This window comes from Gordonia phosphorivorans (genome assembly GCF_042432625.1).
Lineage (GTDB): Bacteria > Actinomycetota > Actinomycetes > Mycobacteriales > Mycobacteriaceae > Gordonia > Gordonia phosphorivorans.
Genome location: NZ_JBHLWV010000020.1, coordinates 57411 through 288096, shown reverse-complemented (window position 1 = coordinate 288096; position 230686 = coordinate 57411). Strand labels below are relative to the sequence as shown.

At 69.6% G+C, this 230686-nt stretch carries 212 protein-coding genes, 1 tRNA gene and 1 pseudogene (1 of these 214 running past the window's edge); 70 read left to right on the top strand and 144 right to left on the bottom strand.

The features are described 5' to 3' along the window. Together ACFFJD_RS10590 and ACFFJD_RS10585 are read left to right on the top strand one after the other, a co-directional pair. A protein-coding gene (locus ACFFJD_RS10590; protein ID WP_382364466.1) for a globin domain-containing protein crosses the window boundary here: on the top strand, positions 1–673 show its 3' portion. 506 nt of this gene lie to the left of the window's left edge; only the last 673 of its 1179 coding nucleotides appear in the window; its start codon lies beyond the left edge, outside the window; it ends in the stop codon at positions 671–673. After that, complete coding sequence (locus ACFFJD_RS10585) at positions 670–1104, top strand: hypothetical protein (RefSeq protein WP_382363865.1); 435 nt, start codon at positions 670–672, stop codon at positions 1102–1104. Before ACFFJD_RS10590 ends, ACFFJD_RS10585 begins: the two co-directional genes overlap by 4 nt. Positions 1105–1141: 37 nt before the next feature. On the opposite strand, the gene ACFFJD_RS10580 is transcribed toward ACFFJD_RS10585, so the two are convergent. Continuing rightward, on the bottom strand, positions 1142–1516 hold the full coding sequence (locus ACFFJD_RS10580; protein WP_382363863.1) for an OB-fold nucleic acid binding domain-containing protein: 375 nt from the start codon (positions 1514–1516) through the stop codon (positions 1142–1144). A gap of 64 nt (positions 1517–1580) precedes the next feature. Between ACFFJD_RS10580 and ACFFJD_RS10575 the strand changes: the two genes are divergently transcribed. After that, positions 1581–2306 (top strand): alpha/beta hydrolase, encoded by a 726-nt coding sequence (locus tag ACFFJD_RS10575; protein ID WP_382363861.1) that lies wholly within the window; start codon positions 1581–1583, stop codon positions 2304–2306. Positions 2307–2309: 3 nt separating this feature from the next. On the opposite strand, the gene ACFFJD_RS10570 is transcribed toward ACFFJD_RS10575, so the two are convergent. Next, positions 2310–3155, bottom strand: a complete 846-nt coding sequence (locus tag ACFFJD_RS10570; protein WP_382363859.1) for a DUF3710 domain-containing protein — start codon at positions 3153–3155, stop codon at positions 2310–2312. Positions 3156–3157: 2 nt separating this feature from the next. After that, the gene (dut, locus tag ACFFJD_RS10565; protein WP_382363857.1) at positions 3158–3676 is read right to left on the bottom strand and encodes a dUTP diphosphatase; all 519 of its coding nucleotides are present in this window, start codon (positions 3674–3676) and stop codon (positions 3158–3160) included. A gap of 67 nt (positions 3677–3743) precedes the next feature. Here dut and ACFFJD_RS10560 point away from each other — a divergent pair, with 67 nt between their 5' ends. Then, positions 3744–4262 (top strand): DUF3093 domain-containing protein, encoded by a 519-nt coding sequence (locus ACFFJD_RS10560; RefSeq protein WP_382363855.1) that lies wholly within the window; start codon positions 3744–3746, stop codon positions 4260–4262. Positions 4263–4404: 142 nt separating this feature from the next. Here ACFFJD_RS10560 and ACFFJD_RS10555 read toward each other — a convergent pair whose 3' ends face one another. Further along, a complete protein-coding gene (locus tag ACFFJD_RS10555; protein ID WP_382363853.1) occupies positions 4405–4704 on the bottom strand; it encodes a DUF4193 domain-containing protein in 300 nt (99 codons plus the stop codon). Positions 4705–4913: 209 nt separating this feature from the next. Here ACFFJD_RS10555 and cei point away from each other — a divergent pair, with 209 nt between their 5' ends. Then, complete coding sequence (cei, locus tag ACFFJD_RS10550) at positions 4914–5570, top strand: envelope integrity protein Cei (protein ID WP_382363851.1); 657 nt, start codon at positions 4914–4916, stop codon at positions 5568–5570. 28 nt (positions 5571–5598) lie between these two features. Here cei and ACFFJD_RS10545 read toward each other — a convergent pair whose 3' ends face one another. Then, complete coding sequence (locus tag ACFFJD_RS10545; protein WP_382363849.1) at positions 5599–6477, bottom strand: inositol monophosphatase family protein; 879 nt, start codon at positions 6475–6477, stop codon at positions 5599–5601. 96 nt (positions 6478–6573) lie between these two features. On the opposite strand from ACFFJD_RS10545, the gene ppgK reads away from it, so the two are divergent. Both ppgK and ACFFJD_RS10535 read left to right on the top strand, forming a co-directional pair. Then, the gene (gene ppgK, locus ACFFJD_RS10540) at positions 6574–7368 is read left to right on the top strand and encodes a polyphosphate--glucose phosphotransferase (RefSeq protein WP_382363847.1); all 795 of its coding nucleotides are present in this window, start codon (positions 6574–6576) and stop codon (positions 7366–7368) included. A 205-nt stretch (positions 7369–7573) separates the two neighbouring features. After that, positions 7574–8944: pseudogene (locus ACFFJD_RS10535) on the top strand (RNA polymerase sigma factor); the annotation flags it as partial. 86 nt (positions 8945–9030) lie between these two features. Here the strand turns inward: ACFFJD_RS10535 and ACFFJD_RS10530 are convergent. From ACFFJD_RS10530 to ACFFJD_RS10515, 4 genes are read right to left on the bottom strand one after another with little or no spacing between them, the layout of a single operon-like run. Continuing rightward, the gene (locus ACFFJD_RS10530; RefSeq protein WP_382363843.1) at positions 9031–10257 is read right to left on the bottom strand and encodes an acyl-CoA dehydrogenase family protein; all 1227 of its coding nucleotides are present in this window, start codon (positions 10255–10257) and stop codon (positions 9031–9033) included. A gap of 45 nt (positions 10258–10302) precedes the next feature. Beyond that, a complete protein-coding gene (locus ACFFJD_RS10525) occupies positions 10303–11319 on the bottom strand; it encodes a phosphotransferase family protein (RefSeq protein ID WP_382363841.1) in 1017 nt (338 codons plus the stop codon). Continuing rightward, a complete protein-coding gene (locus ACFFJD_RS10520; protein ID WP_382363839.1) occupies positions 11312–12124 on the bottom strand; it encodes an SDR family oxidoreductase in 813 nt (270 codons plus the stop codon). The genes ACFFJD_RS10525 and ACFFJD_RS10520 overlap by 8 nt, the downstream gene beginning before the upstream one ends. Then, the gene (locus tag ACFFJD_RS10515) at positions 12121–12879 is read right to left on the bottom strand and encodes an SDR family oxidoreductase (RefSeq protein ID WP_382363837.1); all 759 of its coding nucleotides are present in this window, start codon (positions 12877–12879) and stop codon (positions 12121–12123) included. Before ACFFJD_RS10515 ends, ACFFJD_RS10520 begins: the two co-directional genes overlap by 4 nt. A 136-nt stretch (positions 12880–13015) precedes the next feature. Between ACFFJD_RS10515 and ACFFJD_RS10510 the strand changes: the two genes are divergently transcribed. Continuing rightward, positions 13016–13660, top strand: coding sequence for a TetR/AcrR family transcriptional regulator (locus ACFFJD_RS10510; protein WP_382363835.1), 645 nt, complete (start codon positions 13016–13018; stop codon positions 13658–13660). 89 nt (positions 13661–13749) lie between these two features. Continuing rightward, a complete protein-coding gene (locus ACFFJD_RS10505) occupies positions 13750–13938 on the top strand; it encodes a DUF7455 domain-containing protein (RefSeq protein ID WP_382363833.1) in 189 nt (62 codons plus the stop codon). Positions 13939–14023: 85 nt separating this feature from the next. Here the strand turns inward: ACFFJD_RS10505 and ACFFJD_RS10500 are convergent, their stop codons facing one another. Then, on the bottom strand, positions 14024–15733 hold the full coding sequence (locus ACFFJD_RS10500) for an HNH endonuclease signature motif containing protein (protein ID WP_382363831.1): 1710 nt from the start codon (positions 15731–15733) through the stop codon (positions 14024–14026). 621 nt (positions 15734–16354) lie between these two features. After that, positions 16355–18127 carry a DEAD/DEAH box helicase gene (locus tag ACFFJD_RS10495; protein WP_382363829.1) on the bottom strand — a complete coding sequence of 591 codons (1773 nt, stop codon included), beginning with the start codon at positions 18125–18127 and terminating at the stop codon, positions 16355–16357. A gap of 164 nt (positions 18128–18291) precedes the next feature. Here ACFFJD_RS10495 and ACFFJD_RS10490 point away from each other — a divergent pair, with 164 nt between their 5' ends. Continuing rightward, positions 18292–19299 (top strand): YihY/virulence factor BrkB family protein, encoded by a 1008-nt coding sequence (locus tag ACFFJD_RS10490; protein ID WP_382363827.1) that lies wholly within the window; start codon positions 18292–18294, stop codon positions 19297–19299. A gap of 7 nt (positions 19300–19306) precedes the next feature. On the opposite strand, the gene ACFFJD_RS10485 is transcribed toward ACFFJD_RS10490, so the two are convergent. Further along, entirely contained in the window at positions 19307–19537 is a 231-nt protein-coding gene (locus tag ACFFJD_RS10485) for a DUF3039 domain-containing protein (protein ID WP_382363825.1), read from the bottom strand. 86 nt (positions 19538–19623) lie between these two features. Between ACFFJD_RS10485 and ACFFJD_RS10480 the strand changes: the two genes are divergently transcribed. Next, entirely contained in the window at positions 19624–20010 is a 387-nt protein-coding gene (locus ACFFJD_RS10480) for a DUF3099 domain-containing protein (RefSeq protein ID WP_382363823.1), read from the top strand. A gap of 108 nt (positions 20011–20118) precedes the next feature. Further along, positions 20119–21081, top strand: coding sequence for a sigma-70 family RNA polymerase sigma factor (locus ACFFJD_RS10475; RefSeq protein ID WP_382363821.1), 963 nt, complete (start codon positions 20119–20121; stop codon positions 21079–21081). Positions 21082–21100: 19 nt separating this feature from the next. Here the strand turns inward: ACFFJD_RS10475 and ACFFJD_RS10470 are convergent, their stop codons facing one another. Then, positions 21101–23887 carry a bifunctional acetate--CoA ligase family protein/GNAT family N-acetyltransferase gene (locus ACFFJD_RS10470; RefSeq protein WP_382363819.1) on the bottom strand — a complete coding sequence of 929 codons (2787 nt, stop codon included), beginning with the start codon at positions 23885–23887 and terminating at the stop codon, positions 21101–21103. Next, on the bottom strand, positions 23856–25100 hold the full coding sequence (locus ACFFJD_RS10465) for an acetoin utilization protein AcuC (RefSeq protein ID WP_382363817.1): 1245 nt from the start codon (positions 25098–25100) through the stop codon (positions 23856–23858). Before ACFFJD_RS10465 ends, ACFFJD_RS10470 begins: the two co-directional genes overlap by 32 nt. A gap of 96 nt (positions 25101–25196) precedes the next feature. On the opposite strand from ACFFJD_RS10465, the gene ACFFJD_RS10460 reads away from it, so the two are divergent. Beyond that, entirely contained in the window at positions 25197–25877 is a 681-nt protein-coding gene (locus tag ACFFJD_RS10460; protein ID WP_382363816.1) for an iron-dependent transcriptional repressor DtxR, read from the top strand. 7 nt (positions 25878–25884) lie between these two features. Here the strand turns inward: ACFFJD_RS10460 and ACFFJD_RS10455 are convergent, their stop codons facing one another. Both ACFFJD_RS10455 and ACFFJD_RS10450 read right to left on the bottom strand, forming a co-directional pair. Then, positions 25885–26985 carry a DUF4192 domain-containing protein gene (locus ACFFJD_RS10455; RefSeq protein WP_382363814.1) on the bottom strand — a complete coding sequence of 367 codons (1101 nt, stop codon included), beginning with the start codon at positions 26983–26985 and terminating at the stop codon, positions 25885–25887. A gap of 101 nt (positions 26986–27086) precedes the next feature. Next, the gene (locus ACFFJD_RS10450; RefSeq protein WP_382363812.1) at positions 27087–27710 is read right to left on the bottom strand and encodes a hypothetical protein; all 624 of its coding nucleotides are present in this window, start codon (positions 27708–27710) and stop codon (positions 27087–27089) included. Positions 27711–27876: 166 nt separating this feature from the next. On the opposite strand from ACFFJD_RS10450, the gene ACFFJD_RS10445 reads away from it, so the two are divergent. Together ACFFJD_RS10445 and ACFFJD_RS10440 are read left to right on the top strand one after the other, a co-directional pair. Then, positions 27877–28839, top strand: a complete 963-nt coding sequence (locus ACFFJD_RS10445; protein ID WP_382363810.1) for a proteasome assembly chaperone family protein — start codon at positions 27877–27879, stop codon at positions 28837–28839. After that, positions 28836–30986: a DEAD/DEAH box helicase gene (locus ACFFJD_RS10440; RefSeq protein WP_382364464.1), complete on the top strand. Its 2151-nt coding sequence runs from the start codon at positions 28836–28838 to the stop codon at positions 30984–30986. Before ACFFJD_RS10445 ends, ACFFJD_RS10440 begins: the two co-directional genes overlap by 4 nt. Here ACFFJD_RS10440 and ACFFJD_RS10435 read toward each other — a convergent pair. Further along, the gene (locus tag ACFFJD_RS10435) at positions 30920–31852 is read right to left on the bottom strand and encodes a hydrogen peroxide-inducible genes activator (protein ID WP_382363808.1); all 933 of its coding nucleotides are present in this window, start codon (positions 31850–31852) and stop codon (positions 30920–30922) included. The two genes, ACFFJD_RS10440 and ACFFJD_RS10435, sit on opposite strands and share 67 nt — an antisense overlap. A 93-nt stretch (positions 31853–31945) precedes the next feature. Here ACFFJD_RS10435 and ACFFJD_RS10430 point away from each other — a divergent pair, with 93 nt between their 5' ends. Beyond that, entirely contained in the window at positions 31946–32533 is a 588-nt protein-coding gene (locus tag ACFFJD_RS10430) for a peroxiredoxin (RefSeq protein ID WP_382363806.1), read from the top strand. A 14-nt stretch (positions 32534–32547) separates the two neighbouring features. Next, complete coding sequence (ahpD, locus tag ACFFJD_RS10425) at positions 32548–33072, top strand: alkylhydroperoxidase, AhpD family (protein ID WP_382363804.1); 525 nt, start codon at positions 32548–32550, stop codon at positions 33070–33072. Positions 33073–33163: 91 nt separating this feature from the next. On the opposite strand, the gene ACFFJD_RS10420 is transcribed toward ahpD, so the two are convergent. Next, positions 33164–34393 carry an aminotransferase family protein gene (locus ACFFJD_RS10420; protein ID WP_382363802.1) on the bottom strand — a complete coding sequence of 410 codons (1230 nt, stop codon included), beginning with the start codon at positions 34391–34393 and terminating at the stop codon, positions 33164–33166. Positions 34394–34466: 73 nt separating this feature from the next. Between ACFFJD_RS10420 and hrpA the strand changes: the two genes are divergently transcribed. Continuing rightward, entirely contained in the window at positions 34467–38138 is a 3672-nt protein-coding gene (hrpA, locus tag ACFFJD_RS10415) for an ATP-dependent RNA helicase HrpA (RefSeq protein ID WP_382363800.1), read from the top strand. A 34-nt stretch (positions 38139–38172) separates the two neighbouring features. Here hrpA and nrdR read toward each other — a convergent pair whose 3' ends face one another. Both nrdR and ACFFJD_RS10405 read right to left on the bottom strand, forming a co-directional pair. Next, positions 38173–38637 (bottom strand): transcriptional regulator NrdR, encoded by a 465-nt coding sequence (nrdR, locus tag ACFFJD_RS10410; protein WP_382363798.1) that lies wholly within the window; start codon positions 38635–38637, stop codon positions 38173–38175. Positions 38638–38670: 33 nt separating this feature from the next. After that, entirely contained in the window at positions 38671–39237 is a 567-nt protein-coding gene (locus ACFFJD_RS10405) for a LysM peptidoglycan-binding domain-containing protein (RefSeq protein ID WP_382363796.1), read from the bottom strand. A gap of 152 nt (positions 39238–39389) precedes the next feature. Between ACFFJD_RS10405 and lexA the strand changes: the two genes are divergently transcribed. Continuing rightward, complete coding sequence (gene lexA / locus ACFFJD_RS10400; RefSeq protein ID WP_382363794.1) at positions 39390–40085, top strand: transcriptional repressor LexA; 696 nt, start codon at positions 39390–39392, stop codon at positions 40083–40085. An 18-nt stretch (positions 40086–40103) separates the two neighbouring features. Here lexA and ACFFJD_RS10395 read toward each other — a convergent pair whose 3' ends face one another. Then, complete coding sequence (locus ACFFJD_RS10395; RefSeq protein WP_382363792.1) at positions 40104–41822, bottom strand: phosphoenolpyruvate--protein phosphotransferase; 1719 nt, start codon at positions 41820–41822, stop codon at positions 40104–40106. A gap of 86 nt (positions 41823–41908) precedes the next feature. Between ACFFJD_RS10395 and ACFFJD_RS10390 the strand changes: the two genes are divergently transcribed. Genes ACFFJD_RS10390 through ACFFJD_RS10375 form a run of 4 tightly spaced genes read left to right on the top strand, consistent with a single transcriptional unit; the run spans position 41909 to position 46050 of the window. Further along, positions 41909–42679, top strand: a complete 771-nt coding sequence (locus tag ACFFJD_RS10390; RefSeq protein WP_382363790.1) for a DeoR/GlpR family DNA-binding transcription regulator — start codon at positions 41909–41911, stop codon at positions 42677–42679. Beyond that, positions 42676–43623, top strand: a complete 948-nt coding sequence (gene pfkB / locus ACFFJD_RS10385) for a 1-phosphofructokinase (RefSeq protein WP_382363788.1) — start codon at positions 42676–42678, stop codon at positions 43621–43623. Before ACFFJD_RS10390 ends, pfkB begins: the two co-directional genes overlap by 4 nt. 28 nt (positions 43624–43651) lie before the next feature. Then, positions 43652–45736: a PTS fructose transporter subunit IIABC gene (locus tag ACFFJD_RS10380; protein ID WP_382363786.1), complete on the top strand. Its 2085-nt coding sequence runs from the start codon at positions 43652–43654 to the stop codon at positions 45734–45736. A 53-nt stretch (positions 45737–45789) separates the two neighbouring features. Then, complete coding sequence (locus ACFFJD_RS10375) at positions 45790–46050, top strand: HPr family phosphocarrier protein (protein ID WP_382363784.1); 261 nt, start codon at positions 45790–45792, stop codon at positions 46048–46050. A gap of 7 nt (positions 46051–46057) precedes the next feature. Here the strand turns inward: ACFFJD_RS10375 and hflX are convergent, their stop codons facing one another. From hflX to ACFFJD_RS10355, 4 genes are read right to left on the bottom strand one after another with little or no spacing between them, the layout of a single operon-like run. Beyond that, a complete protein-coding gene (gene hflX / locus ACFFJD_RS10370; protein ID WP_382363782.1) occupies positions 46058–47479 on the bottom strand; it encodes a GTPase HflX in 1422 nt (473 codons plus the stop codon). 43 nt (positions 47480–47522) lie between these two features. Next, entirely contained in the window at positions 47523–48437 is a 915-nt protein-coding gene (gene dapF / locus ACFFJD_RS10365; protein ID WP_382364462.1) for a diaminopimelate epimerase, read from the bottom strand. A gap of 4 nt (positions 48438–48441) precedes the next feature. Continuing rightward, positions 48442–49368: a tRNA (adenosine(37)-N6)-dimethylallyltransferase MiaA gene (gene miaA / locus ACFFJD_RS10360; protein ID WP_382363780.1), complete on the bottom strand. Its 927-nt coding sequence runs from the start codon at positions 49366–49368 to the stop codon at positions 48442–48444. Next, positions 49365–50117 carry a class III extradiol ring-cleavage dioxygenase family protein gene (locus ACFFJD_RS10355; protein WP_382363778.1) on the bottom strand — a complete coding sequence of 251 codons (753 nt, stop codon included), beginning with the start codon at positions 50115–50117 and terminating at the stop codon, positions 49365–49367. The genes miaA and ACFFJD_RS10355 overlap by 4 nt, the downstream gene beginning before the upstream one ends. Positions 50118–50267: 150 nt before the next feature. Here ACFFJD_RS10355 and ACFFJD_RS10350 point away from each other — a divergent pair, with 150 nt between their 5' ends. Then, positions 50268–51650 carry a DUF349 domain-containing protein gene (locus tag ACFFJD_RS10350; protein WP_382363776.1) on the top strand — a complete coding sequence of 461 codons (1383 nt, stop codon included), beginning with the start codon at positions 50268–50270 and terminating at the stop codon, positions 51648–51650. 10 nt (positions 51651–51660) lie between these two features. Here the strand turns inward: ACFFJD_RS10350 and ACFFJD_RS10345 are convergent, their stop codons facing one another. Both ACFFJD_RS10345 and miaB read right to left on the bottom strand, forming a co-directional pair. Beyond that, positions 51661–52329: an Rv2732c family membrane protein gene (locus tag ACFFJD_RS10345; RefSeq protein WP_382363775.1), complete on the bottom strand. Its 669-nt coding sequence runs from the start codon at positions 52327–52329 to the stop codon at positions 51661–51663. Then, positions 52329–53870, bottom strand: coding sequence for a tRNA (N6-isopentenyl adenosine(37)-C2)-methylthiotransferase MiaB (gene miaB / locus ACFFJD_RS10340; RefSeq protein ID WP_382363773.1), 1542 nt, complete (start codon positions 53868–53870; stop codon positions 52329–52331). The genes ACFFJD_RS10345 and miaB overlap by 1 nt, the downstream gene beginning before the upstream one ends. 109 nt (positions 53871–53979) lie before the next feature. Here miaB and ACFFJD_RS10335 point away from each other — a divergent pair, with 109 nt between their 5' ends. The 4 genes from ACFFJD_RS10335 to ACFFJD_RS10320 are packed head-to-tail and all read left to right on the top strand — an operon-like array spanning position 53980 to position 57351. Next, the gene (locus tag ACFFJD_RS10335) at positions 53980–54708 is read left to right on the top strand and encodes an amino acid ABC transporter ATP-binding protein (RefSeq protein WP_382363771.1); all 729 of its coding nucleotides are present in this window, start codon (positions 53980–53982) and stop codon (positions 54706–54708) included. Position 54709: 1 nt separating this feature from the next. Then, entirely contained in the window at positions 54710–55738 is a 1029-nt protein-coding gene (locus tag ACFFJD_RS10330; protein WP_382363769.1) for a glutamate ABC transporter substrate-binding protein, read from the top strand. Beyond that, positions 55739–56422, top strand: a complete 684-nt coding sequence (locus ACFFJD_RS10325; protein ID WP_382363767.1) for an amino acid ABC transporter permease — start codon at positions 55739–55741, stop codon at positions 56420–56422. Next, complete coding sequence (locus ACFFJD_RS10320) at positions 56419–57351, top strand: amino acid ABC transporter permease (protein WP_382363765.1); 933 nt, start codon at positions 56419–56421, stop codon at positions 57349–57351. Before ACFFJD_RS10325 ends, ACFFJD_RS10320 begins: the two co-directional genes overlap by 4 nt. A 20-nt stretch (positions 57352–57371) precedes the next feature. On the opposite strand, the gene ACFFJD_RS10315 is transcribed toward ACFFJD_RS10320, so the two are convergent. The 7 genes from ACFFJD_RS10315 to pgsA form a co-directional block, all read right to left on the bottom strand. Beyond that, positions 57372–57869 carry a regulatory protein RecX gene (locus tag ACFFJD_RS10315; RefSeq protein WP_382363763.1) on the bottom strand — a complete coding sequence of 166 codons (498 nt, stop codon included), beginning with the start codon at positions 57867–57869 and terminating at the stop codon, positions 57372–57374. Between the two features lie 20 nt (positions 57870–57889). Beyond that, a complete protein-coding gene (recA, locus tag ACFFJD_RS10310; RefSeq protein ID WP_345312481.1) occupies positions 57890–58933 on the bottom strand; it encodes a recombinase RecA in 1044 nt (347 codons plus the stop codon). 168 nt (positions 58934–59101) lie between these two features. Then, positions 59102–59296 carry a DUF3046 domain-containing protein gene (locus ACFFJD_RS10305; protein WP_382363761.1) on the bottom strand — a complete coding sequence of 65 codons (195 nt, stop codon included), beginning with the start codon at positions 59294–59296 and terminating at the stop codon, positions 59102–59104. Further along, the gene (locus tag ACFFJD_RS10300; RefSeq protein WP_382363760.1) at positions 59287–60477 is read right to left on the bottom strand and encodes a glycosyltransferase; all 1191 of its coding nucleotides are present in this window, start codon (positions 60475–60477) and stop codon (positions 59287–59289) included. Before ACFFJD_RS10300 ends, ACFFJD_RS10305 begins: the two co-directional genes overlap by 10 nt. Positions 60478–60491: 14 nt before the next feature. Next, on the bottom strand, positions 60492–61280 hold the full coding sequence (locus tag ACFFJD_RS10295; protein WP_382363758.1) for a PspA/IM30 family protein: 789 nt from the start codon (positions 61278–61280) through the stop codon (positions 60492–60494). A gap of 67 nt (positions 61281–61347) precedes the next feature. After that, entirely contained in the window at positions 61348–61647 is a 300-nt protein-coding gene (locus ACFFJD_RS10290) for a helix-turn-helix domain-containing protein (protein WP_345312393.1), read from the bottom strand. A 93-nt stretch (positions 61648–61740) separates the two neighbouring features. Further along, complete coding sequence (gene pgsA, locus ACFFJD_RS10285; RefSeq protein ID WP_382363756.1) at positions 61741–62340, bottom strand: CDP-diacylglycerol--glycerol-3-phosphate 3-phosphatidyltransferase; 600 nt, start codon at positions 62338–62340, stop codon at positions 61741–61743. Between the two features lie 71 nt (positions 62341–62411). Between pgsA and ACFFJD_RS10280 the strand changes: the two genes are divergently transcribed. After that, positions 62412–62945, top strand: a complete 534-nt coding sequence (locus ACFFJD_RS10280) for an amino-acid N-acetyltransferase (RefSeq protein ID WP_345312395.1) — start codon at positions 62412–62414, stop codon at positions 62943–62945. A 34-nt stretch (positions 62946–62979) separates the two neighbouring features. Continuing rightward, complete coding sequence (locus tag ACFFJD_RS10275) at positions 62980–63264, top strand: YciI family protein (RefSeq protein ID WP_382363754.1); 285 nt, start codon at positions 62980–62982, stop codon at positions 63262–63264. On the opposite strand, the gene ACFFJD_RS10270 is transcribed toward ACFFJD_RS10275, so the two are convergent. The 6 genes from ACFFJD_RS10270 to thyX form a co-directional block, all read right to left on the bottom strand. Then, positions 63224–64219, bottom strand: a complete 996-nt coding sequence (locus ACFFJD_RS10270) for a TerC family protein (RefSeq protein WP_345312397.1) — start codon at positions 64217–64219, stop codon at positions 63224–63226. The genes ACFFJD_RS10275 and ACFFJD_RS10270 overlap by 41 nt on opposite strands. Before the next feature lie 205 nt (positions 64220–64424). Then, positions 64425–67346 (bottom strand): FtsK/SpoIIIE family DNA translocase, encoded by a 2922-nt coding sequence (locus ACFFJD_RS10265; RefSeq protein ID WP_382363752.1) that lies wholly within the window; start codon positions 67344–67346, stop codon positions 64425–64427. A gap of 96 nt (positions 67347–67442) precedes the next feature. Then, on the bottom strand, positions 67443–68075 hold the full coding sequence (locus tag ACFFJD_RS10260) for a TIGR03085 family metal-binding protein (protein ID WP_382364460.1): 633 nt from the start codon (positions 68073–68075) through the stop codon (positions 67443–67445). Positions 68076–68088: 13 nt separating this feature from the next. After that, positions 68089–69942: a ribonuclease J gene (locus ACFFJD_RS10255; RefSeq protein ID WP_382363750.1), complete on the bottom strand. Its 1854-nt coding sequence runs from the start codon at positions 69940–69942 to the stop codon at positions 68089–68091. Beyond that, the gene (gene dapA, locus ACFFJD_RS10250; RefSeq protein ID WP_382363748.1) at positions 69942–70847 is read right to left on the bottom strand and encodes a 4-hydroxy-tetrahydrodipicolinate synthase; all 906 of its coding nucleotides are present in this window, start codon (positions 70845–70847) and stop codon (positions 69942–69944) included. The genes ACFFJD_RS10255 and dapA overlap by 1 nt, the downstream gene beginning before the upstream one ends. Positions 70848–70885: 38 nt before the next feature. Continuing rightward, on the bottom strand, positions 70886–71635 hold the full coding sequence (gene thyX, locus ACFFJD_RS10245) for an FAD-dependent thymidylate synthase (RefSeq protein ID WP_382363746.1): 750 nt from the start codon (positions 71633–71635) through the stop codon (positions 70886–70888). A 114-nt stretch (positions 71636–71749) separates the two neighbouring features. On the opposite strand from thyX, the gene ACFFJD_RS10240 reads away from it, so the two are divergent. Beyond that, positions 71750–72559: a tyrosine-protein phosphatase gene (locus tag ACFFJD_RS10240; protein WP_382363744.1), complete on the top strand. Its 810-nt coding sequence runs from the start codon at positions 71750–71752 to the stop codon at positions 72557–72559. On the opposite strand, the gene ACFFJD_RS10235 is transcribed toward ACFFJD_RS10240, so the two are convergent. The 16 genes from ACFFJD_RS10235 to ACFFJD_RS10160 all read right to left on the bottom strand — a co-directional run bounded on the left by ACFFJD_RS10235 (position 72560) and on the right by ACFFJD_RS10160 (position 85676). Then, positions 72560–73492 carry an intradiol ring-cleavage dioxygenase gene (locus ACFFJD_RS10235; RefSeq protein WP_382363742.1) on the bottom strand — a complete coding sequence of 311 codons (933 nt, stop codon included), beginning with the start codon at positions 73490–73492 and terminating at the stop codon, positions 72560–72562. 75 nt (positions 73493–73567) lie between these two features. Then, on the bottom strand, positions 73568–74338 hold the full coding sequence (locus ACFFJD_RS10230) for an HAD-IIB family hydrolase (RefSeq protein WP_382363741.1): 771 nt from the start codon (positions 74336–74338) through the stop codon (positions 73568–73570). Positions 74339–74348: 10 nt separating this feature from the next. Beyond that, on the bottom strand, positions 74349–75563 hold the full coding sequence (locus ACFFJD_RS10225; RefSeq protein ID WP_382363739.1) for a CaiB/BaiF CoA transferase family protein: 1215 nt from the start codon (positions 75561–75563) through the stop codon (positions 74349–74351). After that, complete coding sequence (locus tag ACFFJD_RS10220) at positions 75560–76072, bottom strand: hypothetical protein (RefSeq protein WP_382363737.1); 513 nt, start codon at positions 76070–76072, stop codon at positions 75560–75562. Before ACFFJD_RS10220 ends, ACFFJD_RS10225 begins: the two co-directional genes overlap by 4 nt. Before the next feature lie 35 nt (positions 76073–76107). After that, complete coding sequence (locus tag ACFFJD_RS10215; RefSeq protein WP_382363735.1) at positions 76108–76515, bottom strand: VOC family protein; 408 nt, start codon at positions 76513–76515, stop codon at positions 76108–76110. Between the two features lie 72 nt (positions 76516–76587). Beyond that, positions 76588–76986, bottom strand: a complete 399-nt coding sequence (locus ACFFJD_RS10210) for a helix-turn-helix domain-containing protein (protein WP_382363733.1) — start codon at positions 76984–76986, stop codon at positions 76588–76590. After that, positions 76986–78212: a winged helix-turn-helix domain-containing protein gene (locus ACFFJD_RS10205; RefSeq protein WP_382363731.1), complete on the bottom strand. Its 1227-nt coding sequence runs from the start codon at positions 78210–78212 to the stop codon at positions 76986–76988. The genes ACFFJD_RS10210 and ACFFJD_RS10205 overlap by 1 nt, the downstream gene beginning before the upstream one ends. 12 nt (positions 78213–78224) lie before the next feature. Further along, complete coding sequence (locus ACFFJD_RS10200; protein WP_382363729.1) at positions 78225–78737, bottom strand: dihydrofolate reductase; 513 nt, start codon at positions 78735–78737, stop codon at positions 78225–78227. Between the two features lie 130 nt (positions 78738–78867). After that, complete coding sequence (locus tag ACFFJD_RS10195; protein WP_382364458.1) at positions 78868–80460, bottom strand: DUF222 domain-containing protein; 1593 nt, start codon at positions 80458–80460, stop codon at positions 78868–78870. A 78-nt stretch (positions 80461–80538) separates the two neighbouring features. Then, positions 80539–80691, bottom strand: a complete 153-nt coding sequence (locus ACFFJD_RS10190) for a hypothetical protein (protein ID WP_382363728.1) — start codon at positions 80689–80691, stop codon at positions 80539–80541. Between the two features lie 143 nt (positions 80692–80834). Further along, complete coding sequence (locus tag ACFFJD_RS10185; RefSeq protein ID WP_382363726.1) at positions 80835–81641, bottom strand: thymidylate synthase; 807 nt, start codon at positions 81639–81641, stop codon at positions 80835–80837. 74 nt (positions 81642–81715) lie between these two features. Then, entirely contained in the window at positions 81716–82168 is a 453-nt protein-coding gene (locus ACFFJD_RS10180; protein WP_382363724.1) for a flavodoxin family protein, read from the bottom strand. Position 82169: 1 nt separating this feature from the next. After that, positions 82170–82652, bottom strand: coding sequence for a hypothetical protein (locus ACFFJD_RS10175; protein ID WP_382363722.1), 483 nt, complete (start codon positions 82650–82652; stop codon positions 82170–82172). Between the two features lie 3 nt (positions 82653–82655). Continuing rightward, positions 82656–83408, bottom strand: a complete 753-nt coding sequence (gene dapB, locus ACFFJD_RS10170; protein ID WP_382363720.1) for a 4-hydroxy-tetrahydrodipicolinate reductase — start codon at positions 83406–83408, stop codon at positions 82656–82658. 304 nt (positions 83409–83712) lie between these two features. Continuing rightward, positions 83713–85227, bottom strand: coding sequence for an amidase (locus ACFFJD_RS10165; protein ID WP_382363717.1), 1515 nt, complete (start codon positions 85225–85227; stop codon positions 83713–83715). After that, entirely contained in the window at positions 85224–85676 is a 453-nt protein-coding gene (locus ACFFJD_RS10160; RefSeq protein WP_382363715.1) for a MarR family winged helix-turn-helix transcriptional regulator, read from the bottom strand. The genes ACFFJD_RS10165 and ACFFJD_RS10160 overlap by 4 nt, the downstream gene beginning before the upstream one ends. A 95-nt stretch (positions 85677–85771) precedes the next feature. Between ACFFJD_RS10160 and ACFFJD_RS10155 the strand changes: the two genes are divergently transcribed. Both ACFFJD_RS10155 and ACFFJD_RS10150 read left to right on the top strand, forming a co-directional pair. Beyond that, a complete protein-coding gene (locus ACFFJD_RS10155; RefSeq protein WP_382363713.1) occupies positions 85772–87235 on the top strand; it encodes an MFS transporter in 1464 nt (487 codons plus the stop codon). Positions 87236–87300: 65 nt separating this feature from the next. Further along, complete coding sequence (locus tag ACFFJD_RS10150; protein ID WP_382363711.1) at positions 87301–89346, top strand: neutral/alkaline non-lysosomal ceramidase N-terminal domain-containing protein; 2046 nt, start codon at positions 87301–87303, stop codon at positions 89344–89346. A gap of 157 nt (positions 89347–89503) precedes the next feature. Here the strand turns inward: ACFFJD_RS10150 and ACFFJD_RS10145 are convergent, their stop codons facing one another. The 3 genes from ACFFJD_RS10145 to ACFFJD_RS10135 all read right to left on the bottom strand — a co-directional run bounded on the left by ACFFJD_RS10145 (position 89504) and on the right by ACFFJD_RS10135 (position 93510). Continuing rightward, the gene (locus ACFFJD_RS10145; protein WP_382363709.1) at positions 89504–91735 is read right to left on the bottom strand and encodes a polyribonucleotide nucleotidyltransferase; all 2232 of its coding nucleotides are present in this window, start codon (positions 91733–91735) and stop codon (positions 89504–89506) included. A 412-nt stretch (positions 91736–92147) separates the two neighbouring features. After that, entirely contained in the window at positions 92148–92417 is a 270-nt protein-coding gene (gene rpsO / locus ACFFJD_RS10140; RefSeq protein WP_382363707.1) for a 30S ribosomal protein S15, read from the bottom strand. 127 nt (positions 92418–92544) lie between these two features. After that, the gene (locus ACFFJD_RS10135) at positions 92545–93510 is read right to left on the bottom strand and encodes a bifunctional riboflavin kinase/FAD synthetase (RefSeq protein WP_382363705.1); all 966 of its coding nucleotides are present in this window, start codon (positions 93508–93510) and stop codon (positions 92545–92547) included. A 40-nt stretch (positions 93511–93550) separates the two neighbouring features. Between ACFFJD_RS10135 and ACFFJD_RS10130 the strand changes: the two genes are divergently transcribed. Further along, on the top strand, positions 93551–94231 hold the full coding sequence (locus tag ACFFJD_RS10130) for a metal-dependent transcriptional regulator (protein ID WP_382363703.1): 681 nt from the start codon (positions 93551–93553) through the stop codon (positions 94229–94231). A gap of 8 nt (positions 94232–94239) precedes the next feature. Here ACFFJD_RS10130 and ACFFJD_RS10125 read toward each other — a convergent pair whose 3' ends face one another. The 4 genes from ACFFJD_RS10125 to ACFFJD_RS10110 form a co-directional block, all read right to left on the bottom strand. Next, positions 94240–95652 (bottom strand): carotenoid oxygenase family protein, encoded by a 1413-nt coding sequence (locus ACFFJD_RS10125; protein WP_382363701.1) that lies wholly within the window; start codon positions 95650–95652, stop codon positions 94240–94242. A 71-nt stretch (positions 95653–95723) separates the two neighbouring features. Then, on the bottom strand, positions 95724–96623 hold the full coding sequence (gene truB / locus ACFFJD_RS10120; RefSeq protein WP_382363699.1) for a tRNA pseudouridine(55) synthase TruB: 900 nt from the start codon (positions 96621–96623) through the stop codon (positions 95724–95726). A gap of 23 nt (positions 96624–96646) precedes the next feature. Beyond that, a complete protein-coding gene (locus ACFFJD_RS10115) occupies positions 96647–97342 on the bottom strand; it encodes a 4'-phosphopantetheinyl transferase family protein (RefSeq protein WP_382363697.1) in 696 nt (231 codons plus the stop codon). After that, positions 97339–98313 (bottom strand): metallophosphoesterase family protein, encoded by a 975-nt coding sequence (locus tag ACFFJD_RS10110; RefSeq protein WP_382363695.1) that lies wholly within the window; start codon positions 98311–98313, stop codon positions 97339–97341. The genes ACFFJD_RS10115 and ACFFJD_RS10110 overlap by 4 nt, the downstream gene beginning before the upstream one ends. 107 nt (positions 98314–98420) lie before the next feature. Between ACFFJD_RS10110 and ACFFJD_RS10105 the strand changes: the two genes are divergently transcribed. The 3 genes from ACFFJD_RS10105 to ACFFJD_RS10095 are packed head-to-tail and all read left to right on the top strand — an operon-like array spanning position 98421 to position 100234. Beyond that, the gene (locus ACFFJD_RS10105) at positions 98421–99638 is read left to right on the top strand and encodes an NAD(P)/FAD-dependent oxidoreductase (protein WP_382363693.1); all 1218 of its coding nucleotides are present in this window, start codon (positions 98421–98423) and stop codon (positions 99636–99638) included. Between the two features lie 4 nt (positions 99639–99642). Next, positions 99643–99963, top strand: coding sequence for a GNAT family N-acetyltransferase (locus tag ACFFJD_RS10100; protein ID WP_382363691.1), 321 nt, complete (start codon positions 99643–99645; stop codon positions 99961–99963). Between the two features lie 43 nt (positions 99964–100006). Beyond that, a complete protein-coding gene (locus ACFFJD_RS10095; RefSeq protein WP_382363689.1) occupies positions 100007–100234 on the top strand; it encodes a hexameric tyrosine-coordinated heme protein in 228 nt (75 codons plus the stop codon). Positions 100235–100250: 16 nt separating this feature from the next. Here ACFFJD_RS10095 and ACFFJD_RS10090 read toward each other — a convergent pair whose 3' ends face one another. From ACFFJD_RS10090 to rimP, 7 genes are all read right to left on the bottom strand, one after another. Next, positions 100251–101468 (bottom strand): MATE family efflux transporter, encoded by a 1218-nt coding sequence (locus tag ACFFJD_RS10090; RefSeq protein WP_382364456.1) that lies wholly within the window; start codon positions 101466–101468, stop codon positions 100251–100253. Between the two features lie 77 nt (positions 101469–101545). After that, entirely contained in the window at positions 101546–102502 is a 957-nt protein-coding gene (locus ACFFJD_RS10085) for a DHH family phosphoesterase (RefSeq protein ID WP_382363687.1), read from the bottom strand. Further along, a complete protein-coding gene (gene rbfA / locus ACFFJD_RS10080; protein ID WP_382363685.1) occupies positions 102499–102972 on the bottom strand; it encodes a 30S ribosome-binding factor RbfA in 474 nt (157 codons plus the stop codon). The genes ACFFJD_RS10085 and rbfA overlap by 4 nt, the downstream gene beginning before the upstream one ends. Beyond that, positions 102972–105776, bottom strand: coding sequence for a translation initiation factor IF-2 (infB, locus tag ACFFJD_RS10075; protein ID WP_382363683.1), 2805 nt, complete (start codon positions 105774–105776; stop codon positions 102972–102974). Before infB ends, rbfA begins: the two co-directional genes overlap by 1 nt. Before the next feature lie 130 nt (positions 105777–105906). Next, positions 105907–106101 (bottom strand): YlxR family protein, encoded by a 195-nt coding sequence (locus ACFFJD_RS10070; protein ID WP_382363681.1) that lies wholly within the window; start codon positions 106099–106101, stop codon positions 105907–105909. Between the two features lie 84 nt (positions 106102–106185). Then, complete coding sequence (gene nusA / locus ACFFJD_RS10065; RefSeq protein WP_382363679.1) at positions 106186–107241, bottom strand: transcription termination factor NusA; 1056 nt, start codon at positions 107239–107241, stop codon at positions 106186–106188. Between the two features lie 91 nt (positions 107242–107332). Then, the gene (gene rimP, locus ACFFJD_RS10060) at positions 107333–107902 is read right to left on the bottom strand and encodes a ribosome maturation factor RimP (RefSeq protein WP_382363677.1); all 570 of its coding nucleotides are present in this window, start codon (positions 107900–107902) and stop codon (positions 107333–107335) included. Positions 107903–107997: 95 nt separating this feature from the next. On the opposite strand from rimP, the gene ACFFJD_RS10055 reads away from it, so the two are divergent. Together ACFFJD_RS10055 and ACFFJD_RS10050 are read left to right on the top strand one after the other, a co-directional pair. Beyond that, on the top strand, positions 107998–108507 hold the full coding sequence (locus ACFFJD_RS10055; protein ID WP_382363675.1) for a hypothetical protein: 510 nt from the start codon (positions 107998–108000) through the stop codon (positions 108505–108507). 5 nt (positions 108508–108512) lie between these two features. Beyond that, on the top strand, positions 108513–108947 hold the full coding sequence (locus tag ACFFJD_RS10050; RefSeq protein WP_382363673.1) for a ferritin-like domain-containing protein: 435 nt from the start codon (positions 108513–108515) through the stop codon (positions 108945–108947). A gap of 209 nt (positions 108948–109156) precedes the next feature. Here ACFFJD_RS10050 and ACFFJD_RS10045 read toward each other — a convergent pair whose 3' ends face one another. Continuing rightward, positions 109157–110887: a proline--tRNA ligase gene (locus ACFFJD_RS10045; RefSeq protein ID WP_382363672.1), complete on the bottom strand. Its 1731-nt coding sequence runs from the start codon at positions 110885–110887 to the stop codon at positions 109157–109159. Positions 110888–110943: 56 nt separating this feature from the next. Here ACFFJD_RS10045 and yaaA point away from each other — a divergent pair, with 56 nt between their 5' ends. Next, positions 110944–111684, top strand: a complete 741-nt coding sequence (gene yaaA, locus ACFFJD_RS10040; protein ID WP_382363670.1) for a peroxide stress protein YaaA — start codon at positions 110944–110946, stop codon at positions 111682–111684. A 27-nt stretch (positions 111685–111711) separates the two neighbouring features. Here the strand turns inward: yaaA and ACFFJD_RS10035 are convergent, their stop codons facing one another. Genes ACFFJD_RS10035 through ACFFJD_RS10025 form a run of 3 tightly spaced genes read right to left on the bottom strand, consistent with a single transcriptional unit; the run spans position 111712 to position 114421 of the window. Next, the gene (locus tag ACFFJD_RS10035; protein WP_382363668.1) at positions 111712–112185 is read right to left on the bottom strand and encodes a hypothetical protein; all 474 of its coding nucleotides are present in this window, start codon (positions 112183–112185) and stop codon (positions 111712–111714) included. Continuing rightward, positions 112182–113399 (bottom strand): uroporphyrinogen-III C-methyltransferase, encoded by a 1218-nt coding sequence (cobA, locus tag ACFFJD_RS10030; protein WP_382363666.1) that lies wholly within the window; start codon positions 113397–113399, stop codon positions 112182–112184. Before cobA ends, ACFFJD_RS10035 begins: the two co-directional genes overlap by 4 nt. A gap of 47 nt (positions 113400–113446) precedes the next feature. Continuing rightward, positions 113447–114421 (bottom strand): acyl-ACP desaturase, encoded by a 975-nt coding sequence (locus ACFFJD_RS10025; RefSeq protein ID WP_382363664.1) that lies wholly within the window; start codon positions 114419–114421, stop codon positions 113447–113449. 106 nt (positions 114422–114527) lie between these two features. Between ACFFJD_RS10025 and ACFFJD_RS10020 the strand changes: the two genes are divergently transcribed. Then, on the top strand, positions 114528–115202 hold the full coding sequence (locus ACFFJD_RS10020) for a response regulator (protein WP_382363662.1): 675 nt from the start codon (positions 114528–114530) through the stop codon (positions 115200–115202). Continuing rightward, complete coding sequence (locus tag ACFFJD_RS10015) at positions 115199–115705, top strand: pyridoxamine 5'-phosphate oxidase family protein (RefSeq protein ID WP_382363660.1); 507 nt, start codon at positions 115199–115201, stop codon at positions 115703–115705. The genes ACFFJD_RS10020 and ACFFJD_RS10015 overlap by 4 nt, the downstream gene beginning before the upstream one ends. A 3-nt stretch (positions 115706–115708) precedes the next feature. Here ACFFJD_RS10015 and ACFFJD_RS10010 read toward each other — a convergent pair whose 3' ends face one another. Continuing rightward, positions 115709–117373, bottom strand: a complete 1665-nt coding sequence (locus ACFFJD_RS10010; protein ID WP_382363658.1) for a GAF domain-containing sensor histidine kinase — start codon at positions 117371–117373, stop codon at positions 115709–115711. A gap of 24 nt (positions 117374–117397) precedes the next feature. Next, positions 117398–118909, bottom strand: a complete 1512-nt coding sequence (gene mqo / locus ACFFJD_RS10005; protein ID WP_382363656.1) for a malate dehydrogenase (quinone) — start codon at positions 118907–118909, stop codon at positions 117398–117400. A gap of 160 nt (positions 118910–119069) precedes the next feature. Here mqo and ACFFJD_RS10000 point away from each other — a divergent pair, with 160 nt between their 5' ends. Continuing rightward, positions 119070–120122 carry an alpha/beta hydrolase gene (locus tag ACFFJD_RS10000; protein ID WP_382363654.1) on the top strand — a complete coding sequence of 351 codons (1053 nt, stop codon included), beginning with the start codon at positions 119070–119072 and terminating at the stop codon, positions 120120–120122. Then, entirely contained in the window at positions 120119–121522 is a 1404-nt protein-coding gene (locus ACFFJD_RS09995) for a mycothione reductase (RefSeq protein WP_382363652.1), read from the top strand. Before ACFFJD_RS10000 ends, ACFFJD_RS09995 begins: the two co-directional genes overlap by 4 nt. A 4-nt stretch (positions 121523–121526) precedes the next feature. On the opposite strand, the gene ACFFJD_RS09990 is transcribed toward ACFFJD_RS09995, so the two are convergent. After that, on the bottom strand, positions 121527–122354 hold the full coding sequence (locus ACFFJD_RS09990) for an alpha/beta fold hydrolase (protein WP_382363650.1): 828 nt from the start codon (positions 122352–122354) through the stop codon (positions 121527–121529). Positions 122355–122419: 65 nt separating this feature from the next. On the opposite strand from ACFFJD_RS09990, the gene ACFFJD_RS09985 reads away from it, so the two are divergent. Next, positions 122420–123832, top strand: a complete 1413-nt coding sequence (locus ACFFJD_RS09985; protein ID WP_382363648.1) for a serine/threonine-protein kinase — start codon at positions 122420–122422, stop codon at positions 123830–123832. 13 nt (positions 123833–123845) lie between these two features. On the opposite strand, the gene ACFFJD_RS09980 is transcribed toward ACFFJD_RS09985, so the two are convergent. Together ACFFJD_RS09980 and map are read right to left on the bottom strand one after the other, a co-directional pair. Next, complete coding sequence (locus ACFFJD_RS09980; RefSeq protein ID WP_382363646.1) at positions 123846–124922, bottom strand: flavin-containing monooxygenase; 1077 nt, start codon at positions 124920–124922, stop codon at positions 123846–123848. A 13-nt stretch (positions 124923–124935) separates the two neighbouring features. Next, positions 124936–125799 carry a type I methionyl aminopeptidase gene (gene map / locus ACFFJD_RS09975; protein WP_382363644.1) on the bottom strand — a complete coding sequence of 288 codons (864 nt, stop codon included), beginning with the start codon at positions 125797–125799 and terminating at the stop codon, positions 124936–124938. 111 nt (positions 125800–125910) lie between these two features. Here map and ACFFJD_RS09970 point away from each other — a divergent pair, with 111 nt between their 5' ends. Genes ACFFJD_RS09970 through ACFFJD_RS09960 form a run of 3 tightly spaced genes read left to right on the top strand, consistent with a single transcriptional unit; the run spans position 125911 to position 128773 of the window. Continuing rightward, positions 125911–126897: an ABC transporter substrate-binding protein gene (locus ACFFJD_RS09970; protein ID WP_382363642.1), complete on the top strand. Its 987-nt coding sequence runs from the start codon at positions 125911–125913 to the stop codon at positions 126895–126897. Positions 126898–126941: 44 nt separating this feature from the next. Next, on the top strand, positions 126942–127982 hold the full coding sequence (locus ACFFJD_RS09965) for a FecCD family ABC transporter permease (RefSeq protein WP_382364454.1): 1041 nt from the start codon (positions 126942–126944) through the stop codon (positions 127980–127982). 5 nt (positions 127983–127987) lie between these two features. Then, entirely contained in the window at positions 127988–128773 is a 786-nt protein-coding gene (locus tag ACFFJD_RS09960; protein WP_382363640.1) for a heme ABC transporter ATP-binding protein, read from the top strand. Here ACFFJD_RS09960 and ACFFJD_RS09955 read toward each other — a convergent pair. The 6 genes from ACFFJD_RS09955 to dxr all read right to left on the bottom strand — a co-directional run bounded on the left by ACFFJD_RS09955 (position 128770) and on the right by dxr (position 136001). Next, positions 128770–129633: a hypothetical protein gene (locus ACFFJD_RS09955; RefSeq protein ID WP_382363638.1), complete on the bottom strand. Its 864-nt coding sequence runs from the start codon at positions 129631–129633 to the stop codon at positions 128770–128772. The two genes, ACFFJD_RS09960 and ACFFJD_RS09955, sit on opposite strands and share 4 nt — an antisense overlap. A 76-nt stretch (positions 129634–129709) precedes the next feature. Beyond that, the gene (locus ACFFJD_RS09950; protein ID WP_382363636.1) at positions 129710–131530 is read right to left on the bottom strand and encodes a penicillin-binding transpeptidase domain-containing protein; all 1821 of its coding nucleotides are present in this window, start codon (positions 131528–131530) and stop codon (positions 129710–129712) included. Positions 131531–131561: 31 nt separating this feature from the next. Further along, on the bottom strand, positions 131562–132398 hold the full coding sequence (locus ACFFJD_RS09945; RefSeq protein WP_382363634.1) for a GNAT family N-acetyltransferase: 837 nt from the start codon (positions 132396–132398) through the stop codon (positions 131562–131564). A 43-nt stretch (positions 132399–132441) separates the two neighbouring features. Beyond that, on the bottom strand, positions 132442–133593 hold the full coding sequence (ispG, locus tag ACFFJD_RS09940) for a flavodoxin-dependent (E)-4-hydroxy-3-methylbut-2-enyl-diphosphate synthase (protein WP_382363632.1): 1152 nt from the start codon (positions 133591–133593) through the stop codon (positions 132442–132444). Between the two features lie 16 nt (positions 133594–133609). Then, a complete protein-coding gene (locus ACFFJD_RS09935; RefSeq protein WP_382363630.1) occupies positions 133610–134818 on the bottom strand; it encodes a M50 family metallopeptidase in 1209 nt (402 codons plus the stop codon). A 16-nt stretch (positions 134819–134834) separates the two neighbouring features. Continuing rightward, the gene (gene dxr, locus ACFFJD_RS09930) at positions 134835–136001 is read right to left on the bottom strand and encodes a 1-deoxy-D-xylulose-5-phosphate reductoisomerase (RefSeq protein WP_382363628.1); all 1167 of its coding nucleotides are present in this window, start codon (positions 135999–136001) and stop codon (positions 134835–134837) included. Positions 136002–136082: 81 nt separating this feature from the next. On the opposite strand from dxr, the gene ACFFJD_RS09925 reads away from it, so the two are divergent. Further along, positions 136083–136349 (top strand): DUF2631 domain-containing protein, encoded by a 267-nt coding sequence (locus ACFFJD_RS09925; protein WP_382363626.1) that lies wholly within the window; start codon positions 136083–136085, stop codon positions 136347–136349. Here the strand turns inward: ACFFJD_RS09925 and rlmN are convergent. Beyond that, the gene (gene rlmN / locus ACFFJD_RS09920) at positions 136346–137452 is read right to left on the bottom strand and encodes a dual-specificity RNA methyltransferase RlmN (protein WP_382363625.1); all 1107 of its coding nucleotides are present in this window, start codon (positions 137450–137452) and stop codon (positions 136346–136348) included. The two genes, ACFFJD_RS09925 and rlmN, sit on opposite strands and share 4 nt — an antisense overlap. Positions 137453–137483: 31 nt before the next feature. Here rlmN and ACFFJD_RS09915 point away from each other — a divergent pair, with 31 nt between their 5' ends. Beyond that, positions 137484–137825 carry a LapA family protein gene (locus tag ACFFJD_RS09915; RefSeq protein ID WP_382363623.1) on the top strand — a complete coding sequence of 114 codons (342 nt, stop codon included), beginning with the start codon at positions 137484–137486 and terminating at the stop codon, positions 137823–137825. A gap of 8 nt (positions 137826–137833) precedes the next feature. On the opposite strand, the gene ACFFJD_RS09910 is transcribed toward ACFFJD_RS09915, so the two are convergent. From ACFFJD_RS09910 to rpsB, 5 genes are all read right to left on the bottom strand, one after another. Next, positions 137834–138676, bottom strand: coding sequence for a phosphatidate cytidylyltransferase (locus ACFFJD_RS09910; protein WP_382363621.1), 843 nt, complete (start codon positions 138674–138676; stop codon positions 137834–137836). Continuing rightward, on the bottom strand, positions 138673–139230 hold the full coding sequence (frr, locus tag ACFFJD_RS09905; protein ID WP_382363619.1) for a ribosome recycling factor: 558 nt from the start codon (positions 139228–139230) through the stop codon (positions 138673–138675). Before frr ends, ACFFJD_RS09910 begins: the two co-directional genes overlap by 4 nt. A 60-nt stretch (positions 139231–139290) precedes the next feature. Beyond that, entirely contained in the window at positions 139291–140025 is a 735-nt protein-coding gene (pyrH, locus tag ACFFJD_RS09900; protein ID WP_382363617.1) for a UMP kinase, read from the bottom strand. A 150-nt stretch (positions 140026–140175) separates the two neighbouring features. Beyond that, entirely contained in the window at positions 140176–141000 is an 825-nt protein-coding gene (tsf, locus tag ACFFJD_RS09895) for a translation elongation factor Ts (protein WP_382363615.1), read from the bottom strand. A gap of 33 nt (positions 141001–141033) precedes the next feature. Further along, positions 141034–141882 carry a 30S ribosomal protein S2 gene (rpsB, locus tag ACFFJD_RS09890; protein WP_382363613.1) on the bottom strand — a complete coding sequence of 283 codons (849 nt, stop codon included), beginning with the start codon at positions 141880–141882 and terminating at the stop codon, positions 141034–141036. Positions 141883–142133: 251 nt separating this feature from the next. Here rpsB and ACFFJD_RS09885 point away from each other — a divergent pair, with 251 nt between their 5' ends. Continuing rightward, the gene (locus ACFFJD_RS09885; protein ID WP_382363611.1) at positions 142134–142655 is read left to right on the top strand and encodes a M23 family metallopeptidase; all 522 of its coding nucleotides are present in this window, start codon (positions 142134–142136) and stop codon (positions 142653–142655) included. A gap of 19 nt (positions 142656–142674) precedes the next feature. Here ACFFJD_RS09885 and ACFFJD_RS09880 read toward each other — a convergent pair whose 3' ends face one another. Continuing rightward, entirely contained in the window at positions 142675–143550 is an 876-nt protein-coding gene (locus tag ACFFJD_RS09880; RefSeq protein WP_382363609.1) for a tyrosine recombinase XerC, read from the bottom strand. 98 nt (positions 143551–143648) lie between these two features. On the opposite strand from ACFFJD_RS09880, the gene ACFFJD_RS09875 reads away from it, so the two are divergent. Both ACFFJD_RS09875 and ACFFJD_RS09870 read left to right on the top strand, forming a co-directional pair. Further along, positions 143649–145100, top strand: a complete 1452-nt coding sequence (locus ACFFJD_RS09875; RefSeq protein ID WP_382363607.1) for an MFS transporter — start codon at positions 143649–143651, stop codon at positions 145098–145100. 61 nt (positions 145101–145161) lie between these two features. Continuing rightward, positions 145162–146526 (top strand): WS/DGAT/MGAT family O-acyltransferase, encoded by a 1365-nt coding sequence (locus ACFFJD_RS09870; RefSeq protein ID WP_382363605.1) that lies wholly within the window; start codon positions 145162–145164, stop codon positions 146524–146526. Here the strand turns inward: ACFFJD_RS09870 and ACFFJD_RS09865 are convergent, their stop codons facing one another. From ACFFJD_RS09865 to rpsP, 14 genes are all read right to left on the bottom strand, one after another. Then, on the bottom strand, positions 146527–147324 hold the full coding sequence (locus ACFFJD_RS09865) for a siderophore-interacting protein (RefSeq protein ID WP_382363603.1): 798 nt from the start codon (positions 147322–147324) through the stop codon (positions 146527–146529). 105 nt (positions 147325–147429) lie between these two features. Beyond that, positions 147430–148569 carry a DNA-processing protein DprA gene (gene dprA, locus ACFFJD_RS09860; protein WP_382363601.1) on the bottom strand — a complete coding sequence of 380 codons (1140 nt, stop codon included), beginning with the start codon at positions 148567–148569 and terminating at the stop codon, positions 147430–147432. Then, positions 148566–150080 (bottom strand): YifB family Mg chelatase-like AAA ATPase, encoded by a 1515-nt coding sequence (locus tag ACFFJD_RS09855; protein WP_382363599.1) that lies wholly within the window; start codon positions 150078–150080, stop codon positions 148566–148568. The genes dprA and ACFFJD_RS09855 overlap by 4 nt, the downstream gene beginning before the upstream one ends. Before the next feature lie 7 nt (positions 150081–150087). After that, a complete protein-coding gene (locus ACFFJD_RS09850) occupies positions 150088–150492 on the bottom strand; it encodes a YraN family protein (RefSeq protein WP_382363597.1) in 405 nt (134 codons plus the stop codon). A gap of 399 nt (positions 150493–150891) precedes the next feature. Beyond that, a complete protein-coding gene (locus tag ACFFJD_RS09845; RefSeq protein WP_382363595.1) occupies positions 150892–152301 on the bottom strand; it encodes an HNH endonuclease signature motif containing protein in 1410 nt (469 codons plus the stop codon). A 392-nt stretch (positions 152302–152693) separates the two neighbouring features. Further along, on the bottom strand, positions 152694–153005 hold the full coding sequence (locus ACFFJD_RS09840) for a DUF2469 domain-containing protein (RefSeq protein ID WP_382363593.1): 312 nt from the start codon (positions 153003–153005) through the stop codon (positions 152694–152696). Next, positions 153005–153664, bottom strand: a complete 660-nt coding sequence (locus ACFFJD_RS09835; RefSeq protein WP_382363591.1) for a ribonuclease HII — start codon at positions 153662–153664, stop codon at positions 153005–153007. Before ACFFJD_RS09835 ends, ACFFJD_RS09840 begins: the two co-directional genes overlap by 1 nt. A 14-nt stretch (positions 153665–153678) precedes the next feature. Further along, positions 153679–154512, bottom strand: coding sequence for a signal peptidase I (gene lepB, locus ACFFJD_RS09830; RefSeq protein WP_382363589.1), 834 nt, complete (start codon positions 154510–154512; stop codon positions 153679–153681). Positions 154513–154629: 117 nt separating this feature from the next. Beyond that, positions 154630–154971 (bottom strand): 50S ribosomal protein L19, encoded by a 342-nt coding sequence (rplS, locus tag ACFFJD_RS09825; protein WP_382363587.1) that lies wholly within the window; start codon positions 154969–154971, stop codon positions 154630–154632. 179 nt (positions 154972–155150) lie between these two features. Beyond that, a complete protein-coding gene (locus ACFFJD_RS09820; protein WP_382363585.1) occupies positions 155151–156392 on the bottom strand; it encodes a hypothetical protein in 1242 nt (413 codons plus the stop codon). A gap of 94 nt (positions 156393–156486) precedes the next feature. After that, the gene (trmD, locus tag ACFFJD_RS09815; RefSeq protein WP_382363583.1) at positions 156487–157167 is read right to left on the bottom strand and encodes a tRNA (guanosine(37)-N1)-methyltransferase TrmD; all 681 of its coding nucleotides are present in this window, start codon (positions 157165–157167) and stop codon (positions 156487–156489) included. A 2-nt stretch (positions 157168–157169) separates the two neighbouring features. Beyond that, positions 157170–157697 (bottom strand): ribosome maturation factor RimM, encoded by a 528-nt coding sequence (gene rimM, locus ACFFJD_RS09810; protein ID WP_382363581.1) that lies wholly within the window; start codon positions 157695–157697, stop codon positions 157170–157172. Positions 157698–157709: 12 nt separating this feature from the next. Continuing rightward, positions 157710–157952, bottom strand: a complete 243-nt coding sequence (locus ACFFJD_RS09805) for an RNA-binding protein (protein ID WP_246995396.1) — start codon at positions 157950–157952, stop codon at positions 157710–157712. Beyond that, on the bottom strand, positions 157949–158476 hold the full coding sequence (rpsP, locus tag ACFFJD_RS09800; protein ID WP_382363579.1) for a 30S ribosomal protein S16: 528 nt from the start codon (positions 158474–158476) through the stop codon (positions 157949–157951). Before rpsP ends, ACFFJD_RS09805 begins: the two co-directional genes overlap by 4 nt. 261 nt (positions 158477–158737) lie before the next feature. On the opposite strand from rpsP, the gene ACFFJD_RS09795 reads away from it, so the two are divergent. Next, on the top strand, positions 158738–159391 hold the full coding sequence (locus tag ACFFJD_RS09795; protein ID WP_382363577.1) for a hypothetical protein: 654 nt from the start codon (positions 158738–158740) through the stop codon (positions 159389–159391). 19 nt (positions 159392–159410) lie between these two features. Here ACFFJD_RS09795 and ACFFJD_RS09790 read toward each other — a convergent pair whose 3' ends face one another. The 10 genes from ACFFJD_RS09790 to ACFFJD_RS09745 all read right to left on the bottom strand — a co-directional run bounded on the left by ACFFJD_RS09790 (position 159411) and on the right by ACFFJD_RS09745 (position 173780). After that, positions 159411–160481, bottom strand: a complete 1071-nt coding sequence (locus tag ACFFJD_RS09790; protein WP_382363575.1) for an amidohydrolase family protein — start codon at positions 160479–160481, stop codon at positions 159411–159413. 7 nt (positions 160482–160488) lie between these two features. Continuing rightward, positions 160489–162078: a signal recognition particle protein gene (gene ffh, locus ACFFJD_RS09785; RefSeq protein WP_382363573.1), complete on the bottom strand. Its 1590-nt coding sequence runs from the start codon at positions 162076–162078 to the stop codon at positions 160489–160491. 18 nt (positions 162079–162096) lie between these two features. Then, positions 162097–164454, bottom strand: a complete 2358-nt coding sequence (locus tag ACFFJD_RS09780) for a [protein-PII] uridylyltransferase (RefSeq protein ID WP_382363571.1) — start codon at positions 164452–164454, stop codon at positions 162097–162099. Positions 164455–164458: 4 nt separating this feature from the next. Beyond that, positions 164459–164797, bottom strand: coding sequence for a P-II family nitrogen regulator (locus tag ACFFJD_RS09775; protein WP_382363569.1), 339 nt, complete (start codon positions 164795–164797; stop codon positions 164459–164461). Positions 164798–164852: 55 nt separating this feature from the next. Then, positions 164853–166187 carry an ammonium transporter gene (locus ACFFJD_RS09770; RefSeq protein ID WP_382363567.1) on the bottom strand — a complete coding sequence of 445 codons (1335 nt, stop codon included), beginning with the start codon at positions 166185–166187 and terminating at the stop codon, positions 164853–164855. Between the two features lie 128 nt (positions 166188–166315). Next, positions 166316–167938, bottom strand: coding sequence for an acyl-CoA dehydrogenase family protein (locus tag ACFFJD_RS09765; RefSeq protein ID WP_382363565.1), 1623 nt, complete (start codon positions 167936–167938; stop codon positions 166316–166318). Positions 167939–167997: 59 nt separating this feature from the next. Then, positions 167998–169464 (bottom strand): signal recognition particle-docking protein FtsY, encoded by a 1467-nt coding sequence (gene ftsY, locus ACFFJD_RS09760; protein ID WP_382363563.1) that lies wholly within the window; start codon positions 169462–169464, stop codon positions 167998–168000. After that, complete coding sequence (smc, locus tag ACFFJD_RS09755) at positions 169461–173036, bottom strand: chromosome segregation protein SMC (protein WP_382363561.1); 3576 nt, start codon at positions 173034–173036, stop codon at positions 169461–169463. Before smc ends, ftsY begins: the two co-directional genes overlap by 4 nt. 37 nt (positions 173037–173073) lie before the next feature. Then, the gene (locus ACFFJD_RS09750) at positions 173074–173364 is read right to left on the bottom strand and encodes an acylphosphatase (protein ID WP_382363559.1); all 291 of its coding nucleotides are present in this window, start codon (positions 173362–173364) and stop codon (positions 173074–173076) included. A gap of 8 nt (positions 173365–173372) precedes the next feature. Beyond that, positions 173373–173780, bottom strand: coding sequence for an OsmC family protein (locus tag ACFFJD_RS09745; protein WP_382363557.1), 408 nt, complete (start codon positions 173778–173780; stop codon positions 173373–173375). Positions 173781–173990: 210 nt separating this feature from the next. Between ACFFJD_RS09745 and ACFFJD_RS09740 the strand changes: the two genes are divergently transcribed. Next, positions 173991–174620 carry a class I SAM-dependent methyltransferase gene (locus ACFFJD_RS09740; protein WP_382363555.1) on the top strand — a complete coding sequence of 210 codons (630 nt, stop codon included), beginning with the start codon at positions 173991–173993 and terminating at the stop codon, positions 174618–174620. Positions 174621–174635: 15 nt separating this feature from the next. On the opposite strand, the gene ACFFJD_RS09735 is transcribed toward ACFFJD_RS09740, so the two are convergent. From ACFFJD_RS09735 to ACFFJD_RS09725, 3 genes are all read right to left on the bottom strand, one after another. After that, positions 174636–176384, bottom strand: a complete 1749-nt coding sequence (locus ACFFJD_RS09735; protein ID WP_382363553.1) for a DEAD/DEAH box helicase family protein — start codon at positions 176382–176384, stop codon at positions 174636–174638. Then, positions 176375–176551 carry a hypothetical protein gene (locus ACFFJD_RS09730; RefSeq protein ID WP_382363551.1) on the bottom strand — a complete coding sequence of 59 codons (177 nt, stop codon included), beginning with the start codon at positions 176549–176551 and terminating at the stop codon, positions 176375–176377. Before ACFFJD_RS09730 ends, ACFFJD_RS09735 begins: the two co-directional genes overlap by 10 nt. Positions 176552–176649: 98 nt before the next feature. Continuing rightward, on the bottom strand, positions 176650–178311 hold the full coding sequence (locus ACFFJD_RS09725) for a hypothetical protein (protein WP_382363549.1): 1662 nt from the start codon (positions 178309–178311) through the stop codon (positions 176650–176652). A gap of 262 nt (positions 178312–178573) precedes the next feature. On the opposite strand from ACFFJD_RS09725, the gene ACFFJD_RS09720 reads away from it, so the two are divergent. The 10 genes from ACFFJD_RS09720 to ACFFJD_RS09675 all read left to right on the top strand — a co-directional run bounded on the left by ACFFJD_RS09720 (position 178574) and on the right by ACFFJD_RS09675 (position 200897). Then, the gene (locus tag ACFFJD_RS09720) at positions 178574–178840 is read left to right on the top strand and encodes a hypothetical protein (RefSeq protein WP_382363548.1); all 267 of its coding nucleotides are present in this window, start codon (positions 178574–178576) and stop codon (positions 178838–178840) included. Further along, positions 178837–179274 carry a type II toxin-antitoxin system RelE/ParE family toxin gene (locus tag ACFFJD_RS09715; protein ID WP_382363546.1) on the top strand — a complete coding sequence of 146 codons (438 nt, stop codon included), beginning with the start codon at positions 178837–178839 and terminating at the stop codon, positions 179272–179274. The genes ACFFJD_RS09720 and ACFFJD_RS09715 overlap by 4 nt, the downstream gene beginning before the upstream one ends. Further along, positions 179187–183335 (top strand): protein kinase domain-containing protein, encoded by a 4149-nt coding sequence (locus ACFFJD_RS09710; protein WP_382363544.1) that lies wholly within the window; start codon positions 179187–179189, stop codon positions 183333–183335. Before ACFFJD_RS09715 ends, ACFFJD_RS09710 begins: the two co-directional genes overlap by 88 nt. Then, a complete protein-coding gene (pglX, locus tag ACFFJD_RS09705; protein ID WP_382363542.1) occupies positions 183336–186899 on the top strand; it encodes a BREX-2 system adenine-specific DNA-methyltransferase PglX in 3564 nt (1187 codons plus the stop codon). It begins immediately after the preceding gene. A 4-nt stretch (positions 186900–186903) separates the two neighbouring features. Further along, a complete protein-coding gene (locus ACFFJD_RS09700) occupies positions 186904–189282 on the top strand; it encodes a uracil-DNA glycosylase (RefSeq protein WP_382363541.1) in 2379 nt (792 codons plus the stop codon). Positions 189283–189327: 45 nt separating this feature from the next. After that, complete coding sequence (locus tag ACFFJD_RS09695) at positions 189328–190683, top strand: protein NO VEIN domain-containing protein (protein ID WP_382363539.1); 1356 nt, start codon at positions 189328–189330, stop codon at positions 190681–190683. Positions 190684–190805: 122 nt separating this feature from the next. Continuing rightward, positions 190806–194621, top strand: a complete 3816-nt coding sequence (locus tag ACFFJD_RS09690) for a DUF6079 family protein (RefSeq protein WP_382364452.1) — start codon at positions 190806–190808, stop codon at positions 194619–194621. Continuing rightward, on the top strand, positions 194618–197512 hold the full coding sequence (pglZ, locus tag ACFFJD_RS09685) for a BREX-2 system phosphatase PglZ (protein WP_382363537.1): 2895 nt from the start codon (positions 194618–194620) through the stop codon (positions 197510–197512). The genes ACFFJD_RS09690 and pglZ overlap by 4 nt, the downstream gene beginning before the upstream one ends. Beyond that, a complete protein-coding gene (brxD, locus tag ACFFJD_RS09680) occupies positions 197509–198798 on the top strand; it encodes a BREX system ATP-binding protein BrxD (RefSeq protein ID WP_382363535.1) in 1290 nt (429 codons plus the stop codon). Before pglZ ends, brxD begins: the two co-directional genes overlap by 4 nt. Further along, the gene (locus ACFFJD_RS09675; protein ID WP_382363533.1) at positions 198798–200897 is read left to right on the top strand and encodes a DEAD/DEAH box helicase; all 2100 of its coding nucleotides are present in this window, start codon (positions 198798–198800) and stop codon (positions 200895–200897) included. Before brxD ends, ACFFJD_RS09675 begins: the two co-directional genes overlap by 1 nt. A 128-nt stretch (positions 200898–201025) precedes the next feature. Here ACFFJD_RS09675 and mutM read toward each other — a convergent pair whose 3' ends face one another. The 7 genes from mutM to ACFFJD_RS09640 all read right to left on the bottom strand — a co-directional run bounded on the left by mutM (position 201026) and on the right by ACFFJD_RS09640 (position 206477). Beyond that, positions 201026–201901 (bottom strand): bifunctional DNA-formamidopyrimidine glycosylase/DNA-(apurinic or apyrimidinic site) lyase, encoded by an 876-nt coding sequence (gene mutM / locus ACFFJD_RS09670; RefSeq protein WP_382363531.1) that lies wholly within the window; start codon positions 201899–201901, stop codon positions 201026–201028. Further along, positions 201894–202667 carry a ribonuclease III gene (rnc, locus tag ACFFJD_RS09665; RefSeq protein ID WP_382363529.1) on the bottom strand — a complete coding sequence of 258 codons (774 nt, stop codon included), beginning with the start codon at positions 202665–202667 and terminating at the stop codon, positions 201894–201896. The genes mutM and rnc overlap by 8 nt, the downstream gene beginning before the upstream one ends. Then, a complete protein-coding gene (locus tag ACFFJD_RS09660) occupies positions 202667–203254 on the bottom strand; it encodes a YceD family protein (RefSeq protein ID WP_382363527.1) in 588 nt (195 codons plus the stop codon). Before ACFFJD_RS09660 ends, rnc begins: the two co-directional genes overlap by 1 nt. 25 nt (positions 203255–203279) lie before the next feature. After that, complete coding sequence (locus ACFFJD_RS09655; protein WP_382363525.1) at positions 203280–204065, bottom strand: DivIVA domain-containing protein; 786 nt, start codon at positions 204063–204065, stop codon at positions 203280–203282. A gap of 116 nt (positions 204066–204181) precedes the next feature. Next, a complete protein-coding gene (gene coaD, locus ACFFJD_RS09650; RefSeq protein ID WP_382363523.1) occupies positions 204182–204670 on the bottom strand; it encodes a pantetheine-phosphate adenylyltransferase in 489 nt (162 codons plus the stop codon). Between the two features lie 25 nt (positions 204671–204695). Beyond that, complete coding sequence (gene rsmD, locus ACFFJD_RS09645) at positions 204696–205244, bottom strand: 16S rRNA (guanine(966)-N(2))-methyltransferase RsmD (protein ID WP_382363521.1); 549 nt, start codon at positions 205242–205244, stop codon at positions 204696–204698. Positions 205245–205370: 126 nt separating this feature from the next. Further along, positions 205371–206477: a hypothetical protein gene (locus tag ACFFJD_RS09640; RefSeq protein ID WP_382363519.1), complete on the bottom strand. Its 1107-nt coding sequence runs from the start codon at positions 206475–206477 to the stop codon at positions 205371–205373. Between the two features lie 246 nt (positions 206478–206723). On the opposite strand from ACFFJD_RS09640, the gene ectA reads away from it, so the two are divergent. The 5 genes from ectA to ACFFJD_RS09615 all read left to right on the top strand — a co-directional run bounded on the left by ectA (position 206724) and on the right by ACFFJD_RS09615 (position 211518). Continuing rightward, on the top strand, positions 206724–207239 hold the full coding sequence (ectA, locus tag ACFFJD_RS09635; protein ID WP_382363517.1) for a diaminobutyrate acetyltransferase: 516 nt from the start codon (positions 206724–206726) through the stop codon (positions 207237–207239). 22 nt (positions 207240–207261) lie between these two features. After that, the gene (ectB, locus tag ACFFJD_RS09630) at positions 207262–208557 is read left to right on the top strand and encodes a diaminobutyrate--2-oxoglutarate transaminase (RefSeq protein ID WP_382363515.1); all 1296 of its coding nucleotides are present in this window, start codon (positions 207262–207264) and stop codon (positions 208555–208557) included. Next, entirely contained in the window at positions 208554–208949 is a 396-nt protein-coding gene (locus tag ACFFJD_RS09625; RefSeq protein ID WP_382363513.1) for an ectoine synthase, read from the top strand. The genes ectB and ACFFJD_RS09625 overlap by 4 nt, the downstream gene beginning before the upstream one ends. Positions 208950–208983: 34 nt before the next feature. Then, positions 208984–209889 carry a Sir2 family NAD-dependent protein deacetylase gene (locus tag ACFFJD_RS09620; RefSeq protein WP_382363511.1) on the top strand — a complete coding sequence of 302 codons (906 nt, stop codon included), beginning with the start codon at positions 208984–208986 and terminating at the stop codon, positions 209887–209889. Between the two features lie 204 nt (positions 209890–210093). Beyond that, entirely contained in the window at positions 210094–211518 is a 1425-nt protein-coding gene (locus tag ACFFJD_RS09615) for an HNH endonuclease signature motif containing protein (RefSeq protein ID WP_382363509.1), read from the top strand. A 130-nt stretch (positions 211519–211648) separates the two neighbouring features. On the opposite strand, the gene proB is transcribed toward ACFFJD_RS09615, so the two are convergent. The 18 genes from proB to ACFFJD_RS09525 all read right to left on the bottom strand — a co-directional run bounded on the left by proB (position 211649) and on the right by ACFFJD_RS09525 (position 230576). Continuing rightward, positions 211649–212764 carry a glutamate 5-kinase gene (gene proB, locus ACFFJD_RS09610; protein WP_382363507.1) on the bottom strand — a complete coding sequence of 372 codons (1116 nt, stop codon included), beginning with the start codon at positions 212762–212764 and terminating at the stop codon, positions 211649–211651. Then, entirely contained in the window at positions 212757–214253 is a 1497-nt protein-coding gene (gene obgE / locus ACFFJD_RS09605; RefSeq protein WP_382363505.1) for a GTPase ObgE, read from the bottom strand. Before obgE ends, proB begins: the two co-directional genes overlap by 8 nt. Positions 214254–214377: 124 nt before the next feature. Further along, the gene (rpmA, locus tag ACFFJD_RS09600; RefSeq protein WP_246995335.1) at positions 214378–214641 is read right to left on the bottom strand and encodes a 50S ribosomal protein L27; all 264 of its coding nucleotides are present in this window, start codon (positions 214639–214641) and stop codon (positions 214378–214380) included. 35 nt (positions 214642–214676) lie between these two features. Next, on the bottom strand, positions 214677–214988 hold the full coding sequence (rplU, locus tag ACFFJD_RS09595) for a 50S ribosomal protein L21 (RefSeq protein WP_382363503.1): 312 nt from the start codon (positions 214986–214988) through the stop codon (positions 214677–214679). 193 nt (positions 214989–215181) lie between these two features. Beyond that, positions 215182–218346: a translation initiation factor IF-2 N-terminal domain-containing protein gene (locus ACFFJD_RS09590; protein WP_382363501.1), complete on the bottom strand. Its 3165-nt coding sequence runs from the start codon at positions 218344–218346 to the stop codon at positions 215182–215184. A gap of 334 nt (positions 218347–218680) precedes the next feature. Further along, positions 218681–219097: a nucleoside-diphosphate kinase gene (gene ndk, locus ACFFJD_RS09585; RefSeq protein ID WP_382363499.1), complete on the bottom strand. Its 417-nt coding sequence runs from the start codon at positions 219095–219097 to the stop codon at positions 218681–218683. Between the two features lie 39 nt (positions 219098–219136). Continuing rightward, positions 219137–219604 carry a hypothetical protein gene (locus ACFFJD_RS09580; RefSeq protein ID WP_382363497.1) on the bottom strand — a complete coding sequence of 156 codons (468 nt, stop codon included), beginning with the start codon at positions 219602–219604 and terminating at the stop codon, positions 219137–219139. A 35-nt stretch (positions 219605–219639) separates the two neighbouring features. Next, positions 219640–220035 (bottom strand): DUF4233 domain-containing protein, encoded by a 396-nt coding sequence (locus ACFFJD_RS09575; RefSeq protein WP_382363495.1) that lies wholly within the window; start codon positions 220033–220035, stop codon positions 219640–219642. Further along, complete coding sequence (gene folC / locus ACFFJD_RS09570; RefSeq protein ID WP_382363493.1) at positions 220032–221435, bottom strand: bifunctional tetrahydrofolate synthase/dihydrofolate synthase; 1404 nt, start codon at positions 221433–221435, stop codon at positions 220032–220034. The genes ACFFJD_RS09575 and folC overlap by 4 nt, the downstream gene beginning before the upstream one ends. Continuing rightward, positions 221432–224086, bottom strand: coding sequence for a valine--tRNA ligase (locus tag ACFFJD_RS09565; protein WP_382363491.1), 2655 nt, complete (start codon positions 224084–224086; stop codon positions 221432–221434). Before ACFFJD_RS09565 ends, folC begins: the two co-directional genes overlap by 4 nt. A 56-nt stretch (positions 224087–224142) precedes the next feature. Beyond that, on the bottom strand, positions 224143–224604 hold the full coding sequence (locus ACFFJD_RS09560) for a hypothetical protein (protein WP_382363489.1): 462 nt from the start codon (positions 224602–224604) through the stop codon (positions 224143–224145). A gap of 91 nt (positions 224605–224695) precedes the next feature. Then, a complete protein-coding gene (locus ACFFJD_RS09555; protein WP_382363487.1) occupies positions 224696–225301 on the bottom strand; it encodes a molybdenum cofactor guanylyltransferase in 606 nt (201 codons plus the stop codon). Between the two features lie 55 nt (positions 225302–225356). Further along, complete coding sequence (gene sodC / locus ACFFJD_RS09550) at positions 225357–226001, bottom strand: superoxide dismutase[Cu-Zn] (RefSeq protein ID WP_382363485.1); 645 nt, start codon at positions 225999–226001, stop codon at positions 225357–225359. 76 nt (positions 226002–226077) lie between these two features. Then, positions 226078–227352, bottom strand: a complete 1275-nt coding sequence (clpX, locus tag ACFFJD_RS09545; RefSeq protein ID WP_382363483.1) for an ATP-dependent Clp protease ATP-binding subunit ClpX — start codon at positions 227350–227352, stop codon at positions 226078–226080. Between the two features lie 187 nt (positions 227353–227539). Continuing rightward, the gene (locus ACFFJD_RS09540) at positions 227540–228220 is read right to left on the bottom strand and encodes an ATP-dependent Clp protease proteolytic subunit (RefSeq protein WP_382363481.1); all 681 of its coding nucleotides are present in this window, start codon (positions 228218–228220) and stop codon (positions 227540–227542) included. Between the two features lie 41 nt (positions 228221–228261). Then, positions 228262–228882, bottom strand: coding sequence for an ATP-dependent Clp protease proteolytic subunit (locus ACFFJD_RS09535; RefSeq protein ID WP_382363479.1), 621 nt, complete (start codon positions 228880–228882; stop codon positions 228262–228264). A 215-nt stretch (positions 228883–229097) separates the two neighbouring features. Further along, positions 229098–230453 (bottom strand): trigger factor, encoded by a 1356-nt coding sequence (gene tig, locus ACFFJD_RS09530; protein ID WP_382363477.1) that lies wholly within the window; start codon positions 230451–230453, stop codon positions 229098–229100. A 46-nt stretch (positions 230454–230499) separates the two neighbouring features. Next, positions 230500–230576, bottom strand: a tRNA-Pro gene (locus ACFFJD_RS09525). Positions 230577–230686 lie beyond the last annotated feature (110 nt).

The window sequence follows — 230686 nt, the reverse complement described above, 5'->3', positions numbered from 1 at the left end:
TGCGGTGTCGTTCACGGTGGCCGCCGTCGACGGCGCGCTGCCGTCGTTCACCCCCGGCCAGTACATCTCGGTGCAGGTGCCGTTGGAGGACGGCGCCCGGCAGATCCGTCAGTACAGCCTGACCGGCGCGCCGGGCGAGCCGCAGTGGCGGTTCTCGGTGAAGCGGGACGGCGAGGTGTCGACCTACCTGCACGAACGCGCCTTCGAGGGCGACAGCCTGCACGTGAGCACCCCGTTCGGCGATCTGGCGCTGCCCGACGGCGACGCCCCGCTGCTGCTGGCCTCGGCCGGTATCGGCTGCACCCCGGTGATCGGTCTGCTCCACCACCTGGTGCAGACCGGCGACACCCGCCCGGTGCAGGTGTTGCACGCCGACCGGTCGCGGGCCCGTCAGCCGCACCGCGGTGAGCTCGCCGACCTCGTCGAGCAGCTGCCCACCGCCCGCCTGCTGCAGTGGTACGAGAACGGTCACGACGCCGGCGACGGCAGCCGGATCGGCCTGATGTCGCTGGAGGACGTCTCGATCGATCCGGAGACGGTCGCGCTGCTGTGCGGCCCGGCTGGCTTCCTCAGCTCGGTGCGCGGCTCCCTGATGGCCAAGGAACTGCCGGAGGAGCGCATCCACTACGAGACCTTCGGCCCCGAGCTGGTGCGCGTGGGCGGCCGCGGATGAGCGCGACGCTCTCCACCGGGGTGGCGCTGGTCTTCGTCTGGCTCGGCATGGTGCTCGCCATCTCGTTCCTCGAAGCGCCGCTGAAGTTCCAGGCCCCCGGCATCACGATTCCGCTGGGTCTGGGCATCGGTCGCCTGGTGTTCCGGGCGTTGAACTCGGTGGAGAGCGTCCTCGCCGCCGCGCTGACGGTCACGGCGGCGGTGGCCGACGACTGGTCGACGGTCGCCGTCGCGGGGTTGATCGTGGCCGCGGGCGCCCTCGCCGTGCAGGTGATGGCGGTGCGCCCGGCGCTCTCGCGGCGGACCGCCGCGGTGCTGGCCGATCCGGAGAACGTCCCGGCCCAGCGCAGTCATGCGCATCTGGCCTATGTGGGGTTCGAGGCGATCAAGGTGGTGGGTCTGCTCGTCGCGGGCGTGGCCCTGCTGCGCTGATCTCCCACCTGGGCGGCTCCGGCCGCCCGGTGGGTCGTCAGTCCTGTGCCGAATGCAGTTCGTAGTACGGGTTGTAGATCACCTTCATGCCCTCGACGGTGGCGACGCGGCCCCGCACGGTGATCTTGCGGCCCGGTTCGATTCCGGGAATGCGGCTGCGGCCCAACCACTTCAGCAGCACGGTGTCGCTGCCGTCGAAGAACTCCGCCTCGACGCCCGTCTTGGCGTTGCGGGAACACGTCTGCACCGTGCGCAGCTCACCGATCATGGTGGCCTCGTCCCCGCGCAGACAGTCCGCGGCGCGCTGCGCGCCCTCGGCGCGCGACTCTCGTTCGATGCGGTCGGTGTCGAGGACCTCGAGGTCCTCGGTGAGCAACCGACCCAGCCGCTTGACCAGACCTGACGTACCCATGCGATCCTCCGAAGCAACGGAACCAATGCGATCCACACTGTACAACGCAACGGAGGACGGGGTTATGCCGACGGTGATCCTGATGGCCGGTACCGGCTCGGACGACGACTACCTGCGACGAAGCTTCGGACCGGCGGTCACCGAGGCGGGCGCCGAGCTGCGGGCGCTGGCGCCCTCGGCCGAGCTCATCGACGGCTACGTGGCCGCGCTGGACGCGGCCGCCGACGCGGCGGCCGACGCGGCGGCCGCGGCGGGCGAGACGATCGTCGTCGGCGGGGTGTCCATCGGTGCGGTCGTCGCGCTGCGCTGGGCGCTGGACCGCGGGGGCGCGCACTGCGCCGGCGTGCTGGCGGCTCTGCCGCCGTGGTCGGGTCCGGTCGGCGACAGTCTGGCGGCGCTCAGCGCCCGGGCGACCGCCGACGCCGTCGAACGCGACGGCTTGGAGCCGACGATCGCCGCGATGGCCGCCGGCAGCCCGGCATGGCTGGCCGCGGAACTGACCCGTTCCTGGCGCGCGCTGGCCGACCGCGACCTGGTGGGTCAGTTGCGCAGCGCGGCTGCGCTCACCGCGCCGACCGTCGACGAGATCGCCGAGCTGGCGGTGCCGCTGGCCGTCGTGGGATCGCTGAGCGATCCGCTGCATCCGATCGAGGTGGCGCGCGACTGGGTGCGCGCCGCGCCGCGCGCCGCACTCACCGAGCTCGATCTGGACCAGTGGGGTCCGGCGCCGCACCTGCTCGGCGCGGCCTGCGTCGGCGCCTGGACCGAGCTGACGACCGGTCGCGCCTGACGATCAGCGGCGGCGGCGTTTGCGACTGCGCAGTCGCTGCATGGCCGAGCCTTCCGACGGCGGACGCACCTCGTCGTCGACGGGGGCGACCTGCGCCTCGGACTCGTCCGGCGGCAGGTCGTCGGTGAAGACCGTGGCGGCGGCCGCCTGTTCGACGGCACCGCCGGGCACCGCGTCCGGGGCGGGCGCAGGCTCATCGCGCGGCGCATCGCTCAGCGCCGACGACGGTGCACCGCCCTCGGGCACCTGCCCGGCCTCGGCCGCCATGTTCTGCTGGGCCGCGGCCACCTGCTCGGCCAGCACCTGCGGCAGCACCAGCGGCAGCAGTTCGCGCGGCGGGAACGGCTCGCCGCCGCGCCGCACGACGGTCTCGGCGAGAACGGCCCGCGCCAACTGCCCGAGTTGCTCACTCGCCTCGTCGGGCCCGCTGGCCACGCACCGCACCATCCAGCGCGGCCCGTCCACGCCGATGAACCGGTGCTGCCCGCCGGGGACCGCGGCCACGACTTCCCGGCCCCAGTGCCCGCCCTCGGCGGAGGTGCGCGCGCCCTCGGCGCTGAGGGACTCCATCAGTTCGCGGGCCACCTCGCTCCACAGGCCGCCGCTGCGCGGCGCGGCGAAGGCGTGCACCCCGATCCGACCGACGGGGGTCACCAGGTACACGGCCTCCGGCTCGTGATCGACCGACATCTCGACGGTGACCTGGCCGCCCTCGACCACCGGCACCAGGACCGAGCCCAGGTCCAGGTGCGAGTTGGCCAGATCGGCCGCCGGGGTCGCCAACGCGTCGAGGTCGTAGGGACCGGCGCCGTCACCGATGTGATGCTTGTGCGCCGTGGTGTTCGTCATGCTCAGGCCTCCGAGGTGTTCGTCGCAGAAGAAGAGGGCGCAGAAGGGGATTCGGGCTGCAGGATCGCGTGCCCGCCGCTGGATCCGTAGCCGCCGGCGCCGCGGGCCGTCTCGTCCAGCGTCGTCACCTCGACGATCTCCGGCAGTTCCACCCGCTGCACCAGCAGCTGCGCGATCCGGTCGCCGCGGGCGATCTGGATCGGCGATTCGGGATCCAGATTGATCAGGCACACCTTGATCTCACCGCGATATCCGGCGTCGATGGTGCCGGGCGCGTTGACGATCGACAGGCCCGCGCGGGCCGCCAGACCCGACCGCGGATGCACCAGGCCGACGGTGCCGTACGGCAGGGCGATGGCGATACCGGTTCCGACGACTTGGCGTCGTCCGGGCCCCAGTTCCAAATCGGTCGTGGAGTACAGATCGATGCCCGCGTCACCGGGGTGGGCGCGCGTCGGCAGCGGCAGATCGGGGTCGAGCCGCACCAGGGGCAACGACTCGTAGCTCTGTTCGGAGGTCACGCTTCGAACACTACTCGGACCAGGCCGGGGCGCGGCCGCGGGCGCGGGAGCCAGTAAGCTGTGTCGTGTGACTGCTTCAAATTCCACGCCCAGCGCCTCGGCAGACCGGTACTCCGAACGGCTGACGGTGCCGGTGTGGTGGTGGCTGCTGGCGGCGGGGCTCGTGGCCCTGCTCGGCTACCAGGCTCAGCTCGCCGCCTACATGCAGACCTGGAGCTACGTGTTCTACCCGGTGCTCGCCGGCCTCATCGGATGGCTGCTGTTCACCATGAACCGCATGAAGATCCGGGTCGACGCCGACGGCGCCCTGCACGCGCACAAGGCGATGCTGCCGGCCGAGGTCGTGGCGCGCGGTGCGGCGGTGCCCCCGACGGCGCGCAGCGCGGCCATGGGCCGCCAGCTCGATCCGGCCGCCTTCCTGGTCTACCGGTCGTGGATCAAGCCGATGGTGCTGGTGGTGATCGACGATCCGGACGACCCCACCCCGTACTGGCTGGTCTCCACCCGGCACCCGGAGAAGGTGCTCGCCGCGATGGGCATCGTCGACGCAGGCTCCGCCCCGAGCACCTCGCCCTCTGCCGGCTGATCCCCCACCGACACACCCCCGCCCCACCCGAACTCCCGTGTCGCGGGGACGCGAGCAGGTTCCAGAGAGCACGAAGGCCGACCCGTGCGGGTCGGCCTTCGTTGCATCTCCTCCGGGCGCCGGGCTGCGGCGCCGCTTGCGATCAGACGCAGTCGACGCAGATCAGCTGACCGTTGCGCTCCTCGCCCAACCGGTTCCGGTGGTAGACGAGGAAGCAGCTCGCGCACGTGAACTCATCGTCCTGCTTGGGCACCACGCGCACCGACAGTTCCTCGCCGGAAAGGTCCGCGCCGGGCAGCTCGAAGGACTCGGCGGTTTCGGTCTCATCGACGTCGACGTCGGCGGCACTCGCCTCGTTACGCCGGGCCTTCAGCTCCTCCAGCGAATCCGTCGCCAGGTCTTCCTCGTTGCTCCGCCGAGGCGCGTCGTAATCGGTAGCCATCTTCTGCCTCACCCTGGTCCTGTAGTGCTTGCATCAATCCGGGAGGCCGTCGCTTGTGGCGCTCTCCCCCGGGCCCGCGAGGCGCACGCGGTGCGCCAGTGGCGCGCCGAATACTAGACCACCCTCGGGACCGAGTCAATACCTGGCAGCCACGGCGGCGCGGACGCCGGTTCCCCGGCTTGCCGACCCCGTGGCTTTACAGTGGTGCCATGGTCTCCAAGTTCGCCACCGGGTACACGACCGACGCCCAGGGCCGCCCCTTCCCCCGGCGCAACGTCACTCCCGCCATCGTGATCGCGACCGTGCTGGCGGTCGTCGCCATCGCCGCGTGGGCGTTCGTCGCCACCGGCGGCGAGGACGAGAGCCTGCCCACCTCGTGCAACCTGCCGACCACGGCCGAGGGCCCGGAACTGAAGGTGGTCAATCGGTCGGACATGCTCAGCGTCGCACCGGCGGCGCAGTCGACGTTCGCCGTGACCGTCCTCAATTCGGCCGCCGCCCGCGGCCAGGCCCGCTCGGTGGCCGACGATCTGGCCGCGCAGGGCTTCTCCCCGGGCGCCCCCGCGTACGGCGACGACACGCTCTACCCCGAGCGCGACCTGAGCTGTGTGGCGCAGATCCGCTTCGGTCAGGCCGGGCAGGGCGCCGCGGCCGCGGTCTGGCTGGCGCTGCCGTGCGCACAGTTGGTCAACGACGGCCGCCCGGGCACCGACGTCGATGTGGCGCTCGGCGAGTTCTACACCGGCACCACACCCACCCAGGACGTACAGGCCGCACTGGAGTCGCTGCGCTCGGTGGACCCGCGGAACGCGAAGTCCGGGGTGGATCGTTCCCTGATCGAAGCGGTGCACGCCCAGTCCTGCTGAGCGTCCGCACCGACGTCGGCGCGCGCCGTCAGTTCGGCAGCTGCGCCGTGCCCCCGAGTTCGGTGAGCAGGGCCACGAGTTCGTCGGCGATCCCCGGTGCCACCGCGATGGTCGGGTAACCGTCGGCGGCACTGGAGTCGGCCGGGGGCACCAGCACCCGCGCCCCGGCCTCTTCGGCGATCAGAGCGCCCGCGGCCCAGTCCCACGGAGCCAGGCCGTGTTCGAAGTGTGCGTCGACGGCCCCGGCGGCCACCATGCACAGGTCCAGCGCCGCCGCACCCATCCGACGGACGTCGCGTACCCGCGGCAGCAGCGCCGCCAGCAGTGCGCCCTGCGCGCGTCGCCGGTCCGGCGAGTAGCCGAAGCCGGTCGCGATCAACGCCAGCCCCACCTCGTCGATCGGATTGGCCCGGAGCCGACGCGGCTCCTCGTCGCCGCCCGCGCACCACGCGCCGCCGCCGGCCCACGCCCAGTAGGTGAGGCCGCGCGCCACATCGACCACGGCACCGGCCACCGAGACGCCGTCGACCTGAGCGGCCACCGACACCGCGTACGCGGGGATGCCGTAGAGGAAGTTGACGGTGCCGTCGATCGGGTCCACCACCCAGCGGATTCCGGCACCGACCTCGTCCGATCCGCCTTCTTCCTCACCCAGGATCGCGTCGTGGGGACGCAGTGCGCCCAGGCGCCGACGGATGAGCTGTTCGGTCTCGGTGTCGGCGACGGTCACCGGGTCGGTCGGCGTCGACTTGGTGCTCACCGCACTGTCCTCGCCGCGATGTCCGGACGGGGCGAACAGTTCGCGGCGCCGCATCCGGGCGTGGTCGGCGGCCTCGGTCGCCACGGTGCGTGCGATGTCGCACAGCTCGCGCGGCGACAGGGACGGTGACTGGCTGTGTGAACTCACAACACCCGAGTCTAGTGCGGGTCCAGGAAGCGGTCGGGAGTGCGCCGTAAGCTACCGGTGGCGGGCCGCGCGCGCCTGCGCAGAGGAGGAGACGAGATGTCGGACGTGACCTATCTCGGTGCCGACCGGGCCCCGAGCCCCGGCTCCGGCTTGAGTTTCGGCGTCGACGTCGGCGGCACCGGAATCAAGGGCGCCATCGTGGATCTGCGCACCGGCATGCTCGTCGGCGAGCGCCATCGGATCGCCACCCCGCAGCCGGCCACCCCCGAGCGCGTCGCACACACGGTCGCCGAGATCGTCGAGCACTTCGGCTGGACCGGCCCGGTGGGGCTGACGGTGCCCGGCGTGGTGAAGAACGGTGTGATGACCACCGCGGCCAATGTGGCGCCGAGTTGGATCGGCACCGACGTCGAGGCCATGTTCGGCCGGGCGCTGGGCGGGCGGCGCGTCACGGTGCTCAACGATGCCGATGCGGCCGGGCTGGCCGAGCTGTCCTACGGCGGGGGTGCGCATCTGCGTTCGGGTCTGGTGATTCTGCTGACGCTGGGCACCGGTATCGGCTCGGCCATGCTGTACGACGGCACGCTGATCCCCAATTCCGAACTCGGCCACCTGGAGGTGGGCGGTGTCGTCGCCGAGAAGCAGGCCTCGGCGAAGGTCCGCAAGGACCGCGGCTGGCCGTTGCAGACCTGGGCCGAGCATCTGTCCACGGTCCTGAGCCATTACGAGCGGATCTTCTCGCCGGATCTGTTCATCGTCGGCGGCGGCATCAGCCGCAAGTCCGACCGCTGGATTCCCCATCTGACCAACGAGGTTCCGGTGGTTCCGGTGACCCTGCGCAACAGCGCGGGGATCGTCGGGGCGGCGATGGCGGTCGTCGGAGACGGGTGAAACCGCAGGAAGTCGCCACCGGAACGCCCCGGTTCGACGGCGTTTAGTTACAATGGAACACGTCGACCCGGCTCCGCCCGATCGACTCCCCTAACCAGGCACAATGCCCCACGCGGCACCGTTGGCGCAGTCGAAGCGATATCGACGGTCGGCGAAGCCGCTCCGAGGCGTGTGGTGCCGTTGATCATTGTGTGAAAGGTCGTACGTGGCAACCACCAGGACCCCGGACGCCGAGACCGACGCCGAGCAGGCTCCGGTTCGTAAGGCAGCTGCCAAGAAGGCTCCCGCCAAGAAGACCGCAGCCAAGAAGACCACGGCCGCCGCCAAGAAGACGGCAGCCAAGAAGACCACGGCCGCCGCCAAGAAGACTGCGGCCAAGAAGACCACGGCGAAGAAGACGGCGGCGAAGAAGACCACGGCTGCCAAGAAGACCGCCGCGAAGAAGACTGCCGCCAAGAAGGCCGCGCCGAAGACCGCGAGCGACGAGGCGCAGTTCGACGGCGTCGAGGAAGACGCGCCGGAGAACCTCGAAGACGCCGACATCGACGTCACCGAGGAGCTGGAAACCGACGCCGAGCCCAAGACCGACGCCAAGGACGAGAAGTCCTCAAGCGACTTCGTCTGGGACGAGGACGAGTCCGAGGCGCTGCGCCAGGCCCGCAAGGATGCCGAGCTGACCGCCTCTGCGGACTCGGTGCGCGCGTACCTCAAGCAGATCGGCAAGGTCGCCCTCCTCAACGCCGAGGAAGAGGTCGAGCTGGCCAAGCGCATCGAGGCCGGCCTGTTCGCCACCGAGAAGATCCGCCGGGTGATGGCCGACGGCGAGAAGCTGTCGGTGGCCCAGCGTCGCGACTTCAACTGGATCTCCCGCGACGGCAACCGCGCCAAGAATCACCTGCTGGAAGCCAACCTGCGTCTCGTGGTCTCGCTGGCCAAGCGCTACACCGGTCGCGGTATGGCCTTCCTGGACCTCATTCAGGAAGGCAACCTGGGTCTGATCCGTGCGGTCGAGAAGTTCGACTACACCAAGGGCTACAAGTTCTCCACGTACGCGACGTGGTGGATCCGCCAGGCGATCACCCGCGCCATGGCCGACCAGGCGCGCACCATCCGTATCCCGGTGCACATGGTGGAAGTGATCAACAAGCTGGGCCGCATCCAGCGCGAACTCCTGCAGGACCTGGGCCGCGAGCCCACGCCCGAGGAGCTCGCCAAGGAGATGGACATCACGCCGGAGAAGGTGCTGGAGATCCAGCAGTACGCGCGTGAACCCATCTCGCTGGACCAGACCATCGGCGACGAGGGCGACAGCCAGCTCGGCGACTTCATCGAAGACTCCGAGGCCGTGGTCGCCGTCGACGCGGTCAGCTTCACGCTGCTGCAGGACCAGCTCCAGGACGTGCTCGACACGCTGTCCGAGCGCGAGGCCGGCGTGGTCCGGCTGCGTTTCGGTCTGACCGACGGTCAGCCGCGCACCCTGGACGAGATCGGCCAGGTGTACGGCGTCACCCGCGAGCGCATCCGGCAGATCGAGTCCAAGACGATGAGCAAACTGCGCCACCCGAGCCGCTCCCAGGNACGACCCCGCCCCTACGGGATCCGGGTAGGGCCGGCCTCGTCTCTGCGTCGGGGTCGACCGCGTCTGGGTCGACCGCGGCTGGTTCAGCCGCGGCGTTCGGTCTGCTTGCGCAGTTCGTAGCGTGCCAACGCGTTCTTGTGCACCTCGTCCGGGCCGTCGGCGAAGCGCAGCGTCCGGACGCCCGCGGCCATCTCGGCCAGCGGATAGTCCTGCGACAGGCCGCCGGCGCCGTGCGCCTGAATGGCCTTGTCCACGATCCATTCAACGGCGGTCGGGGTGGCAATCTTGATCGCCTGGATCTCGGTGTGGGCCTTGCGGTTGCCCACGGTGTCCATCAGCCAGGCGGCCTTGAGGGTGAGCAGGCGCAGCATCTCGATCTTCACCCGCGACTCGGCGATCCAGTCGCGGATCACACCCTGCTCCGATAGCGGCTTGCCGAAGGCGACGCGATCGGTGGTGCGCCGGCACATCATCTCCAGCGCGCGCTCGGCGATACCGATGCACCGCATGCAGTGGTGGATGCGGCCGGGCCCGAGGCGTCCCTGGGCGATGGCGAAGCCGTCGCCCTCGGCGCCGATCAGGTTGGCGGCCGGCACCCGCACGTCGGTGAAGCGCAGCTCGGCGTGGCCGCCGTGGCTGTGGTCGTCGTACCCGTAGACCTCCATGCCGCGGACCACTTCCAGGCCGGGGGTGTCGCGCTCGACCAGGATCATCGACTGCTGGCGGTGCCGGTCAGCGGTCGGGTCGGTCTTGCCCATCACGATGAAGATCTTGCAGTTCGGGCTCATCGCGCCGGTGATCCACCACTTGCGGCCGTTGATCACGTACTCGTCGCCGTCCCGCACGATCGACAGTTCGATGTTGGTGGCATCGGAGCTGGCGACGTCCGGCTCGGTCATCGCGAACGCGGACCGGATCTCGCCGTTGAGCAACGGGGTGAGCCAGCGTTCCTGCTGCTCGGCGTTGCCGAACTGGGCGAGCACCTCCATGTTGCCGGTGTCGGGCGCGGCGCAGTTGAGCGCGGCCGGGGCCAGCTGCGGGCTGCGGCCGGTGATCTCGGCCAGCGGCGCGTACTGCGCGTTGGTCAGGCCTGCGCCGTGCTCGCCGGGGAGAAACAGGTTCCACAGGCCGCGGCGACGGGCCTCGGCCCGCAGCTCGGCCAGCACCGGCACGCTGTCCCAGTCCCACCGGTCGTCCAGTTCGGCGAGCTGAGCGGCGAAGACCGGCTCGGCCGGGTAGATGTGCTCGTCCATGAATTCCAGCAGGTTCTGCCGGTACTGCTCGGTCGTGGCGTCGTAGGCGAATTCCACTTTGTCCTCCTCTAATCGGTGTGTTGAGTGCGGTGCGCGACGTCGCTACGCCTGCGCCAGCGCGGTCAGGCCGGCGCCGAGCAGCGGATTGACCATGTCGCCGACGGAGGCGAATCCCTCGCCCACGGTCTGCCCGTTCACATAGCGGTAGTGGATGCCCTCGACGATGCCCGCCAGCTTGAAGCACGCCAGGCCCACGTAGAAGCCGAAGTCGCTCAGGTCGCGGTCCGAACCGGCGGCGTAGCGCGCCAGCATCTCGTGCTCGTCGAGATAGCCGGGCGCCGCGGCCACATCGCTGACCGCGCCGGGCGCCAGTTTGCCCATCCGGTCGTAGACCGACATCAGCGCCACGTCGGTCAGCGAGTCGCCGAGCGTGGACAGCTCCCAGTCGATCACCGCCGCGGGCTGATCGTCGGCGTCGAAGAGTACGTTGTCGAGGCGGTAGTCGCCGTGCACGATGCCCGCCGGGCCGTCGGCGGGCACCCGCTGGGCCAGCGCCGAGTGCAGGGCGATCATGTCCGGCAGGTCGCGGGTGTGCGCCGCGTCGAACTGCGACCGCCAGCGGTCGACCTGACGACCGAGGAAGCCCTCGGCACGCCCGAAGTCGGCCAGACCCACCTGTGCCGGGTCGACGGCGTGCACCGCCGCCAGGGTGTCCACGAGACGCTCGGAGATCGCGCGGGTGCGTTCGGGCCCGAGCGGACGCAGCTCGTCGGCCCGCCGGTACGGCGTCCCGGTGACGGCCTCCATCACGTAGAACGGAGCGCCCAGCACGTCGGCGTCATCGCAGTAGCCGTACATGTGCGGCACCGGCACCGCGGTCTGGCCGAGCGCCGACATCATGCGATACTCGCGGCCCATGTCGTGCGCGGTGGCCAGCAGCCGCCCCACCGGGGGCCGACGCAGAATCCACTCGCGCTCGCCCGCGCGCAGACGATAGGTGAGGTTCGACTTGCCGCCGGCGATGAGCTCGGCGGTCAGACCGTCGCCGACCTCGTCGACGTGCTCGGCGAACCAGGGAGTCAGGGCCGCCAGGTCGAGTCCGGGCAGCTGCTCAGACATCGGTGGTCTCCTTCGCCGCGTCGAGCTTCTGCTGCAGACGATTCATGCCGGACAGCCAGCGGTCGGTGTCGGTGGCCCGGGCCCGGTAGTAGTCGGCGACGTCGCTGTGCGGCAGGATCAGGAACTCGTCGCCGTCGAGCGCGGCCAGCACATCGGCGGCCACCTGCTCGGGAGTCAACGCCGCGTCCCGGCTGAGGATCTCCTCCAGCGGGCCGGATTCGGTGAGCATGCGCGTCTGCACGCCCTGCGGGCACACCGCCTGCACGACGATGCCGCGATGACGGTAGGTGGCCGACAGCCATTCGGCGAAGGCGACCGCACCGTGCTTGGTCACCGAGTAGGCCGGCGCCTCCAGCATGGTCAGCAGACCTGCGGCCGAGGCGGTGACCACGAAGCGTCCGCCGCCCGATTCCAGCCACTGGGGCATCAGCTCGCGTGCGGCGCGCACATGCGCCATCACGTTCACGTCCAACGACAGCGCCCACTCGTCCTCGCCGGCCGCCAGTCCGCGGCCGCGGTCCACGCCCGCGTTGGCGAACCAGGCCTGGATCGGGCCGAAGGCCGTACGCGCGGTCGCGATCAGCGCGGCGACGCCGTCCACCGACGCGGCATCGCCAGGCGCGGCCACGGCGGTGCCACCGGCCGCCTCGATGGCGGCGACGGTGCGCTCGGCACCGGCGGCGTCGAGGTCGGCCACCACCACGCGCGCACCCCGCGCGCCGAGGGCGCCGGCCAGGGCGGCGCCGATGCCGTTGCCGGCGCCGGTCACGACGACGCAGGCACCGGCCGGATCGAAGCTGCTCATGCGCCACCGCCGAGCAGGAGTCCGCCGTCGACGATCAGGGTCTGTCCGGTCATCCAGCCCGCGTCACCGGACAGCAGGAAGGCCACCACCGAGCCGATGTCCTCGGGTTCGCCGAGACGCTTGAGCGGGTAGGCCTGCGACACCTTCTCCTCGCGGCCCTCGTACAGGGCGGTGGCGAAGCGGGTCTTGACCACGGCGGGCGCGACGGCGTTGATGCGGATGTTCGGGCCCAGCTCCACGGCCAGCTCCTCGGTGAGGTGCAGGATCGCGGCCTTGGACACGCCGTAGAAGGCGATGCCCGGTGCCGGGCGCAGGCCGGCCACGGAGCCGACGTTGACGATGGCCCCGCCATGCTCACCCATCCACCCGGCGTACACCTTCTGCGCCCACGACAGCGCCGACAGGACGTTGACGTCCATGATTTTGCGCGCGGCCTCGACGTCCATCTCCATCAGCGGCCCGTAGACCGGGTTGATGCCGGTGTTGTTCACCAGGTAGTCCACCGAACCGAAGTTCTCCAGCGCCGCGGCGACCGCCGCATCCTGATGCGCGGTGTCGTCGGCGGCACCGGTCACGTACACCGCGTGCTCGGGCCCGCCGAGCTGGGCCACCGCCTCCTGCAGCGCCGGTTCCTTGCGCGCGGTGATGACTACCCGCGCTCCCTCGTCGACCAGTCGCTGGGCGATCGCCAAACCGATGCCACGACTGGCTCCGGTCACGATCGCGGTCTTCCCGCTAAAGCGCTTCTCACTCATCGGTACGCGGCTCCCGTTCTGCCCTGATTATCATCAACTAAGCGCTCGCTTAGCCATTCGTGCTCTACTCTGCCGGTGAAGACGGTGAACGTCAACCGTTGACGCGAAACTGGCGCACATCCGATAGGGCGGGATAGTGATCGAGAACACCTCCAAGGCCGAACAGACGCGCGGCCGCTTGTTGCACGCGGCCGTCGAGGCCTTCGCCGAACGCGGATTCCACGGCACCACCACGCGGGACCTGGCCGCCGCCGCCGGGATGAGCCCCGCGGCGGTCTACGTTCATTACCCGTCCAAGGAGGCGTTGCTGTTCGAGCTGTCGCTGGGCGGACACCAGACGACGCTCGGGGTGGTGTCCGACAACGACGACCCGGACCTGGCTCCCCCGGCCCGCCTGCACCGCCTGATCAAGGCCTTCGCCCGGCATCATGCCGAAGAACACACCACCGCCCGCATTGTGAACTACGAGCTAGCTTCGTTGAGTCCGGAGCACTACGAGCAGATCCGCGAACTGCGGCGGGAGATCACCCGTCGGATGCGCGCGGTGGTCGACGCGGGGGTGGCGACCGGCGACTTCGCCACCACCGATCCACGCGCGGTGACCTTGGCCTTGCTGTCGATGAACATCGATGTCGCCCGCTGGTACGACGAGGCGGGCAGCATGGGCCCGGGCGAACTCGCCGACGCCTACGCCGACCTCGCCCTGCGAATGGTCGAGGCCCACCGCGACGCGCCCGCGGGTTCGGCGCGACACACCGAAACGAGCCCGGGAACAAAGTAAGGCCCCCGTACGTCTGACAGAGTGAGAGTCGAGACGTCCGGATCCCCGGATGCTCGGCAGAACAGTGAATGCAAGGGAAGGGGAACTCCATGACCGACCACGCCACCTCCACGATCGTCGCCGCCCCGTTGACCAAGGCTGACCGCTGCGATCGCTGCGGCGCAGCCGCCAAGGTTCGCGCCACCCTCACCGGTGGCGGCGAACTGCTCTTCTGCCAGCACCACTACAACGGCCACGAGGCCCGGCTGGTGGAGATGGGCGCGATAGTCAGCGCGTAACCCGCACCCGCCTCGACCCGAGTGCCCGCCACCCTCCCCGGGTGGCGGGCACTCGTCGTCGAGCGACGGCGTCTCTCCCCCGGGCTCAGAACGGCGGCTCATCGAGTTGCTCGGGCAGCTCAGCAAGACGACGTTCCCGGTTGGCCTTGCGTTCGGCGCGGCGCCGGGCGTGCTTGGCCGCGGTGCGGGTGCGGGCTCGCTGCGGGCCTTCTTCGATGGTGCCGCCGGCGGTCCCGGTCGCGTGTTGTCCGACCAACTGGTGCGTGCAGCGCAGGTCGGCCAACCGCGGGATCAGCCACTGGTTCGGCGCTAGAAATTCCACGGTCTGCCCCATCGGAGTGGTCACGCTGGAGTGGTAGCGGCCGTCGGCATCGATCCAGAGGTCGTCGACGAAGCCCTCCAGATTCGTTTTCACCAAATGGTGATAGCGACACTTGGGCAGCAGATTGCAAAGACAGGTGGGCCCGCCGAGGTCGGGGCGGACGTTGTCGAACTCGGCCACGTGGTCCAGATCGCACGAGAACGCGGCGCGCTCGCAGCCCGGGATGGAGCAGGTGCCCCACAAGAACCGCGCGATCAGGTCGGTGAGCAGATTCGGGCGGTACGGATCGCTCGGCAACGACGTTTTCGCGATGACCGCAGCGAGTTCTCCACCGATTTCTGCGGGAGGCCGTGGGCCATCGCCCCGGCGCTCGTCCGGGGTGTCGGAGCGGGGTGCTCGTCGATGCCGCGCCGCCTCGTCGGGACGTTCAGCAGAGCCGCGCCAGGCCGCAGGGTTGGGTTCGAGCAGGTCATCGAGGCGATGCTGGTGAATCACGGCATCACCGCGGGCGGCGATCTCCCGCACATGCTCGGCGGAGATCGGTCCGTGCCCGTCGAGATACCCGCACTTGTCCCCACCTTCCAGCGTGGTCGCATCGCACAGGACGTGCACCACGATGCGGGCGGCCCGCGCATCGAGCTCCACGTCACTGATCTGCGCGGTGCAGCCCTCGCTGTCGCACTCGCAGGTGAACGGCTTGCGCTGCAGCAAGGCGATCGCCGCATCGGAGCGGGCCTGAGCTTTGGTGCGCGGATCTGCGGGGCAGCGGCCGGCGATCACGGCGTCGAGCATCTGGCGCGCGAGACGGACATCTTCGGCGGTCGCGGTCAGAAACAGTTGCGCCATGCCGTTGTCGAATTCCTGGAAGCCGACGCTGCGGCCATCCTTGGCGCCCTCGCGTTCGCGGCGCACGGCGTCGGGATCGTTCTCGGCGACGAGGCGGCGGGCCAGCGCGCCGGTCTTGGCGACGGAGACGCAGGTGTAGCCGCGTTGTGCACCCAGGATCTCGGCCGCGATCAGGGCGTCGATCTGCCTCATGAGGGCTTCGTCGACCACGAGGCGGGTCTCGTGCGCGATCCGATGGAACCGCACGCGATCGATCAGCCCCAGGCGCATGGTCGCGTACACGCGCGGCAGTCGATCTCGAGCATCGAGCGCATCGGCGAGGAGAGCTTCGGCGGCGTACTGGGTGCTCTCCAGACTCATCTGCAGCTCCAGGGTCGTCTGGGCGTCCACGTCGATCAGCGACTTCTGGGTCGCGATGACATCGCTCGTCGCGGCGCAGACACGCGAGTGCAGCGACAACGCGAACTGGAACAGCTGCCAATCCAGGAAGCACTGCCCGTTCTTGGTCGCGGTGATCGCGCCGACGACGCACGCGGTGGGCAGGGCCGCGAGGTCGGCGCCGGGAGCGGGGAGTCCGCAGCCGGTCAGGTCGGCGTCGGGCCACCTCGAAGCGGTTCTCTGCGTCATGGCTACTCACCTCCCCAAGCGAGTCAGCACACCTTCTTCTCGTTCTGGTGTTCTATGAACATAGTAAACCCGACCACCGACAAGGTCGGGCCTACGTGCCCCCCGCAGGGCGAACTGTTCGCGCTCAAGATTGACCTTGTCGCCGCAGCTGTGTTCACGAGTGCGCCGATCCGATCTGAACGTAAGGCTCCCGCTGGGGCTTCGACGCACCTGCACTTCGCCAACGAGGTGCAAGGGATGTGAGGGTTCGGCGGGACAGGTGGGATCAGTGGGCGGTGATCGTCGGCGAGCACGCAGCGTCCGAAGGACTCGCCGACGTTCTCCTCACCGAACTGTACGGTCACGCCGGCGATACCCGTTTCGTGCGGGACGAAACACGCACCGCTGACCAGGTGCTGGCAACGGTGGCCACATCTGGCCAGTGCCTACCCCGTGTCGACTCCTACCTCGACACCACGGGAAGTCCCGGCCGCCCACGGCCTCAGGACGCGCGGGTCCAAGATCCTGCTATCGCACAGCATCGGCTGGGCCTGGCCACAGTTGCGACACCCTGACGCAACACGCCGAGGACCGCGGAAGGCACCCCGGCAGCGACGGTCGTCGCGGGCCGCGGCGTGGGGACTATTTCCAGGTACGCAGGGCGCTGATACGCTCGCGCAGCTGATCGGCCGTGGCCATCGCGGTCGGCGGACCGCCGAGGCGTTGACGCAGGTCGTTGTGCACCTGACCGTGCGCGCGGCCGGTGCGGTGGTGGTGCAGCGCGACGAGCGTATTCAGTTCCTTGCGCAGGGCGTGCAGATTCTCGCCGGTGCCCCGCTCGGAGGCGTTCGGCGCCGCCTGCGCGGCCGCGTCGGCCGCCGGTCGGGGCGCGGCCGAACGCTTGGTCACCTGAGCGGCCTGCCGCTGCTGCAGCAGGGTACGCACCTGATCGGCGTCGAGCAGACCGGGCAGCCCGAGATAGTCCGACTCCTCGTCCGAACCCGGCATGGTGGCGGTGCCGAACGAGGCGCCGTCGTAGATCACCTGGTCCAACTCGGCGCTGGCGTGCAGGGATTGGAAGGCCGGCTCGTCCTCGCCGTCCTCGTCCTTGGTCTTGTTCGCGTCGGCGAGGGCCGCGTCGTCGAGCCCGGACTCCTCGCGATGCGGCTTGCCGAGCACGTGGTCGCGTTGCGCTTCCAATTCGCTGGCCAGCTGCAGCAGCACCGGGACCGACGGCAAGAACACGCTGGCGGTCTCGCCCGGACGCCGCGACCGCACGAAGCGGCCGATCGCCTGGGCGAAGTACAGCGGGGTGGCGGCGTTGGTGGCGTACACGCCCACCGCCAGGCGCGGGACGTCGACGCCTTCGGAGACCATGCGGACGGCCACCATCCACTCGTCGTCCGACGCCGCGAAGGAGGCGATGCGGGCCGACGATCCGGCCTCGTCGGAGAGCACCAGGGTCGGTTTGCGTCCGGTGATCGACTCCAGCAGCTCGGCGTAATCGCGCGCCCGCTCCTGGTCGGTGGCGATCACCAGGCCGCCGGCATCGGGCACACCGGAGGCCCGCAGCTTCTGCAGACGACGGTGCGCGGCGGTCAGGACCGCCGGAATCCAGTCGCCGTGCGGATCGAGGGCGGTGCGCCACGCCCGCGCGGTCTGCTCGGCCGACAGCGGCTCACCCAGGCGCGCGGTGAACTCCTCGCCGGCGCTGGTGCGCCAGCTGGCCTGCCCCGAGTAGGCCAGGAACACCACCGGCCGGACCACGCCGTCGCGCAGCGCATCGGAGTACCCGTAGGAGTGGTCGGCGCGCGAGCGCGCACCCCCGCCGGGTTCGGGCTCGTAGGTGACGAACGGGATCGGCGAGTCGTCGGACCGGAACGGGGTACCGGTCAGCGCCAGCCGGCGCTCCGCATCGGAGAAGGCCTCGCGGATGCCCTCACCCCACGACTTGGCGTCGCCGCCGTGGTGGATCTCGTCGAGGATCACCAGCGTCCGCCGGGCGATGGTGCGTTCCCGGTGGCGGTACGGATGGGCGGCGACCTGCGCATAGGTCAGCACCACGCCGTCGAAGTCGGAGCTGGTGGAGCCGGTCGAGTTGGAGAAGTTCGAGTCGAGCGCGATGCCCACGCGGGCAGCCGCCTGTGCCCACTGGTGCTTGAGGTGCTCCGTGGGCGCCACCACTGTCACCCGCTCCACGGTCCGGTCGGCGAGCAGCTCGGCCGCTACGCGCAGCGCGAACGTGGTCTTACCGGCGCCCGGCGTGGCGACCGCCAGAAAGTCGGTCGGTCGGGAGGTCAGGTACTTGGTGAGCGCGCGACGCTGCCACGCGCGCAGCGTACCCCCCGTCACCCGGCCCGGCGTCGGCTCGGCCGATGCATCGGAAACAGTGGAAATCAGCCCCGGTTCAGTCATATCGGGGTCGATTCTAGCCCGTACCGAGGACCGATCCGCCACGCCGCAGACCCGGCCCCATGCCCGCAGCGGCGCGGTCATCGTCCATGCTGTTAGTCATCAGCATCGATGGGCCTCACTACGCACCACCGGACGACGGAACCGTTTCCGACGACCGGCGCGGCGTGCTCGCCAAGTCCTGGCATCTGGTGTGGCGCACCACCGTCAAGTCGTGGGACGACGGCATCATCGGGTGGGCCGCGCAGGCCGCCTTCTGGCAGTCGTTGTCGCTGGTTCCGCTGCTGCTCGGCGTCCTCGGCAGCCTCGGCTACATCGGCGGCTGGTTCGGCCCGGACACCGTGCCCATCATCACCGAGCGGATCATCGCGTTCTCCGAGAGCATCTTCACCGACCAAGTGGTCGACGACCTCATCAAACCGACCCTCGACAACGTCCTCGGCCGCGGCCGCGGCGCGATCATCTCGGTGAGCTTCCTCATGTCGCTGTGGGCCGGGTCGTCGGCGATGAGCTGTTTCGTGGCGGCCATCGTGACCGCGCACGATCAGCACCAGGTGCGCAATCCGGTGTGGCAGCGCATCTTCGCGCTGATCATCTACGTCTTCTTCTTGATCACCGCGGTGATCGTGCTGCCGCTGGTGGCCCTGGGGCCCACCTATCTGCGCGAGATCGTGCCGGACGATTGGAGCAACGCGGTCAGTATGCTCATCGACTGGGGTTACTTCCCGTTCGTGGGCCTGCTCCTGATCGGCGCGCTGGTGCTGCTGTACCGCTTCGCCCTGCCCTATCCCCTGCCGTGGCTGCGGCTGGTCCCGGGAGCCTTCCTGGCCGGGGTCTTCTTCTGGTTGGCCGCCTACGTCCTCCGCGCCTACCTGACTGCCCTGGCCAGCGTCGGCTACACCTACGGTGCGCTCGCCACCCCGATCGCCTTCCTCCTGTTCGGCTTCTTCCTCGGCTTCGCCATCGTCGTCGGCGCCGAGTTCAACGCCGCCATCCAGGAGCTCTGGCCGGCCCACATCAACGGACCGATGGTGCGGCAGTGGATGTCCACGCAGACCACCGAGATCACCGATACCCTGCGCCGCCGGGCCATCCGGCCCGGCTGGCACCGGTCCAGCAAGGATCCGGCCGGACACGCCGACACCCCGCGGGAACCGATGCCGCCGCACCGGTAGACGTCGGCTACTTCTTCATGCGCGCGTACACCTTCTTGCAGCGCTCGCACACCGGTGATCCGGGCTTGGCCGACTTGGTCACCGGGAACACCTCGCCGCACAGGGCCACCACGTGGGTGCCCATCACCGCGCTCTCGGTGATCTTCTCCTTCTTCACGTAGTGGAAGACCTTGGGTGTGTCGTCGTCCTGTTCGGTCCGCTCGTCGATGTCCGGACGCTCGATCGTCTTGGTCGTCATGCCTTCCATTGTGACGCACCCGGCCGCCGGTGCGCACGGCGTCCTGCGCATGTGCGTCGACCGCGCAGAAGTGGGACAGTGGAGGTATGGCGAATGGGACGGGCGACGCGAACGGGCACAACGACGATCGAGCCGATGCCTTCCTGATCACCCGCGCCGAGACCAGCCTGGATCAGCAGCACCGCGATCGCGTCCGCAAGTACCTGTTCATGATGAGTTTCCGGCTACCCGCGCTGGTGATCGCCGGCATCGTCTACGGCGTGACCGGCAGCGCCTGGTGGGCGGTGGGGATCATCCTGTTCTCCGTGCCGCTGCCCTGGATGGCGGTGTTGATCGCCAACGATCGGCCCGCGCGCAAGCACGGCGAGGTCCAGTACTACCGCTTCGGTTCGGGCCGCACCGTCGGACCGTCGGAACTGCCCAAGGAAGCCACGCCGCCCACGCCGCCCGCCCCGCGGGTCATCGACGGGTAGTTCCCGCTTCCTCAGCAAACTCTCATACGGACCGGGAACCTTCTGGCTGCCCGCGGCGTTGGACCTGATGAACGCATTGGTTGATCGTCGCCGACAGTAGGAGGCCGCATGTCCACCGCAATTCGCCCCGTCCCCACGCCCGAGGATCTGGACGCCCAGTCGCCGTCCGCCGACCTGGTGCGCGTCTACCTCAACGGTATCGGCCGGACAGCTCTGCTCAACGCCGAGCAAGAAGTGGAACTGGCCAAGCAGATCGAAGTGGGTCTCTACGCCAATCATCTGTTGAACACCCGCAAGCGGATGGGCCCGGCCCGCAAACGCGATCTCGCGATCCTCGTCCGGGAGGGCGAGCGCGCCCGCGCGCACCTGCTGGAGGCCAATCTGCGCCTGGTGGTTTCGCTGGCCAAGCGCTACACCGGACGCGGCATGCCGCTGCTGGATCTGATCCAGGAGGGCAACCTCGGCCTGATCCGCGCCATGGAGAAGTTCGACTACGCCAAGGGCTTCAAGTTCTCCACCTACGCCACCTGGTGGATCCGTCAGGCGATCAGCCGCGGCATGGCCGATCAGAGCCGGACCATCCGGCTCCCGGTCCACCTGGTGGAGCAGGTGAACAAGATCTCGCGTATCCGTCGCGAACTGCATCAGCAGCTCGGACGGGAGGCCACCGACGACGAGCTGGCCGCCGAAACCGGCATTCCGGCCGAGAAGATCGCCGATCTGATGGACCACAGCCGCGACCCAGTGAGCCTGGACATGCCGGTCGGCAGCGACGAGGAGGCCCCGCTCGGCGACTTCATCGAAGACGCCGAGGCCACCTCGGCGGAGAACGCGGTGATCTCCAGCCTGCTGCACTCGGACATCCGGACCGTGCTCGGCACCCTCGACGACCGGGAACGCCAGGTGATCACCATGCGGTTCGGCCTGGACGACGGCCAGCCCCGCACCCTCGATCACATCGGCCGGTCGTTCGGGCTCTCCCGCGAACGGGTCCGGCAGATCGAGCGCGAGGTGATGGGCAAGCTGCGCGAAGGCGAGCGCGCCGACAAGCTGCGCGCCTACGCGAGCTGACCCACCCCCGCGGCGGCGGTCAACCCAGGCGACGAGGTCCGGTGTCGGCGAGAGTCGGCACCGGACCGATCGTCAGCCCGGCGGCGAGCACCGCGGTCCCGTCGGCGGACGACAGGATCGGGTCCAGACGCACGCCGCGGATCTCCGGAATCGCCTCCACCAGGGCCGACACCCGCATGAGCAGGTCGACCAGCGCGTCGATGTCGGCGGGCGGCTCTCCGGTGCCGCCGGACAGCAGCTCGGCCGAACGCGGTTCGGCCACCAGATCACGCGCATCGTCGACGGTGAGCGGCACCGCCCGGTAGCTGCGATCGTCGAGTGTCTCGAACAGTCGTCCGGACAACCCGAACGACACCACCGGACCGAACGATCGGCTTTCGGCCACCTGGATGCACACCCCGAGCCCCTTGGGCGCCATCCGCTGCACCTGCAGTGAGCTCTCGCCGGTGAGCGCCTGCAGCTCGGCGAACGCGGTGATCACCGCGGTCGCATCGGAGAGATCGAGCCGGGCGCCCTCGCGGTCCAGGCGTCCGATCCACTCGGTGCCGCTGGCCTTGACGGCCACCGGGAAACCGAGTTCGCGGGCGGCCGCTGAGGCCTCGTGCAGGGTCGACGCCTCCCGGAAGTCCACGATGTCGACGCCGTACCAGCGGAGCACGGTCGCGGTCTCGGTCGCGGTGAGCTCCCGATTATCCTCGCCCATCAGCTCACGCACGTAACTACGCGCGTGCTCGGCCGCGATCCCCGGCAACTCCACCGGGGCGGCGTCGGGCCGGGCGCGCCACTGCGAGTACCGCCAGCTCATCGCGAGGGCGTGCGCGGCGCGTTCGGGCTCCGGGTAGGACGGGATGGAACCGCGGGTGGGCACGCCGCCGGGCCCGGGCACCGACAGCCCGATCGGAATGCCCTCCACCGCCAGGAACGTCGTCACGATCGGCTTGGTGCCGGCCCCGTCGGCGCCCTCGGCCGCCGCCATCAGGGACCGCGAGTACTCCGCGGTGTCCACCGCCACGGGCGGCACGAACACCACGATCACCGAGTCCACGCCGGGATCGGCCAGGGCCGTGGAGACGGCGTCGGTCAACTCGCGGGGCGGCACGGCCGGCCCGAGGTCGACGATGGACACCACGTCCAGGCCCGAGCTGCGCGCCGAGTGGGCCGCCAGCGAGGCGATCACCGACGAGTTGCCGATGATCGCCGTGCGCGGCCCCGACGGCAGCGGCTGGTAGGCCAGCACGGTGGCCACGTCGAACAGTTCGGCCAAAGTGTCCACCTGCAGGACCCCCGCCTGCGCGAGCACCATCTTCGCGATGCGATCATCGAGCGCGCCGAAGCGTTCCTTCTGCTCCCCCACGCGCGTCATCGCGCCGCGGCCGGACTTGATGGCGATGACCGGCTTCTTACGGGTCACCCGTCGGGCGATCCGTCCGAACTTCCGCGGGTTGCCGAAGCTCTCCAGGTACAGCAGCACCACGTCGGTGGCCTCGTCGGTGTCCCAGTACTGCAGCACGTCGTTACCGGACACGTCGGCGCGGTTGCCTGCCGAGACGAAGGTCGACAGACCCAGCCGTCGACTGGCCGCGTGATCGAGAATCGCGATGCCGAGCGCACCGGACTGGCAGAAGAATCCCACCCGCCCCGGACCGGGGATGCGTGGGGCCAGGGTCGCGTTGAGCGCGATCTCCGGCGCATTGTTCACCACACCGAGGGCGTTGGGCCCCACCAGACGCATGCCGTGGGCACGGACCTGGGCCACCAGGGCCCGTTCGGCGGCCAGCCCGTCGTCGCCGAGTTCACCGAAACCGGCCGAGACCACCACCAGCGTCTTAACGCCCTTGGCCATACAGTCGTCGAGCACCTCGGCCATCCCGGAGGCCGGCACCGCGACCACGGCCAGGTCCACCGGGTCGGGAATGTCGATCACCCGCTCGTAGGCACGGATGGCGCGCACCGACCGCGCCTGACCCGGCCCGTTGACCGGGTACACCGGCCCGGAGAAGCCAGCCGCGATGAGGTTGGCCAACAGCACGTGGCCCACCTTCTTCGAATCGGTGGAGGCACCGATCACCGCCACCGACTGCGGGCGCAGCAGATTGGCGATACTGCGCGCCTCGGAGGCACGCTCGCGCGCATTGCGCACCGAGGTCAGCGCATCGGTGGGATCGATCTCGAACTCCACATGCACGGTGCTGCCGTCGAAGGCACGGCTGATCTGGTAGCCGGCATCGCGGAACACCGCCACCATGTTCGGATTCTCCGAGAGCACCTCGGCCTCGAACTTGGTGAAGCCGTTCTCCGCGGCGGCGCCGGCCAGATGCTCCAGCAGCACCGGACCCAGGCCTCGGCCCTGATGCGCATCGGCCACCACGAAGGCGACCTCCGCCGAATGCGGCTTGCCGCTCTGCGCCAGGCCCTCGTACAGCCCCATGGCGATCACCTCGTCGCCGAGCCAGGCCAGCAACCCCACCCGATCCCGGTAGTCGACCGTCGTCATGCGGACCACTTCGCGCGGCGGCAGTTTGGGGGTTGGGCCGAAGTAGCGCAGGTACCGCGTACGTTCGGACAGTCCCTCGTGGAAACGCACCAGCGCGTCGGCATCGGCCGGGGTGATCGGGCGCAGATGCACCACGCCACCGTCGGAGGCCAGGACGTCGGCGGACCAGTGGCGCGGGAAGACGACGGCCTTGCCGGCCGGAGCCGCCTCCGGCGCCGCGGGCGCGGTCGCCTCGGTGTCGGCGGGCACGGAGGCGTCGGTGGGGTCGGTGGTGTCTTGTTCAGTCACGAGGATCCTCCGGATCGAGTCCATGCAGGGGGAACACGGCGCGTCGGGTGGCCATGATCGCGCGGTCGGTCTGTTGCTGGGCGGCGTCGGAGATGCCCTCCGGCGCCGCAGCACCGGCGTTGCCGTCCCACGGCACGTAGTCCACGTCGGCGTTGTCGCCCATCATGCCGACCGGCGGACGCGAATAGTCCGGGTGCACGTGCCCGGTCATCTCCACCGCGCCCTCCAGCCACTCGGGGGTCACCGGGGTGGTGAAGTCGAGGTCGCGATCGAGGACCGTGGCGATCAGGTGGGTCCAGGCCCGCGGCACCACGTTGATCACGCCGTAGCCGCCGCCGCCGACGGCGATCAGGCGGCCCTCGGAGTACTTGTCGGCCAGGTCGCGCAGCGCGCGCATCGCCATCGTCTGACCGTCGACGGTCAGCGCCAGGTCGGTCAACGGATCGGCCCGGTGGCTGTCCACTCCCACCTGCGCCAGGATGATCTGCGGTTTGAACGCCGCGATCATCGACGGCACGGTGGCGTGAAAGGCCCTCAGCCACAAGCGATCCTCGGTGCCGGGCATCAGGGCGACGTTCACCAGGCTCCCGGCCGCCGCGTCGGCGCCCACCTCCGTGGGCCATCCGGTGCCCGGCCACAGGGTGGCCGGATGCTGGTGCACCGACACCGTCATCACGCGCGGGTCGTGCTCGAACTGCACCTGCACGCCGTCGCCGTGGTGGGCGTCGATGTCGACGTAGGCGATGCGGTCGTAACCCTGCTCCAGCAGCCAGGCGATGGCGATCGAGGCGTCGTTGTAGATGCAGAAGCCGGCGGCGTGCCCGGCCATGGCGTGGTGCATGCCGCCGCCGATGTTCACCGCCCGTTGCACGGCACCCGAATGCACCGCCTGGGCCGCGGCCAACGTGCCGCCCACCAGGATGGAGCCGGCCTCGTGCATGCGGTCGAAGACGGGGTTGTCCTCGCTGCCGAGCCCGAACAGTCGCTCCAGGATCGGCCCGCTCAGCGAGGCGGTCCCGGACCCGACCGCGCGCACGGCGTCGATGTAGCCCTGGGTGTGGACAGTCCGCAGGATCTCGTCGTCCACCGGCACCGGCGGCACCGGTTCGACGCCGTCGAGGACCCCCAGTCCGCGCGCCAGGTCCATCGTCAACGCCAGCCTGATGGGGCTCATCGGGTGGGTGAACGCCCACTTGTAGTCGAGGAACTCATCGCTCCAGATCACTGCTGTCTGCACTGCCGAATCCCTTCGCCCGTCACACCAGGCACGCTAGTGCCTCACCTGTCACGTTATCCGGGTAACCTGGACCGTGGCGAAAGGACTGGGGCACAAGTGAACGAACTCGTCGACACGACCGAGATGTATCTGCGCACGATCTACGACCTCGAAGAGGAGGGGATCATCCCACTTCGCGCACGCATCGCGGAACGACTCGAGCAGAGCGGACCCACCGTCTCGCAGACGGTCGCTCGCATGGAGCGTGATGGGCTGGTTCGAGTCGGCGGTGATCGCCAACTCCAGTTGACCCCCGCGGGGCGGGCCCTGGCCGTCTCGGTGATGCGCAAGCACCGCCTGGCCGAACGACTGCTGGTCGATGTGATCGGCCTGCCGTGGGACGAGGTGCACGACGAAGCGTGCCGCTGGGAACACGTGATGAGCGAGAACGTCGAGCGACGACTGCTCGAAGTGCTCGACAATCCGACGGTCTCGCCGTACGGCAACCCGATCCCCGGCCTCGAAGAACTCGGCGTCAAGGTCACCCTCCCGGCGGACAAGGCCGAGCGCCTGGTGGAGATGCCGGCCGGCGAATCGGTGGTGATCGTGCGCCGGATGGCCGAACACGTGCAGGCCGACGCCGAACTCATCACCGAACTGCGCGAGGCGGGGGTGGTCCCCAACGCCCGCGTCCGCGTGGTGGTGAGCCCGCGGTCGGTGCAGATCAGCAGCCCCGGGCACGACGGCCTGACGCTGTCCTCGGAGATGGCCCACGCCATCTTCGTCGAACGCGTCTAGCACCTGGTCAGCCCACCGGATTCCGCGTCTGAACCGGCAGCGGCACCCCGAGGCGCGCGCCGAGGCCGAACGAATGGGACAGCACTTCGCCGAGGTCGGCGGGCCGCAGACCGTGCGTCAGCGCCGTCTGCAGCAACCGCGCGAGGTGGTACTGGGCGTCCAATTCGAGCGCGCGCTCGACGGCGACACCGGCGAAGGCGCCCTCACCCGCGAGGTAGTGCAGATGGGCCAGCAGCGTGGCGGCGGCCGCACCGGCACGTCCGGTCAGGCTTCGCGTGAGCCGAGTCCACAGGGCCTCGGCCGCCTCCCGGGCGTCGGTGACCGCCAGGGCCAGCAGCATGTCCCGCGTGTGCACCGAACACAAGGCCTCCGCCAGCGCGTTGACCTCGGTGCAGTCGAGCGGCCCGTCGGCGCCTCGCTCGATGTGCGCGAGCACCAGCCGGGCACCGACCGCGTCCCGCTCCCCCGGCCGACCGGGCGGCACCTCCGGGGTGACGGGTCGGCACACGGCCGAGTCGCAGTGCGCGCGGGGTGTCAGCGCCGCGGCCAGGTCGTCGCGATGGGCCAGCACGTCGCGGCCACCGAACACCGTGCGCTGCAACGCGATCGGTGACAGCAGCGGGTCGCTGAGCCGACCCTCCGCGACGATCGGTCCCGCGAAGGGCGGCGGCGGGAGGACCCGCCCCACCCGACACCGCGGCTCCCACGCGAGGCACCAGCGCGCCCCCGCCGCCATCTCGTCGATCACGAAACCGGCGGAGAGTCCGCCGGCCGCGGCGAAACTGCGCTCCACAGCGCCGAACACCCGCGCATAGTCCGCGGCGCCGGCATCGACGACGACGGCGACCACGCCGACCGCGCCGTACCCGGCCACGATCGCGCCGAGCGAGTCCAGGCTCTCCCGCATCGGGGCCGCGGGCTCCCCGGACGGCGCGAGCAGCACATCCAGCCGCAGGGTCACCAGCAGGCGGCGTTCGTCGCGAAAGGCCAGCAGCACCAACGATCGTTCGGGCCGGAAGCCCAGCAGACCGGGTACCGCGGCCAGCAAGGGATCCGGATCGACCCGGAGGGCGGGTTCGTCGGGCAGGAAATGCGGCAGCGAGGTCATGCCTTCACCCTCGACGCATCGCGCCCGCGCCGACAGGGAGCGATGCGCGCGGCTGTGCACAACCGGCGGTGTCCACACCGCCGGCCCGAAACCCCTTGCCGTCAGCGGCCGCCGAAGGCCTGCGCCCGCGCGTGCGCGAAGAAGTCCGCCGCCATCCGCGTGTCGGCGGCCGACGGGGTCCCGAGCATCCGCAGTTGCACCACCAGCCGCACCTGCCCGCGCTGGGCCACCCACTGCGCCACGGTGGTCACCGTTTCCGACCCGGGCGACCGCAGGGTGCGCGTCAGCGCGAGGCTGGTGAGGTCGCCGTCGGATTCCGGCTGCCCGCTCAGCTCACTGCGGACCTCCTGCTGCCCCGTCGCCCCGGCCCGGAACACGCTGCAGTCGCGCACCGCGGCGGCGAGGTCGGACGCGGACTCCGGTGTCCGCACGATCATCTCGGTGAGGGTGCTGCCGTCGGTCGGTCCCGGTCCGACGAGGATCGCCGCCGTCTCCACGTCCACCGCCGCGGGTGTGCAGTCGGCCGGATCGACGTCGCCGCGCAGAGGCCGCAGGGTGATGTCGGAGACCGCGCCCGGCACCGCAGGCTCGGGCACCGGGGTGGCCGCCCCGGCCGGAAAGCTGTCGGCGGGCACCAGGAGGGCCCGGTAGTCCGGCTCCGGTTCGGCCGTTCCGGAGACCGAGCACGCCGATGCGAACAGAACCACAGCGACCACAGCTGCCACAGAGCTAACGATTCTCACCACTCCACTGTGTCACCTCGGGTTGCGGTGACCCGGGAATGACCCACCGGGGTCGGGCGTTACATGCATCGAGTCCCCGAACCTGGGACAATGAGCACCTGATCGCGCGCGCGAGTCCGCGATCTCCAACCCGAAGGGAGAACCCCCGATGGACGAGCAGGAGAATCGCTCGCTGTACGAGCTCGAGTTCCCCGCGCCGGCGATGGCCGGCCCGCAGGGCGACGGCCCCGTGTTGATCCATGCACTGGAGGGTTTCGCCGATGCAGGACACGCGGTGGCCCTGGCCGCCACCCACCTGCGCGAGGCGCTCGACTGCGAACTGGTCGCGACCTTCGACGCGGACGAACTGATCGACTACCGCTCACGCCGGCCGATGATCTCCTTCACCGGCGAGAAGTTCGACGACATCGAGATGCCGCGCCTGACCATGCACGCCCTGGTCGACAACGCCGGCACCGGCTTCCTGCTGCTCGACGGCTCCGAGCCGGACCTGCGCTGGGACCAGTTCACCACGGCGATCGCGGCCCTGGCCGAGCGCTTCGGCGTGAGCCAGGTGGTCGGTATGAACGCCATTCCGATGGCGGTGCCGCACACCCGCCCGTCCGGGGTGATCGGCCACGGCTCCGACACCGCGGCCCTGGGCGACATGCCGCGCTGGGGCAACGAGATGAAGCTGCCAGCCAGCGCGTCGATGCTGCTGGAACTGCGGCTGGCCGAGGCGGGCTACCGAACGGTGGGCCTGTCCGCGCACGTGCCGCACTATCTTGCGCAGACCAACTACCCGGCGGCCTCGGCGGCTCTGCTCGCCGCGCTGGGTCAGGTGTCCGGACTGAACCTGCCGATCGCCGCACTCGAGAACGCCGCCACCAAGGTGAGCGAGCAGATCGAGGAGGAGGTGCGCGGCAACGCCGAGATCAGCACCGTGGTGACCGCGCTGGAGCAGCAGTACGACGCCTACATGAAGGCCAAGGCCGACCGCGAACTGTTGGCGGCCGACGAAAACGACCTGCCCTCCGGCGACGAACTCGGCGCCGAGTTCGAGAAGTTCTTGGCCGAGCACGCTGCCGAGTTCGACCGCCCGCAGGATCCCGACGAAGAGGACACCCCCTGAGCGAACAGAGTCCGCTTACTCCCCTGCCCGACGAGACCGACGCCTTCGAGCACTTCCTGGCGTGGTGGGCAGAGCGCGGCATCGACCTCTATCCGCATCAGGAAGAGGCCTTGCTCGAGCTGATCTCCGGCGCCAACGTCATCCTGGCGACGCCGACCGGCTCGGGCAAGTCCCTCGTCGCCTCCGGGGCGGTCTATTTCGCACGGTGCCGTGGGCAACGCGCGTACTACACCGCCCCCATCAAGGCGCTGGTCAGCGAGAAGTTCTTCGACCTCTGCGAGCAGTTCGGGGCCGAGAACGTCGGCTTGATGACCGGCGACGCCAGCGTGAACACCGACGCGCCCGTCATCTGTGCGACGGCGGAGATCGTCGCCAACATCGCACTGCGCGACGGACCGGACTCCGACGTGGGCGTCCTGGTGGCCGACGAGTTCCACTACTACGGCGAGTCCGACCGCGGCTGGGCCTGGCAGGTCCCCCTCATCGAACTGCCGCACACCCAGTTCCTGCTGATGTCGGCCACCCTCGGCGACGTCGACTTCTTCACCGAGGACCTGACGCGGCGCACCGGCCGCTCCACGATCGAGGTGACCGGCGCCCAGCGGCCGGTGCCGCTGGAGTACCGCTACGCCACCACGCCGATCCACGAGACCATCGAGGAGCTCATCGGCAAGGGGCAAGCCCCGGTGTACGTGGTGCACTTCACCCAGGCGCAGGCCGTCGAACGCGCCCAAGCGCTCACCTCGGCGAAGATCTGCACCAAGGAGGAGAAGGCCGCCATCGTGGCGGCGATCGGCGACTTCGAGTTCCGGACCGGCTTCGGCGACACCCTCTCCAAGCTTCTGCGCGCAGGCATCGGCGTCCATCACGCCGGCATGCTGCCGCGCTACCGCCGCCTCGTCGAACGCCTCGCGCAGGCCGGTCTGCTCAAGGTGGTCGCCGGCACCGACACCTTGGGCGTGGGCATCAACGTGCCCATTCGGACCGTGCTGTTCGCCGGTCTCACCAAGTACGACGGCCATCGGGTGCGTAGGTTGCGCGCCCGGGAGTTCCATCAGATCGCCGGCCGCGCCGGACGGGCCGGCTTCGACACCGTGGGCTACGTGGTGGCCCAGGCCCCCGAGCACGACGTGGAGAACGCCCGACTCGTCGCGAAGGCCGGCGACGATCCCAAGAAGCTGCGAAAGCTGGTGCGCCGCAGGCCTCCCGAGGGTTTCGTGGGGTGGGGCGAGCAGACCTTCTTCACGCTCGTCGATGCCCCGGACGAGCAGCTGCGCTCCCACTTCCGCATCACCACCGCGATGCTGATGGAGGTGCTCGAGCGTCCCGGCGACTGTTTCGCCGCCCTGCGCCACCTCCTGGAGGAGAACCACGAACCGCGCAAGCGCCAGTTGCGCCACATCAAGCACACCATCGCGCTGTACCGCGACCTGGTGGAGACCGGCATCGTGACCCGCCTGGACGCCCCCGCGCCCGACGGCAAGCGCGTGGAGATCTCGGTGGACCTGCCGGAGAACTTCGCGCTCACCAACCCGCTCTCCGCCTTCGCGGTGGCCGCCTTCGATCTGCTGGACCCGGCCTCGGACACCTTCACGCTGGACGTGGTCTCGATCCTGGAGTCCACGCTCGACGATCCGCGGCAGGTGCTCATGGCCCAGCGCAAGCGCGCCCGGGACGTGGCGATGGCCGAGATGAAGGCCGACGGCCTCGAGTACGAGGAGCGGATGGAGCGCCTGGAGGAGATCACCTGGCCGCAGCCGCTGGCCGAGGAGATCGACTTCGCCTACCAGACCTACCGCGCCGGTCACCCGTGGCTGGCCAACACCCCGCCGTCGCCGAAGTCGGTGCTGCGCTACATGCGGGAGCGGTCGATGACCTTCACCGAGTTGGTCAGCGACTTCGGTCTGCAACGCAGCGAGGGCGTGCTGCTGCGCTACCTCACCGACTGCTATCGGGCCCTGCGCAGCGGCCTGCCGATGAGCGCGGTCACCGACGAGATCGAGGATCTCACCGACGACCTCGCCGACCTGATTCGCGGCGTCGACTCCAGCCTGATCGACGAGTGGGAGACGCTGACCGCTCAGACCACGGTCACCTCACCGGTCTCGGCGGCCAGCGAGGCGATGTCGGCGGCCAACTCGGTGTAGGCCGCGCCGCGCCCGGACGAGGTCCGGTAGGCCAGCCCGATGCGCCGCCCGGGCCGCGGCTGGGTGAACTCGGCGATCGACACGCCGCCGGAGGCCGTCTCCACCGCCACCGCCGTGCGCGGGATCAGCGTCACGCCCAGACCGCCCTCCACGCACTGCACGGCGGTGGTCAGCGAGGCCGCCCGCGTCTGCCGCACATCCGGGTGCACCCCCGCCAGCTGGCACACCTCCAGGGCCTGGTCCCGCAGACAGTGCCCTTCGTCGAGCAGCAGCAACGGCAGGTCCTCCAGCATCGACGGCGGCAGCCGCTTGCGCCCGGCCAGCCGGTGCCCGCTGGGCAGGGCCAGCACGAAGTCCTCGTCGTACATGTCGATCTCGCCGAGCCCGACGGCGTTGGCCGGCAACGCCAGCACCGCCGCGTCCAGGCTGCCCTCGCGCAGCTGATCCACCAGCCGCGCGGTCTGATCCTCCACCACCCGCAACTCCAGGTCCGGTCGCAGCAGCGGCAGTCCCCGCAGCAGCCGGGGCAGCAGATAGGGCGCGATGGTCGGGATCAACCCCAGGCGCACCGGCCCGCGCAGCGGGTCCGCCTCCCCGCTCGCGACCGCCAGGAAGTTGTCGATGCCGTCGCATGCAGCAATCGCTGCCGGAAGCAAACGACGCCCCTCTGCGGTCAACATCACACGACGCGTTGTGCGTTCCACCAGCTGCACGCCCAGACCCGACTCGAGACCGGCCAGCGACTGCGAGAGCGAAGGCTGACTGACACCGAGATCGGTTGCGGCGGAACCGAAATGGAGCTTCTTGGCCACCGCGACGAATGCGCGGAGGCCGCCGACCGAGGGCTGATAACTCTGATTCACCATGCCTATCAATATAGTGCCTATCATCACGTTTCGTTTTTAGATCATCTAGGGCAAAATAGAAGTCAATCCCCCCAACGAACAAGGAGTCATGACATGGCGCTGCTTACCATCGGCGATCAGTTCCCGGAGTACAACCTCACCGCTGTGATCGGTGGCGATCTCTCCAAGGTCGACGCACAGCAGCCGGACGACTACTTCACCACCGTCTCCAGCGACGACTACAAGGGCAAGTGGCGCGTGGTCTTCTTCTGGCCGAAGGACTTCACCTTCGTGTGCCCCACCGAGATCGCTGCGTTCGGCAAGCTGAACGACGAGTTCGCCGACCGCGACGCCCAGGTGCTCGGCGCCTCGGTGGACAACGAGTTCGTCCACTTCCAGTGGCGCGCACAGCACGAGGACCTCAAGACCCTCCCCTTCCCGATGCTGAGCGACCTCAAGCGTGAGCTCGCCGAGGCCACCGGTGTGCTGAACGCCGACGGTGTCGCCGACCGCGCGACCTTCATCATCGACCCGAACAACGAGATCCAGTTCGTGTCGGTCACCGCCGGTTCGGTCGGCCGCAACGTCGACGAGGTCCTGCGCGTCCTCGACGCCCTGCAGTCCGACGAGCTGTGCGCCTGCAACTGGAAGAAGGGCGACCCGACCATCGACGCCGGCGAGCTCATGAGCGCCTCGGCCTGATTCGGAGGATCTCGATGAGTATCGACAACCTCAAGAGCGCTCTTCCCGAGTACGCCAAGGACCTCAAGCTGAACCTCAGCTCGATCGGCCGCACCACGCTGCTGAACGAGGAACAGCTCTGGGGCACCCTGCTCGCGTGCGCCGCCGCGACCCGCAACGCCACCGTGCTGCGCGAGATCGCCGACGAGGCGGCCGACAACCTGTCGGCCGAGGCTTACAACGCCGCCCTCGGCGCCGCTTCGATCATGGGCATGAACAACGTCTTCTACCGGGGTCGCGGTTACCTCGGCAAGTACGACGACCTGCGCCCCGGACTGCGGATGAACATCATCGGCAACCCCGGCGTGGACAAGTCCCTGTTCGAGCTGTGGTCGATGGCCGTCTCGGCCATGAACGGCTGTGAGCACTGCGTCGCCGCCCACGAGAACGTGGTGCGCGAGGCAGGCCTGGATCGCGAAGCGATCTTCGAGGCCCTCAAGGTCGCGTCCATCGTGCAAGGCGTCGGCCAGGCCGTCGCCATCGCCGAGACGCTCAGCTGAGAGCAGCCGCCGCGTAGCGACACCGATGCACAATGCCCCCGCCGTAACGGCGGGGGCATTGCGCATCAGTGCGTTCCGGCGCGCCCGGCGATCAGGACAGTGCCGCGGCGAACCGCTCGGCCATGTCGTTGACCTCGGCGGTGGTCATCACAAACGCCGGCGAGACCTGCAGTGCGCCCATGCCGGCCGCGCGGCCGGCCACCCCGTGCTCGCGCAGCCGCAGCACCGCCGCCTGAGCGTCGCTCGGATCGGCCAACTGCACGCCGGTCACCGCGCCCACGCCCGTGCGCACCTCGGCCACCGCGTCCAACTCGGCCAACGGCGCGAACGCCGCAGCCAGGTCGCTCTCGAGGCGGGTCGCCTCGTCCAGCAGCCCCTCGCGCTCGATGATGTCGAAGTTGGCCATGGCGGCCGCGGCCGCGCCGAAGTGGCCGCCGTAGGTGTAGCCGTGCCGCCACCAGGTTCCGCCGGCGAAGAACGGCGCCGCCACGTGCGGCGCCGCGATCATCGCACCCATCGGCACATATCCGCTGGTCAGGCCTTTCGCGGAGGTGATGATGTCCGGCGCCAGCTCGAAGCGGCCGGACGCGAACCAGTGTCCGTGCCCGATGCGTCCGTAACCGGTGACCACCTCGTCGGCGATGAACAGCACGTCGTGGTCGCGGCAGATCTCGCGGACCTCGCGCAGGTAGCCCTCCGGCGGCGGATAGATGCCGCCGGCACCGATGATCGGCTCGGCGATGAAGGCGGCCATGTTGTCGGCCCCCACCCGCTCGATGAGCCCGAGCAGCGCCTTGGCGTCGTCCCATTCGATGTTGGCGGTGTCCGGCATGAACTCCGGGCCGTAGCCTTCCCGGTTCAGCGGGATGCCGGCCAGCGCGGTACCGCCGATGTGCATGCCGTGATAGGCCTTGCTGCGCGAGACGACGATGCGCTTGTCCGGCCGACCGAGTTCGGTCCAGTACCGGCGGGCGAGCTTGACCGCGGTGTCCACCGCGTCGCTGCCGCCGGAGGTGAACATCACCTTCGAGCCGGGCACCGGAGCCATCTCGGCCACGCGTTCCGCCAGGGCGATCAGGCCCTCGCCGGCGTAGTCGCCGAAGTTCGAGTAGTGCGCGACCGTGGAGAGCTGACGGCCCACCGCCTCACCGATCTCGGTCCGTCCGTGGCCGACGTTGGTGAACCACAGACCGGCGGTCGCGTCCAGATACTCCTTGCCCGCCGCATCGTAGATCCGGGCGCCGTCGCCCCGAGTGATGACGAACGGACCGTTATCGGTGACCACGCCCATGTCCGCGAATCCATGCCAAAGAGAACCCATGCGGACCAATATCCCACGACCTGGGCCGCCGGATGCCGTCGGCACCGAATTCGACCAATAGACTGGGAGCATCATGGCTGTTCCCGTTCTCACCTTTCCTCCGGAGCTTCCGGTCAGCGCGTCCCGCGAACAGATCTCCCGAGCCATCGCCGAACACCAGGTGGTGGTGATCGCCGGGGAGACGGGGTCGGGCAAGACCACCCAGCTGCCCAAGATCTGCCTCGCGCTGGGCCGCGAGTCGATAGGGCACACCCAGCCGCGTCGAATCGCCGCGACCTCGGTCGCCCGCCGCATCGCCGACGAGACCGAGACCGAACTCGGCGACGTCGTCGGCTACAGCGTGCGCTTCTCCGACAAGTCCGGGAAGAACACCAAGATCCGCGTGATGACCGACGGCATCCTCCTGCGCGAGATCACGTCCGACCCGTCCCTGTCGCGCTACGACACGATCATCATCGACGAGGCGCACGAACGCAGCCTCAACATCGACTTCCTGCTCGGCTACCTCAAACGCCTGCTGCCGCGGCGGCGCGATCTCAAGCTGATCATCACCTCGGCGACCATCGAGCCCGATCGCTTCGCCCGCCATTTCGCCGGCCCCGACGAGGACGTCCCCATTCTGGAGGTCTCCGGCCGGACCTATCCGGTCGAGGTGCGCTACCGGCCCCCGCAGTCCGACGACGACGAGCACGCCGACCTCGACCAGATCGCCGCGATCGACGCGGCCGTCAGTGAGCTGTGGTCGGCCGGCCGCGGCGACATCCTGGTGTTCCTGCCCACCGAACGCGACATCAGGGACACCGCCGATGCCCTCACCCGGCGCAGCGAGGCCGAGATCGTGCCACTGTACGCGCGGCTGTCGGTGGCCGAGCAGCAGAAGATCTTCACCCCGTCCGACGGGCGGCGGATCGTGTTGTCCACCAACGTCGCCGAGACGTCGCTGACCGTGCCCGGCATCCGGTACGTGATCGACACCGGCACCGCGCGTATCTCCCGCTACTCCACCCGCACCAAGGTCACCCGGCTGCCGATCGAGAAGGTCTCCCAGGCCAGCGCCCGCCAGCGGGCCGGCCGCTGTGGCCGCGTGGCCCCGGGCATCTGTATCCGCCTGTACTCGCAGGACGACTTCGACGCGCGCCCGGAATACACCGACCCGGAGATTCTGCGGGCCAATCTGGCGGCGGTGATCCTGTCGATGCTGTCGCTGCGGCTGGGCGACGTCGCCGAGTTCCCGTTCGTCCAGCCCCCGGAGGCCAGGGCCATCAACGGCGGCATGCTGCTGCTGTCCGAGCTCGGCGCGGTCACCGGCACCGACTCCGCCCAGGCCGGCCTCACCAAGATCGGCCGCGACCTGGCCCGCCTGCCCATCGATCCCCGCCTGGCCCGTATGTTGGTGGCCGGCCACGACAATGGCTGCCTCGACCACATCCTGCCCATCGCCGCGGCACTGTCCCTGCCGGACGTGCGCGAGTTCCCCGCCGACAAGCGTGAGGCCGCGCAGGCCGCTCACCGCGAGCACGCGGTGCCCGGCTCGGAGTTCCTCAGCCGCCTCAAACTCTGGCAGCAGCTGCACGAGCAGCGAGAAGCCCTCTCCGGCAACCAGTTCCGGCGCTACTGCGAACGCAACTTCCTGCACTATCTGCGGATCCGGGAATGGCTCGACCTGCACCGCCAGCTGCGCCGCACCGTTTCGGATCTGGGCTGGCAGATCCCCGCCACCGAGATCGATGCGGGCGCCATCCATCGCAGCCTGCTGACCGGCCTGCTCACCAACATCGGCGCGCGCCAGGGCGACACCCGCGACTATCTGGGCACGCGCGGCACCAAGTTCGCCGTCTTCCCGGGTTCGGAGCTGGCCAAGAAGCCGCCCGCGTTCGTAATGACGGCCGAACTGCTGGAGACCTCCCGGCTGTTCGCCCACACGGTGGCCTCCATCGACCCCGAGTGGGTGGAGCAGATCGCCCCCGAGCTGGTCACCCGCACCTACAGCGAGCCGGCCTGGTCGTCGCGACGCGGCGCGGTGGTGGCCAAGGAGAAGGTCAGCCTCTACGGCGTGCCGCTCGTCGCCGCCCGGACGGTCCACTACGGCCCCATCGACCCGGTGGAATCGCGCGCCCTGTTCATCCAGGCCGCGCTCGTCGAGGGTCGCTGGCGGACCCGCCACGAGTTCTACGCGCACAACCGGCGGCTGCTGGCCGACGCCGAGGATCTCGAACACCGCGCCCGCCGCAACGTCCGCCTCAGCGACGGCGATCTGTACGACTTCTACGACGCACGCATTCCCGCGCGCGTGGTCTCCACCCGTCACTTCGACTCGTGGTGGAAGAAGCAGAGCCGCACCGATCCCCGACTCCTGCACCTGGACACTTCCGACTCCCCCGATGCGGCCGCCCCGTCCGCCACCGACTTCCCGACCGCCTGGCAGCAGGGACAGACGCGCCTGGAACTGCGCTATCACTTCGCCCCGGGCGCCCCCGACGACGGTGCGACCGTGGTGATTCCGCGCCCGCTGCTCGAGCACGTCCACGCGGGCGGCTTCGACTGGCTGGTGCCGGGCCTGCGCAGCGAGCTGGTCACCGCGCTGATCAAGTCCCTGCCCAAGGGGCTGCGCAAATCTCTCTCCCCGGCCCAGCAGTACGCCGAACTCGTGCTCACCAAGCTCAAACCCCGGGCCGAGCAACTGCTCCCGGCGCTCGCCCGCGAACTCGGCATCATCGCGGGATTCACCTTGTCGCCCAGCGACTTCCGGCCCGACACCCTGCCCGCCCACCTGCGCATCCACTTCGCCGTCACCGACCCGACGGGGGCGATCATCGGCCGGTCCGATCGGCTGGAGACGCTGCGCCGAGACTTCGGCGCCGCCCCCGCCCCGACCGCACCCGCGCCGATGTTCCGCGACTGGAAGGCCGACGGCATCGGTGTCCTGGCCGACCGGCACGACGAGGTGGTGGCGGGGCAACCGGTGATCACCTACCCCACGCTTGCCCCCGCCGGCGAGGGCGTCCGGGTGGTCGAGGCCACCACCACCCGCGCTCGGGATGCAGGGATCGTCGCCGGTGTCGCACAGCTGTTGGAACTGGCGATCGCGCCGTTGACCAAGAAGATCGCCAACTCACTGCCCCCGGCCGAACGGTTGGCCCTCAGCCAGAATCCGTACTCGCGGCCGGAGCAGCTGTTCGCCGACTGCACGCGCCGCGCGATCGCCGACGCACTGGCCGCCGAGCCCGACATCGCGGCGCTGCGCACCCCGGAGCAGTTCGCCGCCGTGCGCGACCGGCTCTCCCCCGCGGTCCGGGCCGCCGCGCCCGAGTACTTCACGCATGCGGCTCGCGCCTTCGCCCAGCTCGGTCCCACCGCCCAGGCCGTCGACGCGCACAGCGGCAGTGCCGCCGCCGACGACGTGGCCGAGCAGACCGCCCATCTCATCTTCGACGGCTTCGTCGCCGACACCCCGCTGACCAACCTGGTCCATGTGCCGCGTTATCTCGCGGCCGCGTGCGCCCGACTGGACGCGCTCCCGGGGTCGGCCGCCCGCGACAACGCCGGTCTGGACACCGTCGATCGGGTGATCGCGCACTGGAATCGCCGCCTGGCGGCCGTCCCCGCGCACCGTCAGGACGCTCTCAACGAGCTGGTGCACTGGCAGTTGGAGGAACTCCGGGTCAGCCTCTTCGCCCAGCAGCTGGGTACCGCGGGGCCCATCTCGGAGAAACGGCTGATGAAGGCGATCGACGCCTTCGGTTAGGTCTCGCTGAATCCGGCGGCGAACCGGGGCGGGCTCACGCCACTGGTTCGCGCGGGGAATCCTTGCGCAAATCGTCGATCTCGCGCTGGAAGTCGTCGGCCGATTCGAACGACCGGTACACCGAGGCGAAGCGCAGATACGCCACCTCATCGAGATCCCGCAGCGGACCGAGAATGGCCAGCCCCACCTCGTGACTGGGAATCTCCGCCGACCCGGAGGCCCGCACCGTGTTCTCCACTGCCGCGGCCAGCTGCGCGAGCGAGTCCTCGGTCACCGACCGGCCCTGGCAGGCGCGGCGCACACCCTTCATCACCTTTTCCCGGTTGAACGGTTCGGTGACGCCGTTGCGTTTCACCACGGCCAGCACCGCCGATTCCACGGTGGTGAACCGGCGGCCGCATTCCGCGCACGACCGACGGCGTCGAATCGACGCTCCATCATCGGAAGCTCGCGAATCGACTACTCGGGTGTCGTCGTTCTTGCAGAACGGGCATCGCATGCCCCTCAGCGTACTCGGCACCGTCCCGGCCGCTCAGCGGTAGGCGGGTACCAGCAGTGCCTGTCCCGGACGCAGGCCGGTCGCGGTCAGATCGTTGAGGTCGCGCACCGTGGCGATGACCGCCGCGGCCGGCAGCTCCGGAGCGATCCGCTCGGCCAGCGACGACAGCGACTCGCCGCTGCGCACGTGGACCACCTCGGTCTGCGACGGCACGCCGCTGACCGACTTCTCGTAGTCCGAGCCGATCACGCCGAGGACCGCCACCAGCGCGGCCAGTGCCACCCCGATCAGCAGACCGGCGGCCCACCGGCGGCGCACCGCAGTCGAACAGGTCGCCGCGTTCGAGCGTGCCTCCGCCGTCGAACGCACACGGCTGTTCGAACGCGCCCGGGTGGACGCTCCCGCGTTCGAACTCGTCCGAACGGAGGACGCCGGGCACGCGGGGGTGGCACTCGCCACCGTCCGGGGACGTCGTCCGGTGGGCCGGCAGGTGGCCCGAACCACGGGGACATCGCAGGTCATCGCGGCGGACTGCCACGGGGCGGCGGTCGGCGCCGGGGCCGCGGTGGGTGCGGAGCGGCGGGTCAGCAACTCGGTCATCGTGGAACTCCCATCGTTCGTGTGTTCGATGAACTCTTGTTCGACAGTTAACACCACGGGTCCGACAAGAACCACGACACGTCGAACAATTGTTTGAGTTCTGTGACCTACTCGACTAAATTGAAGGTCACCACCCTTGGAAAGGAAGTGCGATGAACGACGGACCGCATCCGACATCGAACGTCGACCCGCTGCTGTCGACGGCCACCCTGGAGGCCTCCCTGACCCAGCGTCAGCGCGAGGTTCTGGAGTACATCCGCTCCTCCGTGCGCGAGCGCGGCTATCCGCCGAGCATTCGCGAGATCGGCGAGGCGGTGGGCCTGGCCTCGACCTCGTCGGTCGCCCACCAGCTGCGCACCCTCGAACGCCGCGGCCTCCTCAAACGCGACCCGCATCGTCCGCGCGCAGTGAATGTGCGCGACGATCAGCGCACCCCGCCGCCGGCCGCCGATCAGGTCGGCCCCGGGACTCCCGCCGCGACCTACGTACCGGTCCTCGGCCGGATCGCCGCGGGCGGTCCCATCCTCGCCGAACAGGCCGTCGAGGACGTCTTCCCGCTGCCCAAGGAACTCGTCGGCGAGGGCTCCCTCTTCCTGCTGCGCGTGGTGGGCGAATCGATGATCGATGCGGCCATCTGCGACGGCGACTGGGTGGTGGTCCGGCAGCAGAACGTGGCCGACAACGGCGACATCGTCGCGGCGATGATCGACGGCGAGGCCACCGTGAAGACCTTCAAGCGCATCGACGGCCACGTCTGGCTGCTCCCGCACAACGAGCACTTCGAGCCCATCCCGGGCGACGACGCGGCGATCCTCGGCAAGGTGGTCACCGTCCTGCGGCGCCTCTGAGCCGACGCTGCCCGGGCGTCACCCCAGGATCGCTCGGGCAGCCTCCCGCGCCTGCGCGGGACCGTCGGCGGCCACCGCGGCCTGCGCGGCCGCCGCGCACTGGTCGAGGGTGACCGTGGCGAGGGCGCGCCCGACCGCCGCCGCGGCCGCCGGGGCGCAGGAGAGCGAGCCGACGCCCAGCCCCACCAGGACTCCCGCCAACAGCGGATCGGCGGCGGCCTCGCCGCAGACGCCGACCGGTTTGCCCGTCGCCGCCCCCGCCGCACCGACGCGTTCGACCAGGGCCAGCACCGCCGGTTGCCACGGGTCGGTCAGGGCCGCCAGATCGGCGGACATCCGGTCGGCGGCCATCGTGTACTGCGTCAGGTCGTTGGTACCGATCGACACGAAGTCGACCTCGGCCAGGATCTTCTCGGCCAGGATCGCCGCCGAGGGCACCTCCACCATCACCCCCGGCACCAGGCCGCGCCCGCGCACCTGCGCGGCGAACTCCCGCGCCTCGGCGACGGTGGCGATCATCGGCGCCATCACCCACACCGGAGCCCCGGCACCGTCCGCAGCGGCCGCGAGCGCGTCGAGCTGGTGGTCGCGGACCTCCGGGTGCGTGGCCACGATTCGGTTGCCGCGCACGCCCATCGCCGGATTGTCCTCGTCGGGATGCGTCACGAAGCGCAGCGGCTTGTCCGAGCCCGCGTCGAGCGTGCGGATCACCACCTTCGCGCCGCCCATGGCCTCGATCACCTCCCGGTAGAGCCGCTCCTGCTCGGCCACCGAGGGCTCGTCGGGGCGCTCCAAGAAGGCCAGCTCGGTGCGGAACAGGCCGACGCCCTCCAGGATCCCGAGGGCCGCCGCACTGCGCGCCGAGGCGCCGTCGGCCACGTTGCCCAGGATCTGCACCGGATGACCGTCCGCGGTCCGCCCCGGCCCTCGCCACTGCGCCACCTCGGCGGCCCGGCGCCGGGCCTCGGCGACGGCCTCGGCGATCGGGCCGGCCTCCGGGTCGACACCGATGACGCCGCGATCTCCGTCGACGAAAACCGTTGTGCCCGAATCGATTCGAGCGAGTTCCGCGACTGCGACCACGCACGGGATGCCGAGTTGCCGAGCAATGATCGCGGTGTGGCTGGACGGGCCGCCGAGGCGAGTGACCAGGGCGATCACCCGAGCCGGATCCAGACCGGCGGTGTCGGCGGGGGCCAGATCGTCGGCCAGCAGAACCGAGGGGACCTCCGGCAGCGGAATGCCGGGCTCGGGCAGACCCAGCACCTGGGCCACGACGCGATTGCGGATATCGGCCAGGTCGGTGACCCGCTCGGCCATCAGACCGCCGCGATCGGCGAACATCGCCGAGATCTTGTCGATCGCCGTCACGGTGGCGGCCGCGGCCGGGATCCCGGTGGCGATGAGCCCGCCGGCGGTGCCGATCCAGGCGCGGTCCCGGGCCAGCGCGGCGGTCGCGGTCAGCACCTCCGCGGCAGTGCCCGAGCTCGCCGAGGCGCGCGCGGCGAACCGGTCGGCCACCGTCGCCACGGCCGCGGTGAAGCGCTCGGCCTCGGCCGCGCGATCCGCCTCGTCGATCCGGGCATCGGGATCGATCCGGTAGTCCGGCGCACCGGAGGCGAAGATCACCGGCCCGTAGGCGAGTCCGGGTACCACCGGCGTACCGACCAGCACCGTCCTCGCCCCGTAGTTCCGCTCGCCGCCGTTCCGGTCGTCACTGCCTGCCGCCTGATTCATGTGATAGAGATTACATCTACCTCTTGACTTGTCAACACAGACACAGGTAAACACAGATAGAACCACGTCCGGCGGAGAGGGTCAGCGTGTACGCCGAAGAACGACAGCAAGCCATCGCCACCGAGGTGCGCGCCCGCGGCCGGGTCGCGGTCGCCGAACTCGCCGTGCGTTTCGATGTGACCGGGGAGACCGTGCGGCGCGACCTCGGACTCCTGGCCCGCCAGGGCATCCTGGTCCGCGTGCACGGCGGCGCCGTACGCCCCGACCTGGGCGAAGTGGCCGAGGAGCGGGATCTGGGCCAACGCGAACTGTCGCGTTCGGCCGAGAAGTCGGCGATCGGCGTGGCCGCTCAGGCCTTCCTGCCGCCCGACGGCGGATCGGTGCTCTTCGATGCGGGCACCACCACGCTGCGCGCGGCACTGGCGGTGCCCGCCGAGCGACGGCTGACGGTGATCACCAACGCCGTTCCACTCGCCGCACACCTGTCCTCACTCCCGCACTGCGAGGTCACCCTCGTGGGCGGCCGCATCCGCGGCAAGACCCAGGCGGCCGTCGGTGCGGACACCGTCGATGCCCTCCGTCGCCTGCGCGTCCACGTGGCCTTCCTGGGGACCAACGGTCTGAGCCGCGTGCACGGCCTGTCCACCCCGGACCCCGACGAGGCCGCGGCGAAGTCCGCCATGCTCGCCGCGGCCGAAAAGGTGGTGGTGCTGGCCGATTCCAGCAAGTTCAACCGACAAGATCTCGTCCGCTTCGGCGCGCTGAGCGACGTCGACGTCGTCGTCACCGACGCCGGCCTCGACCCCGCGGTGCGCAACGAACTGCGAGATCTCGACCTCGAGGTGGTAATCGCATGATCGTGACCGTGACCGCCAATCCCAGCGTCGATCGGACCATCGGTCTGCCGCACGCGCTGGCGCGAGGTGAAGTGCAGCGCGCGGTCGCGGTGACCGCGCAGCCGGGCGGCAAGGGCATCAATGTGGCCCGCGTGGTGCACGGTGCCGGTCTGGGCACCGTGGCCGTGCTGCCCGCCGGGGCGGCCGATCCCCTGCTCACTCAGCTGGCGGCCGTCGGCCTGCCGCACCGCGCCGTGTCGATCGACGAGCCGGTGCGCACCAACGTGACCCTCGCCGAACCCGACGGCACCACCACCAAGATCAACGAGCCCGGCGCCGAACTCTCCGCCGGCGATCTGGCCCGGCTGACCGACCTGGTCGCCGAGGCCGCCGCGGACGCACGCTGGGTGGCGCTGTGCGGTTCCCTCCCGCCAGGGGTCCCGGCCGACTGGTATGCCGAGGTCACCGCCCGTCTGCACGCCGGGGGCCGCCGCGTGGCGGTGGACACCTCGGGGCCGCCGCTGCTGGCCATCGCCCAGGCCCGCCCCGACCTGCTCAAACCCAACGCCTTCGAGCTCGCCGAGCTCGTCGGCGGCGACGGCGCTCGGCTCGAGGCCGCGGCCGCCGAGGGCGACCTCGAGCCGGTCCGCGGCGCCGCCGCCGACCTCGCCGAACGCACCGGCGGGGCGGTGCTGACCACGCTGGGCGCGGCGGGCGCCCTGCTCACCACCCCGGAGGGCACCTGGTTCGCCACCGCGCCCGCGGTCCGCGTGCGCAGCACCGTCGGCGCCGGGGACTCCTCCCTGGCCGGCTACCTGATCGCCCGCCATCGCGGGGCACCGCCGGAGGAACGCCTGCGCACGGCCGTGGCCTACGGGTCGGCCGCCGCGGCCCTGCCCGGCACCACCCCACCCCTACCCGCCCACCTCGATCCGGCCGGCGCACACATCCGCCGACTGTCCTGACGCCGCACCCGAGACGAAGGAACCTCTCATGTCCGAACCGATTCTCACGCCCGAGCTGGTCCTGCTCGACGCGGATGCGGGCGCCGATGCCGAAGCGGTGATCGACCGGCTCGCGCGCACCCTCGCCGCCACCGGCCGCTGCACCGACCCGGAACAGCTGGTCACCGCCGCACTGGCCCGCGAGGCCTCCTCACCCACCGGACTGCCCGGCGGCCTGGCGATCCCGCACGCCCGCGTGGAGTCGGTGACCACCGCCTCGCTGGTGATGGCGCGACTGTCCCCCGCGGTCGACTTCGGGGCCGCCGACGGCCCCGCCGACATCGTCTTCCTGATCGCCGCCCCCGGCGGTGCGGGCACCGAGCACATGAAGCTGCTGAGCTCGCTGGCGCGCGCCCTGGTCCGACCGGACTTCGTCGCGGCGCTGCGTGCGGCCCCGGATCCCGAGGCCGTGGTCGCGCTCGTCGACGAGGCGGTGGCGCCCGCCCCGAAGACGGCCCCGACCCCGGCCGCCCCGGCGGAGGCCCCGACGCCCGCCGCCGACCCCGCCCGCGCGGTCCGCATCCTCGCGGTCACCGCCTGCCCCACCGGCATCGCGCACACCTACATGGCCGCGGACGCGCTGTCGGCGGCCGCCGAGCGGGCCGGTGTCGAGTTCGCGGTGGAGCCGCAGGGCTCCTCCGGGACCACGCCGTTCACCGCCGCGGCGCTGGCCGCGGCCGACGCGGTGATCTTCGCCACCGACGTGGGAGTCAAGGGCCGCGAGCGGTTCGCGAACAAGCCGGTGATCGAATCCGGCGTCAAACGGGCGATCAACAGCCCCGACACGATGATCGCCGAAGCGGTCGCGGCCGCCGGGGACCCCCACGCCCACCGGGTCGCCGGCGGTGCCGCCGCAGCCGACCCGGGCGACGAGGACGCCTCGACGATCGGCGTCGGCGGGCGCCTCAAGCAGGCCCTGCTCACCGGCGTGAGCTACATGATCCCGTTCGTCGCGGCCGGCGGCCTGCTGATGGCGCTCGGCTTCCTGTTCGGCGGCTACGAGATCGCCAACGCGAAGGTCTGTATCCCGCAGGATCTGGTCGACGGCAACGTCACCTATCCGTCCGGGTGCCTCGGCGGCATGAACGACGCCGGGTTCTACGCCCTCAACAACACCCTGTGGGATCTGCCGCCGGGCGGCATCCTGCAGTATCTGGGCGCTGTCCTGTTCGCCGTCGGCAGCCTGGCCATGGCCTTCATGGTCCCGGTGCTCGCCGGTTACATCGCCTTCGCCATCGCCGACCGCCCCGGTATCGCCCCGGGCTTCGCGGCGGGCGCGGTCTCGCTGGCCGTCGGCGCCGGGTTCATCGGCGGCCTCATCGGCGGCCTGTTCGCCGGCGTGGTGGCGCTCTGGTTCACCCGCCTGCGCCTCCCGCGCTGGGCGGCCGGGCTGATGCCCGTCGTGGTGATCCCACTGTGTGCCACCCTGATCGTCGGCGGCATCATGTACATGTTCCTCGGCGGGCCGCTGAGCTGGCTCAACGAGCAGATGGAGGACGGCCTCAACTCGATGTCGGGCAGTTCCAAGATCGTGCTCGGCGTGGTGGTCGGCCTGATGATGTGCTTCGACCTCGGCGGACCGGTGAACAAGGCGGCCTACGCCTTCGCGGTGGCCGGCCTCGGCCTCGCCGAGGCGGGTTCCGCCCAGTGGCAGATCATGGCCGCGGTGATGGCCGCGGGCATGGTGCCGCCGCTGGCACTGGCACTGGCCTCCACGGTGCTGCGCCCGGGCACCTTCACCGAACCCGAGCGGGAGAACGGCAAGGCCGCCTGGCTGCTGGGTGCGTCGTTCATCTCCGAGGGCGCCATTCCGTTCGCCGCCGCCGACCCGTTCCGGGTGATCCCGGCGATGATGCTCGGCGGGGCCGTCACCGGTGGCCTGTCGATGGCCCTCGACGTTCAGCTGCGGGCCCCGCACGGCGGCGTCTTCGTCCTCTTCGCGATGAACGGCACCTGGTGGAAGTTCCTCATCGCGCTCGCCGCGGGCGTCGTCGTCTCAGCCTTCGCCGTGGTGGCCGCCAAGCAGTTCCGGCGCGCCCCGGCCGAAGCCGCGCCGCAGCCCGTCGCCGCGTAATAGATTCAGCCCCAACACGACCCACGCAACACCGATCGAAGGGAAACCTCCTCATGGCAACCAGCACCGTCACCGTCGGCTCGGCCGTCGGCCTGCACGCCCGCCCCGCCACCGTGATCGCCGAGGCCGCCGCCGCGCTGTCGAGTCCGGTGACGCTCGCCACCGAGGGTGGCGAACCGGTGGACGCCGGCAGCGCGCTGATGATCATGACGCTCGGCGCCGAGAAGGGCGCCACGGTGATCGTCGAAGGCGACGATCAGGCGGCCGTCGATCAGATCGCGGCGCTGGTGGCCCGCGACCTCGACGCCGAGTAACCTCCGGTCACTCCGCCACCACGAGGTCGGCCAACTCGGCCGCGAGCGCCTTCGGTACGCGCACGCGCAGCCGGGTGCCGGCCTCGGTGTGCGTGGTCTCCAGCACATGGGCCTGCTGGTGCAGCCGCGCGATCACCTCGCCGCGGTCGAAGGGCACCACGAGCACCGCTTCCACATCGTCGGCCGCTACGAACTCCGCGATCCGCGCGAACAGGTCCTCCAGGCCCTCCCCGGAGCGGGCCGAGACGAAGACCGCGTCGCGGTACTCCGCGCGCAGCGCCGTCATGCGGGTGGCGTCCACCGCGTCGATCTTGTTGATCACCAACAGCTCCGGCGGCGGCGCGATGTCCTCCTCGGCGAAGACCTCACCGAGTACCTTGCGCACCGCAGAGATCTGCTTACCCGGGAAGGCGTCGGCGCCGTCGACCACGTGGATCAACAGATCGGCGTGGATCGCCTCCTCCAGGGTCGACCGGAAGGCCTCCACCAGCTGGGTGGGCAGGTGGCGGACAAAGCCGACGGTGTCGGTGAAGACCACCTCGTGCCCGTCGGCGAGCTTGCCTCGCCGAGTGGTCGGGTCCAGCGTGGCGAACAGCGCGTCCTGCACCAGCACCCCGGACCCGGTCATCGCGTTCACCAGGCTCGACTTGCCCGCGTTGGTGTAGCCCACCACGGTCAGTGCGGGGATGCCGCCCCGATCGCGCTGCGCGCGCTTGATCGTGCGCGCGGTCTTCATGCCGCGGATCTCCTTGCGGAGCTTGGCCATGCGCTCGCGAATCCGCCGACGGTCGGTCTCGATCTTGGTCTCACCGGGTCCGCGCAGGCCCACGCCGCCGTTGCTGCCCGCGCGACCGCCGGCTTGCCGGGACATCGACTCGCCCCAACCGCGCAGCCGCGGCAGCATGTACTCCATCTGGGCCAGGGAGACCTGGGCCTTGCCCTCCCGCGACGTGGCGTGCTGGGCGAAGATGTCCAAGATCAGCGCGGTCCGGTCGATCACCTTGACCTTGACGACCCGTTCGAGGGCGGTCAGCTGGGCCGGGGTGAGCTCGCCGTCGCACACCACCGTGTCGGCGCCGCTGGCCACCACGATGTCCCGGAGTTCGGCGGCCTTGCCCGAGCCGAGGTAGGTGGCCGCGTCCGGGCGGGAGCGGCGTTGGATCAGGGCGTCGAGGACCTGGGAGCCGGCGGTCTCGGCGAGGGCGGCCAGTTCGGCCATGCTCGCCTGCGCCTCGGCGGCGGTGCCGGAGGTCCAGACGCCGACGAGGACCACGCGTTCCAGGCGCAGCTGGCGATTCTCGACCTCGGTGACGTCGACGAGCTCGGTGGACAGACCCGCCACGCGCTGCAGTTGTGCGCGGGCGTCGAGGTCCAGTTCGCCGGTGGTCGGGGTGGACAGGTTCTTGGGAAGTTCGTGCAGTTCAGTCATACGCCTCCCATGATGCCTGAACTCCTCCGCCGATTGCATCCGATTAACGCTGGTCGACCGCGAAACCGTCGATCAGTTCGCCGTGGGCCACCAGACGCGACGGCCCGCGCAGGAAAGCGCCCGCGGCGGTCACCGTCACCTGCACCGCACCGCCGGGCACCGACAGGCCCACGACGCCCTCGCCGCGCCCCAGCCGACGCAACCCCGCCGCCGCCCCGGCCACCAGGCCGGTGCCGCACGAGCGGGTCTCCCCCACTCCGCGTTCGAAGACGCGCAGGTCGGCGGTGAAGTCGACGCCGTCGCGCCCGTCCGTCGGCTGCGGCACCGTGAGGATCTCCACGTTGGCCCCGCGCGGAAACCGCTCCGCGTCCAGGGCGGGCGGGCCGGTCAGGTCCAAGGCGGCCAAGCCCGTCGGGGTCAGCCCGTCCACGACGCACGCCAGATGGGGGTTGCCCACGTCCACGGCCTCCCCGGTGAGGTCGCGGCCGGCGATGCCGACGGCGCCGGGCCCGTCGAAGCGCACCGGCCCCATCGCCACGGTGACATCGGCCAGGCTCTGATCGAAGGAGTGCACCGTCACCGGTCGCCCACCGGCCCGCGAGCCCACCGTGAACGCATCGTCGTGCACCAGGCCGGTGGTCCGGCAGTAGTGGGCGAACACCCGGACCCCGTTGCCGCACATCTCGGCGATCGAGCCGTCGGCGTTGCGATAGTCCATGAACCAGTCGTCGGGGGCCACCCCGGTGGGCAGGTCGGCCAGCACCCCGGCGGCCACCAGCGCGCCGGCGCGCGCCACCCGGAGCACTCCGTCGGCGCCCAGGCCGCGCTGCCGGTCGCACAGCACGGTGACCAGGTCGACGGTCAGGTCCAGGTCGGCGTCCGGGTCGGGCAGGATCACGAAATCGTTCTGTGTGCCGTGGCCCTTGGCGAAACGCAGCGGTGCGGTGCTCACCCGCACCAGGTTACTCACCCGGCGGCACCGACCCCAGCGCGGCCAGCGCCCGCCCCAGCAGCGCCGGATCGGCCGCATCCAGCCAGGTGGTGCGCTGATCACGACGGAACCACGAGCGTTGCCGCCGGACATAGCGCCGCGTGCCGATGAAGGTCCGCTCACGGGCAGTGTCCACGTCGTACTCGCCGTCCAGGTACGCCAGGATGTGCGCGTAGCCGATGGCCTGGGCCGCGGTCTTGCCCTCGCGCAGGCCCCGCTCGCACAGGCCCACCACCTCGTCGACGAAACCTCCGTCGAACATGGCGTCGGTGCGTGCCGCGATCCTCGCATCCAGTTCGGTGCTCTCGCGGTCGAGCGCCAGGATCCGGGTCCCCCACCGGGGCTCGCCGATGGTCGGCGCCGACGCGGCGAACGGCTCGCCGGTCAGCTCCACCACTTCCAGGGCGCGCACGATGCGCCGCCCGTCGCTGTCCAGGATGATCTCCGCGGCAGCCGGGTCCACGGTGGCCAGTTCGCGGTGCAGCGCCGCCGCACCGATCTCGGCCAGCATCGCCTCGTACTTGGCGCGGACCGCCGGATCGGTGGCCGGGAACGACCAGTCGTCGAGGAGTCCCTGGATGTACATCATCGAGCCGCCCACCAGAATCGGCGTGCGTCCGGCGGCCAGTAACGCCTCGACGTCGGCGGCGGCCGCGGCCTTGTACCTGGCCACCGTCGCCGTCTCTCGCACGTCGAGGACGTCGAGCTGGTGGTGGCCGATACCGCGCCGCTCGGCGACGGGCAGCTTCGCCGTCCCGATGTCCATGCCGCGGTACTGCTGCATGGCATCGATGTTGACCACTTCGCCGCCGAGTTCGACGGCCAGGTCCAGCGCCAGGTCGGATTTGCCGCTGGCGGTGGGTCCGATCACCGCGACCGGCACGATGGGCGCGGTCATCGCCGACCGCCCCGGGGCCGCAGCGTCGCGGCCAGGTAGCCCACCCCGAACGGCGCCTGCGCGTACACCACGTCGACCTCGTCGACCGGCAGGTCGCGCAGGGCGCCGCCGAGCACCTGCCACGCCGCCCGGGAGTCGACGCCCTCGGCCGCGCATTCGGCTTCGCCGAGCCCGGCCAGGGCCGCCGCGTCGCCGCCGCGCAGGGCCGCCTCCAGTCGATGCTGCAGGGCCCACGCCGACGCGCGTTCACCGCCGCCGGGCGCACGCGGGCTCAGTGCGGTGGGGCCGTCGGCCACCACCAGCAGTCCCACCGGCTCCTCGTCCGCCGCGATGTCCCGCACGATCCGGGCGCCGAGCTCGGCGCACGCGGCGCCCGCGGTCGACGGATCCACGACGATCGGTTCGATCTCCCGCGGCGGCGGCTGCACCCGGGCGCCCAGCCAGCCCGCCAGCAGCAGCGGCAGCGGCAGCCGATCACCTGCCGCGGGGACCTGCTCGGTCAGTCCGGACTCCGACGGCAGATGCACGGGCACCGCAACGCCGTAGGCGCCGAAGTCGCCGGACCGGGGCGGCGAGCCGGCCGGCGGGAAGCCCGCACCGACCGCCACCCACCGGCGGGAGGCACCGGCGAGGTCGGCGCCGACCGCCAGCACCGCCGCGCGCACCGCCTCGGTGTCGACGGCGTCCGGACCTGCCAACTCGGGCACCAGAAGGGGCGCACTGGGAATCACCGCGATCTGAGCCAACACGGCACTGACGGTACCCAATCTCGCCTCCGGCGCCCCATCGCCCATCGCGAACTGTTTCAATGAACAACGGACATGAGGAGTCCCGGGCCCTTTCGGCTCGGGCTCGCGGGCAGCCGTGACGCGCGGCGCGAACTTGAAGGGCGACGACCGATGAGCACCCCCACCCCCAAAGACCCGAGCGTCACCCCGACGTCCCCGCCCCGCCCCGGCCCCCGTCCCGGCCCGCGTCCCGGCCCGCGTCCCGGTCCGCGACCGGGTCCCCGCCCCGGTCCGACGGCCGGCGCGCATCCGCCCGTGGCCGTGCACCACGTCGAGCTCGGCGATCCGCACGCGTTCGGCCGCATCGACGAGGACGGGACGGTCTGGCGCAAGACCGCCGACGGGGAGCGCCCGATCGGTTCCTGGCAGGCCGGCACGGTCGAGGAGGGCATGGCGCACTTCGCTCGCAAGTTCGCCGACCTGGCCACCGAGACCGAGATCCTCGAGGAGCGTCTCGACGCCGCGGGTGATCCCGGCAAGACGCAGGAAGCCGCCGCCCATCTGCTCGAGCAACTTCCCGACGCCGCTGCGCTCGGCGACCTCGACGGTCTCGCCAAGCGCCTGACGTCGATCGTCGAACGGGCCGGCACCCGCACCGGCGAGGCCGTGGCGCACCACGACGCGGTCCGGACCGAGTCGCTGACCCGCAAGGACGAACTGGCCACCGAGGCCGAGGCCATCGGCGCCGAGTCCACGCAGTGGAAGCACGGCGGCGACCGCCTGCGCGCCATCCTGGAGGAGTGGAAGACCATCAAGGGCGTCGACCGCAAGGCCGACGACGCCCTGTGGAAGCGGTACTCGCGCGCCCGGGACGCCTTCAATCGTCGGCGCGGCGCCCACTTCGCCGAGCTCGACCGCGAACGCGCCGTGGTCAAGGCCCGCAAGGAAGAGCTGATCGCCGAGGCGGAAGCACTGTCCGGTTCCACCGACTGGGCGCAGACCGCGGCCCGCTACCGCGATCTGCTGACCCAGTGGAAGGCGGCCGGCCGGGCGCCCCGGGATGCCGATGATGCCCTGTGGGCCCGTTTCAAGGCCGCACAGGACGTGTTCTTCGGAGCGCGCAACGCCGTGAACTCCGAACGGGACGCCGAGTTCGAGAAGAACGGTGAGGCCAAGGCCGCGCTGCTCGACGAGGCCGAGAAGACGATCCGACCGGCCGACGATCTGGAGGCCGCGCGTCGGGCCTTCCGGACCTTCCGGGACCGCTGGGAAGAGATCGGCATGGTGCCGCGGGACAAGATGAGTGTGCTCGAGGGCCGCGTCCGCGCCCTGGAGAAGCGCATCCGCGAGGCCGAGGACAGCGCGTGGCAGCGCACCGATCCCGAGGCCCTGGCCCGGGTGGCGCAGTTCGCCGAACGGGCCGCCAAGCTCACCGAACAGGCCGACAAGGCCGCCGCCGCGGGCAAGGACAAGCAGGCGGCGGACCTGCGCGCCCAGGCGACGCAGTGGGACGAGTGGGCGCAGGCGGCCAAGTCAGCGGTCAACGACCGCTGACCCGCCGCGTCTACTGCGTGGGCTGCTCGCCGCCCGCGTCGTCGGCTTCGGTCGGCGACGCCGGGTGCTGCGTGCGCCCGGGCACACCGGACTCGCGACGATCCCGCAGGGCCTGGTAGAAGGCTTCGGCGATCGCCGCCTGCTGACGACGTTCGTCCTCCAGGGCGAGTTGGTAGGTGCTGCGCGCCCAGACCACCCGCGACCAGTGGAAGGTCAGCACGATGACCACCGCCCAGCCCAGCAGCAGGCCGGCACCGGCACCGCTCGGCGGCTCCAGGCCGCCGACCCCGGTGGTGTTGCGCGTCCAGATGGCGAGCATGCCCGCCACCGCGGCCACCGCGCAGCCGCACAGCGCGATCCAGGCCAGCACCCAGCGTCGGGTGGCCAGCGCCAGCATCGAGACGGCGACACCGAAGACGGCCAGCAGCCACACGAAGATCTGCGACGGCAGCGCGATGCGCTCCGCGTCGGCGTCGGGCGCGTTGGTCAGCACCTCCAGGCCGCTCGCCGAACCGGCGTGCATGAGCAGCAGGGACACCATGGCCAGCAGCACGCAGACGGCCACCACCATGCCGCGGGCACCGGGATCGATCTCCCCGGCGACCTTGCGCTCGGCCTTCGACAGATCCTTCTCATAGGCCCGCAGGGCCTCGCGGTCCCGGCTCGGTTGATCGCTCATCAGCTGTTCGCTCCTGTCATCGTCGCTCCCGCACCGCAAGCGTTCACCGGCTCCGGGACGTCCTTGCGCCCCAGGGTCGGCAAACCCAGCCCCACGCCGACCGGCGCGGTGGTCGGGGTGGATCCTTGTTCAAAACTGTCACCGGCGCGCGTCCGTCGGTGCGCGGTGATGCCGCCGTCGGCCATCAGGTGGAAGGGCGCCGCCGCCGTGATGCGGGTGTGCACCACATCGCCCGGACGAATCCCACCCGAGACTGCCCCGGTCGGCTCGAAATGCACCAGGCGACCGTCGCGGGCACGGCCGCTCATCCGTCCGGTCGCGGAGTTCTTCCGGCCGTCGGCGACCACCAGCAGCTCCACGTCGGTGCCGATCAGCGCCTCGTTGGCCTCCAGGCAGATGCCCTCCTGCAGGGCGATCAGCCGCTGATAGCGGTCGGCCACCACGTCCGGCGGCACCTGGTCGGGCATGGTCGCCGCCGGGGTGCCCGGTCGCGGCGAGTACTGGAAGGTGAAGGCGCTGGTGAACCGGGCGGCCTCGACCACCTCCAGCGTCTGCTGGAAGTCCTCCTCGGTCTCGCCCGGGAAGCCCACGATGATGTCGGTGGTGATGGCGGCATCGGGCATCGCCGCGCGCACCCGGTCGAGGATGCCGAGGAACTTGCTGCGCCGATAGCTGCGCCGCATGGCCCGCAGGATCCGATCCGATCCGGACTGCAGCGGCATGTGCAGTTGCGGACAGATGTTGGGCGTTTGCGCCATCGCATCGATCACATCGTCGGTGAACTCGGCCGGATGCGGTGAGGTGAACCGCACCCGTTCGAGGCCGTCGATCTTTCCGCAGGCGCGCAGCAGATCCGCGAAAGCGCCGCGGTCGCGCGGAATCTCCGGATCGGCGAAGGACATGCCGTAGGCGTTGACGTTCTGCCCGAGCAGCGTCACCTCGAGCACCCCCTGATCCACCAGGGCCTGCACCTCGGCCAGCACATCGCCGGGACGGCGATCGACCTCCTTGCCGCGCAGCGACGGCACGATGCAGAAGGTGCACGTGTTGTTGCAGCCGACCGAGACCGACACCCAGCCCGCGTAGGCCGATTCGCGTTTGGCCGGCAGCGTGGAGGGGAAGGCCTCCAGCGACTCCAGGATCTCCACCTGGGCCGCCTCATTGTGTCGGGCGCGCTCGAGCAGCACCGGCAGCGAACCGATGTTGTGTGTGCCGAAGACCACATCCACCCACGGCGCCTTCGCCAGCACGGTGTCCTTGTCCTTCTGCGCCAGGCAGCCGCCGACCGCGATCTGCATGCGGGGCCGCTGCTTCTTCACCGGCGCGAGCGCCGACAGGTTGCCGTACAGCTTGTTGTCGGCGTTCTCCCGGATGGCGCAGGTGTTGAAGACCACCAGGTCGGCTTCGGTGTCCGGTTCGGCGCGCACGTATCCGGCGTCCTCCAGGAGTCCGGAGATCCGCTCGGAGTCGTGCACGTTCATCTGGCAGCCGTAGGTACGTACCGCGTAGGAACGCGCGGGGTCGTCGAGGGCACTACTCACCCCTCCAGGGTACGGCCCCGGGCAAATCAGCCAGCCGCGCCGTGAGGCAAATCCCAACGAAAGTGCCCCCCGACACTTAGGCCTTATGACTACGTCGCGGGAGACCCCCATGATCGCCATGCAAGACGTGCAGAAGCATTACGGCGACCTGCATGTGCTCAAGGACATCAACCTGTCGATCCCGAAAGGCCAGGTGGTCGTCGTGCTCGGGCCGTCGGGCTCGGGCAAGTCCACGCTGTGCCGCACCATCAACCGGCTGGAGCCGATCGACAGCGGCGAGATCCTGATCGAGGGCGAAGTCCTGCCCGCCGAGGGACGCGACCTGGCGCGGCTGCGGTCGGACGTCGGCATGGTCTTCCAGTCGTTCAACCTGTTCGCGCACAAGACGATCCTGCAGAACGTCACCCTGGGCCCCACCAAGGTCCGCAAGATGAACAAGGCCGACGCCCAGAAGCGGGCGATCGAGCTGCTCGACCGCGTCGGCGTGGCCTCGCAGAAGGACAAGTACCCGGCGCAGCTGTCCGGCGGCCAGCAGCAGCGCGTGGCCATCGCTCGCTCCCTGGCGATGGCTCCCAAGGTGATGCTGTTCGACGAGCCCACCTCCGCGCTGGACCCAGAGATGGTCTCCGAGGTGCTGGACGTGATGGTGTCCCTGGCTCGCGAGGGCATGACCATGGTGGTGGTGACCCACGAGATGGGCTTCGCCCGCAAGGCGGCCGATCGGATCCTGTTCATGGCCGACGGCGAGCTCGTCGAGGACACCGATCCGGAGAGCTTCTTCTCGGCCCCGAAGTCCGAGCGCGCACGCGACTTCCTGTCCAAGATCCTGGGTCACTGACATGCACACACCCGTCCGCACCCCCACCCGTCACCGCACCGCCCGCGTGCGCCGGTTCGCCGCGCTGGGCGCGGTGCTGACCCTCGTCGGCGTCGTGCTCACCGCCTGCGGCAACACCGGCCCCCGCGACCTGCTGGCCAGCATCCGCTCCGGCAACGTGGTCCTGGGCACCAAGTTCGATCAGCCGGGGCTGGGCCTGCAGAATCCCGGCGGCGCCATCACCGGCTTCGATGCGACCGTCTCGACCTACGTGGTCAACCGGCTCGCCGACCAGATGGGCGTACCGCACCCGTCGATCACGTGGAAGGAGACCCCGTCGGCCCAGCGTGAGACCTTCATCCGCAACGGCGAGGTCGACACCATCGCCGCCACGTACTCCATCACCAAGAACCGCATGAAGGACGTCGACTTCGCCGGCCCCTACTTCGTCACCTACCAGGGCCTGCTGGTCCGCGACGACGACAAGAACCTCAACTCGCTGGCGGATCTGCGCGGGAAGAAGCTCTGCTCGGTGGCCGGTTCCACCCCCGCCCAGAACGTGAAGAACCTGCTGCCCGACGTGCAGTTGCAGGAGTACGACTCCTACTCGTCGTGCGTGGAGGCGCTGCGTCGCGACAAGGTCGACGCGATGACCACCGACGAGGTGATTCTGGCCGGTTACGCCAACCGCTGGCCCGGCGAGTTCCGCCTGGTGCCGATGACCTACCCGAGTGACGTGTGCGTCAAGAAGGCGTGGAAGACCGCCGGCACCCCGTTCTCCACCGAGTACTACGGGATCGGCATGGCCAAGGAGTTCCCCGAGGCGGTGCAGCAGGTCAACGACGCGTTGACGGCCATGCTCGAGGTTCCCGCCGGTCAGCGCTACTCCCCCTGGGAGCAGAGCCTGCGCGATCAGCTCGGCGACCAGACCGTCGACGAGATGATCGCCCGCGCCGACGCGCCCGACTCCCACTACGTGTTCACCCCGACGCCCGGCGACCTGAGCTTCCTCGACGCAGCTTCGACGCCGTGCCCGGAAGGAGCGAAATAGATGAGCGACCTCTGGCAGGAGATGGGGCCACAGCTGTGGCCGGCCTTCTGGCTCACCATCCAATTGACCTTCTGGTCGGCGATCGGCGCCCTCATCCTGGGCGTGCTGCTGGCCGGCATGAAGGTGTCTCCGGTTCCGGTGATGCGGTGGTTCGCGACCACCTTCGTCAACGTGGTCCGTAACACCCCCCTCACCCTGATCATCCTGCTCTGTTCGGTGGGCCTGTATCAGAACCTCGGCCTCACCCTGGCCCAGGACAACGCGAGCTTCATCGCCAACAACAACTTCCGGCTCGCGGTGCTCGGCTTCATCGTCTACACATCGACCTTCGTCGCCGAGACCCTGCGCGCCGGCTTCAACACCGTCCCGCTGGGCCAGGCCGAGGCCGCGCGCTCCATCGGGCTCAACTTCTCGCAGACCTTCTCCCTGGTGGTCCTGCCCCAGGCGCTGCGTTCGGTGATCGCCCCGATGGGATCGGTGCTGATCGCCTTGACCAAGAACACCACCATCGCCTCGATGATCGGCGTGGGCGAAGCAGCGCTGCTGATGAAGGAGGAACTGGAGAACTTCTCCGATCAGATCCTCGTCATCTTCGCGATCTTCGCGATCGGATTCATGATCATCACGCTCGCCGAGGGTGCTCTCTTCGGCTGGGCGGCCAAGCGTTGGGCGGTGAAGCGATGAGCACGCACGCAACAGTCCTGTACGACTCTCCCGGACCGAAGGCCCGGATCCGCAACCGGATCATCGCGCTGGTCTTCGGCGTCGCGGTGATCGCCCTGGTCACCTGGATCGTCCTGGTGCTGGCCGACAACGGGCAGCTGACCGCCGAGAAGTGGGAGCCGTTCGTTCAGGGCTCCACCTGGACCACCTGGCTCCTGCCCGGACTCTGGGGCACCATCAAGGCAGCGGCCCTGTCGATCGTGCTGGCGGTGATCGTCGGCACCCTGCTCGGCATCGGACGACTGTCCGATCACGCCTGGGTGCGGGTGCCCTCGGCGATCCTGGTCGAGGGTTTCCGGGCCATCCCAGTGCTGATCCTGATCTACTTCCTGTACTTCATGTTCGCCGCGTACGCGCTGTTCCCGTCCTCGCAACTGGCGTTCGCCGCCGTCGTGATCAGTCTGACGATCTACAACGGCTCGGTGATCGCCGAGATTCTGCGCGCCGGTATCCAGTCGCTGCCGAACGGACAGACCGAGGCGGCCAAGGCGATCGGTCTGCGCAAGGCGCAGACGATGTGGCTGATCCTGCTGCCGCAGGCGGTCACCGCGATGCTGCCGGCCCTGGTGGCCCAGATGGTCATCGCGCTCAAGGACAGCGCCCTGGGCTACGCCATCGGCTACATCGAAGTGGTGCGTTCGGGCATGAAGGCCGGCTCGTACTTCGGCAACTACCTGCCGTCGCTGCTGGTGGTGGCCGCCGTGATGATCATCATCAACTTCTGCCTCACCGGACTGGCCAACCTGCTGGAGAAGCGTCTGCGCAGCGGTCGCCGCCAGACCGACGCGCCGGACCCCGACGTCGCCGACCTGCGCGCGATGGAGAACGTTCCGGGCTACAGCGGCACCGGCCACAAGCCGCGGCTGAACCACCCCGACCGGCAGTTCTGACGGGCTCAGGCGTCTGGGACTCAGGCGCCTGGGGCCCCCTGCCGGAGCGTCTCGGCGACCACCGACGAGACCATCTCCGGGGGGAAGCCCCGGCGCCCGAGCAGGCCTGCCAGCCGGCGGTAGGCCTTGGCCCGGTCGTCCCGATCGGACAGGTCCAGCGACGACGAGGCCAGCTTCTTGGCCGCCAGGGTCATCGCCTGCGCGCGTTCGTCCTCCGGGTCGATCTCGGCCAGGGCGGTGTCGATGGTCTCCTCGTCGACGCCCTTGGTGCGCAGTTCCCGGCGCAGCGCCACCCGACCGCGCCCGGAGTACCGGTGCCGCGACTGCACCCATTCGTGGGCGAACTCGTCGTCGTCGAGCAGCCCGGACTCGGCCAGCCGGTCCAGCACGTCGGCGATGACGTCCTCGTCGAACTCGCGGCGCGCCAGGCGCTCGGCGATTTCGGCACGACTGCGGGCCCGCACGCCGAGAAGTCGCAGTGCGACATCCCAGGCGGACGGGCCCGTGCGGTCGGACACGGAACGGTCCGTCACTCGGATCAGAAGTCGACCGGCGCCGGCACCGGCTCGTCCAGGTCGGCCAGGTTCGGTCCGATACCCAGCTTGCTCTTGATCTTCAGCTCGATCTCGGCGGCGATGTCCGGGTTCTCCAGCAGGAACTTGCGGGCGTTCTCCTTGCCCTGACCCAGCTGGTCGCCCTCGTAGGTGAACCACGAGCCCGACTTGCGGATGAAGCCCTCGGCCACCCCGAGGTCGATCAGCGAGCCTTCGCGGCTGATGCCGTGGCCGTAGAGGATGTCGAACTCGGCCTGCTTGAACGGCGGAGCGACCTTGTTCTTGACCACCTTGACGCGGGTGCGGTTGCCCACCGCGTCGGTGCCGTCCTTGAGCGTCTCGATGCGACGCACGTCCAGGCGCACCGAGGCGTAGAACTTCAGCGCCTTACCGCCGGTCGTGGTCTCCGGCGAACCGAACATCACGCCGATCTTCTCGCGGAGCTGGTTGATGAAGATCGCGGTGGTGTTCGAGTTGTTCAGCCCCGAGGTCATCTTGCGCAGCGCCTGGCTCATGAGGCGGGCCTGCAGACCGACGTGGCTGTCGCCCATCTCGCCCTCGATCTCGGCCTTGGGCACCAGCGCGGCCACCGAGTCGATCACCAGGATGTCGAGCGCGCCGGAGCGGATCAGCATGTCGGCGATCTCCAGCGCCTGCTCGCCGGTGTCCGGCTGGGACACCAGCAGCGCGTCGACGTCGACGCCCAGCTTGGCGGCGTATTCGGGGTCCAGCGCGTGCTCGGCGTCGATGAACGCGGCCAGTCCGCCCGCGGCCTGCGCATTGGCGACCGCGTGCAGCGCCACCGTGGTCTTACCCGACGATTCCGGACCGTAGACCTCCACCACGCGGCCGCGGGGCAGACCGCCCACACCGAGCGCGATGTCCAGGGCCACCGAACCGGTCGGAATCACTTCCATCGGCGGGCGATTCTCTTCGCCCAGTCGCATGACCGAGCCCTTGCCGTAGTTCTTCTCGATCTGCGCGAGTGCCAGGTCGAGTGCTTTCTGGCGATCCGCCGAAACTGCCATGGTCTTTGCTCGATTCTTCTGCTTGCCGGTCATGTCCCCAGGGTAGGTCGCGCCTCGGACAATCGTGCTGTCCGCAGTGACCCGCGGTAGTAGTTAGACGCTTCGGGGCGCCGTTCGGTTCCCCTCCAGGATCAACGAACAGGTGTTCGAGCGCAAGTCGACACGCCGTTACCAGCGCTCCGGCGGCACGTCGAACTCTCGGCAGAGCGCCCGCCACACGATCCGGGGATCCACGCCCTCGTCGATGGCCGCCGCACCGGTGCGGCCGCCGAGCTCCAGGATCGCGTAGTCCACCAGCATCGCGTCGGCCGCCCGCCGACCGAACTCGGTGTACATGAACTCGGTGAACTCGGTCAGTCGCATGCGTGCACCCGCTTCCGCTCGTCGAGAATTCGCTGCGCCTGCGCCACCGGATCGGTCGTCTGCCGGGCCGTGGCGGCCAGCGCCGTCGCGGCGGCCGCGTACGACGGATCCTCGAGCACCCGGATGATCGCCGCGGTCATCGCTTCCCTGGTCACCGGCCGGATCACTTCCCCGGCTCCCGCGCGTCCGACACGGTTGGCCAGCTCCCACTGGTCGCCGCCGCCGGGCACCACCACCACCGGCACCCGCGCCGACAGCGCCTTGGCCAGCAGTCCGTGCCCGCCGCCGCAGATCACCAGGTCGGCGTCGGCCAGCAGCAGGTCCTGCCTGCCCAGCCCGGACACCAGACCGTCGGGCAGTGCATCCGCCTCGGCGGGCTGCGTCAACCCCGAGAAGACCACGCGCGGCGCACCGCGCCCCCAGGCGCCGGGGCGCTGCAGTTCGGCGAGCGCGGCGAAGGCCACCGGGGTGAGCTCGTCCGAACCCGATTCGGCGGTGGAGGGGCAGACCACCACCAGGGGGCCGTCCCCCGGCGGCACGGTGAACTCGTCGTCGGTCGGTTCGAAGAGGCAGGGCCCGATCAGGTGGGTGCGTGCGGGCCAGTCCGGACGCGGCTCCTCCAACCCGGGCAGGGTCGCCACGAACCGGGCCGACGGCGCAGGCACCGGCGGCAGCCCGATGCCGCGGCGGGCCCGGGCACGTTGGGCCCGGCCGCGAGCCTGTGAGCGGGCGCCGAGACCGCGCAGCAGGCGGTCGCGCTGTCGTCCGCGCCAGCCGCGGCCGACGGCCATCCCGGCGCCGATCGGCGGCAGCCCGCGCGACTGGTCGTACAGCACATGCGAAGACATCTCGATCCACGGCACACCGATCAGCTCGGCGGCCCAGCCACCGGCCAGCGTGATGGAGTCGCTGACCACCAGATCGAAGCCGTCGAGGGCGAGCAGCGGCGCGAGTTCGAGCGCCATGCGTGCGGCCCGCACACTGAGCTTGGCCCCCGCATCGGAGTCGTCCTCGCCGGGACGGGCCGCCAGGCCCGGCAGGTCACGGACGACGAGGCCCCGACGTGCCGCGGCTTCCTCCCACCGGGTCCCGGTGTAGACGACGCAGTCGTGACCGGCGGCGGCGAAGGCCGACGCCAGTCCGAGGCTGGACAGGGCGTGGCCGGCATCGGAGCCGGCCACGAAGGCGATCCGGCTCAGTGGCCGGCCTGCCCCTGCTGTTCGGGCTCGCCGGACTCCACCTGCGCCTGCGCGGGTGCGGCGGGCAGGCCCATGCTGGCGCGGATCTGCTCGAGGCGGGCGTGCCCGGCCATCTGCACGCTGGCCTGCTCCACCTCGATCATCCGACCGCTCACCGAGTCCTGGGCGAGCTCAGCCGAACCGAGGGCGTTGGCGTAGCGGCGCTCGATCTTCTCGCGCACCTGATCCAGGCTGGGGGTGTTCCCCGGTGCGGTCAGCTCGCTCATCTGGTTCAGAGAGGCGCTCACCTGCTCCTGCATCTTGGCCTGCTCCAGCTGGCCGAGCAGCTTGGTGCGTTCGTCCAGCTTGCCCTTGAGGATCACCGCGTTGCGTTCGACGGCCTGCTTGGCCGAGGCCGCCGCGTTGAGCGACTGGTCGTGCAGCACCTTCAGGTCTTCCACGCTCTGCTCGGCGGTGACCAGCTGGGCGGCGAACGCCTCGGCGGCGTTGGTGTACTCGGTGGTCTTGCGCGCGTCGCCGGCGGACGCGGCCTGATCGGCCAGCGTCAACGCCTGACGGACGTTGCCCTGCAACTGCTCGATCTTCTCCAGCTGGCGGTTCAACCGCATCTCGACCTGGCGCTGATTGCCGATGACGGCCGCGGCCTGCTTCGACAGCGCCTCGTGCTGACGCTGCGCGTCGCCGATCGCCTGCTCGATCTGGATGCGCGGGTCGGCGCGCTGGTCGATCGTGTCATTGCCCCAGGCGGTCAGGTAACGCCACAGCTTCACGAATGGGTTGGCCATTTTCGTCAGATTCCCTTGCTGGTCGAACGATTGTCGGTCGGGCGATGGTCGGGTTCCGCGCCGCGGGTCAGGCGGCGGCGAGCGCGCCGCCGGCACCGCCGGCGAGCGGGTCGGTCGGCACCACTTCGATGACCGGCGGGGTCATCGTGCGGCCGACCTCGGTCAGCACGGTGCCGACGGGGACTTCGAGTGCCACGCAGATGGCGGCGAGGAGCTCGCTGGAGGCTTCCTTCTGCCCGCGTTCCACCTCGGACAGATACCCGAGCGACACCCGCGCCGAGGTCGATACCTCGCGCAGAGTGCGTCCCTGATCCATTCGAAGTCGGCGCAATTCGTCACCGAGCGCCTCCCGCAGCAGTAAAGCCAACGACCGCTCCTTCTCGCTGTGTCTTGCAGTCTTCTTGTCTGTCGACCCTATCGGAATTTTCGATACGGCGTCGACGGGAATCGCGCGCGTCGGTCAGTCCGAAAGCGTCGCCGTCCGGCGCAGCACCGTCGCCCGCCAGACGTAGTCCAGCCCGGTCAGCACGGTGACCGCCACTGCCGCGTACAGGATCCACAGCGCCACGTCGAAGGCCACTCCGGTCAGCGGCAGCACCAGAAGACCACAGCCCACCGACTGCAGCAGCGTCTTGATCTTGCCGCCTTGGCTGGCCGCGATCACTCCGTGCCGCACCACCCACAAGCGCAGCAGCGTCACGCCGAGTTCGCGGACCAGGATCACCACGGTCACCCACCACGGCACGCTGCCCAGCACGGACAGACCCAGCAGGGCCGCACCGATCAGTGCCTTGTCGGCAATCGGGTCGGCGAGCTTGCCGAAGTCGGTCACCAGTCCCCACGACCGCGCGATGCGCCCGTCGAGCTGATCGGTGATCGCCGCGACGGCGAAGATCACGAAGGCCGCGATGCGCCAGGGGGTCTCGGTGCCGTCGGCCACGAACAGGACCACCAGGAACACCGGCACGAGGACGATCCGGAACACCGTCAACCCATTGGCCACGTTGAGCACGGGAACCGCGGGCAGCGGCGATTGCGCCTGTGGAAGTGGGTCGGTCACACCGTCAGACTATCGGCCCCGGTTCGCGCCCGTCGCCGCGGGATGCCCGGACCGGTCTATTGTGTTCTTTCATGTCCACTGCGCAACCGGCCCGCCGTCCCACCGAGACGACCCCGCCGATCGTGCGACGAGCCCGGACCTCGGACGTGATCCGCATCAAGGAACTCGTCGACATCTACGCGGGAGAAATCCTCCTCGGCAAGAACCTGGTGACCCTGTACGAGTCGGTCCAGGAGTTCTGGGTGGCCGAGGTCGACGGCACCGTGGTCGGCTGCGGCGCACTGCATGTCTTCTGGGACGACCTGGGCGAGGTCCGCACCGTGGCGGTCGATCCCGCCGTCGCCGGCCGCGGCGTCGGCCACCACCTGGTCGCCCGCCTGCTGGAGGTGGCGCGGGAACTGGAACTGGCCCGGGTCTTCGTGTTGACCTTCGAGACGGAGTTCTTCGGTCGGCACGGGTTCACCGAGATCGAGGGCACCCCGGTGACCCACGCGGTCTTCGAGGAGATGTGCCGCTCCTACGACACCGGCGTGGCCGAGTTCCTGGACCTGAGCTACGTCAAGCCCAACACCCTGGGCAACACCCGGATGCTCGTCATCCTCTGACACCGGCGAGCAGCGGCCCGGCTAAAGTCGGCGCATGCCGAAATTCGCAGTCGAATACACCTACGGCGCCGCCAAGGCCGCCCTCCGCGACGAACACCGCCCCGTCCACCGCCAGTGGTTGCAGACCTCCTACGAGGCCGGCGACATCCTGCTGGTCGGGCCCTACAGCGACGGTTCCGCCGCGGTGCTGATCGTCGCCGCCGACGACGAACGGGCCGCTGCGCAGCTGATGGCGCAGGACCCGTTCGCGTCAGTAGGCGCCATCGACGCCGTGCGGATCACCGAGTGGAAGCAAGTTTTCGGGCCCTTCGGCGACTGACCACGAGGCTGGCGACGGTGGTCACCACCAGGGTGCCACCGATCACCGCCAGGCTCACCGGGGTGGAGATCTCCGGCACCGCGACGTGTTCGCCGCCGTTGATGAAGCTCAGAGTGTTCTCGTGCAGCGCGTGCAGCACCAGCTTCACACCGATGAAGGCCAGGATCAGCGACAGCCCGTACGACAGGTAGATCAGCTTGTCCAGCAGGCCGCCGAGCAGGAAGTACAGCTGGCGCAGACCCATCAGCGCGAAGGCGTTGGCGGTGAACACCAGGTACGGCTCCTGGGTAAGTCCGTAGATCGCCGGAATCGAGTCCAGCGCGAACAGTACGTCGGTGAAACCGATGACGATCAGCACCATCAGCAGCGGCGTGGCCATCTTCTTGCCGTCGATACGGGTGAACAGCTTGTCGCCGTCGTAGGTGTCGGTGGTCCGCAGGAAACGCTTCGCGAAGCGTTCGATGCGGCCTTCCCGTTCCCGCTCATGCTCCACCGGCTCGCCGCTCTCGGACAGCAGCTTCACGGCCGTCAGCAGCAGGAAGGCGCCGAACAGGTAGAAGACCCAGCTGTAGGCGGCGATGGCCGCCGCGCCGACCGCGATGAAGCCACCGCGCATCACCAGGGCCATCACGATGCCCAGGAGCAGCACCTTCTGCTGGTAGATGCGCGGCACCATGAACTTGGTCATGATCACCACGAAGACGAAGAGGTTGTCCACCGACAACGCCTTCTCGGTGACGAAACCGGCGTAGTACTCCCCGCCGAAGGTGCCGCCCCACTTCCACCAGACGAAACCGCCGAAGGCCAGGGCCAATCCGATGTACACCGCCGACCAGAAGCCGGACTCGCGCAACGTGGGTTCGTGCGGCACACGCACGTGCGAGAAGAAGTCGAAAACGAAGAGCCCGAGGATCACCACACAGGTGATCACCCAGGTGAGTAAGGAAACATCCACGGCAGAACCTCCAGCGCGCGTCACTAAGGAAGCGATGCTGGAGGTCTCTCCCATCCGCGGTGCGGACCGGCGTCCCGGACTGGGCGGTCCCGGTGTGATCGGCACATCGGGACAGCGCAATCGTATTGACGAGATCGCCGTCGGGGGGATACTCCCCTCCTGATCGTTAGATCGATCGTACTCTTCGACGACCGACCGCGCCCAATCAGAAGGGCGGCGTCTCCTCGTCCGGGTCGCCCCCGCCGGTGATCGACGCGATCACGCCGGCCAGGTCCTCGGGCTTGACCAACACCTCGCGCGCCTTGGAGCCTTCACTGGGGCCCACGACGCCGCGCGTCTCCATCAGGTCCATCAGGCGACCGGCCTTGGCGAAGCCCACCCGCAGCTTGCGCTGCAGCATCGAGGTGGAGCCGAACTGGCTGGACACCACCAGTTCGATCGCCTGCAGCAGGTCGTCGAGGTCGTTGCCGATGTCGGCGTCGATGTCCTTCTTGTCCCCGGCCTTGGCCGCGGTGACGCCTTCGACGAACTCCGGCTCGGACTGTTCCCTGGCGGCCTCGACGACGTCGTTGATCTCCTCGTCGGTGATGAACGCGCCCTGCATGCGGATCGGCTTGTTCGCCCCCATCGGCAGGAACAGTCCGTCGCCCATGCCGATCAGCTTCTCCGCGCCCGGCTGATCCAGGATCACCCGCGAGTCGGTCAGCGAGCTGGTGGCGAAGGCGAGCCGCGACGGCACGTTGGTCTTGATCAGACCGGTCACCACGTCCACCGACGGACGCTGCGTGGCCAGCACCAGGTGGATACCGGCGGCACGGGCCTTCTGCGTGATCCGCACGATCGCATCCTCGACGTCGCGGGGCGCGGTCATCATCAGGTCGGCGAGCTCGTCGACCACGGCCAGGATGTACGGATAGGGCTTGTACTCGCGCTCGGAGCCCAGCGGCGTGGTGATCTCACCGGTGCGCACCTTGGTGTTGAAGTCGTTGATGTGCCGCACGCGCGAGGCCTTCATGTCCTGGTAGCGCTGCTCCATCTCCTCCACCAGCCAGGCGAGGGCCGCCGCGGCCTTCTTCGGCTCGGTGATGATCGGGGTGATCAGGTGCGGGACCCCTTCGTACGGGGTCAGCTCCACCATCTTCGGATCGATCAGGATCAGCCGCACCTCTTCGGGCGTGGCGCGGGTCAGCAGCGAGACGAGCATCGAGTTCACGAAGCTCGACTTGCCCGAACCGGTGGAGCCGGCCACCAGCAGGTGCGGCATCTTGGCCAGGTTGGCGCTGACGAAGTCGCCTTCGATGTCCTTGCCGAGCCCGATGACCATCGGATGGGTGTCGGCCTCGACGTCGGGATCGGTCAGCACGTCGGCCAGACGCACCATCTCCCGGTCGGCGTTGGGCACCTCGATGCCGACCGCCGACTTGCCAGGAATCGGGGCCAGCAGGCGGACGTTGTCGGTGGCCACCGCGTAGGCGATGTTGCGCTGCAGCTGGGTGATCTTCTCCACCTTGACCGCGGGCCCGAGTTCCACCTCGTAGCGGGTCACGGTGGGACCGCGGGTGTAGCCGGTCACCGCCGCATCGACCTTGAACTGCTCCAGGACACCGTTGAGGCGGTCGATCATCTCGTCGTTGGCCGCGCTGCCCAGCTTGGGCGGATCACCGTGCACCAACAGGTCGGTGGACGGAAGCACGTAGCCGGACTCCGACGTGGCAGAACGCGGCGCGGGCGTCGGCTTCGGCGCAGACTTCGGCTCGGTCCGCGGAGCCGGGCTCTGGCGTGCCGGGCTCTGCCGTGCCGCCTGCCGACGCGGCGCCGGGGTCGGCGCGGCGATCGGTGCCATCGGCTCGATGGGCTCGGTGATCTGCTGCTCGATCGGCGCGTCCAGCAGCGGCTCGGTGTAGAGATCGGTCATGTGCTCGTCACGGGTGGCGCCGGCGGTGGGCCGGGCCGGACGACGCTCCGGGCGCGCGGGGGTGCGCCGGAGGGGCTCACGTCGGGCGCGCGGCGCGGGGCGGCGACGCTCGTCGGGCGGATAGTTCTCGTACGGATCGCCCCACCCGTCGTCGGCGTCGTCGACGCGGTCGGCCGCGAACTCGTCGAGCACGCTCGCCTCGGCCCGATCGGCGTCGTCGGCCGCCGCGGCGTCGTCCGCGAACTCGTCGTCGAACTCGTCTGCGTCGAACTCGTCGTCGGCGTCGTAATTCTCGTCGTACTCGTCGTCGGCGTAGCGGTAGGCGCCGATGCCCAGGTAGGCGCTGGTGCCGTCGATCAGTTCACGCACCGAGTAGCCGCTGAGGACCACCAGTCCGGCCACGCCGCAGGCCACCAGGAGCGGTACCGACACCCACACGGTCACAGCCTGGGTCAGCGGGGAGCCGAGGGCGAAGCCGAAGAAGCCGGCGGCCTCCGAACGCGCGGGCGAGCCGGTCGGCGCACCCAGCACCAGGTGGGTCAGGCCGAGGGCGGACATGCCCAGCAGCAGGCCGCCGCCGACGTTGCGGAGCCGACGCGCCGGGTTCGGGCCGCGCCGCATCAGGGCGACGGCGATCACCAGCAGCACCACCGGCAGCAGGTAGGCCAGCGAGCCGATGCCGTAACGGATCAGCGCATCGACGAACGCGCCGACCGCGGCGGGCACCCCGAACCAGACCCCAGCGATGACGAGCGCGGCCACCAGGGTCAGTGCCAGCCCGACGCCGTCGCGCCGGGCGGACCGCTCCGGGGCGAGCGCGGTGTCGTCGTCGGGGTCGATCTCCGGGGCCGACCCGAGGCGGGCCAGGCTGCCGAGGCCGCGTGCGGTCAGATTCCAGGTGTTGACCAGACCCCGGCCCACGCCCCGGCCGACGGTGCCGACCGCGGACGGACGGTGTCGCGGCTCTTGGGACTTGTTGGGCCGGGCCGCCGGGCGTGCCGAGCGGCTTCCGGCCGCTCCTCGTGTTCCGGCCGCGGGACGCTTCCCGGCGGTCGGGCGGTCCGCGGCGCGCGATCGACGGTCGGTGGTCCGTGCTCGCTCCGACGGCCGAGGTGCGGTCCGGGAGGTGGTGCCGGATCCCGAACGGGACCGGGAACTGGTCGCACGCCCGGAAGAGGACGTGCGGCTACGCGCGCTTGCCTGAGAAGCCATAGCTGCAAGCCTAGTGCCTTAGCTTCACTCCAGTAACACCCGCAACAGCGCGCGTCGGATCACAACTTCGACACGACGCGCGCGGACGGCCGGAATCTAGACCGAGCGGCGCGCGGTCTGCAGCAGCGCGACCACGGCCGGGTCGCCGCGGAAGGTGACATCGACGGGTGCCCGGCCGAAGGCGAAGAGCACCAGTTCGCCGACCGCACCGCTCACGGTGACCGGCTCGCCGCTCCCGACGCTGAGAAGCTCGCGCCCGTCCGGCGCGCACAGCTGCACCCGCGCCGGCGACTTGCCCATCGTCACCCGGCCCATCATCTTCAGGGGCAGTTCCAGCGCCGTACTGAGTTCGGGTGCCAGCTGCCGCGGCATCCAGGGGCCGGTGGGATCGGCGCCGCCGCGCAGCACGTCCTCGTGGTGCACGAACATCTCCGCGAGGTTGACGTACTTGTCGGCCAGCGCAAACGGCGAATACCAGGGCGGGCCCGCCTCCACGTCGTCGAGGAGCTCGTCGTAGTCCCGCGCGATGTACCCGCGGGTCACCCGGCCGGTCCACGCACCGAGCGGCGGCAGGAACATCCCCGCCGCGGCGTCCGGCCGGCGTTCGCGCAGCAGCAGGTGCACGGCCAGGTCACGGGTGGTCCAGCCGGTGCACAGCGTCGGGGCCTCCGGCCCTTCGCGGCGCATCGCCTCGACCAGGCCGCGACGCTCCACGCGCGCCCAGTTCACCCCGAACACCGGGTCAGCCGACCGTTTCGTCGCCGGCGACCTCGATGACCGTCGGCACGATCATCGGCCGACGCCGGTAGGTCTGGGCCACCCAGCGTCCCACCACCCGGCGGATGCCCTGAGCGATGCGGTGCGAATCAGTGATCCCTTCGCCGGCCAGTTCGGCAAGCGTCTTGTCGACCAGATCCGCGGCCGCCGAGAGCGCATCCGGATCGTCGGAGAAGCCGCGGCCGGAGACCTGCGGCCGGCTCACCGCCCGCCCGGTCCGGTCGTCGACGGCCACGGTGATGGCGATGAAACCGCCCTCCCCCAGCACCAGTCGATCCGAGAGGGTCGATTCGCTCACGTCGCCCACCGACAGGCCGTCGACGTAGACGAAGCCGACGGGCACCTTGCCGGAGATCCGCGCACGACCGTCCACGAGGTCGACGGTCACCCCGTCCTCGGCGAGCACGATGCGGTCGGCGGGGACGCCGGTCGCCTCGGCGAGCGCGGCGTTGGCACGCAGATGGCGCCATTCGCCGTGCACCGGCATCGCGTTGGACGGCCGGACCGCGTTGTACAGGTACAGCAGCTCACCGGCCGAGGCGTGACCGGAGACGTGGACCTTGGCACTGGCCTGGGTGATGACCGTGGCACCGCGCTTGGCCAGGCCGTTGACCACCGCGAACACGGAGTTCTCGTTACCGGGGATCAGCGACGACGCCAGGACGACGAGATCGTCCGCGCGGATGTTGATCTGGCGATGATCGCCGCGGGCCATCCGGGACAGCGCCGAGAGCGGTTCGCCCTGGCTGCCGGTGCTGACCAGCACCACCTTGTCGTCGGGCAGCGTGGCGGCGGTGTCGATGTCCACCTCGACGCCCTCGGGCACGTGCAGGTAGCCCAGATCCTGGGCGATGGCCATGTTGCGGACCATCGAGCGGCCCACGAAGCTGACGCGGCGCCCGTACCGATGGGCCACGTCGACGATCTGCTGGATGCGGTGCACGTGCGAGGCGAACGACGCCACGATCACTCGCTGGCGCGCCTTGCCGATCACGCCGTCGAGCACCACGCCGATCTCCCGCTCGGGGGTCACGAAGCCGGGCACCTCGGCGTTGGTGGAATCGACCAGGAACAGGTCGACGCCCTCGTCGCCGAGTCGGCTGAAGCCGCCGAGGTCGGTGAGGCGGTTGTCCAGCGGCAACTGGTCGAGCTTGATGTCGCCGGTGTGCAGCACGAGGCCGGCCGGGGTCCGCATCGCCACGGCCAGCGCGTCCGGGATGGAGTGGTTGACCGCGAAGAACTCGCAGTCGAAGTCGCCGTAGGACTCGCGGTCGCCTTCGCGCACCTCGATGAGCTTGGGTCGCAGGCGATGTTCGCGGCACTTGGCGGCCACCAGGGCCAACGTGAAGCGCGAGCCCACCACGGGGATGTCCGGGCGCAGCTTCAGCAGGAACGGCACCGCGCCGATGTGGTCCTCGTGGCCGTGCGTGAGCACGATCGCTTCGATCTCGTCCACCCGGTCTTCGATGTACCGGAAGTCGGGCAGGATCAGGTCCACGCCGGGCTGCTGATCCTCCGGAAACAGCACGCCGCAGTCGACCACCAGCAGGCGACCGGCGTACTCGAAGACGGTCATGTTGCGACCGATCTCGCCGATGCCGCCGAGCGCGACGATGCGCAGGCCGCCCTCGACCAGCGGCGGCGGAGCGGGCAGCCGCTCCAGGTGGTCGGCGGTGACGCCCGAACCGGTGGCCGCCTCGGCGGCCGGGTGCGGCGCGTTGGCCGCGGCCTTCTTCTTTTTCTGCGTCGGCGCGTCCGCGGCCGGCGGTCCGGCCTGGCGGGAGGAACGACGACGCTGCGAGCGGCCCGGACCGGTCATCACGCGATCACCTCGGCCTGGCGCAGCAGGGTCAGAATCTGTTCGATCTGCCCCGGATCGGCCGACACTTGCGGCAATCGCGGATCACCGACGTCGAAGCCGGTCATTCGCAGCGCGGTCTTGACCATGGTGACGCCGCCGGTCAGGCCCATGGCCTCGACCAACGGTGCCATCGAGTCGTTGAGCACCCGCGCGGTCGCCAGATCGCCGGCGGCCACGGCGTCGCGCAGGGCGGCCAGGCGTCCGGGGACCAGGTGGCCGATGACGCTGACGAAACCGCTCGCGCCGACGGCCAGCCACGGCAGGTTCAGGGCGTCCTCGCCGCTGAGGTACTGCAAGCCGGTCTGCGCCATCACCTTGCGGGCCTGGTGCAGGTCGCCCTTGGCGTCCTTGATCGCCTTGATGTTGGGGTGCTCGGCGAGCGCGAGGATGGTCTCGAACTCCAGCGGCACCACCGAACGCGGCGGGATGTCGTAAAGCATCACCGGCAGGTCGGTGGCGTCGGCGACGGTGCGGAAGTGCGCGAGGAGGCCGCGCTGGGGCGGACGGGAGTAGTACGGCGTGACGATCAGCAGTCCGTGCGCACCGATCTCGGCGGCCTCGCGGGCCCGCAGCACGGTCTCGGCCGTGTCGTAGCTGCCCGCCCCCTGCACCACTCGTGCACGATCGCCGACCGCGTCGAGCACCACGCGCAGCAGTTCGTTCTTCTCGGCGGGCGTGGTGGTCGGCGACTCCCCGGTGGTCCCGGAGACGACGAGCCCGTCGAGGCCGCCGGAGACGAGATGATCGGCCAGCTCAGCGGCCTTGTCCAGGTCCAGGTTTCCGTCGACGTCGAACGGGGTGACCATGGCAACGGAGTTCGTTCCGAAGGGCGCAGCATCTCCCCCGGTGGCAGGCGAATTCATGGGCCTCACGCTACCGCACCAGGCCCGACCGACGTCGCTCAGCCCTCGAACGGGAACGGCGAGGTGGCGACCTCCGTGCCGTCGGCCAGGACATCGATCTCGAAGTCGCCGAATGCCGTCGGCGCCAACTGAATCAGCTGCCGCAGGCATTCGACGGCCAACTGCCGGATCTCGGTGTCGGCGTGTTCGGTGGCCCGCATACCGATGAAGTGCCGCCAGGCGCGGTAGTTGCCGGTCACCACGATGCGCGTCTCGGTGGCATTGGGCAGCACCGACCGCGCCGCCTGCCGGGCCTGCTTGCGCCGCAGGATCGCATTGGGCACGCCCGCGAACTTCTCCTCCAACCGGCCGAGCAGGTCGCTGTAGGCGGCCCGGCTGGCGTCGGTGGCGGCCAGGAAGAGCGCTTCGAGTTCGGCGTCCCCGCGAATCGCCGGCGGCGCGACGACGTTGGCATCGTGCTCGGGCACGAACCGCTGGGACAGCTGCGAATACGAGAAGTGCCGGTGCCGGATGAGTTCGTGGGTGCACGAGCGCGAGATGCCGGTGATGTAGAAGGAGGCGCTGGCGTGCTCGAACAGCGAGGTGTGCCCCACCTCCAACACGTGCCGCACATAACCGGCGTTGGTGGCGGTCCGCGGGTTCGGTTTGTCCCAGCTCTCGAAGCAGGCGCGGCCGGCGAACTCGATGAGCGCCTCCCCGCCGTCGGCATCGCTGGTCCACGGCACTTGCGGAGACGTGAACGTCGTCGACGCCACCAACTGCACGTTGAGCGCCACCAAGTCCGGCACGGGATCCTCCTGGAGATCTGCGAGGCCGACGACCAATAGCACGCAGCGGGCACTTATATACTCATCGACCGATGTTCGTTGTCCCCCACCATGTCACGAAGTGAGCGCCGATCGATGAAGCCCCTCCCGATGATCACCACCCGCCGTGCCGTGGCCCTCGCCGCCGCCGTGGCGGTGGGCTTCGCGCCGTATCTGGTGCAGGCCGCGCCCGCCGCCGCCACCCCGCAGGGGCAGCAGAGTGGGCCGCAGACGCAGCGCGCGGTTCCCGCTCCCGATCGCGTGGCCCTCGGCGGCGTCTACAACGCGCGCACCTTCGGCAACTACCGGAACACCGACGGTCAGGCCCTCACCGACCGGGTGATCCGCAGCGGTGACCTGCAGAATCTGACCGACGCCGGGATCGCCGAACTCCGGCGCCGGGACGTGAGAACCATCATCGATCTGCGCACCACCTTCGAGCGCCAGCTCAAGCCCAACCGCCCGGTGCCCGGCGCCAAGGTGGTCGTGGCCGACGTGATGGCGCTGGCCCCGCTGGCCGGCTCGGCCGACTTCCCCGGCATGTACCGCACCTTCGTCGACAATCCGGGCGCCCGCGAGGCCTACCGGAGCGCGCTGCTCGAGGTGGCCACCACCGTCGACCGCGGCGACTCGGTGCTGATCCAATGCAGCGCGGGCCGTGACCGCACCGGCTGGCTGGCCGCGGTGCTGCTGCGCATCGCCGGGGCCGACATGGCGACCATCGAGGCCGACTTCCTGGCCAACAACACCGGTGTCGACGTCAATTGGCTGCGCGGCGCGTTCGCGCACGCCGACCGGATGTACGGCAGCTTCGACGGCTACCTGCACAAGGGGCTGCGCCTGAGCGACAAGGACATCGCGTCGATCCGGACCGCGATGCTCACCCAGGGCGCGACCGCACAGTAGTCAGTTCGCGCGGATACCGAGGTTGACCGCGGCGTACACGGTGCCGTCGGACTGCTGAGCCTTCAGCAGTCCGATGGCGTCGTAGATGCCGTCGTCGCTGTTGCGGGTGTCGCGACCCTGGTGCCCGTCGTAGGGGCTGTGGGCGGCGAAGAGCGCATCGCTGAGAGCGTCGTCGAAATACAGTTGGCTGGTGCGCGCGGTGGTCTTGTTCAGGTGCACCCGCAGGTGGATGTGCACCGTGCGACCCCGATACCAGCCCGGGAAGATGCTGGTGAAACGCACGATGCCGGACGCATCGGTCGACTGGGCCCCACGCAGGTAGGTCTTGGCATCCGACGGCGAGGATTCCCGGTCGCCGGAACTGTAGGAGCCGTCCGAGACGCTGCCGCTCGCGTCGTTGCCGCCGGGCGCCCCGCCCGGACTCCCGCCTCCCGGTCCCCCACCGGGGGTCCCCGCGGAGGCGCTTTCGAAACCCGAGTAGTCGCCCTCGGCGTCGCAGTGCCAGATCTCCACCACCGCATCGCGCACCGGCGCCGGGTCGCCGTCCACCCGGCAGTCGTCCAGGTCCACCACGCGCAGCGCCAATTCCAGCGGCACGCCCTCGCGGTCCTCGCGGATGTCGGCCCGAATGCGGTCCACATCGAACCAGTACGGACCTTCGGTGGCCTCGCTGGTGGTGGGACATTGCGGCGCCTGCGCCAGCAGCTCGCTCAGCAGGTCGTCTCCGGCGCCGACGGCCTGCGTCGCGGCCGAGGACGACGCGGCCGTCGATCCCGATGAGGCGGCCTGCTCGTCGGCCCCGCAGGCGGCGAGCACCCCGGCCAGACCCAGCCCGCCGGCACCGGCGAGCACTCCGCGGCGGGTCAGCGCCCCGTCCAGGGTCGGGACGTCGGTGTCATCGGGGCGGCGATTGCGGCGGAATCGTGGGTGCATGGTCCCGACCCTAAGCGCCGTTCCTGTCCGGTCGCTGTGGGTGCGCTGTCGGTTCGCCGCGACCGGCGGCGTGCGCTAGCCCCGGACGATGGGGGCGAGCTTGGCGTAGGTGTCTTCCCAACCGTGCACCGGGATCGAGTCGATGCCCAGGTCCATCACCGGGCGGTCGTTACCGCCCTCGTCCAAGCGGTCGCCGAAGAACAGGATGTCGTCGGTGCTCAGACCCAGGATCTCCATCAGGCGACGCGCGCCGTAGGCCTTGTCGATGCCCTTGGCGGTGATGTCGACGGAGGTGGAACCGCCGCTGCGGACCTCCAGGTCCGGCAGCCGCTCGGCGGCGTAGGCGCGCAGCGACTCCTTCTTGCGGCCGTCGGGATCCCATGCCGTCTTGGCGTCCACCGGCGCGGACTGGCCGAGCGCGCTGAAGGTGATCTGGCTGCCCCGGTCCTCCAGGATCGGTCCCCAGGTCTGCGTCTCCCACAGGCCGAGCGCCCGGGCACCCTCCTCGACCACGGCCAGCGCGCGCGACTTCTGGTCCTCGGACAGCTCCTCGGCGTAGACGGTCTCCCACTCGGGGTCCGCCCAGCGCAGGTAGCGGGTGCCGTTGGTCGGCATCAGGTGCAGATTGCCCCGGTGCTCGAACTCGCCGAGCCGGTCCAGGACCTGGCTCTGGAACTGGCCCATCTGCCCGCCGGAGATGATGCAGCCGAGCGAGGAGGCGAGCATCTCGCGGAACAGTGCGACCATCTCGTCGGCCATCGCCGTCTTCGACGGGGCCAGGGTGTCGTCGAGGTCGAACATGACCAGTCGGTAGGTCTTGCCATTGTGCGTGAGTCCGTCAGCCATGCCGGTCAGCTTAGCCTGGCCCCGGACGCAGGAAGCGGGCGCGGATCTCTTCGGTGTGCTCGCCGATCTCCGGGCCCAGCGACCGGATGGGCAGGGACTTTCCGCCGAGGACCGGCACCACCCCGGGAAAGCCCACCCGCGCCGGTTCGGCGCCGCCCGCGTCGACTTCGAACTCCTGAATCATGTTGCGCGCCACATACTGCGGGTCGGCGACGATGTCGGCCGCCGTGTAGATCGGCCCCGCCGGCACCCCCGCCGTCTCCAGTTCGGCGAGCACCTGGTCGCGCGTACGCGCCCCGGTCCACTCCCCGATCGCGTCGTCGATCTCGTCGCGCCGGCGCCAGCGTCCGTCGTTGTCGGCCAGGTCGGGATCTGCGGCCAGGTCGTGCCGTCCGATGGCCCGCATGTAGCCGCCGAAGATGCCGTCGGCGTTGCCGGAGATCACCACCGAGAAACCGTCGCCGCAGACGTAGGCGTTCGACGGCGCGATGCCCTGCATGCGGCCGCCGGTGCGCTCACGGCGCACGCCGTACGCGCCCAGGTCCGGGATCAGCGACTCCATCATCGAGAAGATGGCCTCGTGCAGGGCCACGTCGACGATCCGGTCGGCCACCGGCAGTGGTTCGGCGGCCGCGTCCCGTCGCCGCAGTCCTTCGTACAGGGCCATCACCGCGCCGAACGCCCCGTAGAGTCCGGCGATCGAATCGCCGATCGACACGCCGGTGCGTACCGGCGGCCGGTCCGGGTCGCCGACCAGTTCCCGGAAGCCGCCGTAGGCTTCGGCGACGGCCGCGAAGCCGGGGCGCTCGGCGTACGGCCCGGTCTGCCCGAAGGCCGAGATCCGGACGATGATGAGTTCGGGGTTGTCCCGGCTGAGTTCGTCCGGTCCCAGACCCCACTTCTCCAGCGTGCCGGGACGGAAGTTCTCCAGCACCACGTCGCAGTGCCCGGCGAGGGTCCGCACGTCCTCGCGGCCCTCCTCGGTCCGCAGGTCCAGCACCATCGACTTCTTGTTCCGGTTGATGGTGCGGAACAGCATCGAGGTCTCGCCGGCGTACAGGCGCCAGTTGCGCAGTTCGTCGCCGCTCTCGCGTTCGATCTTGATCACTTCGGCGCCGAAATCGGCCAGCAGCCGTCCCGCGGACGGCGCGGCGATGTAGTTGCCCAGCTCCAGCACCCGCACACCCTCGAGGGGCAGACGCTGCTGCCGCGCGCCGCCGGTCACGACTGGTCGCCGGCGTCGACGGAGTACGCCGGATTCCGAATCAGCGCGTCGATCACCGCGATGAACGCATCCGCGGCGGCCACCGAGACGAACTCGGCCAGATCGTTGGGTTCGGTGTCCGGATCGAGAAGACCGAGCACGTCGCCGTCGACGCTGGGCACCACGTGCAGGCGGCGCATGGAATGGCCGGCGATGCGCACCGCGGCGTTGGGATCCTCGAGCACCTCGTCGGGGGTCACCCATTCGACGCCCGGGTGCTCGGTACCGGCGCCGGAGAGCACGCCGTCCCCGCCGATCCGCGCGTGCTCGGGCATCGCGATGATGTGCCCGATCAGGCCGGCGGCCCGGCGCGCGGCCTCCTCGTCGTAAGCGAAGGCCAGCGCGTCCCAGTCGCCGGTGTCGTTGTAGAGCACGGCGTACTGTTCGCCCTGCGCCGCAACGGCCAGGTGTGCCGCCGTGCCGCCCGGGAGCGGGGTGTGCCACTGGCCGTAGATTTCGATCTCAGTCACCTCAGTGACCCTACGGCCCGCGGTCGGCGGCGGACTCAGGAGGCGGCGTTGATCCGGATCATGTTGCCTGCCGGGTCGCGGAACGCGCAGTCGCGGGGGCCCCACGGCTGGTCGGCGGGCTCGGACAGCACCTCCGCGCCGGTCGCGACGGCACGCTCGAAGACGGCATCGAGGTCGGCGACGGTGAAGATGTAGGGCCCCATCACTCCCTTGGCGACGAGCGCGTGCAGGGCCTCGGCGTCGTCGGGCGAGCGCCCGGCCCCCGGCTGGGACAGCACGATGTTGCCGTCGGAGTCGGTCGGACCCAGTGTGACCCAACGGAATTCGCCGTTGGGAACGTCCAGTTTCACCTCCAGGCCGAGGCCGTCGCGGTAGAAACCGAGCGCGGCGTCCATGTCGTCGACGGTGATGGGGGTGGCGGTGAGGGCAATCGAAGTGGTCATGTCTCCACGCTAGAACCCGACCCGACGCCCGCGCTTCTCCAATCCTGCTCGGTTCTCTGACACCGCTCTGGGCTACCAGGGCATGGGGCGGGCCAGGACCTTGGTGATACACGACGGCAGGGCTTCGAGCCCATCGTGCGGGCGGGACCGGTACGCCGACGGGGTCTCCCCCGCGATCCGGGTGAAGGTGCTGCTGAACGATCCGAGCGAGGAGAAGCCGACGGCCATGCACGCATCGGTCACGCTCGAGCCGGCCCGCAGCAGGGCCATCGCCCGCTCCACGCGCCGCGTCACCAGATACCCGTACGGCGTCTCCCCGTAGGCGGCCTTGAACTCTCGCGAGAAGTGCGCGGGCGACATCAGTGCCCGCGCCGCCATCGCCGGGACGTCCAGGGGCCGCGCGTACTCGCGGTCCATCAGGTCGCGGGCACGCCGCAGGTGCGCGAGGGTCGCGGGCGACTGGCGGCCCATCAGCCCGCGACCGCCCGCGCCAGCGGCGCCGCCAGGTCCCCGGAGGGCTGCACTTGGACCGAGTCCAGGCCGCGCCACAGCGCGAGGGCGGCGAGATCGGCGGCCAGCGCCGGCACGAGGTGGTCGAGGTCGGCGCCGTCCTCGTGGTGCGCGGCCAGCACCTGCAGCACGCCGCGGCGGCGGTCGGCCTTGAGGTCGACGCGGGCCTGCAGCCCGCCGTCGTGCAGGTACGGCAGCACGTAGTAGCCGTGGACTCGCTTGTGCGCGGGCACGTAGATCTCGATCCGGTAGTGAAACCCGAAGAGCCGCAACGTGCGCGGGCGATAGAAGACGAGCGGATCGAACGGGGACAGCAGCGTCGAGCGCACCGGTCGGCGCGGTATCGACGCCTCGCGGTGCAGGTAGGCCGGTTCGCCCCAGCCTTCGACGGTGACCTCGGTGACGGTGCCGTCCTCGATCAGTGCGCCGAGCAGACCGCGGACCTCGGCGGTCGGCAGCCGGTAGTAGTCGGCGAGGTCGGCCGCGGTGGCTATGCCGTGCGCGGCGGCCGCCCGGCGCACCAGTTCGGCGACGGCCTCGGCCTTGGGGAGGTCGACGGCGAGCCGGTCCTCGCCCACCACCCGCTCGGCCAGGTCGTAGTGCCGGAAGAACTTGTCATCGCGCACCGCGGAGAGGGTGCCGCCGGCGAAGAGCGCCTCGCAGACGTTCTTCACCTCGCCGCGTTCCCACCAGGTGCCCGGGGCCGCGCCGGCGCGGTCCACACCGAGCGCCGACTCCAGATCGCGCGGGGTGCTGGCACCGGCCTCGATGATCACCGCGAGAATGTCGTCGACGAGAGCGGTGTTGCGCGCCAAGGCTTCTCGCACGTGCCGCCATCGCCCGCCGGCGAGTTCGGTCATCCGCCAACGGAACAGCGGCCAGTCGTCCACCGGGATCAGCGCGGCCTCGTGCGCCCAGTACTCGACCAGCAGGCGCGGGGCGCGGGCCGTCGAACGCCAGGCGGCGGTGTCCAGGAGCCGGTCGTCGTAGGCCCCGAGCCTGCTGAACGCGGGGAGATAGTGGGCCCGGGCCAGCACGTTCACCGAGTCCATCTGCAGCAGCCGCGTCCGGCCGAGCACGCGCTTGAAGTGGGCGCGGGTCACCGGTCCGTTCGGTGCCGGGTCGGTGAAGCCCTGGGCGGCGAGCGCGATGGAGCGGGCCGCAGCCGCCGAGAGGTCGGTTCCCACGCCGGCGCAGAACTAGCGGGGTCCGGCGGACGGGTAGGCGATGCGGCGGTAGTCGACGAACCGGTACAGCGTGCCGGTCCGCGAGCGCTGCCAGTCGGTGGCGGTGGCCTGCTCCCAGGTGGCCAGATCCACGGCCGGGGCGAAGGCGTCGGCGCCGTCGACCAGCACGCCGATCTCCGTGACGCGCAGCCTCGTCGCATGTTCCATTGCGGCACTGTAGATTTCGCCGCCGCCGATCACCGAGGCCACTCCGCCCACCAGGTCCAAGGCTGCGCGGAGATCGCGCAACACCTCGGCACCGTCGGCGGCGTAGTCGGACGATCGGGTGAGCACGATGTTGCGGCGTCCCGGCAGCGGACGGAAACGCTCGGGCAACGACTCCCAGGTCTTGCGGCCCATGATCACCGCACCCGTTCCGGTGGCCTCCTTGAAGTGCGCCATGTCCTCCGGGACACTCCACGGGATGCCGCCGCGGCGGCCGATGGCACCCACGCGATCCTGTGCCCAGACCAATGCGATGTCCATGTCCGGCTGCCTTTCTGGGTATTCGCTGCCCGAGCCTCGGGCACTTCTCGGGGCGACGCCCTGACCTGCAGCAACCGCAGTCGCCGCGCCGCCCATGGGCCGCAGCGAGGAGCGCCGTTCTGGTGAAACTCTACCGTGTTCCCTCGATCAGAACGGCGGCTCGTCGTCGCCTACCTGGTCCGCGTTTACCTGATCTGCGCCCACCTGATCTGCGCCCACCTGATCTGCGGGGTCGGGCTCCCGAATCGGCTCGGACCGCTCGGCGAGGCGACGATCGCGGTTGGCCTTGCGTTCGGCACGACGCCGAGCGTGCTTGGCCGCGGTGCGCGTGCTTGGCCGCGGTGCGCGTGCGGGCGCGCTGCGGGCCGTCTGCGACGGTGCCGGTCGTGATTCCGGTCGCGTGTTGCCCGGCTAGCTGATGCGTGCAGCGCAGGTCGGCCAGGCGCGGAATCAGCCACTGGTTCGGCGCCAGCACCTCCACTGTCTGCCCCATCGGGGTGGTGACGCTCGAGTGGTAACGCCCGTCGGAGTCGATCCACAGGTCGTCGACGAAGCCCTCCAGATTTGTCTTCACCAAATGGTGATAGCGGCACTTGGGGAGCAGGTTGCAAACGCAAGTGGGACCGCCGAGGTCGGGTCGGACGTTGTCGTACTCGGCCACATGGTCCAGATCGCACGCGAACGCCGCGCGCTCGCAACCCGGGATCGAGCAGGTGGCCCACAGGAATCGTGCGATGAGATCGGTGAGCAGATTCGGGCGGTACGGATCGCTCGGCAACGAGGTCTTGGCGATGACGGCGCCCGGTTGTCCGTCGTTTCCGGCCTCGGGCCGTGGGTCATCGCCCCGGCGCTCGTCCGGGGTCTCGGAGCGGGGTGCTCGTCGATGCAGCGCCGCCTCATCCGGTCGCGCAGCAGGGTCGCGCCCGGCAGCGGGGTTGGGTTCGAGCAGGTCGTCGAGGCGGTGCTGGTGGATGACGGCATCACTGCGGGCGGCGATCTCCCGCACGTGCTCGGCGGAGATCGGCCCGTGGCCGTCGAGGTAACCGCACTTGTCGCCGCCTTCCAGCGTCGTGGCATCGCACAGAACGTGGACGACGATCCTGGCCGCACGCGCGTCGAGCTCCACCTCGCTGATCTGTGCGGTGCAGCCCTCACTGTCGCATTCGCAGGTGAACGGTTTGCGCTGCAGCAGCGCGATCGCGGCGTCGGAGCGGGCCTGGGTTTTGGTGCGCGGGTCGGCCGGGCAGCGGCCGGCGATGACCGCGTCGAGCATCTGCCGTGCGAGGCGCACGTCCTCGGCGGTGGCGGTGAGGAACAATTGCGCCATGCCGGCTTCCAGCGACTGGTGGCCGAGACTGCGGCCGTCGGTGGCGCCGTCGCGTTCGCGGCGCACGGCATCGGGATCGTTCTCGGCGACCAGTCGACGGGCGAGCGCTCCGGTCTTGGCGACCGAAACGCAGGTGTAGCCGTGCTGGGCGCCCAAGATTTCGGCGGCGATCAGGGCGTCGATCTGTCTCATGAGGACTTCGTCGACCACCAAGCGAGTCTCGTGGGCGATCCGATGGAAGCGGTCGCGATCGATCAGGCCCAGGCGCATGGTCGCGTAGACGCGCGGTAGTCGATCTCGAGCATCGAGCGCATCGGCGAGGAGAGCTTCGGCGGCGTACTCGGTGCTCTCCAGACTCATCTGCAATTCCAGCGTCGTCTGGGCTTCGGCATCGATCAGCGACTTCTGGGTCGCGACGAGATCGCTCGTCGAGGCGCAGACACGCGAGTGCAGCGACAGCGCGAACTGGAAGAGCTACCAGTCGAGGAAGCAGTGTCCGTTCTTGGTCGCGGCGATCGCGCCGACCACACGCGAGGTTGATAGGCCTGCCAGGTCGGTGCCGGACGCGGGGAGGCCGCAACTGGTCAGGTCGGCGTCGGGCCAGGTCGAAGCGGTTCGCTGCGCCATGGCTACTCACCTCCCCAAGCGAGTCAGACACCTTTAACCCGTTCTGGTGTTCTATGAACAGAGTAGACCCCACCTCCGACAAGAACGGGCGCTGCGCAGCACGTTCGGGGAGAACACACCGACAGCCAGGCCGGCGGCGAAGGCTAGACGGCCACCGGCGCCTTGATCGCCGGGTGCGAAACATAGTCGAGCACCCGAATGTCGTCGTACTGGTAGTCGAAGATCGACTCCGCTTGGCGCAGAGCCAGTTTCGGCGGTGCGAACGCTTCGCGGCTGAGCTGTTCGCGGACCTGGTCGACGTGGTTGTCGTAGATGTGGCAGTCACCGCCGGTCCAGATGAACTCGCCGACCTCCAAGCCCGCCTGCTGCGCCATCATGTGCGTCAGCAGCGCGTAGGAGGCGATGTTGAACGGCACGCCGAGGAACAGGTCGGCGCTGCGCTGGTACAGCTGGCAGCTCAGCTTGCCGTCGGCCACGTAGAACTGGAAGAAGGCGTGGCAGGGCGGTAGCGCCATCTGCGGGATCTCCCCCACGTTCCAGGCCGAGACGATGTTGCGACGCGAATCCGGATCCGAGCGCAGCAGGTCGAGCGCGGCCTGGATCTGATCGATGTGCTCGCCCGAGGGCGTGGGCCAGTTGCGCCACTGCACGCCGTAGACCGGTCCCAGCTCACCGTCGGGTGAGGCCCATTCGTCCCAGATGGTGACGCCGTTCTCCTGCAGCCACCGCACGTTCGAATCCCCGCGCAGGAACCACAGGAGTTCGTAGACGATGGACTTCAGGTGCACCTTCTTGGTGGTCACCAACGGGAAACCCGCGCTGAGGTCGAAGCGCAGCTGCGCGCCGAAGACACTGCGGGTCCCGGTACCGGTCCGATCGGCCTTCTCGGTGCCGGACTCCATCACCCGACACAACAGGTCCTCGTACGGGGTGGGGATACTCGTGGTCACGCAGCCGAGTCTACTGACAAAGACCGCGACGCTTGCACGGACGGACTCCCCTCAGCGCGTGTCGCGGGTGCGCGCTACGCCATCAGCTGTGCGGCGATGGTGGCGCCGAGTTCGGTGCAGGCCCGCAGGTCGTCGGCGGAGGGCTTGTTGGAGACGATCAGATACTCGGCGGCCTTGGTCCACCCCAGACCGGTGGTGATCGAGTCGACGGCCCGCACCGCGCCCTCGCCGCCCTCGTTGGAATGCAGGTACAGCCCGAACGGGCGGCCGCGGGTGGAGTCCAGGATCTGGTAGTAGCTCACGTCGAAGGCGTGCTTGAGGGCGCCGGAGATGTAGCCCAGGTTCGCCGGGGTGCCGAGCAGGTAGCCGTCGGCCTCCAGGAAATCGGTTGCCGAGACCGACAGCGCTGCCCGGCGCACCACCTCGACACCCTCGATGTCCGGGTCGGTGGCACCGGCGATCACCGCCTCGAACATCGCCTGGCAGTGCGGCGACGGCGTGTGGTGGACGATCAGCAGGCGCGCCATGTCAGGCCTTGGCCTGCTTCGCGGCTCGGTAACCGACGGCGGCGCGGCTCATCATCTCGCGGGCGCGCTTGCGGTCGCCGGCGTAGTCGTAGGCGCGCGCGATCCGGTAGGTGCTGATCCAGTCCGACGGATCGGCCTCCCATTCCACCTTGACCTGCGCGAACAGCTCGTCGGCGGCCTCGCGCTCCAGGCGCCCGGACGGACGCCGGGGCAGATCGTCGACGTTCAGGTCGCGGCCGGCGTCGACCACCGCCGCCGCCATCCGCTGGTGCTCGATCCCCGCCTGCAGGCTCCGCACCAAGATCCACACGCCCACCACCGGCAGCACGAAGACCGCGATGCCCATGGCGACGCCCACAAAATCCCCGGTCTGGATCAGGCGCACCGCGTTGCGGCTCAACAGCCCCAGGTAGACGGCGATCGCGAGCACCATGAAGGCGATCATCGCCACGATCGGCCGGGCATCCTTCTGTTTGGCCGCCATCGGCTACAGGTCCATGAACTTGTCGAGGCCCACGGTCAGTCCGGGGTGGCCGGCGATCTCGCGCACGCCCAGCAGCACGCCCGGCACGAACGACGTGCGATCCATCGAGTCGTGACGGATGGTGAGGGTCTCCCCCTGCGTGCCCATCAGTACTTCCTGGTGGGCCACCAGACCTGCCAGCCGCACCGAATGCACGCGCACGCCGTCGACGTCGGCGCCGCGCGCACCCTCGAGTCCCGTCGAGGTGGCATCGGGCATGGGTGCGCAGCCGGCCTCGGCGCGCGCGGCGGCCACCAGCTGGGCGGTGCGCCCGGCGGTGCCCGACGGCGCGTCGGCCTTGTGCGGGTGGTGCAGCTCCACGATCTCCACCGAATCGAAGTACGGGGCGGCCTTCTCGGCGAAGTACATCGACAAGATCGCGCCGATGGCGAAGTTCGGGGCGATCAGCACCCCGGTTCCCGGAGCCGCGGCCACCCAGTCACGGACCTGCGCGAGCCGCTCCTGCGTGAAACCGGTGGTGCCGACGACCGCGTGAATTCCGTTGTCGATCAGGAACTTCAGGTTGTCCATCACCGCGTCGGGATGGGTGAAATCGACCACCACCTGGGTGTTCGACTCCACGAATGCGGCCAGGTCCTCGCCGAAGTCCACGCCGACGGTGAACTCGGTGTCCGCTGCGGCCTGCACTCCGGCGACGATGGCCTGCCCGACTTTGCCCTTGCTCCCCAGCACTCCGACCCGGATCGCACCGCTCATGTACTCCACACCTTCTGCCCGCTCGACGTCGTTGTCTCCGAGTCTAGTTGTACCCGGCACCAGGTCGGCAGCGGCGGCGTGGCTGGTGGAACGCGGGCGAACCTCCGAGCGGGATGCGGCTCGCCTGAGGCCCACCCTGACATCGCCGGTTGGCCTCATCGCCGGTACGACGACGGCAACCTAGCGATCTACGGCGTCATATCTGCGTCGTGGAGCGTCACAGTGCCGTCGTCGTACCGCCTTCCGCACCGGCGACGTCTGTCATATCCGGTCGGCTCCACCGGCTGACGTTCTACAACCACCTCTAGTGGCCGCGGCTCTTCGACGCCGTCGGCCGGGCAGGGAAGCGGTCGATCCACGGCCGGGCCTTCTCCAACTGCGCCGCCAGTTGCAGCAGCGAACCGTCGGCGCCGAGGCGCCCGTTGAACTGCACCCCCAGCGGCAGGTCGTCGTCGGTCCAGTACACCGGCACGTTGATCGCCGGACGCCCGGTGAGGTTGGCCATCTGGGTGTACGGCACCCAGCCGAGGTTCTCCTCGATCATCTGGTCGATGATCCCCGTCTTGAGCAGTGCCTTGCCGCCGTGCAGGCGATGGGCCACCCGCGCACCGGCCTGCAGGGCCAACGGGGTGTCCAGGGCGCCGATCTCGATCGGCTTCTGCGCGATCGTCGGGGTGAGGAAGTAGTCGTACTCGGTGTAGAAGCGCTCCATCGCGTGCGTGTATTCGGTGATCGCACCGAGCGCGTCGATCAGGGCCACCACGCCGTTGGCGCGGCCCACCTCGACCATCGCCAGGGTGTCGGCCTCGAAGTCGAAGTCGCCGGCGCCGGTGCGCTCCTTGATCTCGGCGACGTTGCCCGCGAGCTGGGCGAACCAGATGGTCAGGAAGGTCTGGGCCAGCGCCTTGTCGTCGTACGGCGGGTCGATCTCGACCACCTCGTGACCGAGGTCGGTCAGCAGTTCGGCGGTCGCGTCCACGGCGGCCTGCGCCTGCGCCGAGGCCTCACCGCTGATGGCCGAGCGCGCCGAGTAGGCGATGCGCAACCGGCCGGGTTCCTCGGTGATCACCTCGGCAAACGGCCGCGACGGCTGGGCCACGTGGTAGTCGGCCCGCTGATTCGGTCCGACGATCGCGTCGAGGAGGCCGGCCGAGTCCCGCACGGTGCGCGTCACCACGCCCTGCGTGACGAGCCCGAACATCGGTTCGCCGGTCTGCGGCCCGTACGGGGTCAGCCCACGGCTGGCCTTGAGCCCGACCAGCCCGTTGCACCCCGACGGAATACGGATGGAACCGCCGCCGTCGTTGGCGCCGGCGGCGGGCACCACGCCCGCCGCGACCGCGGCGGCCGAACCGCCGGAGGAGCCGCCGGTGGTCCGGGTGGTGTCCCACGGATTACGCGCCGGCCCCCACAGCGCGGGTTCGGTGATGCCCTTCGCCCCGAGTTCCGGAGTGTTGGTCTTGCCCATGATGACCAGACCGGCCGCCAGGAACCGATCGGTCACGAGTGCGTTCTCCGTCTCGATCACGTGGCGCAGTGCCTTGGAGCCCGACGAGGTCGGATAGCCCTTGTACTCCTGGCCGAGATCCTTGAGCAGGAACGGCACCCCAGCGAACGGACCGGACGGCCCCTCCCCGGCCCCGGAGATCTGCGTGTCGGCGGCGAGGGCGGTTTCGATGACCACCGCGTTGATCGCGGGATTCACCTCCCGCATCCGCTGGCGCGCCAGTTCCAGCAGTTCCGCGGCCGTCACCTGCCCCTGCTTCACCAGGTCGGCCAGTGCCGTCGCGTCGTGAGCCATGTATTCGTCGAGGTTCATGCCCCCACTTCACCATTGATCTGGTGTCCGTACGCGGCAACGAAACGTTCCACCAGATTCACCAGGTCCGACGACTCCTCCGCGTCCAACTGCGCGAGCGCCGCGCCGATGGCATCGACGGCCTGCTGTGCACAGATGTCGAAGGATTCGCGGCCGGCGTCGGTCAGGTGCACCCGGTGCGCACTCGAGTGCGGCACCCGCTCCTTGGCCAGCAGTCCGGCGTCGACGGCCGCGTTGACCTGACGATTGACCGTCGACCGTTCCAGAGCGAGTGCGACGGTGATCTCGCCGAGCGTCTGCGGGCCGGAGTCCACCAGGAGCCAGAGCAGGCGAATGTCGGCGGCACCGAGCCCTCCGTCGTCGCGGCGATGGCGGCGGAGACTCTCCATCCGGGCCAGTGCACGGGCGAGTCGTCGACTCTGCTCGTCATGAGTTGTGTCCTCGCTCACGCCACCCTCTCCCAGGTTCCACCTCGAACCCCTGATGTGTAATCTACACACCCTAGCTGTGTAATTTACACACACAGCGGATAAGGACTTGCTTCGTGAACTTTTCCCGTCGGGGTGCGACCCCGCGCGCCACCAGCTCGAGGAACCCGATCGTGATCATCGGCGTTCTGGGCCTCTCCAGCCTCTTCGTCTCCCTGATGCAGTCGTTGGTGATCCCGATCCAGCTGGAACTGCCCATCCTGCTGGGCACCTCGGCGTCGAACGCCTCGTGGGTGGTCACCGCCACCCTGCTCGGCGGCGCGGTGGCCATGCCGGTGGCCGGTCGACTCGCCGACCTGATGGGCAAGAAGCCGGTCCTGGTGGCCTCGTCGCTGATCCTGCTGGTGGGCTCGCTGATCTGCGCCCTGTCCGACTCGCTGGCACCCATGCTGGTCGGTCGCGTCCTGCAGGGCCTGGCGATGGGCTACATCCCGGTCGCCATCAGCTTCGTCCGGGAGGTGGCCCCGGTCCGCATGGTCAACACCGCGGTGGCCGCCATCAGCGCCATGCTCGGTGTGGGCGGCGCCTTGGGCCTGCCGCTGGCCGCATGGATCGCCGACTCGCTCGACTGGCACGCCCTGTTCTGGGTCTCGCTCGGGCTGGCCGCGGTGATGGCACTGCTGTCCCTGCTGGTGCTGCCGCACGTGCACGACGCCCAGAGCGGTTCCCTGGACTGGGCCGGCGCGATCGGCCTGGCCACCGGCCTGGTGGCCTTCCTCGTCGGCATCTCCAAGGGCAACGACTGGGGCTGGACCAGCGGTCTCACCCTGGGCCTGCTGATCGGCGGTGTCGTGGTCCTGCTGCTGTGGGGCTGGTTCGAACTGCGCCAGAACGATCCCCTGGTGCAGCTGCGCACCCTCTCGCGGCGTCCCGTCCTGATGACCAACCTGGCCGCCGTCCTGATCGGTTTCGGCATGATGGCCCAGGCCATCGTGATCCCGCAGCTGCTCGGCATGCCGACCGCCACCGGTTACGGCCTCGGCCAGTCCATCCTCGCGACGGGCCTCTGGATGGCGCCCGGCGGACTGATGATGCTGCTGTTCGCTCCGGTCTCGAGCAAGCTCCTGTCCACCATCGGCGGCCGCCGGACGCTTGCCCTGGGCGGCTTCGTCCTGGCCGCCGGCTACGTGCTCGCGGTCTTCCTCACCGATGCACCCTGGCAGCTGCTGATCGCCAGCTGCGTCGGCTCGGCCGGCGTGGGCATCGGCTATGCCGCCATGCCGACCCTGATCCTGGAGAACGTGCCGCCCGCCGAGGCCGGTGCGAGCGTCGGCCTGAACGGATTGGCGCGGTCGGTGGGCACCACCGTGGCCGGCGCCGTGATGGCGATGGTGATGACCAGTAACACCATCGACCTGGGCGGACGCGCGATTCCGACGCTCGATGCCTTCCATCTGTGCTTCATCATCGGCGCGGTCGCGGCCGCCTGCGGGGCCACCCTGGCACTGTTCGTGTACCCGCTGCGCAGCAAGAAGCTGACGCCACAGGAACTGCAGGACGCCATCGACGCCTGCCGGTGAGAAACCGCGGCGGCGGTGAGCTATCCTGACCCGAGTTAGAACAGGTTCTACTTCGGGAGCGCTCCTTGTCCGACTTCTCGCGCCGCAGTCTGCTGCAGGCCACCGCCGTCACCGCCGTCGGAGTCGGCGCCCTCGCGGCCACCGGCACCACGGCCGCACCCGCCGCCGCTGAACCCGGCAGTGCGGGCTACCTGGTCGGCGCGGGCAAGGGCGACATGACCGGCGCCATCGCCGGCCAGGGCATGATGGGCTACTCGGACATGGAGCAGGTGGCCGAGGGCCTCCTGCAGCGCACGTGGGCGCGCGCCTACGTGATCGCCGACGCCGCGACCGGGGACCGCATCCTGTTCATCACCGCCGACATCGGCTGCGTCTTCACCTCGCACCACATGCAGCTGCTGTCCGCACTGCGTCGGCGCTACGGCAACCTGTACAACGAGCACAACGTCAACATCAACGCCACGCACAACCATAACTCGTGCGGCGGAACCTCCTGGGACTACGCCTACACGCTGGCGTCGATGGGACATCGGCACAACTCGTTCGAGGCCGAACTCGCCGGGCTGCTCGACGCGGTGGCGCAGGCGCACGACTCGATGGCGCCGGGCACCGTGGAACTCGGTTTCGCCGAGCTGCACAATGCCAGCGCCAACCGTTCCCAGCCCGCGTTCGACCGCAACCCGGCCGCCGACCGCAAGCACTTCCCGGAGAAGATCGACCCGCAGGTCACCGCGTTGCGGCTGCGCCAGGGCGGTCGCTCGATCGGGGAGATCGTCTGGTTCGCCACGCACGGCACCTCGCTGACCGACGCCAACTTCCAGATCGGCCCGGACAACAAGGGCTACGCGTCGTACCTGGCCGAGCAGCGCGACTCCGGCGCGATCGTGGCGCACGCGCAGACCAACGCCGGCGACATGTCGCCCAACCTGTGGCTGCGCAAGATGAACCCCGGCGGACCCACCGAGAGCAACCGCACCAACAACATCATGATCGGCCAGCGGCAGGATCACGCCGGCCAGGCGGCGCTGGCCGCCGCCCGCCCGATCCGCGGCGGCATCGACTCGGCGACCACCTACATCAACCTCGCCGACACCCGGATCGACGGCAGCTACACCCCCAACGGGAAGGCGGCCCGCACCGCCCCGGCCATGATGGGTCTGGCCTCGGCGGCCACCAGCATGGAGGACAACACGCGCAGTCAGCTCGCCATCCTGCACGAGGGCATGCGCAACCAGCTGACCGTGGCGCTCGGCGCCACCGCGGTGCCGACGCCGGAGCCGTGGATGGCCTACGCCCAGGCCCCCAAGGCCGAGCTGTTCCCGCTCGGTATCCTGCCGCCGCGGTCGTGGGTGGAGCAGAATCTGCCGATCCAGCTGATCCGCATCGGCGATCTGGTGCTGGCGGCCATGCCCGCCGAGAGCACCATCGTCGCCGGCCTGCGCATCCGGCGGATCGTTGCCGACGCGCTCAAGGTGCCGCTGGAAAACGTTCTGCTGCAGGGCTATTCGAACGGCTACAGCCAGTATGCGACCACACCGGAGGAGTACGCCGAGCAGCAGTACGAGGGCGGGGCGACGCTGTTCGGCCGCTGGACGCTGTGCGCCTACATGCAGGAGTTCGACCGCCTGGCCCGCGCGATGGCCCGCGGCCGCCGCCTTCCGGTCGGCACGCGCCCGACCGACCGCAGCGGCCTGCAGCCCGATCTGCTCGGCGGGCAGCCCGCCGACACCCCGATGCCCGGCAAGCGCTTCGGCCAGGTGGTCTCGAAGGTGCCCGGCTCGGCCAAGCCCGGCGACACCCTCTCGGTGGACTTCTGCGGCGCCTACCCCACCAACAAGATTCGCCGCGGCCCCAAGACCAAGGGCTACTTCGCGGTGGAGAAGCACACCGACACCGGGTGGCAGGTGGCCTACGACGACGACCACGAGTCCACCGAACTCAAGTGGATGCGCCCCGGCGGCAGCCCGTCGGCATCCAAGGTCACCGTCGTCTGGCGCGTGCCCCGCTCGACGGCCGGCCGCTACCGGATCCGCTACTACGGCGACGCCAAGTCGGCGTCGGGCAAGCTCACCGAGATCAGCGGCAACTCCGGGCCCATCGAGATCGGCTGACGCCGCGGCCCTGGCGGCGCTCGCCCCTCCGCTCGCTGCCCTCGCTCATCGCCCGATCCTCGCATACCTTCGAGGCGGCAGCACCAAAGACTCCGGCCCGCGACATCCCGTAAGGGAGTCGCGGCCCGGAGTCGTCCCTGGCGCTAGCGGGGGCCGATCAGGCGTCCGCGGCGGCCTCGGCCGGAGCGTCCGCCTGCACCGGAACGAGGCTGATCTTGCCGCGCTCGTCGATGTCGGCGATCTCCACCTGCAGCTTGTCGCCGACGTTCACCACGTCTTCGACCTTGCCGATGCGCTTGCCGTTGCCCAGCTTGCTGATGTGCACGAGACCGTCGCGACCCGGCAGCAGCGAGACGAAGGCGCCGAACGGAGCGGTCTTGACGACCGTGCCGAGGAAGCGCTCGCCCACCTTGGGCAGCTGCGGGTTGGCGATGGCGTTGACCTTGTCGATCGCGGCCTGTGCCGACACGCCGTCGGCGGCACCGATGAAGACGGTGCCGTCGTCCTCGATCGAGATGTTGGCGCCGGTCTCCTCGGTGATGCCGTTGATCGTCTTGCCCTTGGGGCCGATCAGCTCGCCGATCTTGTCCATCGGGATCTTGATGGTGGTGATCCGCGGAGCGAACGGGCTCATCTCGTCCGGCTCGTCGATCGCCTCGGCGATGACCTCCAGGATGGTCTGACGGGCCTGCTTGGCCTGGCTGAGCGCACCGGCCAGCACCGACGACGGGATGCCGTCGAGCTTGGTGTCCAGCTGCAGAGCCGTCACGAAGTCCTTGGTGCCGGCGACCTTGAAGTCCATGTCGCCGAAGGCATCCTCGGCGCCGAGGATGTCGGTGAGCGCGACGTAGCGGGTCTCGGTCTTGCCGTCGATGGTGACCTCGTCGGAGACCAGGCCCATGGCGATACCGGCGACGGGAGCCTTCAGCGGCACACCGGCGTTCAGCAGCGACAGGGTCGCGGCACACACCGAGCCCATCGAGGTGGAACCGTTGGAGCCGAGGGCCTCGGAGACCTGACGGATCGCGTACGGGAACTCTTCCACGCTCGGCAGCACCGGCATGATGGCCCGCTCGGCGAGCGCGCCGTGGCCGATCTCGCGACGCTTGGGCGAGCCCACGCGACCGGTCTCACCGGTCGAGTACGGCGGGAAGTTGTAGTGGTGCATGTAGCGCTTGGAGGTCTCCGGCCCGAGGGAGTCGATCTGCTGGGCCATCTTCACCATGTCCAGGGTGGTGACGCCCAGGATCTGGGTCTCGCCACGCTCGAACAGCGCCGAACCGTGGGCGCGCGGGATGACGCCGATCTCCGCGGACAGCTCGCGGATGTCGGTGATGCCGCGGCCGTCGATACGGAAGTGATCGGTCAGGATGCGCTGGCGCACGACCTTCTTGGTCAGCGAGCGGAAGGCGCCGCCGATCTCGCTCTCGCGGCCCTCGAACTTCGCGCCGAGCGCTTCGAGGACGTCGGCCTTGAGCGCGTCGGTGGCGTCGTCGCGCTCCTGCTTGCCGGCGATCGACAGCACTTCGCTCAGACGATCGGTCGCGAACTCGGCGACGGCCGAGTAGACGTCGTCCTGGTACGGCAGGAACAGCGGGAACTCGCGGGTGGCCTTGGCCGACGCGGACGCCAGCTGCTTCTGCGCCTCGCAGAGCTGAGCGATGAACGGCTTGGCCGCTTCCAGACCCTCGGCGACGATGGCCTCCGACGGAGCCTGCCCGCCGGCCTCGATCAGCGCGAGCACGTTGTCGGTGGCCTCGGCCTCGACCATCATGATCGCGACGTCACCGGCATCGGTGACGCGTCCGGCGACGACCATGTCGAAGACGGCGCCTTCGAGCTGCTCGACGGTCGGGAACGCCACCCACTGGGTGCCGATCAGGGCCACGCGCACGCCGCCGACCGGACCGGAGAACGGCAGACCGGCGATCTGGGTGGACGCCGAGGCCGCGTTGATCGCGACGACGTCGTACAGATCGTTCGGGTCCAGCGACATGATGGTCTCGACGACCTGGATCTCGTTGCGCAGACCGTCGACGAAGGACGGACGCAGCGGACGGTCGATCAGACGGCAGGTGAGGATGGCGTCGGTCGACGGACGGCCTTCGCGACGGAAGAACGATCCCGGGATGCGCCCGGCGGCGTACATCCGCTCCTCGACGTCGACGGTGAGCGGGAAGAAGTCGAAGTGATCCTTCGGGTTCTTCGAAGCGGTGGTGGTGGAGAGGATCATGGTGCCCTCGTCCAGATAGGCGACGACCGCGCCCGCGGCCTGCAGCGCCAGACGACCGGTCTCGAAACGGATGGTCCGCTTGCCGAACGAGCCGTTGTCGATGACACAGGAGACCTCGGTGATGGTCTCGTCGAATTCTTCGATGACATCAGTCATGGAGTGGGTAAAACCTTTCGTTGCGCGGAGCGAACTGTGCGCTTCGCGGGATATGCAGCAGCGGCCCTGCGCGGATGCGCAGCGCCGAAACGAGTGACTGCTGGGGAGTGGCCCGAATGTGTACCGCGTTGTCTTCGGCTCGCCGATTGCGAGCCTGCGGTCTGCAACGGCCTTCGATCGAAGCAGCCGGAACAGCTCAGAATTCTCTGACGTTCCGGCAGCCACTACCGAAAACCGGTCTGCCCACACGTCCGAAACACCGTCACCAGTGCGTCGTTCGTAGCAATTCTAGCACTTGACACCCACAAACACCGTGGACGACGCCGAAGCCACCCCGGTGATCAGGCCCACTACGACGACGACGGCCGCCGCACCGGAAGGTGCAGCGGCCGTCGAAGAAACAAGCAGGCGATCAGCGACGCAGGCCGAGACGCTCGATGAGCGCGCGGTAGCGGGCGACGTCGACGCTCTGCAAGTACTTGAGAAGGCGACGACGACGGCCGACCATCAGCAGCAGTCCGCGACGGCTGTGGTGATCGTGCTTGTGGAAGCGCAGGTGCTCGGTGAGGTCGGTGATGCGCTTGGTCAGCAGCGCGATCTGGGCCTCGGGCGACCCGGTGTCGGTCTCGTGCACGCCGTACTCGGCGAGCACTGCCTTCTTCTGCTCAGCGGTCAAAGACACAGCTGTTCTCCTTGTTTCAGTTCCGCGACCAGTACTTCGCCACCGGGCGAAGGGCGCGCCGCCGCGGACTGCAGCAACGCCTCGGGCAACACTACCAGCAGCGTGCGCCCCAGCGAGAATCGCCGATCTACTCGTCGGCGCCCAGGATCACCCGGGTGCGGTCCACGTCGTCGCGGATCGCCGAGATCAGCGCGTCGAGACTGTCGTAGGTCTCCATGCCGCGGATCCGGCTGACGAAGTCCACGGCCACGTGCTGGCCGTAGACGTCGACGTCCACGTCGAGGATGTACGCCTCCACGGTGCGATTGCGGCCGGAGAAGGTCGGATTGGTCCCCACCGAGACGGCGGCGGCGTAGCGCTGACCGATGGCCATGCCCTCGGGTTCGTTTGCGCTGGGCAGCACGGTGAACCAGGCCGCGTACACCCCGTCGCCGGGAATGGCCGCGTGCACGGTCGCGGCGACGTTCGCCGTCGGATAGCCCAGGTCGCGCCCACGCTTGGCGCCGTGCACCACCACGCCTTCCACCCGGTGCGGTCGCCCGAGCGCTTCGGCCGCCAGTTCCACGTCGCCGGAGGACACGCAGGAGCGGATGTAGGTGGAGGAGTAGGTCACCGCGTGCTCGCCGAACAGCGACACCCCGGTCACCTCGAAGCCGAAGCGCTCCCCCAGCTCGGTGAGCTTGGCGACGTCGCCGGCGGCCCGGTGCCCGAAGGTGAAGTTGTCCCCGACCACCACGGCCGCGGCATGAAGCTCCTCCACGAGGACCTCGTGGGCGAACTCCTCCGGAGTCTTCGCGGCGAGCGCCGGCGTGAAGGGGATCACGCAGAAGACGTCGATACCCATCTCCTGCGCCAGATCGGCCCGGCGATGCAGCGTCGACAGCTGCGGCGGGTGCGTGCCGGGTCGCACCACCTCGGCCGGATGCGGATCGAACGTCATCAGCACCGACGGGATGCCCCGCTCGGCGGCGGCGCGCGTGGCCGCCGCGATCAACTGCGCATGCCCGCGGTGCACCCCATCGAACACGCCGATGGTGACCACGCACCGCCCCCAGCCCGGAGGCACCTCATCCAACCCTCGCCATCGCAACACTCATCCAGGGTACGACCCCGGGTTGAGTAAGCTCACCACCATGCCCCACTCGCGTCCGGTCGACGACCTCACCTCGGTCACCCAGGATTATCTGAAGGCCATCTGGATGTCCCAGGAGTGGAACGACGCCAAGGTCACCACCAAGGTGCTCGCCGAGAAGCTGAGCATCTCCCCGTCCACCGCCTCCGAAGGCATCCGCAAGCTCGCCGACCAGGGCCTGGTGGAGCACGAACCGTACGGCGGCGTCTCACTGACCGACGAGGGACGGCTGGCCGCGGTGGCGATGGTGCGCCGCCATCGCCTCCTGGAGACCTACCTGGTGCGCGAGCTCGGCTACGGCTGGGACGAGGTGCACGGCGATGCCGAGGTGCTCGAGCACGCGGTCTCGGATCTGCTGATGGCCCGCATCGACGCCAAACTCGGTCACCCGCAACGGGATCCGCACGGGGACCCGATTCCCGCGGCCGACGGCCAGGTGCCCAAGGCCGACTCCCAGCGCCTGTCCGATCTAGAGGTCGGCGCCCAGGCCACCATCGGCCGGATCGGCGAGGACGACCCGGAGATGCTGCGCTACTTCCAGGAGATCGGCATCGATCTGGACTGCACCGTCTCGGTGGTGGAGAAGCGGCCGTTCGCGGGCACCATCTCGATCTCGGTGGACGGCGGCGAACTGATCCACCTGGGCGACATCGCCGCGCGCAACATCTTCCTCACCGTCTGAACCGCGGCTCACGCCGGGACGTAGGTCCCGTGGAAGCCCATCGGCAGGTGGTGTTCCAGTTCGGCGGTCGCCACCGGGCCCTCGCTCAGCCTCTCCGAGTCCAAGATCACCAGCCGGGAACGGGCTTGTGCCCCAAGATGTTCCACGCTCAGCAACCATCCGCCACCACTCTCGGCGCGGTCCGGATCGGCGGCGAACAGCGGCTCGCAGACGCTGTGCCCGTCGTCGACGCGGTGGCCGTCGATCGAGCCCGAAGCGTGGTCGAGGGCGACGATCGTGTCGGGCGCGCCCGCGGTCACCGAGGCCGCCGCCACGTAGGTCGCCGGATGGCGGGCCGCCTCGAATCGGTGGTCGATCTGCGGGAACTCGCAGCCGACGCCCTCCAGCAGCGGTTCCGAGCACACCCGCCCGTTCACCGAGATGCGCACGCGCTCGAGCTGCCCGCCGAAGGCGGAGCCGTCGAGACCGTCGCGCTCGCGCAGAGACCTGTTCCAGCCCGCCCAGCCGCCGACCGGACGGTGGCGGACGATCTCCACCACGACCTCGCCGTCGGGTTCCTCGTAGGCGTTGTTGGCGTGGAAGTGAAAGAACGCGTCGGTCTCGATCACGCGCACCTTCCCGCCGTCGCGCGGCACCAGCGCGATCCGAGTTCCCAGCTCCGGCTTGAACTCCATGCATCCGTCGATCGAGTCCAGGCCCAGCAGGGCGCGGAGCGGGCGGCCCACGACGATCGGGTCGACGAGAAAGACCAGGTGGTGCTCGGTGAGTGCGAAGTCGTGGCAGAACGAGGGGCGGGCCAGCGGGAAGGTGCCGAGCCGGTGCAACGCGCCGGTCAGGTCCCGTCGGTAGCACCGGATCATCGGCCGCGGGAACATCTCGATGCCGAAGTTGAACAGATCGCCCGTGCGGGCATCGATCTTGGGATGCGCGGAGAACGCGCCGATCAGCTTCAACGCCCCGTCGAAGTCCTCCCTGCCGATCGTCTCCAGGGTCTCCGGATCCAGTCGGTACGGCCGTCCGGCCTCCCACAGCGAGAAGAGCCCGCCGGCGTGGGCCACCACATTGGTGTTGGAGACGTTGGCCGGAATACGAAACATGTTGGCCACCATGCCTCCCGGGCGCTGGGTGCCCACCCCGCGACCGATCCACTCCTTCGAGGCCTTGGTGTAGTGGTGCGTGCGCACGTAGCGATTGCGAAAGCCGATGCCGTCGTCGTCGATCGCGAAGCGCGACACCATGCCGTCGCCGTCGAAGATGTGCCCGAGCCGATGCCCGCCGACCTCCAGGCGGCCCGGACCGATGCGATAGAGCACGCCGCGCAGCCGCTCCGGCACGCGCCCGCTGATCTCCCGGACGCGATAGTCGTGCTCGGTGGTCAGCGCAGCCCACGGGCTTGCTTGGTCGGCGACGGCGTCGGTCATGGAAGCCAGCGTGACACACGCAAGACACAAATAGCTATAGTTGTGTCAATACTGGTGCGGGCCGACCCGCCTCACCGCAGCGTGGCCGGGCGCACCACCATCACCGAGGCCGCGCGGCGGCCCTTCTCCTGCACCAGCGCGATGGCCTGACCGGCGGGGTCGACCACCGTGTACAGCTCCTTGCGCCCGATCGGCTCCAGCCATCGCCCCTGGCTGATCGATTCGGCCTCCTCATCGGAGATGTCGCGCAGCGGAAAGCAGAGTTTGGCGGCGGCATCGATGCCCAGGCTCACGCCGGGCGCTTCGGTCACCTCGTCGAGGGTGCGCGCGTGCTCCAGCGTGAACGGACCGACCGCGGTGCGCCGCAGGACCGTGAGGTGTCCGCCCACGCCGAGCCCGGCCCCGAGATCGCGGGCCAGCGAACGGATGTAGGTGCCCGACGAACAGTCCACCTCCACGTCGAGATCGATGAACGCGCCGTCGCGGCGGATCGCGAGGATGTCGAACCGGTACACGGTGACCGGTCGGGCGGGCAGATCGAACTCCTCGCCGGTGCGCACCAGGGCGTGCGCGCGGCGCCCGTCCACCTTGATCGCGCTCACCTTGGCCGGCACCTGCTGCAGGTCCCCGGTCAGGGCGCTCACGCCCGCCGCGATCTGCTCGACGGTGATCGCCGAGACGTCGGCCGTCTCGATCACCTCGCCCTCGGCGTCGTCGGTGGTGGTGCAGGCGCCGAGCCGGATGGTCGCGGTGTAGGCCTTGGTGGTCAGCGACAGCAGGCCCAGGAGCTTGGTGGCGCGCTCGATCCCGATCACCAGCACGCCGGTGGCCATCGGATCCAGGGTGCCCGCGTGACCCACCCGCCGGGTGTTGAAAGCCTTGCGGCACTGGGCGACCACGTCGTGACTGGTCATGTCGGGCGCTTTGTCGATCACCAGGAGCCCGGCGTTTTCGATGGAGGGGTCGGCCATGGACCCCATGATGCCAGCCGGTCTCAGCGCAGGGCGATCGAGGTCAGGATCAATCCGCCGGAGATCAGCCATCGCCCCGGCAGCGTCAACAGTGGCGGCCCGCCGTCGGTGGCGACGCCGTCGATCACGATGGTGGAGGTGAACGTTCCGGCCGCGACGATCTCGGCGGGCCCGGCGTTCGGATCGGCGGTCACCCGCTCGTCGCGGGTGAAGGTGATGTGCGCATCCTCGAAGCCCAGCCACCGCCCGGTCACCGGGAACCAAGCCTTGTAGGTGGCCTCCTTGGCGCAGAACAGCAGCCGGTCCCAGTGCAGATCGTCGCTGCGTTCGGCCAGCACGTCCCGCTCGGCGGGCAGGCTGGTGTGGCTCAGGACGCCGTCGGGCAGCGCCAGGTGCGGCTCGGCGTCGATCCCGAGCGAGCGCACCTGCATCGAATACGCGGCGACCGCCGCACGGTAACCGTCGCAGTGCGTCAGGCTGCCGACCACGCCCGACGGCCACAGCGGCATGCCCCGCTCGCCGCGCAGGATCGGCACCGGGTCGATACCGAGCTGTCCGAGCGCGCGGCGACCGCAGTGCCGCGCGGTGGTGAACTCGCGCCGCCGCTTCTCCACGGCCTGCGCCACCAGCACCTCCTCGGCGGGCAGCAGGTGCGCGTCGGCGGGATCGTCGAAGGCCTCGGCGGCGCCCACGCCGCGCGGCAGCAACAGCTCGATCATTCGGCCGCCTCCGCCGCGCGCCGTGCCCGACGGTCCCGGAGCCGCTGCACGCGCTCGCGGAACTCCTGCGCCTTCTCCTCGTAATCGGGCGGCAGCTCGAAGCGCACGCCGAGCTCGTTGAGGTCGTCGGCGCCGGTCCCGTCGTCCGGGACGATCTGCCGCAGCAACGGGTGCGGCAGACCGCGCCGCTGCCACTCCCGCGGGTAGCCCACCGAGACCTCCTCGAAGCGCACCCCGTCGTACCAGGTGGTGCGCGGGATGTGCAGGTGCCCGTAGACACAGGCCGCGGCGTTGAAGCGCGTGTGCCAGTCGTCGGTCAGCTCGCTGCCGCACCAGAGCGCGAACTCCGGGTACATCAGCGCATCGCACGGCTCGCGGCGCAGCGGCCAATGATTGATCAGCACGGTGCGTTCGGCCGGGTCGATCGCTTCGAGCCGCTCGCGGGTCGCCTCGATCCGCGCACGACTCCACGCATCGCGGGTGCCGAAGGGCTCGGGCGAGAGCAGGAATTCGTCGGTGGCCACCACGTTCGCCTCGCGGGCCACCGCCAGCGCCTGCAGCGCCGTGGTGGTGCCCTCCGGGCGGAACGTGTAGTCGTACAACAGGAACATCGGCACCACGCGCACCGGCTCGGCGCCGTCACCGGGGTCGAACAGCGGATAGCGGTCCTCCGGGGTCACCACCCCGATGTCCCGGCACGCCTGCACCAGGTAGTCGTAGCGGGCCACGCCGAAGATCTGCAGCGGATCCTTGGCGGTGGTGTACAGCTCGTGATTGCCCGGCACCCAGATCACCGTGTCGAAGCGGGCCTTGAGCCGACGCAGGGTGTCGACGATGTCGTCGGTGCGCTCGGCCACGTCGCCGGCGACGATCAACCAGTCCCCCGGCTCGCTCGGCCGGAGCTGGTCGATGATGTTCTCGTTGCCGCGATGAGCGACGTGCAGATCGCTGATCGCCCAGAGCTTCGCCATGGCCGCCAGTCTGCCACCACCGCATCGGCCCGGTGGCGGGTGAGCCCGCCGAACCGTTCCGACCGCGAAGGGCTGGACAACGCGCGCGGCGGGCGTAGCGTGAGGTCATGGACGGCTCAATGGTGATCATCGGCGGCGGTCTGGCCGCGGCGAAAACGGTCGAAGCACTGCGCGACAAGGGATTCGACGGCGCCATCACGGTGCTCGCCGCCGAAGCGCATCTCCCCTACGAACGACCGCCCCTGTCGAAGGATCTGCTGGCCGGCAAGGCCGAGCCCGCCGCGCTGTATCCCTTCGACGCCGATTGGTACGCCCGACATCGGGTGGACGTGCACACCGGAGTCCGCGCCACCAAGATCGATCGCGCAGGCCGCTTCGTCCTGACCGACCAGGGCTCGGCCGTCCACTACGACAAGCTCGTCCTGGCCACGGGTTCCCGGCCGCGCCCCTTCCCGGGCGACCCCGAGGTGGCCTACCTGCGGACCCTCGACGATGCGCAGGCCCTGCGGGCCCGGCTGGGCGAGGGCAAGTCGCTGCTGATCGTCGGGGCCGGATGGATCGGCCTGGAGGTGGCCGCCACCGCGCGCGCGGCCGGCACCCAGGTGACCGTGCTGGAACCGCAGCCGCTGCCGCTGGTGAAGATCCTCGGTGAATCGATCGCCGAGCTGATCGCGGACCTGCACCGCCGCCACGGCGTCCACCTGCACCTGGGCACCGGCGTGGCCGGCATCGACGTCGGCGATGCGCCCGGCGGACGCGTGCGCGCCGACGACGGCACGGTCTACGAGGCCGACACCGTGCTGGTGGGCATCGGCGCGATCCCCGAGGTGGGGCTCGCCGAGGCGGCCGGCCTCGCGGTCAGCAACGGCGTCGACGTGGACGCGGGCCTGGCCACCAGCGACCCGAACATCTTCGCCGTCGGCGACATCGCCAACCACGACCACCCCGTACTCGGCCGTCTGCGCGTGGAACACTGGGCCACCGCCCTGCATCAGCCTGCGGTCGCCGCGGCCAATCTGCTCGGCCACCACGAGCAGTACACGCGCCTGCCGTACTTCTACACCGACCAGTACGAGTTCGGCATGGAGTACCGCGGCCACGCCTCCGGCGAGGACCGCGTGGTGATCCGCGGCGACACCGACACGCTGGATTTCCTGGCCTTCTGGCTCGACGCCGACCACCGCGTCCTCGCCGGCATGAACGTCAACCGCTGGGACGACGGCGATGACATCGCCGCCCTGATCGCCGCCGGCACACCCGTCGATCCCGACGCGCTGGCCGATCCGGCGGTTCGGCTCGACACGCTCGCGGGACCACTACGGTAGGGGCATGGAGATCACGGTTCCACCGCCCACCGTCACGCTGGATCCGACGCCCACCCTGCGTGACAATCCCGACCGCGACCGCTACGAACTCTGGTCCGGCGAGGAACTCGTCGGCGTCGAGGGCTACGAGCGGACCGACGACGGTGACCTCATCCTGCTGCACACCGTGGTGACCGAGAAGTTCGGCCGCGCCGGCTTCGCCCGACTGCTGGTCTCCCAGGTCCTCGACGACGTCGCCGCCCGCGGCATCAAGATCACTCCGGTCTGCACCTACGTCCAGAAGTTCTTGGAGCGCTACCCGCAATATCGGGCCAACGTCCGATAAGCTGCATAACGACTACGTTAAATATGCACGGGAGGGCCGCGCCATGACCGAGACCTGGTTGACTTCACTGCAGGTGGCGACACCGCAGGAGGGCTTCGAATTGGCGATCACCCTGAGTCGACGCGGCGTGAAGTACACCCAGCCCGACGGCGAGGTCCTGCATCGCCTGCGCCCGGACTACGCCGAAGACGCCGACTCGCTGATCGCCGGCTCCCAGGTGGTGGCTCTCAACTTCCAGACGATCGCCGCCGCCAACGACTACTGGCGCTGACGATTCCGGCCGCGGATCACCGCAGCCAGGAACCCGATCGCACCCGCCAGGCGACGGCGGCCAGCCGCGCCAGCATGAAGACGAGCAGTCCGCTCCAGATGCCGGCCAGGCCCCAGTCGAACACCAACGACAGCCAGATCAGCGGGAGGAAACCCAGCAGCGCGCCGAGCAGGGTCGCCGTCCGCAGGAATCCGACGTCCCCGGCGCCCAGCAGCACGCCGTCGAGGGCGAAGACGACGCCGGCCACCGGCAGCATCGCCACCAGGAACCACCACGGCACCCGCGTCGCGGCGAGGATCTCCGGGTCGTCGGTGAAGATCCGGGGAATCACGGTGAATCCGGCGGCGAACACGGCCGCCAGCGCCACGGCCATCGCCGACGACGACAGCAGGGCCCGGCGGGCGTTCGCCTTGGCCGCACCGAAGGCCTTCGCCCCCAGCGCCGCACCCACCAACTGCTGGGCGGCGATGGCCAGCGAGTCCAACAGCAGGGCGATGAACTCCCACAGTTGCAGCACCAACTGGTGCGCGGCCACCTGTGCCACGCCGAACCGGGCCGCCACCGCGGCCGCGGAGACGAAGCAGATCTGAAAGGACGCGCTGCGCAGGATCAGATCGCGCGCCATCACCAGTTGCGCGCGGATCACCGGCGGATCGGGCCGCCATCGGTCGCTGGACTCGCGGATCAGGCGGCCGACGAACAGGACGCCGGTGAGACCCTGCCCCACCAGATTGGCCACGGCGCTGCCGGGCAGTCCGAGCCTGGGCGCACCGGCCAGACCGTGCACGAGCAGCACGCACGCCACCGCGGCCACCAGCAGCCCGGCGGTCACGTAGAGCACCGGCGGACGCGCCTGCTGCACGCCGCGCATCCATCCGTTCCCCGCCATCGACAGCAGGATCAGCGGCACCCCGAACACGGCGATGCGCAACCAGTGCGTCGCCGCCTCGGCCACCGCCGCGTCGGGTACCAGGGCCCGCATGATCAGCGGTGCGGCGGGATAGACCACGGCGATGATCGCCGCGCCCGCACCCAGCGCGATCCAGCTGGCCTGCACGCCCTCGGCCACCGCGGCCGCCCGGTGCCCCGCCCCGAACTCGCGTGCCGAGCGCGCCGTGGTGCCGTAGGCCAGGAAGGTGAGCTGGGTGCTGACGATGGCCAGCACCAGGGTGCCGACCGCGAGCGCGGCGAACTCGTCGCCGCCCAGGCGACCGACCACCGCCAGGTCCAGCATCAGGTACAGCGGCGGTGCGATCAGCACCAGCAGCGCCGATCCCGCCAGCTTGGCGAAGCCGGTCGACACGGCGGCGGCTACAGCGCGGCGCGCAGCCGCGCGACAACCTCGTCGGCAGTGCCCTCATCGCTGTAGCCCGCGGCGCGGGTGTGCCCGCCGCCGCCGAGCGACCGCGCGATCGGCACCAGGTCGACGGTGGACTTGCTGCGCAGCGAGACGTTCCAGCGACCGGGGACGCTCTCCTTGAAGACGGCCGTCACGTCGGCCTCGCGCGCGGTACGCACGATGTCGACGACGCTCTCGCCGTCCTCCCACGCCATCGGGGCCATCTGCTGTGCGTCGACCACCGCGTAGGCCAGACCTGCTCCCCCGCAAGCGGTTTCGTCGAGCTGGGCGGTGGCGAGCACCGCCGAGACCATCGCGAACCACCCGAACGGATGCGAGTCCATCAGCACCCGGCTCCAGTAGGCCGAGTCCACTCCGGCCGCCGTCAACCGACCGGCCACCACGAACGAGGCCGGCCGCGCCCACTTGAACGAACCGGTGTCGGTGACCAGCCCCGCGTACAGGCAGGTGGCGATGTCCTTGGTGAGTTCGACCTCGAGTGCGTCGAGCACGTCGAGCACCAGCACCGCCGTGCAATCGGCGGTGGCGTCGATCAGATCCAGGTCGGCGAAACCGTCGTTGGACACGTGATGATCGATGCACACGGTGGTCTCCGACGCGGTGAACACCGCGGCCAATCCCCCGAGTCGTTCGAGGGTGGCCGCGTCGACGGCCACCGCCACCGGGGCCGCCGACAGTTTCGCATCGTCGACGATCAATTCGGCGCCGGGCAACTGTCGCAGTGTTTCGGGCAGTTGTTCCGGACCGGGGAACGAGACCGATACCGACACGCCCCGTGCCCGCAGCGCCAGGCCCAGGGCCAGGGCGCTGCCGATGGTGTCGGCATCCGGTCGGATATGACTGAGGATGGAAACCGCCGACGTCTTTCGCAAGACGTCGGCGATCTCCATTGCTGAGGCAGGGTTCACCCGCGCGCCTCGGCTTCGTCGCCACCGGAGGAGTCTTCGTCCTCATCGTGCCGGTAGGGATCGGTGTCCCCGGCCGGGGTGGCGTCCTTGGCCGCACGCGCGACGAGCTCGTCCTGGGCGCGAGCCCGAGCGAGGAGTTCATCCATCGCCCGGGTCGCATCCGGGACCGTGTCGAGCTCGAACCGCAGGGTGGGCGTGAACCGTACCCCGGTCCCGGCGCCCACCAGGGAGCGCAGGGCACCGGTCGCGGCGGCCAGTCCGGCCTCCGCTTCGGCCACGTCGGGCTCGTCGTCGACCGACGCGCCCATCACCGTGTAGAACACCGTTGCGTCGTGCAGGTCCCCGGTGACCCGACAGTCGGTGACTGTCACGTGGGCCAGCCGCGGGTCCTTGATCTCGGTGCCGATCGCCGAGGCGACGATCGTCGAGATCCGCTTGGCGAGCCGTGCGGCCCGTGCGTGGTCGACCATCAGCTTCGCGCCTTCTCCACCATCTCGTAGTTCTCGATGATGTCGCCGACCTTGATGTCGGAGTAGGTCAAGGTCAGACCGCACTCGAAGCCCTCGCGGACCTCGGTGACGTCGTCCTTCTCCCGACGCAGCGACGAGACCGTGAGGTTCTCGGCGATGACCACGTTGTCACGCAGCAAGCGTGCCTTCGCGTTGCGACGGACCACTCCGGACTGCACCATGCAGCCGGCGATGTTGCCGACCTTGGACGACTTGAAGATCGCCCGGATCTCGGTGCGGCCCAGCTCGACCTCTTCGTAGATCGGCTTGAGCATGCCCTTGAGAGCCGCCTCGATCTCCTCGATCGCCTTGTAGATGATCGAGTAGTAGCGGATCTCGACGCCCTCGCGGTTGGCCAGCTCGGTGGCCTTGCCCTCCGCACGCACGTTGAAGCCGATGATGATGGCATCCGAGGCCGCCGCCAGGTTGACGTTGGTCTCGGTGACGCCGCCGACACCACGATCGATGATGCGCAACTGCACCTCGTCGTCGATCTCGATCTGCATCAGCGCCTCTTCGAGGGCCTCGACCGTACCGGAGTTGTCGCCCTTGAGGATCAGGTTCAGCTGGCTGGTCTCCTTCAGCGCCGAATCCAGATCTTCCAGGCTGATCCGCTTGCGGCTGCGCGCGGCCAGAGCGTTGCGCTTACGCGCGCTGCGCCGGTCGGCGATCTGCCGGGCGATGCGATCCTCCTCGACCACCAGCACGTTGTCGCCCGCACCGGGCACCGACGTGAAGCCGATGACCTGGACCGGACGCGACGGGTAGGCCTCCAGGACGTCCTCGCCGTGCTCGTCGACCATGCGACGAACGCGACCGTAGGCGTCGCCGGCGACGATCGAGTCGCCGACGCGGAGGGTACCGCGCTGGATGAGCACCGTGGCCACCGGACCGCGACCGCGGTCCAGGTGCGCCTCGATCGAGACGCCCTGGGCATCCATGTCCGGGTTGGCCCGCAGATCGAGCGACGCGTCGGCGGTCAGCAGGACCGCTTCGAGCAGCTGCTCGATGTTGGTGCCCTGCTTGGCCGAGATGTCCACGAACATGGTGTCGCCACCGTATTCCTCGGGCACCAGGCCGTACTCGGTGAGCTGACCGCGAATCTTGGCCGGGTCGGCGCCTTCCTTGTCGATCTTGTTCACCGCGACGACAACCGGCACGTCGGCCGCCTGCGCGTGGTTCACGGCTTCGACCGTCTGCGGCATGACGCCGTCGTCGGCCGCCACCACCAGGATCGCGATATCGGTGGCCTTCGCACCGCGGGCACGCATGGCGGTGAACGCCTCGTGACCCGGGGTATCGATGAAGGTGACCAGACGATCCTCGCCGTTGAGCTGGGTGTTGACCTGGTAGGCACCGATGTGCTGCGTGATGCCACCGGCCTCGCCCGCGCCGACGTTCTCCTTACGGATGGTGTCGAGCAGTCGGGTCTTACCGTGGTCGACGTGACCCATGACGGTCACCACCGGCGGACGCTGCGCGAGATCCTCTTCGTCGCCCTCGTCCTCGCCGTAGGTGAGGTCGAAGCTCTCCAGGAGCTCGCGATCCTCGTCCTCGGGGCTGACGACCTGGACGACGTAGTTCATCTCCGAGCCCAGGAGCTCCAGCGTCTCGTCGTTCACCGACTCGGTGGCCGTGACCATCTCGCCGAGGTTGAACAGCGCCTGGACCAGCGAGGCCGGGTTGGCGTCGATCTTGTCGGCGAAGTCCGACAGCGAGGCACCGCGAGCGAGGCGGATGACCGCGCCGTTGCCGTGCGGCAGACGAACGCCGCCGACGGCCGGAGCCTGCATCGAGTCGTACTCTTGCCGCTTCTGCCGCTTCGACTTGCGTCCCTTACGCGGCGCACCGCCGGGACGACCGAAGGCGCCGGCTGTTCCGCCGCGACCGCGCGGGCCGCCGCCACCACCGGGACGACCGCGGAAGCCGCCGCCCGCTGCGGGTGCGCCGGTACCGCCGCCACCGGGGCCACCCCGGTAACCGCCGCCGCCGCCACCGGGACCGCCACGTCCGGCGCCACCGCGGCCGCCGGGACGGGCATCCGGACGAGCCGCGCGTGCGGGCATCGCACCGGGGCTCGGGCGCGGAGGCATGCTGCCCGGGCTGGGCCGCGGACCACCGGGACCGGCCGCCGGACGACCCGACGGGGCCGGACGGCCACCGCCCGGACGCGGACCGGCCTGACCGGGACCCGGACGCGGGCCCTGGGGCCGCGGCGCGGGTGCCGGAGTGGACGAGTACGGGTTGTTGCCCACGCGCGGTGCGCGGGGCATCGGACGCGGGCCCGGCCGAGGCGCGGGTGCCGCGGGTGCTGCGGGAGCCTCCGGAGCAGCCGGTGCACTGGCAGCGGCCGGCTTGGGAGCGCCCGGCTTGGGCGACGGTGCGGCCGGCTTCTCGGCGGCCGCCGGGGCCGGAGCCGCGGGAGCCGCCGGAGCGGAAGCCGCGGGTGCGGCCGGGGCCGGGGCCGGGGCGCCGGGCTTGGGAGCACCGGGCTTCGGAGCGCCGGGCTTGGGGCCCGACGACTTGGGGGCGGTCGACTTCGGACCGGGCGACGCTGCCGCCTTGGTCGGCGTCGCCGCCGTAGTACTGCCACCCGCATCCTTTGCGGGGGCGAAAGACTCGCGGAGTCGACGGGCCACCGGGGCCTCAACTGTCGACGACGCGGATTTGACGAATTCTCCCTGGTCCTTCAGACGTTCCAGCACTGCTTTGCTGGTGACGCCGAGTTCCTTGGCCAATTCGTGGACGCGGGCCTTGCCTGCCACTGCTCTCCTCACTTGGAGGCCGAGCGGGCATCCGCTACGGCCTCGGGTTATTGAACCAACATGCTCATCGTGGCGACTTCACGGTGTGCTCATGTCTTCTACTCACCTGTCCTGGCTCCCTGCGGAGCCCCTATGGCGCCTCGTCGAAAATCTCGGCGAGGTCTTCCGGTTGCACGGTCAGCCCCTGCACCCGGAGCGCCGGTCCGAATGCCCGCCGCCGCACCGCCGTCGTCACACAGGACTCCGACGGATGCAGCCAGGCACCTCGTCCCGGCAGGTTCTTCCGGTGATCGATCACCAACTCTGATGCCGTATTCACCGCCATCCGGACCAGCATGGACTGTGGACTGCGTTGACGGCAGCCCACGCACATGCGGATCGGATGTGTCGACTCTGGAAGAACCACCGATCAGTCTAGCTCATTCGCGGCCGTTCGCGCGCCATCGGACTCGTCCGCGGTCGGGGCCGCCGGTTCGGCGGTCTCCGCGTCCGAACGGATGTCGATACGCCAGCCGGTCAGACGCGCCGCCAGACGCGCGTTCTGCCCCTCCTTACCGATCGCCAGGGAGAGCTGGTAGTCGGGAACCACCACGCGAGCCGCGCGCATCTCTTCGTCGACCACCTCCACCGAGACCACCTTGGCCGGCGACAGCGCATGGCCGACGAACTCGGCCGGGTCCGGCGAGTAGTCGATGATGTCGATCTTCTCGCCGCCGAGTTCGCTCATCACGTTGCGCACGCGCTGACCCATCGGTCCGATGCAGGCGCCCTTGGCGTTGAGCTCGGCCAGGCGGGTGTGCACCGCGATCTTGGAGCGGTGTCCGGCCTCCCGGGCCACCGCGACGATCTCCACGGAGTTGTCGGCGATCTCCGGCACCTCCAGAGCGAACAGCTTGCGCACCAGGTTCGGGTGGGTGCGCGAGAGGGTGATCTGCGGTCCGCGGATCCCGCGGGCCACCCCGATCACGTAGCACTTGACTCGGTCGCCGTGCTGCAGGTCCTCGCCGGGCACCTGCTCGGCGGGCGGGATCACGCCCTCGGTGACATTGCCCTCGGTGCCGATCTCGACCACCACCAGGCCCTTCGCCTTGGCACGCGCATCGGCCTGCACCACGCCGGCCACGATCTCGCCCTCGTGAGCGACGAGCTCACCGAACTGTTTCTCGTTCTCCGCATCCCGCAGGCGTTGCAGGATCACCTGGCGCGCGGTGGTCGCGGCGATACGGCCGAAGCCCTCGGGGGTGTCGTCCCACTCGTGCACCAGCGAGCCGTCTTCGTCCCGCTCCTGCGCCATGACGCGCACCTGTCCCGACTTGCGGTCGATGTCGATGCGGGCGTGCGCGGCGTAATTGTCGGTGTGCCGGTAGGCCGTGAGCAGCGCCGTCTCGATGGCGGTGATGACGGTATCGGCGGGGATACCCTTCTCGGCTTCGATCAGCCGCAATGCGGTGACGTCGATGTGCATGGTGGCGACTCCTATTCGCTTGTCGGATGGAATTGTGGGTATTGCGGGACTGGTTACTGGGGGGACTGGATACCGAGGGGGGTCCGGCGAGTCAGGTGGCGGGGGTCCGACGGCGAGCGATCTCGTCGTCGTCGATCCCGCAGCGGCGCAGCTCGGCTTCACCGGGCCGAGTGAAGTCCACCTCGATCACGGCGCGGTCGATGTCGGCCAACCGGATCGTGGTGGTGCTCATGCGGCCCTTGTTGTTGTGCACCAGGGTCACCGACTCGTCGTCGCTGTCCCCGATCCGGCCGAGCACCGTCGTCGTCGCGTCGCCGCCGGTCCGCACCGACACCTTGCGGCCACGAGCCCGCCGCCAGTGCCGGGGCGCGGTGAGGGGCCGCCCGATGCCCGGGGTGCTCACCTCGAGATCGTAGGCCTGCTCACCCCACAGGTCGGCCTCGTCGAGCGCGGCCGACAGCGTGCGAGACACCTCGGCCAGTTCGTCGAGTCCGATGCCGCCGTCCCGATCGACGAGAATGCGCACGGCCCGCGTCGGGCCGGCAGCACCCGCGGTCAGTTCCTCGAGGTCGTAGCCCGCTTCCTGCAGGACCGGACCGATCACACGCTCGATCCCCTCGACCGACGCTGCGGTCGCGGAGCGGCCACTGTTGGTCGTCACTGCATCTCCTCTTCGGGCGGTCGTGGCGGGGCCGGAGGGCCGCTGCACGGACCTTTCACCTTAGTCGATGCGGGCGGCTGGCAGAATCGGGCGATGTGACCGCTCGCGCCGCTGGCCCTCCCCCGACCGCCGTCTCTCGCCGTACCGTTCTGCGGGGCGGTGCCGCCCTGTCCGTCGCGGTCGCCGCGGGTACGTCGGTCGCGGCGTGCACACCACCCGTCTCGGACCGGCAACGCGCCGCCGAGGCCCTGGTCCCGCTGGTGCAGGCGGCCGATCTGCAACGCAGGCAGGCCGAGCAACTCGCACCGCGCGAGACCGCCTATGCGGCGGCCCTCGGGCAGGTCGCCGTCGAGCGCGGCGCTCACGCCGAGGCGCTCACCGACGAGATCAATCGACTCCACGCGCCGGCGGCCTCCGGGATCGCCGTTCCGGCCGGCGCCGGCACCACCGGCCTGACGCTCGAGGCCCTGCGCACCGGGCTGAGTCGGGCCGCCATTGCGGCGTCGGCGGGTGCGGCGGCCGCGGACGGTTTCCGCGCCGGGCTGCTGGCCTCGGTCAGCGCCTCCTGCACCGCGTTGCGCGAGATCCAACTGGGAGAGGGGTGACCGCGATGACTTCCGTGGCAGCACTCGAGAACGCGATCGACGCGGAGAACGCGGCGATCTTCACCTACGGCGTGACCACCGCCTTCATCGGCTCCGGTGATCGCGCCGCGGTCGGCGAATACGTCGCCGCACACCGGGTCCGGCGCGACGAACTGAACGACGACCTGGTGGCGCTGGGCGCACCGGAACGGCGGGCGGCCGCCGGCTACCGCCTCCCGGTGGAGGTGACCGGGCCCGAATCGGCCGCCACCGCCCTGCTTGCGGCGGAGACCGAATGTGCCCGCGCCTTCCGGGCGATGGCCGAGCAGGTCGACACACCGGAGCTGCGCGTGCGCGCGGTGGACGGTCTCACCGCGTGCGCGCTCCGCGCCGCGCACTGGCGTGGGGCGCTGGGCACCAGCCCGGTGACCACGGCGTTCCCCGGCGCCGCCCAGCAGTAGATCCTGGCAGTCGATCCTGATCCCGATCGACTCGCAGCTGCCGACCGTGAACCCTCGGCCGGGCACCACCGTGGACTCGACCCCTCGAACTCGACCCCTGCACGTTGAAAAGTGCTGAAAAGCGGGGGGTCCGCGGGCAATATGCCCGCGGACCCCGCGCTTTTCGACACTTTCTGGCCGAACGGCGCCGAACCGACCTCGGAATGCCGCTAGGCGCGCACCGCCGCGAGCACCGCGTCGACGGCCTCCGCGATCGGCACCGCGGTGGCCTCGCCGGTGCGGCGGTCGCGGATCTCCACGGTGCCGTCGGCCCAGCCGCGACCGACCACCACGACGGTGGGCATGCCGAGCAGCTCGGCGTCCTTGAACTTCACGCCCGGCGACGCCTTGCGATCGTCGAACAGCAGCTCCAGGCCGGCCGCGTCGAGCTGCGTGGCCAGTTCCTGGGCGCCGGCGACGGCGGCCTCGTCCTTGTTGGCGATCACCAGGTGCACGTCGAACGGCGCCACCCCGCGCGGCCAGGCCAGACCCTTCTCGTCGTGCAGCTGCTCGGCGAGCACCGCGACCAGCCGCGACACGCCCAGGCCGTAGGAGCCCATGGTGACCCGCACCGGCTTGCCGTTCTCGCCGAGCACGTCCAGACCGAAGGCGTCGGCGTACTTGCGACCCAACTGGAAGATGTGACCGATCTCGATGCCGCGCGCGGTCTCCAGCACGCCGCGGCCGTCCGGCGACGGGTCGCCGGCGCGCACCTCGGCGGCCTCGATCACACCGTCCGGCGTGAAGTCGCGCCCCGCGACCAGGCCGACCACGTGTTTGCCCGCCTCGTCGGCACCGGTGATCCACGACGTACCGGTCACCACGCGCGGATCGGCCAGGTAGGTGAAGCCCGCGGCCTGCACGCCCACCGGGCCGATGTAGCCGCGCACCAGCGCCGGGTTGGCCGCGAAGTCGGCATCGGTCAGCAGTTCCACGTCGCCGGGCTCGACGGCGGCCTCCAAGCGCTTGAAGTCCACCTCCCGATCACCCGGCACGGCGATCGCGGTGATCTCCCAGTCCTCGCCCGGCCTGCGGATCTTGACCATCACGTTCTTGAGGGTGTCGGCGGCGGTGTACTCGCCGTCGAGGGTCTCGTTGGCCCAGGCCACCAGGGTGTCGATGGTGGGCGTGTCGCCGGTCTCGTACACCACCGGCGCGGGCAGACCGTCGACCGGACGGGCCGGCGGCGCCGGCGTCACGACGGCCTCGACGTTGGCCGCGTACTCGGACTCGGTGCTGCGGACGAAGGTGTCCTCGCCCACCTCGCACTCGGCTAGGAACTCTTCGGAGGCGCTGCCGCCCATGGCGCCGGAGGTGGCGGCCACGATCACGTACTTGACGCCCAGCCGATCGAAGATCCGCTGGTAGGCCGAGCGGTGCAGCTGGTAGGCATGTTCGAGCCCGGCGTCGTCGACGTCGAACGAGTAGGAGTCCTTCATCACGAACTCGCGGCCGCGCAGCAGACCGGCGCGGGGACGCTCCTCGTCGCGGTACTTGGTCTGGATCTGGTACAGGATCACCGGAAGATCCTTGTAGGAGCTGTACTCGCCCTTGACCAGCTGGGTGAACAGTTCCTCGTGCGTCGGGCCGAGCAGCATGTCGTTGCCCTTGCGGTCCTGCAGACGGAACAGGTTGTCGCCGTATTCGGTCCAGCGCCCCGAGGTCTCGTACGGGTCGCGCGGCAGCAGCGCCGGCAGCAGGATCTCCTGGCCGCCCATCGCGTCCATCTCCTGGCGCACGATGTTCTCCAGGTTGCGGTACACCTTCAGCCCCAGCGGCAGCCAGCTGTAGATACCGGGGGCGGCGCGGCGGATGTAACCGGCCCGGACCAGCAGTTTGTGGCTGGGCACTTCCGCATCGGCGGGGTCGTCGCGCAGGGTGCGCAGAAACAGGGAGGACATACGCGTGATCACAGGTGGTCAGCGTAGTCGCCGTCCCGCCTCGCTACGGTGTTCGGGTGCTTGTGATCCTTCCGCCCTCCGAAACCAAGTCCGACGGCGGCGCCGGTGAGCCCCTGTCGCTGGACCGATTGTCGCTGCCCGAACTGACGGACACCCGTCGTCGGGTGGCCGACGCGCTCGTGACCCTGGCCGCCGACCTGGACGCCTCCCAACGCGCGTTGGGCCTGGGCAAGACCCAGCTGGCCGAGGTCGATCGCAACGCCGAACTGTTCGTCTCCCCCACCCGGCCGGCGATCACGCGGTACACCGGGGTGCTCTACGACGCCCTGGACTATCCGAGCATGACGCGGGCGAGCAAGGCCAAGGCCGCCGAGCGCCTGATGATCGGTTCGGCGCTGTTCGGCGTGGTGTCGGCCGCCGATCCGATCCCCGCCTACCGCCTCTCCGGCGGATCCAAGCTGCCCGGTTTCGGCACCCTCGCCTCGGTGTGGAAGCCGGTGCTGGCCCCCGCGCTGGAGGCTCTCGACGATTTCGTCGTCGATCTGCGGTCGGGCGCCTATCTGGGCCTCGGCCCGGTCCGCGGAGCCGTCACCGCGACCGTCGTCACCGAGGCCGCCGACGGCTCCCGCTCGGTGGTCAGTCACTTCAACAAGCACTACAAGGGCCTGATCGCGCGCGACCTGGTGACCACGCGCGCCAAGGTCGGCGACATCGACAAGCTCGCCGCGGTGCTCTCCGACGCTGGTCAGCGGGTGGAGATCACCTCGTCGACCCAGATCACCGTCGTCACGGACTGAACCGCCGCGGCGGCGCTCGCCGCCGCGCTACTGCTGCTGGGGGAAGAACCAGTCCTGCGCGACCTCGGCCTCGCCGTCCTCGTCGTCCTCGGGCTCCTCGGTCCGGTCGGCGCCGTACTTCTGCTCGGCCACCTGCACCTTCTGGGCGCGCACGCGTCCGTAGCCGTAGGCCCCGGCCATGCCGACCACACCGGTGGCCAAGCCGATGAGGGTGCCCAGCTGACCCGACTCGCCACCGGCGTCCGACGAGATCCGGTAGATCCAGCCGTTGAGTGCGATCACCGCGAGCGCGCCGAAGGTGAGCGGCCAGATGTAGACCGTCCACATGTTCTGCGCCGCGGGCTCGATGCCGTTGCCCCGGCGGTAGAGCTGCCAGGCGGTCATGATCACCACCGCGATCGCCACCAGTACAGCGGTCAGCACCGGCGACACCCACCAGGCGCCGATCGCTGCGGCCAGAAGGATCAGTCCGGAGACCGCTCCCACCACGCGAGCAGTCATGCCGACTCGCCCTCCTGCGGGTCGAGACCGGCCACCGGACCGATCACCACGATCGCCGGCGGCACCAGCTGCTCGGCGGCGGCGGTGGCCGCCGCGCCGGCCAGGTCGGTGCGGATCAACCGCTGATCCGGCCGCGAGGCGTTCTCGATCAAGGCCACCGGCGTATCACCGGCCTTGCCGCCGTCCATCAGCGCCTGCGCGAACGCGTCCAGTCGCTGCACCGCCATCATCAGCACCAGGGTGCCGCTCAGCTTGGCCAGCGCCGACCAGTCGGTCAGCGAGTCCGGATGTCCGGGCGCCACGTGCCCGGAGACGATCACCACCTCGTGGGTGACCCCGCGGTGCGTCACCGGGATCCCGGCCAGCGCGGGCGCGGCGATCGGAGAGGTGATGCCGGGCACCACGGTCACCGGGACACCGGCGGCCACGCAGGCCTCCAGTTCCTCGAAGCCGCGACCGAAGACGAAGGGGTCACCGCCCTTGAGCCGCACCACGAACTTGCCGGCGCGGGCCCGCTCGACCAGGATCTCGTTGATCTTCTCCTGCCGGATGGCCCGGCCGTACGGCACCTTGGCGGCGTCGATCACCTCCACGTGCGGGCCCAACTCGTCGAGCAGCGCGCCGGGCGCCAGACGGTCGGCCACCACCACCTCGGCCTGGGCCAGCAGACGCCGGCCGCGCACCGTGATGAGGTCGGGGTCGCCGGGGCCGCCGCCGACGAGGGCGACGCCGGGTGTGTGCGGGGTGGCCGCGGCCGCGGTCAGCGCGGTCCCTTCGGCCAGCGCGACGTTGATGGCCGCGCGGGTGGCGGCGCTGCGTCGATGGTCGCCGCCGGCGAGGACACCGAACTGCAGGCCGTCGTGCCGCCCGGACGCCGGGGTCACCGCGGTGCCGCGGCGGGCCTCGTCGGCGCGGACACAGAAGATCCGGCGCGCACTGGCCTCGGCGACCACCGCTTCGTTCACCGCCGGGTCGTCGGTGCAGGCCATCGCGTACCAGGCCTCGGCGAGGTCACCCTCGGCCCAGGCCCGGCGGTGCACGGTGATCGCCGGTTCGGCTTCGACGGTGGGTCGCGGGTCGACCGCGATCACGTGCACGTCCGCCCCGGCTGCGATCAGGTTGGGCAGCCGCCGCTGCGCGACGGACCCGCCGCCGACCACCACCACTTTGCGTCCGCGCAGGTCCAGGCCCGCGAGATAATGTCCTTCGCCCATGCCCGGAATCCTACTGGCTGCCCCGAAGCGACCATCCGGCCATCCGGTCAGGCGAGGCGAGCGCGTTCGCGGGCGAGGGCGCGTTCGCGCGCTGCCTCGAACTTGCCCACCTTCACGTTCATCTCCTCCAGGAACTCGGCGAGCTTCTCCCGGTACATCTCGCCGAGCGGACCGAAGTCGGTGCGCTCGAAGATGCGCCACTTGCGCAGCACCGGCATGATGACCTCCTCCATGTGCTGAGGCAGGTCGTAGATGCCGCCCTTGGCGATGAGGACCGCGTTGCGACGGAAGTTCGGCATGGAGGCGCCGGGCATCTGGAAGTTCGCGACGATGCCGTAGATCGCCGCCATCGCCTCGTCGGGCACCAGGTCCAGGGCGCCGGCGACGATGTTCCGGTAGAAGAGCATGTGCAGGTTCTCGTCGGCGGCCACCCGCTGGAGCATCCGGTCGGCGATCGGGTCGCCGCAGGCCTTGCCGGTGTTGCGGTGGCTGACGCGGGTCGCGAGTTCTTGGAACGAGACGTAGGTGACCGCGAAGAGCATGTCGAAGCTGTGGTCGCGCTGGCCGTCGTCGTTGGGCAGCGGGTTGAAGCCGCCGGTCATGTGCTGCATGCGGATCTCTTCCAGCTCCACCGGATCCACCCCGCGCGTAACCACCAGGTAGTCGCGCATCACGATCGAATGCCGCATCTCCTCGGCCGTCCAGCGGCCCACCCAGAAGCCCCAGGCGTCGTCGAGGCTGAAGTTGTCGGCGATCACCCGGTGGTAGGACGGCAGGTTGTCCTCGGTCAGCAGGTTGGTGATCATCGCGGCCTTGGCGGTCTCGGACAGCTGCGACTGCTCCGGATCCCAGTCGATGCCGCCGAGCATGGCGAAGTTGCGGCCGTCGTCCCACGGCACGTAGTCGTGCGGGTGCCAGTCGCGGGTCATCTTCATGTGCCGTTCCACTTCGGTCTCGCAGACCGGCAGCAGTTCACGCAGGAGATCCGAACCGCTCATGTTCTTTGTCATCAACGTGGTCATGGCTTCCATCGTGTCCCGGCCCGCCGGGGGTTCCCACCGTCGAAGGACCCGAACCGTCCGGGCCCGACGTCGCGGTCGCACCCGGGACCTGCGGTAGATTCGAGGCATGTCCACACCGCCTCCCACCACTGATTCCACCCCGGTGCGCGTCTACCTGGTCGACGACCACGAACTGGTTCGGCGCGGTCTACGCGACCTGCTCGGCACCGCCGGTGACCTGCAGATCGTGGGCGAAGCCGCCACCGTCGCCGAGGCCGTGACCGGGATCGAGGCCACCGCCCCGGACGTGGCGGTTCTCGACGTCCGCCTGCCCGACGGCAACGGCGTCGAACTGTGCCGGGAGATCCGCTCGCGCAACCGGAACGTCCGGGCCCTGATGCTCACCAGCTACGCCGACGACGACGCCCTCCTGGCCGCGGTCATGGCCGGCGCCTCCGGCTTCGTGCTCAAGCAGATCCTGGGCCACAACCTGATCACCGCGGTCCGCACCATCGGTCAGGGCGGCTCGCTGCTGGACGACCGCAGCACCGCCGCGCTGCTGGCGCGGCTGCGCGACGACAAGAAGGAAGAGACCGATCCGCTCGCCGATCTCACCGGACAGGAACGCGAAGTGTTCCGCCTCATCGGCGAGGGCCTGACCAATCGGCAGATCGCCGAGCGCATGTTCCTGGCGGAGAAGACCATCAAGAACTACGTGTCGCACATCCTGGCGAAACTCGACATGCAGCGTCGGACGCAGGTCGCGGTGATGGCCACCAAACTCGGCGAGCGCGGACGATGACCGGGCCGAGTGCGGACCGCCCGGAGTTCCCGGACGGGTACGGACTCCCGGAAAGCACCGACGGACTCCTCACCTGGGCCGACGTCGAACCCAAACTCGTTGCGGCCAAACACTATTGGCTGGCCAGCGTGCGTCCGGACGGGCGTCCGCACAGTGTTCCGCGCTGGGGCGTGTGGCTGGACGGTCGTTTCTACTACGACGGTGCGCCCACCACCCGGCACACCCGCAACACCGAGGCCAATCCGCACGTCACCCTCACCCTGGAGAGCGGCACCGACGTGGTGATCGTCGAGGGCCGCTCGACGGCCACCCGCGCCGACCCGGCGACCCTGGGGGCCCGTCTGGCCGAGGCCTTCGCCAAGTATCACGGGGACGACTACCACCCGGAGGCGGACGCGTGGTCCGGGGCCGACGGCGGCGGTCTGCGCCAGATCGTGCCCGAGCGGGCGTTGGCCTGGACGTCGTTCCCGGCCGACTGCACGCGGTTCCGCTTCGGCCGATAACGGTCAGTCCGCCCGCAGCGGTACCTCCCAGACGAGCATGGTGCCTGCGCCCGGCCGCGATTCGACCGTGAAGTTGCCGTCGCACTCCTCGGCCCGCCGGGTCAGATTGTTCAGGCCGCGGTAGGTCGCGTGCGGCGGAATGCCTGCGCCGTTGTCGGAGATCTCCACGGTGAGCACGTCGTCGGCGACGATCCGCACGCCGATCCGGTCGCCGCCGGAATGCCGCAGCGCGTTGGACAGCCCTTCGCGCAGCACCGCTTCGATGTGCGGCGCCAGCCGCTTGGGCACCAGGGTGTCGACGGGGCCGACGAAGGCGACGCTGGGCACGATGGGTGCATGCCGAGCCAGTTCGGCCACCACGTCCAGGGCCTTGCGGCGCAGCGTCACCGGCCCGCCGCGCAGCTGGGCCGACTGCAAGTCGAAGATGGACGTGCGGATCTGGCCGATCGTGGTGTCCAGATCGTCGATCACCTGCGTCAGCCGCGACTCCACCTGCTCGGGGGCGGCCTGCATCGTCTGCAGCGACATCCCGATGGCGAACAGCCGCTGAATCACGTGATCGTGCAGGTCGCGGGCGATGCGATGCCGGTCCTCCAGCATCTCCAGGTCCCGGGCCAGTTGCTGCTGATCGGCGTAGGCGACGGCCAGCGCCGCGACCCGGGCCACCCCGGTGAGCCCGGCGACCTCCTCCGGCTCCCACACCGGCCGCGTCGCGTGGGTCAGCACGATCGCACCGAAGTCGCCGGGGGTGCGCTGCATCGGCTGCGCGGTCTTCCACCGCGCCTGCCCCCGCATCCAGGCCGCATCGGCACCGTCGGCCTCGCTGACGCTGAAGGCCAGGCCGGGCCAGGCGATGCCGTTGGGCTCCACCGGCGCCCCGGTGTGGCCGTGCAACTGCAGTTCGCCGCGATCGGAGGTCACGATGAACACGTCGACGGCTCCGGTGAGCGCGGCGACGTCGGCGCACAGGCCGTTGAGGGTGTCGGACAGGGCGACCCCCGCCATCGGCTCGGAACCGCGATGGGCCAGGATCTCCATCCACCGGTGTCGGGTGAGCTGCCGCTCGTACAGTCGCGCGTTGTCGACCGCGATGCCCACCGCGACGGCGAGCACCGACACGATCTGTTCGTCCTGCTCGGTGAACCGGGGGCCGGTGAGCTTCTCGGTCAGATAGATGCTGCCGAACAGCTCGCCGCGCACGATGATCGGCGCGCCGAGGAAGGTGTCCATCGGCGGGTGGTGCGGCGGAAACCCGACCGAGGCCGGGTGCTCGCCCAGTTGCTCGATGCGCAGCACCTCGGGATGGTCGAGCAGTTCACCCAGCACCCCGTGCCCGATCGGCAGGCGCCCCATCTTGCTGCGCAACTCGGGCGTGATCCCGGTGTAGACGAAGGCCTGCAGGCCGCGCTGCGGTCCCCGGACGCCGAGCGCGCAGTACTGCGCGTCGAGCACCGAGGCCGCCACCGCGGTGATGCGCTGCAGCACCTCGGCCAGATCCAGCCCCTGCCCCACCAGCAGCACCGCTTCGAGGAGCTCGCCGAGCACCTTCGGGTCGGTCTGCTGCGCCGTCAGCGCATCCAGCGCCGACCGCAGCGTGGCCGAGCTGTCCGAGTCGAGGCTGCGGCCGTCAGCGAACAGCTGAGCGGTCAGGTCTGCGTACTCGGTCATGCCGCGCGCCTGCCCGCCCGCCGGTTAGGCGGTCTGCTCCGGAGCGGCGTGACGACCGCCGCGCCCGGTCAGTTCCAGGCTGCGGTTGGTCCAATCCCAGAGCTGACGGAACAGCGCCGGATTGTCGTTGAGCTTCTGGCCGTAGGACGGGATCATCTCGGTGAGCGTGCCCTGCCAGCCGTCGAACCGGTCGCCGAAGCACTGCTGCAGCACCGAGATCATGGCGGGCACCGCGGTCGAGGCGCCCGGGGAGGCGCCGAGCAGACCGGCGATGGTGCCGTCGCCCGCCGCGACCACGGCGGTACCGAACTCGAGGTTGCCGCTGGCACCCTGCCCGCGGATCACCTGCACGCGCTGGCCGGCGGTGATCATCTCCCAGTCGCCGCCGGTGGCCTCCGGGACGAACTCCTGCAGCGTCTTGACGCGGTCGGCCGGGCCTGCGGCCAGCTCACCGATCAGGTACTTGAGCAGGCCGAACTCCTTCGGCGCGATGGACATCATCGGGAGCAGGTTGCCCGGCTTCACCGACTTGGGCAGGTCCATCACCCCGCCGGTCTTGAGGAACTTGGGCGACCAGCCGGCGTACGGGCCGAACAGCAGGCCCTTCTCGTGGTTGATGACGCGGGTGTCCAGGTGCGGCACCGACATGGGCGGCGCGCCGACGGCGGCCTGGCCGTAGACCTTGGCCGAGTGCTCGGCGATCAGGTCGGGATTGGTGCAGCGGAAGAACTCACCGCTGACCGGGAAACCGCCGAAGCCCTTGGCCTCGGGGATACCCGACTTCTGCAGCAGGTGCAGGGCACCGCCACCGGCGCCGACGAAGACGAACCTGGCTTCGACGCGAAGGGTCTCGCCGCTGCGGGTGTTGCGCACCTTGATCACCCAGCTGCCGTCGCTCTGCTTGCTCAGGTTGCGCACCTCGTGCCCGAAGTACAGCGAGGCGTCGCGGCCCACGTAGTTGAGCAGCTGCTGGGTGAGCGCGCCGAAGTCGACGTCGGTGCCCTCGGTGTACCAGTTGAGCGCCACCGGGTCGGCGTAGTCACGGCCCTTGGCCATCAGCGGCAGGCGGTCGGCGAAGGTCTCCTCGTCGGCGATGTACTCCATCGCCTCGAACAGGGTGTTCTCGGCCAGCGCGGCGTGGCGCTTGGCCAGGTAGTCCACGCCGCCCTCGCCGTGTGCGAAGGCCACGTGCGGGATGGGGTTGATGAACTCGTCGGGCGCACCGAGGATGCCGTTGTCCACGCCGTGCGCCCAGAACTGGCGCGACTGCTGGAACTGCTCATTGATGTTGAGCGCCTTGCTGATGTCGATGGTGCCGTCGGCGGCCATCGGCGTGTAGTTCAGCTCGCACAGCGCCGAGTGGCCGGTGCCGGCGTTGTTCCACGGATCGCTGCTCTCGGCGGCGGCCGCGTCGAGGCGTTCGAAGAGACTGATCGACCAGCTCGGCTCCAACTGCCGCAGCAGGGCGCCCAGCGTCGCGCTCATGATGCCCGCTCCGACCAGCGCTACGTCTGTCCTGATGACCTTCTGCGCCACGAAATGCTCTCTTCCTCCACCGCCCGACCGCTTCGTCCGGGTTCGCCTGGTCAGATATTCTCCACCATCGTGGTCGCCCCACTCGAATCGGTGGGCCAAATGTGGGATGCACGACACGCTGAACGGCGCTCCGCGCGGCGGACCTTCTAGGCTGGAGGCCGTGAGCGTTACCGATTCCCCCAGTGCGCGGCCCGCACATAACTGGCGCCCCGACCACTTCCTCGATCACTACGAGATCCTGACCCTACCGCTGGGGCCCGACCCCGACGGCGAAGACCCGATCAGCGCGACGCTGATCCGTCGGCCCGGCTCCCGGCCGGCGCCCAACGGCGCGGTCCTGTACGTGCACGGGTTCACCGACTACTTCTTCCAGGAGGAGCTCGACCGCTTCTTCGCCGACCGCGGCTACGCCTTCTACGCCCTGGATCTGCGCAAGTGCGGACGCTCGCTGACCGCCCACCACACCCCGCACTACGTGTCCGACCTGGCGCTCTACGACGAAGAGCTCAACGCCGCGCTGGACATCCTCACCGAGGAGTTGGCCGAGGCCGGCAGCGCCGAGCGCGTCGTCGTGGTGGGTCATTCCACCGGCGGCCTGGTGACGCCGTTGTGGCTGGACCGGCTGCGCCGGACCGATCCGAAGCGCCACCGCCACGTGCGCGGCCTCCTGCTGAACAGCCCGTGGCTGGATCTGCAGGGCGAGGCGGCACTGCGGACACGGGCCGCCGCCCGCATCCTGTCCACGGTGGGCGCGCTCCGCGGCAAGACCCCGGTGCCCCGCGAGCTGTCGGCCGCGTACGGTGAGAGCCTGCACGAATCGGTGCACGGCGAATGGTCCTACGACCTCGAACGCAAGCCCCTCGGCGGCTTCGGTCCCCGTTTCGGTTGGCTCAGCGCCGTCCGCCAAGCCCAGCTGAAGGTGCACGGCGGCATCGACGTCGGCGTTCCGGTGCTGTCGTTGCGCTCGGACAAGTCGCGCTTCCGCTCCACCTACGACGTGGCCGTCGACACCGCCGATTGCGTGCTCGACGTCAACCACATCGCCCGCTGGTCGCCGTTCCTCGGCCGCCGCGTGCTGTCGGTGGCCGTCGACGATGCGCGCCACGACGTCTTCCTGTCGCAGGAGGGCCCGCGCGAACGCGCCTACGCCGCCGTCGGCGACTGGCTGTCCGCCGAGATCGATGTGCGCACCGACGAGAAGGCCGGCCGATGAGCGCCCCGCAGCTGGTGGATCTGGCCATCATCGGATCCGGCAGCGGCAATTCGCTGCCCGACGACCGGTTCGCACAGACCTCCATCGCGATCTTCGAGGAGAGCATCTACGGCGGCACCTGCCTGAACGTCGGCTGCATCCCGACCAAGATGTTCGTCTACGCGGCCGACGTGGCCGAGACGATCGCTGCCGCAGGCACCTACAACCTCGACGCCGCCCCGGCCGCGGTCCGCTGGCCGGAACTGGTCAGCCGCGTCTTCGACCGCATCGATCCGATCTCGGTGGGCGGCAAGCGCTACCGCGAGCAGGACTGCGACAACATCACCGTGTACTCCTCGCACGTGGTCTTCGACGGCCGCGACGCCGAGAGCGACCGGTACCGTCTGGTCACCGCGAACGGCGAGACGGTGTTGGCCACCGAGGTGGTGATCGCCGCCGGCGCCCGCCCGCAGATCCCGGACGTGATCGCCGAGTCCGGGGTGCGGTACTACACCAACGACGACGTGATGCGGCTGCCGGAGCTGCCCGGCACCATGGCGATACTCGGCAGCGGGTACATCGCCAGCGAGTTCGCCCACGTCTTCGCCGGTCTCGGCACGCAGGTGTCGATCATCGCGCGCGGGCCGTCGCTGCTGCGCAAGCTGGACACCGAACTGAGCACGCGGTTCACCGAGGTGGTGCGCGCGCAGTGGGACGTCCGGCTCAACACCGACATCGCCGCCGCCCAGACGCTGCCCGGCGGCGGCGTCCGCCTCACCTGCCGGGACGGCAGCCACCTGGACGTCGACGTGCTGCTGGTGGCCACCGGTCGCACCCCCAACGGCGACCGGCTGGCCCTGGAGACCATCGGGGTGGACCTGACCGACGACGGTCGGGTACCGACCGACGAGCACGGGCGCACCGCCGCGCGCGGCGTCTGGGCGCTGGGCGACGTCTCCTCCCCCTACCAGCTCAAGCACGTGGCCAACCAGGAGCAGCGGGTGGTGCAGGCGAACCTGCTCAAGGGCTGGGACAGCGACGACCTGGACCGCTTCGCGCACCAGTACGTGCCCGCGGCGGTCTTCACCCGCCCGCAGGTGGCCACCGTCGGCCTCACGCAAGAGCAGGCGGTCGCCGCAGGCTACGACGTCACGGTGAAGGTGCAGGCCTACGGCGACGTGGCCTACGGCTGGGCGATGGAGGACTCCGACGGCTTCTGCAAGGTGATCGCCGATCGCCGCACCGGTCTGCTGCTGGGCGTGCACATCATGGGCGCGCAGGCGTCCTCGATCATTCAGCCTGCCATCCAGGCGATGTCGTTCGGGCTGGGCGCGCTGGACATGGCGCGCGGCCAGTACTGGATCCACCCGGCGCTGCCGGAGGTCCTGGAGAACGCCCTGCTCGGCCTCGAACTGGACTGACCGCCTAGAACTGGGCGGACCGCAGCGCGATTTCGCTGGCCACGGCCTCCGGAGCGCGCTGCGGCACCCAGTGGTCGACGTCGTTGACCACCGAGAACCGGAAGTCCGAGTACACGAACCGGCCGCTGAACTCGGCCTGTGCGCGCCCCAGCGCGGCATCGCCGTCGCTCCACAGCATGGTGGTGGGAATCTCCACCGGCGGGCACGCCAGGGTCTCGGCGATGTCCCCGGTGAAGTTCGCGCGGTACCAGTTGAGCGGGCCGCGCAGGCCGTCCGGCGCCAGCACCGGGGCCAGCTCGTCGGCCTGCACCCCGGCCCGGCGCAGCATCACGCCGTTGCGCGCGGAGAGCACCGCTTCGGCGCCGTCGGCGACGAAGTTCTTGATGTACGACGACCGCGCACGCTGGTCGTCGCCCTCGGCCAGCGCCATCGCCATCGCCGACGGATGACCGGTGCTGATGGCCACCAGGCCGGTGAAGTGCTCGGGATGTTTGGCCGCCAGATGCCAGGCGACGATGCCACCCCAGTCGTGCCCCACCAGCATCGAGTAGGCGATGTTCAGGTGTCCGAGCACCCCGAGGACGTCGTCGACGAGTCGATCCAGGCGGTAGTCCTCGACGGCTTCCGGCCGGGCGCCGGGGCTGTAGCCGCGCTGATCGATCGTCAGCGTCCGCAGCCCGGCGTCGTGCACCCGCGGCAGCACCGCGTCGTAGCACTGCGAGTTCACCGGGAATCCGTGGAGCAGCACCACCCAGGGCCCACGGGCGGGTCCGCTGCGGTGCACGTCGAAGACCAGTCCGTCGTGCTCTACCTTCAGATGTTCCGATTCCACGTCAGCCAGCTTAGGTGCTCACCGATATCATCAGCTCCGTTCGTGCCGAACCAGGAGGAAACCCCATGAACGTACCGGTGCCCGGCGGCGTGTTCGCCGGCTACGAGGTGCACTCGCTCCTGGGCCGGGGCGGCATGGGCAGCGTGTTCCTGGTGACCAATCCGCACCTGAATCGGCGCGAGGCCCTCAAGGTGCTCACCGTCGACGCGGACGGCGATTTCGCCGCGCGTTTCGCCGCCGAGGCCCGCACGGTGGCCTCCCTGGACCATCCGGGCATCGTCACCGTCTACCACCACGGCATCACCGACGATCTGCCGTGGTTCACCATGCAGTACCTCGCCGGCGAAGACCTGGCGAGCGCGGACCGGCTGCCGGTGGATCAGGTCGCCGAGATCGTCGGCCGGGCCGGTGCGGCACTCGACTACGCCCACGGCCGCGGCGTGGTGCACCGGGACGTCAAACCCGCCAACCTGATGGTGGCGCGGGGCACCGACGGCACGATCGAGCGCGTCACCGTCCTCGACTTCGGCATCGCCCGCTTGGCCGGCGCCAGCTCGCTGACCGCCGCGAACACCTTCGTCGGCACCCTGTCCTATGCCGCACCGGAGAACATCAGCGGTCGACGCGACAGCCCGGCCGGCGATCAGTACTCGTTGGCCTGCACCGCCTACGAGCTGCTCACCGGGCGTCCGCCGTTCGCCGGTCTGCCCACGCCCGCCCTGCTGAACGCGCAACTCTCGCAGTCCCCGCCCCCGATCAGCGCCGCCTCGCCCGCCCTCGGCGGTCTGGACGCGGTGTTCGCACGCGCCCTCGCCAAGGACCCGGCCCAGCGCTATCGGACCTGCGGGGACTTCGCCGCCGCACTGGCCGGGTCGCGCCCGGACACCCGGCAGCCCACCCTGGTCGGACCGGTCCCGGGCCTCACCGGCCCGCACCCGGCCGCACCGTCGCCGCCACCACCTCCACCGCCGACACCGTCCGCGCCCCGCTCGGCGTCCCGGCCGTCCGGCACCACGGTGACCGTGTCGGTGATCACCATTCTGCTGGGTCTCGCCGTCATCATCGCCGCGATCGTGCTGGCCACCGGGGGCGAGGACACCGGCTCGGCGGCGACCTCGCCGACCAGTGTGGTGACCGCGGCCCCCACCAGTTCCCCGGCGCCCGCACAGGTCTGGGGCATCGTGGTGAGCCCGCAGGGCCGGGTGGTCCGGTTCAAGAACTACGACAGCAGTGCGACGCTGCTCGCGGAGGCGGCCACGCACGGGTACGACGACGACTGGGGCCACGTGACGTTCACCACCGGCTGCGCCGCCGTCGCGCACGCCACCGGTGCCGGGGCGGGCGACTACGGCTACTACGCCGCCGCCGGCGCCTCCCGGGCCGAGGCATCCCAGTCGGCGGTCCACAAGTCCGAGCAGGCCACCGGCCGCACCAGTACCGCGGTCTCCACGCTGTGCGTGGGCGACGCGCTGTCCTAGCCCAGCCGGTGTCCTAGCCCAGCCACCGGACCAGGTCGCGGGCGGCCCGACGGCCGGCGCGGTTGGCGCCCACCGTCGAGGCCGACGGGCCGAAACCGATCAGATGCACCCGCGGCTCGTCGCGCACCCGAGTCCCGTCGACGGCGATGCCGCCGAGCTCGTTGCGCAGCCCCAGCGGAGCCAGGTGCGCCAGGTCGGCCCGATAGCCGGTGGCCCACAGCAGCGTGTCCAGCGCGGTGAAGGAGCCGTCGGCCTCCCGGACGCCGCCCGGTTCCAGCGCGGTGAACATCGGCCGACGGTCCAGGGCGCCGCGGGCGGCGGCCCGCCGCGCATAGGGCGTCCACAGCAGTCCCGTGTACGACACGACGCTGGAGACGGGCCGGCCCGCTTCCACGTCGGCGGTCACCTTCGCGATGGTCTCGCGCCCCTCGATCTCGGGCCGGAAGTCGCCGTCGTGGAAGACCGGCTCGCGCCGGGTGTACCAGTGCACCGTCGCCACGCCGGAGATCTCCGCCAACTGCTGCAGCGCCGAGATCCCGCCGCCCACCACGCCCACCCGCTGACCGGTGAACTCGTCGGCGCCGAGGTAGTCGCGCGAATGCAGCTGGCGGCCGGTGAAGAGGGTGTGCCCGGGGTACTCGGGCAGCACCGGGTTGTTGAAGGTGCCGGTGGCGTTGACGATCGCGCGGGCCCGCCAGGGGCCGGCCGAGGTCGCCACCACCAGGTCCCCGCCCGGATCGTCGTCGGCGCGGGTCACCGACGTCACGGTGACCGGCCGCTGGATCGGCAGGCCGGCGCGGTCTTCGAACGCGGCGAAGTACCGCGGCACCGCGTCGCGGCTGGCTTCGGCCGGATCGACGGTCGGCTTCGGAAAGTCCGGCAGATCGAAGATCCCGTTGACCGTGGCCATCGACAGGCTGGGCCAGCGATGCCGCCAGGCCCCGCCCGGCCCGGCCGCGGCGTCGAAGATCACGAACGTCCGGTCCCCGTCACGCGCAGTGCGGGCGTCGACGAAGCCGCGTCGAGCGAGGTGATAGCCCGCCGACAAGCCCGCCTGACCGGCGCCGATGACGATGACATCGGCCCTCATGCGCGGTGCGCGCTCACTCGTCGGGGAGGGTGAGGATCTCCGCGCCCGTATCGGTCACCACGAGGGTGTGTTCGAACTGCGCGGTCCACTTGCGGTCGCGGGTGACCACCGTCCAGTCGTCGTCCCACTGCTCCCACTCCAGGCCGCCCAGATTGATCATCGGCTCGATGGTGAAGACCATGCCCGGCTCGAGGATCGTGTCCACCTCGGGCTGGTCGTAGTGCAGCACGATGAGGCCGTTGTGGAAGGTCTCGCCGATCCCGTGCCCGGTGAAGTCCCGGACCACCTGGTAGCCGAAGCGGTTCGCGTAGGCCTCGATGACGCGGCCAACGACGTTGAGTTCGCGGCCGGGGCGGACCGCCTTGATCGCCCGTTCGGTGGCGATCCGCGTGCGCTCCACCAGCTGCCGGTGCTCGTCGGAGACGTCACCGGCCAGGAAGGTCGCGTTGGTGTCGCCGTGGGCGCCGTCGAGGTAGGCGGTCACGTCGATGTTGACGATGTCACCGTCGGCGATCACCGTGGAGTCCGGGATGCCGTGGCAGATCACCTCGTTCAGTGATGTGCAACACGATTTGGGGAAGCCCTTGTAGCCCAGCGTCGACGGGTAGGCGCCGTGGTCGATGAGGTAGTCGTGCACGATCCGGTCGAGCGCGTCGGTGGTCACCCCGGGGGCCACCGCACGACCGGCCTCGGCGAGCGCGTTGGCGGCGATCTTCCCTGCTACGCGGACCTTTTCGATGGTCTCCGGGGTCTGCACCCACGGCTCGTTCCCCTCCTGAACGGTCGCCTTCCAGGCGTACTCGGGACGGGCGATGGTGGCGGGCACCGACAGGGTCGGTGCGACGACTCCGGGCTGCAAAGGGGCACGAACGGTCATGGGAACCCATTCTACGGGTCGGTACGGGAGATAGGTAAGGTAGTCCTAAACCGCCGGAGCGTGCTGTGCCGGCTGTGCCCAGTTCTCGCCCGCGCCCGAAGGAATCCACTCGTGCCGTCTGCTCGCCGCCCACTGCTGGGAATCCTCCTCGCCGTGCTGGTCGCGATCGTCGCGGGCTGCAGCACGACGCCGCTGAACGTCACCGACACCGTCGATCCCACGGCCGCGCATCTGCGCGACGGCGAGCAGATCGTCACCCTGCCCAGCGACGATCCGGTCCCAGTGGAAGCGAATCCGGCGTTCGCCCCGCGCGCCGAACGCATCATCGCGCTGGACCGCAACGGCACCCTCGGCGCGATCGTCTACGCGCTGGGCCTGGGCCCGCATGTGGTGGGGCGGGACCGCTCCACCACCTTCCCCGCCGCCCGCGATCTGCCCGAGGTGACCGATCCCGGGCATGCGATCAACGTCGAGCGGGTGTTGGCACAGAAGCCGACCATCATCCTGGCCGGCAAGGACGCCAACCCCAAGGGCGCCCTGGACCAGCTCCGGGCCACCCAGGTGCAGGTGGTCGCGTTCACCGACGAGCGCAGCGTCGCCGGCACCCCCGCGCTGATTCGCGACGTGGCCGCGGCCCTCGGCGCGCAGGCCGCCGGCGAGAAGCTGGTGCGTCGCACGCAGGCGCAGATCGAGGCCGCGCACCGCGCCCTGCCCGATCCCACCGGCGACCCGAAGATCGCCTTCCTCTACATCCGCGGGGAGCGCCTGATCCTGCTGGCCGGCCCCGACTCCGGCGCCGACAACCTCATCGAAGCGCTGGGCGGCACCGACGCCGGTACCGCGGCCGGGCTGACCGCCGCCTTCACCACCGTCAGTTCCGAGTCGCTGCTGCGGGCCGACCCCGACGTGATCCTGGTGATGACGCAGGGCGCGGAGACCGTGGGCGGGCTCGACAAGGTCGCCCGACTCCCGGCCATCGCGGGCACCCGCGCCGGCCGCGCGAAGCGGATCGTCGCGATGGACGAAACCCAGCTGCTGGCCTTCGGACCGGACACCGGTCTGGTTCTGGAGGCGCTCGGAAAGGCCATCTACCAGTGACAGACAGCGAGATCCGCAACCGTCAGCGCGCCCGCCGCCAGGCGATTCTGCGCGCACCGACCGGCTGGAGTCGCGCGGCGTGGGTGCTGGCCGCCACCCTGCTGCTGCTGATCCTGGTGGTGGTGATCTCCGCGGGCACCGGCCAGGTCTACATCTCCCCCGGCCAGGTCCTCGGCTCCATCGCCCATCACTGGCACCTGGACATCGGGCCGCTGCCCACCCAGCAGGGCGAGGATGCCCTCTGGGTCTCCCGCTTCCCGCGCATCGTGCTGGGGGTGCTGGTGGGCGCGGCGCTCGGCGCCGGTGGCTGCCTCCTGCAGGGCATGCTGGCCAATCCGCTGGCCGAACCGGGCATCATCGGCGTCTCGTCCGGTGCCGCCGTGGGCGCCTGCCTGGTGTTCGTGCTCGGCGGCAGCGACGCCAACGGCTGGGCGGTGGCCGGTTCGGCCGCCGTGTTCGGTCTGTTCACCACGTTCGCGGTGTACGTGCTCTCCATGCGCGACGGCGGCACTTCGACGGTGATGATCGTCCTCACCGGTATCGCCGTGAACGCCTTCGCGCTCGGCATCATCGCCTACCTGACCTCGATCGCGTCCACCGCGACCCGCGAGCAGATCGTCTTCTGGCAGCTCGGCTCGCTCGCCGGAGCCGTCACCTGGGCGCACGTTCAGGTGGTGGCGCCGCTGGTGATCGCCGCCATCGCCGCGTCCCTGGTGCTGGTCAACAAGCTGGACCTGCTGGCCCTGGGCGACGTGCAGGCCGCCGCCCTCGGGGTCAACGTCGAACTGGTCCGGCGCCAGGTGATCGTGCTGGTCGCGATCCTCACCGCGGGCGCGGTGGCCTTCACCGGCATCGTGATGTTCGTCGGTTTGATCGTGCCGCATGTGATGCGACTGCTGGTGGGCCCGCGCCACCGCGTGCTGCTGCCCGCCTCGGTGATCGGCGGTGCACTGGCCATCGCGGCCGCGGACCTGGCCGCCCGCACGCTGACCGCCGGCGAACTGCCCCTGGGCATGCTCACCTCGTTGATCGGCGGGCCGGTCTTCTTCATCCTGCTGCGCCGCACCGCGAAGACGGGGTGGTGAGGGACATGACGGCTCACGGACTGGCGCTCACCGCGCACGACATCCACATCGACCTCGGCGGGCGCCCCGTGCTCCACGGCGTCACCCTGACCGCCCGTCCGGCGCAGATCACCGCGCTGGTGGGGCCGAACGGGTGCGGCAAGTCGACGCTGCTGTCGATTCTGTCGGGGGTGCGCGCCCCCAAGTCCGGCCGCATCCTGCTGGACGAGCGGGACCTGTCGGACTTCCCCACGCGGGAGTTGGCGCGCCACCGCGCGCTGGTGACCCAGCTCAATCGGACCGACACGCCGTTCACCGTCCGCGAGGTGGTGGAGCTCGGGCGCTATCCGTGGCTGCGCAGCCCGGAGGCGGCGCACTCCGAGGAACTGATCGACGCCGCGATCGCCGCCTGCGAGATCGGCGACCTCGTCGACCGACCCTTCCCCCAGCTGTCCGGCGGACAGCAGGCGCGCGTGTCGTTGGCCCGGGCCTTGGCCCAGGACACCCCGATTCTGCTGCTCGACGAGCCGACCGCAGCGCTGGACATCGGCCACACCGAGCAGGTGCTGCGGATTCTCCGGGACCGTGCCGCCGCCGGCACGACGGTGGTTCTCGTGGTGCACGACCTGTCGCTGGCCGCCGCCTACGCCCACCACGTCGCGGTGATGAAGGGCGGCCGCATCCTGGCCGCGGGCACCGTGGACGAGGTGATGACGCCGGAGCTGCTGAGCTCCACCTACGATCACCCCGTCACGGTGGCCCGCCACCCCGATTCCGGCGAGCTCGTCATCTCGCCGGATCGGTCCCGCTAAGCGGCCGGCTTGCGACCCATGACCAGGGCGTAGACGCCCGCGGCCAGCAGGCCCACACCGCACAGCAGGGTCAGCCACAGACCGAAGCCGGAGCCCGCGTCCACGTTCATCCCCATGCCGGGCAGCGTTTCCTCGATGTCACCGGCGATGTTGGCGATGTCGATGATGTCCCACAGCGCGATCGCGGTGATGATCACACCCGCCACCACCGACGCGACCGCCGCCGCCAGGCGCAGAATCGGCAGCTGTGCCGCGGCGAACAGCGCCGCCAGCGCCAGGCCCGCGGCCAGCAGGCCCAGGATCAGCGTGAAGATGCCGTCGTCGGCGTCCAAGCCGCTGACCGTCTCGGTCTGGCTCGAGGACTGGCCGAACATGTTGGCGCTGACCGTCACCGACGCCCAGGTCAGGAAGGCACCGATGAACGCCAGGAGGCCGAAGGCCACCGACGCCCAGTAGGCGGGTGCGGTCACCGACGAGCTGAGGCCGGGGATGCCCGACCCGCTCGCGCCGCCCGAGGCGGTCATCGGCATGGGCTGCTGGCCGTACGCCGGCGGCTGCTGCTGGCCGTAGCCCGCGGGCGGCTGCTGACCGTACCCGGCCGGCGGCTGCTGGCCGTAGCCTGCGGGCGGCTGTTCGCCGTAACCCGGGGCCGGCGGCTGGCCGTAGCCCTGGGGCGGCTGCTGGCCGTACCCGGCCGGCGGCTGCTGGCCGTACCCCGCGGGCGGCTGCTGCGGCTGCTGTGGCTGCTGGCCGTAACCGGGCTGCTGTCCCCCGGGCTGCTGCTGACCGTAGCCGGGCTGCGGCTCTCCGGGCTGCTGGCCCTCGGGCTGCTGCCCCCCGTACGGATTCGGTCCACTCATTGGGGTCGTCCTCTCGTGTATGCACCGGCGGTCGGCCCGCCGGAGTCGTTGCCGCAACAATAAACGAGGCGACCGGTCACCGACCGGGAGGCAGCATCGTCAGGAAGTCGCGTGTCACGTTGACGGCGTTGGTGGAGTCGCCGCCCAGCACGATGAGGGTGGCGAAGGCGAGGTCCCCGCGGTACCCGGCGAACCAGGCGTGCGATCCGCCGGCCACCTCGGCCTCACCGGTCTTGCCGTAGACGGCGCCCATCCCCGCGATGGAGGTCGCGGTGCCTTCGGTGACCACCTGCCGCATCATCGGCCGCAGGGCGGCGTAGATGTCCGGCTTCAGCTCCGGCCGCGGGCCCACCACCGTGGTCTCGCGTCCGTTGATCAGCACCGGCACCGGTGCATGCCCGGTGGCCGCCGTCGCCGCGACGATCGCCATGCCCAGCGGCGTCGACAAGACGGTGCCCTGCCCGAAGCCGTCCTCGGCGCGCAGCACCAGGTCGGGTTCGATGGGGACCGAGCCCGCCGCCGAGTCGATGCCGGCGATCTCGTACTGCGCGCCCAGGCCCATGGCCGCGGCCGCATGCGCCAGATCCGAGGCTCCCATGCGCGCGGCGAGGTCGGCGAAACTGGTGTTGCACGAGTTCGCGAAGGCCCGCTGCAGCGGGACCGGGCCGAGGGAGAAGCCGTTGTAGTTGGGAATCAGCCGCGGCCCGATCTGGATCTCGCCGGGGCACGGCACGATCGACTCGGGGGTCACCATCCCCGCGCTCATCGCCGCCGCCGAGGTGACCATCTTGAACGTCGAACCCGGTGGATACGTACCCATGGTGGCCAGGAGTCCGCCGCGGTCGGCGGCCGGGTTCTGCGCGATGGCCAACAGCTTGCCGGTGGAGGCCTGCATCACCACCATCATGGCCTGCCGACCCACCACGTTCACCGCGCGCTGAGCGGCGTCCTGCACCGACCGCGACAGGGTCAGCGCCACCGCCGGGGCCGGGGTCGCCGGATGATCCTCCAGGACATCGGCCACCAGGCCGTTGGGGTTGAGCACCGAGATCCGCCACCCGGATTCCCCGCCCATGCCGTCGGCGACGCGGGTGCGCACCTGATCGAGCACCGCGGTCGCGAATCCGGGCGCCCGATTCACCAGGACCGCCTGCTCCTGGGTGCGGACGCCGGGCACGGCGAGTTGATCCCGCAGCCGATCGAAGTCGACGCTGGAGATCGTGCCGAGCGGCAGCGGCTCGGCGCTCGCGGTGGCCCTCTCCGCCAGGCCCTGCACGGTGAGGCCCTCGAGCAACGGCCCCAGCACGGTCACCAGACGGTTCGCCGAGTCGATCACCGAGCCCTCCGCGGCGGCGGCCGCGGCGTCGAAGCTGATCGCCACCACCGTGCCGGTGCCCATCACCTCGCTGCCGTCGGCCTCGTTGACCGCGGCCCGCGGCGGCGCGAACGTGGACAGGGCCAGCCGCTGGTCGGCGCCCAGCGCCGGATGCACATCGGTGGAGGCCCAGCGCACCGCCCAGCCCGCGTCGCTGCGGCCCATCGTGATCGTGGCCGGGTACGTCCACTCCCGGTCCCCGGGCAAGCGCCACGTGTACGTCACGTCCACCTCGGCGATGTCCTGGTCCATCCGGACGCGCCCGGTGCGGGCGCTCATGCCCTGCGCCTCCAGACCCGACCAGGCGGCGCTCAGCACCGGTTCGGCCCGCCCCGGTGCAGTGGTCCGGGCGGCCGCAGCCGTGAACTGCTGCGCGGAGAACTCGCGCAGGAAGTCCTGGGCGATGCGCCGCGGGCCGTCGTCCTCGGTGGTGCAGGCGACCAGGGCGGCGGCCAGCGCCAGCACCAGCAGGACCGCCACGGAGCGCACTCGGCGCACCGAGCGCAATAGGAGAAGAGCCATCGTCGCCGATCTTAGGGTGCGGCCGACGCGGTCAGTCGATCAGGACGGTGGCGAACGTCCCGACCTGCCGGAAGCCGACCCGCCGGTAGGCCTCGCGGGCCACCACGTTGAAGTCGTTCACGTACAGGCTCGCGGTGCGGCCCTGCCGCGCGATCGCCGCGGCCACCGCCGCGGTGCCGGCCACCCCGAGCCCGCGGCCCCGGTACTCCGGGTCCACCCACACGCCCTGGATCTGCCCCACCCCGCGCGACAGCGAACCGATCTCGGCCTTGTAGATCACCCGCGGGCCGTCGAACCGGGCGAAGACGCGGCGCGCCGCGATGAGTGCGGCCAACCGACGACGGTACGACCGGCCGCCGTCGCCGGCGCACGGGTCCACCCCCACCTCGCCGATGAACATCTCCACGGCCGCCGGGAAGTACACCTCCAGTTCGGCCGCGGTGACGAGCCGGACCTGCCGGTCCACCGGCACCACCGGGTACCCCCCCAGGGCCAGCAGCGGCTGCACGGCGCGGATCTCCCGCGGGATCGGCCAGTGCGGGGCCAGGCGCTCCCACAGCGGCAGCGCGAGATGATCGGGACCGACCACCGAGGTGCACAGGCGCGCACCCGACAGCGCGCGTTCGGCGAAGTGATCGAGGTCGGCCGAACCGCCGGACAGCGGAATCAGGTTGGAGCCGGAGAAGCACAACGACTCCTCCGGGCAGGACGCGGTCCACAGCTCGCCGCCGAGGAATCGCGGCGAGAGGCCGTAGGCCTCCACCCGCGCGGCCACCATGACCGCACTCACCGGGTCGGCGGCGAGCGCACGGCTCACGGCCGCCGCATCGCGCGATCCCAACGGCCGATCACGCAGCAGTCCCAGCACGACCCTCTCCTCTACCGGCGCCTACCGAATCTCCCGGAGCGCGTCAGCTGATCGTCACCACCGGGGATCCCTCCCCAGTCTCCCCCGATTCGGCGGCGATACGCATCGCTTCTTCGATCAAGGTCTCCACGATCTGCGCTTCGGGCACCGTCTTGATCACTTCGCCCTTGACGAAGATCTGTCCCTTGCCGTTTCCGGAGGCCACGCCGAGGTCGGCTTCGCGCGCCTCGCCGGGGCCGTTCACCACGCACCCCATCACCGCCACGCGCAGCGGCACTTCCAGTCCCTCCAGGCCGGCGGTCACCTCGTCGGCCAGTTTGTACACGTCCACCTGCGCGCGACCGCACGACGGGCACGAGACGATCTCCAGCTTCCGCGGACGCAGGTTCAGCGACTGCAGAATCGCGTCGCCGACCTTGATCTCCTCCACCGGCGGGGCCGACAGGGACACGCGGATGGTGTCTCCGATGCCCTCCGACAGCAGCGCACCGAAGGCCACCGCCGACTTGATGGTGCCCTGGAAGGCCGGTCCGGCCTCGGTGACGCCCAGGTGCAGCGGGTAGTCGCAGGCCGCCGCCAACTGGCGGTAGGCCTCCACCATGATCACCGGGTCGTTGTGCTTGACCGAGATCTTCAGGTCCTCGTAGCCGTGCTCGGCGAACAGACCCGCCTCCCACAGCGCCGACTCGACGAGCGCCTCCGGCGTCGCCTTGCCGTACTTGGCCATCAGGCGCGGATCCAGCGATCCGGCGTTCACGCCGATCCGGATGGGGATGCCGGCCGCGCCGGCCGCCTTGGCCACTTCCTTGACGCGGCCGTCGAACTCCTTGATGTTGCCGGGGTTCACCCGCACCGCGGCGCAGCCCGCGTCGATCGCCGCGAAGATGTACTTGGGCTGGAAGTGGATGTCGGCGATCACCGGGATCTTGGACTTGCGGGCGATCTCGGCGAGCGCGTCCGCATCCTCCTGCCGGGGACAGGCCACGCGCACCATGTCGCAGCCCGCCGCGGTCAGCTCGGCGATCTGCTGCAGGGTGGCGTTCACGTCGTGGGTGGGCGTGGTGCACATCGATTGCACCGAGATCGGCGAGTCACTGCCGACGCCGACGCCGCCGACCGACAGCTGCCGGGTCTTGCGCCGCGGTGCCAGCACCGGCGGCGGGGTGGGCAGTCCGAGTCCGATCGGTCCGCTCATGTTCAGCTCCTTGCGATCAGAAGATCTGTATCGGGTTGACGATGTCGGCGGTGAGGGTCAACACCATGAAGGCACCCATCACCGCGACTACCGCATAGGTCAGCGGCAGAAGTTTGTAGTAGTCCACCGGTCCGGCCTTGGCCTTGCCGAACCAGCCGCGCACGGCGTCGCGGAGACGCTCGTACAGCGCGATCGCGATGTGTCCGCCGTCCAGCGGCAGCAGCGGCACCAGGTTGAACGCGCCGAGGAAGAAGTTGACGCTGATCAGCAGCAGCAGGAACACGTCCCAGTAGCCGCGTTCGACGGCCTGGCCGCCGGTCACCGAGGCGCCCCACACGCTGACCGGGGTGTCCACGGCCCGCTCGCCGCCGGTCACCGCGGTCCACAGGTCGTCGATCTTGGACGGCAGCGCGATCAGCGCCTTGTAGGTCTCGGTGAACATGTCGCCGGTGAACGAGGCGGCACCGCCCCACACCGTCAACGCGTTGTAGTGGTTCTCGGTGGTCTGTTCCAGCCCGACGCCGATCGCACCCACCGTCACCGGCGACAGGGTCTTGTCCGGGTTGCGGGTCATCCGCTGGACCTGCGTGACCGGCACCGTCAGATCCTGCCGGGCACCGTCGCGTTCGATGGTCAGTCGCACCGAGTCCGTCGACTCCTGCACCCGCGTGATCAGGTCGGTGGACCCGCTCACCGTCTGCCCGTCGACGGCCAGGATCCGATCCCCCGACCGCAGTCCGGCGGCCGCGGCCGGCGCCGGACCGGTGCAGTCGACGAGCTTGCCGTCCGGCAGGGTCGACGGCGCCACGCAGCCCACGCTGGTGGCGTGCACGGGCGCATCGCCGAGTACCGGCAGGCCCCAGCCCAGACCGAGCACCACCACCAGGGCGAACGCGAACACGAAGTTCTGTGCCGGACCGGCCAGCAGCACCAGCACCCGTTTCCAGGTGGCCTGCTTGTACATGGCGCGCTCGCGGTCTTCCTCGGCGAGCTGGTCGTAGGGCGTCATGCCGGCGATGTCGCAGAAGCCGCCGAGCGGCACGGCCTTGAGCCCGTATTCGGTCTCACCGCGGCGCGTGGACCACAGCGTCGGCCCGAAACCGACGAAGTAGCGCCGGACCTTCATGCCGGTCGCCTGGGCGGCCCACATGTGTCCGAGTTCGTGCCATGCGATGGAGATCAGCAGGGCGAGCGCGAACAGCGCCACACCGAGTGCGAAACTCACCTTCTCCGGTCCTGCCTCACTGTTGGTCGATCAGAGCGCCGGCGCGCTCCCTGGCCCACCGATCGGCGGCCAGTACCTCTTCCACAGTACCTGGCGGCGTCGTCCACTGATCGGCCTGCGCGAGCACCTCGGCGATGATCGCCACGATGTCGGGGAAGGCGATCCGTCCGTCGAAGAATCCCTGCGCCGCCACCTCATTGGCGGCGTTGTAGATCGCGGTCAGACAACCGCCCGCGGTCCCGGCCTGCCGAGCCACCCGGATCGCCGGGAAGACGTCCTCGTCGACCGGTTCGAACGTCCACTGCGCGGCCTGTCCGAAGTCGCACGCCGACGACGAGCCGGGCACCCGGTCGGGCCAGCCCAACGCCAGCGCGATCGGCAGTTTCATCGACGGCGGCGAGGCCTTCGCGATGGTCGCGCCGTCGACGAAGGTCACCATCGAATGCACGATGGACTGCGGGTGCACCGTGACGTCGATGCGGTCGTAGGGCACCCCGAACAGCAGGTGCGCCTCGATCACCTCCAGCGCCTTGTTCACCAGGGTCGCCGAGTTCAGGGTGATCATCGGGCCCATCGACCACGTCGGGTGGCGCCCGGCCTGCTCCGGCGTCACCGTCGCCACCTGCTCGGCGGTGAAACCGCGGAACGGACCGCCGGAGGCGGTGAGCACCAGCCGGTCCACTTCGGCTGCGGTGCCGCCCCGCAGGCACTGCGCGATCGCCGAATGCTCCGAGTCCACCGGCACGATCTGGCCGGGGGCCGCCGCATCCAGCACGAGCGCGCCGCCGGCCACCAGGGACTCCTTGTTGGCCAGGGCCAGTCGTGCGCCGGTGCGCAGGGCTGCCAACGACGGCCGCAGGCCGATCGATCCGACGACTCCGTTGAGGACGACGTCGGCCTCGACGTCCTCGATGAGCCGCACCATGGCGTCGTCGCCGCCGAGGACCCGGCCGCCCAGCCGGTCCGACAACACCCCGGCCGCGTCGGCGTCGGCCACCGCGACCGCATCGGGCACCAGCCCGGCCACCGCCGCCTGTCGGGCCAGCAGATCCAGGTTGCCGCCCCCGGCGCCCAGGCCCACCACCTCGAAACGGTCGGGGTGTTCGGCGATCACCTCCATGGCCTGCGTTCCGATGGAACCGGTCGAACCCAAGATCAACACGCGCGTCGTCACACCCGTCATTGTGGCGCACATCGGTCGGGTTATGCTTATGCCCTGTTGTTAAGCGAAATGTCCGCAATTGCCGAACACCGAGGAGTTCCTGTGGCAAGCACCGAGGTCGACACCATCGATACCGGCTGGGTTCGGGAGAATCCCGAAGCCCCGTCCGCTCGTTTCGGCTGGTCGGGTACCGCCCCCCGCGCCTACGCGATCGCCGCCCTGATCAGCGGTCTGATCATGTTCGCCATGCTCAAGGGCAACCACGTCGGCCACGTCGAGGACGTCTGGCTGATCATCATCGGCGTCGTCCTGATCGGCTACGCCGCCTTCAAGATGCGCCCCCGCAAGGGCGCCTGGAAGCGCGCCTAGCTCTCTTCGGCCGCCAACTGGCCGCAGGCTGCGGCGATCTCCTGCCCGCGCGTATCACGCACGGTGCAGGAGACGCCCTGCTCCTGCACGCGACGCACGAACTCCCGCTCCACGTCTTTGGGGCTCGCATCCCACTGCGAGCCCGGCGTCGGATTCAGCGGAATCAGATTCACATGCACCATCTGCCCCAGCGCCTTGCGCAGCTTCTGACCTAGCAGGTCCGCGCGCCAGGGCTGGTCGTTCACATCCCGGATGAGTGCGTATTCGATGGAGACTCGTCGACCCGTGGTGTCGGCGTAGTAGCGGGCCGCCTCGAGCACCTCGGCGACCGCCCACCGGTTGTTCACCGGCACCAGAGTGTCGCGCAGCTCGTCGTCGGGTGTATGCAGCGACACCGCCAGCGTCACCGGGATGCCCTCGTCGGCCAGTCGCCGGATCGCCGGCGCCAGCCCCACCGTGGAGACCGTCACCGACCGCGCCGAGATGCCGAAGCCGTTCGGTTCCCGCGAGGTGATCTTGCGGACCGCGTCGACCACCCGCTTGTAGTTGGCCAGCGGCTCCCCCATGCCCATGAACACGATGTTCGACAGCCGCCCGGGCTCGCCCAGGTCGCCGTCGCGCAGCGCGCGCGCCGCCGCCCGCACCTGGTCGACGATCTCCGCAGTCGACAGGTTGCGGTCCAGTCCGCCCTGGCCGGTGGCGCAGAACGGGCACGCCATACCGCAGCCGGCCTGTGAGGAGATACACAGGGTGTTCCGCTCCGGGTAGCGCATGAGGACCGATTCGAGCAGCGTGCCGTCGTGCAGGCGCCACAGCGTCTTACGGGTGGTGCCGGAGTCGGTGGCGACGTGGCGCACCGGGGTCATCAGCGTCGGAAACAGCGCCGTGCCCACGTCCTCGCGGATCGCGGCGGGCAGATCGGTCATCTCCGCCGAGTCGGCGTTCAGCCGCGCGTAATACTGCTTGGCCAGCTGATTCGCCCGGAACTTGGGCAACCCCAGCTGCTCCACCGCGGCGATGCGGCCGGCCTCATCGAGATCGGCGAAGTGCACGGGCGGCTTGCCCCGGGTCGGGGCGTTGAACACGAGGGGAAGGCTAGTCACGACATCCATTGTCTCATGCCATGATGGGCAGGTGACTTCTCCCGAGCCCCACCCCGACCTGCCGCTGGACCCGCCTGCCTCCGCGCCGACGGTCGACGAGGCACGCCGAGTCAAACACACGCGTTCGCGCGCCACCTACTTCGGGTGGATCGTCGGCATCATCGTGACGATCCTGCTGCTGGTGTTCATCCTGCAGAATCAGGATTCGCAGGAGATCGACCTGATCTTCGGCACGGTCAATCTGCCGGTCGGGGTGAGCCTGCTGATCGCGGCGCTGCTCGGCGCGATCATCACCGTGGCGATCAGCGCCGCCCGCATGGTGGAACTGCACCGGGCGCTCAAGAAGGTCGACCGGGCCCAGAAGAAGCGCTAGGCCCCCGCCTACATCAGGGCGGTGAAGATCGCCCAGGTGACGAAGGCGCCCGGCAGCAGCGAGTCGATGCGGTCCATCAGGCCGCCGTGCCCGGGCAGGAGCGTGCCCATGTCCTTGATGCCCAGGTCGCGCTTGACCTGGGATTCGATGAGGTCACCGCACGTGCCGACGATCACCAGCACCGGACCGAGGATCAGACCGATCCACCAGTGGGTGTCCAGCATCCAGATGCTGCAGCACACCGCGCCCGCGGTGGCCAGCAACAGCGAGCCACCCAGACCCTCCCAGGACTTCTTCGGGCTGATCGCAGGCACCATCGGATGCTTGCCGACGAGGACGCCGGCCGCGTAGCCGCCGACGTCCGAGCAGACCAGCACGATCAGGAAGGTGAAGACGCGGTACCGGCCGTCGGGCTGCTGCACCATGTCGACGGCGAAGACCGCCATCAGCGGCAGCCACGCCAGAATCAACAGCGACAGGGCCGCGTCCCGGGTGTACTCGCGCGGCGCCTCGGTGAGCCCCTGCGCGAACAGTTTCCATACCAGGATCACCAGCGCGGTGCCGGCGAAGGCCACCAGTGCGCCGGTGGTCCCCCACGGCCAGGTGCTCCAGATGACGGCCTGCCCGCCGACCAACAGCGGGATCAGGGCGACCTCGCGATCGCCCTCGCGTAACCGCTTGGCCACCTCCCAGGTGGCGATGGCGATGGCCACCGCGACCACGGGGAACCACACGCGGGGCGCGTAGGCGAGGATCGCGATCAGGCCGGCGCCGAGAGCGACACCCACGCCGATCGCGGCGGGCAGGTTACGGCCGGCGCGGGACGCCTTCGGCTGCGCGGGTGCGGTCATACCTCGAGCAGCTCGGCTTCCTTGTTCTTGACCAGCACGTCGATCTGCTCGGTGTAGCCGTGCGTGGTCTTGTCCAGGTCCTTCTCCGCGCGCACCACTTCGTCCTCGCCGGCCTCGCCGTCCTTCTGGATGCGCTTGAGCTCGTCGACGGCCTTGCGGCGGATGTTGCGCACCGCGACCTTGGCGTCCTCGCCCTTGCCGCGGGCCTGCTTGCCCAGGTCCCGACGACGCTCCTCGGTGAGCTGCGGGATGGACACGCGGATCACGTTGCCGTCGTCGGTCGGGTTCACACCCAGGTCCGAGTTGCGGATCGCGGTCTCGATGTCCCGCATGATCGACTGCTCGTACGGCTTGATCACGATCAGCCGCGGCTCGGGCGCGTTGATGCTCGACACCTGGGTGATCGGCGTGAGCGCACCGTAGTACTCGACCATGATCTTGTTGAACATCGCCGGGTTCGCGCGACCGGTCCGGATGGACTGCAGGTCTTCACGCAGATGGTCGACCGCCTTGTCCATCTTCTCTTCGGCGTCGAGCAGGGTGTCGTCGATCATCAGCAGAATCCTTCGTCGGTAGGTCGTCTGTAGCTAAGTGGGTCGGGTCCGCGGGGCCGGTCAGGACGAGACCAGCGTGCCGATGGCCTCACCGGCCACCGCGCGTGCGATGTTGCCCTGCTGGAGAAGATTGAACACCAGAATCGGCATGTTGTTGTCCATGCAGAGCGAGAAAGCGGTCGCGTCGGCCACCTTCAGTTCCTGCTCGAGCACCTCCCGGTGGGTGATCTCCCGGTACAGGGTCGCGTTCGGATCCACCCGCGGATCGGCCGAGTAGACGCCGTCGACGGCCTTGGCCATCAGCACCGCCTCGGCCTTGATCTCCAGCGCGCGCTGAGCCGCGGTGGTGTCGGTGGAGAAGTACGGCATGCCCATGCCGGCGCCGAAGATCACCACGCGCCCCTTCTCCAGGTGACGGACCGCGCGCAGCGGCAGGTAGGGCTCGGCCACCTGGCCCATGGTGATCGCCGTCTGAACGCGCGTATCGATGCCGCGCTTCTCCAGGAAGTCTTGCAGCGCAAGACAATTCATCACGGTGCCGAGCATGCCCATGTAGTCCGAGCGAGCCCGGTCCAGGCCGCGCTGCTGCAGTTCGGCGCCGCGGAAGAAGTTGCCGCCGCCGATCACGATGCCGACCTGCGCACCGCCGGCCACCACCTCGGCGATCTGATCGGCCACGGTCCCGAGCACATCGGGGTCCAGACCCACCGAGCCTCCACCGAACATCTCACCGCCCAGCTTCAGCAGAACCCTACTGAAACCACCGCGTCGTACGGGTGCCGCCGAGTCGGTCATCGTGTCCCTTGCTCCTCGCGCTCACAGGATGGGCCGTCGCAGCCCAAACTCTCCTAAGCATAGTGCTCAGCCTCGGAGAAAACACTTCGGCCCCGACCCTTCCCCGCTTGTCGCGCGGGGAGGGGCCGGGGCCGAAAAGCAGTGCGGTGGTTAGACCTGGCCGACCTCGAAGCGAGTGAACGCGACGACGCTGGCGCCGGCCTCGTCCAGGATCTGCTTGACCGTCTTCTTGGAGTCGGTCACCGAAGCCTGATCCACCAGGACGACGTCCTTGTAGAAGCCGGTCACGCGACCCTCGACGATCTTCGGCAGAGCCTGCTCCGGCTTGCCCTCGGCCTTGGCGGTCTCCTCGGCGATGCGACGCTCGGCGGCGACCACATCGGCGGGCACCTCCTCGCGCGACGCGTACTTGGCGCGCAGCGCAGCGACCTGCATGGCGGCACCGCGGGCAGCCTCGGCGGCCGCCTCGCTGTCACCGGTGTACGAGACCAGCACACCCACGGCGGGGGGCAGGTCCGAGGCACGCTTGTGCAGGTAGACCGCGACCGGGCCGTCGTACGCGGCGACGCGACGCAGGACCAGCTTCTCGCCGATCTTGGCCGAGAGGGCCTCGACGGCGTCGGCGACGGTGCCGTCGCCCAGCGGGGCGGCGTTCAGCGCGTCGAGGTCGCTGGAACGCAGAGCGATCGCAGCACCCAGCACGTCGTCGGCCAGCTTCTGGAACTCTTCGTTCTTGGCAACGAAGTCGGTCTCGGCGTTGAGCTCGATCATGACGCCGTCGCGAGCGGCCACGAGGCCCTCCGCGGTGGCCCGCTCGGCACGCTTGCCGACGTCCTTGGCGCCCTTGATACGCAGTTCCTCAACGGCCTTGTCGAAATCACCGTCGTTGTTGGCCAGGGCGTTCTTGCAGTCGAGCATGCCCGAGCCGGTCAGTTCGCGCAGACGCTTGACGTCCGCAGCGGTGTAGTTCGCCATGGGTGGCGACTCCCTTCGGAAAGAAGTGTTGGACTATTCGGCGGCCGCGGGGGCCTCGGGGGCGACCTCGGCAGCAGGTGCCTCGGCGACGACCTCGGCGGCAGGAGCCTCGGCCGAAGCCAGCAGATCCTGCTCCCACTCCGGCAGCGGCTCGCCGCTACCGGCCTCGGGCTTGGCGTCGCCGCCGGCCTGGCCGGCACGCGCCTGCACGCCCTCGGCGACGGCCGAAGCGATCACGCGGGTCAGCAGAGCGGTGCTGCGGATGGCGTCGTCGTTGGCCGGGATCGGGTAGTCGACGACGTCCGGATCGCAGTTGGTGTCCAGGATCGCGATGACCGGGATGTTCAGCTTGCGCGCCTCGCCGACGGCGATGTGCTCCTTGTTGGTGTCCACCACCCACATGGCCGAGGGAACCTTGGCCATGTCGCGGATGCCGCCGAGGGTGCGCTCGAGCTTGTTCTTCTCACGCGTGAGCATGAGGATTTCCTTCTTGGTGCGACCCTCGAAGCCACCGGTCTGCTCCATCGCTTCCAGCTCCTTCATGCGCTGGAGACGCTTGTGCACGGTGTTGAAGTTGGTGAGCATGCCGCCGAGCCAACGCTGGTTGACGTAGGGCATGCCGACGCGCGTGGCCTCGGCCGCGATGGACTCCTGGGCCTGCTTCTTGGTGCCGACGAACAGGACGGTGCCGCCGTGAGCGACGGTCTCCTTGACGAACTCGTAGGCGCGGTCGATGTAGGTCAGCGTCTGCTGCAGATCGATGATGTAGATGCCGTTGCGGTCGGTGAAGATGAAGCGCTTCATCTTCGGGTTCCAGCGACGGGTCTGATGTCCGAAGTGCGCGCCGCTGTCGAGCAGCTGCCGCATGGTCACGACTGCCATGGGTATTCCTTTATCTCGGTTACACCGGGCGTCGGTCGACGTCCGGCCCTGGCGTTCGCCGGCCGAAGCAGCCCGGAAGGCCCCCGGGACCGTGTGCTTCGATCGTGGTGTCCGACCCGATTGCGGCCGGACGCGCGAACGCGCGTAGTCACCCCGTCGACGTGCGACGAGGTGCAGTTGTCCACCTTACGCGTCGACACGCCCGGGTGCCAAAAGGGGATCCGGGCGGCGGCGCCGAACGTCTAACCGACATGAGACCGCTGCGCCGACGCGCCATCGCCTGCACCGCCGCCCTGCTCCTGCTGCTGAGCGTCGGCGGTCCGACGCCGGCCGCCCCGCGCCCGGCCTACGACTGGCCGCTGGCCCCGCGCCCGGCGGTGACGCGGGGCTTCGATCCACCGGCCGAGCGCTGGCTGCCCGGGCATCGCGGCGTCGACCTGGGTGCGGCCCCGCAGGCCGCGGTGATCGCCGCGGCGGCCGGGCGGGTCCGGTTCGCCGGGGTCATCGGCGGCAAGCCGACCGTCTCGGTGCTCCACCCGGACCAGATCGCGACCACCTACGAGCCGGTCCGCGCCGTGGTGCACACCGGGGACACGGTGCTGCGCGGGCAGGTGCTCGGCTATCTGGAGCCCGGCCATCCCGGGTGCACGGTGGCCGCGTGCCTGCACTGGGGCGCCCGGCGCGGCAGCGGCGCCTTCACCCGCTACCTGAATCCGTTGGTGCTGGTCGGCGCCGTCCGGGTCCGCCTCAAACCGGTCGGCGACTGGCCCTGACCTCTCAGGCTCTGGGCGTTCAAGCTCTGGGGTGCGCCTGGTCGTGGACGGCGCGGAGTCGTTCGACGCTCACGTGGGTGTAGAGCTGGGTGGTGGCCAGCGACGAGTGGCCCAGCAGCTCCTGCACCACGCGCAGGTCGGCGCCGCCCTCGAGCAGGTGGGTCGCCGCGCTGTGCCGCAGGCCGTGCGGTCCCAGGTCGGTGCCCTGCGCGGCCGTCGCGCGATGCACCACGGTGCGTGCCATCCGCTGATCCAGCCGGCCGCCGCGGGCGCCCAGCAGAAGTGCGTCGCCCGACGCGGCGGTGGCCAACGCCGGTCGTCCGCTGCGCAGCCAGTCCTCGACGGCCGCGGCCGCCGGCGCGCCGAACGGCACCGCGCGCTGTTTGTCCCCCTTACCCACCACCTGCAGGACGCGGCGCTCGAGGTCGATGTCGGCCAGTTCCAGGCCGCACAGCTCCCCCACGCGAATGCCGGTGGCGTACAGCAGCTCGAGGATCAGGTGGTCGCGCAGCTCCAGCGGGGCGTCACCGGCGGGTTGCACCGCGGCCACCGCCTGCTCCGGCGACAGCACCGCGGGCAGCACGCGATGGGCCTTGGGCGCCTGCAGTCGGGTGGCCGGGTCGGCGGGCAGGATCCCCTCACGGGCGGCCCAGGCGCAGAAGTTCTTGGCCGAGGACACCTGCCGGGCCACCGTGGTGCGCGCCGCACCACGTCGACGCTGATCGGCGAGCCAGGCACGCAGCAGGGTTAGGTCGAGGTCGGCGACGGCCACTCCCCGGGCGCCGGCGAAGGAGATCAAGCCGCGGACGTCGCCCACGTAGGCGCGGACTGTGTGCGCGCTGCGACCCTTCTCGAAGCGAAGGTGTTCCGCATAGTCGTCGAGTACCCCGGGCATGCGGTCGAGGATACCGACGTGTGCGAAGTCACGGCGACGTATAGCGTGTGGGAAGCGAACGCTTACTCGCCTCATGCACCACGTACAGAAATGCCTCCGTGATCACCTCCCCGCCCCAACACCATCCCCGCCTGGCCGTCGCGGTCCTCTGCGGCGCCGGGATCGTCGTGGCACTGATGCAGACCATCATCGTGCCGCTGATCCCGCTGCTGCCGAGCCTGCTGAAGACCTCGCCGACCAACGCCTCGTGGACCCTGACCATCACCCTGCTCACCGGCGCGGTGGTGACGCCGATCTCCGGACGCCTCGGGGACATGGTCGGCAAACGCCGCGTGCTGGTGGCCAGCATGGCGGCGGTCGCGGTGGGTTCGGCGGTCTGCGCCCTCGCGCCGGGGCTACTCGTCTTCCTAGTGGGCCGCGGGCTGCAGGGTCTGGGGATCGGCACCATCGCCGTGGGCATCTCCCTGATGCGCGACATCGTGCCGGCCGACCGGCTCGGCGCCTCGATCGGCGCCATGAGCGCCTCGCTGGGTGTCGGCGGTGCGCTGGGTCTGCCGTTCGCGGCGGTCATCGCGCAGGAGGTGAGCTGGCACGCACTGTTCTGGGTCAGCGGTGCGGTGGCGTTGCTGGCGCTGGTGGCGGTCCTGGCCACGGTGCCGGTGCGCGGTGAACCGACGGGCGGGCGCTTCGACGCCGTCGGCGCCGTCGGCCTGACGGTGCTGCTCAGCTGCTTCCTGCTAGCGATGTCCAAGGGGGCCGCGTGGGGGTGGACCAGCCCGACGATCCTGGCGCTGTTCGCCGGCTTCGCGGTCGCCTCGCTGCTGTGGTGGCGGTGGGAGCGCACCCACCGCAATCCCCTCGTCGACCTGGAACTGAACATCGCCCGCCCGGTGATGCTGACCAACATCGCGTCCGTGGCGGTCGGTTTCGCCTTCTACGCGATGCAGATGATTCCGATCCAGGTGCTGATGGATCCGACGTCGGCGACGTCGGCGGGCAGCGTCGGGATGGGTCTGTCGATGGTGCGGGCCGCGCTGGTGCTGATGCCGGGCGGCCTGGTGATGTTCGCCTTCTCCTTCGTCTCGGCCGAACTCACCCGTCGGTACGGCCCGCGTATCGCCCTCGCGCTGGGTGCGGTGGTGCTGGGCCTGGGGTACGGGTTGCTGCTGGGCATGATCGCCGGACCGTGGCAGGGCAGCTGGTACTGGCTGCTGGTCATCAACATCGTGGTGGGAGCCGGCCTGGGCGTCGCCTACTCGGCGATGCCCGCTCTCATCATGCGGTGGGTCCCCGTGTCGCACACCGGCGAGGCCAACGGCGTGAACGCGCTCATGCGGTCGATCGGCACGTCCGCGGCCACCGCCGTGGTCGGCATGATCCTGGCGGCCTCCCGCATCACGGTCGCGGGCCCGCAGGGGCCGGCGTCGGTGCCGACGTCGTCGTCCTATCTCTGGGCGTCGACGATCGCCCTCATCGCCTGCGTCGTCGCCGCGATCACCGCCCTGGCGGTGCCCCGTCGCCCCGCGATCGAGGAGCAGTCCGTGCTCTGACCGCGACACCCCCGCGGCAAAGGACCGAGGAAGCACACCGCAGCGGCCTAGGATTCAGAGCATGAAGCTGCTCACTCCACTAGACCACGCCATGTTGCGAATGGAGTCCCCGCGCACGCCGATGCATATCGGCGCGCTGGCAATTTTCACGCTTCCCGAAAACGCGCCCGACGATTTCGTCCGCAGCCTGTACGAGGCCTTCTCGGCGCTCGCCTATCTGCCGTTTCCGTACGACAGCGAGATCGCGAACGTTCCGGTGGCCGCTGCGGCGTACTGGAAGAAGGCCGATCCCGATCCGAGCTATCACGTGCGCCTCACGGCGCTGCCCGCGCCCGGCGGCGAGGCCGAGCTCGGCACGCTGGTGGAGTATCTGCATTCGCGCCCGTTGGATCTGTCCCGACCGGTGTGGGAGGCCCACCTCATCGAGGGGCTGTCGGACAACCGCTTCGCGTTCTATTTCAAGGCGCACCACTGCGCCACCGACGGCGCGGCGGCCGTCGAGACCATCCAGTCCTGGCTGAGCACCGATCCGGAGGGGCTGCCGCCCACCGGTACTCCGGAGGAGAGCCCGGACATGGGCCTGCTGGAGAAGCTCACGATCCTGCCGAAGCGGTTCACCGAGGGCACCGTCGCCACCGCGGAGGTGCTCAATCGGGTCGCCCGAATGACGTTCGGTTCCGAAAGCGTGATCCGCACGGCGGTCAGCACACCCGATTCGCAGTTCAACCAGCGTCTGGGGCCGCATCGTCGGGTCGCCATCGAGAACATCGAACTGGCCACGCTGAAGAAGATCGCCAAGGCCACCGGGTCCAAGGTGAACGACGTGATGCTCACCATCATCGGCGGCGCCGTGCGCCGGTACCTGCTGGAGCAGGACGCGCTGCCGGGTCACAGCCTCACCGCGTCGGTCCCGATCGGCCTGACCCGGGAGGAGGCGACCCGCAACGCGGCCACGGGCATCGTCACTCCGTTGGGCACCGACATCGCCGATCCGCTCGAGCGCATGAAGGTGGTCGCCGCGCACACTCGGCGCGGCAAGGACGACATCGACCACCTGAGCCGCACCGCGCAGGACTATTTCGCGTTGATCGGCCTGACCCCGTTGATGTTGGCCCAGCACACCGGCCTGGCCAAGCAACTGCCCACCCTGTTCAACTTCACCGTCTCGAACGTGGTGCTGGGCAAGGAGAAGCTCTACCTGCTGGGCGCCGAACTGCAGACCCTGGTGCCGATCTCGTTCCTGGTGGACGGCTACGGACTCAACGTGACCCTGGTGGGCTACGCCGACAAGGTCACGCTCGGTTTCGTCGGGTGCCGCGACACCCTGCCGCACCTGCAACGGCTGGCCGACTACACGCGTGCGTCCCTGGCCGAGATGCTCGAGGCCGTCGACGCGGCGCCGCAGGAAGAACCCCCGACCGAGTAGTCAGGTCCGATCGGCGGCCCGCTCGTCGGCCTTCCATTGCCGGAAGCCCTCCTCGGTGCGGCCGCGGCGCCAGTACCCGGAGATCGACGCGGCGCGCCGGGCGGAGACGCCGCGCTCCTTGCGAACGTACGGGCGCAGGTTCTTCATCACCGCTTGCGCCTCCCCGTGGATGAACACCTGCGGCTCGCCGTCGAGCCAGGGTGCGGCGCGCACGGCGGCGATCACCGGTGCGTGGTCGCCGCTGACGTCCTCACCGGCCCGGTCCGGGGTGGCCCCGCGGTGCACCCAGGTGATGCGGGCCCCGGCCGGGGCCACCAGGTCCAGTTCGTCGGCCTCTCCGGCCACCTCGATGAAGACCTGGGCCACGGCGTCGGCGGGCAGCGCCTCGAGCGCGGCGGCCAGGGCGGGCAGTCCGGCTTCGTCGGCGACCAGCAAATGCCACGGTGCGGTCGGGTCGGGGCGGTAGCCGCTGCCCGGGCCGCGGAAGGTGACTCGCTCCCCCGGCTGCACCCGCGCCGCCCACGGTCCCGCGATGCCCTCGTCGCCGTGCACCACGAAGTCGATGGCCAGTTCCCGCGCCTGCGCGTCGTGGCGGCGCACCGTGTAGGTCCGCAGGGTCGGCTCGCTGGAGCCCTCGCGGGGGAAGGCGATCTTGACGTACATGTCGGTGTCGACGCCCTCCGCGTCACCGGCGGGCTCGAAGTCCTCGAAGCCCTCGCCGCCGAGCCAGACGCGGACCATGTGGTCGGTCAACCATTCGCTGCGCAAGACCGACATGGTCTGAAATTTCTTCGACATGGCCCTCACCGTACCCGGATCGCGCGCCGCGAGTAAGGCGGACCTAACTCGTCTGTGGCGGTGCGAGGTCTCGGTGACGGGCCGGACGGTCCCCTTCACCTCGTGTCACCTCTCGCCGGCCAGGCGCCACAACCCGGAGTCGCTGTCCACCAGGCCCTTCACCTCCAGCCGCGCCAGGGCCGCGAGCACGACGGTCACCGGGCGGCCGGCACTGAACGCGATCTCGTCCACGGTCAGGCCCCCGCTCGCGGGCAGCGCCTCGATCACCTCGAACTCGTCGGTCGGCAGGTCGTCTGTGGCGCTGGGCGCCGACCGGACGAAGTTGTCGTGCCCGGTCGCCTGGATGAGGGCGAGGATCGAGTCGGCGTCCATCACCAGGGTGGCTTGCCCGTCGGCGATCATCTGGTGACAGCCCACCGACATCGCCGAGGTGATCGGTCCGGGCACCGCGCCCAGTGGCCGCCCGAGTTTTCGCGCCCAGGCCGCCGTGTTGGTGGCGCCCGAGCGTCGTCCGGCCTCGACGACCACCACCGCCGCCGACAGTGCGGCCACCAGACGATTGCGGGTGAGGAACCGGTGCTTGGCGGCTGTGGTGCCGGGCGGATACTCCGATACCACCAGGCCCGCCTCGCCGATCTCGCGGAGCAGCCGGGCGTGCCCGCTGGGGTAGTCGCGGTCGATCCCGCAGGCGAGGATCGCGACGGTGAGGCCGCCGGCGGCCAAGGCGCCGCGATGGGCCGCGCCGTCGATCCCGAACGCGCCACCGGAGAGCACCGTGACGCCTCGGTCGGCCAAGCCTGACGCCATCCGGGTGGACACGTGCTCCCCGTACGCCGTCGCCGCGCGCGAACCGACCAGCCCGACCGCCGACGACGCCGCCTCCGCGAGGCTGCCGGGCCCGCGCACCCACAGGGCCAGCGGTGCGCCGCCCCGCACGGAGGTGCTCGCCTGATCCAGTCCCAGCAGAGCCCACCCCGGCCATTCCTCGTCGTCCGGCGTCACCAACCGGGCACCGCGTCGGTGCGCGGTCTCCAGATCGGTTGCGGCGGAATCGGTCTCGTACCGAGCCTGGGTCGCCGTCACCGCCGCGGCGTTCCCGGCGGGCAGCGTTCGCGTCCGGATCATCCGGGCCGTCTCGACGGCGCCGTACCGACCCACCAGTGAGATGAGGGGTGGGCACGGCGGCTCGGCGACCGCGGCCAGATAGGCCCACGCGAGTCGTTCCCGCCGGTCCGGCGCGCTCACTGGAACGACCGATCGCGGTACATCAGGGCCTGGGCCACGTCGTCGAGTTCGGGCACGCTGCCTCCCCGCAGGTCGTTCACGGTCCAGGCCAGGCGCAACGCCCGGTCGGCGCCGCGCGCGGTGATGCGCCCCTCGCGCAGGTACCGCTCGATCGGGGCGAGCGCCTCGCGGCCGAGTGGAAAGTCCTGGCGCAGAACGTTGCCCGGCACTTCCGCATTGGTCGTCCACCCTTGCTGCCGCCATCGCTCCCGGGCGGCCGCCCGGGCCGCCGCCACCCGCTCGGCGATCGCCGCACTGGCCTCACCGCGTCCCCGCACCAGCATGGTGGGGCCGGGCGGGTCCATCTGCACGCGGATGTCCACGCGGTCGAGCAACGGCCCGGAAAGCTTGCCCAAGTAACGGCGCCGGACAACCGACGTGCAGACGCAGTCGATGTCGTTGGCCGGCGCACACGGGCACGGGTTGGCGGCCAGCAGGAGCAGGAAGCGTGCCGGGTACTTCGTATCGCCGTCGCGGCGGGACAGTCGGATCACGCCCTCCTCCAACGGTTGCCGGAGTCCGTCGAGCACCTTGGCGCCCATCTCCGCGCATTCGTCGAGGAACAGGACGCCGCGGTGCGCGCGGGAGACCGCTCCCGGACGGGCCATCCCGGTGCCGCCGCCGAGCAGCGCCGCGCCACTGACCGTGTGATGAGGGGCCACGAACGGCGGCACTGTGATCAGCGGATGCGTGTCCGGCAACGTCCCCGCCACCGAATGGATGGCGGTCACCTGCAAGGATTCGGCGGGATCGAGGGGCGGCAGAACGCCCGGCAGCCGGGCCGCCAACATCGTCTTGCCGATCCCCGGCGGACCGATCATCAACACGTGATGGCCGCCGGCCGCCGCCACCTCCAGCGCCCGTCGCGCAGCGGCTTGCCCCACCACGTCCGCCATGTCCGGGCACGACGGTGCCGGCGGCACGGGGCCGTCGTCCACGTCGTCCAGGGCGCCGTCCCCGGCGAGCCACGCGACCACCTGCGACAGCGATTGCGCGCCACCGATTCCCAGGTCGTCGACCAACCCCGCTTCACGCAGATTGGCCACCGGCACCACCGCCCGCGCATAGCCGTAGTCCCGGGCCGCCAGCAGCAGCGGCAGCACGCCGCGGACCGCCCGTACCTGACCGTCCAGCCCCAGCTCGCCGAGGAACACGGTGCCGCCCAGCCGATCGGTGTCAGCTTGACCGTCCGCGATCAGCACCGACAGCGCCATTCCGAGATCGAAACCCGACCCCTCCTTGCGCATCTGGGCCGGGGCCAACGCCACCGTGACATTGGCTTCGGGAAACTTGAAGCCGCTGTTCACGATCGCCGCCCGCACCCGATCCTTGGCCTCCCGCAGGGACGCGTCGATGCTGCCGCTGATGGTGAACCTGGGCAGACCCTGCCCCACGTTGCCCTGGATCTCCACCGGCTTGCCGGCATAGCCGCCCAGACCCATGGAGTGCACATTGCCCACGACCCGCTGCATGATCGCCTCACTCCACCAGTCCCCGATGGTGCCGCAGTCGGGCCGCCGCCCGATCTTCCGGATCACCGACGTCCAGCTGCACCGAGACCGCGTCGAACCGGACCGTCTCCCACCACGGCGCCGGTTCGGCCTGGGCCGCCAACCACTGCCGCGCCAGCAAACGCATGCGCCGCAGCTTGGTCGCGGTGATGGCCGCCACCGGATCGGTGTAGGTGTGCGAGGCACGCGTCTTGACCTCGACCACCACCAGCGTGGCACCGTCGGCCGCGATCAGATCCAGCTCGCCGTACCGTGTCCGCCAGTTCCGATCCAGAATCCTCCAGCCGAGCGAGTCGATGTACTCGGCCGCCAGATCCTCCCCGATCCGACCCACTTGTCCACGCCGGTCGCGGCGCACCGTCTCATCCCCCATGCCCGCCAGCCTGCCCGCGAAAGGCACGCCGGTCACCGAGCAGAGCGACGACGCTGTGGACAGTGGCCGTTACCCACAACCGGCGAGACCGCCGCTCGACAGCCGGGGCGCCGCGGGCCTACTGCTCGTCGGTGCGGTGCCGCCCCGCCACCTGCGAGCCTGGGTGCTCCCCGTGACCACCCAGGCCCCGCTCAGCGGCGGGCACACTATTCAATTCTCAAACAACGCATCGCGCCGGGAACCGCTCCCGACACTTCAGTGAGAAAGTTCGTCGACTCCGCCCCTTGCGAATGTCGTTGGCAGACACCATGTCTGCGCCTTCTCGAACTTTCCAGGACTCGTAGGACTTTCACTCTCACCAACGCCGACGCCCCATAGTCCGAGCGTCGCGACTGCTGCTCACGCAGCGCCGGGCAATGACGTCAGCGTTCGTCGCGCATTCGATCGGATCGGTTCACGACGACGCTTCGGATGGTCAGGATCGGCCGGCGGGACGAACCACGGCTGCCGATCCCGGCCGATGAACACTTCCCACCCACCGTGATGAATCACCGTGTGATGCCGGCGGCAGAGCAGGACACCGTTGTCCAAGCTGGTCACTCCGCCGTGTTCCCAATGGTCGACGTGGTGCCCGTCGCACCAGGACGGCGGCAGACCGCAACCGGGAAACGCGCAACCACGATCCCGCAGCACCAAAGCCTTGCGAATGCCCGGCGTGAACAGCCGCTTCTCCCGGCCCACGTTCAACGGCACACCGTGCTCGTCCAGCAGCGCCAGTGCCACGGACGCCTCGCACATGATCAGCTCCGCCGTCCGTGGCGAGATGGGTCCGCCGAACCCGAGCCACGGGACGGCGGTGTCGTCCTCGGCGGTGTCGTCCCCGGCTGCGGCGATCGGGATTGAGATCGTCTGTCCCACAACGGAATCGAGTACCTGCCCGTTCATCACCACCGCAGCCGGCACCGACAAGGTGACGTGCGGCAACACCCCGCCGGACTCGGGACGCTCCGAATGAGACAAATACGTGCGAATCACCTGCGCCATCGCATCGGCACGCCGCCGCTTGGCCGACCGCCGATCCGCAGAACCGTCCGGCTCGGGCACCGGCCGCGTGAGCGGATCCAGCGCCGCGCTGAGTTCCTCAGCGGCCACGATGTCGAAATCGATCGTCACCGCGACCCGACCGTCGTCCGTGCGGTTCAGGGTCATCTCGTTGAGATCGTCACGCTCAGCGACCGGGACTACCCCATCCACAGGCTCGACCGGTGCCAACTTGATCGCCCACGCCCGCGCCTTCTCCCTCACACGCGCTGGCGACGTCTGCACCATCAGCGAATTCACGATCTTCCGGCGATCGTCGTCGGGCAGTTCCACCCGACCTGTGACGTGCCCGACACCGGACGCCACAGCGTCGCTTTGCTCCGCCGACACCGCCCCATCGCGCAGGCCACGGATCACCGAGACGAGGTTCTCGTCGACTATCGCCTGACCGAGCCGCGCCGCGCGATAGGCCACCGCCGGCGCCGCGCCGAGCTCGGAGAGGATCGCCGCGCCCGACCGCACATGCTTCCGGGCAGGTAAACCGACTCGTTCGATCGCGGCGCACGTCGCGGCCACCGAGTAGTCGGCCACATTGCGCAGCCGCAGAACCGCCGCGGCTACCGCCAGGAGTTCACGGTCGTCGTCCACCGCTCGCGCCCGGGCCAAGAACTGGCCGAGATTCGCCGGCGTATCGATGTCGGTACCGACGGGGATAGTGAGGTCATCGCTCATCAGATCGGCGAAGGCGGTGAGAGTTGTTGCGTCCATGACGCCCACTCCTCAAGGTCATGAGAAGCCAATAGCGATGGAACCGGTCGAGCCGGCGACGGTCAGTCGCTCGGCCACTCATGTTCCGCGAGTTCGGGACTATCGACCCCGCCCTCCTATAACTATGATACGCCCCACAGGTGATGGGCACAATAGTTCTATAGAAATGTTCGCTTGTGTGTCTCAAGACATCGGTGGCAGGCCAGTTCGACATCGAGACAGACCTCGCGCCGGCGTATGCACGAGGTCACGGCACGCGAACGGCTAGGAACGTCCGTGTCCGCGATCGCCGGTGAGCCGCACCAAGTACGGACGGCCCCCGCACAACCGTCGCGCTCGCGAAGTCGTCCGGATAAGCACCACGAGCCGACCGTAGGCTGGGCGCAGCAGGCCTACGGCTCGTCGGGCAGACGCAGCTCGGACCGCTCCAGTTCCTCGATGTTGACGTCCTTGAAGGTCACCACGCGCACCTGCTTGACGAACCGCGCCGGGCGGTACATGTCCCACACCCAGGCATCGGTCAGGTGGATCTCGAAGTACACCTCGCCGTCGTTGTTGCGCGGCACCATGTTCACGCCGTTGGCCAGGTAGAACCGGCGCTCGGTCTCCACCACATACGAGAATTGACCGACCAGGTCCTTGTACTCGCGGTACAGGGACAGCTCCATCTCCGACTCGTACTTCTCGAGGTCCTCAGCGCTCATTACGCCAGCCTATCGGAGACGTTTCGGTACGACATCCGGTGCTCCGGCGACGGCCCCAGAACGTCCAGCCGCGACATGTGTCGCGCGGTGCTGTATCCCTTGTGGACGGCGAAATCGTAGCCCGGATGCACCTCGTCGTAGTCGACCATCAGCCGGTCCCGGGTCACCTTGGCCAGCACCGACGCCGCCGCGATGCAGGCCGCGTTGGCGTCGCCGCCGATCACCGGCAGCGACGGCGCCGGGAGCCCGGGCACCGCGAAACCGTCGGACAGCACGTAGCCCGGGCGGATCGACAGTGCGGCCACGGCCTGCCGCATGCCGCGCAGATTGGCCACGTGGATCCCGATGCGGTCGATCTCCGCGGCCTCGATCGCCACCACGCTGTAGGCCGCGGCGTGCCGGGTGACCGCGGCGTACAACCGCTCACGGGTGGCCGGGCTCAGCTTCTTGGAGTCGTCGAGGTCGGCCAGCGACTTGAGTTGCTGCGGCCGGAGAATGCACGCGGCCACCACCAGCGGCCCGGCGCAGGCACCCCGGCCGGCCTCGTCCACCCCGGCCACCGGGCCGAGGCCGCTGCGTTCGAGGGTGAACTCCAGGGTGCGCAGCCCGGCCGAGCGACGCACCGTGGTGCGCGGCGGCCACCGCGTCGAACTCGACACCTGCCCGCCCCGCGCTACTGCGGATCGACAGACCCGACCCCACCGAACCGGGAGAACGGGTACAGGATGAAACGCACCTTGCCGCGAATGTCCGAGACCGGGACCGTGCCCTGGAACTCGTCGTCGATGTGGGCGCGCGAATCCGCCGAGGAGCTGCGGTTGTCGCCCATCACCCACACGTTGCCCTCGGGCACCTTGATCGGGCCGAAGTCGCCGCCGTAACACACGCCGCCGCCCAGCTGACCGGTCGAGATGTTGTACGCCTCGTTCTGCAGCTCGATGTCGATGTACGGCTCGGTGAGCGGCTTGCCGTCCACCGTGACGCCCTTGCCGTCCTCGTTCTTACAGGCGACGGTCTGACCGCCGGTCGCGATCACACGCTTGACCAGGTTGTTCTCGTCCGGCGGGGCCAGCGCGAACCACGACAGCACGTCCTGCATGGTGCTCACCACGGCGTTCGACGACCGCGGCGAACTCCACGAGCCGTCCCACGACTCGGTGGGCGCCTTGAACACCACCACGTCGCCCGGCTTCGGGTCGGTGAATCGGTAGGTGAGCTTGTCCACCAGAATGCGGTCGTTGGTGCAGCCGTAGCAGCCGTGCAGCGTCGGCTCCATCGACTCGCTGGGCACCACGTACTGGCGGAACAGGAACGTCGACGCCACGAACATCAGAACCAGAACGGTCGCCACCACGATGGCCAGCTCGCGCAGGAATCCGCCCTTGCGGGGCTGATCGTCATCGTCGTCGTCGCGGGCTCGCCGCCACGTCGGCCTCGTGTCGTCGGAACCGGAATCCTCGGGCTCGGGGCCCGGATCGTTCGGTTCGACGGCGTCGTTGTCACTCACGAGATACCAGCCTAGCGGGAGCAGGGAGTCCGGGGGCGCAGGCCCGGACCGAACGGAACACAAGACCCCGGTACCGAAATGCGGTACCGGGGTCCGGTGAAGTCAGGCAAGCGCAGGTCAGCGCTTTTCCTTGATCTTGGCAGCCTTGCCGCGCAGGTCGCGCAGGTAGTAAAGCTTGGCGCGACGGACGTCACCGCGGGTCAGGACGTCGATCTTGGCCAGGTTCGGGCTGTGCACCGGGAAGGTACGCTCCACGCCGATACCGAAGGAAACCTTACGAACGGTGAAGGTCTCGCGCAGGCCGCCGCCCTGGCGACGGATCACGACGCCCTTGAAGACCTGGATACGCTCTTTGCTGCCCTCGATGACCTTGACGTGGACGTCGACGGTGTCGCCGGGGGCGAACTCGGGGATGTCGTCACGGAGGGACTGCTTGTCGAGGAAGTCGAGAGTGTTCATGGAGTGGTTTCCCATCTGGCTTAGCGTGGAGTAGAGGAACCTGGCGCCCGACGCCTGGCGTCGGAACCAACCGGTTCGTACCCGTGTCAGTAGTCGCAGCGCATCCCGCGGACACGCAACGGGATGCAATTCTGCCAGAGTCGGCCGCCGGAGCGAAATCCCCCGGCCTCCGATGTCGCTCACAGTGTCGGATCCAGTTCCTGATCGTCGCCGTCGCCGTCCTCTCCCCCGGGCTCGCCGCCGGTGTCGGCGTCCCCGTCGCCGACCGGCCGGTCCGGCGACGACGGCTCCGCGTCGCCCAGCACCGGTGGACCCGCCACCGGCATCGGGCCCACCAGCCGCTCGAACTCCATGGTCGAGAGCAGGTACCCGGGCCGTCGACGTTCCTGTTCGGCGGCCCCGCGGGCACCCACCGGTCCGCCCGCACCCAGGCCTCCCCGGCCCGACCCCGCCGACGACGACACCGGAGCGCCCAGACCCGACCGCGTCGCGCCGCCCGGGCCCGCCGCCGTCGAGGTCCCGGTGCCGTTCGGCGCCGCACCGTTGCCTGCCGCGCCCGGCGACGCGGTGGTGGTCGGTGCCGTCGGCGCGAGCCCGCCGGGCAGGCGCAGGCCTGCCGGCACCATCGGCAGCGGCGACGACACCGGCCGCCCGGTGGCGCGTACCGGCGGCCCGGCGGGTGCGGGACCGGCCGGCGCCGGCCCGAGCGGCGCACCGGCCGGCTGGGGTGGGGACGTCGGCGCACCGGTCGGCGCGGCCGGTCCCCCGGCCGGCACCGGCCCTCCCGAATTCGGGGACGCGGGCCCGCCCGGCCCCGCCGGAACCGCGGCGCCCGCATCCGGATCGGGGGTACGCGGCACGCCGACCGGCATCGTCCCGGCGGGTACACCGCCCGTCCCGAGCCCGGTGCCGGACGGCGACACCGGGGCGCCCAGCGTCCCCACCTGCGGAGATCCGCCCGCACCGCCGGTGGCCGGGGCGGTCGTCGCGCCACCGAGCCCGTCCGAACGCGGACTCATCGGATCGCTGTACACCCGGCCCATGATGTTGGCGCGCGCGGCCTGCATCGCCGCCGGCTGACCGACGGCCGCGGTCACCAGCAGGGTGGGGCGCGCGGCCACGGTGGCCGCCAGATCGCCGGAGGCGGCGTCGAGGGTCGCGGCGGCCGGCGCCAACCGCTCGGCCGCCTCGGATACTCGCCGCCCGAGGTCGGCCCCCGCCTCGTCGGCGGCCACCGCGCCGATCCCGGCCAGCCCGTCGAGGGTGCCGAAACGCAGGCTCAACCGCAGCGCGATCGCGCGGGCGGCCTTCAGGATGCGGGTGATCTCCGCGGCGTCGGCCGCGGCCCCACCGGGATCCATCGAGTCGATGCGGGCGAGCAGCTCCGCGAGGTCGATATTCCAGTCGGAACGAGGGCCCATATGTCTTGGACGCACACGACGCCGCCGCGGTTCCACGACACTCCGACATTCGCCGGCACCCGGCGGGTTCGCCGGCACCCGGACGGGAGAAGAGTCAGTCGTTCAGCAGGTCGGGACGACGTTCCCGGGTCAGCGCCAGCGCCTGCTCGTGACGCCACGCGGCCACCTTGGCGTGGTCACCGGACAGCAGCACCGGCGGAACCTCCAGGTCACGCCAGATCTTGGGCCGGGTGTAGCTGGGGCCTTCGAGCAGCCCGTCGGAGAACGAGTCCTCCCGGTGGGACTGCGGATTGCCGAGCACGCCGGGGATCAGGCGCGTGGTGGCTTCGACCATGGCGAGCACGGCGGCCTCGCCGCCGATCAGCACGAAGTCCCCGAGCGAGACCTCCTCGACCCGCACGCGACGGGCCGCGTCGTCGAAGACACGCTGGTCGATGCCCTCGTACCGGCCGCACGCGAACACCAGGTGTTCTTCGGCGCTCCACCGTTCGGCGGTGGCCTGGGTGAAGGGACGTCCGGCCGGGGTCGGCACCACCAGGAGCGCCTCGTCGGGGCACACCTCGTCCAGTGCCGGCCCCCACACGTCCGGTTTCATCACCATCCCCGGACCACCCCCGTACGGGGTGTCGTCGACGCTGCGATGGACGTCGTGCGTCCACTCCCGCAGGTCGTGGACGCCCACCTCGATCAGTTCGGCGTCGATGGCCTTCCCGAGCAGCGCGGCGTTCAGCGGCGTCAGGTACTCGGGAAAAATGGTGAGAACGTCGATACGCACGATCAGTCGGTCTCGTCGGCGCCGTCGAGGAGACCGTCGGGCGGATCGATGACGATGCCCTCGCGGGTCACCGTCGGGACGATCTCGGTGACGAACGGGATCAGGATCTCCGCGCCGTCGGCGCCGGTCACGGAGAGCAGTTCCCCGCCGGGCAGGTGCAGGACGTCGGAGACCGGACCCACGGCCACCCCGTCGACGGTGGTCACCGGCAGACCGATCAGTTCGTGGTCGTAGAACTCGTCGGGGTCGTCCCCGGAGTCGACGCTGTCGGCGTCGATCAGGAACAGCACGCCGCGCAGGGCGTCGCCCGCATCGCGGTCGCCCACCCCGGACAAGGACAGCAACAGCCGCCCGGCGTGGGGCCGGGCGGCTGTCACCGTGTAATTCTTTTCGCCGCCGCCCTTGGGCGCGCGGCCGCGCAGCACCGTACCCACGGCGAAACGAGCGCCGGGGTCGTCGGTGCGCACATCCACCACGAGTTCACCGCGAACGCCGTGCGTCTTGGCCACACGGCCGATCACGAGATCCATCGTGGCGGTCGATCAGCGATCGGTGTCGACGATGTCGACGCGCATGCCGCGGCCGCCGACACCGGCGACCAGGGTACGCAGCGCCGTCGCGGTACGACCGTTACGACCGATCACCTTGCCGAGGTCCTCGGGGTTGACGTGCACCTCGAGCATGCGACCGCGGCGGCCGGTGATCAGTTCGACCCGAACATCGTCGGGGCTGGAGACGATGCCGCGCACCAGGTGCTCGACAGCGTCAGCGATGACGGCACTCACGCCTTGGCCTCGTCACCGGCCTCGATGGCCTCGCCGACGGTCTTGCCGTCCGCGGCCAGATCCTCGGCGACCGCAGCGGTCTCGGGCTCGGCCAGCTTGACCTCGTCCTTGACCTCTTCGACCTTGTCGGCCTTCTTGGCCGACTTCTTCTTGGCGGTGGTGGCCGCGACGGTGGGCTCGTTCTCGGCGGCGGCGAGCGCGGCGGCGAACAGCTCCTGCTTGGAGGGCTTGGGCTCGGCGTGCTTCAGGGTGCCCTCGGCGCCCGGCAGGCCCTTGTACTTCTGCCAGTCACCGGTCACCTTGAGGATGTTCAGGACCGGGTCGGTGGGCTGCGCGCCGACGCTCAGCCAGTACTGCGCGCGCTCGGAGTCGACCTCGATCAGCGAGGGCTCTTCCTTCGGGTGGTACTTGCCGATGGTCTCGATGGCGCGGCCGTTCCGGCGGGTACGGGCATCGGCGACGACGATGCGGTACTGCGGGTTGCGGATCTTACCGAGACGGGTGAGCTTGATCTTGACAGCCATGTGGCATTCCTTTGTGTAGTCACAGCGCAATTCGGCGACCCGCCGAGGTGCGACGGGTCCGGTTTTGCGATCTCTTACGGGGTGACCGCCGGTCGGTACGTAACCGAGCACGGCGAACCAGCGTCTTATTCTGCCACGTCCGACGGCCACCGCCAAAGTCGGCGACTTCGCTCCGCGCGGGGGCACCCGTTAGACTCGCCTCCGCCGGGGCAACCGTCGACGGCCGATGCAAGACGACGAGGAACGGAGAGCACTCCACGCATGCTCAACGCCCTCGCCTACGCGTTCGTGGACGCCATCAACGTCCTGCTCATCGGCGTTCTCGTCGCGCTCGCGATGATGCTGCCGCCGGGACGCTACCGCTCCATCGCCACCCTGTTGGTGATCGGCGACTGGCTGGGAGTGTTCCTGCTGGCCCTGATCACCATGGTGGTCTTCGACGGCCTGGGCGACATCGTCGCGCACGTCGTCGAATCGCCGGTGTTCGGCATCCTCCTCATCCTGACCGGTGTGGTCACCGCGTTCCTCACCTACAAGGGCGGGGACTCGTCGGCGATCATGGACCGGATCCTGACGCCGCTGAAGTCGCCGTCGCCGCTGACCGTGCTGGTCGGCATGATCCTGGGCGGTATCCAGTCGGCGACGTCGGTCCCCTTCTTCGCCGGTCTGGCCGTGCTGTCGGCCAGCGACATTCCCGCAGGCGAGCGCTACGCCGGGATCTTCCTGTTCGCCACCGTGGCGTTGAGCCTGCCGATCCTGGCCGCGCTGCTGCTGGGTCTGGTGCGCCGCTTCCCGCATTCGTGGGTGGGACGGATCTTCGCCAAGGCGCGCGCCAATCAGGGCGTCGTGGCCCGCGGCGCCGGCTGGCTGGTCTCGGCCATGCTCGTCATCATCGGCGTGCTGCGCCTGCTCTGAGCGGGCGCGCGGCCCCGCCTCAGAGGTGCAGGCCGGAGCAGACCACGTGCCGCGGGCGGCGCAACGTGCTCGGGTCGGCCGCGGGGTCGGCGTCGAGTACCAGGAAGTCGGCGCGCGCACCGTGGGTGAGGCCGGGCACGCCCAACCAGTCCCGTGCCTGCGTGGAGGCGGCCGCCAGCGCCTGCAGCGGCGACAGCCCGATCCCGGCGAGTGCCTCGATCTCGTCGACGATACGGCCGTGCTCGACGAAACCGCCGGCGTCGGTGCCGGCGTAGATCGCGACCCCGGCCTCGCGGGCCGCGGCGTACACCTCCCGCGCGTTCGCGTACAGCGCCCGCATGTTGGCCTGATAGGTCGGGAACCGGTCCGCGCCGTCGGCGATGCCCGGGAAGTTCTCCACCTGGATCAGCGTCGGCACCAGCGCGATCTCGCGGTCCACCATCTTGTCGATGAGGTCCGGCGTGAGACCGGTGCCGTGCTCGATGGAATCGAAGCCTGCGTCGATGATGTCGCCGAGCGCGTCGTAGCCGAAGACGTGCGCGGTGATCCGGGCGCCCGCCTCGTGGGCGGCGGCCACCGCGGCCTCCAACTGGGCCCGGCTCCACAGCGGTGCCAGGTCGCCCACTTCCCGGTCGATCCAGTCGCCCACCAGCTTCACCCAGCCGTCGCCGGCGGCCGCCTGCCGGCGGACCTCGGCGGCGAGCTGATCGGGATCGTCGAGTTCCACGCCGTAGTCGCGCAGGTACCGCTTGGGCCGAGCGATGTGCTTGCCCGCACGCAGGAAGCGCGGGCACCGCGGATCCTCGTCGAGCGGATGGGTGTCGACGGGTGAGCCCACCTCGCGGATCAGCAGTGCCCCGGCGGCGGCGTCGGCGTAGGCGTAGCCGCGCGCCCGGTCGATGGTCACCCCGAGGCCGGGCGCGATGCCGACGTGGTTGTGGGCGTCGACCAGGCCGGGAATCAGCCAGCCGTCGTCGGCCACCGTGGTGGCCCCGGCAACGGGCTCCTCCGACAGCAGGCCGTCGGCCACCCAGAACTCGCGCTGCTCGCCGGTGAACGGATCCCGGCCACGATAGTGTTCGACGCCCATCGCGCGGCTACTTGTTCTTCGGGAGCTTCAGGTTCGACAGGTCCAGGCCGTCCAGCCCCGGGGGCAGCTGGTCCAGGCCGGGCGGCATCTGCGACAGGTCGAAGCCGGGCGGCATCCCCATGCCGGGCATGCCGGGCATTCCCATGCCGGGCATACCGCCCCGCATCGCCTTCGGCGGCGTGGGGCCGCGGCCCTTGCCCTTGCGTCCCTTCGCGCCCTTCTTGCCCTTGCGCGCGTTCCGCTTGCCCGCGCCCGGCATGCCCATGCGCCCGGACATCTGCGCCATCATCTTGCGAGCCGCGAAGAAGCGGTCCACCAGCTGATTGACGTCGGTCACGGTGACGCCGGAGCCGTTGGCGATACGGATGCGGCGGGAGGCGTTGATAATCTTCGGGTCGTCGCGTTCGGCCGGGGTCATGCCGCGGATGATGGCCTGGATCTTGTCCAGCTGGCTGTCGTCGACCTGGGACAGCGCGTCCTTCATGTCGCCGGCGCCGGGCAGCATGCCGAGCAGGTTCCCGATCGGCCCCATCTTGCGGATCATCAGCATCTGCTGGAGGAAGTCCTCCAGCGTGAGCTCGCCCTGACTGATCTTCTCGGCGGCCTTCTCGGCCTCGGCCACATCCCAGTGCTGTTCGGCCTGCTCGATCAGCGACAGCACGTCGCCCATGCCGAGGATGCGGCTGGACATGCGGTCGGGGTGGAAGACGTCGAACTCTTCGAGCTTCTCGCCGGTCGAGGCGAACATGATCGGGCGGCCGGTGATCTCCCGTACCGACAGCGCGGCACCGCCGCGGGCGTCGCCGTCGAGCTTGGTGAGCACCACGCCGGTGAAGTCGACGCCCTCGGCGAAGGCCTGCGCGGTGACCACCGCGTCCTGACCGATCATGGCGTCGAGGACGAACAGCACCTCGTCGGGGCGGGTGGCATCGCGGATGTCGGAGGCCTGCCCCATCAGCACCTCGTCGATGCCGAGGCGGCCGGCGGTGTCGATGATGACCACGTCGTGGTGCTTCTCGCGCGCGAACTCCACGCCCGCGGTGGCCACCGACACCGGGTCGCCGGAACCGTCGACGCCCAGATCGCCGGAACCGCCGACGGAGGTACCCGCGTGCGGGGCGAAGACCGGCACGCCGGCCCGCTCGCCGACGATCTGCAACTGCTGCACCGCACCCGGTCGCTGCAGGTCACAGGCCACCAGGACCGGGGTGTGCCCCTGCTTGGTGAGCCAGTGCGCGAGCTTGCCGGCCAGGGTGGTCTTACCCGCACCCTGCAGACCAGCCAGCATGATCACCGTCGGCGGCGTCTTGGCCAGCTGCAGTCGCCGGGTCTCGCCGCCGAGGATCTGGACGAGTTCCTCGTTGACGATCTTGACGATCTGCTGCGCCGGATTCAGCGCACCGGAGACCTCTTGGCCCTTGGCGCGCGACTTGATGCGCGCGATGAAGGTCCGCACCACCGGCAGCGAGACGTCGGCCTCGAGCAGCGCCAGGCGGATCTCCCGCGCCGTCGCATCGATGTCGGCATCGGTCAGTCGGCCCTTGCCTCGAAGATCCTTGAGGGCGCCTGTCAACCGGTCGGAGAGCGATTCGAACATTCCCCCATCTTTCCATGATCAGTCCGGACGCGGCGCGGGGCCCGGGCACACGCGCAGCACCGCACGACCGATCGTGCCGCGCGCCGCCGCGGTGTCCTCGGCCAGTTCGACGCAGAAGGTGTCGATCACGGTGGCGCCGAGAGTGTTCACCTTGGCCCAGACCACCACCGCTCCGGCCCGTTCCAGGACCCCGGTGAGGGCCGCCAGCAGGCCCGGACGGTCCGCCGAACGCACCTGCAGCAGCACCGCCCCGGTGGCCGGGTCGTCGATCCACTCGGCGCGCGGGGGCGCCGTGACCGCGACCGTCGCCGCGGGCTCGACCGCCGACGACCGGTGGCCCGACTCGCCCCGCCCGTCGAGCGCGCCGCGCAGCCGCTGCCGCAGCACCGCCACATCCGGCGGTCCGCCGAACACCGTGGCCACCGCGAAGGTGTCGATCGCGTGCCCGTGCGCCGACCGCACCTGCGCCGCATGCACCGCCAGACCACCGGCCGCCAGCACCGACGCCGCCGCCGACAACAGTCCGCGCCGATCCGGCGCCACCACCGTCACCAGGTAGGTGGTGGGTCCGTCGCCGGCCTCCAGTTGCACGTGCAGCCCGCCGGCGCGCGCCAGCGCATCCTGTTCCGGACTCAGCGGTTCGGGCTCCGGGACCGCTCCGCCGCCGATCAGGGTCAGCACCCGGGAGGTGAGTCCGGCGATCAGACCCGCCTTCCAGTCGCTCCAGGCGGCCGGCCCGGTGGCCCGACCGTCGGCCTGTGCCAACGCCCCCAACAGTTCCACCAGATCCCGGCGGTGACCGAGCGTCTCGGCCACCTCGGCCACCACCCGCGGGTCGGTGCCGTCGCGCCGCGTCGCCACCGACGGCAGCAGCAGGTGGTGGCGCACGGCCGCCGCCAACAGATCGACGTCGGCCGGCCACAGCCCGAGTCGGCGCCCCACCTCGCGCGCCGACTCGGCCCCGAGCACACTGTGATCGCCGCCGCGACCCTTGCCGATGTCGTGGAGGAGCGCGGCCAGCACCAACAGGTCCGGCCGGGAGACCGAGGTGGTGAGGGCGGCGGCGCCGATGACGGTTTCGATGCTGTGCCGGTCGACGGTCCAGACGTGCACCGGATCGCGCGGGGCCAGATCGCGGATCCCGTCCCACTCCGGGAAGAGCTTGCCCCACAAGCCGATCCGATCGAGGGCCTCGACGGTGCGAGCCATCGACGGGCCCGACGAGAGCAGCACCAGCAGATCACCGAGCGGTTCGGCCGGCCACGGCACCGCGGGCGCCGGCGCGTAACGCGCCAGCCGTTCCAGCGCCGGACCGTTGATCGGCAGGTCGTTGCGGGCCGCGGCCGCGGCCACCCGGAACACCAGGCCCTCGTCCTGGCTGGGCAGGGCCGAGCGCGCCAGGGACACCTCGCCGTCGTGGCGCACCACGCCCTCGTCGAGCGGGCTGCGCACCGGCAGTCGACGCAGTCGCGCCAGGCCGCGTCGCCCCACCGCGTGGGTGGCCGTGCGGATACCGGTCTCCACCGCGAAGTCGACGGTGCGGGCCGCATCGCTGAGCACCCGGGCCAGGGCGAACCGATCCTCCAGGTCCAGCGCCGCGGCCAGCTGGTCGGCGTCCTCGGCGGGCAGCCGATCGCGGGAGCGCCCGGTGATCAGGTGGTGCTGGGTGCGCACGTCCAGCAGCCGACGGTAGGCCAGGGCCACCGGGGTGCCGGGTTCGTCGGCCCGCAGCCGGGACAGACCGTCGGTGAGCTGCGCCAGGGCGAGCGCGTTGAGCAGCTGCACGTCGCGCAGGCCGCCGCGACCGTTCTTCAGGTCCGGTTGCGCGCGCTGAGCGTTGTCCCCGGTGCGCCCCCACCGGTCCCGGGTCAGGTCCAGCACCTCCGGCAACCGCAGGCGGGCCTCGATGCGCCACAGATTGCGCACCGCATCCACCAGCAGCGCGGCCAGGTCGGCGTCCCCGGCGATGAACCGCGCGTCCAGCAGCCCCAGGGTCGCGGTGGGCTCCCCGCGCGCGGCCTGCACCGCGTCGGTCAGGGTGCGCACACTGTGGTCCAGGCTCAGCCCCGAATCCCAGATGGGATACCAGAGGCCGTCCGCGATGGGGCCGAGGCGTTCGGGATGACGGTTCTCGTGCAGCAGCACCAGATCCAGATCCGAGCCGGGCACGGTCTCCCGCCGCCCCAGGGCGCCGACGGCGACGATCGCGAAGCCGCTGCCATCGGTCACGCCCAGCTCCTCGGCGCGGGCCCGAAGCCACCCCTCGTAGGCCTCGGTCAACGCCGCACGCAGGGCGGCGCCGGCCGGCCGGTCCAGGGCGAAACCGGCAAGCGCCCCGGCCCGCGCCGCCACGAGGGCGCGGGCCGGGTCGCTCATGCGCTCAGAGCGCGTCGGATCCGCGTTCACCGGTTCGCACCCGGACCACCGACTCCACCGGGGTGATCCAGACCTTGCCGTCGCCGATCTTGCCGGTCCGGGCGGACTCGACGATCACATCGACCACCTGGTCCACGTCCTCGTCGTCCACCACCACTTCCACCCGCACCTTCGGCACGAAGTCGACGGCGTACTCGGCGCCGCGGTACACCTCGGTGTGGCCCTTCTGCCGACCGTAACCCTGCACTTCACTGACGGTCATGCCCACGATGTCGAGCTGTTCCAGGCCCGATTTCACCTCTTCGAGCGTGAACGGTTTGATGATGGCGGTAATCAGTTTCATGACTACATTCTTCCCTTTTTCGATTCGGTCGGATTCGTGTGCCGTCGGCAGGCCGTCAGGCGAGCTCGTAGGCGGTCTCGGCATGTTCGGAGGAGTCGATACCGGTGGCCTCGGCCTCCCGGTCGACCCGCCAGCCGAGCGGCTTGAGCGCGAAAGCGATCACGGTGGTCATCACGGCGGTGAAGGCGAGGGCCACCAGCGCGATGACCGTCTGCACGGCCAACTGCTTGGCGTCGTGGCCGTAGAACAGACCCGAATCCTTGGCCAGCAGGCCGATCCCGACCGTGCCCCAGAGACCGGAGACCAGGTGCACGCCCACCACGTCGAGCGAATCGTCGAAGCCGAACTTGCTCTTGAGGCCGATGGCCAGGGCCGACAGCGCACCGGCGACCAGACCGAGGCCGAGCGAACCGAGCGGGGTCAGGGCCCCGCAGGCCGGGGTGATCGCCACCAGTCCGGCGACGATGCCCGAGGCCGCGCCCACACTGGTCGCGTGGCCGTCGCGTCGCCATTCCACCAGCAACCAGCCGATGATCGCCGCGGCGGCCGCGGCGGTGGTGTTGACCCACACCAGGCCGGCGGTGGCGTCGGCGGCGAGCTCGGAGCCCGCGTTGAAACCGAACCAGCCGAACCACAGCAGTGCGGCGCCGAGCATGACGAACGGGATGTTGTGCGGGCGGTACGGGGTCTTGCCGAAGCCCATCCGCTTGCCGACGAACAGCACCAGGACCAGCGCGGCGATACCGGCGTTGATGTGCACCACGGTGCCGCCGGCGAAGTCGATCGGCACCACGTTGGCCTCACCGTCGGTGGAGCCGAACATCCAGGCGGCGAAACCACGATCGGAGCCGGACAGCAGGCCGCCGCCCCAGACCATGTGCGCCAGCGGCAAATACACCAGCGTGGTGAAGAAGACGGTGAAGACCACCCAGGTGGAGAACTTGGCCCGCTCGGCGATCGCACCGCTGATCAGCGCCACGGTGATCACGGCGAAGGTCAGCTGGAAGGCCATGAAGACGACCGCCGGAATGCCGGTCTCGCCCCACATCACCACCTGCGTCACGCCGTCGACCTCGCGGGTCTGCATCAGCTGCTCCACGCCGAAGAGCGAGAACGGGTTGGAGAAGACTCCCCCGATGTCGCCGGATCCGGTGAGCGAGTTCCCGAAGGACATCGAGAAACCGAACAGGATGTAGACGACGGTGACCGATGCCAACGCGATGAACGACATCATCATCATGTTCAGGACTGCCTTGCCGCGGCACAGACCACCGTAGAAGAACGCCAGCGCCGGGGTCATCAGCAGCACGAGCGCCGCGCTGATCAGGACCCAGGCGGTGTCGCCGGTGTCGAATGTGCCGAAAACGCTGTCGGGTAGCGCCGTTGTCACGGTGGACCTCCTCATCTACGCCGGTTTCGGCGTGTGAGAAGACGGTCCCGCGCGCAGATTTCACCGAATCGCGCGCAACCGTGACGGGCGTGTTACGCGCCCCGCCCGACGGTGAACGCTGCGTTTCGTCAGGCGCGCGCGGCGATCCCGGTCAGGTCCAGCCGCGGATCGAGCACGCCGTACATGTGGCCCGGTTCGGCGATGCGCCCGGCGACGAAGGCCTCGGTGACCGCCGACGGCGCCTGCTGGATCAGCACCGAACCCGCCAGCGCGACCGCCATCGACTCGGTGAGTCGACGCGCCAGCGCCGGTGCGTTGCCCGGATCGGCCGCCGCCTCGGCGAGCAGCTTGCGGGTGCGCTCCACGTGCAGGTCGTACTCGTGGTACTCCCCGAGCGCGGCGGCCATCTCGTTGTCGACGGCCTCCACCGACTGCGGATCGCGCATCATGGCCCGCAGCACGTCCAGGGCGATCACGTTGCCCGAGCCCTCCCACACGGCCATGACCGGCTGTTCCCGGTAGCGGCGCGCCAGCGGGAAACCGGTTTCGGTGTACCCGTTGCCGCCGAGGCATTCGAGGGCCTCGTAGGCGTGGTTCGGTCCGCGCTTGCACACCCAGTACTTGCCGACGGCCGTCGCGAGACGACGGAACGCCGCCGACTCGGGCGCGTCGTCGTCGTAGGCGGCGGCCAGGCGGATGCCCATCCACACCGCGGCCTCGGCCTCCACCTGCAGGTCGGCGATCACCGCGGTCATCGCGGGCTGGTCGATGAGGGTGGCGCCGAAGGCGCTGCGGTGACGCACATGCCAGGCCGCCTCGGCCACCGACTGCCGCATGCCGGCGGCGCTGCCGAGGATGCAGTCCAGGCGGGTCTGGTTGACCATCTCGATGATGGTCTTCACCCCGGCGCCCTCGTCGCCGAGGCGCCAGCCCACCGTCTGGGAGAACTCGATCTCGCTGGAGGCGTTGGACTTGTTGCCCAGCTTGTCCTTCAGTCGCTGGATCGCGAAGACGTTGCGCGTGCCGTCGGGCAGCACCCGCGGCACCACGAAGCAGGTGACGCCCGGCTCGGTCTGGGCCAGCACCAGGAAGGCGTCGGACTGCGGCGCCGAACAGAACCACTTGTGGCCGGTGATCAGGTACGTGCCGTCGGCCTGCTCGACGGCACGCGTGGTGTTGGCCCGCACGTCCGAGCCGCCCTGCTTCTCGGTCATCGCCATGCCGAAGATGGCCGACGGCTTGTCGCCGGCGCCCAGGTCGTGGCTGTATTCGCGGGAGAACACCCGCGGCAGCCACCGCTGCGCCAGCTCCGAATCCACCCGCAGCGACGGCACCACGGCGTGGGTCATGCTGACCGGGCAGGCGTGGCCGGGTTCGATCTGACCGAACTGCATGAACATCGCCGCCCGCGCCACGTGCGCGCCGTCGCGCGGGTCCGACCAGCAGCTGGTGTGCGCGCCGTGGGCGATCGCGTCACCGATGATGCGGTGGTACGCCGGATGGAACTCGACGTCGTCGATCCGGTGGCCCCAGCGGTCGTGCGAGACGAGCTTCGGCGTGAGGGTGTTGGCCAGTTCCGCGTCCCGCTGGAAGTCGGCGCGGCCCACCAGCGCTCCGGCCTCGGTGAGCGCCTCGGCCGCCCAGCCGCCGCCGTACACCTCGACCGCCTCGGTGAGCGCCACGTGGCTGGTGTACTCGTTGACGTCGATACGCGGCGGCGCCTGATTGAAGACGTCGTGGGTGGCGGTCATGGCGGGGGCTCCTCGTTCGGCTGGCTTCCCCACCAGTATGGCCCGCAGCCGCGGCGCCGCTACAGCAACGCGTCGACGAAGGCCGCCGGGTCGAAGGGCGCGAGATCGTCGGCGCCCTCGCCCAGGCCGACCAGCTTCACCGGCACCCCGAGCTCGTCCTGGATGCGGAAGACGATGCCGCCCTTGGCGGTGCCGTCGAGCTTGGTCAGCACCACGCCGGTCAGGTCGACGACCTCGGCGAAGACCTTGGCCTGCATCAGCCCGTTCTGGCCGACGGTGGCGTCGAGCACCAGCAGCACCTCGTCGACCGGAGTCTTCTTCTCCACCACGCGCTTGACCTTGCCCAGCTCGTCCATCAGGCCGGTCTTGGTGTGCAGGCGTCCGGCCGTGTCGATCAGGACCACGTCCACGCCGTCGTCGATGCCGGCGACCACCGAGTCGAAGGCCACCGACGCCGGGTCGGCGCCTTCCTTGCCGCGCACGATCCCGGCACCGACGCGCTCGCCCCAGGTCTGGAGCTGATCGGCGGCGGCGGCGCGGAAGGTGTCCGCGGCGCCCAGCAGCACGCGGCGACCGTCGGCCACCAGCACGCGGGCCAGCTTGCCGGTGGTGGTCGTCTTGCCGACACCGTTGACGCCGACCACCAGCACCACGGCCGGACCGCCCGCGTGCGGCAACGCCTTGACCGAGCGGTCCAGGTCCGGGCGCAGCTGCTCCACCAGCACCCGGTGCAGGGCGGCGCGCGCATCGTCGGCCGAACGGACCTTGTCCGAGGCCAGTTCGGCGCGCAGGCTCTCGATCACCGCGGTGGTCGCCGCCGTCCCCAGATCGGCCATCACCAGGGTGTCTTCGATCTCTTCCCAGCTGTCCTCGTCGAGGTCGCCGGCACCGAGCAGACCGAGCATCGACGAGCCGATGGCGCCCTGCGAGCGGGCCAGGCGACCGCGCAGTCGGGACAGGCGGCCCTCGGTGGGCGCGATCTCGTCGAGCTGCGGTGCCGCCGCGACCTCGGGAGTCTCGGGCACCTCGACGGCGGGCGTCTGGACCTCGGGAGCTTCGACAGCGGGAGCTTCGGCTGCGGGCGTCTCGGCTGCGGGCGTCTCGACAGCAGGCGTCTCGACCTCGGGCGCCGCGGTCTGCGTCTCGGCCGCCTCGACGGCCTCCTCCACCACCAGCGGCTCACTGGGAGCGCCGTCGGCCTCGGTCTCCAGGATCTTCTCGGCCTCGTCGGCCACCGACGGCTCCGGTGCCGCGGGTGCGGCCTTCGGCGCGGGAGGCTTCGGCGCGGCAGGCTTGGGAGTCTCCGGTTCCAGGGTGGCCGTGCCGCCCTGGGTGAACGAGAAGCCCGAACCGGTCTGGTAGCCGCCGGACTTGTCCACCTCGGGCCGGCCGTCGACGGCCCGGGTGGGCGGCGCCTGCGTCAGCGAGATCCGCCGACGACGCTGCAACGCGATGCCGGTGCCGACCACCAGGGCCAGAAGCAGGACGACGCCGATGACGATGCCGATGATGACTTGGGTGTTCACGTGGAGCCTTTCAGGCGCTGGGAAATGACTTCGGTGATGCCGTCGCCGCGCATGCTGACGCCGTACAGCGCGTCGGCGATCTCCATGGTCGGCTTCTGGTGGGTGATGACAATCAATTGGCTGCGTTCCCGCAGTTGCTCGAACAGGCTGATGAGCCTGCGCAGGTTGGCGTCGTCGAGGGCGGCCTCCACCTCGTCCATCACATAGAACGGTGAGGGCCGGGCGCGGAAGATCGCCACCAGCATGGCCACCGCCGTGAGGGACTTCTCGCCGCCGGACAGCAGCGACAGCCGTTTGACCTTCTTACCGGGCGGGCGGGCCTCCACCTCCACACCGGTGGTCAGCATGTCGCTGGGATCGGTCAGCACCAGCCGCCCCTCGCCGCCCGGGAACAGCGTGGCGAAGACCTGGGAGAACTCCTTCTCCACGTCGGCGTAGGCGTCGGTGAAGACCTGCAGGATCCGGGCGTCGACGTCGGCGATCACGTCGAGCAGATCGGCGCGAGCGCCCTTGACGTCCTCGAGCTGGGTGGAGAGGAACTCGTAGCGTTCGGTGAGCGCCGAGAACTCCTCCAGCGCCAGCGGATTCACCTTGCCGAGGGTGGTCAGGTCCTTCTGCGCACGCTTGGCCCGCGACTCCTGGGTGGCGCGGTCGAACGGCATCGGCGCCGGTGCGACGACGAGTTCGCCGCGCGCCTTGGCGTCCTCGTACTCGCGGAACTCCAGGTCCGACGGCGGCATCGGCACGTCCGGCCCGTACTCGGCGACCAGGTCGTCCGGCGCCACCGCGAACTGTTCGAGGATCTGTTCCTCCAACTGCTCGATGCGCAGCGCGGCCTGCGCCTTGGCCAGTTCGTCGCGGTGCACGGCATCGCGCAGCGAGTTCAGCGTCGCGGTGGCCGCGTCCACGCGGGCCCGCAGCGCGTCGACCTCGGCGGTGTGGGCCGCGCGCGCGGCCTCCAGCTCGTCGCGGCCGGCGGCGGCCGCGGCGACGGTGGCGCTGACCTGCGTCATCACCTTGTCGGCGGCGGTCGCCACCGCGGCGGCGACTCCGGCCGCATACCGTCGTTGCGCGTCGTGGCGCTGCTGACGTTCCCGGCTGGTGCGCTCGGCGGCGGCGCTGCGGCGCAGGCCGTCGGCCTTGCCGCGGTACGACGCGAGCCGCTCCTCGGCGGTGCGCAGCGCCAGGCGGGTCTCCACCTCCACCGAACGCGCGGTGGCGACCTCGGCGGCGGTCGCCTCCCGCAGGGCGCGGTCGGCGTCGTCGTCGTGCTCGGCGCTGCCCTCGTCCACGGCCAGGCGCAGCCGCTCCTCCAGTTCGGTGAGTTCGGTCAGGTTGGCCGCGCGGCCGTGTTCGGCCTGCTCGCGCTGGCGCACCAGGCGTTGGGCCTCCTGCTCGGCGGCGCGGATGTCGGAGCCGAGTCGTCCGAGCAGCTCGTAGGCGGCACCCACGTTGGCGTCGGACTCGCCGAGCGCGGCCAGCGCGCCTTCGGCGTCCTCGGCGGCCTCGCGTTCGGCGGTGAGCGCCTGCGCCAGGTCGGCGTCGAACTGCTCTGCCGCCCGCCGCGCACGGGCGAGGTCTTCGGTGGCGGTGTCGATGGCCGACTGCACTTCCAGGGTCGACGGCCGAGCCGACACGCCTCCCTCGACCACGGCCGCGCTCACCCGGTCACCGGCGCGGGTCACCGCCAGCACGTCGTGTCGACGGGCGATGGTCATCGCCTCGGCGGGGTCGTCGACCAGCACGATGCGCGCCAGCAGCAGGTCGATGGCACCGGCGATGGAGCCCGGCGCGGTCACCACGTCCCGCGCCCACACCGTTCCGCTCGGCAGTTGCGGCCGATCGCCGTGCACCTGATCGGGCAGGCCGCCGACGATCAGCGCGGCGCGGCCGCCGTCGCCCACGCGCAGCGCCTCCAGCGCGGCCAACGCCGCGGCCTGGTCGACGGTCGCGACCGCGTCGACGGCCCGACCCAGCGCGCCGGCGATCGCGGTCTCGTAGCCCGGCTCCACCGTGATCAGCTCCGACAGCGGCGCCAACAGCCCGTCGGTGCCTCGCTCGAGGAGCCAGGCACCGCCGTCGGCGCGTTCCAGGCCGACGGCCAGGGCGTCGATGCGCGCGGTCAGCGAGGCGATCTGCTGCTGCGACTCCCGTTCGGACAGGCGCAGCGCCTCCACTCTCTCTTTGGCGGCGGTCAGCGCGGCCGCGCAGCGTTCGTGGTGGGCGTCCAGGCCCTCTTCGCGGTCTTCGAGTTCGCGCATGCGCTCGGCGGCCGCGTCCAGTTCGCGCTGGGCGACCGCGGCCCGCTCACCGGCCGCGTCGATCGCCTCGGTCAGTCGCAGCGACTCCCCCTCGACCGACTCGACGCGGCTGCGCAACGTGGCGGCCTGCCCTTCCAGTCGCGCCACGCCTTCGCGCCGGTCGGCGACGGCCTGCACCGCCGCCAGGTGCGCGCGTTCGGCCTGCGCCGAGGCCTGTTCGGCGGCGGCCAGACCCGCCGTGGCGTACTCCAGCTGCCCGGCGATCTCCTCCACCACGGCTTCGTGTTCGGCCTCGGCGAGCGCGGCCTCCTCGGCGCGACGTTCCAGTTCTTCGGGGTCTGGCCCGGTCGGCGCGGCGCTGGGGCCGGACAGGTTGGTGGCGCGCTCGGCGGCCAGACGTCGGGTGCCCTCAACGCGCTCCCCGAGCGCCGACAGCGTGTAGAAGGCCCGACCGGCCTCCGTCGCGGCGGGCGCGACCTGCGCCAACAGTTCCTGGGCGACGGCCAACGCGGCGGTGGCTTCGTCGAGTTCGGCCGAGACCTCGTCGGCCTTGCGGCGGACTTCGTCCTCGACGGCCGAGTGTTCGGCCATCTCGGTGCGGCGCCGCACCAGGTCGTCGGCGGCCAGCCGGAGCCGGGCGTCGCGGAGTTCGGCCTGCACGGTGGCGGCCCGCCGAGCCACCTCCGCTTGCCGGCCGAGCGGTTTGAGCTGGCGACGCAGTTCGCCGGTGAGGTCGGTCAGGCGCGCCAGGTTGCCGGCCATCGCGTCGAGCTTGCGCGCCGCCTTCTCCTTGCGGCGCCGGTGTTTGAGGACGCCCGCGGCCTCCTCGATGAAGGCGCGTCGTTCCTCGGGGCGCGATTCCAGGATCGTCGACAGCCGCCCCTGCCCCACGATCACGTGCATCTCGCGGCCGATACCGGAGTCGGAGAGCAGTTCCTGCACGTCGAGCAGACGGCAGGGGGTGCCGTTGATCTCGTATTCGCCGGCCCCGTCGCGGAACATCCGGCGCGTCACCGAGACCTCGGAGTACTCGATGGGCAGCGCGCCGTCGGAGTTGTCGATGGTCAGCGTCACCTCGGCGCGGCCCAGCGGGGCCCGGCCCGAGGTGCCCGCGAAGATGACGTCGGCCATCTTGCCGCCGCGTAGCGCCTTGGCACCCTGCTCGCCCATCACCCACGTCAACGCGTCGACGACGTTGCTCTTGCCCGAGCCGTTGGGACCCACCACGCAGGTGATCCCCGGCTCGAAGCGCAGAGTCGTCGCCGACGCAAAGGACTTGAAGCCCTTGAGGGTCAGGCTTTTCAGGTGCACGAGAACCAAGAATACCCAGGGTGAACGGCCGAACCGGTCACCGCTCGCGGAATCCGGTGTGTTCGCCGCGCGGCGGGCCGAAGCTGTCCACCACCAGGTCCACCCGGCCCGCGGTATGTCCCGAACGCAACTGCGCCAGGAGCGTGTCCAGCGCCGGGCGCGGCCCCTCGGCCACCACCAGCACCCGACCGTCGGCCAAATTCTTGGCGTACCCGGTGAGCCCGAGCTCCAGGGCCCGCGATCGCGTCCACCACCGGAAGCCGACGCCCTGGACGTGGCCGTGCACGTGGGCGGTCAGGCGTTGAACGGATTCCGGCGTCTCGGTCATGTCGGTGCTCAGTCCGGCACGATCGTCAGGTTCACCTCGGTGCCCGCCTTCAGCGTGCGGCCGACGGTGCAGTACTTGTCCACGGCGCGCTCGACCACGGTCAGCAGGCGCTCGGCGGCCGCCGGATCCAGTTCCGACAGATCCACCTCCAGCACCTCCTCCAGTCGCGGGTACACCTCGTTCTCCCGGTCGGCTTCGCCCGAGACGCGGATGGTGGCGTCGTAGTCGTCGCCGAGGCGACGACTCAGGGTGAAGTCGGTGGACAGCCCTGCGCACGCGGCCAGCGCGATCTTCATCAGCTCACCCGGGGTGAAGACACCCTCGTCGTCGGCCGAGCCGATGAGGACTTCGGCGCCGCGGCTGGACTGTCCGGTGTAGCGGCGGGTGCCGGTACGGGTGACCCAGAGGTCGGTCATGTGGTCTGGCCTTTCGATCGAGATTCGCCGACGCCGCGGACAGCGGAACCGAGGTACTCCTCGAGCGTAGTGGCACCGGTTTTACCGCCTTGCGAACGACCGCATGTCGCGCGCCCGATCGGTCGTGGCGTCGGATCTCGGACCCCCTTGACCTTGGTGAGGCGCAGGTTCATATTCAAAGTGCAGACCCTTTTCGCAGAGGAGGATGCAATGTCCAGTGTTCATGAGGATGCGAAGGCGTTCTTCACCGAGGCATATCGAGTCGGCTTCGTCCCGTGGGAGGCTGCCGGTGCGGCGGCCGCCGAGTTCGAGTCGTCGTTCTTTGACAGAGAGTCGCAAGCCCACCCGGGATCCACGCGGCGCGCTCTCGACATCGGCTGTGGTCGCGGAGGTCACGCCGTCACGCTCGCCGAACGCGGATGGCAGGTGACCGGGGTCGACTACGTCGACGACGCCATCGACGCTGCACGTCAACGACCGGGAGCCGAGTCCATCGACTTCGTGGTGGGCGATGCTTCCGATCTCGCAGCATGCGCCCAGGGGTCCTTCGACTTCTTCTTCGACGGTGGCTGTTACCACGGTCTCAGCCCGGAAGAACGTGCCGGTTGGGGCCGAGGTGTCCAGGCACTCGCGGCCCCCGACGCGACCCTGCTCATGGTGGCTTTCGACCCGTGGCCGGACGGCAAGGCACCGCCGAATGTGCCGTCGGGCACGACGCTCGACGAGGTCCTCGACCGACTGCCGGGCTGGCAACTCACCGACGACGACCTGATGCCCGACGCCTACCGACCGGTTCCCCAACCCGCGCACTTCTACCGGCTACAGCGAACCGCCTCTTGACGAGATCCCTCAGCCTCAACGATTTCTCGACGGATGTGACCCCGCCACCGCGTGATCGGTACTTCGGCCTCGATGTCGCCGGGCCACCAGCTCCGCGAGTTCGGCCAGCACCTCTGCGGTGTCGGGGTGTGTCAGCCTGGTGAGTGCCTCATCCTCGATGCGGACGATCGCCTCCGGTGCCAGGTCGAGGCTGCGGGCTGTATCCCGCACAGACCTCGGCGGTGCGCCCCCAAGTCCGAACCGCGTGGCCAACACCCGCAGTTGGCGCACGGTGAGGACCGACAGGACGGCGAGCGCGCGGTCTGTCAGCGGCACGTCGCCCCGACTCGCCATGGCGCGCAGGACGGTCGCGGCGTCGCCCACCTTAACTGGGGTATGCACATCGAAGCCGTCGTTCAAGGCACGCAATGCGGCCACCCGCGGCGCCCGCTGAGTCTCGCGGACTTGCTCCGGTGACACGCCAATCCAACCCGCCAGTGTGGACACCGCCTCCGCCGACGGCTGGTCGACGATCACATCTGCGACGTCGAGCAGGTGACTGAGGAAATCTTCGTGGGCACCGCGGGCCGGGTCCTCGATACTTCCCTGCATGTAGAGAACAACGAAGGTCGCCGCCCTACCGTCCGCCTTCGGCCGAACGACGCGGCCCATGCGCTGGATCATCTGCCGGCGCGACCTGCTGCTCGCCATGATCACGGCCAGGTCAGCCTCGGGAACGTCGATCCCTTCGTCCAGGACGCGGGGCGCGGCCAGCGCAGCGACCTCGCCTTGAGCGAACGAGGTGAGCAACGCGGTGCGCTCGTCACGGCCGAGATCACTGGTGAAGGCCTTGGCTTCGACGCCTCGGCCCACGAGCTCACGCGCCGCGGCGTGACAAGAGTCCTTGGTTTCGGAGAAGACGATCGTGCGACCGCCGAGCGCAAGGACCCCGCCGATCTTGCCGAGAATTTCGAGCTTCTGTTTGCTGGTGGCCAGGAGCGCCTTGCGACCGCTGAACGCGGAAAGATACCGCTTCGCCGACTTCATCGCGGCGAACTCGCCGTGTTCACTCAGCGCCTGGACGTCGGCCAGGAAGGCACCGAATGGCTCCTCTCGGCAGCCGAACCGGTCGATGAGGATGAAGCGCTCCTTGCGCAGCGTGCTGTCGAGTTCTTGATACTCGGAACGCTCTCTCGGCGTGAACTGCACGCTCACCGTCAAAACGCGGATCGGCGCGATGATCGACTCGGTCTTGGCCCTCGCGAAGTCGCACCCGCCGAGAAGGTTCTCGAAGTAGGGCGTGATCTTCGCGTCCACGCCGTCGTCGCTGCGCTCCAGTGTCGCGGTCAAACCGATTCGCTCCCCGAAACGGTCCGACAGGATCTGAGCGAACGACTCCGCGCCGTACCGGTGAACTTCGTCGGCCACCAACAGCAGGTCGCCCTCGGGCGGGAATGCCATGGAGATCGCCGAATTGACGATCGCGACCAGAACATCGACGTCGGCGAGTGAATCTTGGCGTCGGTCACCGCGCTGACCGATTCGAGCTGTCGGGAGTGCTTTGCGCGCCGCGTTCGTCCACTGCGCCATCAACCCGGCGCTGGGAACGACGATCAGAGCCCGACGTCCACGGCCGAGTCCGTCTGCCACTGCCGCCAACCCAACCGCGGTCTTACCTGTGCCCGTGACCGCCTCGACGATGCCCCGGCGGTCGTGCTCCTGCCAGCGCGTGATCGTCTCCGATTGCCACTTCCGCAGGATCAGTCCCTTTAGCTCTACCTGCATCGCCCACTCCTGAGATAGCAGCCGGGGATCTCATCGACGACGAGCTCACCATCCATCACCAAACAATCGAGGAGGTCAGCGGTTTCATCGGCGGACAGCCGCGCAATCTTCTGAGCGCGGGCGACGGTCAGCGGCGCGGCCTCGGCGGCCAACATGAACAGGCTCATCGCAACGCTCGGGCTCGGCGACGGTAGTAGCGCTTCGGCACCTGATCGCAGGGGTCCCCCGGCAGGCAGTTCCGCCGCCGAGACGATGGTCCATCCCGTCACGTCGACACCACGTCTCGAAGTAGCTGTCCCGACGCATCATCGAGCATCCAGTGGTCCAGACCGTCACTCACCCGGTCATGTCCGACCGCAGTCCGCTCAATCACTGCGTTCAAGGCACTTGTGGGGTGGCGGAACGTCGATCCGCGCAGCTCGCCGGCCGTCACCTCCACCGCCCAGTTTCGTAAGTCGACAACAGCGACAGTTCGGAAGCCCTCGATATCCACCCGCACGCGAGCTTTGTCGCCGAAACGAGCGGGAGCTTGTCCACTCGGGGCGGCGGTACGCACGGACGTCGCCACACCGCTGGTCTCCCGGGACTGATGCGGTGTCATGACGGGCGATTGAGTCTCTGACACGGTCGGAAGCGGCCGGTCCTGCTGGCACGCCGGTGATGACTGTTTTGATCTACGTTTCGTCGCGCGGCGAGGGGCCTCGGTCGTGGACTTGCGCGGCCGCCTCCGTCCGAAAGCGTTCATGAGCCGATCGAATCGATCCGAGCCGATCAGAGCCCGAGCCTGTCGTTCGGCCTCAGTCGAACCATCGAGAGCGGTGCCCGCGGACAGCTCCAATGCCCGCAGCGATTCGGCGATCGCTTCCCTACGCAAGAGCTCCTTCTCGTCCGACGGTCTTCCGCCGACAGCCACCCACTTCTGGGCCACCTCGAACCAACTCACCGCATCGGAAGACACTCTCATGGCAATCGCCGATACCGTCGCCTCACGTCGAGCCGAATGCGTGACCCACTTGGTCTCCGAGGTCGCATGCTTGGCTAGTTCCTCCTGCAGCGCAACGCCACCGAAGCGTCCGATCACCTGCTGCATTCCGGCCTGTACCTCGGGACTCACGACAGCTTGCACGTCCCCGGAGTGAGCTTCGTCAGCCGGGGGCGCCTCTGCGCATGACTCGGCTCCCGCAGTCGGCACCGAAACCGCGATGACCGGGATTGCGGTGGCCGAGACGGGTTGTGCGACCTTGAGTCCGTCCGGCATCCCAACGGGGACGATCATCTCCTCCTGGACCGGCCGGGTGCGAGGCAAACCTGTCGGAGTCGCCGGCTCGTACGTTGAGGAGGCAGTCGTTCGCACCTCCGACGTAGTGACGCCGCCGGAGGATCGCGGCCGGCCGGCTACGGCAGCAGCGGTCCAGCGGGCGCGTTCGTCCCTGGCCTGCACCTCAAGCGAGTCAACCCGCTCCGGTGTCGGGACCCGCACTGACGAGTCCACCGAATCCGGTGCGGTGGTCCGCTCTGGTGCAACGACAGCCGCGGCGATACGCCGACCGCTCACAAGATTGGCGACGGCGATGCCCTCCCTCGCCGCCATTCGCCGGAACGCGGTGAATTCTCGCACCGCCAAAGTCACGCTCTCCGCATTCTCGGCTTTCGGGCGAAGGATCGCGTCGTCCGTGACCAACACCGGCCGCACAAGTTGTTCGCCCTTTCGAGCACCGTCAACCACCGTGAACATCGCGACCTCGATCAGTGGAACCCGCTTCGCCGGATGCTGCCCTGCGCCCGTCGGGAGGTCTCCTTCCCTTGCAATCCACAAGTGCTGATCCACCACTACGAACTGTCCATCAGTGCCGCAGAACCACTCCGGCACCACGCGTTCGATGTCCCAGTCCTTGATCTCACGATCGACACTCACGACCGCCACCACCTCAGCACTCCTCCGGCCATCGGCACTCTGCCCGCGACTACGGCTCTGCACCGACCATCATGAGGTGAGGCTCCGACAATTCGAACCCCTTCCCACGACATTCGTTCAACCGAACGAACGAACATCGCCCGATCACGGCGTGGTATGTCCGGTCGCCACAACGATCACGCGAGCACACCACCGCAGTCGCCGGCAACGGCGCTGATGGTCTCACCTATTCGACACAGCGATCGTTGACCGATCGGCCGCATAGGCTGAGGTCATGACCCCTACTGCCGCCGAAATCCTCACCAGCGCCAAGTCGCTGCCGCGCGAGGAGCGCGCCGAGGTTGTCAAGAAGCTCGTGGCGACGCTCGGCGAACACGACGTCGAGCAGGAGCGATCAGCAGCGCTTCGCACCGCAGTCAATAAGGGTCTCTCCGGCCTCGACTCGGGCAACGGCGTCCGAATCCCGAGTGGCGGCCTTCGTGGATACCTCCACGAACGAGGACGTCTCGCATCCGGGCGCGCTGCCGACGAATCGCAGTGACCCTGTTCCTGGAGTTCTCGCCTGAGGCCGAGGTGGACCTGGACGATATTCTGGAATGGTCCGCAACGAACTTCGGCGAGGCTGTGCGCAATAGCTATGAGGAACTGATCAACACCGCGATCGAGGCGCTCCTTTCCTGGCTCTTCGTCTCTCAGAGTGGTCCGCGCCATGCCCGCGACCACCCCGCGCAGCTCCGACCCGGCACCGGCCTCGACACCGCCCCCTCTGCCACCGAGCCCACCTGTCTCAGCACCTGCGGTGCTGTCGGTAACATCACAGCCGACCGTGGCACGACGACGCGCACTCTGCGCGTGGCGGGACGGGTGGCGCACAGGATGGGGGGACCGTGGCTCTCGGCGATGACCGGTGGATCGAAGTCTCCAAGTCGGCTTTCCCGCACGAGAAGGAAGGCCTCGACCTTCTTCGCTACGTGATTCCCAACGCCGCCCCGTACCGCGCGTGGACCAACTTCGAGTTCATGGACAACCACGGCCAGTGGCACGAGATCGACGCCTTGGTGCTGGGCCGACGACGCCTGCACCTGATCGAACTCAAACACTTCCAGGGTGTTCTGCGTGGCGACGAGAACAACTGGGTCCGTACCCTTCCCAGCGGGGCCAAACGCACGCAGCGTTCCCCGCTGCTGATCACTCGCCGCAAGGCGCAGCGGCTGGCCACCCGGCTGGAGGAGAAGGCGCGCCAGGTCGCCCTCGCGCACGGCCTCAACCCGCACGAGGTGCGGCGGGCGCTGCCGTTCATCTCGGAGTCGGTGTTCTTGCATGCCACCGATTTTCGCGCCGACCTGCCCACCATCGCCATCAACGGACTGTTCGGGCCGGACGGTTTCGAGGACCAGTCGGGTCTTCCGGGCCTGTCGACCCGCGTCCTGGAGGCGCCCACCGATCGGGCGATCACCGACGATCTCGGGCTCATCATCGCGGTGGCCTTGCAGGAGTTGGGGGTGGCCCGTCGCACCAGCCGGGACGCCGGTTCGTGGACCATCAAGGGCGCTCCGCTCGCCGCCGGCGCCGACTGGCAGGAGTGGGCGGCCGAACACAAGGGCAGCGACCGCAAGGGGCTGGCCCGCATCGTCTCCCTAAGCCCGGGCACCCCGGCGCATTCGCGGGCCGCGGCGCACCGCCGGATGGCCCGCGAGTACGCCCTGTTGTCGGCCCTGCGCCACGAGTCGATCCTCGTCCCCGAGGATCTGGTGCAGGACGACGACGGCAACACCGTCCTCATCTATCCGGTCACCGACGGCTTCACGCCGCTGGATCTGGCACTGGTAACGCGCACGCTGACCGCGCAGCAGCAGCTAACCGTCGCCGCCCAGGTCGCCGAGGCATTGGCGTATGCCCACCGCAACCAGGTGGCCCATCGCGGGCTGGGTCCGTCGTCGGTGCTGATCGATACTGCTGCTCTCGACGCCGGCCAGGTCTCGGTGCGGTTGGTCGACTGGTCGTGGGCCGGCCGCATTCACAGCGACGACACCCGCTCGTCGACGTCGCTGGGCAGCGCGGTATCGACGTCGGGGGCCGCGTCGTCGGACGAGGTTTTTCAGGCGCCGGAAGAACGCTGGTCGACCGGCGCCGACCGCATCGCCCTCGACGTCTTCTCTTTCGGCGCGCTCGCCTACTTCTTGTTCTCCGGGGGTCGACGCCCCGCGCGCGACCGTGCCGACCTAATCAGCCGCCTGCAGCGCGAGCAGGGCCTGGATTTAGCGGCCGAGTCCGGCCAGTTCGTCGACGAGGCGCTGCGCGAGCTGGTGCTGCACGCCACTCGCCCGTCGGTGTCGAGCCGCGTCGACACCGACCCCAAGACGCGCCGCCCGCGGTTCGGGGCCCAGCAGCTCGCGGCCGCGCTCGACGATTATCGCCGCGGCCTGCAGCAGCCGGCGCACGCCGATGCCCCCGATCCGCTGTCCCCGCCGATCGGCGCCCTGCTGGGCGACCGATTCGAGGTAACGCGGATTCTCGGTTCGGGGTCTACCGCGCGTGGCGTCGCGGTGCTCGATCACCGCGATGACGTCGGCCGCGTCCTCAAGGTGGGGTTGAATGACGCCGCCGGTGCCCGCCTGCACGACGAGGCCGACGCGCTGTCCGCGCTGGCCGCCCAGTCGCCGCCGGTCCCCGGCGTGGTGCAGCTGATCGAGGGCCCACTGCAGTTGGCCGACCGCACCGCGCTGCTGTTGAGCGACTGCGGCGAGCAGACTTTGGCCGACATCATCCGGCACACGGCGCTGGCCGAGACCCCGCTCAAGGCGCTGGGCACCGACCTGCTCGACGCCGTGGTCGCGCTCGACGCGGCCGGTATCACCCACCGCGACATCAAACCGGCCAACCTGGGTCTCACTCGCACGGAATCCGCACGAGCCAAGAGCCGGGGCGCCAAGTCGACGCGCGCCACAACCAGACTCACCCTGTTCGATTTTTCGCTGTCGCGCGCCCCCGTCGACCAGGTGGATGCCGGCACGCCCCCGTACCGGGATCCGTTCCTCGGGTCCGGTCTGCGCACCGCCTACGATTCGGCGGCCGAACGCTATTCGGCGGCCGTGGTGCTCTACGAGATGGCGACCAGCACCACCCCGGTCTACGGCGACGGCGTGAGCGATCCGCGGGTGCTGACCGATGACGTGTCGGTGACCCCGGAGGATTTCGGCACCTATTCGCGAACCCGCGCCGAAGCGTTGACCGGGTTTTTCCGCATCGCCCTGGCCCGGGATGCGGGCCGACGCTTCGATACCGCCGCCGCCATGCGTGCTGCCTGGCAGTCCGTGTTCGCCGCACGCCCCGGCGCCGACCTCACCCCGCCCGCCCAGCCCGAAGCCACCCGCCAGCCGCCGTCGACCCCGGCGCCAGAACATCCCGCAACCGACCACCGGGCACCTGAAGACCCCGCCGATCCCGCACCGGAGCCGTACAGCTCGCTGGAGGTGCTGGCCGCCGAGTTCGCGAAGGCCGCCGCCCCCAAACCGCAGACCATGCGCCGTCAGGTCACCGAACTGATTCTGGGCCTGCGACAGGACGCCCCCGACGATCCGTTCGTCACCTATCAGTCGCTCGCCGAGCGGGCCGGGGTCACGGGGGGCCGGATCGCACAGATCTTCGGCGAGTTCGACGGCTTGTGGCGGGCGAATCCGCGTCTGGCTGCCACCGTCGACCTGCTGTATCGCCGCGGCCTGGATCTGCTGGCCACCACCGGCGGCGCGAGCACCCCCGAACTACTGGCCCGCGAGCTGGTCGGCGCCGTGAGCGTCGACGACACCGCCGGTGCCCAGCGCACCGCGTTGGGTGTGCTGCGCCTGATCCTGGCGAGCACCGCCGTCGATGCCGAGGCGCCGCTGCAGGTGGTGCGCCGCCAGTCGACCGGTTCGGTGGCGATGATCTCGATACCCTCGGTGAATCGTCGGCTGCCGGCCGCTTTGGCCGCCGAAGCAGAGCGGTTGGTGGCGACGGCCACCGATCAGGGTTCGCCTCTGGTCGCTGCCGCCGAGTCGGCGCAGCCGCTGCGGACGGTGGCGGCCGCCCTTCTGGATGTGGGCCCCGAACAGCTCGAGATCCCCGGCTACGTGCTGCTGCACCTGGCGGCGCAGTCCTCCGGCGAGGTCACCTTGTCCGCGCGCGACGAACTGCACCCTCGTGCGCTGCCGATCGAGGACGCGCTGGCCGTGGTGCTCAGCGGCCTGTCCGGCGCCGATTCGCTGACCCGCCAGGAGTTGCGCTCGCGCGTGCAGGCTCGGTTCCCGCATTTGGCCCGGCAGTTGCCGACGCGTCCGGGCCTCGATGAGGTGCTGGCGCGGGTGGTGCCCGGGCTGGTGTGGCACGACGACGCCGAACGTTTCGCTTTCGACGGCGCCGATCACCCGCACACCCAGGTGCCGACGCGCCAGTCGTTCCCCGGTACGGCCGCACCGGTGCGGTCGGCGTCGACCAGCGAGCTGGAGGTGGTGTTGCACGAGAGTCTGCGGGAGAACCAGTTCCGCGCACTCGGGGTGCGCATGCACGCCTCCGATGAGGTGGCGGCCGCCTTGGTGGCGGCGTTCGGTGCCACTCACCTGGATGTGACCGATCTGCTGCTCACCGAGTTGCGTGCGCGGGCCGCCGCGGCCGGGATCGCGTGGGAGTCGATTCTGTCCGCCGATTCCGGTGGCAGCCGCGACCGCGAGGGTTTGCGCGGTTTTGTCGCGCAGGCGGTGCCGTCGGTGATCGACGCGGTGAACACGGTACCCGGCCCGGTGGTGCTCACCGACCTGTCGACGCTGGCCGCCTACGGGCAGCTCGGTGCGCTCGCGCAGTGGGTGGATCTGAGCAGCCCGCTGCATCATCCGATCTGGGCGCTGATCCCGCAGCCGGCGGAGTCCGGCGGGGCGCCCGGCGCCGTCGTCGACGGCATCACCCTGCCCCGCACCACTCCCGCACAGTTCGTTCAGGTGGACGATCCGTCGCTGCGCGCCCTGCTCAGCGGCGCGCACACCTCTTCTAAGGAGAACGCATAAATGTCGCTGGCAACTCTGGACGGCGCGGGCCTCAAAACCGATCTGGTCCCGCAACTGAACCTGCTGATCGACGACCTCCGCACCACCCTGACCGCCGACCCACAGCTCGAATGCACCTGGCGGGACGATCACCGCCGCGCAACCACCGAACGGCGAACCGCCGCCTCCTGGACCGACTGGTGCGACGACCAACTCACCCAGGCCGCCGTCGGTTGGCTCCTCACCTCGGTATTCGTCCGCTTCTGTGAGGACAACCGACTCCTCGGCGACGACGCCGAATGGATCACCCACCCCGACTCACTACTGCGCCAACGCGCCCTGGACGCCGAGCAAGCCTTCTACCGCACCCACCCCGACTTCTCCTACCGCGAATGGCTCGAGGCCGCCTTCGACGTGCTACGCCGATTCCCCGCCACCGAATCCCTCGTCGACGCCCACGCCGCTCTGCATATTCTTTCCCCCAGCTCCGACGCCATCCACCAGCTCCTCGCCTTCTGGCGGCGCACCGACGACGCCGGGAACCTGGTGTGGCGGTTCGACGATCCGACCCTGTCCACCCGCTTCCTGGGCGACCTGTACCAAGACCTGTCCGACTTCGCGAAGAAGAAGTATGCACTTCTGCAAACCCCGGAGTTCGTGGAAGAGTTCATCCTCGACCAGACCCTGGAACCGGCCCTGGCCGACCGGCCGCTGGAGGGGTTCACCGTCATCGACCCCACCTGTGGATCGGGCCACTTCCTGCTCGGCGCCTTCACCCGCCTGACCGACCGCTGGCACCGCCACGCCCCCGCCCTCCCGGTACGCGCCCGCGTCGACAACGCCCTCGCCTCCGTCTACGGTGTGGACCTCAACCCGTTCGCCGTCGCGATCGCCAAGTTCCGGCTGATCGTCGCCGCCCTGCAAGCCTGCGGCGAAACCTCCCTGGTCAACGCCCCCGCCTTCACCCTGAACCTGGCCACCGGCGACTCCCTGCTCTACGGCACCGACAAGCACGGCGCTGCCCCCCTGGACTACGGAGACGCCGCCTACGACAAAGACGCCGTCGCCAGCGGCTTCTCCTACTCCACCGAAGACGCACCACTACTGCGGAAGATCCTGGCCCCCGGCCAGTACGACGTCGTGGTCGGCAACCCGCCCTACATCAACGTCTCCGATAAGGCCCTCAACGCCCGCTACCGGGAGATCTACCACTCCTGCTTCAAACAGTACGCGCTCAGCGTGCCGTTCATGGAGCGGTTCTTCACGCTCGCCAAACCGGGCGACCGCGCCGGCTGGGTCGGCCAGATCACCTCAAACTCGTTCATGAAGCGACGTTTCGGCATCCCGCTCATCGAAGAGTTCCTGCCCACGATCGACCTCGCTCGAATCATCGACTCAGAAGGCGCCTGGATTCCAGGCCACAACATGGACGGAACGCCGACCGTCATTTTGATCGGCCGTAACCGCCCCCCACGGAGTAGCACAGTTCGGACGGTAATGAGCTTGGGGGTAAGGGAAACCCCAGACGACGCGGCCGACGGATCCGGCCCGTATTGGAAGTCCATCGTCGACCACATCGACCAACTCGGCTACGAAGACCAATGGATCTCCATCGTCGACCTACCCCGCGACAACCTGCGTGAGCATCCGTGGAGCCTCAGCGGCGGTGGCGCCGTCGAGTTGTCGGCCGCAATCGATCAGTCCACAACACTCATGTCGTCTGTGGTTAGCGCACCAGTTGGACGTTCCATCCGGGCTGGCGCTGATGAAGGCTTCATGCTCCCGGCACACCGTTATCAAAACGCCGAACTCACCGGTTATCGCACACTCCTCCTCGGAGAGGAAGTCCGAAACTGGACTACAAGTCCACAGAACCTCATCTTCTACCCGTATGCATATGGCACATCTGAGCTCGCGATTACGAATGCACCCGACTCACTGTGGTTCCTCCGACGCCTCCTTGAAGAACGGCGGACATTCCAGGGAAACATGTCCGACTCTGGGCTCACATGGTGGAGCTATATGCAGCACACCGCAAGCGCCTACGCCACCCCCCTGTCCATCACCTTCGCCGAAGTCGCCACGCACAACCATTTCGTCCTCGACCGCGGCGGCAAAGTCTTCAAGCAGACCGCACCAGTCATCAAACTCCCCGAGAACGCCACCGAGGAAGATCACCTGCGCCTGATGGGCACCCTCAACAGCTCCGTCGCCTGCTTCTGGCTGCGACAGAAGACGAAACCAAAAGGAGGCGCAGCCGGATCGCCCTGGTTGCGGACTCACCAACTCAACGGCAAAACAGTGGAAAAGCTTCCACTGCCTGCCATGTCACCGACCAACCGAGCGCGCCGACTCGATGATCTGGCACAAGAACTTTTGGAACAAGAGCCGGCCACAGCAATCAGATCTCATGGAGCGAAGCGCGACGTAGCCGTCAATGCTGAAGCTGAACACACCCGGATCCGGTCGCTGATGGTCGCCGAACAGGAGGAACTAGACTGGGAGGTGTACAGGAACTATGGGCTCATCGACGAGAAACTCTATATACCTCAAGGAGATGCCCCGGGTATCACGTCGAGCGAACGTGCATTTGCCATCAAGATGGCCCGCCAGATGCAAAGCGGCGATCTCACCACAGACTGGTTTACCCACAAGGAACACAGATTCTCCCCCGTTATCGAGCTTCCCACGCATTGGTCGGCCGACTACCGCACGCTCGTCGAACGTCGGCTAGCCGCGATCGAGTCAAATCCGTTCATCAACCTGCTTGAGCGACCGGAGTACAAACGTCGTTGGGAGGGTGAGACCTGGGACGCGAAACTACGACGCGCCCTGGCCGACTGGCTCCTGGACCGCCTAGAAGATCCGCAGTTCTGGTTCACCCCGCAGGGCACCCCCCAGGTGCTGTCGGTGGCTGAACTGGCCGGCCGGGTGGAAACCGACACCGAGTTCCTCACCGCCCTCGACCTCTGGGCCGGCAAAAAGGACGCCCCCGTCACCGACACACTCGTTTCTCTCCTGAAGGATGAGCCGGTACCTTATCTGGCTGCGCTGCGCTACAAGGATTCCGGGCTGCGTAAACGCGCCGAATGGGAACGCATCTGGGATCTGCAACGCGACGAGGACGCCGGCCTGATCCAGGCCACCGACATCCCGGTCCCACCCAAATACACCGGCACCGACTTCGCTAAGCCCTCGTATTGGAGTCACCGCGGCAAACTCGATGTGCCGAAGGAACGCTTCATCTCCTACCCCGGCGCCGGCCGCGCCACCGACCCCACCCCGCTGCTGGGCTGGGCCGGCTGGAACCACGCCCAACAGGGTCTGGCACTCGCCCTGATCTACGCGCTGCGCGAGCAAGAAGGCGTACCCCTACACGAACTAATCCCAGTGGTCGCCGGCATCGCCGAACTCCTGCCCTGGGTCCGCCAATGGCACACCGGCCCCGACCCCCACCTGGGCCTGGACCTCGCCGACTACCTCACCGGCCAACTCACCGAAAAATCCGCCGCCATCGGCGTCCCCATCCCCGACCTGTCCGCCTGGCGCCCCCCGAAAACCACCCGCGGCCGAAAGAAGAAGTAGTTCTATGTCCGGCGCCATCTTCATCACCGTTCCCGGCGGCCGGCCTCGGGCCGTCTACCACGTCACCGTAACCTGCGAGGTCTTTGCCGCCGACCTCGATCTGGCCCGCTTGGCGGATCCCGAGGCCACGGCTCTTGGCGTGTCGCGCCACTGGGCTCGCAGTCACGGAATCCCGTGTGCCTGCTGTCTTCCTGAACTCGCCGAGACGCTCCATGCCCACGAACTGGCCAAAGACTGCGTCGTGCTCGACGAATCCGGGGAACGGCCCGCCGCACTCATGCACTGGCGAAAGGACACCGAGCGCCGGTGGTGGGGCCTCGTCGTTTTTCCCACCGAGCCCCCGACCTGGGAAGTGCTCCCCGCGGACAGTCTTCGCGTCGCCTCAACCCCGGAGTCGGAGACCGAAGCTGCAGAGTCGGCCCCGATCCCTGCCGCCGCATATCCACAGCCGGTAGCCAAACGCGGCGGCGACCCGGCGCACCAGGCACTTCTCATCGCGGGGCGGGACGACCCCCACGTCGCCCCGATCAACGAGTACGTCGACAACCTGGTTGAGCTGACCGGTGAGTGGCAGCCGTATGTGGCGCCCACCTACGGCGGGGTGAACGCGCGCCTGCTGTCGCTGTTCCAGGATCCCGGCCCCAAGACTCGCGTGCAGCAGGGCACCGGCATGCTCAGCGTCGAGAATCCGGACGATTCAGCGGCCCGCTACCTGGACCTGCTGGAACGTCACGGCATCGACGTCGCCGACACGCAGTCGTGGAACTCCTACCCCTGGTACCTCGGCACCACCCCACACGGCCCGACCGACGAGCAACTGCGGCGCGGCACCTCCGCACTCGCCGACCTGCGGCGCCTGCTGCCGCAACTGCACGTGGTTCTGCTGCACGGGAAAGCGGCACGGAAGGCGTGGGCATTGCTAGCTGCAGCCAACCCCGACCTCGTCGAGGGCATCACCACGATCGAGACCTATCACACCAGCCTTCGCGTCGTCGAAGGCAAATCACCCGCAGAACGGGCCCGCCGCGAGGCCCGGCTCGACGCCGACTTCGCGCGGGCCGCGTCGGTCTTGCTGGCGGCCGAACCCGCATCGCCTGTCCAGGAAGCACCGCCGGAAGCCGATTCCGGCCCGTCTCGCGAGATCGCCGTTCCCGAACCCGACGAGGTGGTGGTGAGTGCACACGACGAAGGCCTGCTGGTGTACGGCGACCCCCGGATGGTCGAGCAGTATCTGGCGCAGTTGTCCCGCGCCACCCGCGACGCCGTCGCCACCCCGATCAAGCCCAAAGATCTGGCGTCCGTGATGGCGAATGTCGCCGCCGGCGCCAACATCGCCGCGCACCGTGGCAGCTTTGTGCGGCTGTCCCCGGACAGTCTTAAACTGCTGCGCGCCCACGGCGTGGTGCCCGGCACCGGCGGCTACAACCGGATGTTCGTACACGGCGGGGGCGGCAAGATCGCCGGGCAACTGCAGTGGAAGACCATGCCCGTCGGGCCGTCGCAGGCGATGGCCGTCCAGATGTTCGCGATGCAGATGGCATTGAAGACCGCGATCGCCTCGGTCGAGGATGCGGTGAAACAGGTGCAGAACACCGTCAACCAGATCTTGCGGTTGGTCCAAGCCGACCGGGTAGGCGATGTGGTCGGCCACCATCGCACCCTCAAACGCGCCGTCACTGATTTCGAACAGTACGGGGTCCTGCTGAAGGCCGACTGGGATGCCGTCGCCTCGCTCGGGCCGTCCCTCGAACAGGTTGTCGCCAAACTCCACGACCATCTGCGGAAGACGGTGCGCACCTTCGACGCGAACCTGCAGATCGGTGACCGTGCCGACAGCCTGCGTTCGGCGGTAAGCGATGCCGACTTCGGCGAATCTCTCCGGCTGCTGATCGTCACGCAAGACGCCATGTTTTTGTGGCAGGTACTCCGCATTGAGCAGGTCCGCGACACCGAACCCGAGAAGCTCGATCACGCAATCCGCACCGCGCGCAAAACCCTGCTCCAACATGCCCGCGACGACGAACAACTGTACCGTCAGGCCAGCAGAAATCTGGAAGCCGTCCGCAAGATCAAACCGCTTGAAGCCGTCCGGTTTCCGTCAACGGGCAAACTGCGGGCGGATACCGACACCCTGCACCATGATCTCGACCTCTTCGCGCAATCACGCCGGCTTCAGGTGATCACCTGGACGCCCCGGACCGATCCGGGACTGGCCGACGCCGCGGCCGAAGCTCGCGCCCGGGTCGGTGCCGCCGCGCGCATTCCGGCACAGGTCATCGCGAACCGGAAAGCACAGGCTGCCGGCAAAACGCCGCCGAGAAAAGTGAAGCCGTCAACCCCGTTGAAGAAGCCCTCCAGCATCAAGAAGCCGAAGAAGCCCTGAGTTCGTCAACGATGCTCACCACACCCCGAGAAGCAAGGAGCTGCAATGACTGTGCCGGATGACGGGCTCGCCATGTTCGTCGCGGAGGTCGCCCGGCACGGCGGCACCGCCAACCGCCGGCCCGGGCTCGAAGCACTGCTCGATGTCACCGCGCCGACTGGCCGGACCTCCGTCGTCAAACTGAAGACCAAACAGCGCGGAGACTGGCAGGCGCAAAAGACCGACGGTCGCGTACGCGACCGCAACCCGCTCGACGCGTGGGTGTTCGTGGACGTCAACGAGCCGATCAGCAACGCCCGCATCGTCGACGCGGAATGGATGCGTGCCGACATCCAGGACCTGGTCGACGAGTGGCTCGCCGCCGACCCGTCCCGGGATGCGAACACGCAACGCCACCACAAAATCGAGGAGTCCCGGGTTGCCGAGTGGGTCGGGCGCTGGGATCTGCTCGGACTCTCCGGCGGGAAATCCGCCACCACGCCCGCCGGCAAAACGTCGTCTCAACGAGCAGTAACCGAGGAGAACCTTGGGGCCTGGGTGTTCATCTGCAACCCCGACGTCTGGAAGCTTCAAGAGTTCATCGAAGACGACAACAACTGGATCGACAGCTGGAGCGTCGTCGACAACTATCGCTCCGCGATGATTCGCGAGGGTCAGCGCGCCGTGCTCTGGGTGAGCGAGTCGAAAGGCCGCACGATCGCCCGCGGTGTCCACGGGCTGGGCTGGACGACGGGCACCCGGTACGAGGTGGTCGGCACGGTCGACGGCGATGACGGCTACTGGGCGAACAAGCAGAAGCAAACCGATGTCGGGTGGCTCGCCCCGACCGACATCACCTTGATGGATACACCGCTCGACGCCGACACCCTCCGGAACCATCCCGGTCTCGCTGATCTCGAAATCCTGCGTACGCCGTATACGAGCAATCCGTCGTGGCTGTCCGCCGAGCAGGTCGCAGCGCTGGAAGAACTCGTCGGCGAGTGGCCCGAACCCGATCCATTCGCCGGTCCTCCCATCACTGTCAGCGCCGGTGGCGCCCGGCGCGGCGATCCCGAGACCAACCGGCTCGTCGAGCACGCCGCCATCGACGAGGTGATCGCGCACTATGAGTCCCAGGACTACACCGTCGAGAACGTTGACTCGCAGAACCTCGGCTGGGACCTCACCTGCACCGCGCCCGACGGAACCATCCGGCGGGTCGAGGTCAAGGGTGTTGGCGGGCAGCAGCCATCGATCCTGCTGACCCGGAACGAGCTCCGTTCTGCAAGGGAAGACCAGAACTGGGAACTCGCCGTCGTCACCCGGGCGCTCTCGGCGCCGCTCCTGCAGATCTTCCCCGCAGACGAGGTGATCGACGCGGCCGTCGGGTACGTCTACCAGGTCGATCTCCACGACAGATAGTGTCCTCGCTCATCCTCACCAATCCGCCGCTGCCTCACCACGCCTGTCGCTGCCGCATGGCACGATGGAACCGGCAAACCCCCCAGGTCGACGTCAAACTCGATCGTCACAGCTTGATCGGAGTGCAGCACCCGATGTTTCCCGGCGTCACGCCCAGCAGTTCCCGCACGCTCCGGGAGACGTTCGCCATCCCCGAGTCCCACGGCACCAACGACTACGTCTTGCGTCTGTCCGATTCGGTGGCCGACGCGCACTTCGCCGATACCGTCGCGTCGTATGTGGTGACCCCGGCGATCGCCGAAGCCTTCGATCAGGCCTTCTCCGTGATCGACCAGTCGCTGCGCACCGGCGAGAACAAAGCCGCTTACCTGAACGGCTCGTTCGGTTCCGGTAAGTCGCACTTCATGGCGGTGCTGTACGGCATCCTCGGGCACTCCCCGGCCGCCCTGGCGGTCCCGGAACTGCAGCCGGTCATCGCCAGACATCCGGCCCTCGCCGACGCCACCCTGCTGCGCCTCACCTTCCACTTCCTCGACTCGGTCACCATCGAGGCGGCGCTGTTCGAGCAGTACCTCCGGCAGATCCAGGCCCTGCACCCCGACCGGCTCCCGCCGGTGCTGCATTCGGCCGGTGGACTGTTCGCCGACGCCCACAACCGGCGCACCGAAGTGGGTGACGAAAAATTCTTCGCCGCCCTCAACGCCGCCTCCGGCGGCGCGGCCGCCACCACCGGCAGCGTGAACTGGGGTGCTCTCGGCGCGGCAGCCACCGTGTGGGACGCACAGACCTACGCGGAGGCCGTCGCCCCCGATGCCGCAGCCGCCACCCGCGCCCGCCTGCAGCAGGCCTTGATCGCCGCGTACTTCACCAGCTACTCACGCAACACCGACTGGCTCTCCCTGGAGGACGGCCTCGCGGTGATCGCCGACCACGCCGAATCCCTCGGCTACACCGGCGTGGTGCTGATGCTCGACGAGCTGGTCCTGTGGCTCACCTTTCTCATCACCGAACGGCAGCGGTTCAGCGCCGAAGTCCAGAAGATCACCAAACTCGTCGAAACCAGCCGGGGACGCCTGGCCGTCCCGGTCACCTCGTTCATCGCCCGCCAGCACGACCTGGCCCAATGGGTCGCCGGCGGCACCGACTCCGGCGCCACCCAGCAGGCCGTCGAACAGGCCTTCGCCCACCAGGAAGGCCGGTTCGGCACCATCAACCTGGGTGACGAGAACCTGCCGTACATCGCGCACAAGCGACTGCTCCAGGTGGTCGACGACGACGCCCAACTCGCCTTGGACGCCGCCTTCGCCCGGATCGACAAGAACCCCGGTGTCTGGGATGTCCTGCTCGACGGCATCAACACCGACGCCTCCCATCGCGGGTCCGACGCCGACGACTTCAAACTCACCTACCCGTTCTCACCCGCCCTGATCTCCACGCTGCGCGCGCTGTCAGGCCAAATGCAGCGCGAACGGACGGCGCTGAAGGTTATGCAGCAGATGCTGCGCGACGACGCCGACCGGCTCACCATCGACAACGTGATCCCGGTCGGTGACGCCTTCGACTACATCATCGACAGCGCGGGCTCCACGCCCATCAGCGAGGCGGCCGCCCAAACGTTCAAAACGGCCCGCACCCTGTGGACCGAGAAGCTGCGGCCCATGCTGTATCGCAACATGAACGTCGACGAGGCCATCCCCGACGGCGAGGTCCCCGTCGGCTTGCGCGCCGACATCCGCGTCGCCAAGACGCTGCTCATCGCGGCCGTGGCACCCACGGTTCCTGCCCTCAAACAGATCGACGCCTCGCGCCTGGCGTCGCTCAATCACGGCAGCATGATCTCGGTGATCCCCGGCGACCAGATCGGGCAGATCGCCGCCAAAGTGAAGCAGTGGGCCGCCGAAGTCCCCGAGCTGGCCGTCTCCTCCGACCCCAACCCGCTCATCTCCATCGCACTGGAATCAGTCGACTACGAGCGCATCCTCACCCGCGCGCAGACCGAAGACACCGACGGCCGACGCCGCGAACTGATGCGCACCCTGCTCAGCGAACAGTTCCGTGTCGACGGCAGCCAACTGTCCACCGACGCCGGCCACGTGCGCGAGGTGACCTGGCGGGGCACCGCCCGCCGGGTCGAGGTGGTGTTCGGTAACGTCCGCGACCGCGGTTATCTGTCCGACACGCAGTTCTCCCCCTCCACACCCGGCGCGCTGCGACTGGTGGTGGATCTGCCGTTCGACGAACCCGGCCACACCATCACCGAAGACCACGACCGCATCGACGAACTGTTGCGCACCGGCCAGGACCGGTTCACCATCGCCTGGCTGCCAGCGTTCTTCCCGGAGAAGGTTATCCGTCAGCTCGGCAAACTGGTGATCCTCAACCATGTGCTGACCGACCGGTGGACCACCTACGCCAACGAGTTCTCCGAAGGCGACCGCCAAGCAGCCCGCAGCATTCTGGAGCAGCAACAGCTGCAGATCCGCGGCCAGCTCGGCAATGCCATTCAAGTGGCCTACGGCACCGCCAGCGGCGGCAGGTTCGCCGGCAATCAGCCGCCGCTGCGCTCGTTGCACGCCGGCTACAGCCCGCAACCACCGATCGGCACCACCCTCGGCGAGGCCGTCGACCGACTCATCGACGACGCCTTCGCTGCCCTCTACCCCGACCATCCCGAGTTCAGCCCGGCCGACCGGCTGATCACCCTGCGCGAGATCAACACCGCCCTGGCCCATCTGCGGACCGCGCAGACCCGCGCCGACGGGCGCGTCGCCCTGGAAGGCGGTGCCCGCGGCGACCGCGACAGCACCCGACGCATCGTCGAAGGCCTCGACATCGCGAAGGTCAACGAGACGCACCTGCTATTCGGGCCCGACCGGTTCCAGGTGTGGCAGACGCGCATCACCCAGGAGCTGGCCCGCCTCGGTGTGGACGAGAACGACGACATCGAGGTCGCGCTGGTGCGCGACGCGATCCGGGCAAGCGGTCCCAAACGCGGTCTCATCGACCCGATGGTCGACCTGATCGTCGCGGCCTGGGCCGCGCAGACCAAACGCTCCTGGTTCCTGCACTCCTCACCGCTGCCCGAACCGGCGATCGGCGATATCCCCCGCGGCACCGCCCTGCGCTTGGAGTCGCTGCCCGACCCGGCGGTGTGGGCCGACGCGGTGCGCCGGTGGAAGGAGTGGACCGGCCAGCCGGTCAACGATTACCTGACCGCCGGCAATCTGGCCCTGTTCGCCGCTGCGGTCCAGCAGTTTCGCGCCGAAACCTTCAGCGGGCGCGCCCCATTCGTCGCTGAGCTGCGTCGCGCCTACGACTACTTCGGTCTCGACCCGCACGTGGGCCGGCACGCCCTGGCCGCCGACCTCCTCGACCTGTTCGAGGTGCAGCTCGCGAATGTGCCCACCCTGGCGGTGGTCGACACCATCGCCCAGGCCGCGCTGCGCGGCAGCGACATCGAAGCGGGCCGGTCCCTGTCCTCGGCCGCCGACGTCGACGCGGCATTGCGCACGCAACCGCTGGACCGCTGGGACGTGCTGCGCAACGGCGCGGCCGCCGGAGGTGAGCATGGCAGACAAGCGCAGCTCATTCTCGACGAACTCTCCACCGCCGTGCGGGCCCAAGAGTTCTCGCTCTCGTTGCCCGCCGCCCTGGCGCGGGCCGACCGCAGCCGCGACACCTGGCTGGTGGCCGGTGCCAGTTCCGGCGACACCCCCGCCCCGCCGACACCCGATCCGCCCGGGCCGCGCACCGATCCCGATGCGGTGCCGGTCGATCCGCCGGCCCCGATCGTCAGCGGCGATCCGGTGATCGAGCCGTTCACCGTGAACGCCGCCTCGGCGCGGTCGCAGATCGAGGAGCGCCTGGCCGCACTCCTGGCCGACCACCCCGACGACGAGTTCACGGTGACCGTCACCATCACACGAGCCGCGCGGTGACCGTACCGTCGACGCTGCCCCGCGCCGACCTGCCCGGGCTGCTGACGCTCATCGGCCAGGTCCGTGCCAAAGATTATCGACGCGGCGTTCTGGCGGTCGCGGCGCAGCCGGAGTGGACCGGCGCGGACACCGTCGACACCGAATACGGCAGCCTCCGCGTCCGGACGGCATCGAGTGTGCTCGCCATCCGGGATGCGCTGACCGAACGCGACCGATTCGACTGGGTCGTCGTGCTCACCGATCGCAGTCCGGCCGAACTGCCGACCGGCGTCGTCGACCATCTCACCGTCGGGGCCGTATCGAATCTGGATCCGTGGCCGGCGCTGCGCAGCCGGTTCAACGCGACACGGCAGGAGTTCGATCTGTTGTCGCTGCAGAACGCCGCGGCCCGATCGGCATTGACCTATTTGCCCGACGCCCCCGCCCCGGCCCCCGGCGGCGTGCTGACCGCCGACCATCTGTTCCGGGTGATCGCCGGCCACAACTTCGGTCTGCGCCACGCCGACATCACCCCGCACAATGTGGCGCTCTGGTCCACCGACCCCGACCTGGCCGCCCGATTCACCCGCTGGCGCACCGGCGTCGACGCGACCCTCCTCGCGGAGTTCGACCGCTGGCTGCAACGCAAACTCGGGACGCTCGGCCCGCTGTTCACCACCGTGCTACAGACCGCCGGACCGCACCGGCTGGTGCCGTTGGGGCTGGCCGCCGGACTCTTCGACGACGCCGCCGGGGCCGCCGCCGGTTTCCCCGCGCCCGCCGAGTCGATCGTCCGGTCCCGCACCCTGTTGGAGGTGCTGCTGGGCAATCAGCGGTTCAGCGCGCAGCAGCTCGCCGCCTGGGGGCACACCGCCAGTTTGGTGGTGCCCGCCGCCGGGCCCGCCGTGTTGACCAGCGCCGAAGACCTCGTGGTCCAACTGCAGGCCACCGAGCTGGTGGGCCGTTCCGACATGCTGCCGTCGGCGCTCACCGCCCGGATCGCCCGGTTCGCCCGCGTCCTCGCCGACTCGCAGCTCACTGACCCGCACCCGGCTGCCGCGCCCCCGGCCGCCGCCGGGGGCAGCGAGCTGACCGACGTCGAGAACTGCTGGGCCGACGTCGTCGCACATCGCCTGGCCCGGCCGCAGCGCGGTGACGCACGCCGCGACGTGCGGGTCGCGGCCGCCGCACTGCGGCTACTGCGCTGGCTACGGCGCCGCCCGGTCGCACCGACGTCGACGGCCGAATGGCTCACCAGCTACCGCGCGGAACTGTCATGGGTCGACGGCGCCGTCGACGAGGTCTTCGTCGGGGCCACCGACCCGCAGCTCGCCGACGCCGCCCACCGGATCGTCAGTGCGGCGCGCGCCCGGCGGGCCGACCAGGACCGCGGCTTCGCCCGGTTCCTCGCCGCCGACGGCGCCGTGCGCCGGTCGGTCGACGACGCGCCCACCTATATCGAAGATCTGCTCGACACCGTGGTCCGGCCGTTGACCGCCCTGCCCCGGGGCGAGTCGCCGCGGCCATCGCCGGTGTTGCTGATCGTCGCCGACGGGATGAGCGGTGCGGCCGCCAACGAGTTGGTGGCCGATATGGTGCGCCGCACGCTGCCGCAGTGGACGGTGTGCCTGCCGCGCGACACCGAGCCGGTGACCGTCGCACTGTCGGCGTTGCCGTCGGTCACCGAGTTCTCCCGCTGTTCGCTGCTGTCGGGCCGGTTGGCGCGCGGCGGTCAATCCGATGAGCGCGCTGGGTTCGACGCGTGGCTCAATTCGCGCGGCCTTCGCGGTGTCGGCCGCGTGCTGTTCCACAAGGCCGATATGGAGGCCGCGGCGCGCGCCAATGCACTGGCCTCCGCCGTACAAGAAGCGGTGGACGACACCGCCGGCCGGCCGGTGATCGCCTGCGTCCTCAACGACATCGACGATGCCCTCGATCGCTCCGATCCGATCGGCACCGTGTGGACCACCGACCGGTTCAAACGGCTCGACTCCCTGCTCGCGGCGGCCGCCGCCGTCGGACGCACAGTGGTGCTGGTGTCCGATCACGGGCATGTCGTGGAACGCCGCGAACAGCCGAGCGCGCAGCGCGGCACCGGCATCTCCGCCCGCTACCGGCAGGCGGGCAGTGCTGTATCCGGCGGTGCTGTATCCGATGGTGCTGTATCGGGCAGCGAGGTGCTGGTCGAGGGACCGCGGGTGCTGCTGGACGAGCACCGCGTCGTCCTGGCGGTCGACGAACAGCTCCGCTACACCGGCCTCAAGGCCGGCTACCACGGCGGCGGCGCGCTAGCCGAGGTGTCGATCCCGGTGACGGTCCTGGTCAACGGGTCGATCGGCGAACAGCTGCCGCTGATCGAAGCGTCGCTGGCCCCCGGCGAACCGCTGGGCCCACCGACCTGGTGGGAACCCGGCCGCGCCACCCGTGCAACCGGCGCGGGTGACGACACCGTTGCCCCCGCACCCGCCCCGGCACCGAAGCCGCGTCGTACCCCGGCACCCACGGCACCGGCAGCCCAGCCCGATACGCTGTTCGACCTCGACGACCAAACCGCCTCGACCCACCCGGCACCGTCGACCGGCCCCACCTCCGGCGGCCCGAGCGGTGGCCGGGACCGGGTGGCCGAACTCCTGGCCACCGACCTGTTCGCGCGGCTGTTCAAACAGTTCGGCCGCAACCAGCGGCGGGACGCCATCGCCGCGCTGCTCCGCGAGACCATCGACTCCGGCGGCGTGCTGCCCCTGGCCCGCGCCGCGCAGGTGCTCGATGTGAAGGCTTTCCGCGCCGGTCCGGCCGTGCAGTCACTCGCCCAGGTCCTCAACACAGACGGCGTCATCGTGCTGACAGTGTCCGGCACCGAGCTGCACCTGGAAACCGAGACGATGTTCGAGCAGTTCGGGGTGCAGCGATGACTCTCTCCCCGGTGCGCCGCCGCGAACTGCTGCAATCCCTGCGTCAGGGCACCGTCCCGGACGGCAATCTCGACGCGCTGGCCGTGGGTATCGACAGGTTCGCCGCCACCATCGACGCCGACCTGGACGCCGTCGCGGCTGGCGGTTCGATGTTCAAAGCGGTGCGCGGCGAGTACGGCGCCGGCAAGACCTTCTTCGCCCGGTGGGTGGAGCAGCGCGCCATGCAGCGCGGATTGGCCGTCGCCGAGGTTCAGATCAGTGAGCTGGAGACGCCGCTGCACAGACTGGAGACGGTGTACCGGCGCACCATCGAGGAGCTGCGGACCGCCGCGTTCGCCAAGAGCGCCTTCCGGCCGCTGATCGACGCCTGGCTGTACGGCATCGAAGAAGACGCGGCCGCCGCGGCCGGTGTCGGCGAGGCCAGCGCCGCCCAGGTGGAGGATCTGCTCGAACAGCGACTGGCCGCGGTCGCCACGGCCACACCCGTCTATCCGATGGTGTTGCGCGCCTACCGCAGTGCCCTCGAACGCGAAGACGCCGCCACTGCGGATGCGCTCATCGCCTGGCTCGGCGGTCAACCGCACGTCGGGGCCGCCGCCAAACGCGTCGCCGGGGTACGCCAGGACGTCGACCATTTTCTGGCGATGGGTTTTCTGCAAGGCCTGCTGGCCGTCCTCAAGGGTGCCCGGCATCCGGGCTTGGTGCTGGTCATCGACGAGGTCGAGACGCTGCAGCGGATGCGCAGCGACAGCCGAGCCAAGGCCCTCAACGCCCTGCGGCAGTGGATCGACGAACTCGACTCCGGCCGCTACCCGGGCCTGTACCTGGTGATCACCGGAACGCCCGCCTTCTACGACGGCCGCCAGGGGGTGCAGACCCTGCCGCCGTTGGCGCAGCGGCTGCACACCGACTTCGGCACCGACCCGCGGTTCGACAATCCCCGGGCCCCGCAGATCCGGCTCACCGGCTTCGACCTGGATCGGCTCGTCGAGGTGGGTGTGCGCGTACGCGACATCTATGCCGACGGCTCGGCGGCACCGGACCGGATCTGCCGCCTCGTCGACGACGGCTATCTCCGCGAACTGGCGACGGCCGTCGCCGGTGAACTGGGCGGCACCGTCGGGGTGTCCCCGCGGATCTTCCTGAAGAAACTGGTGGCCGACGTCCTCGACCGCGTCGACCAGTTCCCGGATTTCCTTCCGCGCCAGCACTATGCGCTGACCATCGCCGAGAACGAGAAGGCGGCGAACCCGCGGCCGGTCACCGCCGACGACGTCGAGCTGTGATGCACGGCTTTGCCCTGCTCGATCCGGTGGTGCAGCACCATGTGGTCAACACGTTGGGCTGGCCGCGGCTGCGGCCGTTGCAGAGCGACGCGGCCGGGCCGATCACCGCGGGTGAGGACGCGCTGCTGCTGGCGCCGACCGCGGGTGGCAAGACCGAGGCGGCGGTGTTTCCGCTGCTGACCCGGATGCAGGCGCAGCGTTGGGACGGTGTCAGCGTGCTGTATCTGTGCCCGCTGCGCGCCCTGCTCAACAATCTCCAGCCGCGGCTGGACGGGTACGCCTCCTGGCTGGGCCGGTCGGCACGCACCTGGCACGGTGACGTGAAGACCTCGGCCCGCACCCGGATTCAGCGTGAGCGCCCCGATATTCTGCTGACCACTCCCGAATCGCTGGAGTCGATGCTGGTCTCGGAGCGGGTGGACGCGGCGACGCTACTGGGTGGCGTGCAGGCCGTGGTGATCGACGAGGTGCACGCCTTTGCCGGCGACGATCGCGGCTGGCATCTGCGGGCGGTTCTGGCTCGGATAGAAACCCTGCTCGGGCGGCGTCTGCAGCGGGTGGGGATGTCGGCGACCGTCGGCAACCCGGACGAGCTGCTGGGCTGGTTGCAGGGCGGACACGTCACGCCGGGCCGGGTGATCGCGCCGGAAGCACCCGGCGCAGCGGTGATCCCGGAGATCACCGTCGATTCGGTGGGCAGCATCGAGAACGCGGCGACGGTGATCGCCGCGCTGCACACCAGCGAGAAGCGGCTGGTGTTCGTCGACTCACGGCGGCTCGCCGAGGAGCTGGCCGCGCACCTGCGGGAGCGCGGGGTCACCACCTTCGTCTCGCACTCGTCGTTGTCGGCGGCGCAAAGGCGCGAATCCGAGGAAGCCTTCGCCGACGCACGCGACTGCGTCATCGTCGCCACCTCGACCCTGGAACTCGGCATCGATGTCGGCGACCTGGACCGGGTGATTCAGATCAACGCGCCCCGTACGGTCTCGTCGTTCTTGCAACGGCTGGGCCGCACCGGGCGTCGGCCGGGGACCGTCCGCAACTGTCTGTTCTTGGGAATCTCCGACGACGACGTCCTCGCCACCCTCGGCATGCTGGCGTGCTGGGCCGACGGCTGGGTGGAGCCGGTGGTGGCCCCGCCGGAGCCGCGCCACATCGCGGCGCAGCAGTTGCTCGCCGCGGCGCTGCAGACCCGTCGGCTGCCGCTGACCGGTTGGCAGTCGGGGTGGGATCCGCTCCCACTGTTCGACGACGACGACGGCCTGGCCGTCTTCGACTATCTGCTCGATCAAGGCTTCCTGGAGCACGATTCGGGGACCGCATTCATCGGTCCGGAAGCCGAAAAGCGTTTCGGCCGTAAACATTTCATGGAGTTACTGGCGGTCTTCACCGCGCCCCCGGTGTTCACGGTGCTCGCTGGCCGCCAGGAGATCGGGTCGGTGGAGACCAGCATTCTGACCGATGAGGTGGCGGGGCCGCGCACCCTGCTGCTGGCCGGACGGTCCTGGCTCGTCACTTATATCGACTGGCAGCGTCGCCGGGTGTTTGTGGAAGCCACCACGCTGAGCGGCCGGGCCAAGTGGATGTCGTTGCCCGACGGGGCGTCGTTTCAGATCACCAGAGGTGTGCGGGAGGTGTTGTTGGGCACCGAACCTGCTGGGGTCACGCTGACTCGTCGTGCGCAGGCCACGCTGGCCACCGTGCGCGAGGAGTACAGCGGCCGCGTCGACGCTGAGCGTCTGGTGGTCGAACGCGATGATCGTGGCACCTGGCGCTGGTGGACGTGGGCCGGCGCCAAAGCCAATCGGACCCTGGCCGCCGCCGCACCCGGCCTCATCGTTCCCGGCCAGCGAATCGCCACCGAGTTCGTCCGGCTCCACGCCGATCTGGCCGTGGCCGACATCAAGGACCTGCTCGCCGAGCTGTCCGCGGTGCCATCGTGGCCACCGCCTCCCGTCGACGCACGCGCACTGAACGGCTTGAAGTTCTCCGCCGCCCTGCCTCCCGAACTGGCCGCGCAGACCCTCGCCGCCCGCTCCACCGACACCGTCGGCGCCGCCGACTCAGTCGAGTATCCCCTCGTCTATCGAACGAGCTGACCGTTCCGAATCGTGGCGAGTGCTCTCAACTAACATGCCTGTCGGACCTCTGTGAGAAGCTTTGATGTCCGGAGGATTCGTTCACCTCGACACTTCGTGGTCTATCGGCGAACCGATGACGCCAAGCGTCAACGCGACCTAGGGTGCCGGGGCGAACGTTGACACGAGGGACAGAAGAACGAACTCCGGTTCATGAACGACTCCCGGACCATCGGGGTACCGCAGCGTGAGCACTCCTCGCCCTCGCGGCCGTAGGCGTTCAGCGCGCGATCGAAATAGCCCGACTCACCGTTGACGTTCACATACAGCGCGTCGAACGACGTGCCGCCGACCGTGATCGCTTCGCTCATCACGATGCCGGCCTGCTCGAGCAGCTCGTGCAGGCCGGCGCGCGGAATGCCCTTGGTCCGACGACGCCCGTGCAGCTTCGCGCGCCAGAGCGCCTCGTCGGCGTAGATGTTGCCGACGCCGGACACCACCGTCTGATCCAGCAGCGCACGTTTGATCTCAGTGTCCTTGCGGCGCAACACTTCCACCACTGCAGCCGGATCGTAGGCGGGGTCGAACGGGTCGGCGGCGATGTGGGCGATGGAGACCGGGAGCGCCCCCGCCTCGGGCGAGGTGTACTCGTCCAGGTGCCAGCCGCCGAAGGTGCGCTGATCCACGAAGCGCAGTTCGTTGCCGTCGTCGAGCTCGGCCCGAATCCGCAGATGAACGGGATCGGGCGCAACAGACTCGGCGAGCAGCATCTGCCCGCTCATACCCAGGTGCACCACCACGGCGACGTCGTCAGCGGCGTCGGCCGCGTCCAGCCAGAGGTACTTGCCGCGGCGGGCGACGTCGTCGAATCGCTTGCCCCGCAAGCGATCTGCCAGATCTTGCCCGCCCGGGAGGTGACGACGTACCGCGCGCGGATGAAGCACCTGCACGCCGGTGATCTGCCGTCCGACCAGGTGCGTGTGCAGTCCGCGGCGGATGGTCTCCACCTCGGGAAGTTCAGGCACCCTCGGTAGCCCCTCCGCCGTCCTCGGAGTCGGTGCTCGAGGAGTCAGTGCTCGAGGAGCTGGGGTCGGCACCGTCATTCAGTGCGCGCCACGCCAGGGCTGCGGCCTTCTGCTCGGCTTCCTTCTTGGTACGACCGGTCCCCGAACCCCGCGCCTGGCCGGCCACCACCGCGGCGGCGGTGAACTCCTTGTCGTGGTCGGGTCCGGTGGAGGTGATCTGGTAGTGCGGCACACCGAGATTGCGCGCCGCCGTGAGCTCCTGCAGGGAGGTCTTCCAGTCCAGCCCCGCACCGAGTTCTCCGGACCGCTCGATCACCGGCTCGAACAACCGAATGATCACGTCCTTGGCCACCGCGATCCCGTGTTCCAGGAACACCGCACCCAGCAACGACTCCAGGCCGTCGGCCAGAATGCTGGCCTTGTCCCGGCCACCGGTCAGCTCCTCGCCGCGGCCGAGATACAGGTGCGCACCCAGGCCACCCTCCCCCAGCTCACGCGCGACGTCGGCCAGAGCGTGCATGTTCACCACACTCGCGCGGATCTTGGCCAGCTCGCCCTCGGGACGGTCCGGAAAGCCCAGGTACAGACGCTCGGTCACTACCACGCCGAGGACCGAGTCGCCGAGGAACTCCAGTCGTTCATTGGTCGGCAGGCCGCCGTTCTCGTACGCGTACGAGCGGTGCGTCAGCGCCAAGGTGAGCAAGTCGTCGCCGATGGAGACGCCGAGCGCGGCGGTCAGTTCGGCCGGATCCGCTTTGCGCGCCACTACTGCCCCTCCACCGACCCGGAAGCCTGCTGCCCTTCGGCAGCGAACCGGCCGGCCAGACCGGCCCAGCGCGGATCGATCTGCTCGTGACCGTGGTCGGGTTCGGCGTCGGCCAGTCGGACACCGCATTCGGCACACAGGCCGGGGCAGTCCTCCGAACACACCGGACTCAGCGGCAGCTCCGTGCCGATGAGGTCGATGATCAGCTGTTCCAGATCCACCTCGTCGTCCACCAGACGCGACACGTCTTCCTCGTCCGTGGTCTGCTCGGTGGCGCTGTCGGGGTAGGCGAACAGCTCGGTGATGTACACCGTCACACCGTCGGTCAACGGCTCCAGGCAACGCCCGCACTGACCGTCGAGATCGGCATCGACGGTGCCGGTGACCAGCACGCCCTCGGACACCGACTCCAGCCTCAGCTCGAGGTCGATCTCCGAGCCGGCCTCGACGCCGATCATCTCGGCGCCGATGCGTTCGGGGGCGACGACGGTGCGCTCCACCTCGATCATCGAGCCCGGTCGGCGCGGCAGACTCCGCACGTCGATCACATAGGGACTGGTACTTGGCAAAGGGCTCACGCCGCACATTTTACCGTGCGGCGCAAAGCCGAAGTCAGCCGGCCATCGGGGTGGCCGCGCGCGGTCCCTGCTCGTAGTTGTGCGGGTACTCGACGTAGTCGTGCATGGCCGCACCGGTGCGCAGCTGCTGGCGACCGCGGTTCACCGAACGCAGCGTTCCGGTCAGGATCTCCTCGAAGCCGGCCAGCTTCTCGTCGACGTAGACGTCGCAATCGCCGCGCAGGCGATCCGACTCGGCGTACGCCGCGTCGACGATGCGATCTGCCTCCGACTTGGCGGCGATCACCACTTCGGCCTCGGACACCAGGCGCTGCTGCTCGGCGATGCCGTCGGACACCGACTTCTCGTAGTTGGCGTTGCCGGCCTCGATCACGCGGGCAGCCTCGGCGCGGGCGCGACCGGTGACGGCCTCGTGCTCACGCTGGGCGCTGTGCTGCAGACGCTGGGCCTCCTCGGCGGCGGCCTGCTGGACCGACGCCGCGTGGGCGGTCGCCTCGTCGACCATGCGGTCGGCGCGGCTCTTGGCCTCGGACATCATGCGATCGGACTCGGCACGGGCGTGGGCCATCATGGCCTCGGCGTCGGCCTGCGCGGTGCCGACCATGGTGTCGGCGCTCTCGCGAGCGTTGTCGATCAGGGTGTCACGCTCGTCCAGGACGTCCTGGGCGTCGTCCAACTCCACCGGCAGCGCTTCGCGCAGGTCGTCGAGCAGTTCGCGCACGGCCTCCCGCGGAACGACGCAGTTGGCCGACATCGGGACTCCGCGAGCCTCCTCGACGATGGCCATCAGTTCTTCCATTGCTTCGAAGCAGCGGTACACGGTTACCCCTATCCGGCGCAGCGCGGAGAGTCTGGCCTGGTCGTTAGTCCTGAGGCCATTGTGCCGAATGTTGTTGGTGTGACTGGGGAGGTGCGTGGGCGTGTCGCGATCAGTCGTCAGACCGAGCGGACGTCTTCGATCCGATCCATCAGCGCCGCCTGGATGGCCGACGACAGATACGGCGACGTCTCCCCACCCAACTTGGCGACCTCCTTGACCAGCGAGCTCGACACATGCGCGAACTTCGGATCGGTCACCATGAAGAAGGTCTCCGCCCCCGACAGCTCCCGGTTCATCTGAGCCATCGGCACCTCGTAGGCGAAGTCGGTCTCCGACCGCAGCCCCTTGACGATGGTGGTGGCGTCCTCTTCACGCACCAGATCCACCAGCAGCCCGGTCCAGCTCCGCACCTGCACATTGGGCAGATCGGCGCAGTCGGCCTCGATCATGGCGATGCGTTCGGCGACGGTGAACATTCCACTCTTGTTCGGGTTCACCACCACCGCGACGATGACCCGGTCGAATCGTTCGGCGGCCTTCTCGACCACGAAACGATGACCGCGGGTGAACGGATCGTAGGAGCCCGGGCACACAGCTGCACTCATGGGCCCAGACCTTACCGACAGTGCGCTACGTCGCCTGCGCGAGCGTGATGACGGTGTCGCCGTAAGCCTTGCCGGCCACCACTTCCAGCGCGTCCGGCCACTGCGGCTCGGGGTCCCGGCTCCCCCGCTCGAGCACCACCCAAGCCTCCGGGGCCAGATGCGCCGGCAACGCCGCCAAGACGTCGGTCACCGCATCCGCACCCACCGCATAGGGCGGGTCGAGGAAGACCAGGTCGAAACTCGCCGACGGCGCCGCGAGGAACGACTCCACCGTGCGCTGCACCAGTCGCGCACGATCGCCCGCACCGCAGGTCGCGATGTTCTCCCGCGCCACGGCCGCGGCCTTGCGATCGGATTCGACGAGCACCGCGTGCCCGGCGCCGCGGGAGAGCGCCTCCAAGGCCAAGGCGCCGGTCCCGGCGTACAGATCCAGCACGCGGGCCCCGGCGATGTCCGTCCGCGACCCCAGCATCGAGCCGATGGCCTCCCGCACCCGGTCGGAGGTGGGACGGGTGCTCTGGGCGGGTGCCGCCAGTCGGCGACCACGGAACGATCCGGCGATGATTCGAGGCATGGTGCACCCATCTTAGACGCGCTTTCATCGTGATCGATCGACGTCGTCGCACCGCGCACAGCGTTCTCGAGGTCGACGAGAACGAGGCGACGCTCGCTCGTCGCCAGACGTATCCGATGGGTCTGCCTAGACCGGTGACATCGAATGCGGGACCACTGCAACGGCACCGATGATCAGGGCAACCAGAATCGCGATCACCGCCCAGCCGGCGATCTTCCACAGTGACGAGGTCTTGCCCGCGGGCGCTCGGATGATGGCCAACACCGCCGCCACCAGGAGGGACAGCGCCACGGGGGCGAAGGCCACCCATTGCCGCCAATTCTCCAGTGGCAGCAGCACTTGGGCGCCGTAGAGAGCAAGGACGAGGGCGGGTACGCCGAGTCCGATCGACAGCAGTGCGACGAGCTGGTTCAAGCGGGTCTGCGCGTCGGCTTCACGGGATTCGGCCGTCGACGAGGCGCCGTTCAGCAGATTCATCAAGGCTTCTGACTCGCGACGCATGGTCAGCGCCAGATTCTCGCATTGACGCACGGCGGCGTCGTGCAACCGCATCCACGGGCGAGTGCGCGGGGTGGCGGATTCGACGTCGACCAGCAGATTCGGGTTGCGGAGTCGGCGGTAGGCCGAGTAGGCGTCGCTGTCGTCAAGGTAGACGTAGAGCCCCTCGCGCACCGCGGTCTCGGCGATGTCGAAGGCGCGACCTCCGATGATGTGGAGCTTGAGAATCGACGCCACGATCGATGTGTGGCGTTCGGTGGCACTGCCTTCCGACTCCTCCGCGAGGGCGTTCTCCCAGTGGTAGCGGAACTCGCGGAGTCGAGCCGCGGTATTCCGCGAGGCTTCGGCGATCGCTTTCGCATGCCGCGCAACCGTGAACGAGAGATCCTCGTTCTCACGTCGCTTCGGAAGAAGCGCTGCGACAGCCGACTCCAGGCCGGTGAGATCTGCGAGGTCGCCGTCGGGGTCGATGCCTGTGTCGGGGCCGATGCCCGCCGAGTCGAGTTCCCACGCGTGGCCACGCCACACCCGATAGTCGATGCCGGATTCGTGCGCGACGACGACCACTTCGCCGACGATGAAGCGGCAGGACAAGGGATCGGACTTCCGGCCCGCCTCCGGCACGGCCAGAACCAGTGGAACCACGCGCACGTGCCCCTCGACGTCGACGAGTTGGTGATAGGTGGGCCGATCCAGAAGGACACTCAGTTCGACTTGTTCCATCTCAGTGTTCATCGGGGCGATGCTAGCTGCTGCAATTGCTGGAAACCTCGTGGCGCGGGCCCGATCGTCGGGGACCTGGACCGGCGGGGCGATGTGCTCTCGATGGCCGCCGTTCCGGCACCGCCTCCCGCCCCTCACGACACAGATGTGACTTACCCCACATTCACCCTCTGAGCAGTAACGGGGCGGGCATTCTGTCCCCCCGATCCGGTGACACACCTGACTTTAGTCCCGGATCTCGTTAACGTCGTTCACGTCATGAATCCGGATATACCGAAATCAAGGCAGCACCGTGACTCCGAAGTGAAGCTTCGGAAACCGGTGGTCGACGACGGAATCAGATTGTGGGAGATCGCTCGCGATACGGAAGTGCTCGACGCCAATTCCAGTTACGCGTACGTGCTGTGGTGTCACGACTTCGCCCAGACCTCCATCGTCGCTGAATCCGCGGGCAATCCCGTCGGATTCGTCACCGGATATCGACGGCCCGATCAGCCCGACGTGCTGATGGTCTGGCAGGTGGCCGTCGACGCCGATCAACGCGGCGCGGGAATAGCTGCACGCATGCTGACCGACCTGTTCGAGCGCGTTCGCGCCGCCGGGGTCACCAGCCTGCACACCACCATCAGCCCTGACAACATCGGCTCGCAGCGGCTGTTCGCCGCCGCGGCCGCCAAGCTCGGGCTCCACATCCGCTCGGAGCCGTTATTCGCCGCCGATGTCTTTCCGGACGCGCATCAACCGGAGGATCTGTACATCCTTTCGGCCGACTAGAAATGTGAATAGGGAACCCAAAATGACGACGATCGAAACGCACGTGGACGAGACGACCTTCAGTAAGCACGAATCCGAAGTCCGAACCTACTGCCGCAACTGGCCGGCCCTCTTCGATACCGCGCAGGGCTCATGGCTCACCGATGTGAACGGTAAGCAGTACCTCGATTTCTTCGCCGGCGCCGGCGCCCTGAATTACGGGCACAACGAGCCCACCCTCAAGGACGCGCTCATCGACTACCTGGTGCGCGACGGCATCACTCACGGCCTGGACATGTCCACCCGCGCCAAGGGCGAGTTCCTGCAGACCTTCCACGACCTGATCCTGGCGCCGCGCAACCTCGACTACAAGGTCCAGTTCCCCGGCCCCACCGGCACCAACGCCGTGGAGTCCGCGCTCAAGCTCGCCCGCAAGGTGACCGGCCGCGAGTCGATCATCAGCTTCACCAACGCCTTCCATGGCATGACCCTCGGATCGCTCTCGGTGACCGGCAACGCGAGCAAGCGGGCCGGCGCCGGAGTGCCGCTGGTGCACAGCACCCCCATGCCGTTCGACAACTACTTCGACGGCACCGTCGAGGACTTCGGCTGGTTCGAGCGCGTGCTCGACGACCAGGGATCGGGCCTCAACCGGCCCGCGGCCGTGATCGTGGAGACGGTGCAGGGCGAGGGTGGCGTCAACGTGGCCCGCGCCGAGTGGCTGCGCGCGCTGGCCGAGCTGTGCTTCGACCGCGAGATCCTGCTCATCGTCGACGACGTCCAGATGGGCTGCGGCCGCACCGGCGAGTTCTTCTCGTTCGAGTTCGCAGGCATCACCCCGGACATCGTCACGCTGTCCAAGTCGATCGGCGGCTACGGCCTCCCGATGGCCTTGACCCTGCTCAAGCCCGAGCTGGACGTCTGGGCGCCGGGCGAGCACAACGGCACGTTCCGCGGCAACAACCCGGCCTTCGTCACCGCCACCGCCGCCCTGAACAAGTTCTGGGCCGACGACCTGCTCACCCGCGACGTGGCCCGCAAGGGTGCGATCATCTCCGAGGCCTTCGCCGACATCTGCGCGCGACACCCGGGCATGTCGCACCGCGGCCGCGGCATGGTGGCCGGCCTGGTCTTCGAGGAGGCGTCGCTGGCCGCCGAGGTGTGCGCGATCGCGTACGAATCGGGCCTGCTCGCCGAGACCTCCGGTCCCAGCGACGAGGTGATCAAGCTGCTGCCGCCGCTGACCATCGACGAGGACGACCTGCTGCACGGTCTGGCGATTCTGCGCGACGCCGTGGCACTGGTGAACCCCGCGCCGACGATGGAGGCGACCGCATGATCGTGCGTACCACGGCCGAGATCACCGACACCGAACGCGACGTCGCGGCCGGGCACTGGCGTTCCAAGCGGATCGTGCTCGGCGGCGACCGGGTGGGCTTCTCGTTCCACGAGACCACCATCGAACCGGGGTCGGTCAACGAGTTCCACTACGCCAACCACGTCGAGGCCGTCTGGCTCGTCGAAGGCACCGGAACGCTCACCGACCGGGAGACCGGCGTGGACTATCCGCTCGCGCCGGGAACGATGTACCTGCTCGACGGCCACGAGCGGCACACCGTCACCGTCGACGAGGGCGCGCCCATGCGCATGCTGTGCGTCTTCAACCCGCCGGTGGTCGGCACCGAAGTACACGACGAGAACGGCGTCTATCCCCTGGTGACCGTCGACTGACCGGCACTGGGCCGACCTGTGCCACCATGGGCGAATGCGCAGCACCGCAGCGTGGACGCCCGCCGAGCCCACCGCACCCGATCCCGACCCGGACCGGTGCGCGCGTGAGCTCGCCGACCTCCTCGCCGGTCAGCGCACCCTCGCGCTGACCGGCGCCGGTCTGTCCACCCCGTCGGGTATCCCCGACTACCGCAGCCCCGGATCCCCGGCGCGGACGCCGATGACCATCGACATGTTCCTGGGTTCGGAGCAGTTCCAACGCCACTACTGGGCGCGCAACCACCTGGGCTGGCGGCACATGGATGCCGCCGAACCCAATGCCGCCCACCGGGCCCTGGCCGCTATGGAGACGGCGGGACTACTCTCCGGCGTCCTCACCCAGAACGTCGACATGCTGCACCTGAAGGCCGGCTCGCGGCGGGTGCTGGATCTGCACGGATCCTACGGCAGGGTCGTGTGCCTGCAGTGCGGGCACCGCTTGTCCCGACACCGCCTCGATGAGGCCCTGGAAGCCGCGAACCCCGGATTCCGTGAGCGGGTGGCCGGTCGCGGAGCCATCGAAGTGGCCCCCGACGCCGACGCCGTCCTGGACGACACCGCCGACTTCGTACCCGTCGCCTGCCCCGAGTGCGGCGGCACCCTGAAGCCCGACATCGTCTACTTCGGTGAAGTGGTACCCAATACGGTGGTCACCCAGGCCTTTTCCATGGTCGACGAGGCCGACGGCCTGCTCGTCGTCGGCAGCTCGCTCACCGTGATGTCCGGTTTACGCTTCGTCCGGCACGCCGCCAAACACGGTAAACCCGTGATCATTCTCAACCGCGGCACCACTCGCGGCGACGACGTGGCGACCCGCAAGATCGACCAGCGGTGCGAGACGATCCTCCCCGCGGTCGCCGAACAGCTCATCGCGCGCGCACCGGTCGGTAACCCCGGCTGAGGCGGAACGCCACTCCCCTGGGACTGGGTGTCCACAATCCAGGAATCGAACTGTAGAGCCTGTCGGAAGTGAGGCGTATCATAGTCATTACCGAGAAGGGACAGACATCCCGACTCGCGGAACATGAGTGGCCGGGCGGCCGATCGTCGCCGGCTCGACCGGTTCCACCGCTACTGGCTTCTCGCAACCTGAGGAGTGGGCGTCATGGACGCAGCAACTCTCACGGCCTTCGCCGACTCGATCAGCGATGACCTCACTATCCCCGTCGGTACCGACACTGCCGGACCGCCCGGCCTCGGGCAGTTCCTGGCCCGGGCGCGGGCGGTGGACGACGACCGGGAACTCCTGGCGGTAGCCGCGGCGGTTCTGCGGTTGCGCAATGTCACCGACTATTCGGTGGCCGCGACGTGCGCCGCGATCGAACGAGTGGGCCTGCCCGCCCGGAAGCATGTGCGGTCCGCCGCGGCGATCCTCGCCGAACTCGGGGCAGCTCCGGCGGTGGCCTACCGGGCCGTGAGGCTCGGGCAGGCGATCGCCGACGAGAACCTGGTCGCGGTAGTTCGTGGTTTGCGTGATGGTGCGGTGTCGGCGGAACACGGCGACGCCGTGGCGAGCGGCCTCGGGCACGTGGCCGCTCGGGTGGAACTGTCCGACGACGATCGCCGGAAGATCGTGAACTCCTTGATGGTGCAGACCTCGCCGGCGCAGGCGAGAGAGAAGGCCCGGGCCTGGGCGATCAAGCTGGCACCGGAGGTTCCGGCGGACGGGGAGGTTCCGGTCGCCGAGCGTGACGATCTGAACGAGATGACCCTGAACCGCACGGACGACGGTCGGGTGGCGGTGACGATCGACTTCGACATCGTGGCCGCCGAGGAACTCAGCGCGGCGCTGGATCCGCTCACGCGGCCGGTGCCCGAGCCGGACGGTTCGCAGGATCGACGGTCGGCCAAGCGGCGGCGTGCCGATGCGATGGCCCAGGTGATCCGCACGTATCTGGCGCACTCGGAACGTCCCGAGTCGGGAGGAGTGTTGCCGCACGTCACCTTGTCGGTGCCGGCGGCGGTGGTGATCAACGGGAAAGTACTGGATTCCGTTGCGGGACCTGGTGCGCGGCAGACGATCTCAATTCCGATGTCCGATGACGGCACTGCCGAGGACGACACCGCCGTACCGTGGCTCGGGTTCGGCGGACCCATCTCGGCGCGGACCGCGGAACTGATCATGTGCGAGGCGTCGGTGGCGTTGGCGCTGCTGGACGACAACGGAGTGCCGCTGAATGTCGGCCGGGAGAAACGACTGTTCACGCCCGGTATCCGCAAGGCGCTTGTCCTACGGGATCGCGGTTGCGCCTTTCCCGGTTGCGGTGTTCCGCCGTCTTGGTGCGACGGCCACCACGTGGAGCATTGGGAGCACGGCGGGGCCACGAGCCTGGACAACGGAGTCCTGCTCTGCCGCCGACACCACACCGTGATTCACCACGGTGGATGGGAAGTGTTCATCGGCCACGATCGGCAGCCGTGGTTCATCCCGCCGGCCGATCCCGACCATCCGAAACGTCGACGCGAACCGATCCGATCGAACGCGCGACGAACCTTGACCTTGTCAGCCAGCGCCGCGTGGGGCGCGTGAGACCAGTGCCGGGAGCGGTTCCCGACGCGATGTGTTGTTTGAAAATTTCATACAGTGCCCGCTGCGGGGCGGGGCCGGGTGGTCACGGGGATCATCCCGGCCCCAGCCGGTCGGGATCGGGCGACCGAGGTTACGTGCGCACCAACTGGTCGGCGTGAATCACCGGTCGGCTGTAGTCCGACGGCAGGTCGTCGCTGGATTTGCCTGCCATGTCCGCGATGTCGTCGGCGTCGTACGACGAGACGCCGCGCGCGCAGACCACGCCGTCCGGTCCGGCCAGCTCCACCACGTCACCGCTGGAGAAGCCCCCGCTCACCCCGGTCACCCCGGCGGCCAGCAGCGAGCGACGCCGAGCGACGACCGCGTCGACGGCGCCTGCGTCGATGGTCAAGCGGCCCAACGCTTCCGCGGCATGGCGCACCCAGAAGCGGCGTGCCGACAGCCGCTGTGGGCGGGCCGCGAACACGGTGCCGACGGAGGCATCGGCGAGCGCACGGTCGGCCTGCGCAGCGGCGGCCAGCAGGACCGGAACACCGGAATCGGCGGCCAGACGTGCGGCCGACAGCTTGGAGGCCATCCCGCCGGTACCGAGCGCACCGCCGCTGCCGGCGATCACTCCATCCAGGTCTTCCGGGCCGGCGACCTCGGCGATCAGGCGCGCGGGCTTGCCGTCCGGACCGGGCTTGCGCGGATCGCCCGTGTACAGCCCGTCCACGTCGGAGAGCAGCACCAGGGCGTCCGCCACCGTCAGGTGGGCCACGAGCGCGCCGAGTCGGTCGTTGTCACCGAAGCGCAGCTCGTTGGTGGCGACGGTGTCGTTCTCGTTCACCACCGCCACCGCGTGCAGGGCGCGCAGACGATCCAGGGTGCGCTGGGCGTTGGCATGGTGGGCGCGGTTCGACACGTCGTCCGCGGTCAGCAGCACCTGACCGACGGTGCGGTCGTAGCGGGAGAACGACGCATCCCACGCCTGCGCCAGCTTCAGCTGGCCGACGCTCGCGGCCGCCTGTTTGGTGGCCAGATCCGCCGGGCGCTTCTTCAGGCCGAGCGGAGCGATCCCGGCGCCCACCGCACCGGAGGACACCACCACCACGTCACTGCCGGCCCGCATGCGCGCTTCCAGCGCATCCACGAGCGAATCCAGACGCGCATGATCGATGCCGGTGTCCAGGTCGGTGATGGCCGACGAACCGATCTTGACGACGATGGTGCGCGCCTGCGCGATAGCCGCGCGCACCTCACTCATCGACGGGATCCCCGTCGTCGGTCCAGCCCAACTGCTCGCCCTCGGCCTCGTCGGCGCGCTGACGACGCAGCTTCCGCGCCGCCTTACGCTCGGCGGCACCCACGCGGTCGTTGCGTTCGAGACGCACGTCGGTGCCACGGCCGGTCAGCGGCACGTCCTCGGACATCGGCACCGACGGCTCCCAGTCGAACGTCACCCCGGCGATGGTCACCGCGGCGCCCGTCTTGGCGCCCTGCTTGACCAGCGCGTCTTCCACGCCGAGTCGGTTCAGGCGGTCGGCCAGGTAACCCACGGCCTCGTCGTTGTCGAACTGCGTCTGCCGGATCCAGCGCTCGGGGCGTTCGCCGCGCACGATGAAGCCGCCGGGGATCTCCGGATCGGTGACCACGGTGAACTCGGCACGGTCCACGGCCTTGGGCCGGATCACGGCGCGCTGGGCCACCGGCTCGGCGTGCGTGCGCCGGTACTCGTCCACCATCTTGGCCAGGGCGAACTTCAGTTCCGGCAGGCCCCGCCGAGCGACCGCCGAGACCCGGAAGACGGGCCAGCCGCGTTCGGCGATGTCGGCCTCCACCAGATCGGCGAGCTCATCGGCTTCCGGGATGTCCACCTTGTTCAGCACCACGATGCGCGGGCGGGTCGCCAGGTCGCCGAGCGAGTGATCGTCGGCCAGCACCGGCTGATAGGCGGCCAGCTCGGCTTCCAGCGCGTCGATGTCGGAGATCGGATCGCGGCCGGGTTCGAGCGTGGCGCAGTCGACCACGTGGGCCAGCACCGCGCAGCGCTCCAGGTGCCGGAGGAAGTCCAGGCCGAGGCCACGCCCCTGCGAGGCGCCGGGAATCAGCCCGGGCACGTCGGCGACGGTGAAGGTGTCCTCCCCCGCCGTGACCACCCCGAGGTTGGGCGCCAGCGTGGTGAACGGGTAGTCGGCGATCTTCGGCTTGGCCGCAGACAGCACCGACACCAACGACGACTTGCCTGCCGACGGGAAGCCCACCAGACCGACGTCGGCCACCGACTTGAGTTCCAGAACCAGTTCGCGTTCCTCGCCCGGCTCACCGAGCAGCGCGAAACCGGGCGCCTTGCGGGCTCGCGAGGCCAGGGCCGCATTGCCCAAGCCGCCCCGGCCGCCCTTGCCGGCGAGGAACTCGGTGCCCTCGCCCACCAGGTCGGCCAGAATGCTGCCGTCCTTGTCGAGCACCACGGTGCCGTCGGGCACGTGCAGCCGCAGGCCCTCGCCGTTGGCGCCGCTGCGGTTACCGCCCTCGCCGGGGCGACCGTTGCCGCCGCGCGCATGCGGCCGGAAGTGGAAGTCGAGCAGCGTGTGCACCTGTGGGTCCACCACCAGCACCACGTCGCCGCCGCTGCCGCCGTTGCCGCCGTCCGGGCCGCCGAGCGGTTTGAACTTCTCCCGATGCACCGAGGAACACCCGTGCCCGCCGTTGCCGGCCACCACATCGATGGTCACCCGGTCGATGAACCTCGACATGACACTGCCCTCCTGGACATGGAATTAAGTGGAACTACGTGAAAAAGGCGACAGGGCGGGTCAGGGATCTCAGTGGACCCTGCCCCGCCCTCTCGGCTTCGAGCTTATGCGTGACGTCGCAGAATCAGACCGCAGCCGGTTCCGGGACGATGTTCACGGTCTTGCGGCCGCGCTTGGAGCCGAACTCCACCGCGCCCGCGGCGAGAGCGAACAGCGTGTCGTCGCCACCGCGACCCACGTTGACGCCCGGGTGGAACTTGGTACCGCGCTGGCGGACCAGGATCTCGCCCGCGCTGACCTGCTGGCCACCGAAGCGCTTGACGCCCAGTCGCTGGGCGTTGGAATCGCGACCGTTGCGCGTGCTGGACGCGCCCTTCTTACTTGCCATTGCTCAGACCTCCTGAAGATCTTCTACGACTGGTGTCAGTTGATGCCGGTGACCTTGAGGACCGTCAGCGGCTGACGGTGACCCTGGCGCTTGTGGTAGCCGGTCTTGTTCTTGAACTTGTGGATCCGGATCTTCGGGCCCTTGACGTGCTCGACGACCTCGGCGGTTGCCGAGATCTTGGCCAGCGCGTCGGCGTCGGTGGTGAGATTCGCACCGTCGACGACGAGCGCCACCGGCAGGTTGACCGAGCCACCGGGCTCGACCTCGATCTTCTCGACCTTCACGATGTCGCCCGCGGCGACCTTGTACTGCTTACCGCCGGTCTTGACGATGGCGTAGGTTGCCATTCCCGCTGTCCTCTTAACTCGTCTATCGGGCCGGGGCGCAGAGGCCTGCGTCCGGCGTTACCTCGTTGTTCTTGCGTCTCCGGCTTCATCCGGAGATCCCTCGATCGCTGCGCGCACAGGCGCGCCCGCCGATCGAAGGCGACCTGCCAAGGTTACGGCAGGAAGCTCAAGCAGGTCAAACCCGCCACGCCGACTATTCCTGCGGCGGCGAGCCTGCGGCCCGTCGTCCACTGCGGCGGCGCGGCCGTCGGACCACCTCCACCACCGGCTCCGCGGCCTGAGTCGCGGCTCCCGTGGTCACCGGCGCGTCCGTGGTGATCACCACGGGCTCGACCGGAGCGCTCGGCGCCGCGGCCCGTCGGGACCGACGACGTCGGGTCACCACCGGACCGACCGGCTCGGCCGGTGCCGACTGTTCCGCGGGCGCGGACTCGACGACCTCGACCGTCGCAGTCTCGACCGTCGCAGTCTCGACCGTCACAGTCTCCACCTCGACGGTGGCCGACTCGACGACCCGCTTCTCGCCTCGCTTCTGGGCGGGACGTCTCTGGGCGGGACGCCTTTCGGCGACAGGCTGCTTCTCGACAGGCTGCTTCTCGACAGGCTGCTTCTCGACAGGCTGCTTCTCGACAGGCTGTGCCTCGACGACCTTGTCCTCGGACACCGCCTCGTCGGTCGGCGTCTGCTCGTCCTCGTGGCCCTCGTGGTCCTCGAGGTGCGCCATCGACTTGAACAGCGGGTGCTCGGCGGCGGGCTTGTGCGCTGTCTTCGTCTCGGTCACGGGCTCCGGGGCACCGTCGGCCTTGTCCGAGCGCCGCTTGCTGCGCCGCGACCGTCGGCTGCCGCCGGACTCGCCGCGGTTGGCGTCCTCACCCGACCGCACCTCCACCGGGTTGGTGTGCACGATCAGACCGCGCCCGTGGCAGGTGGTGCAAGTAGTGGAGAACGCTTCGAGCAGACCGGTGCCGAGGCGCTTACGCGTCATCTGCACCAGGCCGAGCGAGGTGACCTCCGAAACCTGATGGCGGGTCCGGTCCCGGGCCAACGCCTCGGTGAGCCGACGCAGCACGAGGTCGCGATTGGACTCGAGGACCATGTCGATGAAGTCGACGACGATCATGCCGCCGATGTCGCGCAGACGCATCTGACGGACGATCTCCTCGGCCGCCTCCAGGTTGTTGCGCGTGACGGTCTCTTCGAGGTTGCCGCCGGCACCGGTAAACTTGCCGGTGTTGACGTCCACCACGGTCATCGCCTCGGTGTGCTCGATGATGAGCGTGCCGCCCGAGGGCAGCCACACCTTGCGATCGAGCGCCTTGGCCAGCTGCTCGTCGATCCGGTAGACACCGAAGGAATCGGTGCCCTGCGGGTTGTCCGTGGTGAACCGCGAGACACGCTCGGACAGATCCGGCGCGACGCGATCGACGTATCCGGACACCTGATCCCAGGCGCGGTCGCCCTCGACGACCAGCTTGGTGAAGTCCTCGTTGAACAGGTCGCGGACCACCCGAACCAGCAGGTCCGGCTCCTCGTACATCGCCCGGGTGGTTCCCGAACCCTTAGCCTGCTCAGCGGCGGCGGCCGCCTCGATGCCCTTCCACTGCTCTTCCAAGCGGGTGATGTCGGCACCGAGCTCCTCGGCACTGACGCCCTCGGATGCGGTGCGCACGATCACGCCGGCCTCGTCGGGCACCAGCTTGGTGAGGATCGACTTGAGACGCTTGCGCTCGGTGTCGGGCAGCTTGCGGCTGATTCCCGTCGAGGTGCCGCCGGGCACGTACACCAGGTAACGACCGGCGAGCGAGATCTGTGTGGTCAGTCGGGCACCCTTGTGACCGACCGGATCCTTGCTGACCTGCACCAGCACCGAGTCGCCGGGCTTGAGGGCCTGCTCGATCTTGCGGGAACCGCCGTTGAGACCGGCTGCTTCCCAGTTGACCTCACCCGCGTACAGCACACCGTTGCGACCGCGGCCGATGTCGACGAAGGCCGCCTCCATGCCGGGCAGCACGTTCTGCACGCGACCGAGGTAGATGTTGCCGACCATCGACTGCGAGGTCTCGGTGGTGACGAAGTGCTCCACGAGCACGCCGTCCTCGAGCACCGCCACCTGCGTGTAGTCCTCGGAGGGCAGGTGCGGGTCGGCGGCGGCCGCGGCGGGATCGACGTTGCGCTCGCGCACCACCATCACGCGCTCCACCGACTCCCGGCGAGCCAGGAACTCGGACTCGGTCAGGATCGGCGGACGACGACGGCCGGCATCGCGGCCGTCGCGGCGTCGCTGACGCTTGGCTTCCAGTCGCGTCGAGCCGGAGATGCCCTGAACCTCGTCGCGCTGGCGACGGGCCCGCGGCTCGCGCTCGTGCACCACGGTGTTCGGCGGATCGTCCGACGAGGCGCCGTCGTCGCTGTCGGAACCACCGTCGGATCCGCTGCGGCGACGCCGACGACGGCGCCGACGCTTGCTGCTCGGGGTGGTCGAATCGTCGTCGTCGGAGTCGTCTGCGTCGTCACCGGCACCGTCGTCGGACTGGGCCGCCTCGGAAGCCTCGTCCTGATTCGCCTGGTCGCCGGACTCGGCCTGACCGGCCGGAGCGCTCGCCGAGGCTTGGGTCTCGTCGGCGTCGGCTTCGGTGGCCGCCGTGTCGTCGGAGGCCTCGGAATCGGTGTGCTCGTTGTCGTCGCCTTCGGCGTCCGTGGCATCGCCGCGTCCACGCCCGCGCCCGCGACGTCCGCGCCGACGACGGCGCGCACGCTGCGATCCGGTGCCGCCGCCCTCGGAGCCGTCGGCATCACTGCTCTCGGCGTCGCTGCTGTCGGCGTCCGAGTCGTCGGCCTGGGTGCCGTCGGTATCGGCACTATCCGTGTCGGTGCTGTCCGTGCCGGTGCTGTCGGTGTCCGCGTCGCCGGCGGCCGTATCGGCGGTCTCGGTGACGGGCTGCGTCGGAGTCGCCTCCGGCTGAGTCGGCGTCGACGGCTCCACCGGAGCGCTCGGCGGCAGGAACAGCGGCGCGATCTCGGCGACGCCGGCTGCAGCGCTCGCCGGCTCTTCCACGACGATCGCGGAGAACAGCGACTCGGTGGCCGGCACCTCCGCGACCGCGGGTTCCGCGGTGGTCGGCTCCTCGGCCTCAGCGGCCGGTGCGGCCAGACGGTCGGCGACCGTCTGCGCCTGCTCGCCGCTGATCGACGAGGACGCCGAGCGTGCGGTGACGCCTAGTTCTTGCAAGTGCGTGAGCACTTCCCGACTGGTGACTCCCAGCATTCGGGCGAGTGCATGCACGCGGAGTCGTAGGGGAAAGGCTTCCGCCGAATTATCCGATGCATTCGCATCGGTCGACGACCCGTTATCTGTCACGTGGTCTCCTTGAGACCCCCGGGCGCGTCGACGATCAAACAACGACGACGCGGCCACGCGAGGGCCTGCGCTATGTGTGCGGCCGCAAGCGGCCGGGTGTTATGTGGTCTTCGCGTCCAGTCAGACGCCTTGCTTGTCTCGACAACAGTCAACGTCGGCGGCCGAATAAGCAGCCACTGCGCTACGCAGTCGAATCGGTGGATGCCAAAGTGTGACAGGCCCGACCAGACAAGTATCCCACACGTTCACCCGAATCCCGCACCCGACGCGATATCGGCACCCCGCGCCGCCGCGTCGTCGCGAAGGCCGGAAGGGAGGCTGACCAGGCGATCGGTCAGGAATTCAGTGCGGGAAACCAGAGTGCGATCTCGCGCGCGGCGGATTCGCTGGAATCCGATCCGTGCACGATGTTGAACTGAGTCTCCAGGGCGAAGTCTCCGCGGATAGTGCCCGGGGTCGCCTTCTCCACCGGGTCGGTACCGCCGGCCAGCTGACGGAAGGCCGCGATCGCGCGCTCACCCTCGGCCACCAGCGCGACGACCGGACCGGAGGTGATGAACTCCAGCAGGTCGTTGTAGAAGGGGCGCTCGGAGTGCTCGGCGTAGTGCGCGGCGGCCACTTCGGTCGGCACCTGGCGCAGTTCGAGAGCGGCGAGTGTCAGGCCCTTGCGCTCGATGCGGGCGATGACATCACCGATCAGGCCGCGTGCGACGCCGTCGGGCTTGATAAGAACGAGAGTCTGTTCAGTCACGAGGCAACACTCTAGTCGCCGCCTCGTCCGCCGTCGCGATCAGGAGGCGGGACAGTACTGCTTCTCCACCGACCAGATGCCGTAATCGAAGAGATTGCCGGCGTCGGACTGCAGGTCGATGATGATCTGCACGCAGGCACCCGGTGTGCGGACCGCGGCGTCGAGCTCCCGGTCGAACTGAGCGGCGAGCGCGTCGTTGGACGGGCGGTACTGCGGCGGCACCGGGAGGGACTTGACGACGCCGCCCGGCCGCTGATCGGCCAGCCACAGCGTGGCGCCGCGCGTGGCCAGGTAGGCGAAGGCCCCGGACGGAACGGGCATGGGCGCCGCGGGCACCACGGCCTCGTCGTGCTTGTCCGGATCATCGGTGTCGGTCACCAGCGGAGCGACGGGATCGACCGGGTCGGGTGCCGCGTGTACCGGCGCCGCGAGCAGACCGGCCGCCAAGACCGCCGCCGCTGTGCCGCCGACCAACCAGCGTGTTCCCCGCACCATGATTCCGCTCACCCGATCCCTTTCGTTACCGGCGAGTGTAATCGAAGTCAGAGCGGCTGTTGACCAGGCAACTGTCCGCGCTCGATGCGGCGCTCCACATCGCGCTTGACGTAGACGATGTAGATCCACACACAGGTGAAGACCACACCCACCACGGCGATCGACCAGTGGAACAGGCCGCCGAGAATCACCAGCACCTGCATGGCCAGATTCACCGGCAGGGCGTACGGCCGACGCTGCATGCCCGAGAGCACCACCAGCAGCAGGCAGACCAGCCCCAGATAGAGACCGGACGCCCAGGAGACGCCGCCGCCGAGGGTCGCGACCACCGGGAAGGTCAGGCCCACCACGATCGCCTCGAGGATCAGGACCGCGGCCATGATGCCGCGAAAACCCTTCCACGGATCGGTGGGCGGGGCGGAGAACTCGGGGCTGGTGGTCATGCGGGCTCCTTACCGAACAGCGTGCGACCGGCTCCGGCGGTGACCACCGAACCGGTGATCACCACGCCCGCGCCGGACAGATTCTCGTCCTCGCCCTCCTCGGCCAGACCGATGGCCGCGGCCACCGCATCGGGCAGGAAGGGCTCCACCACCACGCGATCCTCGCCGAAGACGGACTCGGCGATCTCGCCGAGGCGATCGGTGTCCACGGCGCGGGGCGATCCGTTGTGGGTGATCACCACGGTGTCCAGCACCGGTTCGAGTTCGGTGAGGAAACCGCGCGCGTCCTTGTCGCCGAGCATGCCGATCACACCGATCAGGCGGCGGAAGTCGAACTCCTCGGTCAGCGAGCGCGCCAGGGCGGCTCCGCCGTGCGGATTGTGGGCGGCGTCGACGAAGACGCTCGGCGCACTCCGGACCCGTTCCAGCCGTCCCGGGCTGGACACCGCCGCGAATCCGGCGCGCACGGCCTCCACATCGAGTTGCCGGTCGGCGCCGGCCCCGAAGAAGGCCTCCACCGCCGCGAGCGCGAGGGCCGCGTTCTCGGCCTGGTGCGCACCGTGCAGCGGTAGGAAGACATCCTCGTACACGCCGCCCAGGCCCTGCAGACGCAACAGCTGGCCGCCGACGGCGGTGGTCGCCTCGAGCACGGCGAACTCCGAATTCTGCCGCGCCACAATGGTTTCCGCTTCCACCGCGGCGCGCAGGAGCACGTCCATCGCCTCCGGCTGCTGCACACCGATCACCGTCACCGGGTCGTTGGGCACCAGCGCGTCGGCCTCGCCGGGCGAGATGATGCCTGCCTTCTCCCCCGCGATCGCGGTGAGCGTGTCGCCCAGATAGTCGGCGTGATCCAGCGCGATCGGGGTCAGGACCGCGACCGTCGCGTCGATCACGTTGGTCGCGTCCCAGCGTCCACCCATGCCGGTCTCGACGACGGCCACTTCCACCGGCGCCTCGGCGAAGGCCGCGTAGGCCATCGCGGTGAGCACCTCGAACTTGCTCATGCGCGGGCCGCCCGCGGCCGTCGACGAATCGTCGACCATGGTCAGGTACGGCTCGATGTCGCGGTAGGTGTCGACGAAGGTCTGCGCGCTGATCGGTTCACCGTCGACCGCGATGCGTTCGGTCACCGACTGCAGGTGCGGGCTGGTGACCCGGCCGGTGCGGCGACTGAACGCGCGCAGCAGCGAGTCGATCATCCGCGTCACCGACGTCTTGCCGTTGGTTCCGGCGATATGGATCGACGGGTAGGCGTGCTGAGGCTTGCCCAGCAGCTCCATCAGCGCCGTCATGCGGGTCAGCGACGGCTCGATCTTGGTCTCCGGCCACCGGGTGTCCAGTTCGGCGTCCACGGCGGCCAGTTCGGCGCGCTCGGAGGCCGAATCGCCCGAGGTCACCGGGCCTCCAGTTCCGCCAGCTTCGCGGACAGTCGGGCCACCTCGGCCTCGGCCAGCTCCTGACGCGCCCGGATCTTGGCGACCACCGCGTCCGGCGCCTTGGACAGGAACTGCTCGTTGCCGAGCTTGCCGGTGGTGCCGGCCAGCTCCTTCTCCGCGGCCGCCAGGTCCTTGGCGGCGCGCTTGCGTTCGGCCTCCACATCCACCTGGCCGGAGGTGTCGATCGCCACGGTCGGCATGCAACCGGACAGCCGCACCTCGATGGTGGCGGTGGCGGTGAAGTCGTCGTCGGCCGCGGTCAGTTTGGCGAGCGCATCCAGGTACGGCCGGGTGCCGTCGAGGTCGACGGACAGGTCGCTGACCTGCGCGGCCACCCGCTGCCCCGGATTGAGCCCCTGGTCGCTGCGGAAGCGGCGCACCTCGGTGATCAGCTTCTGCAGGTCCTCGATGGCGGTCGCGGCGGCGTCGTCGCGCGGCTCGCCGGACGGCTGCGGCCAGTCGGCCACGACCACCGACTCGCCACCGGTCAGCGCCTTCCACAGCACCTCGGTGACGAACGGCATCACCGGCGACAGCGCGCGCAGCAGCTTGTCCAGGACCGTGCCGAGCACCACCGCGGTGGTGGCCGCACCGTCGGCGCCGGCCTGGATCTGCACCTTGGCCAGCTCCAGGTACCAGTCGCACACCTCGTCCCACGCGAAGTGGTAGAGGGCCTCGCAGGCCTTGGCGAACTCGTAGGCTTCCAGCCCCTCGTCCACCTGGGCGAGCACCTCGTCGAGACGGCTCAGGATCCAGCGGTCGGCCACGGTGAGCTCCGCGCGCGGCGGCAGCTCCCCCACCCGCGCGCCGTTCATCATCGCGAACTTGGTGGCGTTGTAGAGCTTGGTGGCGAAGTTGCGCGCGCTCTGGGCGTTGGATTCGCCCACCGAGATGTCGCTGCCCGGGTTCGCGCCGCGGGCCAGCGTGAAGCGCAGCGCGTCGGCGCCGAACCGATCCACCCAGTCGAGCGGATCGATGCCGTTGCCCTTGGACTTGCTCATCTTGCTGCCGTGCTCGTCGCGGACCAGCCCGTGCAGGAAGACGTTCCCGAACGGCACCGTGGCCTGGCGGGGGCCCAGGCCGGCGTCGTCGAGGCCGCCGACGTAGGTGCCGAACATCATCATCCGGGCGACCCAGAAGAAGAGGATGTCGTACCCGGTGACCAGCACCGACGTCGGGTAGAACTTGTCCAGCTCGGCGGTCTGCTCGGGCCAGCCCATGGTGGAGAACGGCCACAGGCCCGACGAGAACCAGGTGTCCAGCACGTCGGGGTCCTGCACCCAGCCCTGCGGCGCCTGCTCGTCGGGACCGAAGCACCCGACCTCGCCGTCGGGGCCGTACCAGATCGGGATCCGGTGGCCCCACCACAGCTGGCGCGAAATGGTCCAGTCGTGCATGTTGTCGACCCAGTCGAACCAGCGGGGTTCCTGGCTCTTGGGGTGGATCACCGTCTCGCCGTTGCGGACCGCGTCACCGGCGGCCTTGGCCAGCGCCTTCACCTTGACCCACCACTGCAGGGAAAGGCGCGGCTCGATGCTCTCGCCGGAACGCTCGGAATGGCCGACGCTGTGCAGGTACGGACGCACCTCCTTGACGATGCGGCCCTGTTCGGCGAGGGCCTCGCGCACCTTGACCCGCGCCTCGAAACGGTCCATGCCGTCGAACCGGGTACCGGTGCCTTCCACGCGCCCGGCCTTGTCCATGATGGTCGGCATCGGCAGGCCGTGCCGCAGCCCCATCTCGAAGTCGTTCGGGTCGTGGGCCGGGGTGATCTTCACCGCGCCCGAACCGAATTCGGGGTCGACGTAGTCGTCGGCGATCACCGGAATGAGGCGATCCAGGAACGGGTGGGCCAGTTCGGTGCCGACCAGGTGCCGGTAGCGCTCGTCGTCGGGGTGCACCGCGATCGCGGTGTCACCGAGCATGGTCTCCATACGGGTGGTGGCGACAACGATGTGCGGCTCGTCGTCGTTCATCGAGCCGTAGCGGAAGGAGACCAGTTCGCCTTCGACCTCCTCGAACTTGACCTCGATGTCGCTGATCGCCGTCTGCAGCACCGGCGACCAGTTGACCAGGCGCTCGGCGCGGTAGATCAGCCCGTCGTCGTACATCTTCTTGAAGATGATCTGCACGGCCCGCGAGAGGCCCTCGTCCATGGTGAACCGGTCCCGACTCCAGTCCACGCCGTCGCCGATGCGCCGCATCTGCGCGGCGATGGTGCCGCCCGAGCGAGCCTTCCACTCCCAGACCTTCTCGATGAAGGCCTCGCGCCCGAGCTCTTCCTTGCTGGTCCCGGCCTCGAGGAGCTGGCGCGCCACGATGTTCTGCGTCGCGATGCCTGCGTGGTCCATGCCCGGCAGCCACAGCACCTCGAAGCCCTGCATGCGCTTGCGGCGGGTGAGGGTGTCCATCAGGGTGTGGTCCAGGGCGTGGCCCATGTGCAGCGAGCCGGTGACGTTCGGCGGCGGCAGCACGATCGAGTACCCGGGCTTGTCGCTGGTCGCATCGGCGGTGAAATACCCGGCCGCTACCCAGCCGTCGTACAGCGCTTCCTCATGCTCAGCGGGATTCCAGGCGGCAGGCAGCGGGTTACTCGCGTCAGGGGTGCTCACACGGTCATTCTAGGCAATGCCGTCGGGCTCGCTTCCATCGGCAGCGCCGCGCGGACTCAGCGCGGCACGTGGAATGCCGCGACGCCGGGGATCTGCCAGGGCCCGCCGCTCGTCACGATGGAAATGGTCCCGACGACCTGCCCCGCCCCGGTGTACAGGGTGGTCTTCAACGGCCCGCTGAACGGTCCGGTGCACGGCCGGACCGTGCCCGATCCGGTGCGCCCGGCGGTGACATTGGTGAAGTCGAACCGCACCAGGGTTCCGGCGGCCCCGCGTCCGCAGGCGGCGCCGCCCGGGGCACTGAGGGACACTTCGCCGAATCGCGCCGTGGTGTCGATCCGGATCGACGCGGCGTAGCCGCTCCAGTTGCCGAGCCCCATCGACAGGATGCCCTGCGCGGGCATCTGCTGCACGGGCAGTGCCGCGGCCTGCGCGGGCGCCGCCGCCAGGGTGACCGCGGCGGCGGCCATCACCCCGACTCCCGCCGACGCGACCCATCGCCTGCTGAGGATTGACATGGCCGACCTCCCATCGGTGACAGCCGGAGTGCTGCTACTGGGTGAATCGCCGCTACCGGGTCCCGGCGTTACCGCGCGGGAGCCGCCGCCCTCAGGCGCCGGCGCGCAGGCGGTGCAGGTCCTCGGGCGCATCGATGTTGGTGAGCCAGCGCGGATCGCTGACGCCCACCCGATGCGTGAGCACCGCGTCGAGCGCATTGGTCATCAGCAGCTCGCCCTGCTCGACGAGCGCCTCGAACACCGGCAACGCGCGCACACGGTAGATCCCGGCGAGCGGATGGTCGCGGCCGCCCTCGTGGGCGATCACCACGTCCGGCGAGCTGGTCAGCGCGCGCAGCAGTTCGTCCACCAGGTCGGCGTCCACCAGCGGCATGTCGGTGGCGCAGACGAAGGCCGCCGCCGCTCCGGCCTCCTTGGCCGCGGTCAGCGCGGCGACGATGCCGCCCAGCGGCCCGGTGCCGACCTGCTCGTCGGTGATCCATCGCAGCGGCGACTCGGCGCCCAGTTCCGCGTAGGCCTGCGACGAGGCCGGCGCGGCCACCAGCACCGGGTCGCAGCGGGTGCCGATCGCGTCGGCGATCACGTTCAGCATGGGACGGCCGTCCCATTCCAGGGCCGCCTTGTCTTGTCCCATCCGGCGGGAACGACCGCCCGCGAGAATGATTCCGGCCAGTCCGCGCTGCGTCTGCTCAGTCATGCTCGCCATTGTCCTGTACGGGGGCTCCGTGCAAGGGCGATCGACGGGATCGGTGCTACTGCGCGGAACCCGCCGAGATCACACCGCACGCCACCCGCGAACCGGCGTCACCGGTCGCCATGGTCTTGGCGTCGGGCCCGGGGGTGCCGTCGTTCTGCTTGTACCGCTCGGCCGGCACGTTCGCGAAATTGTCGCTGTCGGAATGGATCATGATCGACGTTCCGGAACCGGCTTCCAGGTCGGCGCGGGTGAACGAACTGGTGGTGGTCTCCAGCAACGCCGAACCGTCGTTGCGCACCTGCAGCGACGACAGGTCGCCGCTGGCCGGATGACCCGTGTGGCCGGGCGCCTGGAAGTGGCCGCCGGCGGAGAGGAAGTCGCCCGGCTCGCCGCCGTCCGGGGCCACCGAGTTCGGCTCGCACTTGCCCACCGAGTGCACATGCAGACCGTGGAAGCCCGGCGTCAGCTTGCCCGGCCCGGTGGTGCGCACCTCGACGGTCACGTAGCCGTTCTCGAACTCGAACTCGGCGGTGGCGATCTCCTCGCCCGCCGCGTTCTTCAGCGGCACCTTGATCTCATCGGCGTCGTCAGAGCTCCCGCACGCGGTCAGCGCGAACGCGGTGGCCGCCGCCACGACGAGACCGGCTGCGCTCCGGGCGGCATAACGACGGACGGCGGTACGGCGATGTGAGATTCCCATGCATCCCACCGTAGCGAAAAGCCGAACGCCCGGATCGTTACCGGTCCGGGCGTTCGATTCACAGCTGCGTCGACGATCAGGCCGACTTCTCGCGGGGTTCGCGCTTCTTGCGCGGCACCACCGTGGGAAGCACGTTGTCGCGCACGGTCTCGCCGGTCACGACCACCTTGGCCACGTCGGTGCGGCTGGGGATGTCGTACATCACCGGCAGGAGCACCTCCTCCATGATGGCGCGGAGCCCGCGGGCACCGGTGCCGCGATGGATGGCCTGATCGGCCACGGCCTCCAACGCGTCCGGAGTGAACTCCAGCTCCACGTTGTCCATGTCGAAGAGCTTGCAGTACTGCTTGACCAGGGCGTTCTTCGGATCCGAGAGGATCGACACCAGCGCGTCCTTGTCGAGGTTGGTCACCGAGGCGATCATCGGCAGACGACCGATGAACTCCGGAATCAGCCCGAACTTGATCAGGTCCTCGGGCATCACCTCGGCGAAGTGATCGGAGGTGTCGATCTCGTTCTTGCTGGTCACCTCGTTGCCGAAACCGATGCCGCGCTTACCGACCCGCTCGCCGACGATCTTGTCCAGGCCCGCGAAGGCGCCTGCCACGATGAACAGCACGTTGGTGGTGTCGATCTGGATGAACTCCTGGTGCGGATGCTTGCGGCCGCCCTGCGGGGGCACCGACGCCTGCGTGCCCTCCAGGATCTTCAGCAGGGCCTGCTGCACGCCCTCACCGGAGACGTCCCGGGTGATCGACGGGTTCTCACTCTTGCGAGCGACCTTGTCCACCTCGTCGATGTAGATGATGCCGGTCTCGGCACGCTTGACGTCGTAGTCGGCGGCCTGGATCAGCTTCAGCAGGATGTTCTCCACATCCTCGCCCACGTACCCGGCCTCGGTCAGCGCCGTCGCATCGGCAATGGCGAACGGCACGTTCAACATCTTCGCGAGGGTCTGCGCGAGGTAGGTCTTGCCGCAGCCGGTGGGCCCGAGCATCAGGATGTTCGACTTGGCGAGCTCGACGGACTCGGCGCCGCGCGCGTCCTTCTTCTCGCCCGCCTGGATGCGCTTGTAGTGGTTGTAGACGGCCACCGCCAGGGTGCGCTTAGCCGTGTCCTGACCGACCACGTAGGTGTCGAGGAACTCGCGGATCTCGGCGGGCTTGGGCAGCTCGTCGAGCTTCACATCGCTGGTCTCGGCCAGCTCCTCTTCGATGATCTCGTTGCAGAGGTCGATGCACTCGTCGCAGATGTACACCCCCGGCCCCGCGATGAGCTTCTTGACCTGCTTCTGGCTCTTACCGCAGAACGAGCATTTCAGCAGGTCGCCGCCATCTCCGATACGTGCCATTGGGCCACCACCACTTCCTGATCGGCGCGTACCTCAACGGTACCTGCGCGTGTTGCTCGTCTATCTGATTTCCGTTGCGAACGCCTGCTCGGGGACCTCCGAGCCTACGGGCTCGGGCGTGCACTGCCGGGGCCGAGCCGTCCGGCGTGTCGACCACCCGAGCCCGAGTGCTCGAGGACGACCGGGGCTAGGCGCGCGCGGACTTCTTGCGGTATTCGAAGACCTCGTCGACGATCCCGTAATCCTTGGCCTGATCGGCGGTCAGAATGTTGTCGCGATCGGTGTCCTGACGGATCTTGGCCGGTTCCTGGCCGGTGTGCCGGGCCAGGATCTCGTCGAGGCGCTTACGGATCCGCTCGATCTCCGCGGCCTGGATCTCCAGGTCCGAGACCTGTCCCTGGTACGCGCCGCCGGTGCGCGGCTGGTGGATCAGCACGGTGGCGTTGGGCAGCGCGGCCCGCTTGCCCGGGGTGCCGGCCGCCAGCAGGATTGCTGCGGCCGAGGCCGCCTCACCCAGGCACACCGTCACGATGTCGCAGTGCACATACTGCATGGTGTCGTAGATAGCCAGCATGTCGGGCACGCTGCCGCCGGGCGAGTTGATGTACATGGTGATGTCGCGGTCGGGATCCTGGCTCTCCAGGACCAGCAGCTGCGCCATCACGTCGTTGGCCACCGTCTGGTCGATCGGGGTGCCGACGAAGACGATGCGCTCCTCGAAGAGCTTGGCGTACGGGTCGTACTGCCGCTGCCCGTTCGGGGTGTTCTCGATGAACGACGGCAGGATGTAGCGCGCCTCAATCTGCTTGAGCGCCAGGGCCGAATCGGGGATGCCGGCGCGGACGTCGGCAGGAAGGTCGTTGTACATGGGTTCTCCGATGAGGTGGTGGGTCGGGCGGACGGCCGGGTTCATGCGCCCGGGCGGGACACGCTGGTCACCACGTGGTCGACGATGCCGTAGTCCTTGGCCTCGTCGGCGGTGAACCACTTGTCGCGATCGGCGTCGGCCTCGATCTTCTCCAGCGGCTGACCGGTGAACTCCGCGTTCAACCGGTTCATCTCCTTCTTGGTGGCCGCGAACTGCTCGGCCTGGATGGCGATGTCCGCGGCGGTACCACCGATACCCGCCGACGGCTGGTGCATCATGATCCGCGCGTGCGGCAGGGCGTGCCGCTTGCCCTTGGCGCCGGCGGCGAGCAGGAACTGCCCCATCGAGGCGGCCATGCCCATCGCGTAAGTGGCCACGTCGCACGGGGCCAGCTGCATGGTGTCGAAGATCGCCATGCCTGCGGTGACGCTGCCGCCCGGCGAGTTGATGTAGAGGCTGATGTCGCGTTCGGGATCCTCCGCGGCCAGCAGCAGGATCTGCGCACACAGGCGGTTGGCGATGTCGTCGTCGACCTGGGTGCCCAGGAAGATGATGCGCTCACGCAGCAGCCGCTCGAACACCGAGTCGGTCAGGTTGAGCCCGGCGACCCCCGAGCTCATGGCGGGCGGCGTGTACAGGTTGCTCACAGTAGAAAGTCCCATCTCCTCTTGGCGGCCATCACAGTCGAAGGCCCTGAGCCGCATTTGAAAGCTGTCACCGACATTAATCACTTCGACCCCCCGAATTGTTCCGCACACCCCGCCGATTCGCTGACAGCGGAACCCGGTCCGGCCCCGTTCGAACGCCGCCGAGATGCAGTCGGCCGGGACCGGGGGTGTCCGGTCCCGGCCGACTGCCGGTTGGTATTCGCGCGCGATTACGCCTCGGCGTCGTCGCCCTCGTCGTCGCTGTCGGCGCCACCGAAGAAGGTCTCGGTGTCGATGACGTCGCCGTTGGTGTCGGTGACGGTCACCTCGCCGATCACTCCGGCGAGCGCCTTGTTGCGGCGCACGTCGGCGTAGAGCGCACCGATCTGGTTGGCGCCCTGCAGCTGCTGGATGAACTCCTGCGGCGGCATGCCGTAACGCTGGGCCTGCAGCATGATCTGCTGGGTCAGCTCGTTCTGGTCCACCTCGGTCTCGGCGGCGTCGGCAATGGCGTCCAGCAGCAGCTGGGTGCGCACCGACTTCTCGGCCTCCACCGTCGACTCGGCGTCCCACTCCTCGCGGGTCTTGCCCTGCGCCTCGAGGAAGCGGGCGACCTGCTCGTCGTCGTGACCGAGGGCGTGGATCAGCTGGTGCTGGGTGGCCTCGAGCTCGTCGGCCACGACCTTCTCCGGCAGCGGGAACTCGACGTCTTCGAGCAGCTGGTCGAGCACGGCGTCGCGGATCGAACCGGCCTGCTCGTACTTCTTGGAGTCGGCCACCTGGCGGCGGACGTCCTCGCGGAGCTCCTCGACGGTGTCGAACTCGCTGGCCATCTGAACGAAGTCCTCGTTCAGCTCGGGCAGCTCGCGCACCTTGACCGACTGCACGGTCGCCGTGACCTCGGCCTCCTGGCCCGCGACCTCGCCGGCCACCAGGGTGGTGGTGAAGGTGGCGGTCTCGCCGCTCTTCAGGCCGGTGATGGCCTCGTCGAGACCGTCGATGAGGTCGCCGTTGCCGACCTCGTGGGACAGGCCCTCGGTGCTGGCGTCCGGCACGGGCTCACCGTCGACGGTGGCCGCCAGGTCCAGCGACACGAAGTCGCCGTTCTCCACGCCGCGCTCGACGCCCACCAGGGTGCCGAAGCGGCTGCGCAGGGACTCGAGCTGCTCCTCAACGTCGGCCTCGCTGATCTCGATCGGGTCCACCTGGACCTTGATCTCGGCGAACTCCGGCAGGGTGATCTCCGGGCGCACGTCGACGACGGCGCTGAAGGTCAGCGGCTCACCGTGGACCAGGTCGCCCAGTTCGATCTCGGGCTGGCTGATCGCGTTGGTCTCGGTCTCGGCCAGGGCCTGGCTGTACTTGGCCGGCAGGGCGTCGTTGACGACCTGCTCCAGGACGGCCTCGCGACCCACGCGGGCCTCGATGATCTTGGCCGGGGCCTTGCCCGGACGGAAACCCGGAATGCGAATCTGCTGGGCCAGCGCCTGGTAGGCCCGGTCGAAGTCGCCGGACAGCTCCTCGAACGGAACCTCGACATTCAGCTTGACTCGGGTCGGGCTCAGCTGCTCGACGGTGCTCTTCACGACGTTGGTGCTCCTTTTTGTTACCTGTGCTCGTCGGTGACTCGTATGGTCGGGATGACAGGATTTGAACCTGCGACCCTCCGCTCCCAAAGCGGATGCGCTACCAAGCTGCGCCACATCCCGAAAGGCCGCGACAGACGTCGCCACGACCAATCGCACATAGTACGGGTCGACCCGCCGAACCCCCACATGCGGGAGGTGTTTTGCCTATCCGGATCGCCCTGCAGTAATGT

Excerpts from the sequence above, each read along its gene's own strand:
- pyrH (WP_382363617.1), bottom strand. The coding sequence starts at position 140,025 with ATGACCGACTCGGCGGCACCCGTACGACGCGGTGGTTTCAGTAGGGTT.
- ACFFJD_RS09735 (WP_382363553.1), bottom strand. The coding sequence starts at position 176,384 with ATGCAGGTAGAGCTAAAGGGACTGATCCTGCGGAAGTGGCAATCGGAG.
- rplS (WP_382363587.1), bottom strand. The coding sequence starts at position 154,971 with ATGAACACTCTCGACTTCCTCGACAAGCAGTCCCTCCGTGACGACATC.
- ACFFJD_RS10580 (WP_382363863.1), bottom strand. The coding sequence starts at position 1,516 with ATGGGTACGTCAGGTCTGGTCAAGCGGCTGGGTCGGTTGCTCACCGAG.
- ACFFJD_RS10165 (WP_382363717.1), bottom strand. The coding sequence starts at position 85,227 with ATGAACCTCGACGAATACATGGCTCACGACGCGACGGCACTGGCCGAC.
- ACFFJD_RS10395 (WP_382363792.1), bottom strand. The coding sequence starts at position 41,822 with ATGAATCAGGCGGCAGGCAGTGACGACCGGAACGGCGGCGAGCGGAAC.
- ACFFJD_RS09765 (WP_382363565.1), bottom strand. The coding sequence starts at position 167,938 with ATGACCGCCACCCACGACGTCTTCAATCAGGCGCCGCCGCGTATCGAC.
- miaA (WP_382363780.1), bottom strand. The coding sequence starts at position 49,368 with ATGACCGCGCCCATCGTGCCGGTCGCGGTGATCGGACCCACCGCCAGC.
- dapB (WP_382363720.1), bottom strand. The coding sequence starts at position 83,408 with ATGAGCGGTGCGATCCGGGTCGGAGTGCTGGGGAGCAAGGGCAAAGTC.
- ACFFJD_RS10095 (WP_382363689.1), top strand. The coding sequence starts at position 100,007 with ATGACCGAGACCTGGTTGACTTCACTGCAGGTGGCGACACCGCAGGAG.
- ACFFJD_RS10010 (WP_382363658.1), bottom strand. The coding sequence starts at position 117,373 with ATGACCGAGTACGCAGACCTGACCGCTCAGCTGTTCGCTGACGGCCGC.
- ACFFJD_RS10125 (WP_382363701.1), bottom strand. The coding sequence starts at position 95,652 with ATGACCGACGCCGTCGCCGACCAAGCAAGCCCGTGGGCTGCGCTGACC.
- ACFFJD_RS10035 (WP_382363668.1), bottom strand. The coding sequence starts at position 112,185 with ATGACTGCTCGCGTGGTGGGAGCGGTCTCCGGACTGATCCTTCTGGCC.
- ACFFJD_RS09535 (WP_382363479.1), bottom strand. The coding sequence starts at position 228,882 with ATGGGACTTTCTACTGTGAGCAACCTGTACACGCCGCCCGCCATGAGC.
- ACFFJD_RS10305 (WP_382363761.1), bottom strand. The coding sequence starts at position 59,296 with ATGCGACTGACCGAGTTCACCGAGTTCATGTACACCGAGTTCGGTCGG.
- ACFFJD_RS10025 (WP_382363664.1), bottom strand. The coding sequence starts at position 114,421 with ATGACCACGTTGATGACAAAGAACATGAGCGGTTCGGATCTCCTGCGT.
- rplU (WP_382363503.1), bottom strand. The coding sequence starts at position 214,988 with ATGGCAACCTACGCCATCGTCAAGACCGGCGGTAAGCAGTACAAGGTC.
- ACFFJD_RS10015 (WP_382363660.1), top strand. The coding sequence starts at position 115,199 with ATGACCGGGCCGAGTGCGGACCGCCCGGAGTTCCCGGACGGGTACGGA.
- ACFFJD_RS10525 (WP_382363841.1), bottom strand. The coding sequence starts at position 11,319 with ATGTCTGAGCAGCTGCCCGGACTCGACCTGGCGGCCCTGACTCCCTGG.
- ACFFJD_RS10050 (WP_382363673.1), top strand. The coding sequence starts at position 108,513 with ATGACTTCCGTGGCAGCACTCGAGAACGCGATCGACGCGGAGAACGCG.
- ACFFJD_RS10115 (WP_382363697.1), bottom strand. The coding sequence starts at position 97,342 with ATGATCGAGCTGTTGCTGCCGCGCGGCGTGGGCGCCGCCGAGGCCTTC.
- ispG (WP_382363632.1), bottom strand. The coding sequence starts at position 133,593 with ATGAGCGGACCGATCGGACTCGGACTGCCCACCCCGCCGCCGGTGCTG.
- ACFFJD_RS10230 (WP_382363741.1), bottom strand. The coding sequence starts at position 74,338 with ATGGCTGACGGACTCACGCACAATGGCAAGACCTACCGACTGGTCATG.
- ACFFJD_RS10145 (WP_382363709.1), bottom strand. The coding sequence starts at position 91,735 with ATGACTGATGTCATCGAAGAATTCGACGAGACCATCACCGAGGTCTCC.
- coaD (WP_382363523.1), bottom strand. The coding sequence starts at position 204,670 with ATGAGTGCAGCTGTGTGCCCGGGCTCCTACGATCCGTTCACCCGCGGT.
- ACFFJD_RS10345 (WP_382363775.1), bottom strand. The coding sequence starts at position 52,329 with ATGAGCGATCAACCGAGCCGGGACCGCGAGGCCCTGCGGGCCTATGAG.
- ACFFJD_RS10130 (WP_382363703.1), top strand. The coding sequence starts at position 93,551 with ATGCCCCACTCGCGTCCGGTCGACGACCTCACCTCGGTCACCCAGGAT.
- ACFFJD_RS09790 (WP_382363575.1), bottom strand. The coding sequence starts at position 160,481 with ATGGGCGTCGAACACTATCGTGGCCGGGATCCGTTCACCGGCGAGCAG.
- ACFFJD_RS10555 (WP_382363853.1), bottom strand. The coding sequence starts at position 4,704 with ATGGCTACCGATTACGACGCGCCTCGGCGGAGCAACGAGGAAGACCTG.
- ACFFJD_RS09775 (WP_382363569.1), bottom strand. The coding sequence starts at position 164,797 with ATGAAACTGATTACCGCCATCATCAAACCGTTCACGCTCGAAGAGGTG.
- ACFFJD_RS09700 (WP_382363541.1), top strand. The coding sequence starts at position 186,904 with ATGTCCGGCGCCATCTTCATCACCGTTCCCGGCGGCCGGCCTCGGGCC.
- dxr (WP_382363628.1), bottom strand. The coding sequence starts at position 136,001 with ATGACGGGTGTGACGACGCGCGTGTTGATCTTGGGTTCGACCGGTTCC.
- ACFFJD_RS10210 (WP_382363733.1), bottom strand. The coding sequence starts at position 76,986 with ATGGGCCGCCAGTCGCCCGCGACCCTCGCGCACCTGCGGCGTGCCCGC.
- recA (WP_345312481.1), bottom strand. The coding sequence starts at position 58,933 with ATGGCAGTTTCGGCGGATCGCCAGAAAGCACTCGACCTGGCACTCGCG.
- ACFFJD_RS09740 (WP_382363555.1), top strand. The coding sequence starts at position 173,991 with ATGTCCAGTGTTCATGAGGATGCGAAGGCGTTCTTCACCGAGGCATAT.
- ACFFJD_RS10110 (WP_382363695.1), bottom strand. The coding sequence starts at position 98,313 with ATGGCGAAGCTCTGGGCGATCAGCGATCTGCACGTCGCTCATCGCGGC.
- ACFFJD_RS10470 (WP_382363819.1), bottom strand. The coding sequence starts at position 23,887 with ATGGACTCGATCCGGAGGATCCTCGTGACTGAACAAGACACCACCGAC.
- ACFFJD_RS10335 (WP_382363771.1), top strand. The coding sequence starts at position 53,980 with ATGATCGCCATGCAAGACGTGCAGAAGCATTACGGCGACCTGCATGTG.
- ACFFJD_RS10330 (WP_382363769.1), top strand. The coding sequence starts at position 54,710 with ATGCACACACCCGTCCGCACCCCCACCCGTCACCGCACCGCCCGCGTG.
- ACFFJD_RS09795 (WP_382363577.1), top strand. The coding sequence starts at position 158,738 with ATGCTCAACGCCCTCGCCTACGCGTTCGTGGACGCCATCAACGTCCTG.
- ACFFJD_RS10500 (WP_382363831.1), bottom strand. The coding sequence starts at position 15,733 with ATGACGCAGAGAACCGCTTCGAGGTGGCCCGACGCCGACCTGACCGGC.
- ACFFJD_RS10350 (WP_382363776.1), top strand. The coding sequence starts at position 50,268 with ATGAGCACCCCCACCCCCAAAGACCCGAGCGTCACCCCGACGTCCCCG.
- ACFFJD_RS10090 (WP_382364456.1), bottom strand. The coding sequence starts at position 101,468 with ATGCTGGACCTGGCGGTGGTCGGTCGCCTGGGCGGCGACGAGTTCGCC.
- obgE (WP_382363505.1), bottom strand. The coding sequence starts at position 214,253 with ATGTCGAGGTTCATCGACCGGGTGACCATCGATGTGGTGGCCGGCAAC.
- ACFFJD_RS10375 (WP_382363784.1), top strand. The coding sequence starts at position 45,790 with ATGGCAACCAGCACCGTCACCGTCGGCTCGGCCGTCGGCCTGCACGCC.
- ACFFJD_RS10325 (WP_382363767.1), top strand. The coding sequence starts at position 55,739 with ATGAGCGACCTCTGGCAGGAGATGGGGCCACAGCTGTGGCCGGCCTTC.
- ACFFJD_RS10175 (WP_382363722.1), bottom strand. The coding sequence starts at position 82,652 with ATGGCGGCCAAACAGAAGGATGCCCGGCCGATCGTGGCGATGATCGCC.
- ACFFJD_RS10455 (WP_382363814.1), bottom strand. The coding sequence starts at position 26,985 with ATGACCTCGCTGCCGCATTTCCTGCCCGACGAACCCGCCCTCCGGGTC.
- ACFFJD_RS10320 (WP_382363765.1), top strand. The coding sequence starts at position 56,419 with ATGAGCACGCACGCAACAGTCCTGTACGACTCTCCCGGACCGAAGGCC.
- ACFFJD_RS10280 (WP_345312395.1), top strand. The coding sequence starts at position 62,412 with ATGTCCACTGCGCAACCGGCCCGCCGTCCCACCGAGACGACCCCGCCG.
- ACFFJD_RS09855 (WP_382363599.1), bottom strand. The coding sequence starts at position 150,080 with ATGCAGCGGGTCGTGGGCAATGTGCACTCCATGGGTCTGGGCGGCTAT.
- ACFFJD_RS10275 (WP_382363754.1), top strand. The coding sequence starts at position 62,980 with ATGCCGAAATTCGCAGTCGAATACACCTACGGCGCCGCCAAGGCCGCC.
- rbfA (WP_382363685.1), bottom strand. The coding sequence starts at position 102,972 with ATGGTCGACCACGCACGGGCCGCACGGCTCGCCAAGCGGATCTCGACG.
- ACFFJD_RS09730 (WP_382363551.1), bottom strand. The coding sequence starts at position 176,551 with ATGAGCCTGTTCATGTTGGCCGCCGAGGCCGCGCCGCTGACCGTCGCC.
- ACFFJD_RS10070 (WP_382363681.1), bottom strand. The coding sequence starts at position 106,101 with ATGGCGGTGAATACGGCATCAGAGTTGGTGATCGATCACCGGAAGAAC.
- ACFFJD_RS10105 (WP_382363693.1), top strand. The coding sequence starts at position 98,421 with ATGGACGGCTCAATGGTGATCATCGGCGGCGGTCTGGCCGCGGCGAAA.
- ACFFJD_RS10215 (WP_382363735.1), bottom strand. The coding sequence starts at position 76,515 with ATGACCACTTCGATTGCCCTCACCGCCACCCCCATCACCGTCGACGAC.
- ACFFJD_RS10435 (WP_382363808.1), bottom strand. The coding sequence starts at position 31,852 with ATGGTGAATCAGAGTTATCAGCCCTCGGTCGGCGGCCTCCGCGCATTC.
- ectB (WP_382363515.1), top strand. The coding sequence starts at position 207,262 with ATGACGACGATCGAAACGCACGTGGACGAGACGACCTTCAGTAAGCAC.
- ACFFJD_RS10420 (WP_382363802.1), bottom strand. The coding sequence starts at position 34,393 with ATGGGTTCTCTTTGGCATGGATTCGCGGACATGGGCGTGGTCACCGAT.
- rpsP (WP_382363579.1), bottom strand. The coding sequence starts at position 158,476 with ATGGCTGTCAAGATCAAGCTCACCCGTCTCGGTAAGATCCGCAACCCG.
- ACFFJD_RS09660 (WP_382363527.1), bottom strand. The coding sequence starts at position 203,254 with ATGTGCGGCGTGAGCCCTTTGCCAAGTACCAGTCCCTATGTGATCGAC.
- pfkB (WP_382363788.1), top strand. The coding sequence starts at position 42,676 with ATGATCGTGACCGTGACCGCCAATCCCAGCGTCGATCGGACCATCGGT.
- tsf (WP_382363615.1), bottom strand. The coding sequence starts at position 141,000 with ATGGCGAACTACACCGCTGCGGACGTCAAGCGTCTGCGCGAACTGACC.
- ACFFJD_RS10240 (WP_382363744.1), top strand. The coding sequence starts at position 71,750 with ATGAAGCCCCTCCCGATGATCACCACCCGCCGTGCCGTGGCCCTCGCC.
- ACFFJD_RS10265 (WP_382363752.1), bottom strand. The coding sequence starts at position 67,346 with ATGGCTTCTCAGGCAAGCGCGCGTAGCCGCACGTCCTCTTCCGGGCGT.
- ACFFJD_RS09870 (WP_382363605.1), top strand. The coding sequence starts at position 145,162 with ATGAAGCTGCTCACTCCACTAGACCACGCCATGTTGCGAATGGAGTCC.
- ACFFJD_RS09950 (WP_382363636.1), bottom strand. The coding sequence starts at position 131,530 with ATGGCTCTTCTCCTATTGCGCTCGGTGCGCCGAGTGCGCTCCGTGGCG.
- ACFFJD_RS10020 (WP_382363662.1), top strand. The coding sequence starts at position 114,528 with ATGTCCACACCGCCTCCCACCACTGATTCCACCCCGGTGCGCGTCTAC.
- ACFFJD_RS09555 (WP_382363487.1), bottom strand. The coding sequence starts at position 225,301 with ATGACTGAGCAGACGCAGCGCGGACTGGCCGGAATCATTCTCGCGGGC.
- lexA (WP_382363794.1), top strand. The coding sequence starts at position 39,390 with ATGAACGACGGACCGCATCCGACATCGAACGTCGACCCGCTGCTGTCG.
- ACFFJD_RS10430 (WP_382363806.1), top strand. The coding sequence starts at position 31,946 with ATGGCGCTGCTTACCATCGGCGATCAGTTCCCGGAGTACAACCTCACC.
- dapA (WP_382363748.1), bottom strand. The coding sequence starts at position 70,847 with ATGAATTCGCCTGCCACCGGGGGAGATGCTGCGCCCTTCGGAACGAAC.
- ffh (WP_382363573.1), bottom strand. The coding sequence starts at position 162,078 with ATGTTCGAATCGCTCTCCGACCGGTTGACAGGCGCCCTCAAGGATCTT.
- rimM (WP_382363581.1), bottom strand. The coding sequence starts at position 157,697 with ATGGATCTCGTGATCGGCCGTGTGGCCAAGACGCACGGCGTTCGCGGT.
- ACFFJD_RS09695 (WP_382363539.1), top strand. The coding sequence starts at position 189,328 with ATGACTGTGCCGGATGACGGGCTCGCCATGTTCGTCGCGGAGGTCGCC.
- ACFFJD_RS09780 (WP_382363571.1), bottom strand. The coding sequence starts at position 164,454 with ATGAGCGACCCGGCCCGCGCCCTCGTGGCGGCGCGGGCCGGGGCGCTT.
- ACFFJD_RS10575 (WP_382363861.1), top strand. The coding sequence starts at position 1,581 with ATGCCGACGGTGATCCTGATGGCCGGTACCGGCTCGGACGACGACTAC.
- cei (WP_382363851.1), top strand. The coding sequence starts at position 4,914 with ATGGTCTCCAAGTTCGCCACCGGGTACACGACCGACGCCCAGGGCCGC.
- cobA (WP_382363666.1), bottom strand. The coding sequence starts at position 113,399 with ATGGGCGAAGGACATTATCTCGCGGGCCTGGACCTGCGCGGACGCAAA.
- ACFFJD_RS10045 (WP_382363672.1), bottom strand. The coding sequence starts at position 110,887 with ATGTCCTCCCTGTTTCTGCGCACCCTGCGCGACGACCCCGCCGATGCG.
- ACFFJD_RS09820 (WP_382363585.1), bottom strand. The coding sequence starts at position 156,392 with ATGGGCCCTCGTTCCGACTGGAATATCGACCTCGCGGAGCTGCTCGCC.
- nusA (WP_382363679.1), bottom strand. The coding sequence starts at position 107,241 with ATGCACATCGACGTCACCGCATTGCGGCTGATCGAAGCCGAGAAGGGT.
- ACFFJD_RS09850 (WP_382363597.1), bottom strand. The coding sequence starts at position 150,492 with ATGGGGGATGAGACGGTGCGCCGCGACCGGCGTGGACAAGTGGGTCGG.
- ACFFJD_RS09885 (WP_382363611.1), top strand. The coding sequence starts at position 142,134 with ATGAGACCGCTGCGCCGACGCGCCATCGCCTGCACCGCCGCCCTGCTC.
- pglX (WP_382363542.1), top strand. The coding sequence starts at position 183,336 with ATGTCGCTGGCAACTCTGGACGGCGCGGGCCTCAAAACCGATCTGGTC.
- ACFFJD_RS10190 (WP_382363728.1), bottom strand. The coding sequence starts at position 80,691 with ATGGCGCAGCGAACCGCTTCGACCTGGCCCGACGCCGACCTGACCAGT.
- ACFFJD_RS09560 (WP_382363489.1), bottom strand. The coding sequence starts at position 224,604 with ATGTCAATCCTCAGCAGGCGATGGGTCGCGTCGGCGGGAGTCGGGGTG.
- ACFFJD_RS09640 (WP_382363519.1), bottom strand. The coding sequence starts at position 206,477 with ATGAACACTGAGATGGAACAAGTCGAACTGAGTGTCCTTCTGGATCGG.
- ACFFJD_RS09745 (WP_382363557.1), bottom strand. The coding sequence starts at position 173,780 with ATGACCGACCTCTGGGTCACCCGTACCGGCACCCGCCGCTACACCGGA.
- ACFFJD_RS09575 (WP_382363495.1), bottom strand. The coding sequence starts at position 220,035 with ATGACCACCAGCCCCGAGTTCTCCGCCCCGCCCACCGATCCGTGGAAG.
- truB (WP_382363699.1), bottom strand. The coding sequence starts at position 96,623 with ATGGCCGACCCCTCCATCGAAAACGCCGGGCTCCTGGTGATCGACAAA.
- ACFFJD_RS09880 (WP_382363609.1), bottom strand. The coding sequence starts at position 143,550 with ATGCCCGGGGTACTCGACGACTATGCGGAACACCTTCGCTTCGAGAAG.
- proB (WP_382363507.1), bottom strand. The coding sequence starts at position 212,764 with ATGAGTGAGGTGCGCGCGGCTATCGCGCAGGCGCGCACCATCGTCGTC.
- ACFFJD_RS10380 (WP_382363786.1), top strand. The coding sequence starts at position 43,652 with ATGTCCGAACCGATTCTCACGCCCGAGCTGGTCCTGCTCGACGCGGAT.
- ACFFJD_RS09675 (WP_382363533.1), top strand. The coding sequence starts at position 198,798 with ATGCACGGCTTTGCCCTGCTCGATCCGGTGGTGCAGCACCATGTGGTC.
- ACFFJD_RS10475 (WP_382363821.1), top strand. The coding sequence starts at position 20,119 with ATGTCCACCGCAATTCGCCCCGTCCCCACGCCCGAGGATCTGGACGCC.
- ppgK (WP_382363847.1), top strand. The coding sequence starts at position 6,574 with ATGTCGGACGTGACCTATCTCGGTGCCGACCGGGCCCCGAGCCCCGGC.
- ACFFJD_RS10505 (WP_382363833.1), top strand. The coding sequence starts at position 13,750 with ATGACCGACCACGCCACCTCCACGATCGTCGCCGCCCCGTTGACCAAG.
- ahpD (WP_382363804.1), top strand. The coding sequence starts at position 32,548 with ATGAGTATCGACAACCTCAAGAGCGCTCTTCCCGAGTACGCCAAGGAC.
- hrpA (WP_382363800.1), top strand. The coding sequence starts at position 34,467 with ATGGCTGTTCCCGTTCTCACCTTTCCTCCGGAGCTTCCGGTCAGCGCG.
- sodC (WP_382363485.1), bottom strand. The coding sequence starts at position 226,001 with ATGGGAATCTCACATCGCCGTACCGCCGTCCGTCGTTATGCCGCCCGG.
- ACFFJD_RS09955 (WP_382363638.1), bottom strand. The coding sequence starts at position 129,633 with ATGAGTGGACCGAATCCGTACGGGGGGCAGCAGCCCGAGGGCCAGCAG.
- ACFFJD_RS10200 (WP_382363729.1), bottom strand. The coding sequence starts at position 78,737 with ATGGACATCGCATTGGTCTGGGCACAGGATCGCGTGGGTGCCATCGGC.
- brxD (WP_382363535.1), top strand. The coding sequence starts at position 197,509 with ATGACTCTCTCCCCGGTGCGCCGCCGCGAACTGCTGCAATCCCTGCGT.
- ACFFJD_RS10295 (WP_382363758.1), bottom strand. The coding sequence starts at position 61,280 with ATGGCCAACCCATTCGTGAAGCTGTGGCGTTACCTGACCGCCTGGGGC.
- ACFFJD_RS09615 (WP_382363509.1), top strand. The coding sequence starts at position 210,094 with ATGGACGCAGCAACTCTCACGGCCTTCGCCGACTCGATCAGCGATGAC.
- ACFFJD_RS10180 (WP_382363724.1), bottom strand. The coding sequence starts at position 82,168 with ATGGCGCGCCTGCTGATCGTCCACCACACGCCGTCGCCGCACTGCCAG.
- ACFFJD_RS10480 (WP_382363823.1), top strand. The coding sequence starts at position 19,624 with ATGGCGAATGGGACGGGCGACGCGAACGGGCACAACGACGATCGAGCC.
- ACFFJD_RS10235 (WP_382363742.1), bottom strand. The coding sequence starts at position 73,492 with ATGCACCCACGATTCCGCCGCAATCGCCGCCCCGATGACACCGACGTC.
- ACFFJD_RS09985 (WP_382363648.1), top strand. The coding sequence starts at position 122,420 with ATGAACGTACCGGTGCCCGGCGGCGTGTTCGCCGGCTACGAGGTGCAC.
- ACFFJD_RS09720 (WP_382363548.1), top strand. The coding sequence starts at position 178,574 with ATGACCCCTACTGCCGCCGAAATCCTCACCAGCGCCAAGTCGCTGCCG.
- clpX (WP_382363483.1), bottom strand. The coding sequence starts at position 227,352 with ATGGCACGTATCGGAGATGGCGGCGACCTGCTGAAATGCTCGTTCTGC.
- ACFFJD_RS10445 (WP_382363810.1), top strand. The coding sequence starts at position 27,877 with ATGGACGAGCAGGAGAATCGCTCGCTGTACGAGCTCGAGTTCCCCGCG.
- ACFFJD_RS10585 (WP_382363865.1), top strand. The coding sequence starts at position 670 with ATGAGCGCGACGCTCTCCACCGGGGTGGCGCTGGTCTTCGTCTGGCTC.
- nrdR (WP_382363798.1), bottom strand. The coding sequence starts at position 38,637 with ATGCGATGCCCGTTCTGCAAGAACGACGACACCCGAGTAGTCGATTCG.
- rpsB (WP_382363613.1), bottom strand. The coding sequence starts at position 141,882 with ATGGCAGTCGTGACCATGCGGCAGCTGCTCGACAGCGGCGCGCACTTC.
- ACFFJD_RS09620 (WP_382363511.1), top strand. The coding sequence starts at position 208,984 with ATGCGCAGCACCGCAGCGTGGACGCCCGCCGAGCCCACCGCACCCGAT.
- ACFFJD_RS10485 (WP_382363825.1), bottom strand. The coding sequence starts at position 19,537 with ATGACGACCAAGACGATCGAGCGTCCGGACATCGACGAGCGGACCGAA.
- ACFFJD_RS10515 (WP_382363837.1), bottom strand. The coding sequence starts at position 12,879 with ATGAGTGAGAAGCGCTTTAGCGGGAAGACCGCGATCGTGACCGGAGCC.
- ectA (WP_382363517.1), top strand. The coding sequence starts at position 206,724 with ATGAATCCGGATATACCGAAATCAAGGCAGCACCGTGACTCCGAAGTG.
- ACFFJD_RS09540 (WP_382363481.1), bottom strand. The coding sequence starts at position 228,220 with ATGTACAACGACCTTCCTGCCGACGTCCGCGCCGGCATCCCCGATTCG.
- ACFFJD_RS09840 (WP_382363593.1), bottom strand. The coding sequence starts at position 153,005 with ATGAGCGCTGAGGACCTCGAGAAGTACGAGTCGGAGATGGAGCTGTCC.
- ACFFJD_RS10405 (WP_382363796.1), bottom strand. The coding sequence starts at position 39,237 with ATGACCGAGTTGCTGACCCGCCGCTCCGCACCCACCGCGGCCCCGGCG.
- ACFFJD_RS10570 (WP_382363859.1), bottom strand. The coding sequence starts at position 3,155 with ATGACGAACACCACGGCGCACAAGCATCACATCGGTGACGGCGCCGGT.
- ACFFJD_RS09625 (WP_382363513.1), top strand. The coding sequence starts at position 208,554 with ATGATCGTGCGTACCACGGCCGAGATCACCGACACCGAACGCGACGTC.
- ACFFJD_RS10255 (WP_382363750.1), bottom strand. The coding sequence starts at position 69,942 with ATGACCGGTCCGGGCCGCTCGCAGCGTCGTCGTTCCTCCCGCCAGGCC.
- ACFFJD_RS09960 (WP_382363640.1), top strand. The coding sequence starts at position 127,988 with ATGACGGCTCACGGACTGGCGCTCACCGCGCACGACATCCACATCGAC.
- ACFFJD_RS10100 (WP_382363691.1), top strand. The coding sequence starts at position 99,643 with ATGGAGATCACGGTTCCACCGCCCACCGTCACGCTGGATCCGACGCCC.
- ACFFJD_RS09995 (WP_382363652.1), top strand. The coding sequence starts at position 120,119 with ATGAGCGCCCCGCAGCTGGTGGATCTGGCCATCATCGGATCCGGCAGC.
- rpmA (WP_246995335.1), bottom strand. The coding sequence starts at position 214,641 with ATGGCAAGTAAGAAGGGCGCGTCCAGCACGCGCAACGGTCGCGATTCC.
- frr (WP_382363619.1), bottom strand. The coding sequence starts at position 139,230 with ATGATCGACGACACCCTGCTCGACGCCGAAGAGAAGATGGACAAGGCG.
- ACFFJD_RS10495 (WP_382363829.1), bottom strand. The coding sequence starts at position 18,127 with ATGACTGAACCGGGGCTGATTTCCACTGTTTCCGATGCATCGGCCGAG.
- rsmD (WP_382363521.1), bottom strand. The coding sequence starts at position 205,244 with ATGCCTCGAATCATCGCCGGATCGTTCCGTGGTCGCCGACTGGCGGCA.
- ACFFJD_RS10520 (WP_382363839.1), bottom strand. The coding sequence starts at position 12,124 with ATGAGCAGCTTCGATCCGGCCGGTGCCTGCGTCGTCGTGACCGGCGCC.
- ACFFJD_RS09910 (WP_382363621.1), bottom strand. The coding sequence starts at position 138,676 with ATGACCGCACCCGCGCAGCCGAAGGCGTCCCGCGCCGGCCGTAACCTG.
- map (WP_382363644.1), bottom strand. The coding sequence starts at position 125,799 with ATGACCGTTCGTGCCCCTTTGCAGCCCGGAGTCGTCGCACCGACCCTG.
- ACFFJD_RS09980 (WP_382363646.1), bottom strand. The coding sequence starts at position 124,922 with ATGAGGGCCGATGTCATCGTCATCGGCGCCGGTCAGGCGGGCTTGTCG.
- hflX (WP_382363782.1), bottom strand. The coding sequence starts at position 47,479 with ATGACTGAACTGCACGAACTTCCCAAGAACCTGTCCACCCCGACCACC.
- ACFFJD_RS09750 (WP_382363559.1), bottom strand. The coding sequence starts at position 173,364 with ATGACCGAGACGCCGGAATCCGTTCAACGCCTGACCGCCCACGTGCAC.
- ACFFJD_RS09865 (WP_382363603.1), bottom strand. The coding sequence starts at position 147,324 with ATGTCGAAGAAATTTCAGACCATGTCGGTCTTGCGCAGCGAATGGTTG.
- ACFFJD_RS09845 (WP_382363595.1), bottom strand. The coding sequence starts at position 152,301 with ATGGACGCAACAACTCTCACCGCCTTCGCCGATCTGATGAGCGATGAC.